209 protein-coding genes, 7 tRNA genes and 1 rRNA gene (1 of these 217 cut by a window edge) are annotated in these 230686 nt (G+C 59.5%); 87 read left to right on the top strand and 130 right to left on the bottom strand.

From position 1 onward, the window contains the following. Positions 1-2528, top strand: partial view of a glycoside hydrolase family 94 protein gene (locus ACJ8IP_RS14950; protein ID WP_135637751.1) — the final stretch only. The gene continues 6055 nt to the left of window position 1, outside the view; the window shows 2528 of its 8583 coding nt (coding positions 6056-8583); the start codon falls outside the window, past its left edge; it ends in the stop codon at positions 2526-2528. 19 nt (positions 2529-2547) lie between these two features. On the opposite strand, the gene ACJ8IP_RS14945 is transcribed toward ACJ8IP_RS14950, so the two are convergent. Next, complete coding sequence (locus tag ACJ8IP_RS14945) at positions 2548-2781, bottom strand: hypothetical protein (protein ID WP_016929262.1); 234 nt, start codon at positions 2779-2781, stop codon at positions 2548-2550. A gap of 357 nt (positions 2782-3138) precedes the next feature. Between ACJ8IP_RS14945 and lpxP the strand changes: the two genes are divergently transcribed. After that, entirely contained in the window at positions 3139-4047 is a 909-nt protein-coding gene (gene lpxP / locus ACJ8IP_RS14940; protein ID WP_135637750.1) for a kdo(2)-lipid IV(A) palmitoleoyltransferase, read from the top strand. A gap of 481 nt (positions 4048-4528) precedes the next feature. Here the strand turns inward: lpxP and ACJ8IP_RS14935 are convergent, their stop codons facing one another. From ACJ8IP_RS14935 to ACJ8IP_RS14910, 6 genes are read right to left on the bottom strand one after another with little or no spacing between them, the layout of a single operon-like run. Beyond that, positions 4529-6877, bottom strand: coding sequence for a primase-helicase zinc-binding domain-containing protein (locus ACJ8IP_RS14935; protein WP_135637749.1), 2349 nt, complete (start codon positions 6875-6877; stop codon positions 4529-4531). 10 nt (positions 6878-6887) lie between these two features. Further along, a complete protein-coding gene (locus ACJ8IP_RS14930) occupies positions 6888-7223 on the bottom strand; it encodes a DUF5375 family protein (RefSeq protein WP_135637748.1) in 336 nt (111 codons plus the stop codon). Beyond that, positions 7220-7483: a hypothetical protein gene (locus tag ACJ8IP_RS14925; protein ID WP_015376559.1), complete on the bottom strand. Its 264-nt coding sequence runs from the start codon at positions 7481-7483 to the stop codon at positions 7220-7222. The genes ACJ8IP_RS14930 and ACJ8IP_RS14925 overlap by 4 nt, the downstream gene beginning before the upstream one ends. Further along, a complete protein-coding gene (locus ACJ8IP_RS14920) occupies positions 7480-8025 on the bottom strand; it encodes a host cell division inhibitor Icd-like protein (RefSeq protein WP_135637747.1) in 546 nt (181 codons plus the stop codon). Before ACJ8IP_RS14920 ends, ACJ8IP_RS14925 begins: the two co-directional genes overlap by 4 nt. A gap of 5 nt (positions 8026-8030) precedes the next feature. Beyond that, positions 8031-8276 (bottom strand): hypothetical protein, encoded by a 246-nt coding sequence (locus ACJ8IP_RS14915; protein ID WP_135637746.1) that lies wholly within the window; start codon positions 8274-8276, stop codon positions 8031-8033. Then, positions 8273-8536, bottom strand: coding sequence for a helix-turn-helix transcriptional regulator (locus tag ACJ8IP_RS14910; RefSeq protein ID WP_197780754.1), 264 nt, complete (start codon positions 8534-8536; stop codon positions 8273-8275). Before ACJ8IP_RS14910 ends, ACJ8IP_RS14915 begins: the two co-directional genes overlap by 4 nt. Before the next feature lie 542 nt (positions 8537-9078). Here ACJ8IP_RS14910 and ACJ8IP_RS14905 point away from each other — a divergent pair. The 3 genes from ACJ8IP_RS14905 to ACJ8IP_RS14895 all read left to right on the top strand — a co-directional run bounded on the left by ACJ8IP_RS14905 (position 9079) and on the right by ACJ8IP_RS14895 (position 13375). Then, entirely contained in the window at positions 9079-9804 is a 726-nt protein-coding gene (locus tag ACJ8IP_RS14905) for an NAD-dependent aldehyde dehydrogenase (protein ID WP_135637744.1), read from the top strand. Continuing rightward, a complete protein-coding gene (locus ACJ8IP_RS14900; RefSeq protein ID WP_135637743.1) occupies positions 9801-10055 on the top strand; it encodes an ogr/Delta-like zinc finger family protein in 255 nt (84 codons plus the stop codon). The genes ACJ8IP_RS14905 and ACJ8IP_RS14900 overlap by 4 nt, the downstream gene beginning before the upstream one ends. Positions 10056-10615: 560 nt before the next feature. Next, positions 10616-13375, top strand: a complete 2760-nt coding sequence (locus ACJ8IP_RS14895; protein ID WP_135637740.1) for a restriction endonuclease — start codon at positions 10616-10618, stop codon at positions 13373-13375. Between the two features lie 63 nt (positions 13376-13438). Here ACJ8IP_RS14895 and ACJ8IP_RS14890 read toward each other — a convergent pair whose 3' ends face one another. The 5 genes from ACJ8IP_RS14890 to lptF all read right to left on the bottom strand — a co-directional run bounded on the left by ACJ8IP_RS14890 (position 13439) and on the right by lptF (position 18980). Next, entirely contained in the window at positions 13439-14701 is a 1263-nt protein-coding gene (locus ACJ8IP_RS14890; RefSeq protein ID WP_135637739.1) for a tyrosine-type recombinase/integrase, read from the bottom strand. Between the two features lie 164 nt (positions 14702-14865). Beyond that, positions 14866-14950, bottom strand: a tRNA-Leu gene (locus ACJ8IP_RS14885). Between the two features lie 994 nt (positions 14951-15944). Further along, the gene (locus tag ACJ8IP_RS14880) at positions 15945-16664 is read right to left on the bottom strand and encodes a LuxR family transcriptional regulator (protein ID WP_108680117.1); all 720 of its coding nucleotides are present in this window, start codon (positions 16662-16664) and stop codon (positions 15945-15947) included. A gap of 151 nt (positions 16665-16815) precedes the next feature. Then, positions 16816-17886, bottom strand: a complete 1071-nt coding sequence (gene lptG, locus ACJ8IP_RS14875; protein ID WP_033641698.1) for an LPS export ABC transporter permease LptG — start codon at positions 17884-17886, stop codon at positions 16816-16818. Beyond that, positions 17886-18980, bottom strand: coding sequence for an LPS export ABC transporter permease LptF (gene lptF / locus ACJ8IP_RS14870; protein WP_033641697.1), 1095 nt, complete (start codon positions 18978-18980; stop codon positions 17886-17888). The genes lptG and lptF overlap by 1 nt, the downstream gene beginning before the upstream one ends. A gap of 282 nt (positions 18981-19262) precedes the next feature. On the opposite strand from lptF, the gene pepA reads away from it, so the two are divergent. The 5 genes from pepA to ACJ8IP_RS14845 all read left to right on the top strand — a co-directional run bounded on the left by pepA (position 19263) and on the right by ACJ8IP_RS14845 (position 26731). Next, complete coding sequence (pepA, locus tag ACJ8IP_RS14865) at positions 19263-20774, top strand: leucyl aminopeptidase (protein WP_004933352.1); 1512 nt, start codon at positions 19263-19265, stop codon at positions 20772-20774. A gap of 83 nt (positions 20775-20857) precedes the next feature. Further along, positions 20858-21307 carry a DNA polymerase III subunit chi gene (locus ACJ8IP_RS14860; RefSeq protein WP_004933353.1) on the top strand — a complete coding sequence of 150 codons (450 nt, stop codon included), beginning with the start codon at positions 20858-20860 and terminating at the stop codon, positions 21305-21307. 12 nt (positions 21308-21319) lie between these two features. Continuing rightward, entirely contained in the window at positions 21320-24196 is a 2877-nt protein-coding gene (locus ACJ8IP_RS14855) for a valine--tRNA ligase (RefSeq protein WP_442524441.1), read from the top strand. Between the two features lie 199 nt (positions 24197-24395). Then, positions 24396-24899 (top strand): GNAT family N-acetyltransferase, encoded by a 504-nt coding sequence (locus ACJ8IP_RS14850; RefSeq protein ID WP_016929277.1) that lies wholly within the window; start codon positions 24396-24398, stop codon positions 24897-24899. A gap of 224 nt (positions 24900-25123) precedes the next feature. Next, positions 25124-26731: a GMC family oxidoreductase gene (locus ACJ8IP_RS14845; protein ID WP_442524440.1), complete on the top strand. Its 1608-nt coding sequence runs from the start codon at positions 25124-25126 to the stop codon at positions 26729-26731. A 15-nt stretch (positions 26732-26746) separates the two neighbouring features. On the opposite strand, the gene miaE is transcribed toward ACJ8IP_RS14845, so the two are convergent. Together miaE and rraB are read right to left on the bottom strand one after the other, a co-directional pair. Further along, positions 26747-27511 (bottom strand): tRNA isopentenyl-2-thiomethyl-A-37 hydroxylase MiaE, encoded by a 765-nt coding sequence (miaE, locus tag ACJ8IP_RS14840; protein WP_164106831.1) that lies wholly within the window; start codon positions 27509-27511, stop codon positions 26747-26749. A gap of 179 nt (positions 27512-27690) precedes the next feature. After that, a complete protein-coding gene (rraB, locus tag ACJ8IP_RS14835) occupies positions 27691-28116 on the bottom strand; it encodes a ribonuclease E inhibitor RraB (RefSeq protein WP_025305115.1) in 426 nt (141 codons plus the stop codon). Between the two features lie 162 nt (positions 28117-28278). Here rraB and argF point away from each other — a divergent pair, with 162 nt between their 5' ends. The 9 genes from argF (at position 28279) to ACJ8IP_RS14790 (ending at position 37523) form a co-directional block, all read left to right on the top strand. Beyond that, positions 28279-29298, top strand: coding sequence for an ornithine carbamoyltransferase (gene argF, locus ACJ8IP_RS14830; RefSeq protein WP_442524439.1), 1020 nt, complete (start codon positions 28279-28281; stop codon positions 29296-29298). Positions 29299-29494: 196 nt separating this feature from the next. Then, positions 29495-31063: an ABC transporter substrate-binding protein gene (locus ACJ8IP_RS14825; RefSeq protein WP_442524438.1), complete on the top strand. Its 1569-nt coding sequence runs from the start codon at positions 29495-29497 to the stop codon at positions 31061-31063. A gap of 289 nt (positions 31064-31352) precedes the next feature. After that, a complete protein-coding gene (gene pyrB / locus ACJ8IP_RS14820; RefSeq protein WP_033641691.1) occupies positions 31353-32288 on the top strand; it encodes an aspartate carbamoyltransferase in 936 nt (311 codons plus the stop codon). Between the two features lie 12 nt (positions 32289-32300). Beyond that, the gene (gene pyrI, locus ACJ8IP_RS14815; RefSeq protein ID WP_033641690.1) at positions 32301-32765 is read left to right on the top strand and encodes an aspartate carbamoyltransferase regulatory subunit; all 465 of its coding nucleotides are present in this window, start codon (positions 32301-32303) and stop codon (positions 32763-32765) included. 159 nt (positions 32766-32924) lie between these two features. Continuing rightward, on the top strand, positions 32925-33311 hold the full coding sequence (gene ridA / locus ACJ8IP_RS14810; RefSeq protein WP_033651447.1) for a 2-iminobutanoate/2-iminopropanoate deaminase: 387 nt from the start codon (positions 32925-32927) through the stop codon (positions 33309-33311). 260 nt (positions 33312-33571) lie between these two features. Beyond that, positions 33572-35008, top strand: coding sequence for a circularly permuted type 2 ATP-grasp protein (locus tag ACJ8IP_RS14805; RefSeq protein ID WP_164106827.1), 1437 nt, complete (start codon positions 33572-33574; stop codon positions 35006-35008). Then, a complete protein-coding gene (locus tag ACJ8IP_RS14800; RefSeq protein ID WP_164106826.1) occupies positions 35002-35928 on the top strand; it encodes an alpha-E domain-containing protein in 927 nt (308 codons plus the stop codon). Before ACJ8IP_RS14805 ends, ACJ8IP_RS14800 begins: the two co-directional genes overlap by 7 nt. Beyond that, positions 35925-36719 carry a transglutaminase family protein gene (locus ACJ8IP_RS14795; RefSeq protein ID WP_004933384.1) on the top strand — a complete coding sequence of 265 codons (795 nt, stop codon included), beginning with the start codon at positions 35925-35927 and terminating at the stop codon, positions 36717-36719. The genes ACJ8IP_RS14800 and ACJ8IP_RS14795 overlap by 4 nt, the downstream gene beginning before the upstream one ends. Before the next feature lie 75 nt (positions 36720-36794). Then, positions 36795-37523: a proteasome-type protease gene (locus ACJ8IP_RS14790; RefSeq protein WP_015376453.1), complete on the top strand. Its 729-nt coding sequence runs from the start codon at positions 36795-36797 to the stop codon at positions 37521-37523. A gap of 29 nt (positions 37524-37552) precedes the next feature. Here ACJ8IP_RS14790 and ACJ8IP_RS14785 read toward each other — a convergent pair whose 3' ends face one another. Both ACJ8IP_RS14785 and mgtA read right to left on the bottom strand, forming a co-directional pair. Then, positions 37553-39943 (bottom strand): beta-N-acetylhexosaminidase, encoded by a 2391-nt coding sequence (locus ACJ8IP_RS14785; protein WP_164106824.1) that lies wholly within the window; start codon positions 39941-39943, stop codon positions 37553-37555. A gap of 211 nt (positions 39944-40154) precedes the next feature. Then, on the bottom strand, positions 40155-42863 hold the full coding sequence (gene mgtA / locus ACJ8IP_RS14780; protein ID WP_442524437.1) for a magnesium-translocating P-type ATPase: 2709 nt from the start codon (positions 42861-42863) through the stop codon (positions 40155-40157). Between the two features lie 424 nt (positions 42864-43287). Here mgtA and treR point away from each other — a divergent pair, with 424 nt between their 5' ends. The 3 genes from treR (at position 43288) to treC (ending at position 47714) form a co-directional block, all read left to right on the top strand. Continuing rightward, positions 43288-44235 carry a trehalose operon repressor TreR gene (treR, locus tag ACJ8IP_RS14775; protein WP_042783558.1) on the top strand — a complete coding sequence of 316 codons (948 nt, stop codon included), beginning with the start codon at positions 43288-43290 and terminating at the stop codon, positions 44233-44235. 129 nt (positions 44236-44364) lie between these two features. Further along, on the top strand, positions 44365-45780 hold the full coding sequence (gene treB / locus ACJ8IP_RS14770) for a PTS trehalose transporter subunit IIBC (protein WP_442524436.1): 1416 nt from the start codon (positions 44365-44367) through the stop codon (positions 45778-45780). Between the two features lie 269 nt (positions 45781-46049). Beyond that, a complete protein-coding gene (gene treC, locus ACJ8IP_RS14765; protein ID WP_197849749.1) occupies positions 46050-47714 on the top strand; it encodes an alpha,alpha-phosphotrehalase in 1665 nt (554 codons plus the stop codon). Between the two features lie 28 nt (positions 47715-47742). On the opposite strand, the gene ACJ8IP_RS14760 is transcribed toward treC, so the two are convergent. Continuing rightward, positions 47743-48267, bottom strand: coding sequence for an NAD(P)H-dependent oxidoreductase (locus ACJ8IP_RS14760; protein WP_042783555.1), 525 nt, complete (start codon positions 48265-48267; stop codon positions 47743-47745). A 104-nt stretch (positions 48268-48371) separates the two neighbouring features. On the opposite strand from ACJ8IP_RS14760, the gene ACJ8IP_RS14755 reads away from it, so the two are divergent. From ACJ8IP_RS14755 to ACJ8IP_RS14740, 4 genes are all read left to right on the top strand, one after another. Further along, on the top strand, positions 48372-49286 hold the full coding sequence (locus ACJ8IP_RS14755; RefSeq protein WP_108680106.1) for a LysR family transcriptional regulator: 915 nt from the start codon (positions 48372-48374) through the stop codon (positions 49284-49286). Positions 49287-49530: 244 nt separating this feature from the next. Beyond that, on the top strand, positions 49531-51669 hold the full coding sequence (nrdD, locus tag ACJ8IP_RS14750; protein ID WP_147838189.1) for an anaerobic ribonucleoside-triphosphate reductase: 2139 nt from the start codon (positions 49531-49533) through the stop codon (positions 51667-51669). Between the two features lie 167 nt (positions 51670-51836). Continuing rightward, positions 51837-52301 (top strand): anaerobic ribonucleoside-triphosphate reductase-activating protein, encoded by a 465-nt coding sequence (gene nrdG / locus ACJ8IP_RS14745; RefSeq protein WP_147838190.1) that lies wholly within the window; start codon positions 51837-51839, stop codon positions 52299-52301. Positions 52302-52553: 252 nt separating this feature from the next. Then, a complete protein-coding gene (locus ACJ8IP_RS14740) occupies positions 52554-53138 on the top strand; it encodes a helix-turn-helix domain-containing protein (protein ID WP_147838191.1) in 585 nt (194 codons plus the stop codon). Positions 53139-53157: 19 nt separating this feature from the next. Here ACJ8IP_RS14740 and ACJ8IP_RS14735 read toward each other — a convergent pair whose 3' ends face one another. Both ACJ8IP_RS14735 and ACJ8IP_RS14730 read right to left on the bottom strand, forming a co-directional pair. Continuing rightward, on the bottom strand, positions 53158-53601 hold the full coding sequence (locus ACJ8IP_RS14735; RefSeq protein ID WP_147838192.1) for an acetyltransferase: 444 nt from the start codon (positions 53599-53601) through the stop codon (positions 53158-53160). Between the two features lie 231 nt (positions 53602-53832). Further along, a complete protein-coding gene (locus ACJ8IP_RS14730; RefSeq protein ID WP_108680100.1) occupies positions 53833-54888 on the bottom strand; it encodes a permease in 1056 nt (351 codons plus the stop codon). 227 nt (positions 54889-55115) lie between these two features. Here ACJ8IP_RS14730 and phnF point away from each other — a divergent pair, with 227 nt between their 5' ends. Genes phnF through phnP form a run of 11 tightly spaced genes read left to right on the top strand, consistent with a single transcriptional unit; the run spans position 55116 to position 63420 of the window. Beyond that, positions 55116-55844, top strand: coding sequence for a phosphonate metabolism transcriptional regulator PhnF (gene phnF, locus ACJ8IP_RS14725; RefSeq protein ID WP_047025109.1), 729 nt, complete (start codon positions 55116-55118; stop codon positions 55842-55844). Further along, on the top strand, positions 55845-56288 hold the full coding sequence (gene phnG, locus ACJ8IP_RS14720; protein WP_016929298.1) for a phosphonate C-P lyase system protein PhnG: 444 nt from the start codon (positions 55845-55847) through the stop codon (positions 56286-56288). Positions 56289-56291: 3 nt separating this feature from the next. Continuing rightward, complete coding sequence (gene phnH / locus ACJ8IP_RS14715) at positions 56292-56873, top strand: phosphonate C-P lyase system protein PhnH (protein WP_042783549.1); 582 nt, start codon at positions 56292-56294, stop codon at positions 56871-56873. Further along, positions 56873-57958, top strand: coding sequence for a carbon-phosphorus lyase complex subunit PhnI (locus ACJ8IP_RS14710; RefSeq protein ID WP_198793234.1), 1086 nt, complete (start codon positions 56873-56875; stop codon positions 57956-57958). Before phnH ends, ACJ8IP_RS14710 begins: the two co-directional genes overlap by 1 nt. Beyond that, on the top strand, positions 57951-58811 hold the full coding sequence (locus tag ACJ8IP_RS14705; protein WP_197849752.1) for an alpha-D-ribose 1-methylphosphonate 5-phosphate C-P-lyase PhnJ: 861 nt from the start codon (positions 57951-57953) through the stop codon (positions 58809-58811). The genes ACJ8IP_RS14710 and ACJ8IP_RS14705 overlap by 8 nt, the downstream gene beginning before the upstream one ends. Continuing rightward, positions 58811-59599: a phosphonate C-P lyase system protein PhnK gene (gene phnK / locus ACJ8IP_RS14700; RefSeq protein WP_016929302.1), complete on the top strand. Its 789-nt coding sequence runs from the start codon at positions 58811-58813 to the stop codon at positions 59597-59599. Before ACJ8IP_RS14705 ends, phnK begins: the two co-directional genes overlap by 1 nt. A 16-nt stretch (positions 59600-59615) precedes the next feature. Then, positions 59616-60320, top strand: a complete 705-nt coding sequence (phnL, locus tag ACJ8IP_RS14695; protein WP_033652772.1) for a phosphonate C-P lyase system protein PhnL — start codon at positions 59616-59618, stop codon at positions 60318-60320. Continuing rightward, a complete protein-coding gene (gene phnM / locus ACJ8IP_RS14690) occupies positions 60320-61456 on the top strand; it encodes an alpha-D-ribose 1-methylphosphonate 5-triphosphate diphosphatase (RefSeq protein WP_164057559.1) in 1137 nt (378 codons plus the stop codon). The genes phnL and phnM overlap by 1 nt, the downstream gene beginning before the upstream one ends. After that, on the top strand, positions 61456-62025 hold the full coding sequence (gene phnN, locus ACJ8IP_RS14685; RefSeq protein ID WP_016929305.1) for a ribose 1,5-bisphosphokinase: 570 nt from the start codon (positions 61456-61458) through the stop codon (positions 62023-62025). The genes phnM and phnN overlap by 1 nt, the downstream gene beginning before the upstream one ends. Then, positions 62022-62624: a DapH/DapD/GlmU-related protein gene (locus ACJ8IP_RS14680; RefSeq protein WP_015376431.1), complete on the top strand. Its 603-nt coding sequence runs from the start codon at positions 62022-62024 to the stop codon at positions 62622-62624. Before phnN ends, ACJ8IP_RS14680 begins: the two co-directional genes overlap by 4 nt. A gap of 13 nt (positions 62625-62637) precedes the next feature. Next, on the top strand, positions 62638-63420 hold the full coding sequence (gene phnP, locus ACJ8IP_RS14675; protein ID WP_060438165.1) for a phosphonate metabolism protein PhnP: 783 nt from the start codon (positions 62638-62640) through the stop codon (positions 63418-63420). Here phnP and ACJ8IP_RS14670 read toward each other — a convergent pair. Next, positions 63377-64009 carry an NAD(P)H-binding protein gene (locus tag ACJ8IP_RS14670; protein WP_149542701.1) on the bottom strand — a complete coding sequence of 211 codons (633 nt, stop codon included), beginning with the start codon at positions 64007-64009 and terminating at the stop codon, positions 63377-63379. The genes phnP and ACJ8IP_RS14670 overlap by 44 nt on opposite strands. 30 nt (positions 64010-64039) lie before the next feature. Continuing rightward, entirely contained in the window at positions 64040-64480 is a 441-nt protein-coding gene (locus ACJ8IP_RS14665) for a YhbP family protein (protein ID WP_069100496.1), read from the bottom strand. 433 nt (positions 64481-64913) lie between these two features. Here ACJ8IP_RS14665 and speFL point away from each other — a divergent pair, with 433 nt between their 5' ends. From speFL to ACJ8IP_RS14645, 4 genes are all read left to right on the top strand, one after another. Next, complete coding sequence (gene speFL, locus ACJ8IP_RS14660) at positions 64914-65018, top strand: leader peptide SpeFL (protein ID WP_004933443.1); 105 nt, start codon at positions 64914-64916, stop codon at positions 65016-65018. Positions 65019-65292: 274 nt separating this feature from the next. Then, on the top strand, positions 65293-67455 hold the full coding sequence (speF, locus tag ACJ8IP_RS14655; RefSeq protein WP_122004259.1) for an ornithine decarboxylase SpeF: 2163 nt from the start codon (positions 65293-65295) through the stop codon (positions 67453-67455). A 62-nt stretch (positions 67456-67517) separates the two neighbouring features. Then, positions 67518-68834, top strand: a complete 1317-nt coding sequence (gene potE / locus ACJ8IP_RS14650) for a putrescine-ornithine antiporter (protein WP_033648789.1) — start codon at positions 67518-67520, stop codon at positions 68832-68834. A gap of 86 nt (positions 68835-68920) precedes the next feature. After that, positions 68921-69226, top strand: coding sequence for a GIY-YIG nuclease family protein (locus ACJ8IP_RS14645; RefSeq protein WP_198793233.1), 306 nt, complete (start codon positions 68921-68923; stop codon positions 69224-69226). On the opposite strand, the gene ACJ8IP_RS14640 is transcribed toward ACJ8IP_RS14645, so the two are convergent. Next, positions 69213-69716: a GNAT family N-acetyltransferase gene (locus tag ACJ8IP_RS14640; protein WP_089192488.1), complete on the bottom strand. Its 504-nt coding sequence runs from the start codon at positions 69714-69716 to the stop codon at positions 69213-69215. The genes ACJ8IP_RS14645 and ACJ8IP_RS14640 overlap by 14 nt on opposite strands. Then, complete coding sequence (gene ubiT, locus ACJ8IP_RS14635; RefSeq protein ID WP_033644181.1) at positions 69710-70231, bottom strand: ubiquinone anaerobic biosynthesis accessory factor UbiT; 522 nt, start codon at positions 70229-70231, stop codon at positions 69710-69712. The genes ACJ8IP_RS14640 and ubiT overlap by 7 nt, the downstream gene beginning before the upstream one ends. A gap of 258 nt (positions 70232-70489) precedes the next feature. On the opposite strand from ubiT, the gene ubiU reads away from it, so the two are divergent. Both ubiU and ACJ8IP_RS14625 read left to right on the top strand, forming a co-directional pair. Then, a complete protein-coding gene (gene ubiU / locus ACJ8IP_RS14630) occupies positions 70490-71485 on the top strand; it encodes a ubiquinone anaerobic biosynthesis protein UbiU (protein WP_033641666.1) in 996 nt (331 codons plus the stop codon). Positions 71486-71496: 11 nt separating this feature from the next. Beyond that, entirely contained in the window at positions 71497-72375 is an 879-nt protein-coding gene (locus ACJ8IP_RS14625; RefSeq protein ID WP_198793232.1) for a U32 family peptidase, read from the top strand. Positions 72376-72503: 128 nt separating this feature from the next. Here the strand turns inward: ACJ8IP_RS14625 and ACJ8IP_RS14620 are convergent, their stop codons facing one another. The 5 genes from ACJ8IP_RS14620 to ACJ8IP_RS14600 form a co-directional block, all read right to left on the bottom strand. Next, positions 72504-73046: a chorismate mutase gene (locus ACJ8IP_RS14620; protein WP_042783539.1), complete on the bottom strand. Its 543-nt coding sequence runs from the start codon at positions 73044-73046 to the stop codon at positions 72504-72506. 13 nt (positions 73047-73059) lie between these two features. Continuing rightward, complete coding sequence (locus tag ACJ8IP_RS14615; RefSeq protein ID WP_240290172.1) at positions 73060-73848, bottom strand: alpha/beta hydrolase; 789 nt, start codon at positions 73846-73848, stop codon at positions 73060-73062. Between the two features lie 569 nt (positions 73849-74417). Beyond that, positions 74418-75557, bottom strand: a complete 1140-nt coding sequence (locus tag ACJ8IP_RS14610; protein ID WP_016929316.1) for an ABC transporter permease — start codon at positions 75555-75557, stop codon at positions 74418-74420. Beyond that, positions 75554-76708, bottom strand: coding sequence for an ABC transporter permease (locus tag ACJ8IP_RS14605; protein WP_033651473.1), 1155 nt, complete (start codon positions 76706-76708; stop codon positions 75554-75556). The genes ACJ8IP_RS14610 and ACJ8IP_RS14605 overlap by 4 nt, the downstream gene beginning before the upstream one ends. Then, entirely contained in the window at positions 76690-77661 is a 972-nt protein-coding gene (locus tag ACJ8IP_RS14600) for an HlyD family secretion protein (protein ID WP_033638900.1), read from the bottom strand. The genes ACJ8IP_RS14605 and ACJ8IP_RS14600 overlap by 19 nt, the downstream gene beginning before the upstream one ends. 232 nt (positions 77662-77893) lie before the next feature. Here ACJ8IP_RS14600 and ACJ8IP_RS14595 point away from each other — a divergent pair, with 232 nt between their 5' ends. Beyond that, positions 77894-78907 (top strand): luciferase-like monooxygenase, encoded by a 1014-nt coding sequence (locus ACJ8IP_RS14595; protein ID WP_072626611.1) that lies wholly within the window; start codon positions 77894-77896, stop codon positions 78905-78907. 37 nt (positions 78908-78944) lie between these two features. Here ACJ8IP_RS14595 and yedF read toward each other — a convergent pair whose 3' ends face one another. The 19 genes from yedF to rlmE form a co-directional block, all read right to left on the bottom strand. After that, on the bottom strand, positions 78945-79184 hold the full coding sequence (gene yedF / locus ACJ8IP_RS14590; RefSeq protein ID WP_033641662.1) for a sulfurtransferase-like selenium metabolism protein YedF: 240 nt from the start codon (positions 79182-79184) through the stop codon (positions 78945-78947). Beyond that, positions 79181-80395: a selenium metabolism membrane protein YedE/FdhT gene (gene yedE, locus ACJ8IP_RS14585; RefSeq protein WP_016929320.1), complete on the bottom strand. Its 1215-nt coding sequence runs from the start codon at positions 80393-80395 to the stop codon at positions 79181-79183. Before yedE ends, yedF begins: the two co-directional genes overlap by 4 nt. A gap of 145 nt (positions 80396-80540) precedes the next feature. Next, positions 80541-82463, bottom strand: coding sequence for a DEAD/DEAH family ATP-dependent RNA helicase (locus ACJ8IP_RS14580; RefSeq protein WP_033641661.1), 1923 nt, complete (start codon positions 82461-82463; stop codon positions 80541-80543). Continuing rightward, the gene (yrbN, locus tag ACJ8IP_RS14575) at positions 82453-82527 is read right to left on the bottom strand and encodes a protein YrbN (RefSeq protein ID WP_223182019.1); all 75 of its coding nucleotides are present in this window, start codon (positions 82525-82527) and stop codon (positions 82453-82455) included. The genes ACJ8IP_RS14580 and yrbN overlap by 11 nt, the downstream gene beginning before the upstream one ends. A 122-nt stretch (positions 82528-82649) precedes the next feature. Continuing rightward, a complete protein-coding gene (gene nlpI / locus ACJ8IP_RS14570) occupies positions 82650-83534 on the bottom strand; it encodes a lipoprotein NlpI (RefSeq protein WP_004933495.1) in 885 nt (294 codons plus the stop codon). Positions 83535-83662: 128 nt separating this feature from the next. Next, positions 83663-85780 (bottom strand): polyribonucleotide nucleotidyltransferase, encoded by a 2118-nt coding sequence (pnp, locus tag ACJ8IP_RS14565; protein WP_016929321.1) that lies wholly within the window; start codon positions 85778-85780, stop codon positions 83663-83665. A gap of 256 nt (positions 85781-86036) precedes the next feature. Next, complete coding sequence (gene rpsO, locus ACJ8IP_RS14560) at positions 86037-86306, bottom strand: 30S ribosomal protein S15 (protein ID WP_004933502.1); 270 nt, start codon at positions 86304-86306, stop codon at positions 86037-86039. Between the two features lie 124 nt (positions 86307-86430). Beyond that, on the bottom strand, positions 86431-87375 hold the full coding sequence (gene truB, locus ACJ8IP_RS14555) for a tRNA pseudouridine(55) synthase TruB (protein WP_033641660.1): 945 nt from the start codon (positions 87373-87375) through the stop codon (positions 86431-86433). Continuing rightward, positions 87375-87785 (bottom strand): 30S ribosome-binding factor RbfA, encoded by a 411-nt coding sequence (gene rbfA, locus ACJ8IP_RS14550; protein ID WP_004933508.1) that lies wholly within the window; start codon positions 87783-87785, stop codon positions 87375-87377. The genes truB and rbfA overlap by 1 nt, the downstream gene beginning before the upstream one ends. Before the next feature lie 70 nt (positions 87786-87855). Beyond that, positions 87856-90546: a translation initiation factor IF-2 gene (infB, locus tag ACJ8IP_RS14545; RefSeq protein WP_019453339.1), complete on the bottom strand. Its 2691-nt coding sequence runs from the start codon at positions 90544-90546 to the stop codon at positions 87856-87858. A 23-nt stretch (positions 90547-90569) separates the two neighbouring features. Continuing rightward, entirely contained in the window at positions 90570-92078 is a 1509-nt protein-coding gene (gene nusA / locus ACJ8IP_RS14540; protein ID WP_004933514.1) for a transcription termination factor NusA, read from the bottom strand. Between the two features lie 21 nt (positions 92079-92099). Beyond that, on the bottom strand, positions 92100-92552 hold the full coding sequence (gene rimP, locus ACJ8IP_RS14535; protein ID WP_033644179.1) for a ribosome maturation factor RimP: 453 nt from the start codon (positions 92550-92552) through the stop codon (positions 92100-92102). Between the two features lie 217 nt (positions 92553-92769). Beyond that, positions 92770-92846, bottom strand: a tRNA-Met gene (locus tag ACJ8IP_RS14530). Positions 92847-92906: 60 nt separating this feature from the next. Continuing rightward, positions 92907-92993 (bottom strand) — tRNA-Leu (locus ACJ8IP_RS14525). Between the two features lie 70 nt (positions 92994-93063). Next, complete coding sequence (gene secG / locus ACJ8IP_RS14520; RefSeq protein WP_004933519.1) at positions 93064-93399, bottom strand: preprotein translocase subunit SecG; 336 nt, start codon at positions 93397-93399, stop codon at positions 93064-93066. Between the two features lie 221 nt (positions 93400-93620). Beyond that, positions 93621-94958: a phosphoglucosamine mutase gene (gene glmM / locus ACJ8IP_RS14515; protein WP_164106796.1), complete on the bottom strand. Its 1338-nt coding sequence runs from the start codon at positions 94956-94958 to the stop codon at positions 93621-93623. 4 nt (positions 94959-94962) lie between these two features. After that, complete coding sequence (gene folP, locus ACJ8IP_RS14510) at positions 94963-95799, bottom strand: dihydropteroate synthase (protein WP_033651477.1); 837 nt, start codon at positions 95797-95799, stop codon at positions 94963-94965. A gap of 92 nt (positions 95800-95891) precedes the next feature. Further along, the gene (gene ftsH / locus ACJ8IP_RS14505; protein WP_004933529.1) at positions 95892-97823 is read right to left on the bottom strand and encodes an ATP-dependent zinc metalloprotease FtsH; all 1932 of its coding nucleotides are present in this window, start codon (positions 97821-97823) and stop codon (positions 95892-95894) included. 56 nt (positions 97824-97879) lie between these two features. Continuing rightward, the gene (gene rlmE, locus ACJ8IP_RS14500) at positions 97880-98509 is read right to left on the bottom strand and encodes a 23S rRNA (uridine(2552)-2'-O)-methyltransferase RlmE (RefSeq protein ID WP_004933533.1); all 630 of its coding nucleotides are present in this window, start codon (positions 98507-98509) and stop codon (positions 97880-97882) included. A gap of 143 nt (positions 98510-98652) precedes the next feature. Between rlmE and yhbY the strand changes: the two genes are divergently transcribed. Continuing rightward, entirely contained in the window at positions 98653-98946 is a 294-nt protein-coding gene (gene yhbY, locus ACJ8IP_RS14495) for a ribosome assembly RNA-binding protein YhbY (protein WP_004933536.1), read from the top strand. A gap of 112 nt (positions 98947-99058) precedes the next feature. On the opposite strand, the gene greA is transcribed toward yhbY, so the two are convergent. Then, positions 99059-99535: a transcription elongation factor GreA gene (greA, locus tag ACJ8IP_RS14490; protein WP_004933539.1), complete on the bottom strand. Its 477-nt coding sequence runs from the start codon at positions 99533-99535 to the stop codon at positions 99059-99061. Between the two features lie 256 nt (positions 99536-99791). Here greA and dacB point away from each other — a divergent pair, with 256 nt between their 5' ends. The 3 genes from dacB to pmrB are packed head-to-tail and all read left to right on the top strand — an operon-like array spanning position 99792 to position 102954. Then, a complete protein-coding gene (dacB, locus tag ACJ8IP_RS14485; protein ID WP_025159591.1) occupies positions 99792-101225 on the top strand; it encodes a serine-type D-Ala-D-Ala carboxypeptidase in 1434 nt (477 codons plus the stop codon). Positions 101226-101233: 8 nt separating this feature from the next. Then, positions 101234-101896, top strand: coding sequence for a two-component system response regulator PmrA (gene pmrA, locus ACJ8IP_RS14480; protein WP_033641655.1), 663 nt, complete (start codon positions 101234-101236; stop codon positions 101894-101896). Further along, entirely contained in the window at positions 101893-102954 is a 1062-nt protein-coding gene (pmrB, locus tag ACJ8IP_RS14475; RefSeq protein WP_442524435.1) for a two-component system sensor histidine kinase PmrB, read from the top strand. Before pmrA ends, pmrB begins: the two co-directional genes overlap by 4 nt. A 36-nt stretch (positions 102955-102990) precedes the next feature. On the opposite strand, the gene cgtA is transcribed toward pmrB, so the two are convergent. From cgtA to rplU, 4 genes are all read right to left on the bottom strand, one after another. Continuing rightward, the gene (gene cgtA, locus ACJ8IP_RS14470) at positions 102991-104163 is read right to left on the bottom strand and encodes an Obg family GTPase CgtA (RefSeq protein ID WP_033641651.1); all 1173 of its coding nucleotides are present in this window, start codon (positions 104161-104163) and stop codon (positions 102991-102993) included. Between the two features lie 16 nt (positions 104164-104179). Continuing rightward, on the bottom strand, positions 104180-105151 hold the full coding sequence (locus ACJ8IP_RS14465; RefSeq protein ID WP_033651479.1) for a DMT family transporter: 972 nt from the start codon (positions 105149-105151) through the stop codon (positions 104180-104182). Between the two features lie 105 nt (positions 105152-105256). Continuing rightward, on the bottom strand, positions 105257-105514 hold the full coding sequence (gene rpmA, locus ACJ8IP_RS14460) for a 50S ribosomal protein L27 (protein WP_004933559.1): 258 nt from the start codon (positions 105512-105514) through the stop codon (positions 105257-105259). Between the two features lie 17 nt (positions 105515-105531). Beyond that, positions 105532-105843, bottom strand: coding sequence for a 50S ribosomal protein L21 (gene rplU / locus ACJ8IP_RS14455; protein WP_004933561.1), 312 nt, complete (start codon positions 105841-105843; stop codon positions 105532-105534). Positions 105844-106113: 270 nt separating this feature from the next. Between rplU and ispB the strand changes: the two genes are divergently transcribed. After that, positions 106114-107085: an octaprenyl diphosphate synthase gene (gene ispB / locus ACJ8IP_RS14450; RefSeq protein WP_033641648.1), complete on the top strand. Its 972-nt coding sequence runs from the start codon at positions 106114-106116 to the stop codon at positions 107083-107085. A 50-nt stretch (positions 107086-107135) separates the two neighbouring features. Here the strand turns inward: ispB and ACJ8IP_RS14445 are convergent, their stop codons facing one another. Then, a complete protein-coding gene (locus ACJ8IP_RS14445; protein ID WP_164106790.1) occupies positions 107136-107492 on the bottom strand; it encodes a DNA-binding protein in 357 nt (118 codons plus the stop codon). A 180-nt stretch (positions 107493-107672) separates the two neighbouring features. Between ACJ8IP_RS14445 and ACJ8IP_RS14440 the strand changes: the two genes are divergently transcribed. Further along, the gene (locus ACJ8IP_RS14440; RefSeq protein ID WP_004933567.1) at positions 107673-107933 is read left to right on the top strand and encodes a helix-turn-helix domain-containing protein; all 261 of its coding nucleotides are present in this window, start codon (positions 107673-107675) and stop codon (positions 107931-107933) included. Positions 107934-108000: 67 nt separating this feature from the next. On the opposite strand, the gene mdh is transcribed toward ACJ8IP_RS14440, so the two are convergent. Further along, positions 108001-108939, bottom strand: coding sequence for a malate dehydrogenase (mdh, locus tag ACJ8IP_RS14435; protein WP_033636811.1), 939 nt, complete (start codon positions 108937-108939; stop codon positions 108001-108003). 464 nt (positions 108940-109403) lie between these two features. Here mdh and argR point away from each other — a divergent pair, with 464 nt between their 5' ends. The 3 genes from argR (at position 109404) to yhcN (ACJ8IP_RS14420) (ending at position 110925) form a co-directional block, all read left to right on the top strand. Then, the gene (gene argR / locus ACJ8IP_RS14430; protein WP_016929335.1) at positions 109404-109874 is read left to right on the top strand and encodes a transcriptional regulator ArgR; all 471 of its coding nucleotides are present in this window, start codon (positions 109404-109406) and stop codon (positions 109872-109874) included. Positions 109875-110277: 403 nt separating this feature from the next. Further along, positions 110278-110541, top strand: a complete 264-nt coding sequence (gene yhcN / locus ACJ8IP_RS14425) for a peroxide/acid stress response protein YhcN (RefSeq protein WP_004933574.1) — start codon at positions 110278-110280, stop codon at positions 110539-110541. A 120-nt stretch (positions 110542-110661) separates the two neighbouring features. After that, positions 110662-110925, top strand: coding sequence for a peroxide/acid stress response protein YhcN (gene yhcN, locus ACJ8IP_RS14420; protein WP_025305042.1), 264 nt, complete (start codon positions 110662-110664; stop codon positions 110923-110925). Positions 110926-111122: 197 nt separating this feature from the next. On the opposite strand, the gene mpl is transcribed toward yhcN (ACJ8IP_RS14420), so the two are convergent. Then, entirely contained in the window at positions 111123-112502 is a 1380-nt protein-coding gene (gene mpl / locus ACJ8IP_RS14415; RefSeq protein WP_033651482.1) for a UDP-N-acetylmuramate:L-alanyl-gamma-D-glutamyl-meso-diaminopimelate ligase, read from the bottom strand. A gap of 169 nt (positions 112503-112671) precedes the next feature. On the opposite strand from mpl, the gene fbp reads away from it, so the two are divergent. Then, positions 112672-113676, top strand: coding sequence for a class 1 fructose-bisphosphatase (gene fbp, locus ACJ8IP_RS14410; protein WP_004933587.1), 1005 nt, complete (start codon positions 112672-112674; stop codon positions 113674-113676). A 45-nt stretch (positions 113677-113721) separates the two neighbouring features. On the opposite strand, the gene ACJ8IP_RS14405 is transcribed toward fbp, so the two are convergent. Next, positions 113722-115275 carry a methyl-accepting chemotaxis protein gene (locus ACJ8IP_RS14405; RefSeq protein ID WP_033651483.1) on the bottom strand — a complete coding sequence of 518 codons (1554 nt, stop codon included), beginning with the start codon at positions 115273-115275 and terminating at the stop codon, positions 113722-113724. A gap of 260 nt (positions 115276-115535) precedes the next feature. On the opposite strand from ACJ8IP_RS14405, the gene ppa reads away from it, so the two are divergent. Then, a complete protein-coding gene (gene ppa / locus ACJ8IP_RS14400) occupies positions 115536-116066 on the top strand; it encodes an inorganic diphosphatase (protein ID WP_004933594.1) in 531 nt (176 codons plus the stop codon). A 52-nt stretch (positions 116067-116118) separates the two neighbouring features. On the opposite strand, the gene ACJ8IP_RS14395 is transcribed toward ppa, so the two are convergent. From ACJ8IP_RS14395 to tamA, 3 genes are read right to left on the bottom strand one after another with little or no spacing between them, the layout of a single operon-like run. After that, positions 116119-116466, bottom strand: a complete 348-nt coding sequence (locus ACJ8IP_RS14395; RefSeq protein WP_025159589.1) for a gamma-glutamylcyclotransferase family protein — start codon at positions 116464-116466, stop codon at positions 116119-116121. 2 nt (positions 116467-116468) lie between these two features. Then, positions 116469-120287 carry an autotransporter assembly complex protein TamB gene (tamB, locus tag ACJ8IP_RS14390; protein ID WP_442524434.1) on the bottom strand — a complete coding sequence of 1273 codons (3819 nt, stop codon included), beginning with the start codon at positions 120285-120287 and terminating at the stop codon, positions 116469-116471. After that, the gene (gene tamA / locus ACJ8IP_RS14385) at positions 120284-122002 is read right to left on the bottom strand and encodes an autotransporter assembly complex protein TamA (protein ID WP_169539905.1); all 1719 of its coding nucleotides are present in this window, start codon (positions 122000-122002) and stop codon (positions 120284-120286) included. The genes tamB and tamA overlap by 4 nt, the downstream gene beginning before the upstream one ends. Positions 122003-122306: 304 nt before the next feature. Here tamA and msrA point away from each other — a divergent pair, with 304 nt between their 5' ends. Together msrA and ACJ8IP_RS14375 are read left to right on the top strand one after the other, a co-directional pair. After that, positions 122307-122945, top strand: a complete 639-nt coding sequence (gene msrA, locus ACJ8IP_RS14380) for a peptide-methionine (S)-S-oxide reductase MsrA (protein ID WP_089192653.1) — start codon at positions 122307-122309, stop codon at positions 122943-122945. 180 nt (positions 122946-123125) lie between these two features. Further along, positions 123126-124457, top strand: a complete 1332-nt coding sequence (locus tag ACJ8IP_RS14375) for a hemolysin family protein (protein WP_033641641.1) — start codon at positions 123126-123128, stop codon at positions 124455-124457. Between the two features lie 69 nt (positions 124458-124526). Here ACJ8IP_RS14375 and ACJ8IP_RS14370 read toward each other — a convergent pair whose 3' ends face one another. Continuing rightward, positions 124527-124733 (bottom strand): DUF1107 domain-containing protein, encoded by a 207-nt coding sequence (locus tag ACJ8IP_RS14370; protein WP_033641639.1) that lies wholly within the window; start codon positions 124731-124733, stop codon positions 124527-124529. A gap of 330 nt (positions 124734-125063) precedes the next feature. Between ACJ8IP_RS14370 and ACJ8IP_RS14365 the strand changes: the two genes are divergently transcribed. After that, entirely contained in the window at positions 125064-125621 is a 558-nt protein-coding gene (locus ACJ8IP_RS14365; RefSeq protein WP_025159587.1) for a YtfJ family protein, read from the top strand. 1 nt (position 125622) lies between these two features. On the opposite strand, the gene cysQ is transcribed toward ACJ8IP_RS14365, so the two are convergent. Continuing rightward, positions 125623-126363 carry a 3'(2'),5'-bisphosphate nucleotidase CysQ gene (cysQ, locus tag ACJ8IP_RS14360; protein ID WP_033644177.1) on the bottom strand — a complete coding sequence of 247 codons (741 nt, stop codon included), beginning with the start codon at positions 126361-126363 and terminating at the stop codon, positions 125623-125625. A gap of 255 nt (positions 126364-126618) precedes the next feature. Here cysQ and ACJ8IP_RS14355 point away from each other — a divergent pair, with 255 nt between their 5' ends. Beyond that, positions 126619-128571, top strand: coding sequence for a bifunctional 2',3'-cyclic-nucleotide 2'-phosphodiesterase/3'-nucleotidase (locus ACJ8IP_RS14355; protein ID WP_042783525.1), 1953 nt, complete (start codon positions 126619-126621; stop codon positions 128569-128571). Positions 128572-128671: 100 nt separating this feature from the next. Here ACJ8IP_RS14355 and fklB read toward each other — a convergent pair whose 3' ends face one another. After that, positions 128672-129292 (bottom strand): FKBP-type peptidyl-prolyl cis-trans isomerase, encoded by a 621-nt coding sequence (fklB, locus tag ACJ8IP_RS14350; protein ID WP_004933618.1) that lies wholly within the window; start codon positions 129290-129292, stop codon positions 128672-128674. Positions 129293-129559: 267 nt separating this feature from the next. On the opposite strand from fklB, the gene ACJ8IP_RS14345 reads away from it, so the two are divergent. Beyond that, a complete protein-coding gene (locus ACJ8IP_RS14345) occupies positions 129560-130234 on the top strand; it encodes an OapA family protein (protein WP_164106782.1) in 675 nt (224 codons plus the stop codon). Between the two features lie 3 nt (positions 130235-130237). Here ACJ8IP_RS14345 and ACJ8IP_RS14340 read toward each other — a convergent pair whose 3' ends face one another. From ACJ8IP_RS14340 to rpsF, 5 genes are all read right to left on the bottom strand, one after another. Further along, positions 130238-130591 (bottom strand): DUF488 domain-containing protein, encoded by a 354-nt coding sequence (locus tag ACJ8IP_RS14340; protein WP_042783523.1) that lies wholly within the window; start codon positions 130589-130591, stop codon positions 130238-130240. Between the two features lie 112 nt (positions 130592-130703). Continuing rightward, positions 130704-131156 (bottom strand): 50S ribosomal protein L9, encoded by a 453-nt coding sequence (gene rplI / locus ACJ8IP_RS14335; protein WP_004933629.1) that lies wholly within the window; start codon positions 131154-131156, stop codon positions 130704-130706. Between the two features lie 39 nt (positions 131157-131195). Beyond that, positions 131196-131423, bottom strand: coding sequence for a 30S ribosomal protein S18 (gene rpsR / locus ACJ8IP_RS14330; RefSeq protein ID WP_000135199.1), 228 nt, complete (start codon positions 131421-131423; stop codon positions 131196-131198). Positions 131424-131427: 4 nt separating this feature from the next. Next, on the bottom strand, positions 131428-131745 hold the full coding sequence (priB, locus tag ACJ8IP_RS14325; RefSeq protein ID WP_049233092.1) for a primosomal replication protein N: 318 nt from the start codon (positions 131743-131745) through the stop codon (positions 131428-131430). An 8-nt stretch (positions 131746-131753) separates the two neighbouring features. Continuing rightward, on the bottom strand, positions 131754-132152 hold the full coding sequence (gene rpsF / locus ACJ8IP_RS14320) for a 30S ribosomal protein S6 (protein WP_004933634.1): 399 nt from the start codon (positions 132150-132152) through the stop codon (positions 131754-131756). A 236-nt stretch (positions 132153-132388) separates the two neighbouring features. On the opposite strand from rpsF, the gene ACJ8IP_RS14315 reads away from it, so the two are divergent. Together ACJ8IP_RS14315 and ACJ8IP_RS14310 are read left to right on the top strand one after the other, a co-directional pair. Next, positions 132389-132595, top strand: coding sequence for a hypothetical protein (locus ACJ8IP_RS14315; RefSeq protein WP_129993662.1), 207 nt, complete (start codon positions 132389-132391; stop codon positions 132593-132595). 10 nt (positions 132596-132605) lie between these two features. Further along, positions 132606-132872 (top strand): DUF1471 domain-containing protein, encoded by a 267-nt coding sequence (locus ACJ8IP_RS14310; RefSeq protein WP_033638913.1) that lies wholly within the window; start codon positions 132606-132608, stop codon positions 132870-132872. A 99-nt stretch (positions 132873-132971) separates the two neighbouring features. Here ACJ8IP_RS14310 and ACJ8IP_RS14305 read toward each other — a convergent pair whose 3' ends face one another. Both ACJ8IP_RS14305 and yjfP read right to left on the bottom strand, forming a co-directional pair. Beyond that, positions 132972-133346 (bottom strand): hypothetical protein, encoded by a 375-nt coding sequence (locus tag ACJ8IP_RS14305; protein WP_072626596.1) that lies wholly within the window; start codon positions 133344-133346, stop codon positions 132972-132974. A 124-nt stretch (positions 133347-133470) separates the two neighbouring features. Beyond that, positions 133471-134223 carry an esterase gene (gene yjfP / locus ACJ8IP_RS14300; RefSeq protein ID WP_072626595.1) on the bottom strand — a complete coding sequence of 251 codons (753 nt, stop codon included), beginning with the start codon at positions 134221-134223 and terminating at the stop codon, positions 133471-133473. 127 nt (positions 134224-134350) lie between these two features. On the opposite strand from yjfP, the gene bsmA reads away from it, so the two are divergent. Together bsmA and ACJ8IP_RS14290 are read left to right on the top strand one after the other, a co-directional pair. Continuing rightward, positions 134351-134659, top strand: a complete 309-nt coding sequence (bsmA, locus tag ACJ8IP_RS14295) for a biofilm peroxide resistance protein BsmA (protein ID WP_033651492.1) — start codon at positions 134351-134353, stop codon at positions 134657-134659. 123 nt (positions 134660-134782) lie between these two features. Continuing rightward, a complete protein-coding gene (locus ACJ8IP_RS14290; RefSeq protein WP_025305027.1) occupies positions 134783-135058 on the top strand; it encodes a DUF1471 domain-containing protein in 276 nt (91 codons plus the stop codon). On the opposite strand, the gene ACJ8IP_RS14285 is transcribed toward ACJ8IP_RS14290, so the two are convergent. From ACJ8IP_RS14285 to nnr, 16 genes are all read right to left on the bottom strand, one after another. Further along, positions 135055-135453, bottom strand: a complete 399-nt coding sequence (locus ACJ8IP_RS14285) for a DUF350 domain-containing protein (protein WP_015376394.1) — start codon at positions 135451-135453, stop codon at positions 135055-135057. The two genes, ACJ8IP_RS14290 and ACJ8IP_RS14285, sit on opposite strands and share 4 nt — an antisense overlap. A 66-nt stretch (positions 135454-135519) precedes the next feature. Further along, complete coding sequence (locus ACJ8IP_RS14280) at positions 135520-137148, bottom strand: isovaleryl-CoA dehydrogenase (protein WP_047025082.1); 1629 nt, start codon at positions 137146-137148, stop codon at positions 135520-135522. Positions 137149-137264: 116 nt separating this feature from the next. After that, complete coding sequence (rlmB, locus tag ACJ8IP_RS14275) at positions 137265-137996, bottom strand: 23S rRNA (guanosine(2251)-2'-O)-methyltransferase RlmB (RefSeq protein ID WP_004933653.1); 732 nt, start codon at positions 137994-137996, stop codon at positions 137265-137267. Between the two features lie 61 nt (positions 137997-138057). Beyond that, positions 138058-140532, bottom strand: a complete 2475-nt coding sequence (rnr, locus tag ACJ8IP_RS14270; protein WP_049205727.1) for a ribonuclease R — start codon at positions 140530-140532, stop codon at positions 138058-138060. A gap of 59 nt (positions 140533-140591) precedes the next feature. Next, complete coding sequence (gene nsrR / locus ACJ8IP_RS14265) at positions 140592-141017, bottom strand: nitric oxide-sensing transcriptional repressor NsrR (RefSeq protein ID WP_015376391.1); 426 nt, start codon at positions 141015-141017, stop codon at positions 140592-140594. 233 nt (positions 141018-141250) lie between these two features. Continuing rightward, positions 141251-142549, bottom strand: coding sequence for an adenylosuccinate synthase (locus ACJ8IP_RS14260; RefSeq protein ID WP_025159583.1), 1299 nt, complete (start codon positions 142547-142549; stop codon positions 141251-141253). Between the two features lie 98 nt (positions 142550-142647). Beyond that, positions 142648-142848, bottom strand: coding sequence for a DUF2065 domain-containing protein (locus tag ACJ8IP_RS14255; protein ID WP_164106780.1), 201 nt, complete (start codon positions 142846-142848; stop codon positions 142648-142650). A 62-nt stretch (positions 142849-142910) separates the two neighbouring features. Continuing rightward, positions 142911-143915 carry a protease modulator HflC gene (gene hflC, locus ACJ8IP_RS14250; protein ID WP_004933669.1) on the bottom strand — a complete coding sequence of 335 codons (1005 nt, stop codon included), beginning with the start codon at positions 143913-143915 and terminating at the stop codon, positions 142911-142913. Between the two features lie 3 nt (positions 143916-143918). Continuing rightward, positions 143919-145169 carry an FtsH protease activity modulator HflK gene (hflK, locus tag ACJ8IP_RS14245; protein WP_033641626.1) on the bottom strand — a complete coding sequence of 417 codons (1251 nt, stop codon included), beginning with the start codon at positions 145167-145169 and terminating at the stop codon, positions 143919-143921. Between the two features lie 68 nt (positions 145170-145237). Next, positions 145238-146518 (bottom strand): ribosome rescue GTPase HflX, encoded by a 1281-nt coding sequence (gene hflX, locus ACJ8IP_RS14240; RefSeq protein WP_033641625.1) that lies wholly within the window; start codon positions 146516-146518, stop codon positions 145238-145240. A gap of 98 nt (positions 146519-146616) precedes the next feature. Continuing rightward, positions 146617-146925, bottom strand: coding sequence for an RNA chaperone Hfq (gene hfq / locus ACJ8IP_RS14235; protein WP_004933678.1), 309 nt, complete (start codon positions 146923-146925; stop codon positions 146617-146619). Between the two features lie 114 nt (positions 146926-147039). Continuing rightward, complete coding sequence (gene miaA / locus ACJ8IP_RS14230) at positions 147040-147981, bottom strand: tRNA (adenosine(37)-N6)-dimethylallyltransferase MiaA (protein ID WP_108680083.1); 942 nt, start codon at positions 147979-147981, stop codon at positions 147040-147042. After that, positions 147974-149857 (bottom strand): DNA mismatch repair endonuclease MutL, encoded by a 1884-nt coding sequence (gene mutL, locus ACJ8IP_RS14225; RefSeq protein WP_099783302.1) that lies wholly within the window; start codon positions 149855-149857, stop codon positions 147974-147976. Before mutL ends, miaA begins: the two co-directional genes overlap by 8 nt. A gap of 22 nt (positions 149858-149879) precedes the next feature. Continuing rightward, positions 149880-151676 (bottom strand): N-acetylmuramoyl-L-alanine amidase AmiB, encoded by a 1797-nt coding sequence (gene amiB / locus ACJ8IP_RS14220; RefSeq protein WP_033651497.1) that lies wholly within the window; start codon positions 151674-151676, stop codon positions 149880-149882. Between the two features lie 7 nt (positions 151677-151683). Then, positions 151684-152154 (bottom strand): tRNA (adenosine(37)-N6)-threonylcarbamoyltransferase complex ATPase subunit type 1 TsaE, encoded by a 471-nt coding sequence (gene tsaE, locus ACJ8IP_RS14215; protein WP_025305017.1) that lies wholly within the window; start codon positions 152152-152154, stop codon positions 151684-151686. Between the two features lie 10 nt (positions 152155-152164). Further along, positions 152165-153679, bottom strand: a complete 1515-nt coding sequence (gene nnr, locus ACJ8IP_RS14210) for a bifunctional ADP-dependent NAD(P)H-hydrate dehydratase/NAD(P)H-hydrate epimerase (RefSeq protein WP_164106779.1) — start codon at positions 153677-153679, stop codon at positions 152165-152167. On the opposite strand from nnr, the gene queG reads away from it, so the two are divergent. Beyond that, positions 153678-154817, top strand: a complete 1140-nt coding sequence (queG, locus tag ACJ8IP_RS14205) for a tRNA epoxyqueuosine(34) reductase QueG (protein ID WP_164106777.1) — start codon at positions 153678-153680, stop codon at positions 154815-154817. The genes nnr and queG overlap by 2 nt on opposite strands. A 311-nt stretch (positions 154818-155128) precedes the next feature. Here the strand turns inward: queG and ACJ8IP_RS14200 are convergent. The 4 genes from ACJ8IP_RS14200 to orn all read right to left on the bottom strand — a co-directional run bounded on the left by ACJ8IP_RS14200 (position 155129) and on the right by orn (position 156214). Continuing rightward, positions 155129-155204 (bottom strand) — tRNA-Gly (locus ACJ8IP_RS14200). A 54-nt stretch (positions 155205-155258) separates the two neighbouring features. Continuing rightward, positions 155259-155334, bottom strand: a tRNA-Gly gene (locus ACJ8IP_RS14195). 66 nt (positions 155335-155400) lie between these two features. Next, positions 155401-155476 (bottom strand) — tRNA-Gly (locus tag ACJ8IP_RS14190). Between the two features lie 192 nt (positions 155477-155668). Further along, entirely contained in the window at positions 155669-156214 is a 546-nt protein-coding gene (gene orn, locus ACJ8IP_RS14185) for an oligoribonuclease (RefSeq protein WP_033641618.1), read from the bottom strand. Between the two features lie 245 nt (positions 156215-156459). On the opposite strand from orn, the gene rsgA reads away from it, so the two are divergent. The 3 genes from rsgA (at position 156460) to mscM (ending at position 161840) form a co-directional block, all read left to right on the top strand. Then, the gene (rsgA, locus tag ACJ8IP_RS14180; protein ID WP_033641617.1) at positions 156460-157509 is read left to right on the top strand and encodes a small ribosomal subunit biogenesis GTPase RsgA; all 1050 of its coding nucleotides are present in this window, start codon (positions 156460-156462) and stop codon (positions 157507-157509) included. Positions 157510-157585: 76 nt separating this feature from the next. Then, entirely contained in the window at positions 157586-158479 is an 894-nt protein-coding gene (asd, locus tag ACJ8IP_RS14175) for an archaetidylserine decarboxylase (RefSeq protein WP_089192471.1), read from the top strand. A gap of 13 nt (positions 158480-158492) precedes the next feature. Beyond that, on the top strand, positions 158493-161840 hold the full coding sequence (gene mscM / locus ACJ8IP_RS14170) for a miniconductance mechanosensitive channel MscM (protein WP_042783512.1): 3348 nt from the start codon (positions 158493-158495) through the stop codon (positions 161838-161840). 70 nt (positions 161841-161910) lie between these two features. On the opposite strand, the gene epmA is transcribed toward mscM, so the two are convergent. After that, on the bottom strand, positions 161911-162888 hold the full coding sequence (gene epmA, locus ACJ8IP_RS14165) for an elongation factor P--(R)-beta-lysine ligase (RefSeq protein ID WP_004929681.1): 978 nt from the start codon (positions 162886-162888) through the stop codon (positions 161911-161913). A gap of 385 nt (positions 162889-163273) precedes the next feature. Here epmA and frdA point away from each other — a divergent pair, with 385 nt between their 5' ends. From frdA to blc, 5 genes are all read left to right on the top strand, one after another. Continuing rightward, entirely contained in the window at positions 163274-165070 is a 1797-nt protein-coding gene (gene frdA, locus ACJ8IP_RS14160) for a fumarate reductase (quinol) flavoprotein subunit (protein WP_442524433.1), read from the top strand. Beyond that, positions 165063-165797 carry a succinate dehydrogenase/fumarate reductase iron-sulfur subunit gene (locus ACJ8IP_RS14155; protein WP_442524432.1) on the top strand — a complete coding sequence of 245 codons (735 nt, stop codon included), beginning with the start codon at positions 165063-165065 and terminating at the stop codon, positions 165795-165797. Before frdA ends, ACJ8IP_RS14155 begins: the two co-directional genes overlap by 8 nt. A 14-nt stretch (positions 165798-165811) precedes the next feature. Beyond that, positions 165812-166204, top strand: coding sequence for a fumarate reductase subunit FrdC (gene frdC / locus ACJ8IP_RS14150; protein ID WP_025305010.1), 393 nt, complete (start codon positions 165812-165814; stop codon positions 166202-166204). Between the two features lie 12 nt (positions 166205-166216). Next, entirely contained in the window at positions 166217-166576 is a 360-nt protein-coding gene (gene frdD, locus ACJ8IP_RS14145; RefSeq protein ID WP_004929672.1) for a fumarate reductase subunit FrdD, read from the top strand. 84 nt (positions 166577-166660) lie between these two features. After that, positions 166661-167194, top strand: coding sequence for an outer membrane lipoprotein Blc (gene blc, locus ACJ8IP_RS14140; protein ID WP_042783507.1), 534 nt, complete (start codon positions 166661-166663; stop codon positions 167192-167194). Here the strand turns inward: blc and sugE are convergent. The 4 genes from sugE to efp all read right to left on the bottom strand — a co-directional run bounded on the left by sugE (position 167188) and on the right by efp (position 168718). After that, the gene (gene sugE / locus ACJ8IP_RS14135) at positions 167188-167505 is read right to left on the bottom strand and encodes a quaternary ammonium compound efflux SMR transporter SugE (protein ID WP_033641610.1); all 318 of its coding nucleotides are present in this window, start codon (positions 167503-167505) and stop codon (positions 167188-167190) included. The two genes, blc and sugE, sit on opposite strands and share 7 nt — an antisense overlap. Positions 167506-167697: 192 nt before the next feature. Then, positions 167698-167829, bottom strand: a complete 132-nt coding sequence (locus ACJ8IP_RS14130; RefSeq protein ID WP_004929668.1) for an entericidin A/B family lipoprotein — start codon at positions 167827-167829, stop codon at positions 167698-167700. 120 nt (positions 167830-167949) lie between these two features. Beyond that, positions 167950-168081 (bottom strand): entericidin A/B family lipoprotein, encoded by a 132-nt coding sequence (locus ACJ8IP_RS14125; protein WP_004929667.1) that lies wholly within the window; start codon positions 168079-168081, stop codon positions 167950-167952. A gap of 70 nt (positions 168082-168151) precedes the next feature. After that, positions 168152-168718, bottom strand: coding sequence for an elongation factor P (gene efp, locus ACJ8IP_RS14120; RefSeq protein WP_004929666.1), 567 nt, complete (start codon positions 168716-168718; stop codon positions 168152-168154). 42 nt (positions 168719-168760) lie between these two features. Here efp and epmB point away from each other — a divergent pair, with 42 nt between their 5' ends. Beyond that, positions 168761-169789, top strand: a complete 1029-nt coding sequence (gene epmB / locus ACJ8IP_RS14115) for an EF-P beta-lysylation protein EpmB (RefSeq protein WP_042783506.1) — start codon at positions 168761-168763, stop codon at positions 169787-169789. An 87-nt stretch (positions 169790-169876) separates the two neighbouring features. Here the strand turns inward: epmB and ACJ8IP_RS14110 are convergent, their stop codons facing one another. The 4 genes from ACJ8IP_RS14110 to ACJ8IP_RS14095 all read right to left on the bottom strand — a co-directional run bounded on the left by ACJ8IP_RS14110 (position 169877) and on the right by ACJ8IP_RS14095 (position 173252). Further along, positions 169877-170221, bottom strand: coding sequence for a DUF4156 domain-containing protein (locus tag ACJ8IP_RS14110; protein WP_025305007.1), 345 nt, complete (start codon positions 170219-170221; stop codon positions 169877-169879). A 368-nt stretch (positions 170222-170589) separates the two neighbouring features. After that, positions 170590-172236, bottom strand: a complete 1647-nt coding sequence (gene groL, locus ACJ8IP_RS14105) for a chaperonin GroEL (protein ID WP_004929662.1) — start codon at positions 172234-172236, stop codon at positions 170590-170592. 44 nt (positions 172237-172280) lie between these two features. Then, positions 172281-172574, bottom strand: coding sequence for a co-chaperone GroES (locus tag ACJ8IP_RS14100; protein ID WP_004929661.1), 294 nt, complete (start codon positions 172572-172574; stop codon positions 172281-172283). A 189-nt stretch (positions 172575-172763) separates the two neighbouring features. Beyond that, the gene (locus tag ACJ8IP_RS14095; protein ID WP_004929660.1) at positions 172764-173252 is read right to left on the bottom strand and encodes an FxsA family protein; all 489 of its coding nucleotides are present in this window, start codon (positions 173250-173252) and stop codon (positions 172764-172766) included. A 369-nt stretch (positions 173253-173621) separates the two neighbouring features. On the opposite strand from ACJ8IP_RS14095, the gene aspA reads away from it, so the two are divergent. The 6 genes from aspA to ACJ8IP_RS14065 all read left to right on the top strand — a co-directional run bounded on the left by aspA (position 173622) and on the right by ACJ8IP_RS14065 (position 179593). Beyond that, positions 173622-175058: an aspartate ammonia-lyase gene (gene aspA / locus ACJ8IP_RS14090; RefSeq protein ID WP_004929659.1), complete on the top strand. Its 1437-nt coding sequence runs from the start codon at positions 173622-173624 to the stop codon at positions 175056-175058. Positions 175059-175307: 249 nt separating this feature from the next. Continuing rightward, complete coding sequence (locus ACJ8IP_RS14085; RefSeq protein WP_033641606.1) at positions 175308-176609, top strand: anaerobic C4-dicarboxylate transporter; 1302 nt, start codon at positions 175308-175310, stop codon at positions 176607-176609. 109 nt (positions 176610-176718) lie between these two features. Further along, positions 176719-177042 (top strand): divalent cation tolerance protein CutA, encoded by a 324-nt coding sequence (gene cutA, locus ACJ8IP_RS14080; RefSeq protein ID WP_042783505.1) that lies wholly within the window; start codon positions 176719-176721, stop codon positions 177040-177042. Continuing rightward, positions 177018-178742, top strand: coding sequence for a protein-disulfide reductase DsbD (locus ACJ8IP_RS14075; protein ID WP_164106774.1), 1725 nt, complete (start codon positions 177018-177020; stop codon positions 178740-178742). The genes cutA and ACJ8IP_RS14075 overlap by 25 nt, the downstream gene beginning before the upstream one ends. Positions 178743-178781: 39 nt before the next feature. Next, the gene (gene dicD, locus ACJ8IP_RS14070; RefSeq protein WP_004929655.1) at positions 178782-179357 is read left to right on the top strand and encodes a division control transcriptional repressor DicD; all 576 of its coding nucleotides are present in this window, start codon (positions 178782-178784) and stop codon (positions 179355-179357) included. A 160-nt stretch (positions 179358-179517) separates the two neighbouring features. Further along, positions 179518-179593, top strand: a tRNA-Phe gene (locus tag ACJ8IP_RS14065). Between the two features lie 774 nt (positions 179594-180367). Here the strand turns inward: ACJ8IP_RS14065 and ACJ8IP_RS14060 are convergent. From ACJ8IP_RS14060 to ACJ8IP_RS13990, 15 genes are all read right to left on the bottom strand, one after another. Continuing rightward, entirely contained in the window at positions 180368-180652 is a 285-nt protein-coding gene (locus ACJ8IP_RS14060; protein WP_164107435.1) for a hypothetical protein, read from the bottom strand. Positions 180653-180789: 137 nt separating this feature from the next. Next, complete coding sequence (locus tag ACJ8IP_RS14055; RefSeq protein ID WP_164107433.1) at positions 180790-181326, bottom strand: helix-turn-helix transcriptional regulator; 537 nt, start codon at positions 181324-181326, stop codon at positions 180790-180792. A 140-nt stretch (positions 181327-181466) separates the two neighbouring features. Then, positions 181467-182249, bottom strand: a complete 783-nt coding sequence (locus ACJ8IP_RS14050; RefSeq protein ID WP_442524431.1) for an MrpH family fimbial adhesin — start codon at positions 182247-182249, stop codon at positions 181467-181469. 432 nt (positions 182250-182681) lie between these two features. Beyond that, on the bottom strand, positions 182682-183500 hold the full coding sequence (locus ACJ8IP_RS14045) for an MrpH family fimbial adhesin (RefSeq protein ID WP_147839159.1): 819 nt from the start codon (positions 183498-183500) through the stop codon (positions 182682-182684). A gap of 94 nt (positions 183501-183594) precedes the next feature. Then, a complete protein-coding gene (locus tag ACJ8IP_RS14040) occupies positions 183595-184098 on the bottom strand; it encodes a fimbrial protein (protein ID WP_042783500.1) in 504 nt (167 codons plus the stop codon). Further along, on the bottom strand, positions 184095-184565 hold the full coding sequence (locus ACJ8IP_RS14035) for a fimbrial protein (RefSeq protein ID WP_234414998.1): 471 nt from the start codon (positions 184563-184565) through the stop codon (positions 184095-184097). The genes ACJ8IP_RS14040 and ACJ8IP_RS14035 overlap by 4 nt, the downstream gene beginning before the upstream one ends. Before the next feature lie 59 nt (positions 184566-184624). After that, positions 184625-185278, bottom strand: a complete 654-nt coding sequence (locus tag ACJ8IP_RS14030; RefSeq protein WP_042783498.1) for a fimbrial protein — start codon at positions 185276-185278, stop codon at positions 184625-184627. Between the two features lie 56 nt (positions 185279-185334). After that, positions 185335-185880 (bottom strand): fimbrial protein, encoded by a 546-nt coding sequence (locus ACJ8IP_RS14025; protein WP_391567288.1) that lies wholly within the window; start codon positions 185878-185880, stop codon positions 185335-185337. A 40-nt stretch (positions 185881-185920) separates the two neighbouring features. Beyond that, entirely contained in the window at positions 185921-186415 is a 495-nt protein-coding gene (locus ACJ8IP_RS14020) for a fimbrial protein (RefSeq protein ID WP_042785628.1), read from the bottom strand. A 14-nt stretch (positions 186416-186429) separates the two neighbouring features. Then, the gene (locus tag ACJ8IP_RS14015; protein WP_254865012.1) at positions 186430-186927 is read right to left on the bottom strand and encodes a fimbrial protein; all 498 of its coding nucleotides are present in this window, start codon (positions 186925-186927) and stop codon (positions 186430-186432) included. Positions 186928-187038: 111 nt separating this feature from the next. Beyond that, positions 187039-187842 (bottom strand): MrpH family fimbial adhesin, encoded by an 804-nt coding sequence (locus tag ACJ8IP_RS14010; protein WP_108680072.1) that lies wholly within the window; start codon positions 187840-187842, stop codon positions 187039-187041. Between the two features lie 141 nt (positions 187843-187983). After that, the gene (locus ACJ8IP_RS14005; protein ID WP_375546608.1) at positions 187984-188736 is read right to left on the bottom strand and encodes a fimbria/pilus periplasmic chaperone; all 753 of its coding nucleotides are present in this window, start codon (positions 188734-188736) and stop codon (positions 187984-187986) included. A gap of 17 nt (positions 188737-188753) precedes the next feature. Further along, a complete protein-coding gene (locus ACJ8IP_RS14000; RefSeq protein WP_182074671.1) occupies positions 188754-191294 on the bottom strand; it encodes an outer membrane usher protein in 2541 nt (846 codons plus the stop codon). 46 nt (positions 191295-191340) lie between these two features. After that, a complete protein-coding gene (locus ACJ8IP_RS13995; RefSeq protein WP_042783494.1) occupies positions 191341-191883 on the bottom strand; it encodes a fimbrial protein in 543 nt (180 codons plus the stop codon). A 92-nt stretch (positions 191884-191975) separates the two neighbouring features. Further along, positions 191976-192518 (bottom strand): fimbrial protein, encoded by a 543-nt coding sequence (locus ACJ8IP_RS13990; protein WP_089192457.1) that lies wholly within the window; start codon positions 192516-192518, stop codon positions 191976-191978. 415 nt (positions 192519-192933) lie between these two features. On the opposite strand from ACJ8IP_RS13990, the gene ACJ8IP_RS13985 reads away from it, so the two are divergent. Then, positions 192934-193677: a winged helix-turn-helix domain-containing protein gene (locus ACJ8IP_RS13985; RefSeq protein WP_164107425.1), complete on the top strand. Its 744-nt coding sequence runs from the start codon at positions 192934-192936 to the stop codon at positions 193675-193677. Positions 193678-193759: 82 nt separating this feature from the next. Here ACJ8IP_RS13985 and ACJ8IP_RS13980 read toward each other — a convergent pair whose 3' ends face one another. The 11 genes from ACJ8IP_RS13980 to fes all read right to left on the bottom strand — a co-directional run bounded on the left by ACJ8IP_RS13980 (position 193760) and on the right by fes (position 208058). Next, complete coding sequence (locus ACJ8IP_RS13980) at positions 193760-194251, bottom strand: hypothetical protein (RefSeq protein WP_164107423.1); 492 nt, start codon at positions 194249-194251, stop codon at positions 193760-193762. Continuing rightward, positions 194232-194966: a winged helix-turn-helix domain-containing protein gene (locus ACJ8IP_RS13975; protein WP_239508493.1), complete on the bottom strand. Its 735-nt coding sequence runs from the start codon at positions 194964-194966 to the stop codon at positions 194232-194234. Before ACJ8IP_RS13975 ends, ACJ8IP_RS13980 begins: the two co-directional genes overlap by 20 nt. 326 nt (positions 194967-195292) lie before the next feature. After that, positions 195293-195913 (bottom strand): DUF2238 domain-containing protein, encoded by a 621-nt coding sequence (locus ACJ8IP_RS13970; protein ID WP_108680067.1) that lies wholly within the window; start codon positions 195911-195913, stop codon positions 195293-195295. 118 nt (positions 195914-196031) lie between these two features. After that, entirely contained in the window at positions 196032-197051 is a 1020-nt protein-coding gene (yncE, locus tag ACJ8IP_RS13965; RefSeq protein ID WP_370528355.1) for a 7-bladed beta-propeller protein YncE, read from the bottom strand. A gap of 106 nt (positions 197052-197157) precedes the next feature. Further along, the gene (locus tag ACJ8IP_RS13960; protein ID WP_004930014.1) at positions 197158-198018 is read right to left on the bottom strand and encodes an isochorismatase; all 861 of its coding nucleotides are present in this window, start codon (positions 198016-198018) and stop codon (positions 197158-197160) included. A gap of 3 nt (positions 198019-198021) precedes the next feature. Continuing rightward, the gene (locus tag ACJ8IP_RS13955; RefSeq protein WP_164107419.1) at positions 198022-199650 is read right to left on the bottom strand and encodes a (2,3-dihydroxybenzoyl)adenylate synthase; all 1629 of its coding nucleotides are present in this window, start codon (positions 199648-199650) and stop codon (positions 198022-198024) included. Positions 199651-199657: 7 nt separating this feature from the next. Continuing rightward, positions 199658-200863 carry an isochorismate synthase gene (locus ACJ8IP_RS13950; protein ID WP_049866641.1) on the bottom strand — a complete coding sequence of 402 codons (1206 nt, stop codon included), beginning with the start codon at positions 200861-200863 and terminating at the stop codon, positions 199658-199660. A 212-nt stretch (positions 200864-201075) separates the two neighbouring features. After that, complete coding sequence (entS, locus tag ACJ8IP_RS13945; RefSeq protein WP_042783486.1) at positions 201076-202344, bottom strand: enterobactin transporter EntS; 1269 nt, start codon at positions 202342-202344, stop codon at positions 201076-201078. Positions 202345-202520: 176 nt separating this feature from the next. Then, entirely contained in the window at positions 202521-206465 is a 3945-nt protein-coding gene (locus ACJ8IP_RS13940; protein ID WP_164107415.1) for an enterobactin synthase subunit F, read from the bottom strand. Positions 206466-206497: 32 nt separating this feature from the next. Then, positions 206498-206704 (bottom strand): MbtH family protein, encoded by a 207-nt coding sequence (locus tag ACJ8IP_RS13935; protein WP_164107413.1) that lies wholly within the window; start codon positions 206702-206704, stop codon positions 206498-206500. Then, positions 206679-208058 carry an enterochelin esterase gene (gene fes / locus ACJ8IP_RS13930; protein ID WP_273974458.1) on the bottom strand — a complete coding sequence of 460 codons (1380 nt, stop codon included), beginning with the start codon at positions 208056-208058 and terminating at the stop codon, positions 206679-206681. The genes ACJ8IP_RS13935 and fes overlap by 26 nt, the downstream gene beginning before the upstream one ends. A gap of 282 nt (positions 208059-208340) precedes the next feature. Here fes and ACJ8IP_RS13925 point away from each other — a divergent pair, with 282 nt between their 5' ends. Further along, entirely contained in the window at positions 208341-210623 is a 2283-nt protein-coding gene (locus tag ACJ8IP_RS13925; protein ID WP_060660058.1) for a TonB-dependent siderophore receptor, read from the top strand. Between the two features lie 220 nt (positions 210624-210843). On the opposite strand, the gene ACJ8IP_RS13920 is transcribed toward ACJ8IP_RS13925, so the two are convergent. The 3 genes from ACJ8IP_RS13920 to ACJ8IP_RS13910 form a co-directional block, all read right to left on the bottom strand. Then, complete coding sequence (locus ACJ8IP_RS13920; RefSeq protein ID WP_069100932.1) at positions 210844-212076, bottom strand: YncE family protein; 1233 nt, start codon at positions 212074-212076, stop codon at positions 210844-210846. Positions 212077-212123: 47 nt separating this feature from the next. Next, entirely contained in the window at positions 212124-215033 is a 2910-nt protein-coding gene (locus ACJ8IP_RS13915; protein ID WP_164107408.1) for a condensation domain-containing protein, read from the bottom strand. A 78-nt stretch (positions 215034-215111) separates the two neighbouring features. Beyond that, positions 215112-217205, bottom strand: a complete 2094-nt coding sequence (locus ACJ8IP_RS13910) for a TonB-dependent receptor (RefSeq protein WP_164107406.1) — start codon at positions 217203-217205, stop codon at positions 215112-215114. A 535-nt stretch (positions 217206-217740) separates the two neighbouring features. On the opposite strand from ACJ8IP_RS13910, the gene ACJ8IP_RS13905 reads away from it, so the two are divergent. Both ACJ8IP_RS13905 and ACJ8IP_RS13900 read left to right on the top strand, forming a co-directional pair. Beyond that, a complete protein-coding gene (locus tag ACJ8IP_RS13905; RefSeq protein WP_164107403.1) occupies positions 217741-219351 on the top strand; it encodes a condensation domain-containing protein in 1611 nt (536 codons plus the stop codon). Between the two features lie 64 nt (positions 219352-219415). Next, the gene (locus ACJ8IP_RS13900; protein ID WP_442524430.1) at positions 219416-222511 is read left to right on the top strand and encodes an amino acid adenylation domain-containing protein; all 3096 of its coding nucleotides are present in this window, start codon (positions 219416-219418) and stop codon (positions 222509-222511) included. A 42-nt stretch (positions 222512-222553) separates the two neighbouring features. Here the strand turns inward: ACJ8IP_RS13900 and ACJ8IP_RS13895 are convergent, their stop codons facing one another. Together ACJ8IP_RS13895 and gltP are read right to left on the bottom strand one after the other, a co-directional pair. Then, on the bottom strand, positions 222554-223897 hold the full coding sequence (locus ACJ8IP_RS13895; RefSeq protein WP_164107399.1) for a condensation domain-containing protein: 1344 nt from the start codon (positions 223895-223897) through the stop codon (positions 222554-222556). A 273-nt stretch (positions 223898-224170) separates the two neighbouring features. Then, positions 224171-225487, bottom strand: coding sequence for a glutamate/aspartate:proton symporter GltP (gene gltP / locus ACJ8IP_RS13890; protein ID WP_033641576.1), 1317 nt, complete (start codon positions 225485-225487; stop codon positions 224171-224173). A gap of 901 nt (positions 225488-226388) precedes the next feature. Between gltP and acs the strand changes: the two genes are divergently transcribed. The 3 genes from acs (at position 226389) to actP (ending at position 230399) form a co-directional block, all read left to right on the top strand. Then, a complete protein-coding gene (acs, locus tag ACJ8IP_RS13885) occupies positions 226389-228347 on the top strand; it encodes an acetate--CoA ligase (protein WP_033652607.1) in 1959 nt (652 codons plus the stop codon). 91 nt (positions 228348-228438) lie between these two features. Further along, positions 228439-228750 (top strand): DUF485 domain-containing protein, encoded by a 312-nt coding sequence (locus tag ACJ8IP_RS13880; RefSeq protein ID WP_004930047.1) that lies wholly within the window; start codon positions 228439-228441, stop codon positions 228748-228750. Next, complete coding sequence (actP, locus tag ACJ8IP_RS13875) at positions 228747-230399, top strand: cation/acetate symporter ActP (RefSeq protein ID WP_004930048.1); 1653 nt, start codon at positions 228747-228749, stop codon at positions 230397-230399. The genes ACJ8IP_RS13880 and actP overlap by 4 nt, the downstream gene beginning before the upstream one ends. Positions 230400-230577: 178 nt before the next feature. On the opposite strand, the gene rrf is transcribed toward actP, so the two are convergent. Further along, positions 230578-230686 (bottom strand): 5S ribosomal RNA (gene rrf / locus ACJ8IP_RS13870); the annotation flags it as partial.

Here is a 230686-nt window from a genome sequence, read left to right as displayed (position 1 = left end):
ATGACCGTGCGGGTGGAATTAATGAACAGCTTAATCAGCGTATTCACACCCCAAAACCTCCGGCCAGACTGTTGATTCCGCATATTGTTTCGGAGAGTCACCAACATACAGATTGGGCCCCCGATACCAGCCAGTTGCGCCATTTCAATGGGTACGGCGGATTTTCTCATGACGGCCGGGAATATCAGATTGTGCTCCGGGAAAATGAGTCAACACCCGCCCCTTGGGCAAATGTACTGGCGAATGCCCGTTTTGGCAGTGTGATTTCGGATGCGGGGCAGGCCTATAGCTGGTATGAAAATGCCCATGAATTCAGGTTAACGCCGTGGGAGAACGATCCTGTGAGCGATCGTAGCGGTGAGGCGTATTACCTGCGTGATGAAGAGAGTGGTGAGTGCTGGTCACCTACGATTTTACCTACGCGCGGACAAGGGGATTACCTGACACGCCATGGTTTTGGCTACAGCGTATTTACCCATCGGGAGAGTGGTATAGACAGTGAGCTGACGGTATTTGTTGCCGAAGAGGCCCCGGTTAAACTTGCAATCCTGACGCTCAGTAACAATTCGGGACGCACTCGTAAACTGTCCGTCACGGGCTACGTGGAGTGGACGCTCGGAGAGTCACGAATCCGCTCCGCTCCTCATATCGTGACACATGCTGCCAGTATCCCTGGCGGTTGCGGTGTGATGGCAAATAACTTTTATGGTGACAACGGTGGCGAGCGCACTGCATTTTTTGCCGTCAGCGGTAATTATTGTTCGTTGATGGGAGATCGCCGGGAGTTTATTGGCCGTAATGGTTCGTTGCGCAGCCCATCCACCATGAAACTGCGCAGACTCTCGGGTAAAACCGGCGCCGGCCTCGATCCCTGTGGAGCCGTCCAGTCAGCGGCTACATTTATTGACGGAGACCAGAGAACGTTTATTTTTGTCCTTGGCGCGGCAGATAATCATGCCCAGGCTCAGGAGATACTTACTCGCTATCTCAATGAGGATGCGGCCCGCCTGGAGCTGAACCGCGTTCACCACTATTGGCGCCATGTGCTCGATAAAATCGTGGTTAATACGCCTGATACATCTGTGAATTTACTGGTCAACGGCTGGCTGTTATACCAGACCGTAGCCTGTCGCCTCATGGCTCGCAGTGGTTACTACCAGTCCGGCGGCGCATTTGGTTTTCGCGATCAGTTGCAGGATACGCTGGCACTGAGTCATGCAGCCCCGAATCGAATGCGCGAACAGATAATACTGTGCGCATCACGGCAATTTATCGAAGGAGATGTGCAACACTGGTGGCACCCTCCACACGGCAGCGGGGTTCGTACCCACTGTTCTGATGACTACCTGTGGCTTCCGCTTGCCGTTTGCCACTATGTGGAAACGACGGGGGATATGAATGTGCTGGAGATGCGCATACCGTATCTGGAAGGTCGCCTGCTCCAGCCCGGTGAAGAGTCTATCTATGACACGCCGCTAGTCAGCGGCACCGAAGAGACACTGTGGTTGCACTGCGTCAAAGCGATTCAACATGGACTGAGCTTCGGGGAGCATGGTCTGCCGCTGATGGGGTCAGGTGACTGGAATGACGGGATGAACCGGGTTGGTATCGAAGGCAGTGGTGAAAGCGTCTGGCTGGGTTTCTTCCTGTATGACATTTTGCAGCGGTTTACCGCACTGGCAGAGCGCAAGCAGGATGACAGTGTCGCCTCGATGTGTCGTTCGCAGGCCTTGCACCTGCAAAACAATCTCGAAACTCACGCCTGGGATGGCGAATGGTACCGGCGCGGTTATTTTGACGATGGTACTCCCCTGGGCTCGAAAGCCTCGCAGGACTGCCGGATAGATGCGATTGCGCAGAGCTGGTCTGTATTGTCCGGGGCCGCCAGCGCGGGACGATGTGCACAGGCCATGCAGGCGCTGGATAAGCACCTGGTAGATAACGATGGCGGGTTGATAAGGCTGTTAACACCACCATTCGATGGTCATGGACCTAACCCGGGTTACATCCAGGGTTATCTGCCCGGCGTGCGGGAAAATGGGGGGCAGTATACACATGGCGCCATCTGGGCCGTTATGGCATTTGCACGGATGGGAAATGCAGAACGCGCCTGGCAACTCTGGTCAATGATCAACCCGATAAATCATACCCTTAATATAGACTCGGTTGGGATTTATAAAGCTGAGCCTTATGTCATGAGTGCTGATGTCTATAGTGTCGCTCCCCATACCGGACGAGCGGGATGGAGCTGGTATACAGGTTCCGCAGGCTGGGCCTACCGTTTACTTACCGAGGAATTACTGGGTATAAAACGCTCCGGTGCTACCTTTACTGTCCATGCCAGATTGCCGGATGAGTGGTCCTCTTTTTCGATGTCATATCAATATGGTGAAAGCCAGTATCAGATTATGGTTTCACGCGGAGAGGGAGAGTATCGTGTCACACTGGATAGCATCGTACTGCCTGGCGACAACATTCCTTTGCGGGATGATGGGAAAAATCATACGGTTGAAATTATTCAAAACTGATACTGCCTTAAAAGGCGCATTAAAGCCTGCCGTTAATGCGCTGATTGTCCCTGAGAACTTCGATTGCGGTTTGCATTACGACTTTATCATCTCGTCTTTTCTGTTTGAGTTGCATCACCTGGAGGTATTCAAGCAACGTTCGGGTGTTAATCGGCCTGCCTTGTTTTCCCACGGCCAGCACCGCCTCACCAAGGATAATTTTCACTGGGGGTAACTGTGCAGGGTACCAGTCAAGGGTGTCTTCTGATTTCATTATAAATTTCTCATGGAAGGGTATTATATCACAAAATATTACTTTGTTGCTTGGTTCTGCTCTCATAGCTCAAAAATAAAGAGAAACGGTATACCATATAGATAGTTAAAGCCAATGCCTCCCTGCTGAGTTTATGAATATGATTAATGCATTTCGAGTTGTAAAAAACGAAATCAGGCTAATGAAACATCCAGAAGAATAATGACAAGGATGATTGCAACCACTATGCGCCGACTAATTTATATTTTGAATCTAAACACAACACCATTGTCTAAGCAGTATGTAATGCTAAAGACATAGCTTTACTTATACATTACAAACTATATATTTAATTTTCGGGTCGAGTTAAGGAAAAACATGTCACAACATTTTACAAAGGCTTTACTCCATCCCCGTTACTGGATTACCTGGTTTGGGCTAGGTTTGCTCTGGATTATCGTCCAACTTCCCTATCCGGTACTGCATTTATTAGGTTCTACTCTGGGGAGGTCATCTAGACCTTTTCTTAAAAGACGCGGGCGCATTGCCGACAAAAATATAGAGCTCTGTTTCCCGGAAATGACAACAAAAGCACGGGATAAGATGGTCAGAGAAAATTTTGTTTCCTTGGGGTTAGGGTTGATGGAAACTGGCATGGCTTGGTTTTGGAGTGATGCCAGGGTGAGGAAATGGTTTGAGGTTGAAGGTATTGAAAATCTAACGAAAGCTACCCGAGGCGTGATGGTTTTAGGCGTTCACTTCATGTCCCTTGAATTATGCGGAAGAGTTATGGGGGTATGCCATCCAATGATGGCTACTTACCGTCCACACAATAATCTGCTTATGGAATGGATACAAACTAAAGGTCGAATGCGCTCAAACAAAGCAATGATTAATCGACGCAATCTACTTGGGTTTGTCCGGGCACTGAAAGCCGGCGAGGCTGTTTGGTTTGCACCTGATCAGGATTATGGGCCTGAGGGTAGTGTTTTTGCGCCTTTCTTCTGCGTTAAAAATGCAGCCACTACGAACGGAACTTTTGTTCTATCGAAACTCGCAAGAGCGGACTTGGTTACTTTGAGCATGATCCGACTTAGTAATAAAAAGGGCTATCGTATGTTTATCAGTTCTCCGCTTTTAGATTATCCCAAAGGTGATGAGATTATAGCAGCAAACTACATAAATAAAATTATCGAAAAGGAAATTTGCCGAGCCCCAGAACAATATCTATGGATGCATCGTAGATTTAAGACTCGGCCTGAAGGAGAGCTTTCTGTTTATAAATGAATCATCCGCTAAATCACACAGCATAGCATCAGATCGCCTTATATTTTCGAGGTTTACAAAACACTCTGCTTATGTGGCCTCTAATAGATATAAAAATCACTACCGCGATTAATTTCACACGCAATTAATGCCTTGCAAGCGTATTGATTTAACTAAAATCGGCAATGAGCACTAATTATTTTAGGAAGGAATATCCTCACCATAAATTAAAATTCAGTTTATTATTTTAATATACTTATAGGTAGTAATTTTTATACCAATTGTAGTCTGCTGAGATTCAGGCACAAAAAAACCGGCCTGAGCCGGTTTGGTGAGCGCATGTCGTTATGATATTGGCCATTCAGCGGCCGATAGGATGCCCTGGTGTTGCTTCATGTATTCTGGTCACTGCACTATAGGCGGCACGGCGATTGAGCGTCCAATGGATTCGGCAGATCAATAATGGCCGATTGATCGGCCCGGCCGATCGACACGCTCATCGTCACACGGCGCCGCACTTCGGTAGCCAGTCCGCCTCACATTCCTCACTCAATATCAGGTTGGTTTGTATTCCCTGCTTGGTGCGGCGTTTCAGCAACGTATGCTCATACTCTTTCAGCGTTTGCGGCACCGCCTGGCCAAACGCCGTCAGGTTCATCACGTGCTGATAGCCCCGTGCGGCCATAAACGACAGGTAGGCGTGGTACAGATAGCGGCGCGGGTTCGGGGGGGTGATGTTGGCATTGCCGATCATCATCCCTTCCGGGGTGCCGAGCACCGTCAGGTAGCCACAAAAATCGACCAGCGGATCGGCATGCCGTTTGATTTCCAGGGCTTCCGCCGAACTCTGTTGCGCCTGGAGCAGTGCGCGGGCGTCATTCGGGTTGGCGAAGCGTTGCATCAGATGACGCACAATGACCGCCAGCTCTTCGGTGATCTTCGCCAGCAGCAGCGGATCGCGTTCTTCGGGGGCGATAGCCTCCGGAAACGGTAAAATAACCCGGCGGCGCGAGATACCGCCGCTGCGGTCGCTGAACTGCATCGGGTTGTTGTTGACCGCCAAAATCACCGCCGGAATGTGCGCCGCGTAGGCGTCGCGGTATTTGGGGTCGATGGCGACGGCATCGCCGCCGGTGATGGCCTTGATACCCGCGCCGTCACCGCTCCACTTCTCCTGGTCAGGCAGGAGTATCAGCGAGTAACCGACCACGCTGGCACGCTCGCGCGCCGACTCCAGGTTGTCGATGGTGGCCGAAGTGGTGTTATCGGCTCCGGCCAGCAGCCGGGCAATGGCCGCCATTACGCTCTTGCCGCTGCCGCCGGGGCCGGTCACTTCGAGGAACAGCTGCCAGTCATAGCGGTTGGCCAGTACCATAAAGAGTGCCGCGAGAATACGTTCCTGCTTGTCGTGACTCCCCCCGGCGGCCCGCGTCAACCACTGCCAGAAGTGCGGTGCATGGTCGGCCAGGTTCTCCCCGGCACGCGGCGGCGTGTAGTCCACGCTGTTGACGGTGCGCAGCCAGTGCTCTTGCCGGTGAGCGCTGAACTGGCCGCTGACGGTATCGAATACCCCGTTACGAAAACCTATCAACCGGCGAACCGGGTCGCCCATCTGCGGCACCATCAGCTTGAGGGTATCCAAAATGCTGTTGATACCGGCGGCGGAGAACGGCGCGCGTATCTTCTGGAACAGCGCGGCAATCTCCCGGCTCAGTTGCCGGTGCGGCAGCACCTGCCAGGCGCCGCGCGTATAGCGGCACAGCTCCTCTCCCACCGGCGGCACCGCCAGGGTGTTGCCGTAATGCTCGGCCAGCAGCTCTGCCTTCTCGCTGGCGCTCATGGCTTTGAGGTCAGCATCGCTCAGCGTGTCGAACGGGCTGGGCTGCGGCGGCTGGCTGAACGCCTGGAGCTGCGCCCGCGTAGCGTCTGCCCCTTCCCGACCATAAACGTCGTTCCAGTCTCCTTCCGAGGGCGGCAGCGCCGGGACACCGCCGGTGAGTGTGGCCGCCTCGGCGGCGCGGGTCTGTCCGGTGCCGCTGCGGTCATTATCGGCCGCCAGCAGCAGCCGCGCATCTGGGTAGTGGCTGCGTAGCTGCTCCGCCACCGCCGTCAGGTTGTTGGCGCTGAGCGCCACGCACACCGTCTCACCGGTCAGGCAGTGCACGGTGAGGCCGGTGGCGTAGCCTTCAGTGAGCCAGATAACCGCGTTGTCTGGGCCGCTCAGGGTGTGGCAGGCGGCTTTCACCTGCCCGCCTGCCAGCATGCGTTTGTCGCCGTGGGCGTTAATCAGCTGCACGTTAACCACCTCGCCCCCGGCATTATGTAGCGGCAGCAAGAGGTCGCCGGGCCGGAAGGTGATACCGCCGACGCGCAGCGACTGACCGTGCAGGGTCAGGGTTTCTGCCTCCGGCCAGCCTTTGGCGCTCAGATAGGCATTGCCGCTTTTGCATTGAGCGGCAGCCACCAGAGCCCGTGCCTGTCGCGCGGCTTTGCGCTGGGCCTCGGCCTTGTCTTGCCCGCCGCCCTTCTGTGAGGCATGGCCGGTCTCAGCGGCCGGTGGCAAGGCGCTGGCGCTATTCCCCATCACGGCAGCCACCTGTTCGGCAGCAGCTCGGGCAGACAGTGACAGGGCTTTTTCCACCAGGTTGAGGCCGTCACCGGCCCCGCACTGATTGCAGAACCAGGTGCCGCGTCCGTCCTGGTTGTCGAAGCGGAAGCGGTCTTTGCCGCCGCAGGTCGGGCACGGCTGCGGCTTGCCGTTCGACTGCAAGGCAATACCGAGGGCCGGGAGTATCACCGGCCACTGGCCGGTGGCAGTGCGTACGGTCTGGGAAACGAAGTGGGCGCTCATGCTCTTCTCCTCAGTGTACGGTGGCGTTCTGCGATGCCGACAGGCGGTCGCAGCACAGCTCGTCCATCATCTTTTGCCCCAGCGCGGTCAGGCGCGGTGCGGCCACCAGAACGTCCGGCTGCACCATGTCGCTCAGCATGGTGCACGCCATGTCCATGCCGTCCTCCGTGCCGTACTGACGCACAAAGTGCCCCTCCAGGCGCAGGGCAATCGTCATCTGCAGCTCGTCCAGCGTGTACCCCAGGTTCACCCGGTAAAAGGCGCAGGTGTCCAGATAGGCCTGCGCCACGGCGCGGCGGAAAACAGCGGTACGGACTTCAATCGGTAAGCAGGATGCAGTGTTCATGCGGCGGTGGCCTCCATGCGGGCAAGGATTTGGGATTCACAGGTGTTGACGACGTGGCCGAGCTGGTCGGTCAGCAAGGCAATGACCGAGGCAAACGACGCCTGTTGGACGGCGTCGGGGCGCTGCCCGCCGAGGTCGAGGGTATCCAGCAGGTCGAGGAACAGCACGCCGGTGGCGTGCGCATGCTGAAGACGCAGAAAATCGGCATGCGGGATAGGGTAATGAGTATCGCGGTAGTAGCGGTCGGCCAGGGTGTTCATGCTGCCGCCTTAACCGGCAGACGACCGGCAAAGGACAACACGTAATCACGGACCAGCAGGCGGCGGGCATTGCGTTCGCTATCCGCTACGGTGCGCACGATACGCGGTGAAGCCGTCAGCGCAGAGCGGCGCACGGCCGCAAACAGAAAGCAGAATGTAGGATGAGTCGGGGTGAGGGTCGTAGCCATGGTGGCAGCCTCCAGCAAGTATTGGTTATTGCTACCACCGAAGTTTCCACGCTTATGGGTGGTAGCCCAGACGGGGGTGGAAATACCGGCCTTACTGGAAACCGGCCTGACCGAAGTCAGCCCCGCCTGAGCCACCATTGATTGACTGCTGCGGTAGCATAACATCCACCGCGCAAAAAATGAGCGCACAAAGGCTGCGACGAAAAAAAACACGCATGGCGCGTGTTGTGTCGCCAGTAAGTTACACGGGTTTCCACGCCCGGCTGCCGATTTTGCGGCAGCGGGAGGACTATAGCGCAGGGCCGGACGTGGGGGCAAGCCGTAAGACGCCCCCGGACGTTCAATTGATCGCATAGTGATCAACAGTCGGTCAGTTGGTCGTTGCGGGTATCGGCAGCCGCGCAGGTCAGCGGCACCGGCCCGGCACGAAACAGGCGCGGTTCAGCCTGGCAACTCGCCAGACGGATAACGCCATGTTTTTCACTGCGGTGCTCCGGCAAGACGACGCCAGGCTCTTTACGCTGCAACAGAATAGCTTCCGCCACAAACAGCGCGTCGCGCTCATCAAGGGTGAAATGCTGGCGACCAAAGGTTAGCTGCATCATGCGGCGGCCCCCTGGTGACGGTTGGCGATACGTTCGTCCATCCACTGCTCGACCTCAGAGGCCAGCCAGGCGACGTTTTTACCGCCGAGGGAGACCTGGGCCGGGAACTGCTTACGGCTCATCATCTCGTACACGGTGGAGCGGGATAGACCGGTGGTGTAGAGCACTTCCGGCAGGCGGATAAAGCGCTCGCGCGGGGTGTAACTGCCAGGAATAACCGGCGACGGGGTGGATGGGGTGGGGGTGGAAACGGTCAACATAAAACGCTACCTCTTTGTGTCCGGCCAACGCTGGCCGGGACTGTGTGAACTTCGGTAGCGCCCTATTATGTGAATATTTACCGGGGTGGCAACAAGGTATTGTTGTGTGATGGAACAGATTTTATGTTTACTTTTCAATCAAGTGGACAACGTTGGCCGATATTAGCCTTTATTGGCATTTATTGACCGTTGTTGGCAAACCTGCCGAAAAGCCTGAGCAATGAATGGGCGGTTGATTAATAGGGAAAAACCGCCAAACAGCGCTAGCCAGGGAAAAGGTCATTTTGGGCCGGGTGAACAGTGGTGAACACCGGGTGAAGAGTTTATAGAAAACTGTTCACCCTCTTATTTGCTGATTTATCTATATTTTTTCTTTAGGTGAACAGTAGTGAATAGTTTTAGGTAAAACTAAAAATGGCTTGATGGTTTTCTCATCAGTGCTCAGGGCTGTTGTCCTAGGAACAGTCCAACCGGGATGAATGGCGATGTTGTACGGCGGTCAGCAGAATAGCTTCACATTGACTGACACCGGAGACTCGACCATGAGCACCACCGCCTTACCGAAATACATCACCGATAACCTGCAAGCCCTGCGTGACGCTCGCGCCGCCCACGACAAAAACTACCAGGCGTTGAACGACGTCGTAACCGGCATTGCCCGTTGCCACCAACAGAAGAAAGACACCGAAGTGCAAAGCCAGGAGGCTGAAAGCCAGTGGCGCACCCTGTTTCGCAAACTGCGCGGAGAAATGACGCCGGAACGGCAAGCGCAGCACCACAGCCGGATTTCCAAGCGGGAGCTGGCGAAAGAGTTCGACGGCCTGATTGAGGAGATGGATCTGGACAAAATGCAGCTTCACCTCAACTGCGGCGGCACGGCCCCGAAGGTGGTGGCCGCACACAAAGACGCCCTCACGACCTTTGCGGCCCATGCGATGCATCAGGCAGTGGATGCGCTGAGCAAGGCGCTAATCAGCCCTGACGTTATCAAGGCGTGCGCACTGGCTTCACGGGCTTACGGCGTCTATGCGGACAATCCGATGAGGATGATTGAGCAACAGGTACTGGGAACGCTACAAGGCCGTATTCACGTTGCCATGGCTACGCAAAATATCGACCACCCGGTGCTGAATGAGATTGGTCTGACGATACCGGAACAAACCGGCGTATTGCAGGAGCGACAAAGATGCCCAATGCGCCAGATGCGAGGGGCAAGAGAACTGGCGGAAAAACGTCGTTGGCTGCAAGAAAAAGGAGCCCAATCATGATGCGTTGCCCGCTGTGCACTCATGCGTCCTATACCCGTACCAGCCGCTATATCACGGAGCGGACAAAAGAGGCGTATTACCAATGTCAGAGCCTGACCTGTTCTTGCACATTCAAGACGGTGGAAAGCGTCGATAAAATCCTGTGTCAGCCGATACAGCCACAACCGGCCGATGAGAACGCCCTGCCACCGCAGGAGAAACGGACGTTGAACCGCTATCGCCGTTACAACAGCAATCCTACCCTGCACTAATCACACTCCGCCCCGCCGCTCTCGCCAGCACCGCGGGGCATTCCCCTTCCGCCTCGCCCAAAACAGCCTTTTTCCTGGCTAGCCAGCCTCAAATTGCGCGTGCATGCATAGGGTGCATGATTTTGCATGCAAGAAAATGCACTTTTCATCCCCTGCCGCACCAGTACTGGCGCGGCCTGCGGCCGTTCATGCAACTGCATGAAAAGCGACACATGAAGTGCGCAGGCGAGGCGGGGGAAGTATTGCGCGCGGGAAGATTTGAGCAACTTATAGTTTTGAACATACACATCCTAGTTGTGAACACGGTTGAATCGCGTAGTTATAGACCACGAAGTGAGGTTAGGCTTGCCGTATGAATGAATTTTGCATTTTGAACGAAGGGCAGCTTTATCTCCCTCATGATCTTGTTGAACAAACGAAATCTTGAGCCCTGCTGGTGAAGTAGAGATAGTACTTAGCGCGATATCAAAAAATATTCTTGGAGTGCAAAAACAAAAGACGTATATTAAACATACAACTGTGACAAACCCTTTACCAAAAAACCATTCCAGGACAAGTTTATGCAAATTGAGGTTGCAACAGAAAGCACGGACACTACAAAGCAAAAAGGTGATCTTTTCGAGGAACTGGTTAAAGATCTACTTTCCGCTCAAAATTATGAAGTAGCACAAGAATTAAGAGTAACAGGTGCTGAACTTGATTTATTATGTAAACACAAAGTAAACTCAAAAGAAATTTACGTAGAATGCAAAGCCCAAAAAGAAAAAATCAGCGCCCCTATTCTTAATAAATTGATAGGAGTGGTTAATCTCCATGACTATTCCGAGGGTTGGATTATTTCAACATCTGAATTCGGTAAAGATGCACTTGGCATCGTCGATTTAATAGCTAAAAAGCCGAGAGAAAAATCATCACAATTCAGTTTCTACACTCCAGAAAGAGTTATTAGCTCCCTAACAGCTGCTGGTATAATAAAGACACCTCCCATAGATAAAGCAAGTGAGTTTCTTGGAGATGAAGTTAATTTAGGTAGCTGGACTCTTTTAATAAGTAAGTTCGGGCGTTTTTGGGCGGTATATACTCTAAACGGAGGGGCCCCAGAAGGGGTTTTATTGTTCAGCGCTTCATCAGGAAAATTAATTAGCGATAGTTCAACACTAGAAAACATATCAAAGCTTGAAGCTACTATAACTGATTATGATTTATCCGTGGGCAAAAAGGACAATGAAGTCACAATACTTCCTGATAGGGTTGAAGGTATAACAAATGTAGTAGAGGTACAAATCGGAGACTCTTGGGATGATTACCGGCCGGCTAGACCAAAGGACTTTGTTGGCCGAGATGACATGCAAAAAGAAATCCTCGGTTTTCTTTCAAATGTGAAAGATGGAAAAACTAGCACTCGGATATTTGCAATAACAGGAAACTCAGGCTTAGGAAAAAGCTCACTAATTGCAAAAATTAGGGATAGATCTAAAAACAAACACTATCATAAAAAATACTTTGTCTATGCTGTTGATATTCGAGGTGCGAAATCCCCCTCATACATTACATCTGCACTACTGCAAGCATTAAAGCAAGCACAAGAAAATGGTTTTGGTAAGAAGGTAAATTTATCTCTCACCGATCCAATAAACCACTTCTCATCAGAATCAATCTCAGAATACCTCGAAAGCATAAAAGAACAAGACAAGGTAATATGTATTATATTTGATCAGTTTGAAGAGCTATATTCCAAACCAGAGTTATTTAATGTTTTTAAGGCTGCCAACAGTTTAATGCTCGAAGTGGCTGGTTATAAAGGAAACCTCACTCTTGGGTTTGCTTGGAAAACGGACAGTACAACCCAACAAGACCATCCCGCATATCATATGTGGCACACTCTATCTGATTTAAGAAAAGAGTTTAAGCTAAGTCTATTCGATAGTGGTGAGATATCTAAGTCCATAACTACTTTTGAAAAAGAATTTAGCCATAAATTAACCCCAGCGATTAGAAGCCAAATAACGTATAGTTGCCAGGGTTTTCCATGGCTTTTGAAGAAGCTGTGCATAAACCTCAGAGAAAATATAAAGCGAACTGGCTACAACGAAGTAACATCCGTAGAATTGGACGTTGAAAAGCTATTCACAAATGATTTAGATTTACTTACTCCATCAGAAAAGACCTGTCTAGACCTAATCGCCAGCAAGGCACCGGCTGATTGGAGTGAAATAATAGAGCTATCAAGTGCAAGTGATGTAAGTCAGTTAGTTAACAAGAGAATGGTAATTAAAAGTGGTGATAGATTGAATATATACTGGGATATATTCAAGGATTATTTGGTGACAAAGAAACTGCCTGTTATCCCATATAACTATGTTCCAACATCAGATTACAAAACCATAATAAACATTGCAAATGAGTTAGATCCCTACCATTATGAAAACTCACATAACATATCAGTAAGAGCCGGTATAAAAGAAACAACAATGCTGAATATCGGGGCAGATCTCGTAATGTTCAGCATAGCAGAAAGAAACGGTTCCAGTTTCAAATTAAACAGTAGTATCTCAGAAAAAAATGACGATGAGTTCCTCAAAAAAATTCGCGAGAGACTTGGGAAACACTCCTTTAAAATAGCACTTTATAAACGATACTTCGGTAAAACCGTGGACGTGAACCTTTTAATAGAAGTATTAAAGGAAAGCCTGCCAAAAGCTCATCATAGCCAACAGACATGGGGTGTTTATGCAAGAAGACTTTCTCGTTATTTACATATGACAGGATATATATCTCAGCATAAAGACAGCTATGTTATTCAGGATAAAGGAGCAATACAACAGGCTGTTGCCTCCTGGCAAAAAAGGTATAAAGGCCATCAGAATGATGTATTTGCGCCCAATGCTTCACCATTACTAGTTCACGAATGCTTAGATTTAATTCAAAAAGGAGCAAGTCACGATCAAATCCAATCGCAGGGGTGCAAAAATGCTCTTACTGTTCTCACCCGTTTTAAGCTCATATCTATATCTAAAAAACAGTTTGACGTCAATAAAGATTTAATTTCAAAATACAGCTCACCACTCGAAGCTATATGGAGTCATGCTAGTAAAGAGAAGTGTTTAATTAGCTGCATTGGAAAAATAAAAAAAGAGCCGGAAATAAGCAATATAATGTTAGCAAAGTATATTTCCAATGAATATGATGTCAACTGGAACGATGCAAGCTTAAAACGTTGTGGAAATAGCCTCAAACAATGGTCTAATTGGATCATAGCCCGGGGTGATAAAAGTGATATTCCTTATCCACTAGGTAAGAGAGCTAAACAAAAACAATAACAGCATTAGACGCCGAAGAAATGACTGAAAAATCACTTCTTCGGCGCTTCTGCAGAAATGAAATTATCTATTAACAATTTTTGCAAAATCAAAAGGGGTGATTGGTGTTCTTTTGTTTTCGTCCAAATAGTCGGCCCACCACTGAACCATCAAACGTCGCTCATCCAAATGCTCAGATGTATGGATGTAAGCAGCACGCACATTGTTACGCTCAGAATGGCTTAACTGCCGCTCAATCGCATCATCGCTCCACAATCCGGACTCACCTAAAGCACCGCGTGCCATTGTCCTAAAACCATGCCCACACACTTCTGTTTTAGTGTCGTATCCCATTGCACGTAGCGCATTATTCACCGTATTTTCGCTCATAACTTTATCGGGATCATGATCGCCGGGAAACAACCGCTTGTTATCGCCGCTCAAAGACTTCAAACGCTCCAGCAAGACCAACGCTTGGCGGCTTAGCGGGACGATATGCTCTTCTTTCATCTTCATGCCACGGTGTGAGTAGCGTACACCTTTGATTTCTTCACGCTGCGCCGGAATGCGCCAGCAACCTTTATCAAAATCGAACTCATCCCAGCGAGCGAAACGCAGCTCACTAGAACGCACAAAGGTGAGTAAAGAAAGCTCTACGGCGATACGTGTCATGAGACGTCCCCGATAAGCGGCAAGCCGTGCGAGAAACTCAGGGAAACGATGAGGCGGCAATGCCGGATAATGCCGAGCTTTGGTTGTTGCCAATGCTCCGGCCATATCGCTGGCAGGATTTGAATCAATGTAATCGTTCTGAACTGCATAACGCATAATGGCCGTAACACGTTGCTGTAAGCGCTGCGCTACGTCATGCTTACCACTTGCATCAACAGCTTTAATCGGTGCTAAGAGATGGCTGGTTTTAAGGCCACGAATATCAGCTGCACCAATGTGCGGGAAAATATACAGTTCCAAATAACGAAGCACTCTCGCTCGGTGATCTTCACTCCAGCGTTTGTTGTTAGCATGCCATTCTCGGGCAATGGTCTCGAACGTGTATGCGCCCGCAGTTTCAGCCTGAGCTTCCCTTTCTTCTGCTTTTGGATCCAATCCTTGTACCAACAGCTTTTTGGCTTCTTCTCTTTTGCTACGTGCCTCGGCAAGACTGACCGTCGGCCAAACACCGAAAGCAAGTCGATCCTCTTTTTTATCGTTAGGGCGGCGGTACTTCATTCGCCAATACTTGGAACCTTTCGTCGTAACCTCGAGATACAAACCACCGCCATCGGCCATTTTGTAGGTTTTCTCTTTAGGCTTTGCGGTCTCGACCTGGCGGGCGTTTAGCTTCATTTTGGGGGCACATTTTCTATCGAAGTGGAGATGCCCCCAATTATGCCCCCAGTGCCCCCTGGATTTCAACGGACGGCCTCGGACAATGGTGGACGCCAAAAAGGCTACTCTTATTGATTTTAAAGGATTTTTTGGACTTCGTCGGACGACTACGGAAGGGGGAATGGTGCCGAAGGCCGGACTCGAACCGGCACGTATCTCTACGGTTGATTTTGAATCAACTGCGTCTACCGATTTCGCCACTTCGGCACTGAAGTAGTATGCGGAAAACGGGTGAATTATACCTTCCCGCGACCAGCACGCAACACTTATCCGTTGTTCAATGAGTTAAGTGTCGAAAAAACCGCCGCCATGCGCGTTTGTCCGCCCCATCTTCTCGCTCCACGCCCTTCACAACCCTGTTAATGGTGAGCAGGCTGTTGCAACGAGCATACAGGATAAGGCGCCACACTCACGCAATACCATCCGATTCCAGGTTCTAGCATCGTTGCACAGCACAATGATAGCTCCTGTGCCGTACGTCTCACTCACTCCCACTAGCCAGAACCGCTTGCCCTGCTAGCGAAACAGGTTCAGGAGCCCGGCACGCCGCAGGCCGCAACCGCCTCCCCCATCGCCACTGTCTCACCCTGCGCCTGGCAAAAACAAAATAATCCCCAGCCGTAATGGCAATGCTGCAAATAATTGCACGCCAATGTGTCAGCGAATAAAGAATGAGGTTGCGCAACATTCCGAGAACACTATTTTTTCATTAATGAATGTCAGATGGGGAAATAAAGAAGCGGAATGCTGCTTTCAGGGGAGAGACGCTATTTCGGTTAGATGGGGGGGTTATCTAAAATCACCAGAAAATAGCGTACATACGTAACAAAATAGCAACTCAAGGCGTAAAAACCAGCAGAGAACACTTGCCTCTGCAGAGTTAATAGCTTTAAGATGATGTAAGAAAATTTTCCCTGGTGTTGGCCAATATTGGCAGCCTGACCTACGCGGTCAGGTTTTTTTTTATATTTTTTATCAAAACATTACCGGGAAAGTGTATCGCCTTAAGGGGTGAGAAACTAGTTAGACTAAAGTACAGTCCCTTACTAGACCTTTATCAGTTCATGCAGGTTATTATTTCAAAGCGCAGAGATCGGGGCCGGTGCTGTATTGCTTCCTTCTCGTGAGCCGCCGCGCTGCCCACTCAATACCGATTAACGCCCATCATTTCCCGGTTCGAAAGCTGCCGTGTGCGAGCAGCCTATCCATCCACTGGTTTAATCAGCCGCAGCTCCATCCCCAGGCGCACGGCATGTCGGGCATTCGTTACCCCCAACTTTTTGACGACGTTGGACATATGGTACTTGATGGTGCCGGTCTTTATGCCCAGGATCATCGCCGTTTCCTGGTAGGTTTTACCCACGCTGGCCCAATAGAGGATTTCGTTTTCCCTGTCGGTAAAGCGGGCGTTGCCTTCCAGCGCTGCGGCGTTTTTATCTGACGGCGGGGCCAGCGCCAAATACGACTCATGGATTGAGGCCAGCAATACCGAGATTTCACCTTTACGTTCGATGAGCGCCGGGATGACTTCCGCTTTCTGTTCTGCGCTGAAGGCAAAGGAAAGCGTGACGAGATTGTTGTTGTAATCGTGCAATACGAAGGTATAGCCGTGCGTCACGCCAAACTCGCGGGCCTGCTCGAACAGTTCGGGAAAATGCAGCCCTGCGTCCGCCATGATTTGCTCGTCCCAGGCGAAGGGGGTCAGGCGGTTGCGGGCGGTAATCACCACCGGATCAATGTACTGCAACCCCTGCTCTTGATACTTGTTGACCCATTCAGTCGGGTAGTTGGTGACGCCAAAAATACAGGAAATGTCTTTTTTGGATAACACCACATACGCCCACAGGAGCTCGCCCAACTCCCCCAACGCCGCTTCCAGGCGCTTGCCGATGATATTGCTGAGATTGTATTCGTCTTCCATTGACTGCCCGCTCCCTCTATCCGCATGCCGCAGGGTTGACTATAGCACGACGAAAAGCGACAGGTCGGGGGAGTGGTTCACCGGGGGCATACAGCACCCACAAAAAAGGCGCGGCCCCGCGGCCACGCCTTTTCCCATACCGCTCGCCCCGCTACTTGCGTTTGAGCAGCATATACACGCTGATCAGCAGGAACAGCATGCTCGGCAGCAGTGCCCCCAGCACCGGCGGCATGCTGTAAACCATGCTCAGCGGGCCGAAGATCTGATCCAGCACGTAGAACAGGAAGCCGAAGCTGATGCCGGTCACCACGCGGATGCCCATCGGCACGCTGCGCAGCGGGCCGAAGATGAACGACAGCGCCATCAGCATCATCACCGCCACCGACAGCGGCGAGAAGATTTTTCGCCACATGTTGAGCTGGTATTTGTTGGATTCCTGGCCGCTCTGCTTCAGGTACTTCACGTAGTTGTGCAGCCCGCTGATGGAGAGCGAATCCGAATCCAGCGCCACCACGCCCAGCTTGTCCGGGGTCAGGTTGGTTTTCCATTCGCCGGTCAGCGTCTGGGTGCCGGTCACCTGTTTCGGGTTGGTCAGATCCGAGGTGTCCACCTGCGAAAGCTGCCACAGGCCGTTCTCGAAGCTGGCGGTGGCGGCATAGCGCACCGTCTCCAGGCGACGCTGATCGTTGAAGTGGTAGATGTTGACGCCGGAGAGTTCTTTATCGCCGGAGACGCGCTCGATGTAGATGAAGTCGTTGCCGTCCTTCGCCCACAGCCCGCTCTTGGTGGAGAGCAGCGAGCCGCCGTACATCTGCTGGGCGCGGTAGTTGCGCGCCATCTGCTCGCCCTGCGGCGCCACCCACTCGCCGATCGCCATGGTCAGCAGCACCAGCGGAATGGCGGTTTTCATCACCGAGCCGGCGATCTGCAGGCGGGTGAAGCCGGAAGCCTGCATCACCACCAGTTCGCTGCGCGTCGCGAGCTGGCCCAGGCCGAGCAGCGCACCGAGCAGCGCCGCCATCGGGAAGAAGATCTCGATGTCTTTCGGCACGCTCAGCAGGGTGTACATGCCGGCGCTCAGCGCGGTGTATTCGCCCTGGCCGACCTTGCGCAGCTGATCGACGAACTTGATGATGCCGGACAGCGACACCAGCATGAACAGCGTCATGATGATGGTGTTGAAAATCGTTTTACCGATATAACGGTCTAATACGCCAAACATCAGGCCGCTCCTCTCAGGCGTGCGCGCAGCTTGCGCATCGGCACGGTATCCCACAGGTTCAGCGCCAGCGCCAGCGCGAAGTAAACGCCGTTAACCAGCCACAGCCACAGCATCGGATCCAGCTTGCCCTTGCCGGCGTTGGAGCGCAGCGAGGTCTGCAGCAGGAAGAAGATCAGGTACAGCAGGATGGCCGGCAGCATGCTCAGCACGCGGCCCTGGCGCGGGTTCACCACGCTGAGCGGCACCACCAGCAGCGCCATCAGCGCCACCGACACCACCAGCGTCAGGCGCCAGTGGAATTCGGCGCGCGCGTCCGGATCGTCGGATTCCCACAGCGTCTGCATCGACATCTGTTCGGATTCGGTGTTGTCCGCCGCCACGGTGCGGTGGCCAATCACCGCCTTGTAGTCGGTGAAGTCGGTAATGCGGAAGTCGCGCAGCAGCGCGGTGCCTTCAAAGCGGGTGCCCTTGTCGAGCGTCACCACCTGCGAGCCGTCTTTCTGCTGCACGATGTTGCCGTGCTCGGCCACCACCACCGACGGGCGTTGGTTGCCGTTCGGCCGCAGCTGCGCCAGGAACACGTCGTTGAAGGTGCTGCCCTTGACGTTGCCGATAAACAGCACCGCGTTGCCGTCCTGCGAGGGTTTGAACTGCCCTTCCGCCAGCCCGGCGATGCTCGGGTTGGCCTTGGCTTCGTTCACCACCACGTCCTGATAGCGCGAGGCCCAGGGGCCGGCCCAAAATACGTTCACCGCCGCGATCGCAGAGGTGAGCAGCGCCAGGATCATGGCGGCGATAATCAGGGTGCGTTTGCCCAGCCCGCAGGCGTGCATGACGGTGATTTCGCTCTCGGTATACAACCGCCCAAGCGTCATCAGCAAGCCGAGAAACAGGCTCAAAGGCAGGATGAGCTGCGCCATCTTCGGCACGCCCAGAGCGAGCAGAGAGAGTACTAAGTTTGTCGGGATATTGCCGTCCACCGCGTCGCCCAACACCCTGACCAGGTTCTGACAAAAGAAGATCAGAAGCAGGATGAACAGGATGGCGATTTGGCTCTTGAGCGTTTCCCGTACCAGATATCTTATGATGATCACGCTTATTACGCCTGTGAAAACTTGTCTTTTTGCAGGAAAATCGATAATTTCATCGCTAATCCGCCATTTATTCTCATCATATGGCAACCTTCACAGCTAAAATAGTATTACAACATCAAGCCGTTTGGGTGTCCTATAGGAACTTGCTTATAGTCGCCAAAACAGAGCAATTTACGCCGTTCAGGTTAACATAATCCGTTAACTCAAATGGCGGGAGATCGTTACGGAGTCGATTATTCTAGCCGTAGCGTCCGCCTTTGTCTTTAAGATTCAGGAGAGTGCATGGAGTTCAGTGTAAAAAGCGGTAGCCCGGAAAAACAGCGCAGTGCCTGTATTGTAGTCGGCGTTTTCGAACCGCGCCGCCTGTCCCCTATCGCAGAACAACTCGACAAAATCAGTGATGGTTATATCAGCGCATTGCTGCGCCGTGGCGAACTGGAAGGCAAGGTCGGGCAGACGCTGCTACTGCACCATGTGCCCAACATTCTCTCCGAGCGCATCCTGCTGATCGGCTGCGGCAAAGAGCGCGAGCTCGATGAGCGCCAATACAAGCAGGTGATCCAGAAAACCATCAATACCCTCAACGACACCGGCTCGATGGAAGCGGTCTGCTTCCTGACCGAACTGCACGTGAAAGGCCGCAACACCTACTGGAAAGTGCGTCAGGCGGTGGAAACCGCCAAAGAGACGCTCTACACCTTCGATCAGCTGAAAAGCAACAAGGTGGAGCCGCGTCGTCCGCTGCGCAAAATGGTGTTCAACGTGCCGACCCGCCGTGAGCTCACCAGCGGCGAGCGCGCCATCCAGCACGGCCTGGCGGTGGCTTCCGGCATCAAGGCGGCCAAAGATCTCGGCAACATGCCGCCGAACATCTGTAACGCCGGCTACCTGGCCTCGCAGGCCCGCCAACTGGCGGACGCCTTCAGCACTAACATCACCACTCGCGTCATCGGCGAACAGCAGATGAAAGAGCTGGGCATGAACGCCTATCTGGCGGTCGGCGCCGGTTCGCAGAACGAATCATTGATGTCGGTGATGGAATATAAGGGCAACCCAAATCCGGACGCTAAGCCGATCGTGCTGGTAGGCAAAGGGCTGACCTTCGACTCCGGCGGCATCTCGATCAAACCGGCCGACGGCATGGACGAGATGAAATACGACATGTGCGGCGCGGCGACCGTGTACGGCGTGATGCGCGTGGTGGCGGAGCTGAACCTGCCGCTGAACGTGATCGGCGTGCTGGCCGGCTGTGAAAACATGCCGGGCGGCCGGGCGTATCGTCCGGGCGACGTGCTGACCACCATGTCCGGCCAGACCGTCGAGGTGCTGAACACCGACGCCGAAGGCCGCCTGGTGCTGTGCGACACCCTGACCTACGTCGAGCGCTTCGAGCCGGAGCTGGTGATCGACATCGCCACCCTGACCGGCGCCTGCGTGATCGCCTTGGGCCACCACATCACCGGCCTGATGTCGAACCACAACCCGCTGGCGCACGAGCTGCTGGGCGCTTCCGAGCAGGCCGGCGACCGCGCCTGGCGCCTGCCGATGGCCGACGAGTACTACGAGCAGCTGGACTCCAACTTCGCCGACATGGCGAACATCGGTGGCCGCCCTGGCGGCGCCATCACCGCCGCCTGCTTCCTGTCGCGCTTCACCCGCAAGTACACCTGGGCGCACCTGGATATCGCCGGCACCGCCTGGCGCTCCGGTAAAGCCAAGGGCGCGACCGGCCGCCCGGTGGCGCTGCTGTCGCAGTTCCTATTGAACCGCGCAGGCCTGAACGGCGACGATTAAATCTGAGCGGTAATTCAGGTATAATCCCAAGGGGCACAGCATGCTGTGCCCCTACATTTTTTATCGGCAGCGGTGGATCCTTAATGAAACAGGCGACGTTTTATTTGCTCGACAACGCGGAACCGTCAGGCGCGCTCAGCGCCCATGAGGCCGTGGCCTGCGCCGTTGCCGCCAACGGCTTCCGCGCCGGCAAGCGGGTGCTGATCGCCTGCGAGAGTCAGGAGCAGGCCCAGCGGCTGGACGAAGCGCTGTGGCAGCGCGAGCCGCATGAATTCGTGCCGCACAACCTGGCCGGCGAAGGGCCGCACTATGGCGCGCCGGTGGAACTGTGCTGGCCCGGCAAGCGCGGCAATGCCCCGCGCGATCTGCTGATCGCCCTGCTGCCGCAGTTTGCCGATTTTGCTACCGCTTTCCATGAAGTGGTAGACTTCGTTCCTTACGAAGACACTCTGAAACAGTTGGCGCGCGACCGTTACAAGGCCTATCGCAGCGTCGGCTTCCATTTGACCACGGCTACGCCGCCAACTCACTGAATACGATAAAGAATGGAAAAGACAAACAGTCAGCTCGACACCGCATACGACCCAAAACAGATCGAACAGAAGCTGTACGATCACTGGGAGAGTCAGGGTTACTTCAAGCCGAACGGCGACACCAGCCAGGAAAGCTTCTGCATCATGATCCCGCCGCCGAACGTCACCGGCAGCCTGCACATGGGCCACGCGTTCCAGCAGACCATCATGGACACCATGATTCGCTATCAGCGCATGCAGGGTAAAAACACCCTGTGGCAGGCGGGCACCGACCACGCCGGCATCGCCACCCAGATGGTGGTGGAGCGCAAGATCGCCGCGGAAGAAGGCAAAACCCGCCACGACTACGGCCGTGACGCGTTCATCGACAAGATCTGGCAGTGGAAGGCGGAGTCCGGCGGCACCATCACCCGCCAGATGCGCCGTCTGGGCAACTCCGTGGACTGGGAGCGCGAGCGCTTCACCATGGACGAAGGCCTGTCGAACGCGGTGCGCGAAGTGTTTGTCCGTCTGCACAAAGAAGACCTGATCTACCGCGGCAAGCGCCTGGTGAACTGGGATCCGAAGCTGCGCACCGCCATCTCCGATCTGGAAGTGGAAAACCGCGAATCCAAAGGCTCCATGTGGCACCTGCGCTACCCGCTGGCCGACGGCGCGAAAACCGCCGAGGGCAAAGACTACCTGGTGGTCGCCACCACCCGTCCGGAAACCGTGCTGGGCGATACCGGCGTGGCGGTCAACCCGGAAGATCCGCGCTATAAAGACCTGATCGGCAAAGAGATCATTCTGCCGCTGGTCGGCCGCCGCATCCGCATCGTCGGCGACGAACACGCCGATATGGAAAAAGGCACCGGCTGCGTGAAGATCACCCCGGCGCACGATTTCAACGACTACGAAGTCGGCAAACGCCACGGCCTGCCGATGATCAACATTCTGACTTTCGACGGCGACATCCGTCAGGAAGCGGAAGTGTTCAACACCCTGGGCGAAGTCTGCACCGACTACTGCAGCGAAATCCCGGCCGAGTTCCGCGGCCTGGAGCGTTTCGCGGCGCGGAAAGCGGTGGTTGCCGCCTTCGATAATCTGGGCCTGCTGGACGAGGTCAAACCGCACGACCTGACGGTGCCTTACGGCGACCGCGGCGGCGTGGTGATCGAGCCGATGCTGACCGACCAATGGTACGTGCGCACCGCGCCGCTGGCCAAAGTGGCGGTGGAAGCGGTCGAACAGGGCGATATCCAGTTCGTGCCGAAGCAGTACGAAAACATGTACTTCAGTTGGATGCGCGACATTCAGGACTGGTGCATCTCGCGTCAGCTGTGGTGGGGCCACCGCATCCCGGCCTGGTACGACGTGAACGGCAAAGTCTACGTGGGCCGCAGCGAAGAAGAAGTGCGCAGCGAGAACAACCTGGGCGCCGACGTGGTGCTGACCCAGGACGAAGACGTGCTGGACACCTGGTTCTCGTCCGGCCTGTGGACCTTCTCCACCCTGGGCTGGCCGGAGCAGACCGAGGCGCTGAAAACCTTCCACCCGACCAGCGTGATGGTCAGCGGCTTCGACATCATCTTCTTCTGGATCGCGCGCATGATCATGCTGACCATGCACTTCATCAAGGATGAAAACGGCAAGCCGCAGGTGCCGTTCAAGACCGTCTACATGACCGGCCTTATCCGCGACGACGAAGGCCAGAAGATGTCCAAGTCGAAAGGCAACGTGATCGATCCGCTGGACATGGTCGACGGCATCTCGCTGGAAGATCTGCTGGAAAAACGCACCGGCAACATGATGCAGCCGCAGCTGGCGGAGAAAATCCGCAAGCGCACCGAGAAACAGTTCCCGAACGGCATCGAGCCGCACGGCACCGACGCCCTGCGCTTCACCCTGGCGGCGCTGGCCTCGACCGGCCGCGACATCAACTGGGACATGAAGCGCCTGGAAGGCTACCGCAACTTCTGTAACAAGCTGTGGAACGCCAGCCGCTTCGTGCTGATGAACACCGAAGCGCACGACTGCGGCTTTAACGGCGGCGAGAAAGTGCTGTCGCTGGCGGATCGCTGGATCCTGGCCGAATTCAACCGCACGGTGAAAGCCTACCGCGAAGCGCTGGATACCTACCGCTTCGATCTGGCGGCCAACATCCTGTACGAATTCACCTGGAACCAGTTCTGCGACTGGTATCTGGAGCTGACCAAGCCGGTGGTGAGCAACGGCAGCGAAGCGGAACAGCGCGGCACCCGCCACACGCTGATCACCGTGCTGGAAGCGCTGCTGCGCCTGGCGCACCCGATCATTCCGTTCATCACCGAAACCATCTGGCAGCGCGTGAAGCCGCTGACTGGCACGACCGCAGACACCATCATGCTGCAGCCGTTCCCGGCCTACGACGCCGCGCTGGAAGACGAGCAGGCGCTGAACGATCTGGAGTGGATCAAGCAAACCATCATCGCCGTGCGCAACATCCGCGCCGAGATGAACATCGCGCCTAGCAAAACGCTCGACGTGCTGCTGCGCAACTGCAGCGCCGACGCCCAGCGCCGCGTGCAGGAGAACCAAAGCTTTATCGCCCGTCTGGCGCGCCTGGAATCCATCGCGCTGCTGCCGGCCGGAGAGAAAGGCCCGGTCTCCGTCACCAAGCTGGTGGACGGCGCCGAGTTGCTGATCCCGATGGCCGGCTTCATCGACAAGGACGCCGAGATCGCGCGTCTGGCCAAAGAGATGGGCAAACTGGATGCGGAAATCGCCGCGATCGAAGGCAAGCTGGCGAACGAAGGCTTCGTGGCGCGCGCGCCGGAAGCGGTGGTCGCCAAAGAACGCGATCGTCTGGCGGCCTGCAAAGAAGGCAAAGTGAAGCTGCAGGAACAGCAGGCGACCATCGCCGCGCTGTAATCCACCGGCTCACGCCAACGCCTGAAAAACAGCGGGGTCTTCCCCGCTGTTTTTTTATCGCCGTTGCATCTGGGCCGGGTTAGATGTTATTACAAGATATTACTGCTGCAGGGACGCCGCCGGGAAATAACCCCCGGCGCGTTTCGTGCTGCGATAAAAACGAAAACGAACGTGGTCTCTTTCAATGGCGAGTGTAAACATGACAACAGCAACCCCGGCGCGCCTGCTGGTGCGCCCCATCACGGCGGAAGACAATGCCGCCATTGCTCACGTCATTCGCGAAGTCTCCGCCGAGCACGGCCTGACGGCGGATAAAGGCTATACCGTCTCCGATCCCAATCTGGACGCCCTGTATCAGCTCTACAGCCTGCCGCGCAGCGCTTACTGGGTGATCGAGGTGGACGGCCAGGTCGCCGGCGGCGGCGGCATCGCGCCGCTGCAGGGCGGCGCAGACGATATTTGCGAATTGCAGAAGATGTATTTCCTGCCGGTGTTGCGCGGCAAGGGATTGGCGAAACGCCTGGCGCTGCAGGCGCTGGATTTCGCCCGCCAGCACGGCTTCCGCTGTTGTTACCTCGAGACCACCGCCAGCCTGACGCAGGCCGTTGCGCTGTACGAACACCTGGGTTTCGAACACATCGACCACGCGATGGGCGCCACCGGCCACGTCGATTGCGAAGTCACCATGCTGAAAACGCTGTAACCGTCCCGTCTCTCCATCAGGGTGCAGCTTGCTGCGCCTTTTTATTAATATCGCAATCAATCAGTAAAACTCGCTATAACGCCGTTTTTCAAGCAGATAAACTGACGTTAAAAACCGCGATGTAAATTTAATGTGAAGTTCGTTAATAAATTAACGATCGCAAATTGACCACTTGCTCCCCCGCGCTACTCTGCCAGTATCCCAATCGCGCACGGAGAGCTGTCATGTCGGAAAACACCTTTGATTACATTATCGTCGGCGCCGGTTCCGCCGGCTGCGTGCTGGCGGCGCAGCTGATCCGCCGCACCCAGGCGCGGGTGCTGCTGCTGGAAGCCGGCGGCGACGACAATAACCTGTTTATCAAAATGCCGGCCGGCGTGGCCAAGATCATCGCCAAAAAGAGCTGGCCCTACGAAACGGAACCGGAACCGCACGCCAACAACCGCCGCATGCAAATCGCGCAGGGCAAGGTGCTGGGCGGCAGCAGTTCGGTCAACGGCATGATCTACCTGCGCGGCCAGCCGCAAGATTACGACGACTGGGCCGAGCGCTATGGCTGCGCCGGCTGGAGCTACCGGGAGGTGCTGCCCTACTTCAAACGCGCCGAGGCCAACGAAAGCCTGTCCGACGACTACCACGGCGCCGACGGGCTGCTGCCGGTCAGCGAAAACCGCTACCGTCACCCGCTGAGCATGGCGTTTATCCGCGCCGGCCAGGAACTGAACCTGCCCTATCGCAACGACTTCAACGGCGATAGCCAGCACGGCGTCGGTTTCTACCAAACCACCACCCACAACGGCGAACGCGCCAGCACCGCCCGCACCTATCTGAAGGCGGTGTGCGACGAACGGCGGCTGGTGGTGAAACTGAACGCCCTGGCGCACCGGCTGACCTTCGAGGGCAACGTCGCCACCGGCGTGGTTTACAGCCAGAACGGCGGCGCGGAAGTGACCGCGCGCGCCACCAAAGAAGTGATCGTCAGCGCCGGCGCGGTCGGTTCGCCGAAGCTGCTGATGTTGTCCGGCATCGGCCCGCGCGCCCACCTGCAGCAGCTGGGCATCGAGGTGCGGGCGGATCTGCCGGTGGGTAAAAACTTCCACGACCACCTGCACATGTCGATCAACGTCAGCACCCGCGAGCCGATCAGCCTGTTCGGCGCCGATCGCGGCCTGCAGGCGCTGAGCCACGGTGCGCAGTGGCTGGCGTTTCGCAGCGGCGTGCTTTCGTCCAACGTACTGGAAGGCGCCGCCTTCACCGACAGCCGAGGCGATGGCCGCACGGACGTACAGATCCACTTCCTGCCGATGCTGGACAGCTGGGACGACGTGCCCGGCGAGCCGCTGCCGAACATTCACGGCTTCACGCTCAAGGTCGGCTACCTGCAGCCGAAGGCGCGCGGCGAAGTGCTGCTGCGCAGCAGCAACCCGCGCGATCCGGTCAAGCTGCACGCCAACTACCTCGGTCACCCGGACGATCTGGCCGGCAGCGTGCGCGCGGTGAAGTTCGGTCTGGATTTCCTGCAAACCGCGGCGCTGAAGCCGCTGATCAAGGATCTGCTGATGCCGCAGCCGGAATGGACGCGCGACGACGCACAGCTGGAAGCCTTCGTGCGCAACTTCTGCAAGACGGTGTATCACCCGGTGGGCAGCTGCCGCATGGGGCCGTCGCCGCAGGACGCGGTGACCGATCCGCAGCTGCGGGTGCACGGTTTTGAACGGCTGCGGGTGATCGACTGCTCAGTGATGCCGCAGCTCACCAGCGGCAATACCAATGCGCCGACCATTATGCTGGCGGAAAAAGCGGTGGATTTATTGCTGGGCGCGCCGCAGTAAGGACGCGCCTCAACGTCAGGCGGCGACGGGCACGCCGCTGTGAAAACGCAGCTCGCTGTCCGGCGACAGGATCAATTCAGCCTCGAGGCGGCCGAAATGCGCCACCCGTTCGCTGATGTCGCCGCCGGCGATCTGTTCCGCCAGCGTCAAGTAGTCCTGATAGTGACGCGCTTCGGATCGCAGCAGCGAGACGTAAAAGCGGTTCAGCTCATCGTCCAGGTGCGGCGCCAGTTTGGCGAAGCGTTCGCAGGATCGCGCTTCGATGTAGGCGCCGCAGATCAGTTTGTCGATCAGCGTCGCCGGATCGTGGGTGCGGATCTCGCGGATCATCCCCTTGGCATAGCGGCTGGCGGTGATCTTGCTATACGGGATCCCGCGCGCCTGCATGATCTCCAGCACCTGCGAGAAGTGATGCAGCTCTTCCTTGATCAACAGCACCATGCGATCCGCCAGATCCTGGCCGTAGGCCGAGCCGTTTTTCGGCAGGATCTTGCGGGTGAACTGGCCCTGACGGAACAATGTGTCGGGCGCGCCCTGCGCTTCATGCAGAAACGCCTCGTAGGGCCGCAGCAGCGCCAACAGCGCGTCACCGCTCTCTTTGTCCGCCACGTAGCGGCGGATCAGCCACATGCCGGTCTGTGCGGCTTTCAGCTCGCACACCAGGTGGTCGGTCAGCAACAGCTGCAGGTTTTCCGGACGGCGCGCGGCGTCGATCCAGGCGTCGGGAGTTTCACAGTGTAGGAAGCTTAAAATCGGGGCTAGCAGGGATTGGTATGTCATGGCGTCATTGCCCTATGTATTTCAAGTTGCAGCTAGGCGGCCAGCTCACTCATCCCCAGGAGCTTACTCAGGTAAGTGACTGGGGTGAGAGAGTGCAGCCAACAACGCTGCAGCTTGAAAGACGACGGGGATATCAGGGGCCGGCGAGAGCCGGCCCACAGGCATTAATCGGAAAGGAATTAGTGGCGTTTGCCGTCGTCGTCTTCGTCGATATAGTCGCCGTCTTCGTCATCCTCACCGTCTTCACCGTTCGGATCTTCGAAGTAGGTGCCCCAGCCGTCGTAGTTGACGCCGCAGCGCTCCGCCAGCGCCACCAACTGCTCGACCTGAGCGTCGATCAGCTCGGCGTTCAGGCCGACTTCGCTGATCACGTCGCAGCACATCACCATCGAACCGTCTTCCACTTCCAGCTCTTCGGCGTCGGTCACTTCGTAGCCCAGCTTGAAGGCTTCAACGGCGGCCTGCTCCAGAACCTCAAATTTCTCGGCGGACAGATGGTGCTCGATGGTGTAGAGCGCGTCCGGATCGCTGCCGTCTTCCAGCAGCTCTTCGATGATCAGGCGGGTCTCTTCACGTTGTTCTTCCAGCAATTCGCGGTTTGCCATGCCTATATCCTCAAGTCAAATGGCCTTCATTCCTTCTATTTTCACACACCGCCGACATTGCTTCCACGATAAACGTGAAAGATTTCCTCGTCGGGGTTGAAATTGAATATTCATACATATAAAGTGAATTTTAATTCAATTGAGCAATCAGGGAATCGGACTATGAGCACCGGCAATGCGTTCTACCAACGTCACTTTCTGAGGTTAATGGATTTCACCCCCGCCGAGCTGCAGGCGCTGCTGCAGCTTTCGGCCGATCTGAAGCAGGCCAAGAAGCAGGGGCAGGAACAGCGCCGGCTGCAGGGCAAAAACATTGCGCTCATCTTCGAAAAAGACTCAACCCGCACGCGATGCTCTTTCGAAGTTGCCGCATTCGATCAGGGCGCGCAGGTCACGTACCTCGGCCCGAGCGGCAGCCAGATCGGCCATAAAGAGTCGATGAAAGACACCGCCCGGGTGCTGGGCCGCCTGTACGACGGTATTCAGTATCGCGGCTACGGCCAGGCGCTGGTGGAAACCCTGGCGCAGCACGCCGGCGTGCCGGTGTGGAACGGCCTGACCGACGAGTTCCACCCTACCCAATTGCTGGCGGATCTGCTCACCGTGCAGGAACACCTGCCGGGCAAAGCGCTGAACGAAGTGAAGCTGGCGTACGTCGGCGACGCGCGCAACAACATGGGCAATACGCTGCTGGAAGCCGCCGCGCTGGCGGGCATGGATCTGCGGCTGGTGGCGCCGAAGGCCTGTTGGCCGCAGCCGGAACTGGTGGCCGAATGCCAGGCGCTGGCGCAGCAAACCGGCGCGAAACTCACCCTGACCGAAGACATCGCCGAAGGGGTACAAGACGCCGATTTCCTCTACACCGACGTGTGGGTGTCGATGGGCGAACCGAAAGAGACCTGGCGGGAGCGTATCGCGCTGCTGCGGCCGTATCAGGTCAACATGGCGATGCTGAAACTGACCGGCAACCCGAACGTGAAGTTCCTGCACTGCCTGCCGGCGTTCCACGACGACCAAACCACTCTCGGCAAGCAGATGGCACAGCAGTACGATCTGCACGGCGGCATGGAAGTGACCGACGAGGTGTTCGAGTCGGCGCACAGCGTGGTGTTCGATCAGGCGGAAAACCGGCTGCATACCATCAAGGCGGTGCTGGTCGCCACGCTGAGCGCAACGCTCTGACACGCCTCTCCCTCCGCCCTGGCCCCCCCGGCCAGGGCGGCTAATATATTCCTGGAATATCAAATAGCGCATTGGCCTTTGCCCGCCGCCGGCAAAGGTTCTACCGTGACAGGCCGACGGCGCCCGCGCCGTAAAAACCAACGATAACAAACCGTTCTCAGCGCCGCCTTGCGGCGCCTTCAGGGGATACACATCGATGAAAACCAAACTCTTGCCGCTGTTCCTGCTCGCCGCCCTGCCCGCCGCCGCGTTATCCGCCACGCCGCCGAATACGCTGGTGGTAGTACAATCGCTGGATGACATCGTCAGCCTCGATCCGGCGGAAGCCAACGAACTCTCCAGCATCCAGACGGTGCCCAGCCTGTACCAGCGCTTGGTACAGGCGGATCGCGACGATCCGGCCAAGGTGGCACCGGTGCTGGCAGAAAGCTGGCAGAGCGATGCGGCGGCCAAAACGCTGACGGTAAAACTGCGGCCGCAGGCGGCGTTCGCCTCCGGCAACCCGCTGACCGCCGACGACGTGATCTTCTCCTACCGCCGCGCGGTGAAAATGAACAAGTCGCCGGCGTTCATCCTCAACGTGCTCGGCTGGCAGCCGGACAACATCGACGCGCAGTTGAAGAAGATCGACGACCATACCGTGCAGTTGCGCTGGACGGCGGACGTCAGCCCGGCGGTGGCGCTGAATATCCTCTCGACGCCGATCGCCTCGATCGTCGACAGCAAAGCGGCGCTGGTCAACGTCAAAGACGGCGACTTCGGCAACGCCTGGCTGAAAATGCACTCCGCCGGCAGCGGCCCGTTCAAGATGCGCGTCTATCAGCCGCATCAGGCGATCGTGCTGGACGCCAACCCCACGACGCCGGGCGGCAAGCCGCAGCTGAAAAACATCATCATCAAGAACGTGCCGGATCCGGCCACCCGCCGCCTGCTGGTCCAGCAGGGCGACGCCGATATCGCCCGCGAACTGGGCGCCGACCAGACCGACACGCTGAAGAACCAGCCGGGGGTTAAGGTGCTGGAGATCCCGTCCGCCGAACAAAACTACCTGGTGTTCAACACCGGCAACGGCGCCAATCCGCTGCTGAACAACCCGGCCTTCTGGGAGGCGGCGCGCTATCTGGTGGATTATCAGGGCATCACCCAGGATCTGCTGAAGGGCCAATACTTCGTGCATCAGAGCTTCCTGCCGGTCGGGCTGCCGGGCGCGCTGGAGACCAACCCGTTCCGCTACGATCCGGCCAAGGCGAAAGCCATTCTGGCCAAGGCGGGCATCACCCACGCCGCCTTTACGCTGGACGTAGAGAACAAACCGCCGTTCATCACCATCGCGCAGGCGCTGCAGGGTAGCTTCGCCGCTGCCGGCGTGAAGGTCGAGCTGCTGCCGGCCGCGGGCAGCCAGGTTTACTCCCGCGTGCGCGCCAGGCAGCATCAGGCGGCAATCCGCCTGTGGATCCCGGATTATTTCGACGCCCACTCCAACGCCAGCGCCTTTGCCTACAACGACGGCAAGAGCAGCACGGTGGCCGGGCTGAACGGCTGGCAGATCCCGCAGTTGAATAAGCAGACACTGGCGGCGCTGGCCGAAGCCGATCCGGCCAAGCGCCGCGCGCTGTACACCGCCATGCAGCAGGAGCTGCAGCGCAGTTCGCCGTACGTGTTTATCGATCAGGCCAAAACCGAAGTGGTGCTGCGCGACAACGTCAAAAGCTACCAGCAGGGGCTGAACGCCGACATGGTCTACTACGATCGCGTCAGCAAATAGCCCGCAGGCGGCCATCGCCGGCCAATCGATTGCGGGGCGGCAAAAAACGGCGTTTTAACGCTTGCAGTGGCGAAAAGCGCGAGTATAATGCGCCACAATTTGCCAGGAGAAAGCATGAAAAACGACGTTTGTTTTGTTAGCCGCAATCGACAAAACCGACTGCCTATCGGCGGCCAGCTGCCGTTGTTTCTCCTGTTGCTAAACCGATCGTTTCAAGCCCCTCATTGAGGGGCTTTTTTTTGCCTTAAAAAGTCCCGCGCCACGGGCACGCGTCGAGGAGGAGTGAAAAATGGCCAACCCGCTGTATCACAAACACATCATCTCTATTAACGATCTCAGCCGCGAGGATCTGGAGCTGGTGCTGCGCACCGCCGCCGGTCTGAAAGCCAACCCGCAGCCGGAGTTGTTGAAACACAAGGTGATCGCCAGCTGCTTCTTTGAAGCCTCGACCCGTACCCGCCTGTCGTTCGAAACCTCGATGCACCGCCTCGGCGCCTCGGTGGTCGGTTTCGCCGACGGCAGCAACACCTCGCTCGGCAAAAAAGGCGAAACCCTGGCCGACACCATCTCGGTGATCAGCACCTACGTGGACGCCATCGTGATGCGCCATCCGCAGGAAGGCGCGGCGCGCATGGCCTCGGAGTTCTCCGGCAACGTGCCGGTGCTCAACGCCGGCGACGGCGCCAACCAGCACCCGACCCAGACCCTGCTGGATCTGTTCACCATCCAGGAAACCCAGGGCCGCCTGAACAACCTCAGCATCGCCATGGTCGGCGACCTGAAATACGGCCGCACCGTGCACTCGCTCACCCAGGCGCTGGCCAAATTCGAAGGCAACCGTTTCTACTTCATCGCCCCGGACGCGCTGGCGATGCCGGCCTACATCCTGAAAATGCTGGAAGAGAAAGGCATCGAGTACAGCCTGCACGGCAGCATTGAAGAAGTGGTGCCGGAGCTGGATATTCTCTACATGACCCGGGTGCAGAAAGAGCGCCTCGATCCGTCCGAGTACGCCAACGTGAAGGCGCAGTTCGTGCTGCGCGCCGCAGATCTGGCCGGCGCGCGCGCCAACCTCAAGGTGCTGCACCCGCTGCCGCGCATCGACGAGATCGCCACCGACGTGGATAAAACGCCGCACGCTTACTACTTCCAGCAGGCGGGCAACGGCATCTTCGCCCGTCAGGCGCTGCTGGCGCTGGTGCTCAACGCAGATTTGGCTCTTTAAGGGGGAACCGCCATGACTCACGACAACAAACTGCAGGTCGAAGCGATCAAATGCGGCACGGTGATCGACCACATTCCGGCGCAGATCGGTTTCAAACTGCTGACGCTGTTCAAGCTGACCGCCACCGACCAGCGCATCACCATCGGCCTGAACCTGCCCTCCAACGAGCTGGGCCGCAAGGATCTGATCAAGATCGAGAACACCTTCCTGACCGAGCAGCAGGCCAACCAGTTGGCGATGTACGCGCCGAAGGCCACGGTAAACCGCATCGACAACTATGAAGTGGTGCGCAAGCTGACCCTCAGCCTGCCGGACCACATCGACGGCGTGCTGACCTGCCCGAACGGCAACTGCATCAGCCGCAGCGAGCCGGTGGCGTCGAGCTTCAGCGTCAAATCGCGCGACGGTGAAGTACACCTGAAGTGCCGCTACTGCGAAAAAGAGTTCGAGCATCAGGTGGTGCTGCAGGCGGACTAATCCCGGCATGGGCGCCGGGAGATGGCGCTGTTATTCTCCCGGTGACGCCCTATAATGGGTCCTCTGAAAATCACTCTACCCACGTTGCTACCCACCGAATTTTACGCTGCGGCCGACCGCGCGGCGGCGTGAAAGACAACGGGTTTATCAGGAGAAAACATGTCACGTAACATCAGCACTGAACTCGCCCCGGCAGCCATTGGTCCTTACGTGCAGGGCGTTGATCTGGGCAGCATGATCATCACTTCCGGCCAGATCCCGGTCGATCCGAAAACCGGCGCCGTCGCCGACGACGTCGCCGCTCAAGCGCGCCAGTCGCTGGAAAACGTCAAAGCGATCGTCGAAGCCGCCGGCCTGACCGTTGCCGACATCGTGAAAACCACCGTGTTCGTGAAAGACCTGAATGACTTCGCCACCGTCAACGCCGCGTACGAAGCCTTCTTCACCGAGCACAGCGCGCCGTTCCCGGCCCGTTCCTGCGTGGAAGTGGCGCGTCTGCCGAAAGACGTGAAGATCGAAATCGAAGCCATCGCCGTGCGTCGTTAATCGACGGTCACGCGCATCACGGCCAGTGCAGACTGGCCGTTTTTATTTCTGCTCTGCCCCGACAGCCTGCCGTCCCTGCGCCTTCAGCGCTCACCGCCACCGCCATTTCGCCCTATATTAAGGCGTCGTCACGCCAGACCTGCACCGCAAACGGGCGTTTTTCGCCGCGGCAGCCTCGCTTTGCGCCATTTTCGCCCGTTATCGCCTTGGCACGTTTTATGCTCGATTGATTGACAGCCTGCAATGTCGACGAGGTGACGATGCTGAATATCAATCTTTCCGCTTCACCGTTTTTTGATGAGATGCTTCTGGCTGAGGGAAAACACCGTGGCCACTACGACGCCTACTGGCAATGGCTGCAGCAGGCCGATCACCAGGCCGTGCAACGCAAGCGGGAAGAGGCTGCGCTGCTGTTTCACCGGGTGGGCATCACCTTCAACGTCTACGGCGACGATGACGGCGCCGAGCGGTTGATCCCGTTCGACAGCGTGCCGCGCATTATTCCGGCCGCCGAATGGGCGATGCTCGATCGCGGCATTCGCCAGCGCGTACAGGCGCTCAATGCCTTCCTGCATGACATTTACCACCAGCAGCATATTCTGAAGGCCGGCCTCATTCCGGCGGAGCAGGTGCTGGCCAACGAGCAGTATCAACCCTGTATGCAAGGCGTTGATCTTCATCGCGATATCTATGCGCATATCGTCGGCGTGGACATGGTCCGCAACAGCGACGGCCAATACTACGTGCTGGAAGATAACTTGCGCACCCCGTCCGGCGTCTCTTACATGCTGGAAAACCGCAAAATGATGATGCGTCTCTATCCGGAACTGTTCGCCCGGCAACGCATCGCGCCGGTGGAGCGCTACCCGTCGCACCTGCTGCAAACGCTGCGCGAAAGCTCGCCCATCAACGATCCCACCGTGGTGGTGCTGACGCCGGGCCGCTTCAACAGCGCCTATTTTGAGCACAGTTTCCTGGCGCAGCAGATGGGGGTGGAGCTGGTCGAAAGCGCCGATCTGTTCGTCAAGGACGGCGCGGTCTTCATGCGCACCACCGCCGGGCCGTGCAAAGTGGACGTGATCTATCGTCGGGTGGACGACGCCTTCCTCGATCCGCTGGCGTTTCGGCCGGACTCGATGCTCGGCGTACCGGGGCTGCTGTCGGTGTATCGCGCCGGCAATGTGGTGCTGGCCAACGCCATCGGCACCGGCGTGGCCGACGACAAATCGATCTACCCCTACGTGCCGGATATGGTGCGCTTCTACCTGCAAGAGGAACCGATCCTCAACAACGTGCCGACCTGGCAGTGCCGACATAAAAACGAACTGTCGTATGTGCTGGCCAACCTCGAACAGATGGTCGTGAAAGAGGTGCACGGCGCCGGCGGCTACGGCATGTTGATCGGCCCCACGGCGAGCAAGGACGAGCTCGCCCGCTTCCGCGCTCTGCTGCTGTCTCGCCCGCAGAATTACATTGCGCAAAACACGCTGGCGCTGTCCACCTGCCCGACCTTCGTCAACGATGGTCTCGCGCCGCGGCATATCGATCTGCGGCCGTTCGCCCTCAGCGGCGCGGAGATCCGCCTGGTGCCCGGCGGCCTGACCCGGGTGGCGTTGGCGGAAGGTTCGCTGGTGGTGAACTCGTCGCAGGGCGGCGGCACCAAGGACACCTGGGTATTGGAGGACGACCTATGCTGAGCCGCACCGCCAGTGAACTCTATTGGATGGCCCGCTATCTGGAGCGGGCGGAAAGCATCGCCCGGGTGCTGGACGTCACCAACAAGCTGTCGATGATGCCGATCCGCGACAGCGGCGATCAGGATCTGCAGGTGCCGCTCAACCTGACCGGCACCGGCCAGCTGTATGCCGCCGCCTACCCGGAATTGACGATGCCCAATCTGGTCAGTTTCTTCGCGCTCGACAACCGTAACCACAGCAGCATCTTCAGCTGCCTGCAAATGGGCTGGAACAACGCCCACGCGGTGCGCGGCAGCCTGTCATCCGAAGTCTGGGAGTGCATCAACGCCACCTGGATAGAGATGAAACTGATCCGCCGCCAGGGCATCGGCTCGGTGGGCGCCGATGCCTTCTTCGACTGGGTGAAGGAGCGCGCCCATCTGTTTCGCGGCGCCATGTTCGGCACGCTGCTGCGCAGCGACGCCATGCGCTTTATCCGTCTCGGCACCCTGCTGGAGCGGGCCGACGGCACCGCCCGTCTGCTGGAGGTGAAGAACACGCTGATGGACATCGACGGCGACCCGGTGCGCGAATATTACCGCATGGACACGCTGCTGCGGGCGGTGAGCGCGCGCGAAGCCTACCACAGCATCTACAAGCAGCCGTTGAGCCGCGAGACCATCGCCGAACTGATGATTCTGCGCAATGAAATCCCGCGTTCACTGCTGGCCTGCGTCGGCGACATGGTGCAGCAATTGGAACTGATCGGCGGCGGCGCCAACCAACCGCGACGTCTGGCGCACACCCTGCATGCCGAGCTGCGCTTCAGCAGCATGAAGGACCTGAACAAGATCGGCCTGGGCGAGTGGTTGAGCGCCTTTCTCGGCCAGGTGAACGGCATCGCCGAAAGCATCCATCACACTTATCTGGAGGCGCAATGAAACTGAATATTGAGCACAACACCCATTATCGCTACGCCCAGCCGGTGCAGCGCAGCACCCAATATCTGCGGCTGACGCCGCAGGATTCGCCGCATCAGCGCATCCTCTCCTGGCAACTGTCGTTGCCGGATGACGCGGTGCGCACCACCGACGCCTTCGGCAACGTACTGCACGTGCTGACGCTCGATGAACCGCATCAGGCCATCACCATTCGGGTGCTCGGGGAAGTGGAGATTGAAGACGGCGTCGAAGATCGGGCGCTCGGGCACCTGTCGCCGCTGGTATTTCTGCGCCATAGCCCACTGACCCAGCCCGATGACGCCATTCAGGCCTTCGCCCTGCGTTATCATCAACCGCAGGCGGTGCTGAGCGGCCTGGAACATCTGATGGGCGAACTGCTGCTGAAAATGCCTTACAGCCCTGGCTCCACGCGCGTGACCGACAGCGCCGCCGAGGCTTTCGCCGCCGGCAGCGGCGTGTGTCAGGATCATACGCATGTCTTCCTGAGCTGCTGCCGCAGCCTGAACATCCCGGCGCGCTACGTCAGCGGCTACCTGTACAGCGAAGACTCGACCCATGTCGCCACCCATGCCTGGGCGGAAGTGTGGGTGGAGGAACGCTGGCACAGCTTCGACGTGACCAACAATACGCGCATGCCGAATCAGCACCTTAAGCTGGCGGTCGGCATCGATTATCTGGACGCCTGCCCGGTGCGCGGCATGCGATTGGGCGGCGGCTGCGAAGACATGAGCGCCATCGCCGCCGTACAAATGATGCCAACCGGCCAGTAGCCGCTTGCCGATGGAAAATGTTTCGGGCACGCTGCGCGTTGGCGGCGTGCCGGTCTTGTTTTGAGGGATTGTAGTATGACCTACTGTGTGGCCATGCGTTTGTCGTCCGGGCTGGTCTTTGCGTCCGATTCGCGCACCAACGCCGGAGTGGACCATATTTCCACCTTCCGCAAACTGCACGTGTTCCAACAGGACGGCGATCGCACGCTGGTGCTGCAAAGCGCCGGCAACCTGGCGACCACCCAGAGCATCATCAGTTTGCTGTTGCATCGCAGCAAGGACGCCGAACGCCCCAACCTGCTCAACGCTCCCAGCCTCTACGACGCCGCCACGCTGGTGGGGGAAACGGTGCGCGAGGTGATCCAGCGCGACAGCGAGGCGCAGCAAAGCGGCAGCACCACCGACTTCAGCTGCAACCTGCTGCTCGGCGGCCAAATTAGCGGGGAAGAGATGCGGCTGTTCCATATCTACCCGCAGGGCAACTTTATCGAAGCCACCCGCGACACACCCTATTTTCAGATAGGCGAAAGCAAATACGGCAAACCGATCATCGACCGGGTGCTGCACTACGACACGCCGCTGGAACAAGCGATGCAATGCGCGCTGATTTCACTGGATTCGACCCTGCGCAGCAACCTGTCCGTCGGGCTGCCGCTCGACGTGATGATCTACCCGCGCGACAGCTTCAGCCATGCCCGGCAATACCGCATTACCGAAGACCATCCGTACTTCAGCGCCATCCGCAAGGGCTGGGGCGAAGGGCTGGTCAGCATTTTCACCCAGTTGCCGCCGCTGCAGCTGTAGGGATCCGGGCTCACACGAGCCCGCTCCCCTCATTGCACCTGTAGCCCCCGCAGCAACGCCTCCAGCGGGTACACCGCGGCAATCACCACTTCGTCGCGCGTCTGCGCCGCCGCATCCAGCCGGCGCTGCGCTTGTTCGGCCTCGGCCCGGCTCAGCGGTTTGTCCTGCTGATACCGCTCCAGCAGCGTTAACCCCAATGCGGCCAGGGCATCGACGTCCTGCGCCACCGGCGCCAGCTCCCGCAGCGTGCGGTTGCCCGCGATCGCCGTCTGCAGCGCCGCGCCGTTCGCCTGCCAGCGCTGCAGCCGTTCGCGCAGCGCCTGCGCCGCCGCCTTATCGTGCTTATCCTTCAACAAGGCCGCGACCTGCGCATGCATGTCGCGCACCGCCTCGCTCTCCGGCGGCAGCGCATCGGCAAAGCGGTTCAGCGGTTCGAACTGATGATAGTTGCCGGCCTGGAACTTCAGGTGCTGGCGGGTGTAATACTGCGCCGGTTCCACCGCCTCGGCCAGGATCTGCAGCGGCATGATCTGCACGCTGTTGCTCAGCCGGGTGAATTCGCGCGCCGTTTCCGCGTGCTGCTGCAGGCCGACCGACACCACCGACCAGGCGTCGATCGCCGCCAGCCGCCGGTACATGTTGTTCTCATCGGTGACGTCCTGCGCCGACCACAGCCGCTCCGCCACCGCAAAGGCGCGCGGCCACAGCTTGAGATCGAGCAGCGGCGCGCGCACGTTTTCCGCCCACAGCGCCGCTTCCCCGCCTAGGATCTTGGCCTGCCCCTTCTCATCCGGCACCACCGGCATCTTGCCCGCCGGCGCCGCCGCCAGTTTCTCGCCCTGGGTGGGGTAACGCACGTTGCCGACCAGCGTATAGCCGCTGAGCTTGTCCTGTTGCAGCGTAAATACCGGCCGCGTGTCGCCCATCCAGGTATCGACGCGGAACGTCACCTGCTGCGGCGTGCGCCAGACGATATCGTGCACCGCGCGGCGCGACTTGCCGTTGAAATCGATAAAGCCGCGCCAGCCCTGCTTGCCCTCGATCAGCGTGAAGCTGCCCTCCACCGCGCTGCCCTTCAGGCGCGGCATGCTGAAACGCCAGCTTTGCGCCTGCTCGCCGGGTTGCACCGCCGTTTCGACCCCCAGCGGCTGCGGCAGAATTTCATTGCGGTAGTGATAGGCGGTGCTTTGCGGCTGATCGAGATAGAAACCGGTGGAGAGAATGCCCTGATAGCCATCCTGCGCGCTGGCGCCCAGCGAGTCTTGCCCCTGCCAGGACTGAATGACGATCGAACGCGGCAGCGACGGATGATAGATCTCGTCCCAGCCGACCATCTGCCGCTGGTGCTTCTCGAGGACTTTTTCCAGCTTCTGGTTGAAGTAGGCCTGCAGCGCATGGGTATCCGCCAGCCCGTTCTGCTGCATAAACGCCTGAATCGACGGCGACGCTCGCCACTGGCTGGCGTCCACTTCGTCGCCGCCGATGTGCAGATAAGGATCGGGGAAAATCGCCGCCAGCTCGCCGACGATCGTATCGACAAACTGATACACCTCGTCGCGGGTCGGATCGAGCGTCGGCTTATGCACGCCCCACTCGCGCTCCATGCGATACGGCCCCGGCGCGCTCATCAGGTCGGGATAGGCCACCGCGATGCTGGAGGCGTGCCCCGGCATGTCGATCTCCGGCACCACGCGAATGCCGCGCGCCGTGGCGTAAGCCACCACCTGCCGCATTTGCTCGCGGGTGTAGAACTGGCCGTCGCTGGCCTGCTGCTGCAATTTGGGGTAATGCTCGGAGGCGAAGCGCCAGCCCTGATCGTCGGTCAGGTGCCAGTGGAATACGTTGAGCTTGGCCGCCGCCATGCCGTCAAGCTGGCGCAAAATGTCCGGCAGCGGCAGGAAATGGCGCGCCGAATCCAGCAGCACGCCGCGCCACGGAAAACGCGGCACGTCGCGAATATCCACCAGCGGCAGGAAGGTGTTTTGCCCATCGGTCTGCAGCAGCTGCAGCAGGGTCTCCATGCCGCGCAGCGCGCCGAAGCGGGTGTTGGCGGTCAGCGTGGCGCCCTGCGGCGTGACCACCAGCCGGTAACTCTCATCGCTGCCCGGCAGCGGCTGCGCCGCCACCCGATCCTTGATCACCACCTTGATCGCCGCGCCGTTTGCTTCTTCCCTCGGCGCCAGCGTCCAGCCGGTCTGCAACTCGATGCGCTGGCGCCAGCGCGGCAGCGCGTCACCCAGTTCGTCACCCTGGAGGCTTAACGACAGCCGGTGATCCAAAATCAGTTTGCCCGCCGGTTGCGTCACTTCCACCTGCTGCGGCCAGGGCATCAGCGGCAGATCGCCAGCCGGCTGCGCCAGCGCGCCGCAAGAAAACCATAACGATGAAACCAGTAGCGTATAACGGAAAGGTCTGTGCATCGGAAATTCCTCAGAGGAAAAAAACAAAATATCCCCAATGAATTTCAAACCACCGCTAGGCGATAAACAACAACGCGGTGGCTTGAAAGGCGCAGGGGAAAACAGCCAACGCTGTAGATAAAGACTCAGCACAGAACAGATGTCCAACCGTTGCGGTGAAAAAGCGGACGGGATCACAGTTGCCCCCTCCCGGCCGGAGGGGGCGAACGGGTTATTGCCAGCCGTAGCGGCGCACGAACCAGCCTTTCACGCACTGGGTCAGCACCATGTAACCGGCGAGGATCAGCACCAGCCACGGGAAGTAACCGAGCGGCAGCGCCTGCAGCTGCAGGAAGCCGGCCAGCGGCGAGAACACCAGGCCGATGCCGGTGGCGATCACCGCCAGCGTCATGATACACAGCGGCCAGGACGGGCGGCTCTGGATAAACGGAATTTTGCGCGTGCGGATCATGTGCACGATCAGCGTCTGTGACAGCAGCCCTTCCACGAACCAGCCGGACTGGAACAACGTCTGCATTTCCGGCGTGTTGGCCTTGAATACCCACCACATCAGGCTGAAGGTCAGCACGTCGAAGATCGAACTGATCGGCCCAAAGAACACCATAAACCGCCCCAGATCGGCGGAGTTCCAGCGCTGCGGCTGGGTGATCTGATCGTCGTCGACGTTATCGAACGGGATGGCGATCTGCGAGATGTCGTACATCAGGTTCTGAATCAACAGGTGCAGCGGCAGCATCGGCAGAAACGGCAGGAAGGCGCTGGCGATCAGCACACTGAACACGTTGCCGAAGTTGGAGCTGGCGGTCATCTTGATGTATTTCAGCATGTTGGCGAAGGTGCGGCGCCCTTCGATCACCCCCTGCTCCAGCACCATCAGGCTTTTTTCCAGCAGGATGATGTCCGCCGCTTCCTTGGCGATGTCCACCGCCGAATCAACGGAGATGCCAATATCGGCCGCGCGCAGCGCCGGCGCGTCATTGATGCCGTCGCCCATAAAGCCCACCACGTGCCCCTGGCAGCGCAGCAGTTTGACGATGCGCTCCTTGTGCAGCGGCGTCAGCTTGGCGAACACCGTGGTGCGCGCCGCCGCCTGCGCCAGCTGCTCGTCGTCCATCTGCTCGATCTCGCTGCCGCGCAGCAGGTGCTCGGCCTCGAGCCCGACGTCCCGGCACACTTTGGCGGCCACCAGCTCGTTGTCGCCGGTGAGGATCTTCACCGTGACGCCGTTCTGTTTCAGCGCCGCCAGCGCCGGCGCGGTGCTTTCCTTCGGCGGATCGAGGAAGGCGACGTAGCCTTCGAGGATCAGATCCGACTCGTCCGCCACGCCGTATTCATGGGTTTGCGCCGGCAGGATCTTGTTGGCCACCGCCACCACCCGCAGCCCCTGCTGGTTGAGATCGTCGGTGATGCGACGGATCCTCGCCAGCAGCGCCTCGCTCAGCGGGATCACCTCGTCTTCGTGGCGCACGTGGCTGCAAATCGCCAGCATCTCTTCCAGCGCGCCCTTGCACACCAGCTCGTGATACTCGTTGTCTTTGGCCACCACCACCGACATGCGGCGGCGCACGAAGTCGAACGGGATCTCATCCACCTTGCGGTAGTTTTGCAGCGCCTGCGGCTGCTGATTTTGCTCCGCGCAGCTCAGCACCGCCACGTCGAGCAGGTTTTTCAGCCCGGTCTGGTAGAAGCTGTTCAGCCAGGCGTAGCGCAGCACCCGCTCGCTGCTGGCGCCGAACACGTCGGTATGGCGCTCCAGCACGATCTTGTCCTGGGTCAGGGTACCGGTCTTGTCGGTGCACAGAATGTCCATCGCGCCGAAGTTCTGGATGGCGTCCAGCCGTTTGACGATCACCTTCTGGCGCGACAGCTTCACCGCCCCTTTGGCCAGCGTCGAGGTGACGATCATCGGCAGCATCTCCGGCGTCAGCCCGACCGCCACCGAAAGCGCGAACAGCGCCGCCTCCCACCAGTCGCCCTTGGTGTAGCCGTTGATCAGCAGCACGATCGGCGTCATCACCAGCATAAAACGGATCAGCAGCCAGCTGACCTTGCTGATGCCGCTCTGGAAGGCGTTCGGCTGCTCATCCTGGCTGGTGACGCGCTGCGCCAGCTGGCCGAAATAGGTGCCGCCGCCGGTGCCGATCACCATCGCCAGCGCGGTGCCGCTGACCACGTTGGTGCCCATGAAGCACAGGTTTTGGCAGTCGAGCGGATCGGCAGCCAACGCCTGCGGCGCCGCGGATTTTTCCACCGGCAGCGATTCGCCGGTCAGCGCCGCCTGGCTGATGAACAGATCCTTAGCCGACAGCACGCGCAGATCCGCCGGGATCATGTCGCCGGCCGCCAGCTTGATGATGTCGCCCGGCACCAGCTGCGCGATCGGCAGCTCCACGTGCTCGCTCTTGCCGGTGAGCGCATCGCTGCGGATCACCGTGGCGGTGTTGCTCACCATGGCCTTCAGCGCGTCGGCCGCCCGGTTGGATCGCGCCTCCTGGATGAAATTCAGCAGCGTGGAGATCAGCACCATCAGCGCGATCACCAAGGCGCCGGTGAGATCCTCGGTGGCGTAAGAGATCATGCCGAGCGCGGTCAGCAGCAGGTTGAACGGGTTGCGGTAGCAGTGCCAGAGGTGCTGCCACCAGGCCTCTTTCTGCTGATCGTCGATGACGTTCTCGCCGCAGCGCTGGCGCACCTGTTCCGCCTCATGGGCGGTGATGCCTTCCGGATGGCTGTGAAAACGCTCAAAGAGTTGCATCGTTTCTGCGGCGGCGCATTCCAGCCGCTGCTGCGCCAGGCCGGCCGGCATGTCGCGCGCAGCGCCGCCGACGCTGTCCAGCAGGCTGTCGCGGCGCACCAAACGGCGCGGGAGGCCGCGGGCGAACAGGCCCAGCAGCTGACGGGGGAGTTTTTTCAGTTTCATGGGTCGCACCTCGTCGCCCGGTGCCTCACGGCAGCGGGTAAACGGGGATCGTCATCGGCCGGGCGGATGGCGGGTGCGCCAAAAAGCCTCTGCCAACGCAGATCCTTATTCTTTTTTTCAGCAGCAGGAGCGAACGACGAAGCGCGCGCTACCGGTTACCGTGATGTACTTCACCGGTAAAACAGCAGCGCCAGGCGGAGAGGTTTTACCGGAGAACCGAGTGAGTGTCTAAAGCAGTCGGGTCGGGGTCCATATGGGGAATAACCTCCGGTAAAGGGAAAAACAGAGCGGCAGGAGCGGCCGTTCATCGCAATGTCACAATCCCGTTTTGCATCAAGATCCGCGTCGGAAAATGAGCTATGCTGACGGGCATTGTTTTACAGGCCTTTATGTTACGCCTGTCCACCTCAACGAAAAGTAAACCATGCAAAACCGGCTGACCATCAAGGACATCGCGCGCCTGAGCGGCGTAGGCAAATCCACCGTCTCACGCGTGCTGAACAATGAAGGCAGCGTGAGCCCGCAAACCCGTGAACGGGTGGAAGCGGTGATCCGTCAGCAAGGGTTTACGCCCTCCAAGTCGGCGCGCGCCATGCGCGGCCAAAGCGACAAAGTGGTGGGCATCATCGTTTCCCGTCTCGACTCGCCGTCGGAAAACCAGGCGGTACGCACCATGCTGCCGCTGCTGTATCAGCAAGGCTTCGATCCGATCGTGATGGAGAGCCAGTTCGAAACCCGCCTGGTGCAGGAGCATCTGCACGTACTGCATCAGCGCAACGTCGACGGCGTGATCCTGTTCGGCTTCACTGGCCTGACCGCGGCGATGCTCAAGCCGTGGCAGGAAAAAATGGTGGTGATGGTGCGCGAATACGACGGCTTCTCGTCCGTCTGCTACGACGACGCCGGCGCGGTGAACCTGTTGATGGATCGCCTGTATCAGCAAGGGCATCGGCATATCGGCTATCTGGGGGTGCAGCTCAGCGACGCCACCACCGGCCAGCGCCGCTATCAGGCCTATCTCGACGCCTGTGAACGCCTCACGCTCACGCCGCGCGCAACGCTGGGCGAACTGAGCTACCAGAGCGGTTTCCAGCACGCCGCCGAAGTGATTGACGCGCATACCAGCGCGCTGATTTGCGCCTCCGACAGCATCGCCCTGGGGGCGATCAAATACCTGCAACAACAGCCGACGCGCGCCATCCAGGTATGCGCCATCGGCAACACCCCGCTGCTCAGCTTCCTGTTCCCCGACACCCTGTCGGTGGAGTTCGGCTACGGCAGCGCCGGCCTGCTGGCCGCGCAGCAGCTGCTAGCGCAGCTCAGCGGCGAACAGGGGATCCGCCGCCTGGTGGTGCCCAGCAAACTTTCCTGATCGGAAGTTGACCATTTTTCGTCATTTTGTGATCCTCGCCCCAAACCGGGAACGTTCCCATTTCATTCAAAAAGCCGAGTGGCTAAGCTTTGATCATTACTCAGTCAACACCTCTGCAGGTATCCCATAATGAGCAAAGTAAAACAGCAGGATATTGATCGCCTGATTGTTTTGGTCGGCGGCCGCGAGAACATCGCCACCGTCAGCCATTGCATTACCCGGCTGCGTTTCGTCCTCAACGATCCCAATAAGGCGAAACCGAAAGAGATCGAAGAGCTGCCGATGGTAAAGGGTTGCTTCACCAACGCCGGTCAGTTCCAGGTGGTGATCGGCACCGACGTCGGCGACTACTATCAGGCGCTGATCGCCAGCACCGGCGTCAACGAGGCCGACAAGGAGCAGGCCAAGGTGGCCGCGCGCCAGAACATGACCTGGACCGAGCGCACCATCTCCCACTTCGCCGAGATCTTCTTCCCGCTGCTGCCGGCGCTGATCAGCGGCGGTCTGATCCTCGGCTTCCGCAACGTGATCGGCGACATCCCGATGTCCGGCGGCCAAACGCTGGCGCAGATGCACCCGGCGTGGAAAACCGTTTACGACTTCCTGTGGCTGCTCGGTGAAGCGATCTTCATGTTCCTGCCGGTGGCCATCTGCTGGTCGACGGTGAAAAAGATGGGCGGCACCCCGGTGCTCGGCATCGTGCTGGGCGTCACCCTGGTGTCGCCGCAGCTGATGAACTCCTACCTGCTCGGCCAGCAAACACCGGAAGTGTGGAACTTCGGCTGGTTCGTGATCCAGAAAGTGGGCTATCAGGCGCAGGTGATCCCGTCGATCCTGGCGGGCATGGCGCTGGGCTGGATCGAAACCCGGCTGAAAAAGATCGTTCCCGACTATCTCTATCTGGTGGTGGTGCCGGTGGTCTCGCTGCTGCTGGCGGTGTTCCTGGCGCACGCGCTGATCGGGCCGTTCGGCCGCATGATCGGCGACGGCGTTGCCTGGGCGGTGAAATCGGTGATGACCGGCAGCTTCGCGCCGGTGGGCGCCGCGCTGTTCGGCTTCCTGTATGCGCCGCTGGTGATCACCGGCGTGCACCAGACCACGCTGGCTATCGACATGCAGATGATCCAGAGCATGGGCGGCACCCCGGTGTGGCCGCTGATTGCGCTGTCCAACATCGCGCAGGCCTCGGCGGTGCTCGGCATCATCATCATCAGCCGCAAGGCCAACGAGCGTGAAATCTCGGTGCCGGCGGCGATCTCCGCCTACCTCGGCGTGACCGAACCGGCGATGTACGGCATCAACCTCAAATACCGCTTCCCAATGCTGTGCGCGATGATCGGCTCCGCCTTCGCCGGCCTTATCTGCGGGCTGGACAGCGTGATGGCCAACGGCATCGGCGTCGGCGGCCTGCCGGGCATTCTGTCTATCAAGCCGCAGTTCTGGCTGATTTACTCGCTGGCGATTCTGGTGGCGATCGTCATCCCGCTGGTGCTGACCATCATGGTCTACAAACGCAAGGCCGCCCGCGGCGAGCTGCCGGTTTGATTGACGCAAAATACGCAACATGAATGTAGGGGCCGGAAATACCCTATAGCTTTCGAGCTGTAGCTAGGCGGCAAGGGTGCAACAAATCGGTCGGGAACCGATTTGAACAGCGCCTGCGCTGGCCCAAAGGGCGAGCCTCCGGACGAGGCTCGTAATCCCCAGGAGCTTACTCAAGTAAGTGACTGGGGTGCAGCGCCAGCAGCCAACAACGCTGCAGTTTGAAAGATGAAGGGTACGGGCCTGTTGTCACGATTCAAAGGTATCCAGTTATGAGCAACCCAACCCCCTGGTGGCAGAACGGCGTCATCTACCAAATTTATCCGAAGAGTTTTCAGGACAGCACCGGCAACGGCTACGGCGATTTGGCCGGGGTGACCCGGCGGCTGGACTATCTGCAGGAACTGGGCGTGGATGCGATCTGGCTGACGCCGGTCTACGTATCGCCGCAGGTGGACAACGGCTATGACGTGGCGGACTACTGCGCCATCGATCCGGCTTACGGCACGATGGCAGACTTCGAGCAGTTGGTCGCCGCCGCCCACCAGCGCGGCATCCGCATCGTGATGGACATGGTGTTCAACCACACCTCGACCGAGCACCCGTGGTTCAAAGCCGCGCAGGATCGCCACAGCCCGTATCGTCAGTTCTACGTCTGGCGCGACGGCGAAGGTGAAACGCCGCCGAACAACTGGCGCTCCAAGTTCGGCGGCAACGCCTGGCAGTGGCACGCCGACAGCGGCCAGTACTACCTGCACCTGTTCGCCGCCGAGCAGGCGGATCTCAACTGGGAACACCCGCCGGTGCGCGAAGAGCTGAAGAAAGTGTGTCAGTTCTGGGCGGACAAAGGCGTCGACGGGCTGCGCCTCGACGTGATCAACCTGGTGTCCAAACAGCAGGACTTCCCGTCCGACAGCCAGGGCGACGGCCGCCGCTTCTACACCGACGGCCCGCGCATCCACGAGTTCCTGCAGGAGATGAGCCGCGAGGTGTTTCAGCCGCGCGGCCTGATGACGGTGGGCGAGATGTCCTCCACCACGCTTGAGCATTGCCAGCGCTACGCGGCGCAGAGCGGCGAAGAGCTGTCGATGACCTTCAATTTCCATCACCTGAAGGTGGACTACGCCGGCGGCGAAAAATGGACGCGGGCTGCGCCGGATTACGTGGAACTGAAGCAGATCTTCCGCCACTGGCAACAAGGGATGCATAACCGCGCCTGGAACGCGCTGTTCTGGTGCAACCACGATCAGCCGCGCATCGTGTCGCGCTTCGGCGATGAAAGCGCACTGCGGGTGCCGGCCGCCAAAATGCTGGCGATGGTGCTGCACGGCATGCAGGGCACGCCTTATATCTATCAGGGCGAAGAACTCGGCATGACCAACCCCGGCTTCCGCGCCATCGAGCAGTATCGCGACGTGGAAAGCCTGAACATGTACGCCGAACTGCGCGCCCAGGGCCGCGGCGACGCCGAGCTGCTGGCGATCCTGGCCGACAAATCGCGCGACAACGGCCGCACGCCGATGCAGTGGAGCGCCGCACCCCACGCCGGTTTCACCACCGGCACGCCGTGGATCGGCTGCGCCGAGAACTACCCGCAGATCAACGCCGACGCGGCGCTGGCCGATCTCGACTCGGTGTTTTACGCCTATCGCCAGCTGATCACCCTGCGCAAGCAGTATCCGCTGCTGACCCACGGCGACTATCAGGATCTGGCGCCGGAACACCCGGCGCTGTGGTGCTATCAGCGCAGCTGGAACGGCCAGCGCCTGCTGGTGGCGGCCAACCTGAGCCGCGAACCGCTGGCCTGGGCGGCGGAAGGCGTGGAAGCCTCCGCGCAATGGCGCCCGCTGATGAGCAACTACGCCGATTCGGCGGACCAGCCGCAGGCGCTGACGCTGCGGCCGTTCGAAGCGGTGTGGTGGCTGCTCGAAGACTGACCCCGCAGGGCGCGGCGAACGCTGCGCCCTACCATTTCCCCAGCAGCGCCGCCACGCCGGCGGCCTCTTGCGCCAACTGCTCATCGCTCATGTCGCTCACGCCCTGCACCAGATGCGGCGGCAGATAATCCATGCCGGTCAGGTTGGCCATGGCGTGGAACGGCAACAGCAGATCCTGTACCGGGTAACGGTTGTATCCTTGCGCCGTATAAGCCTGCGCGTCGCCGCCGGTGCTCACCACCAGCTGCAGCGGCTTGCCGTGCAGTTGGGTGCCTTCGCTGCCGTAGGCGAAACCGTAGGTTAATACCGCATCCTGCCATTCGCTGAGGATCGCCGGCGAGCTGTACCAGTAAAACGGGAACAGCATCACTACCGCATCATGGCTCTGCAGCAGCGCCTGTTCGCGCGCCACGTCGATGCGGTAATCCGGGTACGCGCGGATCAGTTCGTGAACGGTCACGTTGGGCAGCGGGCGTACGGCCTCGATCAGCGCCTTATTAATGCGCGACTCGTCGGGGGTTCGGTGGGCGGTTAACACTAAAATGCGTGACATAACGATTCCTCGGTCATAAGAAGATGAGGCATTTTTCCATTTCCGCCGCGGCGGGTGTAGGCTGTTAGAGGTCACTTCAATTTCAACTGAAAGTATCAACCACTATGTCGCTGCCCTTTGACGTACACCGCCTGTTGCCGGCCTTCCTCGCCGCCGCGCAGGCGCAAAATTTCTCCGCCGCCGCTCGCCAGCTGGGCGTGACGCCGGCGGCGGTCAGCAAAAACATCCGCGCGCTGGAAGAGAAGCTGGCGCTGCGGCTGTTTCAGCGCAACACCCACAACGTGCTGCTGACCGACGAGGGCAAAGCGCTGCTGGCGCAGATAGCGCCGCTGTGGCAGGCATTGGCGGCGACGCTGGAAAGCGCCGGCGGCGAACGGCAGGCGCCTGCCGGCGTGGTGCGCGTCACGATGATCCCCGGCTTCGGCCGCCGGATGCTGATGCCGTTGATCCCGCAATTTTTGGCGCGCTATCCGCAGATCGATCTCGATCTGTCGCTGGACGCCCGGGTGGTGAATCTGGTGGGCGAAGGTTTCGACGTCGGCATCGGCAGCCGGGTCGATCCCGACAGCCGGCTGGTGGCCCGCCCGCTCTACCCGATGCACATGGTGCTGGCGGCGTCGCCCGACTATCTGGCGCGGCGCGGTGAACCGCAAACGCCGCACGATCTGCTGCGGCACGACTGCCTGCTGCACCGCAACCCGGCCAACGGCCGCCACGTCAAATGGCAGCTGCGCCATCAGGGCGAAACGCTGGCGCTGGATCTGAACGGCCGGCTGGTGGCCAGCCGCCCGGAGATGCTGCTGGATGCGGCGCTGGCCGGGCTGGGCATCGTCAACCTGGCGCGCTGGTACGTCGAGAAACACTTCGAGCAGGGCACGCTGCGGCCGGTGCTGGCGGAATGCTGGCCGCGCCCGGTGCAGCTGTGGCTCTATTACGCTTCGGCGGATCTGCCGCCGCGGGTGCGCGTCTGGGTGGATTTTCTGCTGGAACATTTTCGCGATCGGCCGGCGGGCGATTGACGACTGTTCAGCTTGCGCACGCTCTTCCGTTTTCCTTGTTCTACATCAAAAGAATCGCGCCGATATCTATATATAGTGCATTAAGAATTGCGAACACCTATATATAGTAGTTATCCACAAAATCATCCACACGCCGCCACAGCCCTTGCGCGCTGCGGCTTTGCCCTGTGGATAAGCGAAATTTGACGGTTGCTCGCCACGCCAGGCGGGTATGAACGCTCCCTCGGGGAACAAGGAGTACAACGTGAAACCAGTAGTGATTAAGCGGGACGGTTGCCAGGTACCTTTTGACGAAGCGCGCATTGCGCAGGCCATCGAGCGCGCCGCGCTGGCGGTGGGCGTGGTCGATGCCGACTACTGCGCCACCGTCGCCCGCGTGGTCGCTCAGCGCATGGAGCAGCAGCCGCGCGTCGATATCCACGAGATCCAGCAGGCGGTGGAAAACCAGCTGATGGCCGGCGAATACAAACAGCTGGCGCGCGCCTATATCGAATACCGCCACGATCGCGACGTGGCGCGCGAGCTGCGCGGCCGCCTGAATCAGGAAATTCGCGGCCTGGTCGAGCAAAGCAACCGCGCGCTGCTGAACGAAAACGCCAACAAGGACAGCAAAGTGATCCCCACCCAGCGCGACCTGCTGGCGGGCATCGTCGCCAAACACTACGCCAAGCAGCACATCCTGCCGCGCGACGTGGTGCTGGCCCATGAACGCGGCGAAATTCACTACCACGATCTCGACTACTCGCCGTTCTTCCCGATGTTCAACTGCATGCTGATCGATCTGAAAGGCATGCTGACCAACGGTTTCAAGATGGGCAACGCCGAGATTGAGCCGCCGAAGTCGATCTCCACCGCCACCGCCGTGACCGCGCAGATCATCGCCCAGGTCGCCAGCCATATCTATGGCGGCACCACCATCAACCGCATCGATGAAATCCTGGCGCCGTTCGTCGACGAGAGCTTCCGCAAACACCTGCAGGTGGCGGAAGAATGGCAGATCCCGGACGCCAAAGGCTATGCCATGGCGCGCACCGAGAAAGAGTGTTACGACGCCTTCCAGTCGCTGGAGTACGAGGTCAACACCCTGCACACCGCCAACGGCCAGACGCCGTTCGTCACCTTCGGCTTCGGCCTTGGCACCAGTTGGGAGTCGCGCCTGATCCAGCGCTCGATATTGAAAAACCGCATCGCCGGGCTGGGCAAAAACCGCAAGACCGCCGTGTTCCCCAAACTGGTGTTCGCCATCCGCGACGGCCTCAACCACCAGTACGGCGATCCGAACTACGACATTAAGCAGCTGGCGCTGGAGTGCGCCAGCAAGCGCATGTACCCGGACATCCTCAACTACGATCAGGTGGTGAAAGTCACCGGCTCGTTCAAAACGCCGATGGGCTGCCGCAGCTTCCTCGGCACCTACGAGCAGGACGGCGAGCTGGTGCACGACGGCCGCAACAACATCGGCGTCATCAGCCTCAACCTGCCGCGCATCGCGCTGGAGGCGATGGGCGATGAGTCGCGCTTCTGGGCGCTGCTGGAACAGCGCCTGCAGCTGGCGAAAAAGGCCCTGATGACGCGCATCGCCCGGCTGGAAGGCATCAAGGCGCGGGTGGCGCCAATCTTGTACATGGAAGGCGCCTGCGGCGTGCGGCTCAAGGCCGACGACAACATCGCGGATATCTTCAAGAATGGCCGCGCCTCGATTTCGCTGGGCTACATCGGCCTGCACGAGACCATCAACGCGCTGTTCGGCGGCAAAAACCACGTGTATGACGACGAGGCGCTGCGCGCCAAAGCGGTGGCGATCGTCGCGCGGCTGCGCGCCGCCGTCGACGCCTGGAAAGACGAGACCGGCTACGGCTTCAGCCTCTACAGCACGCCGAGCGAAAACCTGTGCGATCGCTTCTGCCGGCTGGACACCGCCGATTTCGGCGTGGTGCCGGGCGTCACCGACAAGGGTTATTACACCAACAGCTTCCACCTCGACGTGGAGAAGAAGGTCAATCCGTACGACAAGCTGGACTTCGAAGCGCCCTACCCGCCGTTGGCCAGCGGCGGCTTCATCTGCTACGGCGAGTACCCGAACCTGCAGCACAACCTGAAGGCGCTGGAAGACGTGTGGGACTACAGCTACACCCGGGTGCCTTACTACGGCACCAACACGCCGATCGACGAGTGCTACGAATGCGGCTTCACCGGTGAATTCTCCTGCACCAGCAAAGGCTTCACCTGCCCGAAATGCGGCAACCACGACTCGGCCAAGGTCTCGGTCACCCGCCGGGTGTGCGGCTATCTCGGCAGCCCCGATGCCCGGCCGTTCAACGCCGGCAAGCAGGAAGAGGTGAAACGCCGGGTGAAACACCTCGGCAACGGGCAGCTCGGCTGAAAGCGCCGTGCAGCCTAGGCAGAAGCCTGTTCATCAGGCGTGATTGTCGCCGCCAGTTTGCCTTCGGCCAGCGCGCACCAACCGCAGCGTACACGCAGTACGTGAGGATTGGCAGCACTGCCCGGAGGCAAAATGGCCAGTAAAATAGCCTGATGGGCAGGCCTCACATGAATTATCACCAGTATTACCCAATCGACGTCGTCAACGGCCCCGGCACCCGCTGCACGCTGTTTGTCGCCGGCTGCGTGCACCAGTGCCCCGGCTGCTACAACAAAAGCACCTGGCGGCTCAACTCCGGCCAGCCGTTTACCCCGGAGTTGGAAGACCGCATCATCACCGATCTGAACGATACGCGCGTGCCGCGCCAGGGGCTGTCGCTCTCCGGCGGCGATCCGCTGCATCCGGCCAACGTGCCGAGCATCTTGCAACTGGTGAAACGGGTGCGCGCCGAGTGCCCCGGCAAGGATATCTGGCTGTGGACCGGCTACCGGCTGGCGGAGCTGGACGCACAGCAGATGCAGGTGGTGGACAAGATTAACGTGCTGATCGACGGCAAGTTCGTGCAGGATTTGAAAGACCCGGCGCTGATCTGGCGCGGCAGCAGCAACCAGGTGGTGCATAGGTTGCGATGAGCCAGCAACACACATATCGATAGGTATTCATCCAAACTCGACCTGACGCATCGGCAGCATGGCGCCAATCTGACAGGCGGCTCTGCGCCAAAAGCGGAGGTTAGGGTTGCAAACCTTGCTCTAATGACGCCGTAGGGACTACAGAGGTTATGATTGACTGAGAGAGTGACTGATTTTTCAAACTTGTAAAATCAGTGATTTCAGCCTCATTGCGGTAATGGCATAATCAGGCTGGCGAAAGTGAGGGTGAGAATGGATAAAACATCTAAAAATCAGATAGTAGACAGCGACATTGCGCGTTTATTGCTTAAACATAGAAAGGCACGCAACTGGACGGTAGCAGAGCTTGCCCAACGGTCGGGCGTCAGTCAGGCCATGATCAGCAAGGTTGAGCGGGGAGCTTCCAGTCCCAGCGCCACGATCCTCGGCCGTTTAGCCAACGCCATGAATATCACGCTATCAAAACTTTTCGCAGAGCTTGAGCAACACCAGAACTCACTGGTGCTCTTTGCTCATCAGCAGCAGCATTGGACAGATGAAAAGTCGGGCATTACCCGCTGGTCTCTTTCCCCAGCGGGCGCATGCCCCGAACTTATCAAAGTTGAAATTCCTGCTCTGGGTCAACTTACGATACCCGCTTCCGCCAGTGAGCATCTTTCCGGCCAAACGCTGTTGGTGTTGAGTGGCAGCCTTGATTTTCGGGTCAATAATCAAACCCATCATTTACGCGCCGGTGACTGTTTTGCCCTGACCTTTGCCAGCGAGTACCAAATGAGCAATCCCGACAGTGAGCAGGGTTGTGCATACGTCGTTGCTTTTAGCCAAAAAAATCAATAAGGCGCCACTGCCACGACGGCTACACTCCCGCCGATCGGCTTAGGTGCAATAGGGGATAGGCCCTGCCTTGATTATCCAACTCGGAACGCCCTGAAACTTCAAAGCCCATATGTTGATAAAACCCGACGGCCTGTTGGTTTTGTTCATTCACATCGACGCTTAAATCAGGATGAAGCGCCAGCGCATGTGATATCAACTGCTTTCCGACGCCACGTCCGCGAGCTGCAGCATCGACAAAAAGCGCCTCCAGATGACCATCGTGTAAAAACATAAATCCCAGCGGATGGTCTTCCCGATCGGCGGCAACCCACACGGGGGTTTCAGAAAAAAAACCGACAACCTCTTTTTCGATCTCTTGTCGATCGTGCGCAGTGAGAAAGTCGTGCGTAGCATCTACAGAATTTTTCCAGATTTGTATAATTTCTGGCGCTTCAGATGGACGTGACATTCTGATTTTTAACATTCTTCTACCTTACCGTGGTCATTACTGGGTGTATTTACACACAAAATTAGTCCACGCAAATTTACTATAGTGAATTTAAATTCACAATAGTGCATTCGATATCATGTCATGATATCCGACAGGAGAAGCGTTAACTCACTGACGCCATTGGTCCGCTTTACCGGTTGTTAAACGTGGCCATTGCCGTCTCCTCCTTGAGACAGCACCGAACCACTCATCAGCAGCGGTAAGTTACACCAGCCCCATCCCCACCACGCCGGTCAGTGCGCCGCACAGCGCCACCAGCGCCGCCGTCAGGCACAGCGCCCGGGCGGAGAAGGCTTTGTTGAGCATCAGCAGCGAAGGCAGACTGACCGCCGGCAGGGTCATCAGCAGCGCCAGCGCCGGGCCTGCGCCCATGCCCGCCAGCATCATGGTCTGCACGATCGGGATTTCCGCCGCGGTGGGGATAACAAACAGGCAGCCGACGATCGCCAGCGCGATGATCCACAGCAGGCTATTGTCGACGGCGCCGTCGGCGTGCGGGAACAGCCAGACCCGCGCCGCGCCCAGCGCCAGCACCGCCAACACGTAGATCGGGATGGTCGACCAAAACAGCGCCCACAGCGCTTTGCCCCAGCGGGCAAGGAACGGCTGCTCATCGCTCTGCGCCGTCAGCACCAAAGGCTGCGGCGCGGCGGGCTGCGGGTCGTTAGCGGTCACGCGCTGCACCAGCCAGGCGATGCCCAGCACCATCACCACGCCCGCCACCAGGCGGATGGCGGCGAACGGCCAACCGAGCACAAATCCCATAAATACCAGCGTCGCCGGGTTCAATACCGGGTTGGCGAGCCAAAAGGCCAGCGCTGCGCCGCTGGACACCGACTGGCGGCGCATGCCGGCGGCAACCGGTGCGGCGCAGCAGGTGCACATCATGCCCGGCAGCGCGATCAGCGCCCCCAGCACGGTGCCGGAAAAACGCCGGTGGCCAAGCGTGCGCGCCAGCCAGTCGCGCGGGATCAGCACCTGCACCAGCGAACCTAACAGCACCCCGAGCAGCGCCGCCTTCCACACCGCGGTGAAGTAGACCAGCGCGTACTGCCAGGCCGCCAGCCAGGGGCTCGCGGCGCCGTCGGCCAGGATCGATTTGCCGATCGAGTGGCTGTCCGCCGCCACGAAGGCCTTGCCGTAGTAAGGCTGCCATTTGACGTAGTAGAGGCCGACGGCCACCACCAGCAGAAACAGGATCGGTTTCCACAGCGGCCAGGCGCGTGGGGCGTGTTCAGGGGCATTCAGAGATTGCGGCATGGTAGCGGCCAGAGTCAGTCAACAAAGGCGCCAGCATAGCGCGCCGGCGCCGCCCGTGCACGCCTGGGCTGTCCTAAATAGTTCATCTGTTCGCCACCGACGCGTAACGCGATTGTCATCTGCGCCCGTCACCATGATGCCAACGTGAAAACCACAGGGTAGACGCCCGATGAAACGCACCGCTTCCGCCTTCATCGCACCGCCATCGGCATGACGAGGTTTTTATTATGATGGAGTTATCTAGACATCCGACCACTTACCCCACCCGCTATCAGCAGATCGCCGCGCAGCTGGAACAGGAGCTGCGCACGCAATACCGCTGCGGCGACTACCTGCCTTCGGAACAGCAGCTGGCCGAACGTTATCAGGTCAATCGCCACACCCTGCGCCGCGCGGTGGATCAGCTGGTGGAGCGCGGCTGGCTGCAGCGCCGCCACGGCGTCGGCATTCTGGTGCTGATGCGGCCTTATGACTACCCGCTGCACGCCAACACCCGCTTCAGCCAGAACCTGTTCGAGCAGGGAAGCCATCCCACCAGTGAGCGCTTACTCGCTGTCTTGCGCCCGTGCAATGGGCATGTCGCCAGCGCACTCTCGCGTGAAGAAGGCGAAATGGTGATCCACCTGCGCACCCTGCGCCGGGTCAACGGCGTACCGATGAGCGTGATCGACCATTATCTGCCCGATCTGGAGTGGTGGCCGGCGCTGCAGCAGTTCCACAGCGGTTCGCTGCACCAGTTTATCGAACAGCACCTCCAGCAGCCGCTGACCCGCCGCCAGACGCGCATTAGCGCGCGCCGCGCGCAGGCCAAAGAGAGCCGGCTGCTGGAGATCGCCACCCACGCGCCGCTGCTGTGCGTGCGCACCCTTAACGTCCGCAGCGGCGGCGAAGACGTGGCGGAATACTCCGTCAGCCTGGCCCGCGCCGACATGATTGAACTGACGATGGAGCACTGAATGCACGCCTTAGAGTCGAGACAACGCTGGATGTCAGTGCTGGCGCACAGCCGGCCCGAGCAGCTGCGCAGCCACTGGCAGGCGCTGAACCTCAGCCCGGGTTACCGCAGCATCCGCGCGCCGGAGATCGGCCTGGCCCAGCTGCAGGGGCGCATGGGCGCTACCGGCCGCCGCTTCGTGCTGGGGGACATGACGGTCACCCGTGCGGTGGTGCAGCTGGACAACGGCGGCTACGGCTACAGCTATATCGCCGGGCGCGACAAGGCGCACGCCGAGCTGTGCGCGCTGGCCGATGCGCTGCTGCAACAGCCGGAACACGGCGAACGCCTGCAACAACAGCTGATCGCGCCGCTGGCCGCGCTGCAGCACGAACAGCGCCAGCTGCGCGCCCGGGCGATCGCCGCCAGCCGGGTGGACTTCTTTACGCTGGTGCGAGGGGATTAAGCCATGAGTTTATTAACCGGTTTTGAGCAACCGATAGACCAATCGCAGCACGCTTTCCGTTTGATTCTTAAAGCCTTGAGCGAACCGGGCCACCGGGTGACGCTGCCGAATGGCCCAGCCTGGGCGCCGCTGAACGCCGCCAGCACCGCCGCGCTGCTGACGCTGGCCGATCAGGAAACGCCGCTGCTGCTGTGCGCTGCGCTCAAAAGTGAGCAAGTGCTAACAAACATTCGCTTTCACAGCGGCGCGCCGCTGGCCGCCACGGCGAAGGAGGTCTGTTTTGCCCTATTCGATGAGCAGCTGCAGGCCGCCGATCTGCAGGCGTTGCCGCACGGCACGGAAATCTCGCCGGAATGCGGCGCCACGGTGGTGGTGCAGCTTGCTGAGCTGGAGAACGGCGCCGCGCTGCGCCTGACCGGCCCCGGCATCGAGAGCCAACGCCTGATTGCGCCGCGCCTGCCGCCGGCGCTGCTGGATTATCTGGTCAACCGCCCGCAGCGCTTCCCGCTGGGGCTGGATATCTTGCTGACCTGCGGCGATCGCCTGCTGGCGATCCCGCGGACCACCCGCGTGGAGGTGTGCTGATGTACGTAGCGGTAAAAGGGGGCGAAAAAGCCATTGAGGCCGCCCACCAGCTGCAGGAACAGCTGCGGCGCGGCGACGAGGCGCTGCCGGCGATCGGCGCGGAACAAATCGAACAGCAGCTGGGGCTGGCGGTGGATCGGGTGATGACCGAAGGCGGCATCTACGATCGCGAGCTGGCGGCGCTGGCCATCAAACAGGCCAGCGGCGATCTGGTGGAGGCAATCTTCCTGCTGCGCGCCTATCGCACCACCCTGCCGCGCCTGGCGGTCAGCGAGCCGCTGGCCAGCGAAAGCATGCGGCTGGAGCGGCGCATCTCGGCGGTTTACAAGGACTTGCCCGGCGGGCAGGTGCTGGGGCCGACCTATGACTACACCCACCGGCTGCTGGATTTCGCGCTGCTGGCGGAAGGCGAGGCGCCGCGTGCGCCGCAGGCCGACGAACCGCTGTCGGACAACTGCGGCCACGTGTTCGATCTGTTGTGTCGCCAGCAGCTGGCGCGGGAGGAACAGGACGACGGCAGCGCGCCGGACGACATCACCCGCAACCCGCCGGTTTACCCCTGCTCGCGCTCGGCGCGCCTGCAGCAGCTGGTGCGCGGCGACGAAGGTTTTCTGCTGGCGCTCGGCTACGCCACCCAGCGCGGCTACGGCCGCAACCACCCGTTCGCCGGCGAGATCCGCACCGGCCACGTTTCGGTGGAGATCGTGCCGGAAGAGCTGGGTTTCGCCATCGATATCGGCGAAATCCTGCTGACCGAGTGCGAAATGGTCAACGGCTTCGTCGATCCCAAGGACCACCCGCCGCACTTCACCCGCGGTTACGGGCTGGTGTTCGGCCGCGCCGAACGCAAGGCGATGGCGATGGCGTTGGTGGATCGCGCATTGCAAAGCCCCGACTACGGCGAAGGCGTCGCCGGCCCGGCGCAGGACGAAGAGTTCGTGCTGGCCCACGCCGACAACGTCGAGGCCGCCGGCTTCGTCTCCCATCTCAAGCTGCCGCACTACGTCGACTTCCAGGCCGAACTGGAGCTGCTCAAGCGGCTGCGGCAGGAATACAGCGAGCGTCAGGAGGCCCGCGATGAGTGAAGTATTGACCGGCTATAACCTCGGTTATCTGGACGAACAGACCAAGCGCATGATCCGCCGCGCCATCCTGAAGGCGGTGGCGATCCCCGGCTACCAGGTGCCGTTCGGCGGCCGCGAGATGCCGATGCCCTACGGCTGGGGCACCGGCGGCATTCAGCTCACCGCCAGCGTCATCGGCCGCGCCGACGTGCTGAAGGTGATCGACCAGGGCGCCGACGACACCACCAACGCGGTGTCGATCCGCCGCTTCTTCCAGCGCGTCGCCGGGGTGGCCACCACCGAGCGCACGCCGGAGGCCACGCTGATCCAAACCCGTCACCGCATTCCGGAAACCGCGCTGCGCGAAGACCAGATCCTGATCTATCAGGTGCCGATCCCGGAGCCGCTGCGCTTTATCGAACCGCGCGAAACCGAGACCCGCAAGATGCACGCGCTGGAGGAGTACGGCGTGATGCAGGTGAAGCTGTATGAAGACATCGCGCGCTACGGCCATATCGCCACCACCTACGCCTACCCGGTAAAGGTCAACGATCGCTACGTGATGGATCCGTCGCCGATCCCGAAATTCGACAACCCGAAAATGCACATGATGCCGGCGCTGCAGCTGTTCGGCGCCGGGCGCGAGAAACGCATCTACGCCCTGCCGCCGTTCACCAAAGTGGAGAGCCTGGACTTCGAAGACCATCCGTTCAGCGTGCAGCAGTGGGACGAACCCTGCGCGCTGTGCGGCTCGCGCCACAGCTATCTCGACGAGGTGGTGCTCGACGATCGGGGCAACCGCATGTTCGTCTGTTCGGACACCGACTACTGCCGGCAGCAGCTGGCGCAATCTTCGCAAGAGGCGCAGCACTGATGACTTCCACCCCTTTGAGCACCACCCCGCTGCTGTCGGTGAACCGGCTCACCCACCTGTACGCCCCCGGCAAGGGCTTCAGCGACGTGTCGTTCGATATCTACCCCGGTGAAGTGCTGGGTATCGTCGGCGAATCCGGCTCCGGCAAAACCACGCTGCTGAAGTCGATCTCGGCGCGGCTGGCGCCGCAGCGCGGGCAGATCCTTTACCGCCCGCAGGCGGACCAGGAACACGACCTGTACGCCATGGCGGAGAGCGATCGCCGCCGCCTGCTGCGCACCGACTGGGGCGTGGTGCACCAGCACCCGCTCGACGGGCTGCGGCCGCAGGTCTCCGCCGGCGGCAACATCGGCGAGCGGCTGATGGCCATCGGCCAGCGCCACTATGGCGACATTCGCCGCCAGGCCGGCCAGTGGCTGGAAGACGTCGAAATCCCGCTGTCGCGCCTCGACGATCTGCCGACCACCTTCTCCGGCGGCATGCAGCAGCGGCTGCAGATCGCCCGCAATCTGGTCACCCACCCCAAGCTGGTGTTTATGGACGAGCCGACCGGCGGGCTGGACGTGTCGGTGCAGGCGCGCCTGCTCGATCTGCTGCGCAATCTGGTGGTGGAAATGCAGCTGGCGGCGGTGATCGTCACTCACGATCTCGGCGTGGCGCGGCTGCTGGCCCACCGCCTGCTGGTGATGAAACAGGGCGAAGTGGTGGAGAGCGGCCTGACCGATCGGGTGCTCGACGATCCGCACCATCCTTACACCCAGCTGCTGGTTTCTTCGGTGCTGTCGTAACCCAAGGCGATAACAGATGACTATGCAAATCCGAGTTGAACATCTCAGTAAAACCTTTGTGCTGCACCAGCAGTACGGCACCCGCCTGCCGGTGCTGCACGACGCCAACCTGACGGTCCACGGCGGCGAATGCGTGGTGCTGCACGGCCACTCCGGCAGCGGCAAGTCCACCCTGCTGCGCTCGCTGTACGCCAACTACCTGCCGGACAGCGGCCATATCTGGATCAACCACCAGGGCGACTGGCTGGACATGGTCAGCGCCGACGCGCGCCAGATTCTGGCGGTGCGCCGCCATACGCTGGGCTGGGTCAGCCAGTTCCTGCGGGTGATCCCGCGCATCAGCGCGCTGGAAGTGGTGATGCAGCCGCTGCTGGAACAGGGCGTTGAGCGCGCCGAATGCCGCGACCGCGCCGAAGCGCTGCTCGCTGCGCTCAACGTGCCGCAGCGCCTGTGGCCGCTGGCGCCGTCCACCTTCTCCGGCGGCGAGCAGCAGCGGGTAAACATCGCGCGCGGCTTTATCGTCGATTACCCCATTCTGTTGCTGGACGAACCGACCGCCTCGCTCGACAGCCGCAACAGCGCGGCTGTGGTGCAGCTTATCGAACGCGCCAAGGCGCGCGGCGCGGCGATCGTCGGCATTTTCCATGATGAAGGCGTCCGCCAACAGGTCGCCGACCGGCTTTATGACATGCAGGCGCCACAGGCGCTGGAGGCCCTCTGATGATCGTCAATAACGTTAAGCTGGTGCTGGATGACCAGGTGGTGCAAGGCTCGCTGGAGATGCAGGACGGCGTGATCCGCAGCTTCGCCGACGGCCCGAGCCGGCTGCCGCAGGCGCTGGACGGCGACGGCGGCTGGCTGCTGCCGGGGCTGATCGAGCTGCATACCGACAACCTGGATAAGTTCTTTACCCCGCGCCCGAACGTCGACTGGCCGGCCCATTCGGCGATGAGCAGCCACGACGCGCTGATGGTGGCCAACGGCATCACCACGGTGCTGGACGCGGTGGCGATCGGCGACGTGCGCGACGGCGGCCACCGGCTGGAAAACCTGCAGAAGATGATCGACGCGGTGATCCACAGCCAGCGCGCCGGGGTGAACCGCGCCGAGCACCGGCTGCACCTGCGCTGCGAGCTGCCGCACGAGAGCACGCTGCCGCTGTTCGAACAGCTGATGGACAAGCCGGGCGTGTCGCTGGTGTCGCTGATGGACCATTCGCCGGGCCAGCGCCAGTTCGCCTCGCGCGAAAAGTACCGCGAATATTATCAGGGCAAATACCACCTCAACGATCAGCAGATGAGCGAGTACGAGGCGCAGCAGGTCGCCCTGTCCGCCCGCTGGGCCGCGCCGAACCGCGAGGCGATCGCCGCCCACTGCCGCGCGCGCCGCATCTCGCTGGCCAGCCATGACGATGCCACCGCCGCGCACGTGGCCGAATCCTGCGCGCTCGGCAGCGCCATCGCCGAGTTCCCCACCACCGAGGCGGCCGCCCGCGCTTCGCACCAGCAGGGCCTGCAGGTGCTGATGGGCGCGCCGAACATCGTGCGTGGCGGCTCCCACTCCGGCAACGTGGCGGCGCACCACCTGGCGGCGCTGGGGGTGCTGGATATTCTCTCTTCCGATTATTACCCGGCCAGCCTGCTGGACGCGGCGTTTCGCCTCGCGGCGGACGAGCGCAACGCCTACGATCTGCCCCAGGCGGTGCGCATGATCACCCGCAACCCGGCGCGGGCGCTGGATCTGCAGGATCGCGGCGCCATCGCCGAAGGATTGCGGGCGGATCTGGTGCTGGCGCGGTCGCACGGCGAGCACGTTTACGTGCAGAACGTGTGGCGCCAGGGCAGGCAGGTATTCTGATGGCGCGGCTCATCTATCTGATGGGGCCTTCCGGCGCAGGCAAGGACAGCCTGCTGGCCGCGCTGCGGGCCGACGCCGACCGCGCGCCGCTGGTGGCGCACCGTTACATCACCCGGCCGGCGGACGCCGGCTGCGAGAATCACATCGCGCTGAGCGAACCCGAATTTCTGCGCCGCCGCGCCAAGGGGCTGTTCGCGCTCGACTGGCAGGCCCACCAGCAGCGCTACGCGTTCGGGATCGAAGTGGATCTTTGGCTGCTGCAGGGGATCGACGTGGCGGTCAACGGTTCGCGCGCCCACCTGCCGCAGGCGCAGCAGCGCTACGGTGCGCAGCTGCTGCCGGTATGCCTGCAGGTCAACGCCGCGATCCTGCGCCGGCGCCTGCAGGATCGGGGGCGGGAAAGCGCTGAACAGATCGAGCAGCGGCTGGCGCGGGCGGCGGAATATCAGCAGAGTCTGCCCGCCGGCTGCCGGGTGCTGCACAACGACGGCCCACTCGACGATACCCTGGCGGCGCTGTTGGCGCTGCTGCCAACCGCCACCCGACAAGCTCAGGATGCGACGCCATGAACGACTTTGCCCAGCCGAAAATCGGCGACAACGTGACCCTTAACCGCACCCGGCTCGGCCAGTATGTGCATCTGGCCGACGATGCGATCCTGGAAGAGGTGGAGATGGGGGACTACTCCTACACTGCCGGGCACAACCAGATTTTTTACGCCACTATCGGCAAGTTCGTCTCCATCGCCTCCTATGCGCGCATCAATCCCGGCAACCACCCGACCTACCAGCGCATCGCGCAGCACCACTTCACCTATCGCGCTTCCGAATACGGGCTGGGGGAAGACGACGCGGCGTTCTTCGACTGGCGGCGCGAGCACCACGTCACCGTCGGCCACGACGTGTGGATCGGCCATAACGCCATCCTGATGCCGGGCGTCAGCGTCGGCAACGGCGCGGTGATCGGCAGCGCGGCGGTGGTCACCAAGGACGTGGAACCTTACAGCATCGTCGCCGGCGTGGCGGCCAAAAAGATCGGCATGCGCTTCGACGATGCGCTGATAGAGCGTATCGAACGCAGCCAGTGGTGGCACTGGGATCACGCCACGCTGCAGGCGCGGCTGGCGGATTTTCGCGACATCAACCGCTTTGCCCAGAAGTACCTTTAACGGAGGGGGAGCGATGCAACTGACCTTTCTCGGCACCGGCGGCGCGCAGCAGGTGCCGGTGTTCGGCTGCGACTGCCTGATCTGCCAACGGGCGCGGCGCGAACCGGCATTTCGGCGGCGCGCGTGCAGCGCCATGCTCAACTATCAGGGGGAAACGACCTTATTGGATGCGGGATTACCGGCTTTGGAGCGGCGATTTTCGGCGGGGCAAATTCAACGTTTTTTACTGACACATTACCACATGGATCACGTTCAGGGGTTATTTCCTTTGCGTTGGGGGTGCGGAAATTCCATTCCGGTGTATGGCCCACCGGATGAACAGGGCTGCGACGATCTGTTCAAACACCCGGGCATTCTGGCGTTTCAGCCGCCGCTGGCGCCCTTCGCCACCGTCGAACTGGGCGGCATGCGCATCACCCCGCTGCCGCTGCAACACTCCAAACTGACCCACGGCTATCTGATCCAGGCGGCGGGCGCTGCGCTGGCCTACCTGACCGACACCGTCGGCCTGCCGCCGGCCACCGCCGACTATTTGCAGAACGTGGCGCTGGATCTGCTGGTGCTCGACTGCAGCCTGCCGCCTCAGCCGCAGGCGCCGCGCAACCACAACGACCTGACCCGCGCGCAGGAGACGCAGCGGTTGCTGCAGCCCAAGCGCACGCTGCTGACGCACATCAGCCATCATCTCGATCGATGGCTGCTGGACAACGAGCTGCCCGCCGGGCTGGAGCTGGCGTTCGACCACCTCAGCGTCAGCCTCGGTAGCAGTGCAGCCGATCCGACTCCAGCACCCTGACCCCTTCGCCCGGCGTGAACGCCTGCTGCAGCAGCGTTTGCGCCACGTCTTTGGCGGCGACGGCGCGCCATTTGCCGGGCAGCAGCCTGAACAACGGCAGCGAGAGGCGCTCCATCAGGCGCGGCGCAGGGCGATCCCCCACCAGCATGGAAGGCCGCACCAGCGTCAGGCGCGGCCAGCGCTGTTCGCGCAGCGCCTGCTCCATCTCGCCTTTGGTGCGGTTATACAGGAAGGTGGAATCCGCGTTGGCGCCCAACGCGCTCACCACCAGACAGTGCTGCGCCCCCAACCGGCGGCCGGTCAGCGCACTCTCCACCACCAGTTGGTAATCGACGTAGCGGAAGGCATCGGCGCTGCCCGCCGCCTGGCGGGTGGTACCCAGGCAGCAGAACACCAGATCGACCGGCTGCTGCAGGCCGCTCAGCAGCTCGAACAGCGCATCGCCGACCGGGTTGGTCAGCTTGCCGTGCGGCGGCAGCGGCGTGCGCGTCGGCGCCACAATGGCCGTTATCTGCGGATCGCTTTGTAACAACTGCAGCAACTCGCGCCCCACCAGCCCGGTTGCGCCGACTAACAGTGCTCGCGCCATGCGATCTCCCGTTGTAATCAATACGTCGACTTAAAGTATAGACCGCGCCCAATGCAGCTTCTTGCCGAAGCCGAGGGTGTTGTCGGTCATCTTCACCTCGTGCAGATCCAGCCGCCATACCGAGGCCTTCATCGCCCTGGCGATCGGGAAGCGCTTGCAGTAACGCGCGCGCGCCGCCTCAGCCTCTTCGCCGCTCAGCAGCACCGCCTCGGCGCGGTACTGCACGCCGCGGATCAGCGCGATGCTTTTCGGCTTCGGCGCGATGGTGCCGACCACCCGGCCGTTGTTCAGCATCAGCCCGCCGTGGCGGGTGTGCGGTTCGGTCATCAGCCACAGCGCCATCGTCGCGGTGTCGAACACGTAAAAACAGTTGGCGCACCACATGTCGAGACCGTCGCCGGCGCACAGCGTCAAGACGTGTTGCTTGCCGATGAAATCCGCAATCTGTTGCCGTTGTTCTGGGGTATTCAAGGTTTCTCGCCTCCCGGTTCACTCACTTCATCTTACCCTGCGTTGTTGAAGCGAGTCACAAATAACGATAATCACCAAAAATCACACATGAATATAAACACAACAATAATGAATTTTTATTTATTTTTGCATAAAGCAGATTGATAACATAAAAAACACAAGGCGGATTTATTTGATCGTTATGTAGCCGGTTATTTGACCGCTTTTTTTATTCCTTTCCGAGCGCCATTGAAATTAAGCGCTTAAGGGCCGCGAGCATTAGCAATTCATTTACATGCCAACCTCTGGGCCCGGATGATACTTATGCAATACATTGCATAACCGGTGAATAGTTATTTATCAAAACCGGCATTTATGTGATTGTCATCACGATTTTTAGCGAATCTTGCGCTAAAATAGCGCCATCTTTTCACTCAGCAAGGTGGATTAGAAAATGGAAAACAATAACCGAAAAATGGCGCACATCAGGCGCACAACCCATATTATGATGATGGCTCATCGCAGCTGCTTTAGCTTCGCATTCTTCAACTACAGATAACCCTCCCCCCTCGCTCTTACGCCGTTGATAAGAGTGTCATTGCGTTTTTACTTATTCTCCGCACGCCGGTGATAATGTCTCTTTCTCGCTAACCGGGAAGGACACGCAATTCATTCTTAATTTCGGCCAAGCGCATCCAAGCTAAATAAAACAGCGAACACAGTTAATGCCTTTTGGCATCGCTGAGTTCTCGCACACCTTTATTTTCGTGAAGGCGTTAGCGGCAAATGGAATTATTTGCCGGCGGACTGCCTTTGCCTGAAGAATGAGAAAAATGAAAAAATTAAAAATTGCCGCCAACACCCAAACCCTCGGCTGCTTTGAAACCGAACGCGACATCGTCGATGTGCATCACAGCGATTTCAATGACGTCGCCGCCATCGTGCTGTCGGTAGACGACGTCGCGCAAGGTATGTTGGCGCGCATCGAAGAACACGGCCTGAACATCCCGCTGTTCGTCGCCGTCTGCTGCGAAGAAGAGCTGGATAACGCCGTACTGCCGGCGCTGCACGGCGTGTTTGAGCTGTGCGGCAAGAATACCCAGTTCTACGGCAAACAGCTGGAGGCCGCCGCCGCCAAATATGAGAGCGAGCTGCTGCCGCCGTTCTTCAATACGCTGACGCAGTACGTGGAAATGGGCAACGCCACCTTCGCCTGCCCCGGCCACCAGGGCGGCGAGTTCTTCCGCAAACATCCGGCGGGCCGCCAGTTCTTCGACTTCTACGGCGAAACGCTTTTCCGCTCCGACATGTGCAACGCCGACGTCAAACTGGGCGATCTGTTGATCCACGAAGGCGCGCCTTGCGCGGCGCAGCAGCACGCCGCCAAGGTGTTCAACGCCGACAAGACCTACTTCGTGCTCAACGGCACCTCGGCCTCGAACAAGGTGGCGACCAACGCCCTGCTGACGCGCGGCGATCTGGTGCTGTTTGACCGCAACAACCATAAATCCAACCACCACGGCGCATTGATCCAGGCCGGCGCCACGCCGGTTTATCTGGAAACCGCGCGCAACCCGTTCGGCTTTATCGGCGGCATCGACGCGCACTGCTTCGACGAGCGCTACCTGCGCCAGCAGATCCGTGAAGTGGCGCCGGAACGCGCCAACGAAGCCCGCCCGTTCCGCCTCGCGATCATCCAGCTCGGCACCTACGACGGCACTATCTACAACGCCCGTCAGGTGGTCGACAAGATTGGCCACCTGTGCGATTACATCCTGTTCGACTCCGCCTGGGTGGGCTATGAGCAGTTCATTCCGATGATGAAAGACTGCTCGCCGCTGCTGCTGGAGCTGAACGAGAACGATCCCGGCATCATCGTCACCCAGTCGGTGCACAAGCAGCAGGCCGGCTTCTCGCAAACCTCGCAGATCCACAAAAAAGACAAGCATATCAAGGGGCAGAGCCGCTACTGCAACCACAAGCGCTTCAACAACGCCTTTATGCTGCACGCCTCCACCAGCCCGTTCTATCCGCTGTTCGCCGCGCTGGACGTCAACGCCAAGATGCACGAGGGCAAGAGCGGCCAGCGCCTGTGGCAAGAATGTGTGCGCGTGGGCATCGAAGCGCGCAAAATGCTGCTGGATACCTGCACGATGATCAAACCGTTCGTGCCGGATCAGATCGACGGCAAGCCGTGGCAAGCCTATGACACCGCGGCGATGGCCAACGATCTGCGCTTCTTCAACTTCGTGCCCGGCGAAAAATGGCACGCTTTTGAGGGCTATGCCGAATCGCAGTACTTCGTCGATCCGTGCAAACTGCTGCTCACCACGCCGGGCATCGATACCGCGACCGGCAGCTACAGTGAGTTCGGCATCCCGGCGACCATTCTGGCCAACTACCTGCGCGAAAACGGCATCGTGCCGGAAAAATGCGATCTCAACTCGATCCTGTTCCTGCTGACGCCGGCGGAAGACATCGCCAAGATGCAACACCTGGTGGCCCTGATCGCCCGCTTCGAGAAGCACATCGAGCAAAACTCCCTGCTCAGCGAGGTGCTGCCTGCGGTCTATAAAAACCACCAGCAGCGCTACAAAAACTACACCATCCGCCAGCTGTGCCAGGAAATGCACGACCTTTACGTCAGCTACGACGTTAAAGAACTGCAAAAAGAGATGTTCCGCAAAAGTTATTTCCCGCGCGTGGTGATGAATCCGCAGGACGCCAATACCGAGTTTGTACGCGGCAACGTGGAATTGGTCTCGCTGGCCAAGGCCGAGGGGCGCATCGCCGCCGAAGGCGCCCTGCCTTACCCGCCTGGCGTGCTGTGCGTCGTGCCCGGTGAAATTTGGGGCGGCGCCGCGCAGCGTTATTTCCTGGCATTGGAAGAAGGCATCAACTTATTGCCGGGATTCGCGCCGGAATTGCAGGGCGTTTATATCCAACAGGATGAGGACGGCTGGAACCGCGCTTACGGCTACGTCATGAAAAATTAATCACCTTACGGGGCGGCGATTATTCTCGCCGCCCGGATCGCATCCTAAAAGAGAAAATGATCATGAGTAAGTCCAACAATAAAATGGGGGTCGTGCAATTAACGATCCTGACCGCCGTGAATATGATGGGTTCCGGCATAATTATGCTGCCGACCAAGCTGGCCGAAGTGGGCACGATTTCGATCGTTTCCTGGCTGGTGACCGCCGTCGGCTCGATGGCGCTGGCCTACGCGTTCGCCAAATGCGGCATGTTCAGCCGTAAATCCGGCGGCATGGGCGGCTACGCCGAATACGCCTTCGGTAAATCAGGCAACTTCATGGCGAACTACACCTACGGCGTTTCGCTGCTGATCGCCAATATCGCCATCGCCATTTCCGCCGTCGGCTACGGCACCGAGCTGTTCGACACCACGCTCAGCCCGCTCGGGATCTGTATCGCCACCATCGGCGTGCTGTGGCTGGCGACCGTCGCCAACTTCGGCGGCGCGCGCATCACCGGCAAAATCAGCGGCATCACCGTCTGGGGCGTGATCATTCCGGTGGTGGGCATCTCGGTCATCGGCTGGTACTGGTTCAGCGGCAGCGCCTACGTCGCCGCCTGGAACCCGCATCAGGTGCCGACCTTCGAAGCCATTGGCGCCTCGATCTCAATGACCCTGTGGGCGTTCCTGGGGCTGGAATCCGCTTGCGCCAACACCGACGTGGTGGAAAATCCGGAGCGCAACGTGCCGATCGCCGTACTGGGCGGCACACTCAGCGCGGCGGTGATCTATATCGTTTCGACCAACGTGATCGCCGGCATCGTGCCGAATATGGATCTGGCCAACTCCACCGCCCCGTTCGGGCTGGCGTTCTCCCACATGTTCAATCCGACGGTCGGCAAGATCATCATGGCGTTGATGGTGATGTCCTGCGTCGGCTCGCTGCTCGGCTGGCAGTTCACCATCGCCCAGGTGTTCAAATCCTCCGCCGACAGCGGCTTCTTCCCGAAAATCTTCTCCAAGCTGAGCAAGGCCGACGCGCCGGTTAAAGGCATGCTGACCATCGTCGTCATCCAGAGCGGTTTGTCTCTGATGACCATCAGCCCGTCGCTGAACAAGCAGTTCAACGTGCTGGTGAACCTGGCGGTGGTGACCAACATCATCCCTTACATCCTGTCGATGGCGGCGCTGGTCATTATTCAGAAAGTGGCGAAGGTGCCGGACAACAAGGCGCGCATCGCCAATATCATCGCCGGCATCGGCGCGCTGTACAGCTTCTATGCGCTTTACAGCTCCGGTGAGGAAGCGATGATGTGGGGCGCCATCGCCACCTTCCTCGGCTGGACGCTGTACGGCATTGTCTCGCCGCGCTTCGAGCTGGCGGGAAAAAAGGGGTAAAGCGGTAAGGCTCCGGCGGCCGGGGATGGGATTGTGACGGCGAACATGCCATCATACGCCGACCCTGGCCACCGAAACGGCGTACGATGACCGACACTACCCCCACTCCCTGGCACCTCTACATGCTGCGTTTAACGAGCGGCATGCTGTATACCGGCATCACCACCGACGTGGCGCGCCGCCTGGCGCAACATCAAGCCGGCAAAGGCGCCAAGGCGCTGCGCGGTAAAGGGGAGCTGACGCTGGCGTTTCACTGCCAGGTGGGGGATCGCTCAACGGCGCTGAAGCTGGAATACCGCGTCAAACAGCTGAGCAAAATACAAAAAGAGCGGCTGGTGAATCACCCGCCGCTGTCGTTGGCGTATCTATTGCCGGCCGTTAAAAGCGATTAAACGGCGCAGAAAAAGCCACTTCGCCGCTGACGCCATTCAGAGCGTCTTGCGCCAGCGGATACACCTGGAATGCGCTTTCCGTGTCCGGCCAGCGACAATTCAGGCCATAGGCGGCGGCCGGTTGGAAACCGAAGCGGCCGTAATAGGCCGGATCGCCCAGCACCACCACCGCGGCGTAGCTGAATTCGTTCAGCGAATCCAACCCCTCGTACACCAGCTTTTCAGCCAGCCCCTGACGGCGCAGGCTTTCATCTACCGCCAGCGGCGCCAGCGCCACCCATTGGCGATCTTCGCCGGCCACATCCACCGGGCTGAACGCGGCATAACCCACTACGCCGCCTTCGTCGTCAGTGGCGACCACGCCCAGCGTCAGCAGGCCGTCTTCGCGCAGCTGCTGCACCAGGTCGGCTTCGTCGTCGCGGCCAAAGGCGCGGCGCAGCAAGGCATCGATGCCCGCCGCGTCTACCGGGATCTCTACGCGGATCAGCATGATGCCGCCACACGGGAAGCCGACGCCGTGCCCTCCTGCAGCCCTGCTTCGACAAAATCAGCCAACTGCAACAGCCCCATGCGCAGCGGCGCAGGCATGCTTTCCAGCTCAATGGCGTCCATCAAATTTTTCACATACAGGCCCAATTCGGTATCCCCTTCAATCTGCAGCCGACGCTGAAAGAACAGCGTATCCGGATCTTGCTTACGCGCCGCGATCAGGATCAGATCGTTGGCGTCGCCGCTGAAGCTGACGTCCGCTTCGGCGTGCTGGCTGACCACCAGTTTGTCGTTTTCTACCGTCATAAACCATTGTAGCGCCAGATCGCGAACTTCGATCTTTAACCAGCGCGATTCGAGAAATTCCAGATCGCCATCCGCCAACGCCTGGCGGAACTGCCAGCTCAGCACCTGTTGCAGCAGTTGGCGCTGCAGAGCGAACGGCGTGAATTTCAGCGGGATGCGCAGCAGCGACGGCCCCTGGCGCACAAGACGTGCTCGTAGTTGTTCCAACACGGTCATCCACTCCTTTCAATACGGACTACCGCTATTTTGCCACACTGACGCGCGGCTTCAGCGGTCTATATCAACAAATAGTGCATTTCACCGCCATGTTTATCAATACGCCATAAGCTGCCTCAAATCAAAACCCGTGCGCGCCCCTTTGCCTAAAATGGCCTCCCCGATTCGCGTTTGCCGGCGGAACACCGTCGTCGGCAACCTTTAAAGACAGCGTGCGCCCGGCCGGGCGTACGGCTAAGCCAGGATAAATCTATGGAGCTGCTTTGTCCCGCCGGCAACCTGCCGGCCCTGAAGGCCGCGGTGGATAACGGCGCCGATGCCGTTTACATCGGGCTGAAAGACGATACCAACGCACGCCACTTCGCCGGCCTCAACTTCACCGAGAAAAAGCTGCAGGAAGCGGTCGATTACGTGCATCGCCACGGCCGCAAACTGCATATCGCCATCAACACCTTCGCCCATCCCGACGGCTACGCCCGCTGGCAGCGCGCGGTGGACATGGCCGCCCAACTGGGCGCCGACGCGTTGATTCTGGCGGATCTGGCGATGCTGGAATACGCCGCCCAGCGCTACCCGCAGCTGGAACGCCACGTTTCGGTGCAGGCTTCCGCCACCAATGAGGAGGCGATCCGTTTCTACCAGCGCAACTTCGAGGTCGGCCGGGTGGTGCTGCCGCGGGTGCTGTCGATGCACCAGGTGAAACAGCTGGCGCGCACCAGCCCGGTGCCGCTGGAAGTGTTCGCTTTCGGCAGCCTGTGCATCATGGCCGAGGGGCGCTGCTACCTCTCCTCCTACCTGACCGGCGAGTCGCCGAACACCGTCGGCGCCTGTTCGCCGGCGCGTTTCGTGCGCTGGCAGCAAACCGCACAGGGCATGGAGTCGCGCCTGAACGACGTGCTGATCGACCGCTATCAGGACCACGAAAACGCCGGTTACCCGACGCTGTGCAAGGGCCGCTATCTGGTGGACGACGTGCGCTACCACGCGCTGGAAGAGCCTACCAGCCTCAATACCCTGGAGCTGCTGCCGGAGCTGCTGGCCGCCAACATCGCTTCGGTGAAGATCGAAGGCCGCCAGCGCAGCCCGGCTTACGTCAGCCAGGTGGCGCGCGTCTGGCGCCAGGCGATCGACCGTTGCCAGGCCGATCCGGCCGCCTACCGCGCCGACGCCGCCTGGATGGAGACGCTGGGCGCGATGTCCGAAGGCACCCAAACCACGCTGGGCGCCTATCACCGCAAATGGCAGTAGCCGGAGGAAACATGAAATACGCACTGGGGCCGGTACTCTACTACTGGCCGAAAAACGACATCGCAACGTTCTATCAACAGGCGGCGGACAGCAGCGCCGACATCATTTATCTCGGCGAGAGCGTCTGCGCCAAGCGCCGCGAGATGAAGGTCGGCGACTGGCTGGCGCTGGCGCGCGAAATCGCCCGCAGCGGTAAACAGGTGGTGATCTCCACGCTGGCGCTGCTGCAGGCGCCGTCCGAACTGAATGAGCTGAAACGCTATGTGGAAAACGGCGAGTTCCTGTTTGAAGCCAACGATCTGGGCGCGGTGAACATGGCGGCGGAGCACGGCCTGCCGTTCGTCGCCGGCCATGCGCTGAACTGCTACAACGCCTATACCCTGCGCCTGCTGCGCCGCCAGGGCATGATCCGCTGGTGCATGCCGGTCGAGCTGTCGCGCGACTGGCTGGCCAATCTGCTGACGCAGTGCGACGAGTTGGGCTTCCGCCACGACTTCGAGGTAGAGGTGCTGAGCTACGGCCATCTGCCGCTGGCCTATTCCGCGCGCTGCTTCACCGCCCGCTCGGAGAACCGCGGCAAGGACGAGTGCGAAACCTGCTGCATCAAGTACCCGCAGGGCCGCATGATGCGTTCGCAGGAACAACAGCAGGTGTTCGTACTCAACGGCATCCAGACGATGAGCGGTTACTGCTATAACCTCGGCAACGAGCTGCCGAACATGCAGGGACTGGTGGACATCGTGCGGCTGTCGCCGCAGGGCGCCGAGACGCTGGCGCAGATCGATGCCTTCCGCGCCAACGAGCGCGGCGAGCAGCCGCTGGCCTTGACCGACCACGCCGACTGCAACGGCTACTGGCGCCGCGTGGCCGGGTTGGCGTTGGTGGGGTGATGGAGGCCGGCGCCGGGCTTTCCCTCGCCTGAGGGGCCTTTCAACGCCATTATTCGGCTGGCCGCCCGCGAGGAGAATGCGCCCGAAACCACACATCGGGCGCATTCAGCCAGAACAAAGGCAGGCGATTACCCTTTCAACGCAATTCGCTTTAATGACTGCCACAGGCGTTCTTTATCGCCAACTTTCAGGTGGGTTTGTTCCAGGGATTTCATAAAAACAAACCTGTCATTAAAGCGCTCGCCTTTCTTCAATTTATTGCTGACGCTGGTCAAAATCTGGGTATTCAACCGGCTGATTTTCGCTCTCACACTGTCTAGCGATTCAGGCTGCCAGCCGTTTTCCGGCGCCGACAGCCAGTCTGCCCGGTAGCGATACTGAATCGCTTTGGCCGCATCCATTTGCGCCTGTATAAAAGGAGCCACCGACTTGCCATCCAATCCCAATGCTTCCGCCTCGCGGACTGAGTTGGCCAATACGTTGGCTTCCTGAGGCAAATCCTCAATGGCCAGATGGTTGTTTGCCTTATACCCGGCAACGTCTTTCATGTAAGACAATCGCTGGTTAATCAATGAGGCGGTCTCGTCGGTTTGAACAGGCTTTGCCACCGCCGTGATAGAGAAAAATAATCCAGCCAAAAGCAGCAACCCTCTCGTCACTTTAAAATCCATTTAACCTCTCCTGTCACAGCCCTGTTGGCAGTGGTTTTTGGCTCGCAACGAAATTCGCTATGCGTGCATAATCTTTTGCCACCGCCGGATGTTTGCGCCCGGGAAGAAACTCGAAGCTGCAGCGCTCGCCGTCTTTCACCAACTGCGACGCCAGATTCCTGACATTCAACCTTGGGTTATCCTCTATGCGCTGGAAGATCTCTTTCTCAAGATCGGTACTGTCCGGCTCCGCCCGCTCCTCGCGGCTGCCTAATAGCAGCGATAACCAATCAATGCTTGCGGCAAGCTTAACGTCGCCTTCGGGCAGCACTGCGCCATTCGCCCACCAGAGCGCGGGACTGGCGGCAACATAGCGCTGAAAAGCCGTTTGATGATGAAACGCCACGTATAAGGTGAAATGCCCGCCAAACGAATGCCCCGCCAGCGTTTGCATTTGCTTATTGACCTTAAAACGACATTCGACCCACGGTTTGACGACATCCTGAATAAATCGATAAAATTGCTCCGCTCCGCCCCCGTCTTTAAAGCGCTCGCTGCCATCGCTCACCGTATAGTCGAATGTGCGAGCCGCCTTAATATCGACCCCCTCCTGATAACCGATTCCAATATAAAGCACAGGGGATACATCATCACCGTGATAACCCGCCTTAATTAGGGTCTCAAAGTGTCTGTTGGCATCTAAAAAATACAACGGATTTAATTCGTTGCACCCAACATGCCGTTTATCGCATGCCAGGAATACCTTATATTTTTGTCCATGATATTCAAACAGAACCGTTTGAACGCTTAATTTACCCGCCATACATCATGCTCCTTCATATTTATTACATAACGGCACCTATCTGAAACATCCCGTTTACAGACCAATCTCATGACTATGAGCGAGCAATCCATTTAATTATCCTACAATTAATGATTTCCGCACGCTAAGATCGTAAATCCCGAGGAGTTCATCACACACATAAACAATTAAGAAAACTTAATCATTTTGGGCGAAATAGAAATATAACAATTAAAATTGGATAAGCAATGTTCTATCCCGGCAAATATCACTTTTGGCTAAATAGTCGAATGGTTATTTTTTAGGGATGATAAGTTTGAAAGAATTAGGAATAGCCTTATCAAAAAGAGAACATAACACTGCAACACAAACAGGCGTGATTGAAGGTGTGCGTGATTGTCGGCGGGCCAGACCGAATTTCAAGAAGGGGTTGCTGCGTGCCGCTAGCAAGTAAAGCTTATGCGCGGCCGAAACCCGATTGCCGGGTTGTGGTCGCTTTGCGTTATCCCCGCCGGCCGCGGGGATAACGCAATAACCCATTGGATTAATTATCTTTTAACGTCACCGGGAAAGGCATCAATGCCTCCCCCTTACGCACGCCGCTTCCTGAACATCCCGCGCAGCGCCACGCTGTTGCGCAAGAAGGCCACGCCGAAGCCCAGCAGGGTGTAGACCACGCCGAGTATCAGCATCATCACCACGTCGCCCCACACTTCATTCAGCGACAGCCCCATCTGGTTGACGCCGGCGATCGCCTTGGTGCCCCAGGTGGAGGGAATGCTGTACGAGATGGCGCGCACCCAGGCCGGCATCGACTGCAGCGGCCAGATGGTGCCGGACAGGTAGAAGACCGGCGTAGTGATGAACGCCAGCGTCAGGTAGATCATCTCGACGCTGCGCAGGCACTCGGTCACCAGCTTGCCCAGCCCCAATACCGCCAGCAGGAACGGGAAGGTCAGCAGCAGCAGTTCGGCGATGTTCGCCGTCTGCCTATAGCCCAATACCCACGGCCACAGTACGAACAGCACGATCGACAGGAACAGCCAGATCGGCAGCAGCGCCGTCAGCCCGCCGAGGTGCGCCGCCAGCGGCGCTTTGCCGCCGGGCATGCTCTTCATGGCGATATTGACGCGGATACAGGCGATCAGCAACGAGTGCTGCAACAGCATCACCAACAGACCGGGGAAGATGATCGCCGCAAAGCTGATGCCGGGGTTGAACACGTCCAGCGTTTGTCCCAGTATCGGCGTCAGCAGTATCTGCGCCTGCCGTTCGCTGAAGCCGCTACGCAGCAGCAGCCCGTTGTTGTACTCCGTCAGCAGCTGCTGATAGGCCGCCACCACGTCTTGTTGGATCTGGCCGTTGGCCAGGCGGTTGGTGGCGTCGCCGTAGACCGGCACCACGATGTTCTGCCCGCTGAGGATCTTCTTCTCCAGATCCACCGGCATGATGATCACCGCAAACAGCTTGCGCCAGCTGAGATCGCGCTGCGCCTGTTCCAGGCTGTCGTAGGTTTCAATCGCTATCTTGGACGTGGCGTCCAGCTGGCGGATCAGCTGCCGGCTGGCGGTGCTGTGATCCTGATCGACCACCCCCACCGGAAGATCCCAGACCGTGCGGTTGGCGTACACCAGGCTCATGATGCACAGCGACAGGATCAGCATCAGCCACACTGGCCGCTCCAGCATGCCGAGCAGCACCTTAACGAAGGTTTGCCAATAGAGCTTCATCCGGCGTTCCCCTCTTTTTCCAGCCGCGCCGGCAGGCGATTGCGCACCAGCAGCGCGGCTACCAGCGGATAGACCGCCAGCAGCGCGCACACGCTGAAGATGGCGCTGGCGTGCACCTGCCGCAGGAACACGTCAAACATCGCGTACAGCGCGTGGGTCAGCGGTTCGATGTTGGAAATGATGCGCGCCGGCAGCGGCATCGACAGCTCAGGCACCGCCATGCCGGAGAAGGTCATCGCGATACTGACCAAAATACCGATCAGGCTGTACGCGGTGATGGTACTGCCGGTAAAGGTGTACAGCAGCAGGCCGATGCTCTGCGCCGCCATCACGTAGAACAGGCCGATCATCAGCATAAACAGAGGATTGCCGCTGACGCGGGCGTCAAAGATGCCCACCAGCGCCGCGATCTCGACCATCAGCAGGGTGGTGAAACACAGCGTGTACGGCGCCAGCTTGCCGAGCAGCGCCAGGCTGAACGGCTTGGCCTGCAGCAGCGACTTGCTGCGCGCCAGCACGTAGATCATGCAGGTCACCGCGAACAGCTGCAGCAGATGGATGGTGGCGGCGAACTGCTGGTAATAGATATAGCTGCCGCTGGCGTTGAACAGGCTGCCGTAGGAGAGCGTCACGTCCGCCAACGGCGGCAGCGTTTTGCCCATCTCGGTGGCGATGATGCTGCGGGTGCTGGCGTTGATTTCGTTCATCAGGCCGCCAAAGTCCTGGGTGGAGTACAGCCCGGCGCCGTAGAACAACGCATTGTAGTACATCACCACGCTCGGCTGTTTGCCCGACAGCGCGTTGGCCTCAAGATCCGGCGGGATATACAGCAACGCGTAATCTTGCGCGCTGCGCAGGCGGCTCAGCGACTCCGGCAACCCGCCGCCGTAAGCCTCGACGTGGGCGTGCGAACCGGCGTCCAGCCGACGCGTCAGCGATTTGGACAGCGGGCTGTGATCGCTGTCCACCACCGAGACCGGCAGATCGAGCAGCGTGCCTTCGGAGAAGTTGCTGCTGATCAGCGCAAACAGGATCAGCGGAAAGATCCAGCTCAACCAGTGCACCACCGGGCTGCGAAAAGCGACGCGACACTCTTTGTCGAACGCGTGACTGAAGCAGCGCCAGCCGGCCCTTACTCTTTCCATTGCCATAAGGTGCTCATCCCCGGACGCAGGCCGTCCACCGGCTGTGACGGATACAGGCGCACTTCGAAGGTTTTCAGGTCGAAGTCGCCGGTGGCGCGGGTGGCGCGTTTGGTGGCGTAATCCCCCAGCGGCGCAATGTAGCGCACCTCGGTGTCGATCATTTTGTCCTTCAGCGCCGGCACCCGCAGCTTGACCTTGTCGCCTTTGCGCACGTGGGCCAGGATGTCTTCACGCAGGTTAAACACGAAGTAGGCGTCCGGCACCCGGATCAACGTCACCAGCGGGCTGCCGGCGTTCAGCAATTCGCCCACTTCGGCCGGGATCGGCCCCACTTCGCCGTCTACCGGCGCTTTCACCTGCAGATCGTCGCTCTGCGCCTGGATCTGCAGCAGGTTCTCTTCCGCCGCCCGCAGCGCCGCCGCATATTGCTGCCGCTGCTCGACGCGGTCGCCGTTGATGCCTTCATCCAGATTGGCCTTGGCGGCCTGCACCTGTTGGAAGGCGGTGTCGCGCGACCGGCGCGAAGCGTCCAGCTCGGACTTCGAGATATAGCCCTTGCCGGCCACGCTCAGGTTCCGGTTGTAGTCGTTTTGCGCATTGCGGTACTGCGCCTCGGCCTGCGCCAGGTTGGCGCGCAGGTTGCGGATGCTCTCTTCACGGGTGCCGTGCAGCGACAGCTCGAGCTGCGCCTTGGCCTCGTCGCGCGTCGCCTGTGCGGAACGCAGTTGCGCCATCAGTTCGGGGCTATCGAGTTGAATGATCAGCTGGCCGCTTTTCACGTCGTCGCCGCGTTCGATCAGGCGTTCAACGACCCGGCCTTTCGCCTTGGATGCGACGATCACTTCGGGGGCATCCACTTCACCCTGCAGCAACAGATCCTGATTGTGCGCGCGGAACAGGATCGCCAATGCGATCGCCGCCAACATCAGCAACAGGGTAAACAGCGTCTTTTTTTTCATTATGTCAGCTCCCGGAACGGTAAGCGGCGGGCGGGGATAATCATTTCCATGTCTCAAATTGCTCCAAAAAACACCATTGCACTCATGAGGATATCACAAGCACATATCTCCTCTTTTATAACTATAAATTGGATTATGCTTTTAACACTAAAAAGCATCTTTTTTTCGGCCTTTTAGTATGCAGACTCCTGCAATCGCCCTTTAAGCGATCCACTCTCTGATGGACGATGTCATGACTGAACACACTGCCGTACCGCTTTCGGTACTGGATTTATCGCCAATCCCGCAAGGGGCCAAGGCGCGCGACGCTTTTCACTGTTCGCTGGATTTGGCGCAGCACGCCGAACGCTGGGGTTACCGGCGCTACTGGCTGGCCGAGCACCACAACATGACCGGCATCGGCAGCGCCGCCACCTCGGTGCTGCTGGGCTATCTGGCCGCCGGCACCCAGAGCATTCGCCTCGGCTCCGGCGGCGTGATGCTGCCGAACCATGCGCCGCTGGTGATCGCCGAACAATTCGGCACGCTGGAGTCGCTCTACCCGGGGCGCATCGATTTGGGGTTGGGCCGCGCGCCCGGCACCGATCAGCGCACCATGATGGCGCTGCGCCGCCACCTGTCCGGCGACGTGGATACCTTCCCGCGCGACGTGCAGGAACTGCAAAACTACTTCTGCGATGCGCAGCCCGGGCAACCGGTGCAGGCGGTGCCGGGCCAGGGGCTGCATGTGCCGCTCTGGCTGCTCGGCTCCAGCCTCTATAGCGCGCAGCTGGCGGCGCAGCTCGGCCTGCCGTTCGCCTTCGCTTCGCACTTCGCCCCGGATATGCTGTTCCAGGCGCTGCAGCTGTACCGCGAGAACTTCAAACCGTCCAAACAGCTGGCGCAGCCGCACGCCATGGTCTGCGTCAACGTGATCGCCGCCGACAGCGACCGCGATGCGCGCTTCCTGTTCAGCTCGATGCAGCAGCAGTTCATCAATCTGCGCCGCGGTTCGCCCGGCCCGCTGCCGCCGCCGGTGGATAACATTCACGCGCTGTGGACCGCCGGCGAGCAATACGGCGTCGAGCAGGCGCTGCGGATGTCGATCGTCGGCGATGAAAAAACGGTGCGCCACGGGCTGCAAACGCTGCTGCGTGAAACCGATGCCGACGAGATCATGGTCAACGGCCAGATTTTCGATCATCAGGCGCGGCTGCGTTCGTTCGAGATCGTCGCCGGCGTGAAGGGCGACATCGTGAAGGGCTAAAAAGCGAAGAGGCGGTGGGATCCCCACCGCCTTGGCGTTAACGCTGGATCAGGTAGCGAATGGTCGGCCCGTCCTGCTGGATATCCAGCACCTTGTAGCCGTGGTTGCGCGCATCGAGCGGGATGTTGTTGATCGACTGCGGGCAATCGCTGATCACCTCCAGGATCTCCCCCGGTTTCAGCTGCGGCATCGCCTCCAGCGTCGCCACCGCCGGGTACGGGCAAGGCTCGCCCAGCATGTCCAGCCGGTAGTCCGGCACTATCGTTGTTGCTTTCATGGCATGCTCCTCAAATTCACCACTTGCGCCTCAGGCCGGGCGCGGAAAAAGCGTTTCTCCCACCACAGCATGGCGGCGAAGGCCAGCGCCAGCAGCAGGTAAGTCACCAGCAGGCCGCCGATCGGGCCGAAGGTATCGAGCAGGTTGATCTTGTCGTAGTCGGTCGCCAGCGCCGGCGCCAGGTCGTCCCAGTAATAGGCCAGCAGCGTAGCGCCGATGATGTTGCCCAACCCCACCCACCAGTAGTGCACCTGCCCTTCCACGGCGCGGTACATCCAACCGGTCTCGCAGCCGCCGGCCAGCACGATGCCGAAGCCGAACAGCAAACCGCCCAGCACCGCATTCGGGCCGGCCCACATGATCTTCGGCGCCACGCCGAGCTGCACGTAGCTGAAGATGCCGATGGCGCTCACCGCCATGCCGATGATGATGGCTTTCGCCATGTGGGTGCGGCCGGTGATCCACAGATCGCGGAACGCCGAAGTGAAGCAGATCTGCGCGCGTTCGATCAGCAAACCGAAACCGATGCCGAACAGCATGGCGATGCCGAGCTTCGGCGCATCGAACAGTGTCCACAGCGACCAGGCCACCGCCAGGCCGAAGACGGCCATGCCCAGCCGGAAGCGGCGGCGCGCCTGCTCAGGCTTCTGCGTCAGCGGCGCGGCGGCCTTCACCTTTTGCAATTTGACCGGGATGCGGAACATCGGCAGCAGCGTGAATTTGGCGCCAAAGTAAGAACCGGCGGCGGTCGCCAGCGCGAAAAACCAGGCGTGCAACGAGAACTGAGGAATGCCGGTGAAGAATGCCGCCAGGTTACAACCCATCGCCAGGCGCGCGCCGAAACCGGCGATGATGCCGCCCAGCAGCGCCTGCACGATGCGAATGCGATGCTGCGGTTGACGCAGCTTGATGTTGTTGGCCCACAGCGCGGCGGCGATACAGCCGGCGAACATGCCGATGATCATGCGCCCGTCGATGCGCTCCAGCGGCGTGCCCTGCAAACCGATCACCTTGAAATAGCCCCACTGCTCAGGGTGCAGACCGAACCACTGCAGCACATGGCCGCCCCAGCGCGTGAATTCGCCGGTCACCGCCCAGAAGGTGCCGGTCATGCCGAAGTAGTAGGTAGAGAGGATCCCGGCGGCGATCACCGCCGGCAGCGGCGCCCAAAAGCGCACCAGGTATTGAGATTTGAACTGCTGCCAACTCATGGCATCTCCCGTGCATATCATCCGTAAGAAAAAACCTTATGAATGATACGCCATTCAGGGGCGTTTGACGGCAATTTTCAGGCATAAAAAAACCAGCCCGCAGGCTGGTTTTTCAGAGCGCTCACCGCGAACGGTGAATCGGCGATTACGCGTCGCCGAAACGACGACGTGGTGCCGCCGGGGCGCCGTCATCACGGCGTGGCGCCGGCTTGCCGTCACGGTTGTAGTTACCGCCACGACGCTCGCCGCCGTTACCGCCTTCACGACGTTCGCCGAAGGAACGACGTGGGCCGCCTTCGCGACGTTCGCCGTTGAACGGACGACCGTTGCCGCGACGCTCGCCGCCGTTGCCGCCGTCACGACGCTCGCGACGTTCGAACGGCTGTGCATCGCCCAGCAGCTGCATGTTCATCGGCTTGTTCAGGATGCGAGTGCGAGTGAAGTGATTCAGGATCTCGCCCGGCATGCCTTTTGGCAGCTCGATGGTGGAGTGGGAAGCGAACAGCTTGATGTTGCCGATGTAACGGCTGCTGATGTCGCCTTCGTTAGCGATAGCGCCAACGATATGACGGACTTCTACGCCATCGTCACGGCCCACTTCGATGCGGTACAGCTGCATTTCGCCAACGTCACGACGTTCGCGACGCGGACGATCGCCGTCACGGCTGTCGCGGCTGTCACGACGGTCGCCGCGGCGATCGTCACGGTCGTTGAACTCACGACGCTGACGCGGCTTGAAGACCGGATCCGGCGGCAGGATCAGCGGACGTTCGCCCTGAGCCATTTTCAGCAGCGCTGCGGCCAGGGTTTCCATATCCAGCTCTTCTTCCGGCTGCAGTTTGGTCAGCAGCGCGCGGTACAGATCCAGATCGCTGCTTTCCAGCTGCTGCTGAACTTTCGCGGCGAACTTGGCCAGACGACGCTCGCCCAGCAGTTCTGCGTTCGGCAGCTCCACTTCCGGGATGGTCAGCTTCATGGTGCGTTCGATGTTGCGCAGCAGGCGGCGTTCGCGGTTTTCCACGAACAGCAGCGCGCGGCCGGCGCGGCCCGCACGACCGGTACGGCCGATACGGTGAACGTAAGACTCGGAGTCCATCGGGATGTCATAGTTGACAACCAGGCTGATGCGCTCAACGTCCAGGCCACGGGCCGCAACGTCGGTGGCGATCAGGATATCCAGACGACCGTCTTTCAGGCGCTCCAGGGTCTGCTCACGCAGCGCCTGGTTCATGTCGCCGTTCAGCGCGGCGCTGCTGTAACCGCTGCGCTCCAGCGCTTCGGCCACTTCCAGGGTCGCGTTCTTGGTACGAACGAAGATGATCGCCGCGTCAAAGTCTTCGGCTTCCAGGAAACGCACCAGCGCTTCGTTTTTACGCATGCCGTAGACCGACCAGTAGCTCTGGCTGATGTCCGGACGGGTGGTGACGCTGGACTGGATGCGCACTTCCTGCGGCTCTTTCATGAAGCGGCGGGTGATGCGACGGATCGCTTCCGGCATGGTGGCGGAGAACAGCGCGGTCTGATGTTCAGCCGGGATCTCAGCCATGATGGTTTCTACGTCTTCGATAAAGCCCATGCGCAGCATTTCGTCGGCTTCATCCAGCACCAGACCGCTCAGGTTGGAGAGGTTCAGGGTGCCGCGCTTCAGGTGGTCCAGCAGGCGGCCTGGGGTACCCACAACGATTTGCGGGCCCTGGCGCAGAGCGCGCAGCTGCACGTCGTAACGCTGGCCGCCGTACAGGGCTACCACGTTGACGCCGTTCATGTGTTTGGAGAAATCGGTCATCGCTTCGGCAACCTGAACCGCCAGTTCGCGGGTCGGTGCCAGCACCAGGATCTGAGGTGCTTTCAGGTCTGCCTGCAGGTTGTGCAGCAGCGGCAGCGAGAACGCTGCAGTTTTACCACTACCGGTCTGTGCCATGCCCAGCACGTCGCGGCCGTTCAACAGGTGAGGAATACACTCAGCCTGGATCGGAGATGGTTTTTCATAGCCCAGATCGTTCAGGGCGGAAATGATTGGAGCAGACAGCCCCAGATCGGCAAAAGAGGTTTCAAACTCAGTCGTCATGTACACGTGCCTCATTAATAATGGCAGCCAGTCTACATAACTCGTCGAGAAAATTTTCAGTCATTTTCATTGAAAAGTGTGAACCGGCTCAAATTAGATTATAAAACGAACAAAAAAGCCCTCGCCCGTTAAGGCGATAACTTTGGTTAAAAACCAATGTTCATCAGGCTGATAGGTGTTCGTCAGCTATTGCTGGTCCGATTCCGATAGGTCGTCTTGCTCTTGGCCCAAAAGCGCCAATTCCAACAATGCATAGCGGTGCTCAACGAAGTTGTGAACGTTGTTAGACACCGTCAGTTTGAACAGCGCCGAAGCGGTGTCCTTGTCCCCCAGACTCAGGTAGTGTTTACCCAAATAGAAGTCAGTTTCACTGAGATGCTCAGCGAGCGAAGTGTTATCCGTTGCATCTGCCTTGAGGCGTTCCATCAGCGTTTTTTCGCTGATCTTGCCCAGGTAGAATTCGACAATATTCCATCCCCATTGCCCTCTGTCCGCTTTGTCATAGCGCTGCTGAAGCGCTACCTCGGCCTTCTTGGGATCGATTTCTCGCTCCACCAGATACAGCCATAACGAACGGAAGGGATCGTTTGGGTCGTCTTGATAAAACGCCTGCAGATCATCCTGCGCCAACGGGAAGCGGCCGCCATAGTACAGTGCGATGCCCCGGTTTAAACGCGCGTAATTGTAAGTTGGATCAAGCTCTAGTACAGAATCAAACGCTTCATAGGCAGCATCAAAATTGCCTGCCTGCGTTAAGTAAATGCCCAGGTAGTTGAAAACTTCCGGCATGTCGGGACGTATCGCCAGCGCCTGCGAGAAATCATTGCGCGCTAATGCACGTAACCCGAGGCTATCATACAGCACACCGCGCTCATATAAAAGCTGTGCGCGTTCGTCATCCGTCAGTGCCCGGCTGGCAAGAATTTGTTCCATGCGCGCCAGGATCACTTCCTGCTGCAACGTAGGCTGCAACGGGATTGCCAAAACTTCGTCTTTACGCCAATCATGGTTGCTGCATCCTGCCAGCATGAGTGCTGTCGCAACGTAACACCAGCGCAAGAAAGGCTTCATTTCCCACTCCCGAAGACAAACATTGGATGAACGTCCTGTCCTCCGTTTGCTAAAACGCGGGCATCCTACCCGCGCGATACGAACAGCTCCCAACCCCGTGGCGGGGAGCTGTAAAACTATCTATACAATTATTCTGCTTCAGGCGCAGGTGAACCTGCTTCCGGCGCCATCGCTTCTTTGATGCTCAGACGCACGCGGCCCTGACGGTCAACTTCCAGTACCTTAACCGGCACTTCCTGACCCATCTGCAGATAGTCGGTCACTTTCTCAACGCGCTTGTCGGCGATCTGAGAAATGTGCACCAGGCCTTCTTTACCACCGCCGATAGCGACGAATGCGCCGAAATCAACGATACGGGTCACTTTACCCTGGTAGATACGGCCCACTTCGATCTCTGCCGTGATCTCTTCGATGCGACGAATAGCGAATTTCGCTTTCTCACCGTCGGTCGCAGCGATTTTAACTGTACCATCATCTTCAATTTCGATGGTAGTGCCAGTCTCTTCGGTCAGCGCGCGGATAACGGAACCGCCCTTACCGATCACGTCTTTGATTTTATCCGGGTTGATGCGGATAGTATGAATACGCGGTGCGAATTCGGAGATATCACCGCGCGGAGTGCTGATAGCCTGTTCCATTACGCCCAGGATGTGCAGACGCGCGCCCTTGGCCTGGTTCAGAGCCACCTGCATGATTTCGCGGGTGATGCCTTCGATTTTGATGTCCATCTGCAGCGCGGTGATACCGTCGCGGCTACCGGCCACTTTGAAGTCCATGTCGCCCAGGTGATCTTCGTCACCCAGAATGTCGGACAGAACCACATAGTTGTCGGCTTCTTTCACCAGGCCCATCGCGATACCCGCAACGGCAGCCTTGATTGGCACGCCGGCGTCCATCAGCGCCAGAGACGCGCCGCACACGGAAGCCATGGAAGAAGAACCGTTGGACTCGGTGATTTCAGACACCACGCGAACCGTGTACGGGAAATCTTCCGGTTTAGGCATCATAGCCAATACGCCGCGTTTCGCCAGGCGACCGTGACCGATTTCACGACGCTTAGGAGAACCGACCATGCCGGTTTCGCCTACGGAGTACGGAGGGAAGTTGTAGTGGAACAGGAAGCTGTCGGTCTTCTCGCCCATCAGCTCGTCCAGGTTCTGTGCGTCGCGCGCGGTGCCCAGGGTCGCGGTAACCAGCGCCTGAGTTTCGCCACGGGTGAACAGCGCAGAACCGTGGGTGCGCGGCAGTACGCCGGTGCGCACGTCCAGGCCACGGATCATGTCTTTTTCACGGCCGTCGATACGCGGCTCGCCACGCAGTACGCGGCTGCGCACCACGTTCTTCTCGACGGTGCCCAGGATGTCCTGGATTTCGCCGGCGTCCAGCGTTTCGTCCTGCGCCAGCAGGGTTTCAACCACGCTGTCTTTGATCGCGTCAACCTGAGCGTAACGCTCTTGTTTTTCGGTAATGTGGTAAGCGTCGCCCAGGCGAGCTTCGGCCAGTTCAGCCACGCGCGCGTGCAGCGCTTCGTTGACCGCAGGCGCCTGCCAATCCCACTTCGGCTTGCCGGCTTCGGCAACCAGCGCGTTGATGTTTTCGATAACCACTTGCTGCTGGTCGTGGCCGAACACCACGGCGCCCAGCATCTGATCTTCGCTCAGCACGTCAGCTTCGGATTCCACCATCAGCACCGCGCCGGCGGTACCGGCAACCACCAGATCCAGACGGCTTTCTTTCAGTTCGTCGGTCGTCGGGTTCAGTACGTACTGATCGTTGATGTAACCTACGCGCGCGGCGCCGATTGGGCCGTTGAACGGAATACCGGACAGGCTCAGGGCGGCAGAGGCACCGATCATCGCAACGATGTCCGGGTTCACCTGCGGGTTAACGGAAACCACGGTCGCGATCACCTGAACTTCGTTCAGGAAGCTGTCCGGGAACAGTGGACGGATCGGGCGGTCGATCAGACGGGAAGTCAGGGTCTCGCCTTCGCTCGGACGGCCTTCGCGACGGAAGAAGCTGCCCGGGATACGGCCGGCGGCGTAGGTACGCTCTTGGTAGTTAACGGTCAGCGGGAAGAAGCTCTGGCCCGGCTTGGCTTTTTTCTGGCCAACGACGGTAACGAATACGGCGGTGTCATCCATGCTCACCATAACGGCGGCGGTGGCCTGACGCGCCATCATACCGGTTTCGATGGTGACGGTATGCTGGCCATACTGGAATTTGCGAATGATCGGTGTCAGCAAAATTATATCCTTGATTAACGGCGCGCAATCGCATTGACGACTCGACACGCCTGTGACTCGATTTGCCTTCTCACTACATCCTCGCGACTAATGACAATCCTTATCTCAGGCGGGAGATAAAGCCTCTCATTAGCCGCGCGAACCTCTGTAACGGAAGAACCTGTTTGGAAACATCAGTAATACATTAACCTGATTTGCTTATGCTTCCTAGAAGAAAGGGGCCAAAATAGGCCCCTTTCCACTGAAACTTGCTAGATTAGCGACGCAGACCCAGACGCTCGATCAGGCTGGTGTAACGTGCTACATCTTTACGCTTCAGGTAGTCCAGCAGCTTACGACGCTGAGAAACCATACGCAGCAGACCACGACGGCTGTGGTGATCTTTTTTGTGCTCGGAGAAGTGGCCTTGCAGATGGTTGATCTGCGCAGTCAGCAGGGCAACCTGAACTTCGGTAGAACCGCTGTCGTTAGTACCACGACCGAAATCAGCTACGATTTGAGCTTTAGCTTCAACACTTAGAGACATTGTAATACTCCAGATTATAGATAATAAAAACAGGCGCCGATCTCTAATTCAGCAACCCAATGCATAAGCTGCGCCATTCTACTCTTAGCGCAGTGCGATCGCAAGGCGACGCAGTGCCCCGCCGTCAGTCGAAATGCTCAACCACCAGGCGGCGCGGCGCCACGCGACCATCCTCGGCGATGTCGCCAACGCCGATGAATTTTCGCTCTTCACCCTCGGTGATACGCACCAGGCCGGATGCCGGCGCGCCGGCCACTTGCACCGGTTGCCCCTGCTTGACGTAACCCGCCACCACCGGCAGCAAATTCACTTCCGGATAGTTCTCAACCGGGCTGTCCATCGGCATCAGTAGCGGATCGAGCAGCTCGCCGGGCGCGATCGCTTGTTCCTGCGCCTGCGCCACCAAGGCGTTCAGCTGTTCCAGCGTCACCATGCGCGCGATGGGATAAGTCGCCACCTGCAGGCGGCGCAGATAGATCACGTGCGCGCCGCAGCCCAGCAGCTCGCCGAGATCGTCGGTAATGGTGCGGATGTAGGTGCCTTTTGAGCAGTGAATCTCCAGCTCGAGTTCATCCCCTTCCCAGCGGATAAACTGCAGCTCGTACACCGTAATGCTGCGCGCTTCGCGCGGCACTTCGATGCCCTGGCGCGCATACTCGTAGAGTTTCTTGCCCTGGTATTTCAGAGCCGAATACATCGACGGCACCTGCTGGATGTCGCCGCGGAAGGTGTCCAGCGCCGCGTCGAGCTGCGCCTGGGTGAAGTTCACCGGGCGTTCCTGCACGATCTGCCCGTCGGCGTCGGAGGTATCGGTACGCTGCCCCAGCTTGGCGATCACCCGATAGCGCTTGTCGGAATCGAGCAGGTATTGCGAAAACTTGGTCGCTTCGCCCAGGCAGATAGGCAGCATGCCGGTCGCCAACGGATCGAGCGCGCCGGTATGGCCCGCTCGGTTGGCGTTGTACAGACGTTTTACTTTTTGCAGCGCATCGTTGGACGACAACCCCTGCGGCTTGTCCAGCAACAGCACGCCGTGGATGTCACGGCCGCGGCGACGAGGGCGACTCATTAATCCTCCTTGTCATCGCCTGAGGCGGAACGGCGCTCTGCGTCGTTCTTCACCACGTTGGTCACCAGGTTGGACATGCGCATGCCTTCCACCAGGGAGTTGTCGTAAGCGAAGGTCAGCTCCGGCACCACGCGCAGGCGCATCGCTTTGCCCAGCAGGGTGCGGATATAGCCGGAAGCGTCCTGCAACGCTTTGATGCCGTTGGTGACCAGATCCGGATCGTGGTTCTCGGTCAGCACGTTCAGGAAGGTGACGTAAACCTTGGCATACGCCAGGTCGCGGGACACTTCCACGCCGGAAACGGTCGCCATGCCGACGCGCGGATCTTTCACTTCACGCTGCAGAATGATCGCAATCTCTTTCTGCATCTCTTGCGCCACGCGTTGACCGCGGCTGAATTCTTTTGCCATTTTGGATTCTCCAGACAAATCGGGGGGCACAAAGGCCCCCCGTAAACAGATATAAGCAGATGTGCAATCGTTAAGCGATGGTGCGTTGGATCTCAATGATTTCGAACACTTCGATCATGTCGCCGACGCGCACGTCGTTATAGTTCTTAACGCCGATACCACATTCCATGCCGTTACGGACTTCGTTAACGTCATCTTTGAAGCGACGCAGGGATTCCAGCTCGCCTTCATAGATAACCACGTTGTCGCGCAGTACGCGGATTGGGTTGTGACGCTTGATGGTCCCTTCGGTAACCATACAGCCGGCGATAGCGCCGAACTTAGGCGATTTGAACACGTCGCGCACTTCGGCCAGGCCGATGATCTGCTGCTTGTATTCCGGCGCCAGCATACCGCTCATCGCCTGCTTCACTTCGTCGATCAGGTTATAGATCACGGAGTAGTAACGCAGATCCAGGCTTTCCGCTTCGATCACGCGGCGCGCAGAAGCGTCGGCACGCACGTTGAAGCCCAGGATGATGGCGTTGGAAGCCGCAGCCAGCGTCGCGTCGGTTTCGGTGATCCCACCTACGCCGGAGCCGACAATCTTCACCTTCACTTCGTCGGTGGAGAGTTTCAGCAGCGAGTCGCTGATCGCTTCGCAAGAACCCTGTACGTCGGATTTCAGCACGATGTTCAGCTCGGACACTTCGCCGTCGGTCATATTGGCGAACATGTTTTCCAGCTTGGACTTCTGCTGACGCGCCAGTTTGACTTCGCGGAACTTGCCCTGACGGTACAGCGCCACTTCACGCGCTTTCTTCTCGTCACGCACCACGGTCGCTTCGTCACCCGCTGCAGGCACGCTGGACAGACCCAGGATTTCCACAGGGATAGACGGACCGGCGGAGGTCACTTCACGACCCAGCTCGTCACGCATCGCACGCACGCGGCCGTATTCGAAGCCGCACAGGACGATATCGCCCTTGTTCAGCGTACCTTCCTGAACCAGCACGGTAGCAACCGGGCCACGGCCTTTATCCAGGAAGGACTCGATCACTACGCCGCTCGCCATGCCGCTGCGAACCGCTTTCAGCTCCAGAACTTCGGCCTGCAGCAGGATGGCCTGCAGCAGCTCGTCGATACCGGTACCGGCTTTCGCGGACACGTGAACGAACTGCGCTTCGCCGCCCCACTCTTCCGGCATAACGCCGTACTGAGACAGTTCCTGCTTAACGCGGTCCGGATCGGCTTCCGGTTTGTCGATTTTGTTCACCGCAACCACCAATGGCACCTGCGCCGCTTTCGCGTGCTGGATAGCTTCGATGGTTTGTGGCATCACGCCGTCATCGGCCGCCACCACCAGAACCACGATGTCAGTCGCCTGAGCACCGCGAGCACGCATCGAGGTAAACGCGGCGTGGCCCGGGGTGTCCAGGAAGGTGATCATGCCGTTCTCGGTTTCTACGTGGTAGGCACCGATGTGCTGGGTAATGCCGCCGGCTTCGCCCGCCGCCACTTTGGTGGAGCGGATGTAGTCCAGCAGAGAGGTTTTACCGTGGTCAACGTGGCCCATGATGGTCACGACCGGCGCGCGCGGCTCGGCCGCAGCGCCCGTATCACGATCGCTCATCAGCGCTTCTTCCAGCTCGTTTTCACGACGCAGGATAACTTTGTGGCCCATCTCTTCGGCAACCAGCTGTGCGGTTTCCTGGTCGATAACCTGGTTAATGGTGGCCATGGCGCCCAGTTTCATCATCACTTTGATGACCTGAGAACCTTTGACCGCCATCTTGTTGGCCAGCTCGGCCACGGTGATGGTTTCACCGATCACCACGTCACGGTTAACCACCTGCGCCGGCTTGTTGAAGCCCTGCTGCAGAGCGCTAGGCTTGCGTTTGCCGCCTTTGCCGCCACGGGTAACGGCACGCGCTTCTTCACGATCCGCTTTGGATTCGGACAGCTTGTTGCCTTTCTTCTGCTTGGTGGCTTTGCCGCCGCGGGTGCGGCTGCGACGATCGCCTTCAACTTTGGCGTCGTTTTCGTCTTCAGCGGCACGGGCGTGCTGAGAGGTGGTCACGTGATAGTCGGCGCTTTCAACCGCAGCGCTAGCCGCGTCGGCCTGGGCCCACTTCTCGCCGTTCTCTTCGGCCATGCGACGGGCTTCTTCCGCCACGCGCTTGGCTTCCTCTTCAACCTTGCGGCGCACTTCCTCTTCCGCTTTACGTTTCAGTTCAGCGGCTTCGGCTTCACGGCGTGCTTTTTCCGCCTGAGCTGGCTTGGTCATTTCGTCGGTATGTTGATTGGTCACTTTTTCTTTTTCCGCTGAATTACGCTTAGCAATCTCCGCGGCCTCACGTTTGGCTTGCTCTTCGGCTGCGCGCTTCGCTTCCGCTTCGCGTTTTGCGAGCTCTTCCGCTTCGCGCCGTGCCTGCTCTTCCGCTTCACGCTGTGCCTGCTCTGCCGCTTCAGCCAACTGGGCTTCCTGCGTATCGCGATTTACATAAGTGCGTTTCTTGCGGACCTCAATTTGCACCGATTTACTTTTACCGCCGGTGCTCGGGATATTCAAGGTGCTGCGCGTTTTGCGCTGCAAAGTGAGTTTACCCGGCGCGCTGCCGTGTTCACGGTTCAGGTGCGCCAGTAATGTTTCTTTTTCTTGCTGGGTAACAGAGTCCGACTCGGACTTGTTGATCCCTGCATCAGCAAACTGCTGTACCAGGCGATCAACCGGAGTCTGAATCTCTGCTGCCAGCGATTTTACGGTTACATCTGTCGTCATGCTGTTCCTTCCTGCTACAGTTATTACGCGTTGTCGCCAAACCAACAGATATTGCGTGCAGCCATGATCAGCTCGCCGGCTTGCTCATCGCTAAGCCCTTCAATATCAGCCAGATCGTCAACACCCTGCTCGGCAAGATCTTCCAGCGTACAAACCCCACGCGCGGCCAGTTTAAAGGCCATGCTGCGCTCAAGACCCGGCAGGTTGAGCAAATCGTCGGCCGGTTTGTTGTCGCCCAGGCTTTCTTCTTGTGCCAGGGCCAGCGTGGTCAATGCAGCTTTGGCGCGTTCGCGCAATGCTTCAACCGTATCTTCATCCAGACCGTCGATTTCCAACAGCTCTTTGATCGGCACGTAGGCCAGCTCTTCCAGCGTGGAGAAGCCTTCTTCAACCAGTACGGTGGCGAAATCTTCGTCGATATCAAGATACTTGGTGAAGGTATCAATAGCGGCATGAGCCTCGGCCTGGTGCTTGGCCTGCAGGTCGTCCGCCGTCATCACGTTCAGTTCCCAACGATCGTCGCCGCGGTGTTGTTTCAGCAGTTGGGAAGCCAAACGCACGTTTTGGCCGTTACGGCCGATCGCCTGCGCCAGGTTGCTGGCTTCAACGGCGATATCCATGGTGCAGTTATCTTCGTCTACCACGATCGACGCGACGTCGGCCGGCGCCATGGCGTTGATGACGAATTGCGCAGGATTATCATCCCACAGGATGATATCGATGCGTTCGCCGCCGAGCTCGCTCGACACGGCCTGAACACGCGCACCGCGCATACCTACGCAGGCGCCGACCGGATCGATGCGCTTGTCGTTGGTTTTCACTGCAATTTTCGCACGGGAGCCTGGATCGCGGGCTGCCGCTTTAATCTCGATCACTTCTTCGCCGATTTCCGGCACTTCGATGCGGAACAGCTCTTTCAGCATTTCCGGGCTGGAACGGCTGACGAACAGCTGCGCGCCGCGAGCTTCGGGACGTACGGCATACAATACGCCGCGAATGCGGTCGCCCGGACGGAAGTTTTCGCGCGGCAGCATGTCTTCACGGCCAATGACCGCTTCGGCGTTGTTGCCCAGATCAAGCGCGATGCTGTCACGGTTCACTTTCTTCACCACGCCGGTGACGATCTCACCTTCGTGTTCACGGAAAGCGTCGACCACCATCGCGCGCTCGGCCTCGCGCACTTTCTGCACGATAACCTGCTTGGCGGTTTGGGTGGTGATGCGGTCGAAGGTCACGGATTCGATCTGATCTTCGACGTATCCGCCGAGCTCGATGCTCGGATCTTCAAACTGAGCGGCTTCCAGCGTGATTTCACGCGTCGGCTGAGTCACTTCGTCTACGGCGACCCAACGGCGGAAGGTATCGAAATCGCCGGTTCTGCGGTCAATGCTGACGCGCACGTCGATTTCCTGCTCGTATTTTTTCTTGGTTGCGGTGGCTAATGCAGTTTCCAGCGCTTCGAAAATCTTCTCGCGCGGAAGGGATTTTTCATTGGAAACTGCTTCAACAACAGCCAGAATCTCTTTGTTCATCCTAGTTGCCTCTTCCAAACTTTAAAAGTGGGGTACCAGGTTCGCTTTCTGGATGTTGCTCAGCGCGAACACTTCATCTTTCCCTTCCACAGTAACCGTGATCATCTCGCCTTCGACAGACTTGATAATACCCTGCCACTTGCGACGGTTCTGTACCGCCATGCGCAGGACCAGGCTGACTTCTTCACCGAGGTAACGCGTATAGTGTTCTGCGGTGAACATCGGGCGATCAAGGCCAGGAGAGGAGACTTCCAAGTTGTAAGCGACCGTGATTGGATCTTCGACGTCCAATACAGCGCTGACCTGGTGGCTGACATCAGCGCAATCATCAACATTGATGCCGTTATCACTATCAATATAGATGCGGAGCGTCGATTGGCGCGCACGAATGAATTCGATGCCTACAAGCTCAAAGCCCAACGCTTCTACCGGTGCCGAAAGCATCTCTGTTAACTTTTGCTCTAATGTGGACAAGCCCACCCCCAAGACATAAAAAAAGGGCTAAATAGCCCAGTGATTCTGTTGCCAAATAACAAAAAACCCCGAAAAATCGGGGCTTTATGCAACTGGACCCTGTTTGCCGCTAGGCGGCCTCGGTACAACTTTCGAGCAAGTGTCATTTTCAAATGTTGATCGAGAAAAGCGGGTTTCAATCGAAAAGTGTATTTGAAAATAAACACTTAAAGGAAAGTGGTTGCGGGGGCCGGATTTGAACCGACGACCTTCGGGTTATGAGCCCGACGAGCTACCAGGCTGCTCCACCCCGCGTCCGAAAACGTGGCAAATACTACGCCGATAATCGCAAAATTGCAAGTTATCTCTGGGATTTGGTACCGAGGATGGGACTCGAACCCACAAGCCCGTTAGGGCACTACCACCTCAAGGTAGCGTGTCTACCAATTCCACCACCTCGGTACTGATTCTTACTGCTAACGGCCGTTGTTCTTTCGAGTTCACAACCACCGTTTTCAAACTTTGTTACGGCTTACTGCGGGATATCGCTGCTCGGCTTGGCTGGTGCCGCCGGCGCGGTCGTCTGCTCAGTTTTCACTGGCTGACCCAGGTTTTCCCACTCGCTGCCTTTCTTGCTCTGGTTGCTGCTGAGGTTGCCCAGAATCAGACTGATGACGAAGAACAACGTCGCCAGCACAGCAGTCATGCGGGTCATAAAGTTACCGGAACCACTCGAACCGAACAATGTGCCTGATGCACCTGCTCCGAAAGAGGCTCCCATATCAGCGCCTTTACCTTGCTGCAACATAATCAGAGCAACCAGCCCGATTGAGATCAGCAGGAAAATTACCAGAAGAGCTTCGTACATAGTAGTACCCGTATCCTTGCGGCCTTACCGCATGCCAAATGCTTCACACTCATCAAGCAGGCGTTTTTTATAAACTGCCTACTGAAGCGGGTGTGAATACTAACCAAAGCCGCTAACCCGCGCAAGGGCAATTTGCAGCCGCCGGCGCGTTTGCGGAAAAAAACGCCAACAATCGCCTGTTCGGGCTCAGCGATGCCAAGCCCGGCGGCTAACTGTCTGTTTTAACCTGCGGATTTCACCGCGTCGGCGATGCGATGCGCCAGCGCGGTCACCTGCTGCTCGTCTTCGCCTTCCACCATCACGCGGATCAGCGGCTCGGTGCCCGATTTGCGCAGCAGCACCCGGCCGCGGCCGGCCAGCTCGGCCTCCACCTGCTCGGTGACTTTGCGCACCGCGTCGGACTCCAGCGGATTGTGCTCGCCGGCGAAGCGCACGTTGACCAGGACCTGCGGCAGCAGCTTCATGCCGCTGCACAGGTCATGCAGGCTCATGTGGTTGCGCACCATGGCGGTCAGCACCTGCAGCCCGGCCACGATGCCGTCGCCGGTGGTGGTTTTGTCCAGCAGGATCACATGGCCGGAGTTTTCCGCGCCGATGCGCCAGCCCAACTCCTGCAGCTTCTCCAGCACGTAGCGGTCGCCCACTTTGGCGCGAGCGAACGGAATGCCCAGCTGTTTCAGCGCCAGCTCCAACCCCATATTGCTCATCAGGGTGCCGACCGCGCCGCCGCGCAGCTGGCCCTGACGCAGGCCTTCACGGGCGATGATGTACAGGATCTGGTCGCCGTCCACCTTGTTGCCCAGGTGATCCACCATCATCACGCGGTCGCCGTCGCCGTCGAACGCCAGGCCGACGTGCGCTTTTTCCTTCAGTACGCGCTCTTGCAGCTGACGCACATCGGTAGCGCCGCATTTTTCGTTGATGTTCATCCCGTCCGGCTCAACGCCGATGGCGATCACCGTGGCGCCCAACTCGCGCAGCACGCTCGGCGCGATGTGGTAAGTCGCGCCGTTGGCGCAGTCAACCACGATTTTCAGCCCCTTCAGGCTCAGCTCGCTCGGGAAGGTGCCTTTGCAGAATTCGATATAGCGGCCGGCGGCGTCGATGATGCGGCTGGCTTTACCCAGCTCGGCGGACTCCACGCAGGTCAGCGGTTTTTCCATCTCGGCTTCGATCGCCTCTTCGACGTTGTCCGGCAATTTGGCGCCGTCGATCGAGAAGAACTTGATGCCGTTGTCATAGAACGGGTTGTGCGAAGCGGAGATGACAATGCCCGCTTCCGCGCGGAAGGTGCGCGTCAGGTAGGCCACCGCCGGCGTGGGCATCGGCCCGGTGAAGGAGGCGGACAATCCGGCGGCCGCCAGGCCGGCTTCCAGAGCGGACTCCAGCATATATCCGGAGATGCGCGTATCCTTACCGATGATGATCTTGCGGGAACCGTGACGCGCCAGCACTTTACCGGCCGCCCAGCCCAGCTTCAGCACGAAGTCAGGCGTGATGGGGCTGTCCCCGACCTTGCCACGGATGCCGTCGGTGCCAAAATATTTGCGCTCGCTCATGTCTCTACTGTCCCTTAGCTGAAAGTGTTGCCTCGACGACACGCATCGCCTCGACGGTTTCTTTAACGTCATGCACTCTGACAATCTGCGCACCCTGCATCGCCGCGATCACCGCGCAGGCCACGCTGCCGATAACCCGTTGATCCGGCGGCACGTTCAGCAGTTGTCCAATCATCGATTTGCGCGACATGCCGACCAACAGCGGCAAACCGAAACGATGAAATTCCGACAACCGGGCCAGAAGCTGATAGTTGTGCGACAAATTTTTACCGAAACCGAAGCCTGGGTCGAGCAGCAATTTCTGATTTGTTATCCCCGCCTCGTTACAGCGCCGGATATGGTGCTCGAAAAACGTCTGCACGTCGGCGATCAGATCGTCGTAGTGCGGCGCCTGCTGCATGGTGCGCGGCTGCCCCTGCATGTGCATCAGGCAGACCGGCAAACCGCTTTCCGCCGCCGCCGCCAGGGCGCCCGGCTCCTGCAGCGAACGGATGTCGTTGATCAAGTGTGCACCGGCGTGCGCCGATTCGCGGATCACACCCGCTTTCGAGGTATCGACCGAGATAAAGACTTCAAAGCGCTGCGCCAGCGCTTCCACCACCGGCACGACCCGCTCAAGCTCCTCCTCTTCGCTCACTTCCGCCGCCCCCGGCCTTGTCGATTCGCCGCCGATATCAATCATCGTGGCGCCGGCCGAAATCAGCGCATGCGCATGCACCAGCGCTTGGTTCAGGGTGTTGTGGCGGCCGCCGTCGGAAAACGAATCCGGCGTCACGTTGAGGATGCCCATCACCTGCGGATGGGAGAGATTGAGCGTCATGTCGCGCACGGTTAACTGCATGGTTGGTCCACCTTACTGTTGCCTGGTTCACTGCCCGCCGGGCAAAAAAAAACCCCGGCATGCCGGGGTTTGATGTTATTACACAGCCGCTGTTACTTGTCGAGCTGTTCGGACATGGTGTTGCCCGGCGTTGGGGTGCGCGGCTCATCTACCGGCGTCGGGGCTTTCGGGGTGCCACCGTTGTCGGAGCTGTTGCCTTTGTTCGCATCGTCCCAGCCCGCCGGCGGACGCACGTCTTTGCGGTTCATCAGATCGTCGATCTGCGGCGCATCGATGGTTTCATACTTCATCAACGCATCCTTCATCGAGTGCAGGATGTCCATGTTTTCCATCAGCAGCGAGCGAGCACGCGTGTAGTTGCGTTCGATCAGCGACTTCACTTCCTGGTCGATGATACGCGCGGTTTCATCCGACATGTGCTTCGCCTTGGCCACGGAACGGCCCAGGAACACTTCGCCCTCTTCTTCCGCATACAGCAGCGGCCCCAGCTTCTCGGAGAAGCCCCATTGGGTCACCATGTTGCGGGCGATGGAGGTCGCCACTTTGATATCGTTCGACGCACCGGTAGAGACTTTTTCCGGCCCGTAGATGATCTCTTCCGCCAGACGACCGCCGTACAGGGTGGAGATTTGGCTCTCCAGCTTCTGACGGCTGGCGCTGATCGCATCCCCTTCCGGCAGGAAGAAGGTCACGCCGAGCGCCCGACCACGAGGAATGATGGTGACCTTGTGCACCGGATCGTGTTCAGGAACCAGGCGGCCAATGATGGCGTGGCCCGCTTCGTGATACGCGGTCGACTCTTTCTGCGCTTCAGTCATCACCATGGAGCGGCGTTCCGCACCCATCATGATCTTGTCTTTGGCTTTCTCGAACTCCACCATCGACACCACGCGCTTGTTGCCGCGGGCGGCGAACAGCGCCGCTTCGTTGACCAGGTTGGCCAGGTCGGCACCGGAGAAGCCCGGCGTACCGCGCGCAATGACGGAGGCGTCGATGTCGGCCGCCAACGGCACGCGGCGCATGTGCACCTTCAGGATCTGCTCGCGGCCACGCACGTCCGGCAGCCCGACCACGACCTGACGGTCGAAACGGCCCGGGCGCAGCAGCGCGGGGTCAAGCACGTCCGGACGGTTGGTGGCCGCGATGACGATGATGCCCTCGTTGCCTTCGAAACCGTCCATCTCAACCAGCATCTGGTTCAGGGTCTGCTCACGCTCATCGTGACCGCCACCCAGGCCTGCGCCACGCTGGCGACCGACGGCGTCGATTTCATCGATGAAGATGATGCACGGCGCGGCTTTCTTCGCTTGTTCGAACATGTCGCGCACGCGGGATGCACCCACGCCGACGAACATTTCGACGAAGTCGGAACCGGAAATGGTGAAGAACGGTACCTTCGCTTCGCCGGCGATCGCTTTCGCCAACAGCGTTTTACCGGTCCCCGGCGGGCCAACCATCAGCACGCCTTTCGGGATCTTGCCGCCCAGCTTCTGGAAACGGCTCGGTTCGCGCAGGTATTCCACCAGTTCGCTCACCTCTTCTTTCGCTTCGTCACACCCGGCGACATCGGCGAAAGTGGTCTTGATCTGGTCTTCCGTCAGCATGCGGGCCTTGCTCTTGCCGAAGGACATCGCGCCCTTGCCGCCGCCGCCCTGCATTTGCCGCATAAAGAAGATCCAGACCCCGATCAGCAACAGCATCGGGAACCAAGAGATAAAGATAGAAGCCAGCAGGCTCGGCTCTTCAGGCGGCTCGCCGACAACTTTCACATTCTTCGTTAACAACGTATCCAGCAACTTAGGATCGTTGACAGGGATGTAGGTCGTGTATTTGTTACTGTCTTTCTTGGTAACGTTAATTTCACGTCCGTTGATTCGCGCTTCGCGAACCTGGTCCTGGGTCAGTTCGGACATGAAGGTAGAGTAATCCACCCTACGGCCATTCGACTCGCTGGGCCCAAAGCTCTGGAATACAGACATCAACACTACCGCGATGACTAACCAGAGAATTAGGTTTTTCGCCATGTCACTCAAGGGATTAACCTCATCTTACAACTGTGTTAACAAACAGCGTTAGGGTACTACAGTTTGCGCCCTGTCGCTACAATGTACACTTCGCGCGAACGGGCGCGGGAAGCGTCTGGCTTACGAATCTTAACCTTCGTAAACAGGGAGCGAATTTCCCGTAGGTACTCGTCAAAGCCATCTCCCTGGAACACCTTCACCAGGAAACTTCCGCCTGGTGCGAGGACATCACGACACATATCCAGCGCCAACTCCACCAGATACATCGACCTTGGAATATCGACCGCCGGGGTGCCACTCATATTCGGGGCCATATCGGACATGACCACCTGAACCTTACTCTCGCCTACTCGTTCCAACAGTGCCTTCAGCACCAGTTCATCACGAAAATCGCCCTGAAGGAAATCGACGCCAACGATAGGATCCATTGGCAAAATATCACAGGCGATGATGCGCCCGGTACCGCCGATTTGGGTGACCACATACTGCGACCAGCCGCCCGGTGCGGCGCCCAGATCAACCACGGTCATGCCCGGTTTGAACAGTTTGTCGCTCTGCTGTATTTCATCAAGTTTAAACCAGGCACGGGAACGCAGTCCCTTTTTCTGCGCCTGCTGTACATATTTATCGCTAAAGTGTTCTTGTAACCAGCGACTGGAGCTAGCCGAACGCTTTTTATTAGCCATCTCGTTTTCCAACTATCATAAAAAGAGTCTTATGTCAGGGTCGCTGCTCACGTAGACTCACACCGGTGAAGACCGATTTGGTGATATACATGAGATGGCGGTAGAATGTACCGTTTTCAATCCCAACTTAAGCAAAAAAGACAATGAATCTGAATAATAAACAAAAACAGCACCTGAAAGGCCTGGCGCATCCGTTAAAACCGGTGGTGATGCTGGGCAATAACGGTCTTACCGAAGGGGTGCTGGCTGAAATTGAACAGGCTCTGGAGCATCATGAGCTGATCAAGGTAAAAATCGCCGCTGAAGATCGCGAAACCAAGACCCTGATCGCCGACGCTATCGTGCGTGAAACGGGCGCCTGCAATGTGCAAGTTATCGGCAGTACGCTTATTCTTTACCGCCCGTCGAAAGAGCGCAAGATCAGTCTACCGCGTTAATAACCATCAGGTTAACGAAAAGGTGCCATGCGCCTGACCAAGATAAAAGGCCGCTTGCGGCCTTTTTCCTATCTTTACAAAACGTTGGCGCATTAATGACCAACGGTCCCGATCAGAGATACTCGACCTTCAGGATCTCGTATTCCACGTCGCCGCCTGGGGTTTTGATCACCACCACATCGTCTTGCTCTTTGCCGATCAGGCCGCGCGCCATCGGCGAGTTTACCGAAATCAGATTTTTCTTGAAATCGGCCTCATCGTCGCCAACGATGCGGTAAGTCACTTCTTCTTCGCTGTCCAGATTCATCACCGATACGGTGGCGCCGAAGATCACCCGACCGGTGTTCGGCATCTTGGTGATGTCGATCACCTGAGCATTGGACAGCTTGGCTTCGATTTCTTGAATGCGGCCTTCACAGAAACCCTGCTGTTCGCGGGCGGCATGGTACTCGGCATTTTCTTTCAAGTCGCCGTGTTCACGCGCTTCAGCGATATCCGCAATGATTTTCGGGCGGCGCACGCTTTTCAGATATTCGAGCTCTTCGCGCAGTTTTTCAGCGCCAAACAAGGTCATCGGAATTTGGTTCATCGTATAAATACCTCTAAATCTTTCCTGTTCAAATAACCGTCATCCTGACGTATTCGTATGAAAACACGGTTGGCATACCGCCCCCCGCCTCCAGGCGACAAACAAAAGAAACCTGACTCGGAACGGAGCCCAAGCCAAGATCGGTTTTGCATTTTGATACGCATTTTAGCCTAGAGTTCCTTGAGGGTCATCGTTTACTTTTTCCCTGATTGCACCGTAGTATGACGGCACGTTATCCAGCTGTTATCCCGAGATTATGCGTTTTTCACGAATTGTCAGTGCATTGGCTTGCGCATTTGTTCTGAATGCGAATGCGGCCCCGGTTGAAGAGTACACACAATATCTGCCTGATGGGGCCAACCTTGCCCTGGTCGTTCAGAAGATCGGCGCCGGCTCGCCGACGATCGATTACCACTCTCAGCAAATGGCGCTGCCGGCCAGTACCCAAAAAGTGCTGACGGCGCTGGCGGCATTGCTGCAACTCGGGCCCGATTACCGTTTCACCACCACGCTGGAGAGCCAGGGCGATATCCGCGACGGCGTGCTGCGCGGCAACCTGATCGCTCGCTTCAGCGGCGATCCGACCTTCAAACGCCAGAGCCTGCGCAATATGGTGGCCGTCCTGAAAAAGCAAGGCGTGCGCCAAATCAGCGGCGACGTGCTAGTCGATACCTCGGTCTTCGCCAGCCATGACAAAGCGCCCGGTTGGCCGTGGAACGATCTGACGCAGTGCTTCAGCGCGCCGCCGGCCGCCGCCATCGTCGATCGCAACTGTTTCTCGGTCTCGCTGTACAGCGCGCCGAATCCGGGCGACATGGCGTTTATCCGCGTCGCCTCCTATTATCCGGTTAATATGTTTAGCCAGGTGCGCACCCTGGCGCGCGGCTCGGCAGACGCGCAGTACTGCGAGCTGGACGTGGTGCCGGGCGAGCTGAACCGCTTTACCCTGACCGGCTGCCTGACGCAGCGCAGCGAGCCGTTGCCGCTGGCCTTCGCCATCCAGGACGGCGCCAGCTATGCGGGCGCCATCTTGAAAGACGAGCTGACGCAGGCCGGCATCCAGATCGACGGGCATTTGAAACGCCAGACGCGTCCCGGCATTACCGGCACGGTGATCGCGCAAACCCAGTCGGCACCGCTGCACGATCTGTTGAAGATCATGCTGAAGAAGTCGGACAACATGATTGCCGATACCGTCTTCCGCACCATCGGCCATGAGCGCTTCGGCGTGCCAGGCACCTGGCGAGCGGGCTCCGATGCAGTGCGCCAGGTGCTGCGCCAAAAGGCCGGCATCGATCTGGGCAATACCATCATCGCCGACGGTTCCGGCCTGTCGCGCCACAACCTGCTGGCCCCGGCGACCATGATGCAGGCGCTGCAGTACATCGCGCAGCACGACAACGAGCTGAACTTTATCTCGATGCTGCCGCTGTCCGGCTATGACGGCACCCTGCGCTACCGCGGCGGCCTGCATGAAGCCGGCGTCGACGGCAAGGTATCGGCCAAGACCGGCGCGCTGCAGGGCGTCTACAACCTGGCGGGCTTCATCACGACAGCCAGCGGCCAGCGCATGGCCTTCGTGCAGTATCTCTCCGGCTACGCCGTGCCGCCGGAAGATCAGAAACAGCGCCGCGCGCCGCTGGTGCGCTTCGAAAGCCGCCTGTATCGGGATATTTACCAAAACAACTGAGGGTCGTCATGAAGCTGCTGGTCGTTGAAGATGATGAACTGCTGCAACAGGGGCTGGCGTTGGCGCTGACCGGCGAGGGTTACGTCTGCGACTGTGCCGCCACGGCGGCGGAGGCCAACAGCCTGCTCATCACCAGCCAATACAGCATGGTGATCCTGGATCTCGGCCTGCCGGATATGGACGGCGCGGCGCTGCTGCGGCAGTGGCGCCGCCAGCAGATCGATCTGCCGGTGCTGATCCTGACCGCCCGCGACGCCCTGGAAGATCGCGTCGACGGGCTGGACGCCGGCGCCGACGACTATCTGGTCAAACCCTTCGCGCTGGTTGAGCTGCAGGCGCGCGTGCGCGCCCTCCTGCGGCGCTACCAGGGCCACAGCGACAATCTGATGCAGGTGGATGACCTGCAGTTGAACCTCTCCAGCCAGCAGGTCTACCTGCAGCAACAACCGGTGGAGGTCACGCCAAAAGAGTTCGCCATTCTGTCGCGCCTGATCATGCGTGCCGGGCAGACGGTCAACCGTGAGCTCCTGCAACAAGATCTCTACACCTGGCAAGACGATCTGGGCTCCAACACGCTGGAAGTGCACATCCACAACCTGCGTCGCAAACTGGGCAAGGATCGCATCCGCACCGTGCGCGGCATCGGCTACCGCCTGGAACCTTCCTCATGATCAGCATGCGCCGCCGCCTGCTGCTGATGTTGGCGCTGATCCTGTTGGTCACGCAGCTCATCAGCGCCTTCTGGCTGTGGCACGAAAGCCAGGAACAGATCAGCTTCCTGGTGGACGAAACCCTGTCCGCCAAAGTGCGCAGCGAGCGCGTCGATACCGAGATCGCCGAGGCCATCGCCTCGCTGTTGGCGCCTTCGCTGATCATGATGATCGTGACCCTGCTGGCGTCTTTCTGGGCCATCAGCTGGATCACCCGCCCGCTCAACCAATTGCAGCAGCGGCTGGAAAAGCGCTCTGCCGATAACCTGACGCCGCTGCCGATCACCAGCGACAGCCAGGAAATGGTGGCGGTCACCAATGCGCTCAATCAGCTGTTCTCACGGCTGGACAACACCATTCAGCAGGAACGCCTGTTCACCGCCGACGCCGCCCACGAGCTGCGCACGCCGCTGGCCGGCATCCGCCTGCATCTGGAACTGATGGAAAAACAGGGCGTCCAGGGCAGCCAGGCGCTGATCGCCCGCATCGATCAACTGATGTACACCGTCGAGCAACTGCTGATGCTGTCGCGCGCCGGGCAAGACTTTGCCAGCGGCCATTACCAGCATTTCGATTGGGTAGCCGATGTGATCCAGCCGCTGCGTGAAGAGCTCGACGAAATGGCCGCCCAACGCGGGCAAACGCTGGCCTGGCAATTGCCGGCCGCCGCCGCGGTGAATGGCGATCCGGTGCTGCTGCGGCTGCTGCTGCGCAACCTGGTCGAAAACGCCCACCGATACGGCCCGGAAGGCGGCGCGATACAGGTGCGGTTAACGCCGCAGGACCGCGGTTATCTGCTGCAGGTCATCGACGATGGCCCGGGGATCAAGGAAGAGATGGTCGGGGAGCTGACGCAGGCGTTTCGCCGCATGGATCAACGCTACGGCGGCAGCGGACTGGGCTTGAATATCGTGATCCGCATCGTGCAGCTGCACCAGGGGCGCTTGACGCTGGAAAACCGCCGCGATGCGCGCGGCCTGAATGCCCAGTGTTGGCTGCCGGAAAAGGCGCTCAAATAATAAGGGCCCAGCGTTGCTGAGCCCTTTATCATCGAATTACTTCTGGTAAATGATTTCGACGCCTTCGTCGTCGTCTTCGTCCCAGTCGTCATCCCAGTCGTCATCCGCTTCCGATTCCATCTCCGCCAGCTGTTCGCGGTGATAGTCGTCCCACATGAATTCGACTTTTTCCGGCGCGCTTTCTTCGATCGCCATCGCTTTCGGCTGGGTGTTGATGAAGTTCATCACGTCCCAGCACAGCGCGTTGACGCCTTCGCGGTTGGCGGCGGAGATCATGTAGTACTTTCCTTCCCAGCCCATGCCTTCCACAATCGCCTTGGCGCGTTCGGCAGCTTCTTCCTCACCAATCACATCAATTTTGTTGAACACCAGCCAGCGTGGCTTCTGCGCCAGATTTTCGCTGTATTGGTTCAACTCGTTGATGATGACTTTGGCGTTTTCCACCGGATCGGATTCGTCGATCGGCGCAATGTCCACCAGGTGCAACAGCACGCGGCAACGCTCCAGGTGTTTCAGGAAGCGAATGCCCAGGCCCGCGCCTTCGGAGGCGCCCTCGATCAGCCCCGGAATGTCGGCGACCACAAAGCTCTGCTCGTGGTCCATGCGCACCACGCCCAGGCTTGGCACCAGCGTGGTAAACGGATAATCGGCCACCTTCGGCTTGGCGGCGGACACCGCGCGGATGAAGGTCGATTTGCCGGCGTTCGGCAGCCCCAGCATGCCCACATCGGCCAGCAGCAACAGCTCCAGCAACAGATCGCGCGCTTCGCCGGCGGTGCCCAGCGTCTTCTGACGCGGCGCACGGTTGACCGACGATTTGAAACGGGTGTTACCCAGACCGTGCCAGCCGCCTTTGGCGACCATCAGCTTCTGCTCGTGACGGGTCATGTCGCCGAGGATCTCGCCGGTGCCCTGATCCTTCACGCGCGTGCCGACCGGCACCTTGATGATGACGTCTTTACCGCGTTTACCGGTACAGTCGCGGCTCTGGCCATTCTGACCGCGCTCGGCGCGGAAAGACTTCTCAAAGCGGTAGTCGATCAGGGTATTGAGGTTCTCGTCCGCCAGCAGGTAGACGTCGCCGCCGTCGCCGCCGTCGCCGCCGTCAGGCCCACCGTTAGGGATATATTTTTCGCGGCGGAAGCTGACGCATCCGTTGCCGCCATCGCCTGCAACGACCAGAATCGCTGCTTCATCTACAAACTTCATTTACCGTCTCCGTAAATCATTCACCGGGCTGCTTCAAAGGAGCAACCTGGGGGGGTTCTGCCCGTCGCGGCCACCACCGGTGACCAATTGCGGAAAACATAGCGCCCGCCACGACCACAAACGCGCCAACATAGCCGACGAGATTTAACGTCGGCGCGGCGAATGCCTGGGGCCAGGCCAGCGCCAATAAATCAGAAAACAGCAGGGTAAACAGCGGGGTCAGCGTCACCAACGCACTCACCTGCGCCGCCTGCCAGCGCGCCATCGCTTCCGCCAGCGCGCCATAGCCGATCAACGTGTTGGCGCCGCAAAACAGCAGGCACGCCAATTGCCAGCCGCTAAGCTGGAAAATCACCTCGGGTTTGGCCAGAGGGAACAACGCTATCGCACATAAAGTGTACAACATAACCAGGATCTGCGGCGAAGCCAGCCGTCGCAGCAATACCTTCTGCGCCACGCCGTAGCTCACCCAGACCATCGCCGCACACACGCCCAGCATGACGCCCAGCGTGTAGTCCGTCAGCCGGGTAAAGATCTCTATCAGACTGACGTTGAAAAACAACATCAGTCCACAAATCAGCATCAAGGCGCCAATGACCTGGGTGATGCGCATGCGCTCTTTTAAAATCAGCACGCTGGCGAACATCATGCCCACCGGCGACAGCTGGCCAATCACCTGCGACGCCGTCGGGCTCAGGTATTGCAGCGAGGAACTGAAGAACACAAAGTTGCCCAACAGCCCCGCCGTGGCGATCGCCAACAGCAGCAGCCAACGCGGTTGACGGAACATCTTCAGCGGCGGCAGCTTGCCGCGCACCGCGAGGATCACGCCCAAACCAATGGCGGCCATGGTAAAGCGATACCAAACGACGGTAAACGGCTCCATCACCGCCAACACTTCTTTCATCGCGATCGGCAACGCGCCCCAGCAAACCGCCGTGGTTAACGCCAGGGAAATACCCACGCCGACCTGCTGCTTCGTATCCATATTACCTTCGCCAACGCTGACGGGGCTGCCCGCAGGCAACCCATAAATGTAAAAAGCCCCGCAACGAATTGCGGGGCTTACATCTATTTCGTAAGGCTCGAAAAATTATTCAGCTTCGATGCTGATGAATTTACGATTGCTCGGGCCTTTAACTTCGAATTTGACTTTACCGTCTTTCAAAGCAAACAGAGTGTGGTCTTTGCCGCAACCCACGTTGGTACCAGCGTGGAATTTGGTGCCGCGCTGACGAACGATGATGCTGCCTGCCAGTACTGCTTCGCCGCCAAAGCGTTTTACGCCCAGACGTTTAGCTTCTGAATCGCGACCGTTACGAGTCGAGCCGCCAGCCTTTTTGTGTGCCATTAATCCGCTCTCCTAACTTAAGCGCTGATGCCGGTGATTTTAACGTCAGTGAACCACTGACGGTGGCCCTGCTGCTTACGGTGGTGTTTACGACGACGAAACTTAACAATTTTAATTTTCTCGCCACGACCGTGAGCAACGACTTCAGCTTTGATCTTGCCGCCATCGACGAAAGGAACGCCGATTTTGATATCTTCGCCATTAGCGATCATCAGAATCTGGTCAAACTCAACCGCTTCACCAGTTGCGATGTCCAGCTTTTCCAAGCGAACGGTCTGACCTTCGCTTACTCGGTGTTGTTTACCACCACTTTGGAAAACCGCGTACATATAAAACTCCGCTTTCCGCGTGCCCGACTGTGTTAGTTCAGAGCGCGCTATAAATATTCACAATAGGGCGCGAATTCTACGCAAAAAAGCGGCGCATGACAAGAGCAGAATAAGACCAGATGTACAAAAAAGAAGAAAAAAAACACAGTTTCTTTCGTGGCGTTTATCTGAACCGTTTTTCAAGTACAATCATAGGGACAGTTACCGCCATGTACCGATGTGAGCAGCGATCTCAACGCGGTGAAGAGAAACACAGCTGAAAAAAACACAATGAACCTAGAGCAAATTACCGAGTTAACCGCGCAAGATATGGCGGCCGTGAACGCAACAATTCTCGAACAGCTGAATTCCGATGTCACGCTCATCAATCAGCTTGGCTATTACATTATCAGCGGTGGCGGTAAACGCATCCGGCCGATGATCGCCGTCCTGGCGGCGCGAGCGTTGGGCTATGAAGGCAACAAGCACGTCACCGTCGCCGCCCTGATCGAATTCATCCATACCGCCACGCTGCTGCATGACGACGTCGTCGACGAATCGGACATGCGCCGCGGCAAAGCCACCGCCAACGCCGCGTTCGGCAACGCCGCCAGCGTGCTGGTCGGCGACTTTATCTATACCCGCGCCTTCCAGATGATGACCAGCCTGGAATCGCTGCGCGTGCTGGCGCTGATGTCGGAGGCGGTCAACGTCATCGCCGAAGGCGAAGTGCTGCAGTTGATGAACGTGCACGATCCTGACATCAGCGAAGAAAGCTATATGCGGGTGATCTACAGCAAAACCGCCCGTCTGTTTGAGGCGGCGGCGCAATCGTCGGCGATCCTGTCCGGCGCCAACGCCGAGCAAGAGAAGGCGCTGCAAGATTATGGCCGCTACCTCGGCACCGCTTTCCAGCTGATCGACGATCTGCTCGACTACAGCGCCGACGGCAGCACCCTGGGCAAAAACACCGGTGACGATCTGAATGAAGGGAAACCGACCCTGCCGCTGCTGCACGCGATGCACAACGGCGACGACGCACAGCGTGAGATGATCCGCGGCGCGATTGAGCAAGGCAACGGTCGTCATCTGCTGGAGCCGGTATTGCAGGCGATGCAACAATGCGGTTCGCTGGAATACACTCGCCAACGCGCCGAGGAAGAAGCCGACAAGGCGATCGCCGCGCTGCAGGTCTTGCCGGCCTCGGAGCACCGCACGGCGCTGGAAGGCCTGGCGCATCTGGCAGTGCAACGCGACTTTTAAGAAACAAAAGTTTCTTAACGTTCTTATCAGGCCCGCTGATGCGGGCCTGTCTAGGTATTGTTCTCTTCGTCAATGCGCGCCAGCAGGCCGCCTATCCCTTCCCGCATCAGGAAAGCCACCATTTTCTCGCGCTCGCTCTCCGTCAAATGGTAGTAATACTCGATCCATACCGCTAACGGATCCTGGCGTTCTACGTCATACGCCGCCCCATCTTCTTTCAGCATCAGCAGGTTGCGCGCGCCAGGCGGCAGGCTGTCGATATGATACTCCAACGCTTTTCCCTGCACGCCTTTACGCCTGCGGCTTATCCAGCCTTCGCGCCGGGCCATCAGATTGATTCCCTGTGGTGAGGAAGGTAATCCTGCGATGCCTGTCAGTTCCTTGGCGGCAAACCACTCGTTTCTCATAGCCATCATCTCTGGGCAATAGTGGGCAAAGTCATTTTTGGAAATTACTTGGGTATTTTTTAGGAAATTTAATGGTATTCTTGTTTCCGAATAAGCGTTTCACGTTGTTCAAACGCCTAACCCTGATCCGTTAGTTATACCACTAACGCAACTTTGGCTAATCAGAAAAGGAATGTAAACATGAATTCAAGGAACCCAGATTGGCATCCGGCAGATATCATCGCGGCGTTACGCAAACAGGGCACCACGCTGGCGGCGGTGTCGCGCAAGGCCGGATTAAGCTCATCAACGCTGGCCAACGCGCTATCGCGTCCCTGGCCGAAGGGGGAATGGCTGATCGCCGAAGCAATCGGCATCCACCCATCGGAGATCTGGCCAAGCCGCTATTATGATCCGCACAGCGATTGCCTGCTGGATCGAAAAGCCCGCATCAAATCGTGAACGCGGGGCAAAAAAAAACCGCCGGAACAGCGTCCGGCGGCGTTTATCGGCTGACTATCGGCGACGATCAGTTATTGATGAACTTCTCGCCCAGTTCGATATCTTTGTGCAGCACGTCCAGCATCTCATTCAGCGCTTTCTGTTCGAAGGCGCTCAGCGTGCCGATATCCTTGCGTTCTTCAACGCCGTTTTTACCCAGCACCAGCGGCTGTGCGAAGAAGCGAGCGTATTTGCCGTCGCCTTCAACGTAAGCGCATTCCACAACGCCTTTCTCGCCCTGCAGTGCGCGCACCAGAGACAGACCGAAACGCGCGGCCGCCTGGCCCATGGACAACGTAGCAGACCCGCCACCGGCTTTGGCTTCCACCACTTCGGTGCCGGCGTTCTGAATGCGTTTGGTCAGATCCGCCACTTCCTGATCGGTGAAGCTCACGCCAGGGATCTGCGACAGCAGAGGCAGGATAGTCACGCCAGAGTGGCCGCCGATGACCGGCACGTTCAGCTCTTCCGGCTGCTTGCCTTTCAGCTCGGCCACGAAGGTGTTGGAACGGATGATATCCAGCGAAGTCACGCCGAACAGTTTGTTCTTGTCGTAAACGCCGGCTTTTTTCAACACTTCCGCCGCGATGGCGACCGTGGTGTTAACCGGGTTGGTGATGATGCCGATGCAGGCTTTCGGGCAGGTTTTCGCCACTTGCTCAATCAGGTTACGCACGATGCCGGCGTTAACGTTGAACAGGTCAGAGCGATCCATGCCTGGCTTACGGGCCACGCCGGCGGAAATCAGCACCACGTCCGCACCCTGCAGAGCCGGGGTCGCGTCTTCGCCGCTGAAGCCTTTGATTTTAACTGCGGTTGGGATGTGGCTTAAGTCGACGGCAACGCCTGGGGTAACGGGGGCAATGTCGTAGAGAGAGAGTTCAGAACCTGAAGGAAGCTGGGTTTTGAGTAGAAGGGCGAGGGCCTGGCCGATACCGCCAGCAGCACCGAGAACTGCAACTTTCATCCTATACTCCTTTATTGTCTTAAATATATAAAGCGCCGTGAATGTGTTGGTGACGGACCTTAAATTATTACACCTTTAAAAACAATAAATTAGCTAATTTTTGCCTGCAGGTGCAATAAAATGACCGCTGTCGCGCCCATTTTAGATTAAATCGCTTACGCATGAAGGGCATAGCGCACACTAATCAAAAATAGTGCGAGGTTATTCACGAGCAAGTTAACCGGCCGTTACATTACACCCTTACGCAACATCAGAACAACATCATTTTAATAACATTTTATTTACCAGCGCAGGCCGATTTTCCGACGTCAAAAGGGCATATTCATCACGGCCGGATTTTGTTAAAATGCCGCCCTTTCCTCGCCGCCCGGTCATGTTTATTTTCTTTGGGTCGGCCTTTGTTGCATAAAAATTCATCTATATGCATAATCATGACTTCCATTATCAACATTCCACGGTGCAAAATGCGTAATCCCGCAAAACAGGAAGATCTGATCAAGACGTTCAAAGCGTTATTGAAAGAAGAAAAATTCAGTTCTCAAGGCGAGATCGTTTTGGCGCTGCAAGAAGAAGGCTTCGAAAACATTAACCAATCCAAAGTATCGCGCATGCTGACCAAGTTCGGTGCGGTACGTACGCGCAATGCCAAAATGGAAATGGTGTATTGCCTTCCTGCCGAACTCGGCGTGCCGACCACCACCAGCCCGCTGAAGAACCTGGTGCTGGACGTCGACCATAACGACGCCGTCGTGGTGATCCACACCAGTCCGGGCGCCGCACAGCTGATCGCCCGCCTGCTTGACTCCTTGGGCAAATCCCAGGGCATCCTTGGCACTATCGCCGGCGACGACACGATTTTCGTCACGCCGTCCAGCGGCTTTACCGCTCAGAAGCTGCATGAAGCGATCCTGGGCGTGTTCGAGCAAGAGCTGTGAAACCTGGCGCTAACAAAGTGCGGCTACCGCCCGCATTTTGTTAGCGCTTCTTTAACCCTCGCGTTACCTTTCCGGCCTTCAACCGCGTTTAACACTGCTTTTTTATCCCGCAACAACACATTTCCATGACATATCCATGTAACCAGCAGTACCCACTGTGATCTTCCGCACTTTTGGTCAAAAGCACTTACCTTATTGAAATTACATAAATTTAACATCGAAAGATCGTTTTATGAGCGTTTTTTATTCCTTGTAGTTATAAAAAATAAGGTTCATCGGTTTAAAGTTTCACTAGCAACTGTTAGCGAACTATTAATTTTTGGCGTTACTAGCTGTATACTCATTTTCGTGAACTGAATCACAGTTCGTTGGAACTGATAAAAGAATACGATGAGGTGAGATGATGAAAATTAAAGCTACCGTTGCAACCCTGAGCGTTCTGTCCATGCTTTCCTTTGGCGCATTCGCAGCACAATCTGTTGACGCAACCCAGGCCGCAAAACTGCAGCCCGCCGGTGTGATCACCGTGAGCGGCGTCGCCGCTGCGCCTTCCGACATTCGTCAGGCGCTGTCCGATAAAGCCGACGCCAAAGGGGCGACCGCTTACCGCGTGATCGAAGCGCGCAACGACGGCAACTTCCACGCGACCGCTGAAATCTACAAATAAGTACCGGCATTACCCGGCAACGGGCAATACATCTCTGGAATCAAACGCTGTCATAACGGCCTTCAAGAATAAAAATCGCTGCCAAGCCCTTCCAGGCTGTTATGACCAAGGATCGCTATCATGAACATGAAAACTACTCTCGCTGCACTCGGTTTGCTGTCTGTCATCTCCTTTGGCGCGTCTGCCGCCCAGTTGGTGACTAACGATCAGACCGCCAATCTGCAATCTATCGGCACCATTACCGTCAGCGGTATCGACGGCGCACCGACCGACATTCGCCAGGCGCTGTCGGAGAAAGCCGATGCTAAAGGCGCGACCGCCTACCGCGTGATCGAAGCGCGTAACGAAGGCAACTACCACGCCACCGCCGAGATTTACAAATAACAACTCTGGGAACGGCTTTGCAGAGCTGATTACCCTCGTCACTGCCACTGCCGAGTTCTGACGCAAACGCCGATTTCCCAGAGACCCTCTCGTCGTCCTATCCGACGAACCCCGTTGCCCTCGCTCGCGAGGGCTTTTTTATGGGCGTTAAAAAGGCCGCGAATGCGGCCCTTAGGTTGGCTTATGCGGCTGAACAATCAGTAGGTCACCTTCGGTTCCTGCTTTTTCGCCAACGCGTCCAACAGGCGATCGTGAATGCCGCCGAAACCGCCGTTGCTCATCACCAGAATGTGGTCGCCCGGCTGTGCGGTTTTCACCACCATCTCCACCAGCGTGTCGAGATCCGCGCTCCAGTGCGCCGGCTGCACGCAGGCATCCGCCACTTCCGCAACCTGCCACGGAATGTGATGCGGCTGGAACAGGAACACTTCATCGGCACGGCCGAGCGAAGGCGCCAGATCGTTTTTGCTGATGCCCATTTTCATGGTGTTGGATCGCGGCTCCAGCACCGCCAGAATGCGCGCCGTGCCGCCTACCTTGCCGCGCAGCGCGGCCAGAGTGGCCAGGATCGCCGTCGGGTGGTGCGCGAAATCGTCGTAGACCGTGACGCCGTTGGCTTCGCCACGCAGCTCCAGGCGGCGACGGGCGTTGATGAAGTCGCCCAAGGCGCGGCAGGCGTCCGCCGGCTGCACGCCAACGTGACGGGTCGCCGCGATGGCCATCAGGCCGTTATGCATGTTGTGCTCGCCCACCAGCGCCCAGTTCACTTCGCCAACCTGCTCGCCGTCGAGGAACACCGCGTAATGACTGGCGTCCGGCGTCAGCTTCTGCGCGCGCCAGGTGCCCTCTTCGCCCACCAGCTCCTGTTCGCTCCAGCAGCCCATCGCCATCACCTGCTTCAGGTGGCTGTCGTTGTCCGGCAGGATGATCTTGCCTTTGCCCGGCACCAGGCGCACCAGGTGGTGGAATTGTTTCTGAATGGCTTTCAGATCGTCGAAGATATCGGCGTGGTCGAACTCCAGGTTGTTCATGATCAGCGTGCGCGGGCTGTAGTGCACGAACTTGGAGCGCTTGTCGAAGAACGCGCAGTCATACTCGTCGGCCTCGATCACGAAGAACGGGCTGCCGCCGAGGCGAGCCGAGACGTCGAAGTTGCCCGGCACGCCGCCGATGACGAAGCCCGGCTGGTAGCCGCAGGCTTCGAGGATCCAGGTCGCCATGCCGGCGGTGGTGGTTTTGCCGTGGGTGCCGGCGACCGCCAGTACCCAGCGATCGCGCAACACGGCGTCGTGCAGCCACTGCGGGCCGGAAACGTAAGGGATACCACGCTCCAGCACCGCCTCCACGCACGGGTTGCCGCGCGTCATGGCGTTGCCGATGATCACCAGATCCGGCGCCGGATCCAGCTGGGCCGGATCATAACCCTGAATAAGATCGATCCCCTGGTTCTCCAGCAGCGTGCTCATCGGCGGATAGACGTTGGCGTCCGAACCGGTGACGTCATGCCCCAGTGAGCGCGCCAGCATCGCCAGCCCGCCCATAAAGGTGCCACAGATCCCAAGAATGTGAATGCGCATAGGTTTCTCATGTGAGTGCATCGAATGTCGGCATATTCTAACGCTCAGAATCGTCCAGAAGAAATGGATTTGCCTATGAATGGCGCGCATCTTTGGGCTACACTGCTCGCGAAAACGTTGGCGGTTTGTTAACAGGCCGCTATCCATCCGTAGATTCAGGGATTGTGTCATGAAAACGTTAGGCGAATTTATCGTCGAGAAACAGCACGACTTCTCGCACGCCACCGGCGAGCTGACCGCGTTACTTTCTGCCATTAAACTGGGCGCCAAAATCATTCACCGCGACATCAACAAGGCCGGCCTGGTTGATATTCTGGGGACCAGCGGGGTGTCCAACGTACAGGGCGAAGTTCAGATGAAACTGGACCTGTACGCGAACGAAAAACTGAAAGCGGCGTTGAAAGCGCGTGGTGAAGTTGCGGGTATCGCTTCCGAAGAAGAAGATGAAATCGTGATATTCGACGGCGAGCGAGCTGAAAATGCCAAGTATGTCGTATTGATGGATCCGTTGGACGGTTCGTCCAACATTGATGTCAACGTCTCGGTCGGTACGATTTTCTCTATCTATCGTCGCATCACGCCGGTCGGCACGCCGGTGACCGAAGAAGACTTCCTGCAGCCGGGCAGCGCCCAGGTCGCAGCGGGTTACGTGGTTTACGGTTCGTCCACCATGCTGGTGTACACCACCGGTTACGGCGTCCACGCCTTCACGTACGATCCGTCTCTGGGCGTGTTCTGTCTCTCTCACGAGAAAGTGCGTTTCCCGGCGAGCGGCAACATGTATTCCATCAACGAAGGCAACTACATCAAGTTCCCTCTCGGCGTGAAGAAATACATCAAGTACTGCCAGGAGCAGGATGAAGCGACGCAGCGCCCTTACACCTCGCGCTACATCGGTTCTCTGGTGGCGGACTTCCACCGCAACCTGCTGAAAGGCGGCATCTACATCTACCCAAGCACCGCCAGCCACCCGCAAGGCAAGCTGCGCCTGCTGTACGAATGCAACCCGATGGCGTTCCTGGCCGAACAGGCCGGCGGCAAGGCCAGCGACGGCAAAAACCGCATTCTGGACATCACGCCGGTGAAACTGCACCAGCGCGCGCCATTCTTCGTCGGCACCAAGTCGATGGTGGAAGACGCAGAACGCTTCATCGCCGAAAATCCGGACGAGTAACGCGTTCTTTGCCAGGGTTCGGCGCCTTGCCGAACCCTTATTGCCTTACAGCTTGAACGCCGCCATGCTCTGCGCCAGCAGCTGAGCCTGATCTTCCAGCGAGCGCGTCGCCGCCGCAGACTCCTCCACCAGCGCCGCATTCTGTTGCGCCACCTGATCCATCTGCGCCACCGCCAGGTTCACCTGTTCGATACCGCTGCTTTGTTCGCGCGTCGCCGCCGAGATCTCACGCATCAACGCCGTCACCCGGCCCACTTCACCGGTGATGCCGCTCATGGTCTGCGCCGCCGACTCCACCATCTGTTCGCCTTCCTGCACCCGGTTTTGCGACGCTTCGATCAGCCCTTTGATCTCTTTCGCCGACTGGGCGCTGCGCTGCGCCAGGTTGCGCACTTCACCGGCCACCACCGCGAAACCGCGGCCCTGTTCGCCGGCGCGCGCGGCTTCCACCGCCGCATTCAGCGCCAGGATGTTGGTCTGGAAGGCGATGCCGTCCATCACGCTGATGATATCGGCGATGCGGCGCGAGCTGTCGGTGATCGCCTGCATCTTGCTCATCACCTGGCTGACCACCTCACTGCCCTGGTTGGCGATATCAGACACGCTCAGCGCCAGCTGGTTGGCCTGTTCACAGTTCTCGGCGTTCATTTTTACCGTCGAGGTCAGCTGTTCCATGCTGGCGGCGGTCTCTTCCAGCGACGCGGCCGATTCTTCGGTGCGCTGCGCCAAATGCAGGTTGCCGGCCGCCAGTTCGCGCGAGCCGGTGTCGATCTGGCTGCTGGCGTCGCGCACTTTGCTGACCGAACTGGCCAGCGCCTGCTGCATACGCTGCATCGCCCGCACCAGGCGCCCCATCTCGGTATCGCCCTCGCCACGGATCTCGTGGGTCAGATCGCCGCCGGCGATGTGTTCCAACTGCGCGATGGACTCGTCCAGCGGACGCAGAATAATCACGCGCAGCGCGAACCAGGCCAGCAACGCCAACAGCACGCTGAGCAGGCCCGCCACCACGATCAGCGAGATCTTGGTGCTGGCGTTGCTTTCCGCCTCATACACCTGCTTCTCGCCGAGCTTCATGGCGAAGCTGCGGAAATCGGTGAGATCCTTTTCAAACGCGATGCTCAGGGCGGAAATGCGCGTCTCCTGGATATGGTAATACTCATCGATCTTGCCGGCCTTGATGGCGGCGGCCATCGGCTTCACGCCCTGCTCCAGATAGGCGCGATAGCTGTTTTGCAGGCGGCTGGAGAGTTCGCGGCCGCGCTCGGTCACGGTGCCGACGCCGACAAAGCGCGCCATTTCCTTGTTCGACTGCTCGAGGTAGCCGTAGATGCGGCCCACGGTGGCGTCGGAGACATCAGTCTGGCCGATCTCCCGTTGGCGCACCGCCAGCGAGGCGGCGGTGCGGGCGCGCAGCGTCAGGTTGGAGCTGTTGGCCAGCGAGCCCAGCTCTTCGCCGAGGATCTGGTTTAAGGTATGGATCGAGCGCGATCCTTCGTTAATCGCGTTGACGCCAATAACGCTGACCATGATCAGCAGCATGGTCATCAGGCTCAGCAGGGCGATCAGCCCAGCCTTCACCGTAATCTTTTTTAGCATGAGTTCTTCCCGGCTTCAGAATAGTGAGATCAGACGTAGTAGGGGTGGCAAAACGCGGAGCCAGCTTTGCTGGCTCATTATTGTTTGTTGAAGTTATCGGCAGGCGGAGGCAAAACTTCATGCCGCAGCGGGATTAATCTGGAAATTCTCCCTGCGTCGGCGCGCGGGGTTTTCGACGATGAAAAGGGCAGGAAATCGCAAAAGAGTCCGCTATAATAGCCGCCACTCCATTTCTGGTTTGATGATTAAAGGAAACCGACATGAGCTTGAATCTGGTCCCTGCTGGCAAAGACCTGCCGGAAGACATCTACGTAGTAATCGAAATCCCGGCCAACGCCGATCCAATCAAATACGAAATCGACAAAGAAACCGGCGCGCTGTTCGTTGACCGTTTCATGTCCACCGCGATGTTCTACCCGTGCAACTACGGCTACATCAACCACACCCTCTCTCTGGACGGTGACCCGGTTGACGTGCTGGTTCCAACCCCATACCCGCTGCAGCCGGGCTCCGTGATCCGCTGCCGTCCGGTTGGCGTGCTGAAAATGACCGACGAAGCCGGTGAAGACGCCAAGCTGGTTGCGGTGCCGCACAGCAAGCTGACCAAAGAGTACGATCACGTGAAAGACGTGAACGACCTGCCGGAACTGCTGAAAGCCCAGATCGCTCACTTCTTCGAGCACTACAAAGATCTGGAAAAAGGCAAATGGGTGAAAGTGGAAGGCTGGGCAGACGCTGCCGCGGCTAAAGCGGAAATCATCGCCTCCTTCGAACGCGCTGCCAAGAAGTAATCCTGCCGCCGTCCGATGAAAAAACACCGCTCATTGAGCGGTGTTTTTTTTCTTACTGTTCTTCGAGACGCTTCAGCCAGTCACCGCTGGTAATTCGCGGGTAACCGTCCACGCTGTGTTTGTACAGGTAGATCCACGCACTCCCATAAGGCGTCTGAATCAGCTCGCGCTTATAGTCCTTGGTGTTGCTTTTCAGTTCGTCCAGCTCTGCCAGAATCGATGAGTTAATACGATACACCTCGCAATGTATCGTGCCCTCTCCAGGGATCGCCGCCGGGTAATGGCCCAGATTGTAAATCTGATAGCCTTCGAGCTCGTGCTCGCCGAGCCATTGGGCGTTGGTCATCCAATGGCTGTTTCCCTGTTTGCGCCGTAAACTGCCGTAGACAATTATTCGCATCGCTAAAACTCAAACTGATAGAGCAAATCTAATGCCTGGTCGAGACCAGACACCGCTTCAAGATACAACTTAGGCATCAGGCGATAACGCAACGTCAGCGTGGCCAGCGAGTCGAAAATGCCCACCCCATATTTTACTTGTAAGCCTGGGAGGACATAGCCGCTCACGACAACCTGGGAATTGTCGCCAACCCCTTGAGTGTCCAGAGCCAAATTACTCACGCCGAATGCCTCGCCGATTTTACCCACAAGTTGACCACTTTGTGCAACCCCCATGCCGATTAACATCGACGTCATGGCGTTGCCGTCGGCGCCTGAGCTGTTCAAGCCCTGGCCGCGCAGCAGATAAGACAGGGCTTCCTGTTGCGATTTGGCCGGATCGGAGAACACTTCCAGCTTCGGCGCATCCGCCAGGCCGGTCACGCGCACGCCGGCGGTCACGTCGTCCTCGGTGGATTCCGGGTTGCGGATCGCTTCGATATTGAGCAGCGGCTGATCCGGCGGGCCGGAGAACATCAGCTGCCCTTTACGCACGATCAAATCCTGACCATAAGCATGGAAGCGACCGGAAGGGATGTCAATCTGGCCATTGAGGCCCAGCCCTTTCTTGTCCTGCACCACTTTCAAATCACCCTTCAAGCGGGCTTTGAGGCCGAAGGCGTCAAGCCGCACGTCATTGCCGACGTGGATCATCAGGTTGCTGTTGATCGGAATCGAGGCGGTCTTCGGTTGAATCGGCTTCAGCTGGTCGTCCAGCATCACTTCGTCGGAAGAGACGCCCACCGCGCTTTCCGGCAGCTCCTGCACCGTGATGCGCGCCCAAGGGATGTCGACCTTGCCGTTGAGCGAGAACAGCTGCGGCGTGGCTTCGAACACCAGATCCGGCGACACGTCGATGCGGATCATCGGCGGCACCGTCACCCGCAGCTTGTCGCCCTTGGCGGCAATGCGCGCACGCCAGGCGTTGATGTCACGCCAGTCGGCATCGCCCGCCAGATTCAGCTGGCCGCGCGTGGTGCTGAGCAGCCCTTCCAGCGTCGATGTCATGCCATTGAAATTCACCGCCAGCCGCGCGTCGGTCATATCGAACGGCATCCAGTGGCCCTGCACCTTCGCCCGATCCAAAGCCAGACGCCCGAACACCAGCGGCTTCTGCGCGCTGCCGCCCAGACGCAGGTTGGCGTTCAGCATGCCTGCAGCGCTTTCGCCCTTCATCAGCGCCGGGTTAATCAGCGCCAACGAAATGTTGGTGATATTGACGTTGCCGCTGATGGTGCGCCGCACCTGCGGATCCGCCACCTGAATATTGCCGTCTAACTGGCCGTTGTTGGTCAGTTTGATCCGCCAGTCGGCCTGCGCGCGGCCGTTGTTCAGACCGGCGTTGAGGGTCAGCGTATCGAAGGCGATCGGCAGCGCGTTGCCCTGCACCTGCTGCACCACCTTGACGCCGTTGCCGGCCAACGTGACCTTCGCCTCCGGCAGCGCGCCGCCCGGTTTCCAGCTGACGTCGGCTCGGCCGGTGAACACGCCGCTCAGGGCGGTCTCCGGGCCGAGGAACGGCTTGATCATCGCCAGATCGAACCGGTTGAGCACCACGCTGGCCTGGCCGCTCTGGCCGGCTTCGATGGTCTTCGGCACGCACAGCTCGGCGTTCGGGTTCTGCCAACAGTGCGGCCCGATGCTGATTTTCTGCGCGGTGTTCAGGTAGTCCAGCGCGATGGCGCGCGTCAGGCGCCACTCCCCCACCGGCGTATCGAAGCGGGTATTGTTAAGATTGCCGCGCCAGCGCTGCTGCTGACGATCGAAGCTGCCCTGCAGCGCCAGCTGGCCGGAGACCGGCTTACCGTCGATCTTCAACTGCAGCTGATGCTGCTTCTCGCTGCCTTTGGCGTCGAGGGTCAGCAGGCTGACTTCCAGCGCGTCCTGCTTCAGTTGCTCGACGCGTACCGCCAGCTGCCCCTGGATCTGATCCGTGGAGCGCACGTCACCGTCGATCTTCACCCGGTTGATGCGCAGCGCCTGCCACTGCAAACCGGAGGCGGTCAAATCCGCCAGCAGCTGGGGCGCCTGCAGATTGCCGCGCAGCTTCAGCAGCCCTTTGGCGGTGCCGCCCAGGCCCGGCAGCGCGCCGTCCAGACGCGGCGCGTCGATGTTGGCGTCCAGGTTCCAGCTCTTCTCGTCCAGCTGTCCTTTGACGTTCAGCTGGTTGCGCCCCAACGTCAGATCGATGCCGGGGATTTTCCACTGCCCGGCGGCGTTGCCGCTCAGCGTGCCGCGCGCCGTGACCTTGTTCTGCTTCACGTTGCCGTCCAGCTGCAGCACCGGCACCTGCAGCTGCCAGCTGCCGCCGTGCAGGCTGCCGCGCGTGGTGATCTTGCCGTCGAGTTTCGCCGGCCATTCCGGCCACTGCTTGGCGGTATTGATGCCGCTCAGCGTCAATTGCGAGTTCCAGCTGATGGCCTTGCTCCAGTCCACCAGCGCGGTGAGATCGGTATTGCCCTGCAGCGCCGCCAGCCGCAGGCGCTCCAGCTTGAACTGCTCGACGTTGCCTTTGCCGTCCAGCGTCAGCACCGCCGGCGGCAGATCCTGACCTTTCAGATTGGCGCGCGTCGACAACGCATAGTCGGTCGCCTTGCCGTTAAAGCGCAGGCGGAAATCGTTAACCTGGTACTGCGCCTCGCCGCTCAGCGGCCATTTCAGCTGTTTGCTCTGCAGCGTCAGCGCCAGCGGCAGGCCGGCTTCAGCCAGCCGGGTTTGCACATCAAGCTGGGCGCCGACCGGGCCGGACAGATTCAGCGCGACCTTCAGCTCATCACGCAACCCGCCGCCGATGTTCAGCTTCACTTTTTCGCCCTTCAGCGGCTCGATGTTCAACGCGCTGTTGGCGGTCAGGGCCACCGGCCAATCGCCGGTCAGGGTCGCCTGCCCCTGCACCGACAGCGTACCCTGCGGCGACTTCACGTCGAAGTTGTCCAGCTGGATATGCTGATCCTGCGTGCTGGCCTGCAGCAACAGACTCGTGATCAGCACGTCGGTATCGCCGGTCAAGCGCAGCTGTTCGCCGCTGATCTCTTTCACGGTGATATCCAGCGGCAGGCGGATGTCCGGCAGATCCGGCAACAGCGGTTTGGCGAACAGTTCCTTCAGCGTTTCGCCAAGCGGCTTCTCTTCCGGCTGCGGCGCCGGTTTCGCCGCGTCGGTAACCTGCTCACCGACCTTTTTCGCCACCTCGACCGCCGGTTGCACCGCTTCCGGCAACGGATTTTGCGGCGTTTTCGGCAAGGCGATCAGCAACGAGCCGATCTTGGTCGGCATCAGCGTCAGCGCGCGCTCTTGCCACTGTGCGCCGGTGCGGAACTCGGCCAGAGAAATGGCGGTGTCGTCGACGGTGACCTTGACGTTGTTCAGCGCCAGCAGGCGCAGAGTGATCGGATAAGGCGTACTGAGATTGGTGGTCGGCTCACTGCTCTCCTCCACCGGCGCGGAGGGCGCCATCTCTTTGGTGTTCACCGCCACGTCCACGTCCTGAGCGGTCAAGGCGTTGACGCACAGCGAGCTGCGTTTAAAGCAGGAGAGATCGAGGGACAGATGGAATTGCCCGGCGTTGACCGTCACGCCCGGCATCTGATACTTCACGCCCTTCAGCGTCAGATCGCGCCAGCCGCCGCTGACGCCGGCGATCTCCAGCCCCGGCACCCAGCGCGCCGCGCCGTTGATGACCATATGCAAACCGGTGGTGGTCCCCACCAGGAAGGCCAGGCCGCCGATCAGCAGCAGCAGAACGACCAGAAATCCGAGACAAATCTTTTTAACCAGGCTCATAGTTCAGGCCCCAAACCGATGTAGAACTGCATCCCGTGAGTGTCCTTGTCTCCCACGGGCGCGGCGATATCCAGCTTCACCGGCCCCACCGGCGACTGCCAGCGCACGCCTACGCCGGCGCCGGTCTTGAAGTTGCTCTGCTTGATATCGTTCACCGCTTCACCGGAATCGACGAACATCGCCCCCCACCATTTGCCGGTCACGTTGTATTGATACTCCAGCGAGCCGGTCAGCATCTTGGAGGCGCCGGTCAGCTTGCCGTCGTCGCCGCGCGGAGAAATGTCTTTGTACTTGTAGCCGCGAATGCTGCGGTCACCGCCGGCGAAGAAGCGCAAATCCGGCGGCACCTTGTCGAAGTCGTTGGTTTCTATCCATCCCACCTGCCCGCGTGCCACGAAACGATGCTTGTCGGCGAGCGTGCGGATCCAGACGTTCTGCGCCTGCATCAGCGCGAAGTCCACGCCCGAGCCCCAGGTGGTGTCGGATACGTCGATGGAGTAGCGCTGGCTGTCGCCCCAGGTCGGCATCAGGCCGCCGCGCGAGCGGGTGCGGTTGAAGCTGACGCCGGGGTACAGCAGCATGGTGGTGTTGCTGACGTTGCCCTGGGTAAAGTTATCCCAGCGCCAGGTCAGGTTGATCGCCCGCTGCCAGCCGCTGGAGAGATCCCAGTTGCGCGAGGCCACCACTTTGGAGGTCACGGATTTGGTGTCGTTAAGGTCGACATTCTTGAGCCCGCCCTGCAGCAGGTAATACTGCTCCAGCGGATTCTTCAGCAGCGGGATCTTATAGGTCAGATCCAGCTGCTGCTCCGGCGCCGACACGCTGGCGCTGGTTTCCAGGCTGTGGCCGCGATCGTTGAGCCAGGGCTTTTTCCAGGTGCCTTTCACCCGCGGGCCGACGTCGGTGGAGTAACCGATACCGGTTTCGATGGTATTGCGCGTACGCGGCGTTACCAGCGCGTCCAACGGCAAAATCTTGTTCTCTTTGGCATCGTTGAAATCAGGGGACACCACCACCGAGTTGAACCAGTTGGTGGCGGACAAACGGCGGTTCAGCTCGGCCAAATCCTCCGAACTGTAGTAATCCCCCTGATGAAAGGGCACCAGATTTTGCAGATAGTCTTCGCGGATTTGCGAACCGGTGAATTTCACCTTGCCGAAGCGGTAACGTTCGCCGCTGTTGAAATCGATATCCCAAAACGCCTTGTGCAGATCTTCTGCCACGCCGAGCTGGCTTTTGGTCATGTCGGCGTCGAAGTAGCCTTTGCGCAGCGCCAGGCCGGTCAGCGAGCCTTTGAAACTGTCATACTTGCCGTGGTTGAGGATCTCGCCGATGGTCGGCCGATCCTTCTTTACCAGCGCCAGATAGTCCTCATCGGTCTTCGCGCCGCCTTCCAGCACGATGTTGGCGCCGGCGATGCGCACCGGTTCGCCCGGATTGACCTTGGCATGCAGCACCGGACGCGACATCCCCGGCCGATCGTCCAGCGTAAACTCGATGGTCGGCTGGTAATAACCGAGCGCGCGCAGCCCCTGGCGCACCGCCTCATCCACCCGTGCGCGGAAGCGACCGTCGGTGCCGACCTCTTCAGGCGTGATCGACGACAGCCGCACCCGGACGTTTTTTTCCAACTCTCCGCTTAACCCCTCCACCTGCAGCCGCACGTTGGCCGCATAGGCTGCAGGTGCCGCAAGCAACACAGATATCAAGCACATGACCGGGTACTTTGGCACGTGTTCTCCTTATTGATTTTACTTTCCTGTTATGGTGTTCGCTCCGGGGCCAGGGCAGACTCCGCGCTATCATGACGGCAGCCCTCTTCAACCTTCTTCCGGACGCCGCCCGCCGCGCTTTGCCGCCGCGCAACAGGCGAATTCTTCACTTTTGGCGCTCAAAATACTGCGTTAAGCTTATACAAAATCCCACTTGCCGCTTATTGTGGGCAAAGACGCGGTGAGATACAACCGAACCGCCGCCATGTAGGGTCAATTCTTACTGTGACAACAGGAGTCAACCGTGGTGCCATTTTTTGATAAATCACAAACCGTCGATAAGGCAAGCGCGCTGCCTGGCCGCACCACGCCAATGCCTGTCGCAACGCTCAACGTCGTCACCGAACACTCGATGACTCAGGTGCCGGCCGGCATGGAAGTGGCGATCTTCGCCATGGGCTGTTTCTGGGGCGTTGAGCGTCTGTTCTGGCAACAGCCGGGCGTCTACAGCACCGCCGCCGGCTACAGCGGCGGCTACACGCCGAACCCGACCTACCGCGAAGTGTGCAGCGGCCAGACCGGCCACGCCGAAGTGGTGCGCGTGGTGTTCGATCCGCAGGTCGTCAGCTACAAGCAGCTGCTGCAGGTGTTCTGGGAAAATCACGATCCGGCGCAGGGCATGCGCCAGGGCGGTGACGTCGGCACGCAGTACCGCTCGGCGATTTACACGCTGAGCCCAGAGCAGCAGGCCGAGGCGGAAAGCAGCCTGCAACGCTTCCAGCAGGCGATGGCGGCGGCGGGCGACAAGCGCATCATCACCACCGAGATCGCGCCGGCGCTGCCGTTCTATTATGCGGAAGACGATCACCAGCAGTACCTGTTCAAAAATCCGGAAGGTTACTGCGGGCTGGGCGGCATCGGCGTTTGCCTGCCGCCGCAGGGCTGATCCGATGCCGGCCGGCGGCACTTTTTTAACCGCTGGCGGCCCCTGTGGGGCAACTGCTATACTGTACGGGCCGCTTCTGCGGCCCGATAGCTTCCCTTCTGGTTGTTATCGCTGCTTTTTTTACTATGTACTACCCTTCCTCAAGAGCGCCGGCATCCCGTCGGCACGTATGGATAGATTATGTTAAACAGTATTTTACTGATTCTTTTTCTGATCGCGGTGAGTGCGTTTTTCTCACTGTCGGAAATCTCTCTGGCCGCCTCGCGCAAGATCAAACTGAAGCTGATGGCGGACGAAGGCAACATCAACGCCGCCAGAGTGCTTAAACTGCAAGAAACCCCAGGCATCTTCTTCACCGTGGTGCAGATCGGCCTGAACGCCGTGGCCATCCTCGGCGGTATCGTCGGCGACGCGGCGTTTTCCGGCACCTTCCAACAGTTCTTTATTCGCTTCCTGTCGCCCGAACTGGCGGAACAGGTCAGCTTCATCTGCTCCTTCGTGCTGGTGACCAGCCTGTTTATCCTGTTCGCCGATTTGACCCCGAAGCGCATCGGTATGATTGCACCAGAGACGGTCGCCGTCCGGATCATCAACCCGATGCGTTTCTCCATCATGATCTTCCGCCCGCTGGTGTGGTTCTTCAACGGCATGGCCAACCTGATCTTCCGCATGTTCAAGCTGCCGATGGTGCGTAAAGACGACATCACCTCCGATGACATCTACGCGGTGGTGGAAGCCGGTGCCCTGGCGGGCGTGCTGCGCAAGCAGGAGCACGAGCTGATTGAAAACGTGTTCGAACTGGAATCGCGCACCGTGCCGTCTTCGATGACCTCGCGCGAAAGCGTGGTGTACTTCGATCTGCGCGAAAGCGAAGAGAGCATCAAGGAGAAGGTCTCGACCCATCCGCACTCCAAGTTCCTGGTGTGCGACGGCCATATCGATCAGGTGGTGGGTTACGTCGATTCCAAAGACCTGCTGAACCGCGTGCTGGGCAACCAGAGCCTGGTGCTGAGCAGCGGCGTGCAGATCCGCTCGGCGCTGATCGTGCCGGACACGTTGACGCTGTCCGAAGCGCTGGAAAGCTTCAAAACCGCCGGCGAAGACTTCGCGGTGATCCTCAATGAATATGCGTTGGTGGTGGGCATCATCACCCTTAACGACGTGATGACCACGCTGATGGGCGATCTGGTCGGCCAGGGCCAGGAAGAGCAGATCGTGGCGCGCGACGAAAGCTCATGGCTGATTGAAGGCGGCACGCCGATCGACGACGTGATGCGCGTGCTGGATATCGACGAGTTCCCGCAGGCGGGCAACTACGAAACCATTGGCGGCTTTATGATGTACATGCTGCGCAAGATCCCGAAACGCACCGACTTCGTCAAATACGCCGGCTACAAGTTCGAAGTGGTGGATATCGACAGCTACAAGATAGATCAGCTGCTGGTCACCCGACTGAGCGACAAACCGGCGGCGGTGCTGCCGAAAGCGCCGGACGACACGCCTGCGGCCTGACGGCGCGAAGGACAAAAACATCAGCGGCCCCATCGGGGCCGCATTTTTTTACCGCTGTCAGCGCCGTGTTCAGCCGACCTCGGCCTGCAGCAGCAGCACCTGGCGGTTCACTTCGGACATCACGCTGAAATGGCGCTTGTCGCGAATCTTCGGCGGCAGGATTTTCCCCTCGTCGAATTCAAATGCGCCCACGTCCTTGATATACAGCCTTCCGCGAAACAGGGTCTTAACGTACTTCGCCACTTTCAAAGGGTTATAACGCTGGAAGATTCTCATTCTTTTACGCTCCTCCCGTTGATCCATGCGCTCAGCGAGCCGCCAAAGGTGGCAGCCTCGAAATTCAGAACGCAACTTGATTGCATGTAGTAGACCCAGTAAAGACCAGATCGTTCACTTCCGCCCGGTGATCTGCACTGGATTTACACTTTTTGACAGAATTGTATATGATGATTTATAACGTTTTCAGGATATCCCTTCAAAATCTGATGATTAGCGAACCAAGGAAAAAACTGCGATCCGGTTAACAGGACAGACCTCTTATCACATCCTATGCTTTAGGCTGTCGAAGTGCTGTCGCACAAATTCCCCCATTTACAAGGAGAAAGCATGAAAACAAGTCGCATGCTGATGGTATCCCTGCTGCTCGCCCCGCTTTTCGCTTCCGCGCACAACTTCCAGCTCCAGCAGCGCGTGGCGCCGGTTGGCGTCAGCGATAAAGGAGAGCTCAATTACGCTGACGGTAATTTTAGCTACCAGAATTGGAACAGCGCGCAGCTCAGTGGAAAAGTGCGGGTGATACAGCACATTGCCGGTCGCAGCTCCGCCAAAGACATGAACGACCCACTGATTGAAGCGATTAAGAAGGCGAAACTACCACACGATCGTTACCAAACGACGACAATCGTCAACACCGACGATGCCCTGATGGGCACCGCCATGTTCGTGCGCAGCAGCATCGAAGACAGCAAGAAAGAGTTCCCGTGGTCGCAGTTTATCGTCGACAGCGACGGCAACGTGCGCAAAGCCTGGGATCTGCAGCCGAAAGGTTCCGCCATCGTGGTGCTGGATAAGCAAGGGCGCATTCAGTTCGCCAAAGACGGCGCGCTGACGCCGGAAGAGGTGCAGCAGGTGATGTCCAAGCTGCACCAGCTGTTGGCGAACTGATTCAGAACAGCGACACCCGGAAGCCGGGGTTGAGGAAAGATTCACGCGGGGTATAGAGCAACGGCTTGCCCTGCCAATCGTGAATTTGCGCCCCGGCGGCCACCGCCACCGCGTGTCCTGCAGCGGTATCCCAAATGTTGGTCGGCCCGAAGCGCGGATAAAGCTGCGCCTTACCTTCCGCCACCAGGCAGAACTTCAGTGAGGAACCGACGGACACGGTCTGGTGCTCGCCCAGCTGCTGCAGATAGTCTTTCAATTCGTCGTCGATATGCGAGCGGCTCACCACCACCAGCGGCGGATGCGCGTTGCTGACGCCGATCGCCTGCCGCACGCCCTTCTCTTCTTTCCAGGCCTTGCCGCGCTCCGCCAGGTACAACACGTCGATCGCCGGGGCGTACACCACGCCCATCACCGCCTGCCCGTCTTCAATCAAGGCGATATTGACCGTGAACTCGCCATTGCGATGCAAGAACTCTTTGGTGCCGTCCAGCGGATCGACCAGCCAGTAGCGCGTCCAGTTGCGGCGCTCTTCCCACGCCGGCGGATCCTCTTCCGACAGCAGCGGCACCTCCGGCGTCAGGGCCGCCAGGCCGCGCTTGATGATGTGATGCGCCGCCAGATCGGCCGCCGTCACCGGTGAGTCATCTTTTTTCTGTGCGACATCAAGCGGTTGTTCACCGTCGTACACCGCCATGATCGCCGCCCCCGCCTCGCGGGACAGTTGGCAAATTCGCTCTAACATCATGCACCTCAACTCTGCATCTCCGTGGGAAATTTCCCTCTGTCTCTGCTAGCAGACTAGTTTTTTTTACGCCGAATATCCATCTCAACCGGCTAAGCCGCGGGAATTCCTCAGATCTTGTTGGGCACAACTGTGAACTTCCCCGCGTTACCCGCCGCCGTTTTCTGCCACACTTCACAGTTTACTGTGGCAAGCAGTGTTAATTACATTTCCCTCTGCGATAACACTCGAATAATGGAATGGAGAGAACCCCAAATGATGAAGCATCCACTGACGCTGTCCGCGCTTGCGCTGCTGGTGTGCGCCTCGGCGCAGGCGGCCACCGTCGATCTGCGCGTGCTGGAAACCACCGATCTGCACAGCAACATGATGGACTTCGATTACTACAAGGACACGCCGACCGACAAGTTCGGCCTGGTGCGCACCGCCAGCCTGATCCAACAGGCGCGCCAGCAGGCCGCCAACGCGGTGTTGGTGGATAACGGCGACATCATTCAGGGCAGCCCGCTCGGCGATTACATGGCGGCCAAGGGGCTGAAACCGGGCGACGTGCACCCGGTCTATAAGGCGATGAACACGCTGGACTATGTGGTCGGCAACATCGGCAACCATGAGTTCAACTACGGGCTGGACTACCTGAAGAACGCCATCGCCGGCGCCAAATTCCCGTACATCAACGCCAACGTCATCGACGCCAAAACGCAAAAACCGCTGTTCACGCCATACATCATCGTCGATACCCCGGTGAAGGATCGCGATGGCAAGGCGCATACGCTGCGCATCGGCTACATCGGCTTCGTGCCGCCGCAGATCCTGGTGTGGGACAAAGCCAACCTGCAGGGCAAAGTGACGGTGGACGACATCACCGCCACCGCCAAGCGCTACGTGCCGCAGATGCGTAAACAGGGCGCCGATCTGGTGGTGGCGATCCCGCATTCCGGGTTGTCCAGCGAGCCTTACAAGGCGATGGCGGAAAACTCGGTCTATTACCTCAGCCAGGTGCCCGGCATCGACGCCATCATGTTCGGCCACGCCCACGCGGTGTTCCCGAGCAAGGACTTCGCCAACATCAAAGGCGCGGATATCGACAAAGGCCTGCTGAATGGCATACCGGCGGTGATGCCGGGTCAATGGGGCGACCATCTCGGCGTGGTCGATCTGCAGCTCAACAACGATGGCGGTAGCTGGAAAGTGACCGCCGCCAAAGCGGAAGCGCGGCCGATCTACGACAAAGAGAACAAGAAATCGCTGGCGGCGGAAGATGCCGCGCTGGTGAAGGTGTTGGCGGACGATCACAAAGGCACGCGCGAGTTCGTCAGCCAGCCGATCGGTAAATCCGACGGCAACATGTACAGCTACCTGGCGCTGGTGCAGGACGATCCGACGGTGCAGATCGTCAACAATGCGCAGAAGGCCTACGTCGAACATTACATCCAGGGCGACCCGGACCTGGCCGATCTGCCGGTGCTGTCCGCGGCGGCCCCGTTCAAGGTCGGCGGCCGCAAGAACGACCCCGCCAGCTTCGTCGAAGTGGAAAAAGGCCAGCTCACCTTCCGCAACGCCGCCGATCTCTATCTCTATCCCAATACGCTGGTGGTGGTGAAGGCCAGCGGCAAAGAGGTGAAAGAGTGGCTGGAGTGCTCCGCCGGCCAGTTCAACCAGATCGACGTCAACAGCGCCAAGCCGCAAGGCTTGATCAACTGGGACGGCTTCCGCACCTATAACTTCGACGTGATCGACGGCGTCAACTACCAGATCGACGTCAGCCAACCGGCGCGCTACGACGGCGAATGCCAGCTGATCAACGCTAAGGCGGAGCGCATCAAGCAGCTGACCTTCAACGGCAAGCCGATCGATCCGAACGCCACCTTCCTGGTTGCCACCAACAACTACCGCGCCTACGGCGGCAAGTTTGCCGGCACCGGCGACAAACATATCGCCTTCGCTTCGCCGGATGAAAACCGCTCGGTGCTGGCGGCCTACATCACCGCCGAAACCCAGCGGCATGGCGCGGTGCGCCCGCAGGCGGACAACAATTGGCGTTTGGCTAACTTCAGCAGCAAGCAGCCGCTGGATATCCGCTTCGAGACCTCGCCTTCGGACAAAGCGACGAAGTTTATCAAAGAGCACGCCCAATACCCGATGAGCGCCGCAGGCAGCGACAGCATCGGCTTCGCGGTTTATCGCATCGATTTAAGCGGTAAGTAACTCACTGTCACTGGCCGGCTCGCCCGGCCATTCATCGCCCGTTTGCGCGGCGCATAAAATAAGGGCGCCACGAAGGCGCCCAGAGTAATCCTCGGTGGGATTACAGGATTTCCAGCAGCTCGACGTCGAACACCAGCGCGCTGAACGGCGGGATGGACGCGCCTGCGCCACGCTCGCCGTAGGCCAGGTTGTGCGGGATATACAGCTGCCATTTGGAACCGACCGGCATCAGGGTCAGCGCTTCGATCCAGCCTGGGATCACGCCGCTGACCGGGAATTCTGCCGGCTGGCCGCGTTCAACCGAGCTGTCGAACACGTCGCCGTTGATCAGACGGCCGGTGTAGTGCACACGCACGCGATCCTGACGGGACGGGATTGGGCCGTTGCCCTGCTCCAGTACGGAGAACTGCAGGCCAGACTCGGTCAGCGTCACGTCGTCGCGCTTGGCGTTGTCGTCCAGGAATTTCTGGCCTTCAACGGCCATCGCCTGCTGGCGCTCGCGGCGCACCGCATCCGCACGCTCGTGGATTTCACGCAGCGCACGGTGCACCACGTCTACCGGAACCGCCGGGGCATTCCCTTCCAGCGCGTCGCGCAGACCCGCCAGCAAAGCTTCCGGTTGCAAACCTTCCAACCCGGACTCTTGCAGCTGCTGGCCGACCTGTAAACCAATCCCGTAACTTGCTTGCGCTTCAACGCTGTCAAAAGAAGGGGTTGTCATGGGGTTTTCCTTAAGTCTGTAAAAAGTCGAAAGCGCAGCATAACAGCGCGTCAATGCCGGGTAAAATCTTGTGTGGAGAATGATGACTTTTGTCGTAGAAAAAGAAACAATAACCTTCTGTTAACGCCCGCAGCCGCAAACCCCGGCCCTGCCGCTCAGCCGCCTTTCACTTCAATCAGTTAGCGGACTATACTGAAAGCAGGATATCGGGCAGGCGACGCGCTTGCCGCGCCGCGCTTATTATTACGCCGTCGAAGAGAGGTCACCATGGGCAGAATCGCGCCCAGGAGAAGGAAAACCACCCGCATCAACCAGCCGCTGCTGCGCACCTGGCTGAACATCAGCCAGCGCCTGAAACCCGGCGCCGCACCCACGCAGGAAGACGCGGAGTCGCCATCGGAACCGCCGTCGGCCAACGACAAGATGCAGCGGGTCAAAGCGCTGCTGGCCAAAGTCTGGCATCTGCCGGACGGTTTCCATTGGATGGAACCACTGCCCTACTTTCACCGCCGCTGGGTGCTGATCTTCGGCATCATTCTGCTGCTGGCGTTGCTGTGGCCCTACTCGCCCGAAAGACAGCCGTTCCCGGTCTCTCAGCAGGAAACCAGCGTGCCGCTGCAGGCTGAGCTGCAAAACGGCGGTGGCGCCGCCACGCCGACCAACGAACCGACGCCGGCGGGCAACTGGCAGCGTTATCAGATCCAGCCCGGCCAGACGCTGGCCCAGCTGTTTCGCGACAACAATCTGCCGGTGAATGAGGTGTTCGCCATGGCGCAGGTGGAAGGCGGCGACAAACCGCTGAGCAACATGAAAGCCGGTCAGGAAGTGCGCATCGAACGCGACGCCAACGGCGTGATTAACGCGCTGTCGGTCACCACCGTGGACAACAGCCAGGCGCTGTTCCGCCGCCAGGCCGACGGCAGCTACCGCCGGGAACGCTAATCGCTAAAGCTGCGCCAGCAAAAACTCGCGCAGCACCACGCCCTGGTTGTGCTCGGTATCTTTGCTGCCATACAGCAGCGTCAGCGCCTCCCCCTGCCGCAACAGCGCCACCAGCGGCTGCCAGGCGTCGTTGGCCGCCAGCTGTTGGCGGTAACGCGCCTCGAAGGCTTCCCACTGGTCGGTATGCTGATGGAACCACTTGCGCAGCTCGTCATCCGGCGCCACCTGTTTCAACCACTGCACGCCCGCCAGCCTCTCCTTGCTGATGCCGCGCGGCCATAGCCTGTCTATCAGATAGCAATGCGCCGGCGCCGGCGCGCTGAAGTCGTAAACCCGCTGTAGCGTAATCGTTGCCATCACACGCTCTCCCTTTTCATCCCGTCTTCTAGCGTAGCGCGTTTTGCCGGGCGCAGAAAAGCAAAACGCCAGCGCGAGGCTGGCGTTTTAACCGGGTTAACAGCAGCGTAAATTACGCTTCTGCAACCACAACTACATTCAGCTGTGCGAACACGTCGCTGTGTACCTGGAAGTGCACTTCGTGCTCACCAGTGGTACGCAGAACGCCGTTCGGCAGACGAACTTCGCTCTTGGCAACTTCAACGCCTGCCGCAGTCACTGCGTCAGCGATGTCGCGGGTGCCGATAGAGCCGAACAGTTTACCTTCGTCGCCAGATTTGGAAGCGATGGTCACTGAACCCAGTTCGTTGATCTTGGTTGCGCGAGCTTCAGCAGCAGCCAGAACGTCAGCCAGTTTGGCTTCCAGTTCAGCACGGCGTGCTTCGAAGAACTCAACGTTTTTCTTGGTAGCAGGAACAGCTTTGCCCTGTGGTACCAGGAAGTTACGAGCGTAGCCCGCTTTAACGTTAACTTGATCACCCAGGCTGCCCAGGTTTGCTACTTTATCAAGCAGAATAACTTGCATTACCTTATCCTCTCAAAGTCGTTAATGGACAGTGGCCGATTACTGATGACGATCAGTGTACGGCAACAAAGACAGGTAGCGCGCGCGCTTGATAGCACGGGCCAGCTGGCGCTGATATTTTGCACGAGTACCGGTGATACGGCTCGGTACAATTTTACCACTTTCGGTGATGTAGTTTTTCAGCGTAGCGATGTCTTTATAGTCAATCTCTTGAACGCCTTCCGCGGTGAAACGGCAGAACTTGCGACGACGGAAATAACGTGCCATTTGGCTAGTCTCCAGAATCTATCAATTCAATCTGCTCGGCATGCAGAACCAATTTGCTCAGCCCGTTGCGCCCTTGATGGCAGCTTACAAAGCCTTGCACGGTAATCTGACTGCCGACCGTTAATCTTTGAGTTAGTGCTTGTGACTGTTGTCCGCTGACAACCACGGGCATTCGGCACCATGCTTGTCTGCTGAATCCGGCTTCCATCTGCTGCGAACGGTGCTCTAGCACAAATTGGCAGTGCGGTATCCCGGAAGGACTCACTTTTCGAACCGGCGCCTTGCACACAGTGCCCGACAAAACCAGACGATTAGCCGTCACGGCGGCAATTACTCTTCAGAATCCCCAGCATCTGCATCATCTGCGGTTTCGTTAGCGAAGTCTTCGCGGCGATCGCCACGACGTTCGTCTTTCGCTTTAACCATCGGAGATGCTTCAGTTACCGCGTGCTTAACGCGCATAACCATGCTGCGGATAACGGCGTCGTTGAAGCGGAAGTTAGTTTCCAGCTCATCGATCGCTTCCTGCGGCGCTTCAACGTTCAGCAGAACGTAGTGAGCTTTGTGCAGTTTGTTGATCGGATAAGCCAGCTGACGGCGGCCCCAGTCTTCCAGACGGTGAATCTGACCTTGCGCGTTAGTGATGGTAGCACTGTAACGCTCGATCATGCCCGGAACCTGTTCGCTTTGGTCAGGATGGACCATAAAAACGATTTCGTAATGACGCATCGAATTGCTCCTTACGGATTATTCAGCCTCCTGTCAGGGTCAACCGCGGCCCATGGAAGCAAGGAACGTGTTTAGTGTGCGGCTGAAAAATGACGCGTAATCATACTGACGCAGGGCGGGAAACTCAAGGACTGCGTGGGTTTTATTCGCGTTATTGAGAGGGGGTATGGGAAATAGCACGATTTGCTGGCGGGGAAACCTATGTACGCCAATCCATCAGTTTCAAAAATCTTTCAATGAAATCAGCGCTGAGTCACAAATCTATTTCATTTTTTTTGAAAAAGGCCATCAAAACGCCCCGCTTTTTAATCCGCCGCAACCGACTAAAATTAACCTTATCCGCCGCAGACAGCGCGACGAAAAAGATTCCAGGTTATTCAATGCAGATAAATGACTTTTTGCCGCAGCGACACTCGCTGTCAGGCCGTAACGGCAAAAAGTAAGAGAGGCACTATGAAACGCATCATTCTCGCGACGGCGCTTGCCGCCCTGTTCTCCGCCAACGTGATGGCCGCGACGGAGATCTCCTCGCACCAGGCCGATCAACGCCAGAGCGTTGGCTTCGTCACCCTGAACCAGAACGTGGTCTCGCCGGATGACGCCAGCAGCCAGGTCAGTAAAATCGCCGATCAACGCGGTGCAAGCTCTTATCGCATCATCGCCCTGCACGAACCGGGCGACAACAGCACGATGCACGTCAGCGCCGAGCTGTACCGTTAAAAAGACGCGCCACGCCAGGGAAATCCCCAGGGCTTCATCAGAAAGCCCGTTCAGTCCGCACCGGAGCGCCGCCTGTCGGGCGCTCCACTTCCTCACCCATCACAGTTTGAGCAACGTCGGCGCGCTGAACGCCTTGCCCTGATTGTGCAATTGCAGCGCCATCCGCAGATAGTTTGTCCGTGCCTGCAGCAGTTCGGCGCTTTCCTCCAGCGTCGCCCGCTGCTCGAAGGAGAGCGAGCCGGCCTTCGCGGTTTGCGTGGACACCGCTTTCGGCGCGGAGGCGAACAGCGCCGTCATGTTTTGCACCGTATGCGCGGTGATGCGCGACAGCGGATTTGCCTTGTTTTGCCGCGCCTTGCCGTCGGCTGCCCCCAGCATCTCACTGAAGGCCATTGAGTTAAGATCGGCGCGCGCTTTCATCGTTCCCGCCAGCCCGCGCGCTGTCTCGGCCGTATTGCTGATACCCTTTATCATGCTCTCCGCTCCTTGCCGCCCCTGAAAGAATTCACGCTGACATTCTCCTCCGCCATGCGTCAAACAATGACCGAAACAGCCTACAGAGAGCACCGCAATTCCACGCATCGCGCCCGGAGGCGCATTACAATTCGCGGCGAAAGAAATCGGTGGTGGCGGACAGCGCCAGCGGCGTGATGCGATGCTTCACGCCCGGCTCGACGAGCGATGTCAAACGGCCGTCCGCACCTTGCTGCCGCAGTTCAGCCGCCAAACGCAGGCTGTCCGCCGCCGGCACCACGTCGTCCGTCTCGCCGTGCCACAGCAGCAGCGGCCGCCCGGCAATCTGCGCCAAACGTCCTTCCAGCTCATACTCCGCCAGCACGGCGGTGCGCGCCGCAAACGCCGTCGGCGAGAGCGCCTCGCCCGTCTCGCCCAACGGCGGATACAGCGTTTGCGCCAGCGCACGGTAATAGCCGGAACCCATCAGGCTGGCGGCCGCACGGATCCACGGAAAGCGCGCGAAGGCGCCAAGCGCGGTCATGCCGCCCATTGAGGCGCCGGCGACGCCGATGCGGCCGTCGGCGATCAGGCCAAGCCGCTCAAAATGCGCGTTGATCTGCGGCAGTTCATCGATATTGCTGCGCAGGATCTCCCAGAATGACGCCAGGCGCCGCGCCTCATCGTCGTCGAATCGCTCGCCGTGCCGATCGGCATCCGGCAACACCGCCCGAAAACCGGCGCGCGCCAGCGCATAGGCGAAATAAGCGTACACCTCTTTCGACGAGGTATAGCCATGGCAGAAGAACACCGTCGGCAGCGGCCGATGATACTGCCCCGCCGGCACCGCATGGATCACCGCGATATCGCCAACCCGCTCGTCATGAATTTCGATCATCCGTTCATCCTCAACTCACCTGTTGGCATTCATCATGACAAACTTGCGCGAAGCAGCGTTAGCTCAATCTGTTACAGCTTATATTGCGTTACACTGAAGCCATCGCACCGGCGCTTACGAGGTCACCATGACGATTGCCCGCACACTCATTACCCTGACGCTGGCCGCACAGCTTTCCGCCTGCGGCATCATGACCACCACGCCGAAACCGCCGCCGCCCCCCACCGCTCAGGCGCAGGAGATCGTCCGCGCGCAGACCGCCGAGCTGGTGAAAATGGGCACCGTCACCGCAGTGGTGCGCGGCAGCCCGATGGACGTGGAAGCGGAGATCCAACGCAAGGCCACCGCCGCCGGCGCCCGTTATTACGTGATCATCATGAACAGCGAAACCGTCGTGCCGGGCCAATGGTATTCCCAGGCGATCCTGTATCGCTAAGGCGGGGATTTTTTAAGCAGCTTTACACTGGCTTTGCACTGGCTGAAGAAGGGTGTTGCACACTGAGGGACAGCATGCCGCATGTTGCGGGTGTCGATTCAGGATCTGACGAAGGGGAACGCCATGAAACGCTCCACCGCACTCACCTCCCTCTTGCTTTCCATGGGATTGCTCAGCACCGGCGCACAGTCCGCCGAGCTGGCGCCCGCCGATCGCGTTACGCCGCTCAGTGAAATCGCCGAGATCACCTTCAACGATTTACCCGGCTCACCGCAGGAGGCGGAACTGGCCATCGCCCGCACCGCCGACCAACACGGCGCCAGCTATTACCGCATCCTGCGGATGGAAGAGCAGGCGCACCCGCTTGGCTGGCGCGCCTCGGCCATCTTATACCTTTAGTAGCTCATGCAAGCCGCATTCAACACCCCGCCGCTGACGGAGACGCCCCCCAGGAAAATCCCGGCGGCCAGGTGATTCGCTTCTATCTTGTCGCTGATGCGCGGCATGTAGATCTTCACGGCGGCGAACAGCAGCAGTTGCACCACCAGCGCCACCACGCCCCACAGCAGGTAATCCAGCAGGCTGATCGAGTTGATCGCCGCGCTGGCCAGCGGGATCACATATCCCAGGCAAGCGCCGATAAAAGCAAAGGCGGCGGATTGATTATCGGCCTTGATCAGCGCCCATTCGTCGTGCGGGGTGATGCGGGTATAGACGAACAGAAACACCAAAATCATGGCGAAGCCGCTGAAGAAGTAAGAGGCGAACGCCGCCAACGCGCTGAGAATATCCATGTGCATTTTCCTGTCAGAGTGAGGCTGAATTAAAAAGGTTTTCGCCGCCGGGCGCCACCCTTTTCCCTAACCGCCGATGGCGCGATTCAGCAGAAGTTCGCACGCCTCGGCCGACAGCAGGCTCTCGCCGCGGTGATCCAGCGTCAGATGACACCAGGCGTCGGCGATCAGCGGGCTGGCGTGCTGCAGCAGCTGCGCGGCGCAGCACAGGTCGAACAGCTGTTGAGTCAGCAGCCGCCCCATCTCCTCGCTCGGTTGCCGGGCACGCTGCTGCCACTGCCGCCAGGCGTGATCGAACAACCGATTCTGGCCGCGCACCGGCTGCAGCTCGAACTGCAACATCTCGAGCGCGCCCGGCAGTTTATGCAGACTGCGCAACACGTCCAGACACATGATGTTGCCGGAGCCCTCCCAGATGCTGTTCACCGGCATTTCACGGTACAGGCGCGGCAGCTCACTCTCCTCGCAGTAACCGATGCCGCCCAGCACCTCCATCGCCTCGGCGATGAACGGCATGCCCTGACGGCAAATGCTGTATTTAGCCGCCGGGGTCAGCAGCCGGCTGTAGATCAGTTCGCCTTCATTGCTGCGGCTCTCCCAGGCGCGAGCCAGCCGGAACAGCAACGCGGTATGCCCTTCCAGCCGCAGCGCCATGCGCGCCAAGACCTGGCGCATCAGCGGTTGTTCTATCAACAATTTGCCGAACGCCTGCCGCTGCAGCGCATGATACAGCGCCACCGACAGCCCGCGGCGCATCAGGCCGTGGCTGCCCAGCGAACAGTCGAAACGGGTCAGGCCGCCCATCTTCAGGATATGCCGCACCCCGTCGCCCTCATCGCCCAGCAGCCAGGCCGTGGCGTCCTGAAACTCCACCTCGCTGCTGGCGTTGGAGCGGTTGCCCAGCTTGTCTTTCAACCGCTCAAGGCGAATGGCGTTGCGGCTGCCGTCCGGCAAAATGCGCGGCAGGAAGAAACAGGACAGCCCGCCTTCGGCCTGCGCCAGCACCAGGTGCGCATCGCTTTGCGGCACCGAGAAGAACCACTTGTGCCCCACCAGCCGGTAGGCTTCGCCCGGCCCGCGCGCGCCGAGCGGCGTGGCGGTGGTGGTATTGCTCAAGACATCGGAGCCGCCCTGCTTCTCTGTCATGCCCATGCCGATCAGCAGGCCGCGCTTTTGCCCGCCCGGCAGCAGATGAGCGTCATAACGATCCGACAGCAGCGGCGTCAGCCAGGCGCGAAACTCGGCCGGTAACGCCTGCAGCAGCAGCGGCGTGGCGCCGAAGGTCATGGTCACCGGGCAGAGCGTGCCGGCCTCGACCTGCGCATGCAGCATAAAGCGCGCGGCGCGCGCCACGAAGGAACCGATGCGCGCATCCTCCTGCCAGGGCAGGTTGTGCACCCGGTTGGCGATCAGCCCCTGCATCAGGATATGCCAGGCCGGGTGAAAGCGAACGTCGTCCAGCCGCTGGCCGGTGGCATCGTAGCGCAGCAGCTCCGGCGGGTTGGCGTTGGCCAGCCGCCCCAGCTCCAGCGACTCCTGCGTGCCGAGCTGCTGGCCCAGCGAAGCCAATACCTCGGCGTCCCAACCGCCTTGCTCGCGCTGCAACGCTTCGCGCAGCGGCGTATCGGAGAGAAACAGGTTGCTGTTACCCAGCGGCTTGGGTTGGTTAAAAACGGTGTGCGTAGTCCAGACCATGAGAGTGCTCCCTGAAAAAAGCGTCAGGAGTAAGTATGGTCGGCGCAGAGATTTCTGCCGCAGGCGGGATCACAAGAGGGGGAATTAACGGGAGCACGGCGCCCCCGTCAGAAGAATCAGCCGCGCTGGCGCACCGCTTCGAACAGGCAGATGCCGGTGGCGACCGACACGTTCAGTGAAGAGACGGTACCGGCCATCGGGATGCTGATCAGCTCATCGCAGTGTTCGCGGGTCAGGCGGCGCATGCCTTCGCCTTCCGCGCCCATCACCAGCGCCATCGGGCCGGTCATTTTGCTCTGATACAGGGTATGGTCGGCTTCGCCGGCGGTGCCGACGACCCAGACATTCATCTCTTGCAGCAGACGCAGCGTGCGCGCCAGATTGGTCACGCGGATCAACGGCACGTTTTCGGCGGCGCCGCAGGCCACTTTCTTGGCGGTGGCGTTCAACTGGGCGGAACGATCGCGGGGCACGATCACCGCGTGCACGCCGGCCGCATCGGCGCTGCGCAGGCAGGCGCCGAGGTTATGCGGGTCGGTCACGCCGTCCAGCACCAGCAGGAATGGCGTTTCCACGCTCTCCAACAGGCCCGGCAGATCGTTCTCCTGATACTGACGCCCTTCGCGCACCCGGGCGATGATCCCCTGGTGCACCGCGCCTTCAACCTTGTCATCCAGCCATTGGCGATTCGCCACCTGGATCACGATGCCGGTCGCTTCCAGCTCGGCGATCAGCGGCTGCAGGCGGCGATCTTCGCGGCCTTTCAGGATAAACACTTCCAGGAAGCGTTGCGGATCGCGCTCTAACAGGGCTTTGACGGCGTGGATGCCGTAAATAATTTCGCTCATGATGCTCTTTTAAAGTCGTGCGGCCGGCGATAACCGGCCGATGGTAACGATGTGCGGCAGGTTAAGCCTGCTCGGCACCTTTCTTCTTGGCTGCGCGTTTGGCTTTGGTCGCCGCCGCGATTTTCCGCGTTTTGTCGGACGCTTTCTTGGCTTTCTTTTTCGCCTTCTTCACGTTGTCCGCGGGCTTGGCGTCATCCTGCTTACGGAAGGCGCTGTCCGGCTCGAAGTTGGCCGGCGGTTTGCCGCCGCGGCGCTTGCCGCGCCCCGCATTGCCGCTGTCGCGCAGCGTGCGTTGGCCGCCCTTCTTGGCGCGATCGCGCTCGGTTTTGCCTTCACCGCGCGCTTTGCGGGTACTGGACACCAGCGCGAAGTCGATCTTGCGCTCGTCCATATGCACCGCATCCACGCGGATCTCCACCGTATCCCCCAGGCGATAGACCGTGCCGGAAGATTCGCCGATCAGGCGCTGGCCGATATTATCGTAGCGATAGTAATCATTATCCAGCGTTGATACGTGCACCAGCCCGTCGATGAACAGATCGTTCAGGCGCACGAAGAAGCCGAAGCCGGTCACGCTGGAGATAATGCCGCTGAAGACTTCACCGACGTGGTCCTGCATGAAGTCGCACTTCAGCCAGTCGGCGACGTTGCGCGTCGCTTCGTCCGCGCGGCGCTCGGTCATCGAACAGTGTTCGCCCAGCTGCAGCATCTCTTCGAATTCGCTGTGCCAGCCGCCGGTCGGCGTCCAGCGCTCTTTCGGCTCGCCATGCTCTTTGGCCAGCTGGTATTTGATCGCGCGGTGCAACGCCAGATCCGGATAACGGCGGATCGGCGAGGTGAAGTGGCCGTAAGAGGCCAGCGCCAGGCCGAAGTGGCCGCGGTTTTCCGGATCGTAAATCGCCTGCTTCATCGAGCGCAGCAACATGGTTTGCAGCATTTCGTGGTCAGGGCGCTCGGACACTTCATCCATCAGCACCGCATAGTCCTTCGGCTGCGGCTTGTTGCCGCCGCCCAGCGTCAGCCCCAGCTCGCTCAGCACGCTGCGCAGCGCGGAGATGTGGTCATCGCTCGGACGATCGTGCACGCGGTACAGCGCCGGCTCGTTGCGTTTCTCGACGAAGCGCGCGGCCGCCACGTTGGCCATGATCATGCACTCTTCGATCAGCTTGTGGGCGTCGTTGCGCACCGTCGGCTCCACGCGCTCGATGCGGCGTTCGGCGTTGAAGATGAATTTGGCTTCTTCGGTTTCAAACGCGATGCCGCCGCGCTCGGCGCGCGCCTTATCCAGCACCTTGTACATGGCGTGCAGCTCTTCCAGGTGCTTGACCAGCGGGTGGTAATGCTCGCGCAGCTCCTGATCGCCCTGCAGAATGTGCCACACCTTGTTGTAGGTCAGGCGGGCGTGGGAGCTCATCACCGCCTCGTAGAACTTGGCCGTGGACAGGCGCCCCTGGGCGGAGATGGTCATCTCGCACACCATGCACAAGCGATCGACCTGCGGGTTCAGGGAGCACAGCCCGTTGGACAGCACTTCCGGCAGCATCGGGATCACCTGCGACGGGAAATATACCGAGTTGCCGCGGCTGCGAGCTTCGTCGTCCAGCGCGGTGCGCGGGCGCACGTAGTAGCTGACGTCGGCGATCGCAACCCACAGGCGCCAGCCGCCGCCGCGTTTTTTCTCGCAGTACACGGCGTCATCGAAGTCGCGTGCGTCTTCACCGTCGATGGTGACCAACGGCAGCTTGCGCAGATCGACGCGGCCCTTCTTGGCCGCTTCCGGCACCTGCTCACTGAGATCGGCCACCTGCTTTTCCACCTGCGGCGGCCAGGTATGCGGGATCTCATGGGTGCGCAGCGCGATGTCCACCGCCATGCTGGTGCCCATCTTGTCGCCGAGGATCTCGACGATCTTGCCGACCGCCTTGGTGCGACGGGTCGGACGCTGCGTCAGCTCCACCACCACCATAAAGCCCATGCGCGCGCCGCTGACGCTGTCCGCCGGGATCAGAATATCGAAGCTCAGACGGCTGTCGTCCGGCACCACGAAGCCGGTGCCGGCATCCATGAAGAAGCGGCCGACGATCTGGCTGGTTTTCGGCACCAGCACGCGCACGATGCGCGCTTCGCGGCGCCCTTTGCGATCCGCGCCCAAGGCCTGCGCCAGCACCACGTCACCGTGGATCGCCATTTTCATCTGTTCGGCAGACAGGTACAGATCGTCTTTGCTGCCTTCCACGCGCAGGAAGCCGTAGCCGTCGCGGTGGCCGATCACCGTGCCGCGCAGCAGATCCAGACGTTCCGGCAGCGCGTAGCACTGGCGGCGGGTAAACACTAACTGGCCATCGCGCTCCATGGCGCGCAGGCGGCGGCGCAGCGCTTCCAGCTGCTCTTCACCGCTGAGGCCCAGTTCGTTGCCCAGTTCTTCGCGGCTGGCCGGCGTTTCACGTTTCGCCAAATGGGCCAGGATATATTCACGACTGGGGATGGGGGATTCGTATTTTTCTGCTTCTCGTTCCAGGAATGGATCTTGTGACATTGCGGTTCCTCCGTTGTCATCAGCAGGATGACGTTGAGCCTTGTCTTCTCAACGTCGTTTTATTCGACAAGCAATAGCTTGTAGAGCGGCGGATTGTCTTCGACCATATCGGCCAACGTATGCTTATCCAGCTCTTCAAGGAAATTCTGTACGCCCTGTTGGAGCACCTGCTTCAGTCGGCAGGCAGGGGTGATGTGGCAAAACTCGCTGCTGCAGTTAACCAGCGCAAGCGGCTCCAGCGCCCGCACCACGTCGCCGAGGCGAATGCTCTCGGCCGGTTTGCCCAAACGGATGCCGCCATGCTTGCCGCGCACCGCCGTGACAAAACCGACCCGGCTCAACTGATTGATGATCTTCACCATATGGTTGCGAGACACGCCGTAAACCTCGGTCACTTCCGAGATACTGGTCATCTTGTCCTGCGGCAACGAGGCCATGTAGATCAACGCCCGCAGACCATAATCAGTAAAACTTGTTAACTGCACATCTTACCTCTGGGTATCGTTTTACCCGTCTGATACGCCGCTTTTCGGCGCTATTCAAAAGATTACTCATTGGATAATAAACCAGCCGGAGAGTTCGTCGCTAATTATTTAGCGAATCCCGCGCCCTAAGGCGGGTTTATGAAAGGATTTTTTGACGTGAAACCGCAATCGGAGGGAGTCAGGATAAAAACAAACCGGGACACGCCCGGTTTGTTTAATGCCGCAAAGCCTGATTATGCGTCGAACGGGTCGCGCAGGATCATGGTTTCGCTGCGATCCGGGCCGGTAGAGATGATGTCTACCGGTACGCCGGTCACTTCTTCGATGCGCTTGATGTAGTTCAGCGCAGCCTGAGGCAGCTTGCTGTGCTCTTTCACGCCAAAGGTGGTTTCGCTCCAGCCCGGCATGGTTTCGTAGATAGGCTCAATGCCTTCCCAGCCTTCAGCCGCCAGCGGAGTGGTGTCCACTTCACGGCCGTCCGGCATGCGGTAACCCACGCAGATCTTCACTTCTTTCAGGCCGTCCAGGACGTCCAGTTTGGTCAGGCAGAAGCCAGACAGGGAGTTGATCTGCACCGCGCGACGCACCGCTACCGCGTCCAGCCAGCCGGTACGACGACGACGGCCGGTGGTGGCGCCGAACTCGTTACCCTGCTTGCACAGGTACTCGCCGGTTTCATCGAACAGCTCGGTTGGGAACGGGCCTGCACCCACGCGAGTGGAGTAGGCTTTCACGATGCCCAGCACGTAGTCCACATAACGCGGGCCGATACCGGAACCGGTAGCCACGCCGCCGGCGGTGGTGTTGGAAGAGGTCACATACGGGTAAGTACCGTGGTCGATATCCAGCAGGGTGCCCTGAGCGCCTTCGAACATGATCAGATCGCCACGCTTGCGCGCGCCGTCCAGCAGTTCGGAAACGTCAACCACCATCGCGGTCAGGATATCGGCGATAGACAGCACGTAGTCCAGCGTCGCCTGATAATCGACGGCTTCAACTTTGTAGTAGTTGACCAGTTGGAAGTTGTGGTAATCGACGATCTCTTTCAGCTTAACGGCGAAGGTTTCTTTGTTGAACAGATCGCCGACGCGCAGACCGCGACGAGCCACTTTATCTTCGTAAGCCGGGCCGATGCCGCGACCGGTGGTGCCGATCGCTTTCGCGCCGCGCGCTTTCTCACGCGCGTTATCCAACGCAACGTGGTAAGGCAGGATCAACGGGCAAGCTTCAGAGAGTAACAAACGTTCGCGTACCGGGATGCCACGCGCTTCGAGTTCACCCATTTCTTTCATCAACGCGTCCGGCGCCAGAACAACACCGTTGCCGATGATGCTGGTGACGTTTTCACGCAGAATGCCTGAAGGAATTAAATGAAGAACGGTTTTTTCACCGTTGATTACCAGAGTGTGGCCAGCGTTATGGCCACCTTGGTAGCGCACAACATATTGAGCCCGTTCAGTCAGCAGGTCTACAACCTTGCCTTTACCTTCGTCACCCCATTGGGTGCCCAGTACGACGACGTTCTTACCCATTTTTCAAAATCACCGATTGCTTAAAAATGGATTCTACCACCGTAATTTTCGATTTTCAGCACTTTTAGCATACGATTGCATAAATTTTGGGCTAGACTTTAAAGACCCGTGTGGCCGCTCAACATGTAGTAGATCACGCAGCCCGCAACCACTATTCCACCGCCAAATCGCCGCAGCGTCGCGTCCGGCAACTGCGACATCGCCACAATCATTTTGCGCCAGGCCTGCGGAAACAGCATCGGCCCCAATCCTTCCAGCACGAGGACCAGCCCGAGCGCCAGCCAAATCGTTGAGTTCATGCATCCCCCAAAACGAGAAAGGGCCCGCGAAAACGGGCCCTCGATCAGATTGCCTGCCGCGCTTATTTGCGCAGGGTATCAGGCGACTTCATGTAGCGGAAGAAATCGCTGTCAGGGCTCAGTACCAGCACGTCCTGGTTGTCCTTGAAGCTGGCTTCATAGGCACGCAGGCTGCGGATAAAGGCATAGAAGTCCGGATCCTGGCTGAACGCGTTGGCGAACAGCTTGGCTGCTTCAGCATCGCCTTCACCACGGGTGATACGCGCCTGACGCTCGGCTTCCGCCAGGGTACGGGTCACTTCGTAGTCCGCGCTGGCGCGCAGTTTCTCGGCTTCTTCCTGGCCCTGCGAGCGCAGGCGACGGGCTACCGCTTCACGCTCGGCGCGCATACGCTGGTAGATGGCGTCGGAGACTTCGGCCGGCAGGTTGATCTGCTTGATACGCACGTCGATCACTTCGATGCCCAACGCCGCCATGCTGTTCGGGTTCACCTGCGGCTGTTTGCCGGTGGTTTCCCGCTCAACGCGCGCCGCCGCAGAGGCGATAGCGTCATCGGCTTCGGTGGTCGCCACTTCTTCGCCGTCACCCACGGTGCCGGTGTTCAGCGCGTCACGCACGTCAGACATCAGCTTGCCGCGCGAGTCGGTCACGATGTCTTTCACGTCCAGGCGGCCAATCTCGGAACGCAGACGGTCGCTGAACTTACGCTTCAGCAGCACTTCGGCCTGGGAGACGTCGCCGCCGCCGGTCGCCAGATAGTAGCGGCTGAAATCGCTGATGCGCCACTTCAGATAGGAGTCAACGATCAGGTCTTTCTTCTCGCTGGTCACGAAGCGATCGGCCTGGTTGTCCATGGTCTGGATACGCGCATCCAGGTTCTTCACGGTCTCAATGAACGGGATCTTGAGGTGCAGACCCGGCGCATACACCAGCGGCTTGTTTTCGCCGTCGCGCAGCACTTTGCCGAAGCGCAGCACGATGCCACGCTGGCCTTCCTGCACCACGAACAGCGAAGCGTACAGCACCACCAGCACCGCGAGGACAATAACTACAAAAGACTTACGCATTGATTACTCTCTCCCTACGCGAGTGGTGTCGTCACGCTGCGCATTCGCCCGGCGCTGATCCATAACCGATCCGCTGCTGGTGCGCGGAGTGCTGCTGTTGGCAGCCGGCGCTGGATTCGGATTGAGGCGAATCAGGCTGGTATCCTTGTTGCCGCTCTCCGTCGCCGCGCCTTGGCCGCGCAGCATCTGATCCAGCGGCAGCACCATCAGGTTGTTGCCTTTGTCGCTCACCAACACCTTACGGGTATGGCCCAGCACTTTTTCCATGGTTTCGATATACAGACGCTCGCGGGTGATCTGCGGTGCGGACTTGTATTCCGGCAACAGCTTGGCAAAGCGCGCCACCTCACCCTGAGCTTCCAGGACGGTGCGGTCTTTATAAGCCTTGGAGTCTTCCAGCAGACGCTGCGCCTGGCCGTTCGCACGCGGCTGAACTTCGTTGGCGTAAGCTTCCGCTTCACGGATGTATTGCTGCTCGTTCTCACGCGCGGCGATCGCATCGTCGAACGACGCCTTCACCTCTTCCGGCGGACGCGCCGCCTGGAAGTTGACGTCCAGCAGCGTGATGCCCATGTTGTAAGGACGAATAGTCTCTTCCAGCATGCGCTGCGTATCGTTACGCACCACGGTACGGCCTTCGGTCAGGATGCGATCCATCGAGTATTTGCCGATCACGCCGCGCAGGGCGCTGTCGGTCGCCTGGCTCAGGCTGTCGTCGGCATTGACGACGCTGAACAGGTACGCTTCCGGATTGGTCACGCGGTACTGTACGTTCATTTCCACGCGCACCACGTTTTCATCGGAGGTCAGCATCACGCCGGACGCCGCCAGCTCACGCACGGATTCCACGTTCACCGGACGCACGTCGTCGATGAAGGTCGGCTTCCAGTTCAGGCCCGGCTGCACCAGGTGGCTGAACTTACCGAAACGCGTCACGACGCCGCGCTCGGCTTCCTTGATGGTGTAGAAGCCGCTGGCGGCCCAGATCACCACCACGGCAACCGCCGCGATACCGATAATGCGGCCGCTGAAGCCCGGGCCGGAGGCCCCGGTGCCGCCGCTATTGCTGTTGGAGCCTTTGCCCCCGCCAAAACCGCTCAATTTCTTGCTCAGTTTGCGGAAGATATCATCCAAATCAGGTGGCCCTTGATCACGACCGCCTTTGTTGTTACCGCCAGAGTTGCCGCCATTGTTATTGCTGCTCCCCCACGGGTCGCGGTCCTGTCCGTTATTACCGGGCTGATTCCACGCCATGTTTTAGCTCCATATTCTGTGATTGGGTACTTCAGGCTTTCGCGAAGCATAAATGTAACAGGATATGATCATACGATAAAGTCAATCAGGTCCTGTTCTTGCTTGCAGAGACGACGCCATTCGACGATCGGCATTCGCACCACCACGCCAATGCTGCCGTCCTCTTCGTTCCACTCTTTTTCAATCGCCTGAAGCTGGTAAAAACGGCTGCGAAGACGGCCTGCCCGTGGCGGTAAGCGCAATTCGTAATGCGCGATCTCCCCCGATAAGCGCTCCGTCAACGCCTGATACAGCAACGGAATACCCTCTCCGCTGGCGGCGGACAGCCACACCCGGATCGGCAGGTTTTCATCGTTGCGGTCGATACGCGGCACAAAATCGTCCAGCATATCTATTTTGTTCATCACTAACAGTGTAGGGATTTCATCCGAGTCTATCTCCGCCAGCACGGTGTTCACCGCGTCGATGTTCTCGTCGACACGCGGATCCGCCGCGTCGATGACGTGCAGCAGCAAAGAGGCCTGGCGCGTCTCCTGCAGCGTCGCCTTGAAGGCGGCCACCAGATCGTGCGGCAGGTGCCGGATAAAGCCTACGGTATCCGCCAACACGGTATCCCCCACGTCCGGCACGTCAATGCGCCGCAACGTAGGATCCAGGGTGGCAAATAGCTGGTCCGCCGCATACACCTCGGCAGACGTTATTCGGTTAAACAGGGTGGATTTGCCGGCGTTGGTATAGCCCACCAGCGATACGGTCGGCACATCGGCGCGGGTCCGCGCGCGTCGGCCTTGTTCACGCTGCTTCTCTACCCGCTCCAGGCGGCGCAGAATCAAGCTGATGCGATCGCGTAACAGGCGACGGTCGGTCTCAAGCTGGGTTTCCCCCGGCCCGCGCAGGCCTATCCCCCCTTTTTGCCGCTCCAGGTGCGTCCAGCCGCGTACCAGACGCGTGGCGATGTGACGCAGCTGCGCCAGCTCCACCTGCAGCTTACCTTCATGGGTGCGGGCACGCTGGGCGAAAATGTCTAAAATCAGCCCGGTGCGATCGATCACCCGGCATTCGCACAGGCGCTCGAGGTTTCTTTCCTGCGCCGGGGAAAGGGAATGATCAAACAGGACAACAGACGCGCCGCTGGCTTTCACCGCATCTGCAATTTCTTCGGCCTTTCCTTCACCGACAAAGTACTTCGGATGCGGGGCTTTGCGGCTACCAGTCACCACTTGCAAAGCTTCTACACCGGCTGAGGAGACCAGCGATTCGAACTCGCTGAGATCTTCCGTATCTTTGTCTTGCGAGAAATAGATATGAACCAGTACGGCCTGCTCACCGGCTTCATAACGGTCAAACAAGCGTGCAACCTCTCAAACGGACACTCACCGTGAGTTTGGGGGACATAAACAGCACGCGGCTGCTTATGCTCCCCGTCATGGTTGACTTGCAACGCGCTTTATTCAGCGTCATCGCTTTCCTGCTGCGGCTGTTGCTGCGCAGACGGATTGTTACCATGGTGATAGTTGCTTGAACCGCCGCTCGGATTGTTGCTGTGATGCGAGACCGGGCGTGACGGGACAACGGTAGAGATAGCGTGCTTGTACACCATCTGGCTAACCGTGTTCTTCAACAGGATGACAAACTGGTCAAAAGACTCAATCTGGCCTTGCAGCTTAATACCATTCACCAAATAAATAGAAACCGGAACACGTTCACGACGCAATGCGTTCAGGAACGGATCTTGCAAAGATTGCCCCTTAGCCATTCTATCTTTTCCTTATTTGCTTGTTGTTTGTAACTAAGAACCTGTCGGCTCTAAAATAAACGACGTAAAAAATTTGCGCGCTGAATACTCAGCAATTGTACACAATCACCCAACCTATGCACTAACAACCTGTGTCACCGAGTCCAAAGCCTCTCCCGGCTTTTCACTGTCCAACCAATGGACCGACTCCCAACCCCGTAACCAGGTCATCTGGCGTTTAGCCAACTGACGTGTTGCGCAAATACCACGATAAACCATCTCATCGTAACTAATTTCACCAGACAAGTATGACCACATCTGGCGGTAACCGACACAGCGAATGGAGGGCAAGTCCGTATGCAAATCACCCCGTGCGAAAAGTGCACGCGCTTCCGTCTCAAAACCCGCCGCCAACATGTGATGGTACCGCAGCTCGATGCGTTGATGGATCAACTCACGGCTGGTCGGCGCTATCGCAAATTGGTGAACTTGATACGGTAACGATTCACCCGAAATTTTAGTCAGTTCCGTTAAAGTTTTACCCGAAATAAAAAAAACTTCCAGTGCTCTGGACAGTCTCTGCGGATCATTCGGATGAATTCTCACTGCCGCGACCGGATCGATCGCCTGTAACTGACGGTGCAGCGCCTCCCAGCCCTGCTCCGCCGCTTGCCGTTCGATGCGCTCGCGCACCGCGGGATCGGCGGACGGCAACGGCGACAATCCTTCCAGCAACGCCTTGAAATACAACATGGTGCCGCCCACCAACAGCGGAATGCGGCCGGCGGCGGTGATGTCGGCCATCTCTTTCAGCGCATCGGCGCGGAACTCCGCAGCCGAGTAAGCTTCGGCGGGATCGCGAATATCGATCAGCCGATGCGGCGCCTGCGCCAATTCTTCGGCGCTCGGCTTGGCGGTGCCGATATCCATGCCGCGATAAATCAGCGCGGAATCGACGCTGATCAGTTCCACCGGCAGGCGCTCGCGCAGCGCGATCGCCAGCGCGGTCTTGCCCGAGGCGGTCGGCCCCATAATGAAAATAGCCGGGGGACGTGATGTCATTTCAGTTTCAGTCATGCTTGAGGGCCGCCAGTGCGGCCTGTAAATCAACGGGTTGTAAAAGTCCGCTCGGTGGCGATTTGACCAGCTGCGGGCAAAGTCGTTCAACGTCGGTCAGCAATTGTATCGCTTGCGAGGTGTTCCACTGTTCATGTTCGCTGCCGAGACGGCGAGCGAGCCAGGTGGCCAACACCGCGGGCGACATCTCCTGATGCTCGGCCAGATAGCCTAACAGTTCGGGTATCAGTTTTTGTAAATTTTGTTGGCGTAATGGTAAAGGCACTGCGCGCAGCGTCACACGGCCGTGATCCGTCTGCAAATCCAGCCCCATCATCGTCAGCAGCGCCTGATGCCGCGCGATGGCCGCCGCTTCGTTCTTGTCCAACGTCAGCTTGACTGGGATCAGCAGCGGCTGCGGCCGCAGCCCTTCCGTCGGCGGATTGAGCTGCGCCTGGCGCAGCCAGCGCTCGGCCACCGTCAGGTTGAGCAACGCCGGCTGCTGGCGCTGTTCAATCAGTGCGTAGCACGGCGGATGGATCATCAGCACCCGGCCAAAGCTGTGTTGCCCGCTCGCCAACGGCGTTTCCACGGCGGCTTTCACCGGTGGGAACAGCGGCGGCCGACTCGGGGCTTCCGGCGCGGCCTCAGCCTGCGGCTCGGCGGCAGGCCGCATCAGTTTGCCGTACAGCTCGCCTTCGCGTTTCTGGTAACCGCCCGCCGTTTGCCAACCGGGCTGCGGCGCGCGCTCGCGGGCAGCGCCGGCCGGTGGCGGCGTTTCGCGACGCGGCGCCGGCTGTGAAAAATGGTTGCCGCCGGCGGCGACGCGGTTTTCCTGCTGCCAGACCGGCGCAGGCGCCTCGTCAGGCGTTTCCGCCAGCGGCAGCGACGGCGTCTGCCCGGCCTGTTGCAGCACCGTGGTCACCGCCTGGTAGATAAAATCGTGCACCAGCCGCGCCTGATGGAAACGCACCTCGTGTTTGGCGGGATGAACGTTGACGTCCACCTGGTGCGGATCCACCTCCAGATACAACACGTAAGCGGGCTGCTGATCGTCTTTCAGCTGATCCTGATAGGCCTGACGAATGGCGTGGTTGATCAAGCGATCGCGCATCATGCGGCTGTTGACGTAGCAATACTGCATTTCACCCAGCTGGCGCGCCCCGTCCGGATCCGCCACCCAACCGCGGATGCTCAGATCGCCATGCTGCCAGTCGATGTTCAGCGCATGCTGCAAAAACGCCGGGCCGCAGATGCTGCCCAAACGGCGCTCGTGCTGGCTTTCTTCCTTCGCCGCACGATATTGGCGGATCAGTTTGCCGTTGTGGCTGAGGTTGATCGCCACATCGAAGCGCGCCAGCGCGATGCGCCGCACCACTTCATCGATATGGCCGAATTCGGTTTTCTCGGTGCGCATGAACTTGCGGCGCGCCGGGGTGTTGTAAAACAGATCCAGCACTTCCAGCGTGCTGCCGACCGGGTGCGCGGCGGGTTTGACCGTCACCGCCTGTTCGCGCCCTTCGGCATAGGCTTGCCACGCTTCGCTCTGGTCTGCGGTGCGCGACGTCAGGGTCAAACGGGAAACCGAGCTGATGCTGGCCAGCGCTTCGCCGCGAAAACCGAGGCTGACGATCGCCTCCAGGTCGTCGAGCGTGCTGATTTTACTGGTGGCGTGCCGCGCCAGCGCCAGCGCCAGATCGTCCTTGCCGATGCCGCAGCCGTTGTCGCGAATGCGGATCAACTTGGCGCCGCCGCGTTCGATATCGATATCGATGCGCGTCGCACCGGCGTCCAGGCTGTTTTCCACCAGCTCTTTGACGACCGACGCGGGGCGTTCAACCACCTCTCCGGCGGCGATCTGGTTGGCGAGCTGTGGCGGTAACACCTGGATAGGCATGCTGACTCCTGTAGCGGTGGCGCTAGGCCTGCGGAATGGTCAGCGTCCGATCCAGCGGCGCGACGTCCGACTTCAGATTATTGACCCGTTTCAAATCGCCGACGCTGACCCCGTAGCGAGAAGCGATGGAGGACAGCGTGTCCCCGCGGGCCACTTTATGTTTAGACGGCTTCTTCGCCGGCGTTTTCGCTTTGGCGACGGCGGTGACGGCGGCGGTTTTCCCCGCCGGTACCTTCAGGCGTTGCCCAACCCACACGCCGTCTTTCTTCAGTTTGTTCAGATCCCGCAGCGCCGCCATGGTCGTGCCGTAGCTGTCGGCGATGCCGGACAGCGTCTCCGCCCGTTTCACCACGTGGATCTGGGTCTTGCCGCTTACGCTGCGGCTCGCGCCGGCCGAGCTGACGATAGGCTCAGGCTGGCGCACGTCTGGTGTTGAGGTGTTAACCGCCGCTGCGACGTCCAGCGGTCGGTTTTCCACCTTTGGGTCGGCTTGCAGCGGATGCGCCAGGAAGTAGCTGCGCAGGCCGTTATGAATGGCCTTGGCAATCTTCTCCTGATACGCGCTACTGCCCAGCAGCCGCTCCTCCGTGCTATTACTGATAAATCCTGTTTCCACCAGCAGCGATGGAATATCCGGCGAACGCAGCACGCCCAGGCTGGCGTGTTCCGGCCGGCGTTTATGCAACGATCCGACGCTCTGCAGCTGCTGCAGCACCTTCACCGCCACATCGTAGCCAACGCGCTGCGAGTGGCCGAACTGCAGATCCAGCACCGCCTGGCTCAGATAAGGGTCGGCCTGGCTGTTGGCCAGCAAGTCGCCGGCGCCGCCGAGCAGCTCGGACTGCTTCTCATGCTGTTCGAGCCAACCGGCCATTTCGCTGTTGGCGCGGCGATTGGACAGCACCCAGACGGAAGCCCCGCTGGCGCTGCGGTTTGGCGCGGCGTCGGCGTGGATGGAGACCAGCACGTTGGCGCCCTGTTTACGCGCAACGTCGGAACGCCCCATCACCGAAATAAAATAGTCGCCGTTACGTGTCAGCACCGGCTTGAACTGCGGATCGGCGTCCAACATCGCCTGCAGGCGGCGCGCGATGGCGATAGTGACATTCTTTTCTTTCAACCCGCTCGGGCCGATGGCGCCCGGATCCTGGCCGCCGTGGCCGGCGTCGATCGCCACCACCACCCGATCGCCGGAACCGGCGGAAACGCGGCTGCTGCGTGGCGTCACCTCAGTGGCGGTGCCCGCGACAACGCTCTGTTTATTGGTAAAGGGATTCGATCCCGTCGGCGCTTTGCGCAGCGGCGGCTCCGGCGCTTCACGCACCGCGACCGGCGCCTGACGCGGCGGTTGGCTAACGGCGACCGGCGCAGGCGTTTGGACCGGCGCTTTACGCGCCACGGTATTGACGCCGCCTTCGGCCGTTAGGGTGAATACCACGGTGTGCACGCCGCCGTTCTGGCGGGTGGAGACGCGGGTTTTAGCGCGCTGAGTCAGATCAAACACCAGGCGCACGCTCTGAGCGTCTTTCGGCGCGCTGGAGCGAATGCTTTTCACCAGGTTTTGGCCGCTGAAATTGAGCGGCAGCCCGCCGACCTTGCCTTTCTGGTTGACGTCCAGCACCACGCGCTCCGGGCCGTGCAGCGGGAAAAACGCGTAGTCCGGCGGGCCATTGAAGCTCACCGACACCGTCGCTTCGCGCTGGGCGTTGGACACTTTGATATCGGACAGCGAGGACGCCGCCAGCGCGTTCAACGCGCCGAGCGGCCCCAGCACGGCGATCAGCATGATGACCGCAAATTTTTTCAACGCATGCGTCATTGCAGCATCATCCCTGTGATCCATGAATACGGTCTAACAGCTGGCTGCCGTAAGCAGAAATCGCCTCGATCTTCGCCTCTCGCCCCTCGCCCTGATAGCTGAGGTGCAGCGCCAGATCCGGCTCCGGCAGCACGCCGGTGCCCTGCTGCGGCCATTCGACCAGGCAGATGGCGTCTTGCGCGAAGTAATCGCGAATGCCCATAAATTCAAGCTCTTCCGGATCGGCCAGGCGATACAGATCGAAGTGATATACCGCCAAGGGCTGCAAGGCATAGGGCTCCACCAGCGTGTAGGTCGGGCTTTTGACATTGCCCTGATGCCCCAACGCCTGCAGGAAGCCACGGCTGAAGGTGGTTTTACCGGCGCCCAGGTCGCCGTAGAGATAGATGACGCTGGCGCGATCGCAGGCCTTGGCCAAAGTGGTGCCCAAAGCGACAGTCGCTGCCTCGTCCGGCAGAGGTAAAACGAGTTCTTTCATTCGATAAAGTCTATTTTGCCCACTCAGGGTTAACGAAATGAAGGATGTCCGGCAGTAAATCGGTCGCCAACATGCCTCTTGTTCCTTGTCTTTCCGCTACGCGATCGCCGGCCGCGCCGTGTACGACACTGCCCGCACAGGCGGCATCATACAGCGAGAGCTTTTGCGCCAGCAAACCGCCGATGATGCCCGACAGCACATCGCCCATGCCGCCGGAGGCCATGCCGGCATTGCCGACGTCGGCGATCGCCATCTGGCCCTGCTCATCGGCGATCAGGGTGCCGGCGCCTTTCAGCACCGCCACGCCGCCATAGCGCGCCGTCAGGTTACGCACGGCAAGTAAGCGATCACTCTCGATGTCGGCAGTGCTGCAGCTCAACAGCCGCGCCGCCTCTCCGGGATGCGGAGTCATCACGCGATTCTGCCGTTTCTCGGGATTTAATGCCAGCAAGTTCAGCGCATCGGCGTCCCACAAGGCCGGTTTATCGCTGGTTTGCAGCACGTTCAAGGCATTTTTGCCCCACTCAGCCTGGCCCAGCCCCGGGCCAATCACCAGCACGTCCGCCCATTGCATCGCCTGCCGCAAGGCCGTCTCGTCCAGCGCCTGCGCCATCAACTCCGGCCTGGCCGCCAGCAGCGGCGCGACGTGCTCAATGTGAGTAAGCACTCGCACCAATCCAGCCCCGCTGCGCAGTGCCGCTTCCGCCGCCATGCGAATGGCGCCGCCGAATCCGCGGTCGCCGCCCACCAGCAGCAGACGGCCATGCTCGCCCTTATGGGCGCAGGGGCGCCGCGGATGCAGCCAGCGCGGCAACGCCTCGGCGGTAAGCCGCTGAATCTGTTCCGGTTGCTTCGCCAACCAATCCGATAAGCCTAGCGTATTCTGATGAAGTTGCCCGACCCAGTCGCGCGCCTGCCCGGTCAGCAAGCCCGGCTTGAGGCCAATGAACGTGACGGTATGCGCGGCACGCACGACCGCGCCCGGCGCCGCGCCGCTTTCCGCCAGCAGCCCGGACGGAATATCGAGCGCCACCACCGGCGCCGAATGGCGGTTGGCGGCCTCGATCAGCGCATCGTAAGGCGCGCGCGGCGCGCTGCCCAGGCCGGTGCCTAACAGACCGTCGATAATAAGAGAGACGGACGCCGGCCAGCGGCTGTTCGCCGGCAGAATATCGCCGCCAGCGGCCAGCCAAGCCTCGCGGGCCGCTGCGGCCTCCGGCGGCAAAGGGCGTGCGCCTTCGCAGGCGATCACCGTCACCTGCACGCCCGCCGCCTTCGCCAAACGCGCCACCATATAGCCGTCGCCGCCGTTGTTGCCGTGGCCACAGAGCACCAGCCAGTGGTTGCAGGAGGGATAAGTGTCGCGCGCCAGTACGTAGGCCGCCTGACCGGCGCGCAGCATTAAATCGTAAAGAGAAAGACCGAGCGAGGCCGCCGCCGCAGGTTCCGAACGACGGATCCAATCCGCAGGCCAGACAGAGTGTGGTAAACTGTCAGCGTATGCTTTTTCACTGTGGCCCGTCATGACGCACCCCCTCGATCTCCATCAACTCGCCCAACATATCAAGCAATGGGGGCAATCGCTAGGATTCCAGCAGGTTGGCATCTGCGATACCGATCTCAGCCTGGAAGAGCCGAAGCTGCAGGCCTGGCTCGACAAACAGTACCACGGCGAGATGGAGTGGATGGCGCGCCACGGCATGCTGCGCGCGCGCCCTCACGAGCTGTTGCCGGGCACGCTGCGGGTGATCAGCGTGCGCATGAACTACCTGCCGGCCAAGGCGGCGTTCGCCAGCACCCTGCAGAACCCGCAATTGGGCTACGTCAGCCGCTATGCGCTGGGGCGCGATTATCACAAGCTGTTGCGTCAGCGCCTGAAAAAGTTGGGCGATCAGATCCAGGCCTACTGCGGCGAACTGAATTTCCGCCCCTTTGTCGACTCGGCGCCGGTTATGGAGCGCGCGCTGGCCGCCAAGGCGGGCATCGGCTGGGTTGGTAAACACTCACTAATTCTTAACCGCGAAGCCGGATCCTGGTTTTTCCTCGGCGAACTGCTGATCGACCTACCGCTGCCGGTGGATCAGCCGCAGGAAGAGCAGTGCGGCCGCTGCGTCGCCTGCATCACCACTTGCCCGACCGGGGCCATCGTCGCGCCCTACACCGTCGATGCCCGGCGCTGCATTTCCTATCTGACCATCGAACTGGAAGGCGCGATCCCGGAGGAATTCCGGCCGCTGCTCGGCAACCGTATCTACGGCTGCGACGACTGCCAGCTGATCTGCCCGTGGAACCGATTTTCGCAACTCACCGACGAAGACGATTTCAGCCCGCGTGCCGCGCTGCATGCGCCGCAGCTGCTCGATCTGTTCAGTTGGACGGAAGAAAAATTCCTGCGCATCACCGAAGGCTCGGCGATACGCCGCATCGGTCACCTGCGCTGGCTGCGCAATATCGCCGTGGCGCTGGGCAATGCGCCTTATGAGGACAGCATCGTGCTCGCGCTGCGCACGCGTTTGGACCAGGACGCCATGCTGGACGAACATATCCACTGGGCACTGGCGCAACAGCTCGCTCGCCGTGAAGCGCAGGGCATCGAGGTGCAAACGGCGCAGAAAAAACGGTTGATACGGGCTGTGGAAAAAGGTTTGCCAAGGGATGCCTGACGGCGTGCGCCGCGCGGGCGTATCGCCCGAAATCTCACTCTGTGGATTTGTGCATAAAAATAAAAACACGTTGTCTTTCAACTGCAACAAAAAGAGCAAGTGATCGGCATAACGTTTTGGGATAAATAAATAAGCTTATAAATCAAATGTATAAATATTTAATTTGTATGACGTTGATTTTTCAGGCTGGCGGGTTTATGTACAGAGGCTGTGGATAACTCTGTTCACAACGTTTTTAGCAGGTGTGTAAAACGGGACAAAAACCCGCGCCGGAGAAGGCGTTGGATTTGAGTTTGAAACGAAGAGAAAATTGGAGCGGGAAACGAGACTCGAACTCGCGACCCCGACCTTGGCAAGGTCGTGCTCTACCAACTGAGCTATTCCCGCATTGAGATGCTTTTGGCATCCGGTCACCAAACACTGGCGTGACCTTTGAATTTTTGGAGCGGGAAACGAGGCTCGAACTCGCGACCTCAACCTTGGCAAGGTTGCGCTCTACCAACTGAGCTATTCCCGCGTCGCATAGGTACTGCTTGATACTGCTTTATTTATTCATCATGCCGCATCGCGACATTGTTGAATTTGGAGCGGGAAACGAGACTCGAACTCGCGACCCCGACCTTGGCAAGGTCGTGCTCTACCAACTGAGCTATTCCCGCCCGGCGTATCGATGGTGGAACGTTACGAAATTCTTCATCGGTACGGGGTGCGCATTATACGAGAAATCCTTTTTGTCGCAAGCCCCTGAAAGCAAAAAAACGCGATTTTTGTTTGATTGCCGATTAAAGCGCCAGATTGGCGAATTAAGCGGCTAAAAACGGCGTTTTTTCCCCGCAGAGGCCGCCATCGCCTTAAAGCTGAATGAAATGCTCGCGGTAATAAGCCAGTTCGGCCACCGATTCGCGAATGTCATCCAGCGCCTGATGGGTGCCCTGCTTCTTAAAGCCGCCGAGAATTTCCGGCTTCCAACGGCGCGCCAGTTCTTTCAGCGTGCTGACGTCCAGGTAGCGGTAATGGAAGTAGGCCTCCAGCTCCGGCATGTAGCGGAACAGGAAACGGCGATCCTGGCCCACGCTGTTGCCGCAGATCGGCGATTTACCGGCCGGCACCCATTGCTGCAGGAAGGCGATGGTTTCCAGCTCGGCGGCGCGATCGTCCTGCCGGCTGGCTTTCACCCGCTCCACCAGCCCGCTGCCGGTATGGGTGCGCACGTTCCACTCGTCCATCAAGGCCAGCTGCTCGTCGGATTGGTGCACGGCGATCACCGGCCCTTCCGCCAGGATGTTCAGATTGGCGTCGGTGACCAGCGTGGCGATCTCGATAATGCGGTCACGCTCGGGATCCAGCCCGGTCATCTCCAAATCGATCCAAATCAGGTTATTTTCGTTTGCTGTCATGATGTTTCCTGCCTAAAAGCCGAGAGAAAAACGCTGTGCGGACGAGACGACGGCCGCCGCCGATGGCGACGCGCCGCAGCCGGCGGCTAACAACGGTTATTTAATATAAAATAGCGTGTATCATAGTCTTTTTGGTCGCCATGGGCGACATATACCCTGACGGGTTCAAGGCTGCGCCGGGGGCAAGTCCCCCGCCGCGGCTGTGCGTATACGTAAAGGTATAAAACCGATTCAAGTGAGGCGCAGTGAGTAAGAACAAACTGTCCAAAGGTCAGCAACGCCGCGTGCAGGCGAACCATCAGCGCCGTCTGAAGCGCGCCGATAACAAACCGGAACCGGATGATTCCCAGCTGGGCGAGCCGCAGGAAGGCGTCGTCATCAGCCGTTTCGGCATGCACGCCGACGTTGAGGCGCCGGATGGCACTCAGCACCGCTGCAACATCCGCCGCACATTGCGTTCGCTGGTGACCGGCGATCGCGTGGTGTGGCGCCCCGGCCTGGGCGCCCATGAAGGGGTAAAAGGCATTGTGGAAGCGGTGCACGAACGCACCTCGGTGCTGACGCGCCCGGACTTCTATGACGGCGTGAAGCCGATCGCCGCCAATATCAATCAGATCGTCATCGTGTCGGCGATCCTGCCCGAGCTGTCACTGAACATCATCGACCGTTATCTGGTGGCCTGCGAAACGCTCGAAGTCGAGCCGCTGATCGTGCTCAACAAAATTGACCTGCTGGACGCCGAAGCGCGCAAGCTGGTCGATGGCATGATGGATATCTATCGCAAAATTGGCTACCGGGTGCTGGAAGTCTCCAGCCAAACGCGGGAAGGCATGGCGGAGTTCGAACAGGCGCTGGCCGGGCGCATCAGCATCTTCGCCGGTCAGTCCGGGGTCGGCAAGTCCAGCTTGCTGAACGCGCTGCTGCCGCCGTCTGAAGAGCAAATTCTGGTAAATCAGGTTTCCGACGTCTCGGGCCTCGGGCAACATACCACCACCGCCGCGCGGCTGTACCATTTCCAGCACGGCGGCGACGTAATCGACTCCCCGGGGGTGCGCGAGTTTGGCCTGTGGCACCTGGAGCCGGAACAAATCACCCGCGGCTTTGTCGAATTCCGTGATTATTTAGGCGGTTGCAAATTCCGCGACTGCCGCCACGATACCGATCCCGGCTGCGCCATTCGCGCGGCAATGGAGAAAGGCGATATCGCGCAAGAGCGGTTCGACAACTATCACCGTATTCTGGAAAGCATGGCGCAGGTGAAGGTTCGCAAGAACTTCACGGACGCCGCAGACTGACACTGACGAGCGAGCATTGACGACGGCGGAGCCCTCGTTACAATGCGCGCCCTTTACCCTGATTCACGAGGTTAACGTGCTGGATAGCATCAAGATTAAACTGCAATATTGGCTGCCGAAGCTGGCGCTGACCCGCCTGGCGGGCTGGGGCGCCGACAAACGGGCCGGCTGGCTGACCCAACTGGTGGTCAAAACCTTCGCCCGCTTCTACCGCGTGGACATGCAGGAAGCGCAAAACCCGGATCTGGCGTCTTACGCCACCTTCAACGACTTCTTCGTGCGCCCGCTGCGCGACGGCGCGCGCCCCATCATCGCCGACGCCAACTGGCTGGCGCTGCCCGCCGATGGCGCCATCAGCCAGCTCGGCCCGATCCGCGAGGATCAAATCTTCCAGGCCAAAGGCCACCACTACAGCCTCGAAGCGCTGCTGGCCGGCAACTATCTGTTGGCCGAGCCGTTCCGCAACGGCCTGTTCGCCACTACCTATCTGGCGCCGCGCGACTATCACCGCGTACACATGCCGTGCGCCGGCGTGCTGCGCGAAATGATCTATGTGCCGGGCGATTTGTTCTCGGTCAACCCGCTCACCGCCGCCAACGTGCCTAATCTGTTCGCGCGCAACGAGCGCGTGATCTGCGTATTCGACACCGACATTGGGCCGATGGTGCAAATCCTGGTCGGCGCCACCATCGTCGGCAGCATCGAAACCGTCTGGGCCGGCACCGTCACGCCGCCGCGTGAAGGCATCATCAAGCGCTGGACCTACCCGGCCGCCGGCGAAGAAGGCGCCATCGCGCTGGAAAAAGGCGCCGAGATGGGCCGTTTCAAACTCGGCTCCACGGTGATCAACCTGTTTACCGCAGGCAGCGTGCAGTTTGCTCCGCAGCTGCATAACGGCACCGTCACCCGCATGGGTGAAGCCTTCGCCGAAATTCCGGCCGCCGCTGAAACGCCACAGACCCCGCTCTAAAGGAATCGACGCCGTGCGCCTTTTCATCACGCTTTTGCTCGGTTGCCTGCTGTGGCAACCGGCGCTGGCCGCCCCCGTGCCGACCGAGACCCAGCTCAAACAGGAGCTGAAGCAGGCGGAAAGCAGCAAAAACGCGCCGAATCAGGCGGAAACCACCGAGGCGCTGCAAAGCGCCCTCAACTGGCTGACGGAGCGCAAAGAGTCGCAGACTCGCTCCGAGCAGTATCAGAGGGTGATCGACGATTTTCCGAAGATGACGCAGGAGCTGCGCCGTCAGCTGGTGCTGGAAAGCAACAAGATCTTGCCTAACGGCGACGATCTGCCGGCCGCCGAGCTGGAACAGCAGATCCTGCAAACCAGCAGCCTGCTGCTGGAACAGGCGCGCCTGCTGCAGCAAGAACAGGATCGCACGCGGGAGATCAGCGATTCGCTCGGCCAGCTGCCGCAGCAGCAGACCGACGCCCGCCGTGCGCTGACGGAAGTGCAGCGCCGCCTGCAGGCGCAGCCCGCCAACCCGACCACGCCGTATGCGCAGGCCGCCCTGGCCTTGCTGCAGGCCGAAGCCGCGGCGCGCAAAGCCAAAGTGGACGAGCTGGAGCTGGCGCAGCTGTCGGCCAACAACCGTCAGGAGCTGGCGCGCATGCGCGCCGAGGTCTATAAAAAGCGCCACGAGAAAATAGACGTTCAACTGCAGGCGCTGCGCAATAACCTCAACGCCCAACGCCAACGCGAAGCAGAGCTGGCGCTGGAAAAAACCGAGCAGTTGGCCGAGCAGAACGGCGATTTGCCAAAAAGCATCAGCCAGCAGCTGCAGATCAACCGCGAACTGTCCGCCGCGCTGAACAGCCAGGCGCAGCGCATGGATCTGATTTCATCGCAGCAGCGGCAGGCGGCGGCGCAGACGCTGCAGGTGCGCCAGGCGCTGAGCACCATCATCGAGCAGGCCCAGTGGCTCGGTTCGTCGTCGGCGCTGGGGGAAACCCTGCGCGCCCAGGTGGCGACACTGCCGGAAATGCCCAAGCCGCAACAGCTGGACGGCGACATGGCCCAGCTGCGCGTGCAGCGCCTGCAGTTTGAAAACCAGCTGGAAAAACTGTCGCAGCGCGAATTCAAACGCGACGACGGCAGCGCGCTGACCAACCAGGAGCAACGCATCGTCGATGCCCAGCTGCGCACCCAGCGCGAGCTGCTCAACTCGTTATTATCCGGGTGCGACACCCAAATCCTCGAGCTGACCAAGCTGAAGGTGGCCAACACCCAGCTGATCGAAGCCTTGAACGAAATTCGCGACGCCACCCACCGCTATCTGTTCTGGGTGCCGGACGTCAATCCGATCAACTTCTCCTACCCGCTCAACGTGGCGCACGATCTGACGCGCGTCCTGTCGCTGGACACGCTGTCTCAACTCGGCGGCGCCTTCATGATGATGGTGACCAGCCGCGAAACGCTGATCCCGATCTTCGGCGCCCTGCTGCTGGTGATTTTCAGCATCAGCTCGCGCAAGCATTACCACGCCTTCCTCGAGCGCGCGAGCAGCCGTGTCGGCAAGGTGACGCAGGACGAATTCTTCCTGACGGTGCGCACCGTGTTCTGGTCGATTCTGGTGGCGATGCCGCTGCCGGTGCTGTGGGCCGCGCTCGGTTACGGCCTGCAAAGCGCCTGGAACTACCCGGTGGCGGAAGCGATCGGCAAAGGAGTAACCGCCACGCTGCCGATCCTGTGGATCTGCATGATCTGCGCCGCCTTCGCCCACCCGCAGGGACTGTTCATCGTGCACTTCCGCTGGCCGGCGAAGCAGGTTTCGCGCGCCATGCGCTACTACAAGATGTCGATCTGGCTGATCGTGCCGCTGATCATGGCGCTGATCACCTTCGATAGCCTGAAAGAACGCGAGTTCGCCAACACCCTGGGGCGGCTGTGCTTCATCCTGCTGTGTCTGGCGCTGGCGCTGGTCACCCACAGCCTGAAACGCGCCGGCATTCCGCTGTATCTGGATAAAAACGGCTCCGGCGACAACATGCTCAACAGCGCCTTCTGGGGGCTGCTGCTGTCGGCGCCGCTGCTGGCGGCGCTGGCCTCGACCGTCGGTTACCTCACCACCGCGCAGGCGCTGTTGGCGCGTCTGGAAACTTCGGTGGCGATCTGGTTCCTGCTGCTGGTCGTCTACCACATCATCCGCCGTTGGATGTTGATCCAGCGGCGGCGCATCGCCTTCGATCGCGCCAAGCAGCGCCGCGCCGACATCCTGGCCCAGCGCGCCCGCGGCGAAGACGAAACTTCACATACCCCGAACAGCACCGAAGGCGCCATCGATCCGGACGATTCGGACTTCGATCTGGACACCATCAGCGCCCAGTCGTTGCGGCTGGTGCGTTCGATCCTAACGCTGATCGCGCTGGTGTCGGTGATCGTACTGTGGTCGGAGATCCACTCCGCGTTCGCCTTCCTGGAAAACATCTCGCTGTGGGACGTAACCTCGACGGTGAACGGCGTGGAAACCGCCCATCCGATCACCCTCGGCGCGGTTCTGATCGCCATTCTGGTGTTGATCATCACCATGCAGCTGGTGCGCAACCTGCCGGCGCTGCTGGAGCTGGCGGTGCTGCAGCACCTGGATCTGTCCCCGGGCACCGGCTACGCCATCACCACCATCACCAAGTACCTGCTGCTGCTGTTCGGCGCGGTGCTCAGCTTCGCCTGGATCGGCATCGAATGGTCGAAACTGCAGTGGGTGGTTACCGCGCTCAGTCTGGGGTTGGGCTTCGGCATGCAGGAGATCTTCTCCAACTTCATCTCCGGCTTGATCATCCTGTTCGAGAAACCGATCCGCATCGGCGACACCGTGACGATCCGCAACCTGACCGGCACCGTCACCAAGATCAATACCCGCGCCACCACCATCTCGGACTGGGACCGCAAAGAGATCATCGTGCCGAACAAAGCGTTTATCACCGAGCAGTTCGTCAACTGGTCGCTGTCGGATACCCTGACCCGTGTGGTGCTGACCGTACCGGCGCCGGGCGAGGCCAACAGCGAAGAAGTGACCAAGATCCTGATGAACGCCGCCGAGCGCTGCGCGCTGGTGCTGGATAACCCGGCGCCGGAGGTCTATCTGGTCGATCTGCAGCAAGGCATTCAGATCTTCGAGATGCGTATTTACGCCGCCGAGATGGGCCACCGTATGCCGCTGCGCCATGAGATCCACCAACTGATCCTGGCGGGCTACCGCGAGCACGGTATCACGCTGCCGTACCCGCCGTTCCAGGTGCGTACCGAGACGCTGTCGCGGCTAACCAACAACGGCCGCACGCCGCCGTCCACGCCGGCGCCGAACACCAAGCGCGACGCCGGGGGGTTGTAAGCGCTTCTCGCGATAAAAAAGGGGGTCGGCAAATGCCGACCCCCTTTTTGCTTTTTCGCCGCCTCAAACGTCAGGCGATCCCGACCGGGAAGGCTAATACGTCGCTCAGGCTCTCGGCGCCCAGCGCCAGCATCACCAGACGATCCACGCCCAGCGCCACGCCGGAACACTCCGGCATGCCGTGCTGCAACGCCGCCAACAGGTTGTAGTCGATCGGTTGCTGCGGCAGGCCGCGCTCCGCGCGTTTGCGGTTGTCCTGCTCGAAGCGCTGCTGTTGTTCACGGCCGTCGGTCAGCTCGCGGAAACCGTTCGCCAGCTCGATGCCCTTGAAGTACACCTCGAAACGCTCCGCCACGCGGTGATCTTCGGTGCTGATCTCCGCCAACGCCGCCTGGCTGGCCGGGAAGTGGTACACGAACGCCGGTTTTTCACGGCCGATATGCGGTTCCACGCCCACGGTGAACAGCAGCTGCAGCAGCGTATCGCGATCTTCTTCGGTATCGGCGATGTTGCTCAGATCGAGTTTGGCCGCCGCTTCGCGCAGCTGCGCCTTCTCCGCCGACAGCGGATCGATGTCCAGATGGCGCAGGAACGCCTGCTGATAGGACAGGGTCTCCGCGCTCTCGCAGTCCAGCACCTGTTGCAGCAGATCGTCCACTTCATTCATCAGGCGGTACATGTCGTAGTGCGGACGATACCACTCCAGCATGGTGAATTCCGGGTTGTGATGCCGCCCGGCTTCTTCATTGCGGAAGCTGCGCCCCATTTGGTAGATCGGGCCGCTGCCCGCCGCCAACAGGCGCTTCATGTGATATTCCGGGCTGGTCATCATGTATAGCGTCAGGCCCTCTGCCGCTCCCGGCCCGACGAAACGCGTCTCGAACGGGAACAGGTGAACGTCGGTGACCGTCGCCTGGCTCATGGTGGGCGTCTCAACTTCCAGCACGCCACGATCGGCGAAGAAACGCCGGATCTCAGCCAGAATCGCTGCGCGTTTCAACAAATTGGCGATGGGTGCACTAGGCTGCCAGCTTGCCGTTTCGCTCATGGTAATTAACTCCGAAATCAAACAGGGGATGCAGTCTACTCGCATCCTTGCAGCCAAACAAATTCTTCACGATGCGCAACCGGCGATAACGCCAATTTCCGATAAAAGGGCGGCAAAAGCGCGTTAAAAAGGGTAAAGCCGGCCGAACGCGCAAAAAAACAGACAAGCCTGCCGGGCAAGCGTTAATCGACAAAACAATCGATCACATCAAATTTCGACTACTTAACTTTAGGTATAGTTAATTCCCCATTATTGGTGGGAGATATCTATCCTTAACCTTTAAGCAACATTAATCGGTTCAATTAGTTAGCACCCGAAGAGTTCGCTAAATTTTAAGCATAGATATTTAACTTGCCGTTCTTAACAAGAACATTGGAGGAATGCAGTGCAAACCTTTAACGCCGATCTTGCCATTATTGGGGCCGGGGGCGCTGGTTTACGTGCAGCAATAGCCGCAGCGGAAGCCAATCCCCAACTGAAAATCGCGCTGATCTCTAAGGTCTACCCGATGCGCAGCCACACGGTCGCCGCCGAGGGGGGCTCCGCCGCCGTCACCCAGGATCACGATACCTTCGACTATCACTTCCACGACACCGTTGCCGGCGGCGACTGGCTGTGCGAGCAGGACGTGGTCGATCACTTCGTGCATCAGTGCCCGCGCGAGATGACCCAGCTTGAGCAGTGGGGCTGCCCGTGGAGCCGCAAACCGGACGGTTCGGTCAACGTGCGGCGCTTCGGCGGCATGAAGATCGAACGCACCTGGTTCGCCGCCGACAAGACCGGCTTCCACATGCTGCACACCCTGTTCCAGACCTCGCTGAAATACCCGCAAATCCAACGCTTCGACGAGCACTTCGTGCTGGATATCCTGGTGGATGACGGCCAGGCGCGCGGCCTGGTGGCGCTCAACATGATGGAAGGCACCCGCGTGCAGATCCGCGCCAACGCGGTGGTGATGGCCACCGGCGGCGCCGGGCGCGTTTATCGCTACAACACCAACGGCGGCATCGTTACCGGCGACGGCATGGGCATGGCGTTCCACCACGGCGTACCGCTGCGCGACATGGAGTTCGTGCAGTATCACCCGACCGGCCTGCCCGGTTCCGGCATCCTGATGACCGAGGGCTGCCGCGGCGAAGGCGGCATTCTGGTGAACAAAGACGGCTACCGTTACCTGCAAGACTACGGCATGGGCCCGGAAACCCCGCTGGGCGAGCCGAAGAACAAATACATGGAGCTGGGCCCGCGCGATAAAGTGTCCCAGGCCTTCTGGCACGAATGGCGTGCCGGCCGCACCATCGCCACCCCGCGCGGCGACGTGGTCTACCTCGATCTGCGCCACCTGGGCGAGAAAAAGCTGCTGGAGCGGCTGCCGTTCATCTGTGAACTGGCCAAAGCCTACGTCGGCGTCGATCCGGTGAAAGATCCGATCCCGGTGCGCCCTACCGCGCACTACACCATGGGCGGCATTGAAACCGACCAGAACTGCGAAACCCGCATCAAAGGGCTGTTCGCAGTCGGCGAATGTTCCTCCGTCGGCCTGCACGGTGCCAACCGTCTCGGCTCCAACTCGCTGGCGGAACTGGTGGTATTCGGCCGCGTCGCCGGTGAACACGCCGCGCGCCGCGCGCTGGAAACCGCGCCGGCCAACGGCAGCGCGCTGGATGCGCAAACCCGCGACGTCGAAACCCGCCTGAGCAACCTGATGAAGCAGGAAGGCAACGAAAACTGGGCGAAGATCCGCGACGAAATGGGGCTATCGATGGAAGAAGGCTGCGGCATCTACCGCACGCCGGAGCTGATGCAAAAAACCATCGATAAGCTGGCCGAGCTGAAAGAACGTTTCAAGCGCGTCAAAATCACCGACAACACCAGCGTGTTCAATACCGATCTGCTGTACACCATCGAGCTGGGTTATGGTCTGGACGTCGCTGAATGCATGGCGCACTCCGCATTTAACCGCAAAGAGTCGCGCGGCGCCCACCAGCGCCTGGACGAAGGCTGCACCGAGCGTGACGACGTCAACTTCCTCAAGCATACGCTGGTGTTCCACAATCCGCAGGGCGCGCCGCGTCTCGAATACAGCGACGTGAAAATAACCAAGCTGCCGCCGGCCAAACGCGTCTACGGCGCAGAAGCCGAAGCGCAGGAGAAAAAGAATAAGGAGCAGGCAAATGGCTGAGATGCAAACCCTGAAGATCGACGTCATGCGCTATAACCCGGAAAGCGACGCCGAGCCGCATTTCGTCACTTACGCCGTGCCTTACGACGAACAGACCTCGTTGCTTGATGCGCTGGGCTACATCAAGGATAACCTGGCGCCGGACCTCTCCTACCGCTGGTCTTGCCGCATGGCGATCTGCGGCTCCTGCGGCATGATGGTCAACCGCGTGCCGAAGCTGGCGTGCAAAACCTTCCTGCGCGATTACGTCGGCGGCATGGAGGTCGAAGCGCTGGGCAACTTCCCGATCGAGCGCGATCTGGTGGTCGACATGACCCACTTCATCGAAAGCCTGGAGGCGATCAAGCCGTACATCATCGGCAACGATCGCAAACCGGAGGATGGCCCGAACGTGCAGACTCCGGCGCAGATGGCCAAATACCACCAGTTCTCCGGCTGCATCAACTGCGGCCTGTGCTACGCGGCGTGCCCGCAGTTCGGCCTCAACCCCGAGTTTATCGGCCCGGCGGCGATCACGCTGGCGCACCGCTATAACCTGGACAACCGCGACCACGGCAAGAAACAGCGCATGCCGCAGCTCAACGGCCAAAACGGCGTCTGGAGCTGCACCTTCGTCGGCTATTGCTCCGAAGTCTGTCCGAAACACGTCGATCCCGCCGCCGCTATCCAGCAAGGCAAGGTGGAGAGCGCCAAAGACTTCATGATCGCCATGTTGAAGCCGCAATAAGGGAGAAAATTGCCATGACAACTCAACGTAAGCCCTATGTGCGCACCATGACGCCCACCTGGTGGCAAAAGCTCGGCTTCTACCGTTTCTACATGCTGCGCGAAGGCACCTCGGTGCTGGCGGTCTGGTTCAGCATCGTGCTGCTCTACGGCGTGTTCGCGCTGAAGGGCGGCGCCGAGAGCTGGGCCGGCTTCGTCGGTTTCTTGCAGAATCCGCTGGTGCTGTTAATCAACGTCGTCGCATTGCTGGCGGCGGCGCTGCACACCAAAACCTGGTTCGATCTGGCGCCGAAGGCCGCCAATATCGTGGTCAACAGCGAGAAAATGGGACCGGGCCCCATCGTGAAAGGGCTGTGGGCCGTCACGATCGTCGTCAGCGTGGTCATCCTGGCCGTGGCCCTGTTCTAATCCGGAGGAAACATGATAAATCAAGCACCTAAACGCTCCGACGAGCCGGTTTTCTGGGGATTGTTCGGCGCCGGCGGCATGTGGGGCGCGATCGTCGCGCCGGCTATCGTGCTGCTGGTCGGCATCCTGCTGCCGCTGGGACTGTTCCCCGGTGAAGCGCTGGGTTACGAGCGAGTGCTGGCGTTCTGCCAGAGCCTGATCGGCCGCCTGTTCCTGCTGCTGATGATCATTCTGCCGCTGTGGTGCGGCCTGCACCGCATCCACCATGCGATGCACGATCTGAAGATCCACGTGCCGGCCGGCAAGTGGGTGTTCTACGGTCTGGCGGCAATCCTCAGCGTCGTCACCGTCATCGGCGTCGTCACTCTGTAAACCGCTCGGGTGGCCAACGCCCGTTGGCCGCCCTTTTCTCATCGGCTACACTGTCTACTCGCCCCCGGTAAACAGGAGTCACCGATGCGTTTATGGTCAAAGCTTTGCGTCATGCTTTCCGCCCTGCTCTCCGTCGCCTGCAGCGTCTCCCCGCCTAAAGACATCAAGGTCGTGAACAATTTCGACAGCCAGCGCTATCTCGGCACCTGGTATGAGATCGCACGTCTGGATCATCGTTTTGAACGCGGTTTGCAGCAGGTGACCGCCCATTACAGCCCGCGCGCCGACGGCGGACTGAACGTCATCAATCGCGGCTTCAATCCGCAAAAACAGCAATGGCAAGAAAGCGAAGGCAAAGCCTACTTTATCGGTTCACCGCAGATCGCGGCGCTGAAAGTGTCGTTCTTCGGCCCTTTCTATGGCGGCTACAACGTGATTGCCCTGGATCCGGCGTATGGCTACGCGCTGGTTTGCGGCCCGAACCGCGACTATCTGTGGATCCTGTCGCGCACGCCGACGCTTGACGCCGCCGTGCGCGACCGTTTATTGCAGACAGCCAAAGGCTACGGTTTCGCCACCGACAAGCTGATCTGGGTGCAGCAGTCCGCCGATCACTGACTGCTGAACTTCAGCCCGAGTATGCCGACCACGATCAGGCACAGGCTGATGATGCGCGCGATATTGGTCGATTCGCCCAACAGCACCATGCCCATGATGGCCGCGCCCACCGCGCCGATGCCGGTCCACACCGCGTAGGCGGTGCCGGCGGGCAGCGTTTTCATGGCGTTGGCCAACAGCAACATGCTGACCACCATCGCGGCGATGGTGATGATGCTCGGCGTCAGCCGGGTAAAACCGTGGGTGTATTTCAGACCGATAGCCCAAACCACTTCGAGCAAACCGGCGATAAGCAGAATAATCCAGGCCATGAGACGGCCTCCCTACCACTGGGGTCGTCCCCGATAAAATGACGCGTAAACGGGTCGTCCCGTTTAGCGAGGTGATGCATGACGGGTAACCTCACCCGCACTGCGGCAGGATAGCAGCAGCGTTAACGCTCAGGCAAGGGATAGAAATGTGGCGGCTCTCCGCAGCCGGAACGCCGCCGGGTGGAATGCGGATTATTCCGCGCTGCGCTGAATAGCCTTGCCGCCGGCCTGAATGTCTTCACCCACACCGCGGGTGGTATTGCAGGCGGTCAGCGAGCTCAAAATCATCAAAGAGAAGATCGCGATAATACTTTTCTTCAGCATAAGAAAGTCCTTATTTGTCGTTGATGAAAAAGTACGGCTTTCTAAGCGTAGTCAAAATTGACGGAGGGTGTGGGATCGTGACCGGCTTTGTGGCGCAAATACATCGGGTTAAAGGCAGGATCAGCTGGCCGTGCGGGAGATGGCGCCGCCGAGATGCTGAACGTCTTCGCCGAAACCGCGAAACGTATTGCAACTGCTGAGGGAGAAAAGGAACAACAGGGAGAGCACGGCCAACAGCGTTTTCTTGAACATGCGGATTTTCTGCCAACGAACGGGGATGGGATAAAACAGAGGAACCGCGGGGGTTCCTCTGTTTTGAAACTTACTTAACGCGAGAGACGTATTCGCCAGAGCGAGTGTCAACCTTGATCACTTCGCCGATCTGGACGAACAACGGCACTTTTACCACGGCGCCGGTGCTCAGGGTAGCCGGCTTGCCGCCAGTCCCTGCGGTATCGCCTTTCAGGCCAGGATCGGTATCGGTGATTTCCGCTTCGATGAAGTTCGGCGGCTGAACGGCGATTGGACGGCCATCCCACAGGGTGATGATGCACTCTGCGTTATCCTGCAGCCATTTGGCCGCGTCGCCGACGGTTTTGCCGTCAACCTGATGCTGTTCGAAAGACTCAGGGTGCATGAAGTGGTAGAACTCACCGTCGCTGTACAGGTAGTTCATGTTGGTGTCCATCACGTCTGCGCCTTCGCAAGAATCGGTAGACTTGAAGGTTTTTTCCACGCGGGTGCCGGTCAGCAGACGGCGCATTTTCACGCGCGCGAACGCCTGGCCTTTGCCCGGCTTAACGAACTCACTGGCTTCGACGGCGTAAGGTTCGCCCTCGAACATGATTTTAAGACCCGGACGGAAATCGTTGCTAGAATAAGTCGCCATGATGGCCCTCTGAATATTTGAACTGGTAGCTTAGCCAAAAAAATGGCACACATTATAACCCAAAGTACGGCACATAGAGAAGATTGGTTGCATCAACTCGCCGATGTTATTACCGATCCCGATGAATTACTGCAGCTTTTGTCACTGAATACGCACCCGGAACTGCCGCAGGGGCGCGATGCCCGTCGGCTGTTTGCCCTGCGCGTGCCGCGCGCCTTCGCTGCGCGCATGCGCCCCGGCGATGCCAACGACCCGCTGCTGCGCCAGGTGCTGACCGCCAGAGAGGAGTTCATCAACGCCCCAGGGTTCACCACCGATCCGCTGGATGAACAGCGCAGCGTGGTGCCAGGCCTGCTGCACAAATACCGCAATCGCGCGCTGCTGCTGGTCAAAGGCGGCTGTGCGGTCAACTGCCGTTACTGTTTCCGCCGTCACTTCCCCTATCAGGATAATCAGGGCAATAAGAACAACTGGCGGCAGGCGCTGGATTATATCCGCCAACACCCGGAACTGGACGAGATCATTTTTTCCGGCGGCGATCCGCTGATGGCCAAAGACAGCGAGCTGGAGTGGCTGGTCGGCGAGCTGGAGGCCATTCCGCACCTGAAACGCCTGCGCATTCACACCCGTCTGCCGGTGGTGATCCCGGCGCGCATTACGCCGGCGCTGTGCCGCCTGCTGTCGGCCTCGCGCCTGCAGGTGCTGATGGTCACCCACATCAACCACGCCAACGAAATCGACCGCGAGCTGCAGAGCGCCATGGCCCAGCTGCGCCTCGCCGGCGTCACGCTGCTCAACCAGAGCGTGCTGCTGCGCGACGTCAACGACGATGCCGATACGCTGGCGGCGCTCAGCAACGCGCTGTTCGACGCCGGCATCCTGCCCTATTACATCCACGTGCTGGACAAAGTGCAGGGCGCGGCGCATTTCATGGTCAGCGACGATGAAGCGCGCGTCATCATGCAGGCGCTGCTGAGCAAGGTGTCCGGTTATCTGGTGCCGCGCCTGACGCGTGAAGTGGGCGGCGAACCGAGCAAAACGCCGATCGACCTGCGCCTGATGCAGGAGTGACGCGCGCCACAGGGCTCGACGAAACGAAAAGAGGAATGCCGTGGCATTCCTCTTTTTTATCTCTTCGCGGCGTTAGGCCTCAGCGCCTTACGGGCACTTGTAAACCTGGCCGACCATTTTGCTGTCCAGCGGCGCGAAGCTGGAGAGCAGGTTCTGGCTTGGGCTGTTGGCGCCGTAAATGACGTTGCCGCCCATCGCCGCTGCCTTGTTGCGCAGATCGTTGGCCGCACCGCGCATGGAGCTGCCTTCACCGCCGTTGCCGGACAGCCAGTTGCTCTGGGTGCCGGTCACTTCCCCCAGCAGCTGGCATTCCGCCGCCGGCTTGCTGTCGGTGAACTTGATCTGCTGACCCGCAGCGGTCAGTTCATGAGTGGTGCTGCAACCCGCCAGCAGCATCGCTGCCGAAAGACCCAGTAAGGCTTTAATCCGCATCTTGTTCCCCATTCGATGTTGAGAATTACGCAAAATCTTCTACCCGTCGCCTTTCAAGCTGTAGCGTTGTTGACTGCACTCGCTCACCCCAGTTACTTACTCAAGTAAGCGCCTGGGGACTCACGAGCTGGCCGCCTAGCTACAACTTGAAATTCATAGGGTATATCAGAAAGCGATGCCATCTCTTAAGCATCCGTTGCCACGCGAGCGGGCCAACGTCTTGAGCGACAGCTGATGACTTACCAGTTTACCAGCTAAATCGCCCCGGGCGGCAAAAATATCATCAAATACAGTGCGGCGGCGCTCAGGCATAAAAAAACCCCGGTCATTTGACCGGGGCTTTCAGCACACAAGCGTGTGGGGGATGATTACATCATGCCGCCCATGCCGCCCATGCCACCCATGCCGCCTGCTGCGCCCAGATCCGGCGCGTCAGCCTTCGGCAGGTCGGTAACCATGCATTCGGTGGTGATCATCAGGCCAGCCACGGAAGCCGCGTACTGCAGAGCAGAACGGGTCACTTTGGTTGGATCCAGGATACCCATCGCGATCATGTCGCCGTATTCTTCAGAGTAAGCGTTGTAGCCGTAGCTGCCTTCGCCCGCTTTCACCTGGTTGGCGATAACGGAAGCTTCTTCACCGGCGTTGACCACGATCTGACGCAGAGGGGCTTCCATTGCGCGCAGCGCAACTTTGATACCCACGTTCTGGTCTTCGTTGTCGCCTTTCAGCGCGGCGATTTTGCCTGCAACGCGGATCAGCGCTACGCCGCCGCCGGCAACCACGCCTTCTTCCACTGCGGCGCGGGTCGCGTGCAGGGCGTCTTCAACGCGGGCTTTCTTCTCTTTCATTTCAACTTCAGTGGCTGCGCCAACCTTGATAACGGCAACGCCGCCGGCCAGTTTCGCTACGCGCTCCTGCAGTTTTTCACGATCGTAGTCAGAGGTCGCTTCTTCGATCTGCTGACGGATCTGAGCAACGCGGCCCTGGATGGTCGCTTCGTCGCCCACGCCATCGATGATGATGGTGGTGTCTTTGTTGATGACAACGCGTTTCGCCTGACCCAGGTCTTCCAGGGTGGCTTTTTCCAGCTCCAGACCGATCTCTTCAGAGATAACGGTACCGGCAGTCAGGGTAGCGATGTCCTGCAGCATGGCTTTACGACGGTCGCCGAAGCCAGGTGCCTTAACGGCAGCCACTTTCACGATGCCGCGCATGGTGTTGACCACCAGGGTCGCCAGCGCTTCACCTTCAACGTCTTCAGCGATGATCAGCAGCGGTTTGCCTGCTTTGGCAACGGCTTCCAGCACCGGCAGCATTTCGCGGATGTTGGAGATCTTCTTGTCAGCCAGCAGGATGAACGGGCTTTCCAGCTCAACAGAACCGGTTTCCGGCTTGTTGATGAAGTATGGGGACAGGTAACCGCGATCGAACTGCATACCTTCAACCACGTCCAGCTCGTCTTGCAGGCCGGTGCCTTCTTCAACGGTGATAACGCCTTCTTTGCCCACTTTCTCCATCGCTTCCGCGATCAGTTTACCCACGGTTTCGTCGGAGTTGGCGGAGATGGTGCCGACCTGAGCGATAGCTTTGGAGTCGGAGCAAGGCACGGACAGTTTTTTCAGTTCTTCAACCGCAGCGACAACCGCTTTGTCGATGCCGCGCTTCAGATCCATCGGGTTCATGCCTGCAGCAACCGCTTTCAGGCCTTCGGTGATGATGGATTGAGCCAGTACGGTTGCAGTGGTGGTGCCGTCGCCCGCCGCGTCGTTCGCTTTGGAGGCCACTTCTTTCACCATCTGTGCGCCCATGTTCTCGAACTTGTCTTCCAGTTCGATTTCACGCGCAACGGAAACGCCGTCTTTGGTGATGGTCGGCGCGCCGAAAGATTTATCCAGCACTACGTTGCGGCCTTTCGGGCCCAGGGTCACTTTTACTGCATCAGCGAGAACATTCACGCCGCGGAGCATTTTCACGCGAGCGTCATTGCCGAATTTTACGTCTTTAGCTGCCATTGGTATTTCCCTTCAACTCGTTCAGTTCAGAAGATAAAGCGCAATTACGCTTCAACAATTGCCAGAATGTCGCTTTCGGACATGATCAACACTTCTTCATTGTCGATCTTCTCTGCTTTCACGCCGTAGCCGTCGTTGAAAATCACGATATCGCCAACTTTCACATCCAGCGGTTGGATGTTGCCGTTTTCCAGCACACGCCCTTTACCCACTGCAACCACTTCACCGCGAGTGGATTTACCCGCAGCAGAGCCAGTCAGGACGATGCCGCCAGCAGATTTTGATTCAACTTCTTTGCGCTTGACGATAACGCGGTCATGCAATGGACGAATACTCATTGAACGCTCTCCTGTAAGAAGGTCTCTATCAGATTTAGGGTTGTACACCGGATGGTTGTTATTACCGGCCTCGTGGCATTTGAGATGGGGGCGTTCCAGCCCCCTTCAAGGGGGCGAACAAAAAAAATTTCGCATTTTTGGTCCGACGAGTGCCGCAGAGATGAAAAACGCGGCCAGAGCCGCGTTTGCTTAACGATCGTGAGGTTTGCGATCCTCGTCCGGGCGGTGTTCCAGCACCGGGCGTTCGTCGTCCTTGCGCTGGAATTCGCCGTCGAAGGTATTGCCGTTGGCGGCGTCGCCGCCCGTCCAACCGCCGGGGCGATACACCGACAGGTGCGGCATCAGTTTCAGCGTCAGCGATTTTTGCACCGGCGGCAGCAGCAGCAACAGGCCGAGGAAATCGGTGAAGAAACCCGGTATCAGCAGCAGGAAGCCCGCCAGCACCAGCGAAACGCTTTTCACCATTTCCGCCGCCGGGCTTTCGCCGGCCGCCAGTTTTTGCTGCATCTGCACGAAGGTTTTCATGCCCTGATTGCGCACCAGCGAAATGCCGACGCAGGAGCTGAACACCACCAGCAGCAGGGTGACAGCCACGCCGAGCACGGCGGCGACTTTGATAAAGATGGATATTTCTATGTAAGCCAGCAGAAATATCAGCAGTAGCGGTAACCAGCGCACCTGGTTCTCCTATCGGTAGGTAAGGCACGGCCGCCACGGGGCGACGGCGCGAAAAAAGAGGCCGTAAACGGCCGACACTATTACAATGAGGGCATCCCCCCACCATTTCAACCGAGAGCCGGTTTTTATTGCTAAAGTTCACAAACGTGAAAGAAGTCACAGAACCGAAAAAGGGCATATCCTTAAACACCATAAGGTGATCTGGATTCAGTCATTTCTTACCAACCAGCATATGATCTGGGCAGCTACGGGCGATTTGGTTAATCGTTTCACGCCCCAAGCCTTCGGCAATATTAATTTAGGCTGTGCCCTTACTAGCCTTGACCTGACAAATTATTAATTCGGCAGCAACACATAGAGAAGGTTCTCATGTCAAACAACATTCGTATCGAAGAAGACCTGTTAGGAACACGTGAAGTCCCCGCAGACGCTTACTACGGAGTTCACACTCTGCGTGCGATTGAAAACTTCTACATCAGCAACAGCAAAATCAGCGATGTCCCCGAGTTCGTTCGCGGCATGGTGATGGTGAAAAAGGCCGCGGCGATGGCCAACAAAGAACTCAAAACCATCCCGCGCAAAATCGCCGACGTGATCATCCAGGCCTGCGACGAGGTGCTGGATAAAGGCAAGTGCATGGATCAGTTCCCGGTGGACGTATTCCAGGGCGGCGCGGGCACCTCGCTGAACATGAACACCAACGAAGTGCTGGCGAACATCGGCCTGGAGCTGATGGGCCATCAAAAAGGCGAATACCAGTACCTGAACCCGAACGATCACCTCAATAAATGCCAGTCCACCAACGACGCCTACCCGACCGGGTTCCGCATCGCGGTGTACGCCTCCAACCAGAAACTGATCGACGCCATCAACCAGCTGCGCGAAGGCTTCGATCGCAAGGCGAAAGAGTTCGAAACCATCCTGAAAATGGGCCGCACCCAGCTGCAGGACGCGGTGCCGATGACCCTCGGCCAGGAATTCCACGCCTTCAGCGTGCTGCTGAACGAAGAGACCCGCAACCTGCACCGCACCGCGGAGCTGCTGCTGGAAGTGAACCTCGGCGCCACCGCCATCGGCACCGCGCTCAACACCCCGGAAGGCTACCAGCCGCTGGCGGTGCAAAAACTGGCGGAAGTCAGCGGCCTGCCGGTGGTGCCGGCGGAAGACCTGATCGAAGCCACCTCCGACTGCGGCGCCTACGTGATGGTGCACAGCGCGCTCAAACGCCTGGCGGTAAAACTGTCCAAAATCTGTAACGACCTGCGCCTGCTCTCCTCCGGCCCGCGAGCCGGCCTGAACGAAATCAACCTGCCGGAGCTGCAGGCAGGATCGTCCATCATGCCGGCCAAAGTGAACCCGGTGGTGCCGGAAGTGGTCAATCAGGTGTGTTTCAAGGTGATTGGCAACGACACTTGCGTTACCATGGCGGCCGAAGCGGGCCAGCTGCAGCTGAACGTGATGGAGCCGGTGATCGGCCAGGCGATGTTCGAGTCGATCCACATCCTGACCAACGCCTGCTACAACCTGCTGGAAAAATGCATTAACGGCATCACCGCGAATAAAGAAGTCTGCGAACACTACGTCTTCAACTCGATCGGTATCGTCACCTATCTGAACCCGTTCATCGGCCACCATAACGGTGACATCGTCGGGAAGATCTGCGCCGAAACCGGCAAGAGCGTGCGCGAAGTGGTGCTGGAACGCGGCCTGCTGACCGAAGCCGAGCTGGATGACATCTTCTCCGTGGAGAACCTGATGCACCCGGCCTATAAAGCCAAACGCTATACGGATGAAAATGAACAATAACAGACCTACCCGGTAGCCCTGAAAGGCACGCTAAATCCTCTGGATAGCGTGCCTTTTTACTTTTAGGCGCCCACAAAATTTTAACGTTTTATTTTCAATTTACACCCTAAATCATTGGGACTGCATCAAGGCGGCAAGAGCGCAAGTCCCCAGGAGCTTACTCAAGTAAGTGACTGGGGTGAGCGCTCGCAGCCAACACCGATGCAGTTTCAAGGATGACGGGAAATCTCATTTTAAGGAGTAAACACTATGCTAGCCGTAGAATTGGTTATCGTTCTGCTGGCCATCTTTTTAGGGGCCAGATTGGGCGGTATCGGTATCGGGTTCGCGGGGGGACTGGGCGTATTGGCGCTGGCGCTGATCGGCGTCAAACCGGGCAACATTCCCTTCGACGTGATTTCCATCATCATGGCGGTGATTGCGGCGATCTCCGCCATGCAGGTCGCCGGGGGGATGGACTACCTGGTGCAGCAGACCGAAAAACTGCTGCGCAAGAACCCCAAGCACATTACCATTCTCGCCCCTATCGTCACCTACTTCCTGACCATCTTCGCCGGCACCGGCAATATCTCACTCTCGGCGCTGCCGGTGATCGCCGAGGTGGCGAAAGAACAGGGCATCAAGCCTTGCCGCCCGCTGTCGACCGCCGTGGTCTCCGCCCAGATCGCCATCACCGCCTCGCCAATCTCCGCCGCGGTGGTGTACATGTCTTCGGTGATGGAGGGCCACGGCGTCAGCTACCTGCACCTGCTGATGGTGGTGATCCCGTCCACCTTCTGCGCGGTGCTGTTGATGTCGCTGCTGGTGACCTGGCTGTTCGATTCCAAGCTGTCTAACGATCCGGTGTACCTGAAACGCCTGGAAGAAGGCCTGATCACCCTGCGCGGCAACAACGCGCTGGCGATCAAACCACGTGCCAAAACCTCGGTGCTGCTGTTCCTGCTCGGCGTGCTGTGCGTGGTCGCCTACGCCATCATCAACAGCCCGGGCCTGGGTCTGGTGGCCAAGCCGCTGATGAACACCACCAACGCCATTCTGATCATCATGCTGAGCGTCGCCACGCTGACCACCCTGCTGTGCCGCGTCGACACCGACATGGTGCTGAACTCCAGCACCTTCAAGGCCGGCATGAGCGCCTGTATCTGTATCCTCGGCGTCGCCTGGCTGGGCGATACTTTCGTCCAGGCCAACATCGATTGGATCAAAGAGACGGCCGGCAGCGTCATTCAGGCGCACCCGTGGCTGCTGGCGGTGATCTTCTTCTTCTGCTCAGCGCTGCTGTACTCGCAGGCCGCCACCGCCAAGGCGCTGATGCCGATGGCGCTGGCGCTGAACGTGTCGCCGCTGACCGCCGTCGCCTCCTTCGCCGCCGTTTCCGGCCTGTTCATCCTGCCGACCTACCCGACGTTGGTCGCCGCGGTGCAGATGGACGATACCGGCACCACGCGCATCGGCCGCTTCGTGTTCAACCACCCGTTCTTCATTCCCGGCACCATGGGCGTGATTTTCGCGGTGGTATTCGGCTTCCTGCTCGGCAGCGTCATGCTGTAAGGCGTCGACCGGGGCTGCGGCCCCGGTTTTCTTTCTGGCGATAAACTCGCCTTCTAGCCAATCCGCCTTCAGGGTATAGTGCCCATTCGAACCGATGAGAGGGCTGAAGATGTCTGATTGCGAAGCTGTCGTCATACTCTGTACCGCACCCGATGAAGCCAGCGCCCAGGAACTGGCGGCGCGGGTCTTGGGCGATAAGCTGGCGGCCTGCGCCACGCTGCTGCCCGGCGCCACCTCGCTGTATTACTGGGAAGGGAAGCTGGAACAGGAATACGAAGTGCAGATGCTGTTCAAAAGCGATCGCCGCCGTCAGCAAGCCCTGCTCGACACCCTGAAACAACATCACCCTTACCAGACGCCTGAGCTGCTGGTCTTGCCGGTGATGGCCGGAGATAAAGACTACCTGTTATGGATCAACGCTTCATTAGACTGATTTTGCTGCTGTGCAGCCTGTGCTTCCTGCCGCAGGCGGCGCAGGCTTCTCTGTTCGCGCCGAAGGGCGGCAGCCAGTTCGTGCCCGTCGATCAGGCCTTCGCCTTCGATTTCAAACAGCAAGGCGGGCAGGTGACGCTGAACTGGCAGATCCGCCCCGGCTATTACCTGTATCGCCAGCAGATCAAACTGGTGCCGCAGCAGGCGACGCTCGGCGCCTTTACCCTGCCCGAAGGGTTAAACCACAAGGACGAGTTCTTCGGCGAAGTGGCGATTTTCAAACAGCAGCTGAATCTGCAGGTGCCGCTGCAACAGGCGGCGGCCAACGCCAGCCTCAGCGTCACCTATCAGGGCTGCGCCGAGGCCGGCTTCTGCTACCCGCCGGAAACCCGAACCATCCCGCTGGACGCGGTCAGCGCCACCGCAGCCGCGCCGCTCTCGGCGGCTGCCTCTGAGCCAGCCGAACAATCCGCAACACCGGCCAGCCTGCCGTTCTCGCCGCTGTGGGCATTGCTGATCGGTATCGGCATCGCCTTCACCCCCTGCGTACTGCCGATGTACCCGCTGATCTCCGGCATCATCCTCGGCCGCGACCGGCCGCAAAGCAGCGGCCGCATTCTGGCGCTGGCGGTGGTTTACGTGCAGGGCATGGCGCTCACCTACACCCTGCTGGGCTTGGTGGTGGCCGCCGCCGGATTGCAGTTCCAGGCGGCGCTGCAGCATCCTTACGTGCTGATTGGCCTGTCGGCGCTGTTCATCGCGCTGGCGCTGTCGATGTTCGGCCTCTATTCCCTGCAGCTGCCCTCGGCGCTGCAAACCCGGCTGGCAAACTGGAGCAACACCCAGCGCGGCGGCTCACTGACCGGCGTATTCCTGATGGGCGCGCTGGCTGGGCTGATCTGTTCCCCCTGCACCACCGCGCCGCTCAGCGCCATCCTGCTGTATATCGCCCAAAGCGGCGATCTGTGGGCCGGCGGCGGCACGCTGTACCTGTACGCGCTGGGGATGGGCATTCCGCTGGTGATCGTCACCCTGTTCGGCAACCGCCTGCTACCGCGCAGCGGCCCGTGGATGCAGTACGTGAAAGAGGCCTTCGGCTTCGTCATTCTGGCGCTGCCGGTGTTCCTGCTGGAGCGGGTGATCGGCGATCTGTGGGGCATGCGCCTGTGGAGCCTGCTCGGCCTGGCGTTCTTCGGCTGGGCCTTCGCCCTGAGCCTGAGAAGCGCGCGCGGCTGGGCGCGCGCCCTGCAACTGCTGTTGCTGGCGGCGGCGGTGATCGCCGCACGGCCGCTGCAGGACTGGGCTTTCGGCGCCGACCAGGCGCAGCAGGCGGCTCAGCCGCACCTGGCCTTTACCCGCATCAACAACGTCGCACAGCTCGATCTCGCGCTGCAACAGGCGCGGGGCAAGCCGGTGATGCTGGATCTGTACGCCGACTGGTGCGTGGCCTGTAAAGAGTTCGAAAAATATACCTTCAGCGATGCGGCAGTGCAGGCAAGCCTGGCCAACGCGGTGCTGCTGCAGGCGGATGTGACCGCCAACGGTGCGGAACAGGCGGCGCTGCTGAAGCACCTGCAGGTGCTGGGGCTGCCGACGATCCTGTTCTTCGATCCGGCGGGCCGCGAGCTGACGGCCGAGCGTGTCACCGGTTTTATGAAGGCAGAAGCCTTCAACGCGCATTTGCAGAAAGTGATGCGATAACTGACACTGAAGATCGGAAGCGAATGGGAGGAAGCACAAGTGCAACGTGAACACGTCCTTGATACCGCGCTGGGCCTGTTGGAACAACAGGGTCTGGCGACCGCCACATTAGAGATGCTGGCGGAAAAACTCGACGTTCAGCCCGGCGATCTCAAACGGTTCTGGCCGGATCGCGAAGCGCTGCTGTACGACTGCCTGCGCTACCACGGCCAGCAGATCGACACCTGGCGCCGCCAGCTGCTGCTGGACGAAAGCCTGAGCCCGCAGCAAAAACTGCTGGCGCGCTATGACGTGCTGGCGGAATACGTGCAGCAAGACCGCTACCCCGGCTGCCTGTTTATCGCCGCCTGCAGCTTCTTCCCGGAAACGGATCATCCGATCCACCAACTGGCTGAGCAACAGAAGCTGACCTCGCTGGAGCTGACCCGCGAGCTACTGCGCGACATGGATGCCGACGACGCCGACATGGTGGCGCAGCAAATGGAGCTGATTCAGGAAGGCTGTCTGAGCAAACTGCTGGTAAAACGCCAGCTCCAGGACGTATCGGTCGCCAAACGGCTGGCGGAAGACATCTTGCAGGTGGCGCAGTGCCGCCGCAACGGGGCGTTGAGCTGAATCGGCAGGGTTGGCAGCGCCACCAACCCGAGGCGATAGCCCCAACAGGCGCATTTTTTGCGCCCTTTGCCTGAAAAGCCAGCAACCGGAGGCATTTTCGCGTATTTCACGCATAAAGCCGTTGACGGCTTTCGGCCAATACGGTTTAATGCTGCCCGTTGCCCGGATAGCTCAGTCGGTAGAGCAGGGGATTGAAAATCCCCGTGTCCTTGGTTCGATTCCGAGTCCGGGCACCATATTTAGAGAACCCAGCCTATGGCTGGGTTTTTGCTTTTCAGGGACTGGACTCTCCATCGAACTGCGTTCGATTATTCGGCCAAGGGCCTCACCCTGCGGGCCAGCGCTAAAGCGCTGTTCAACACGGCGCCAGCGCCGGTTGTCCGAGTCCGGTCGCCCTATTTAGAAGAACCCGCCTATGGCGGGTTTTTCGCTTTCTGGGGTACGGACTCTCCATCGAACTACGTTCGATTATTCGGCCAAAGGCCTCACCCTGCGGGCCGGCGACACAGGCCGAATGCTCCCTTCTCTGCTTGCATCCCCCCAAAAACGTTGGCTCCAAGGGTAAGCGAATTGCCGCATTCTCGGCATTAGGCGTGAAAGTGGCCTCGCCAGGCGAGTAATGCCCAATTTCGTTGAGGCGGATACTCACTCTCTGGTAAAAAACGCTACCTCATACAATGTGCAGCAGCGTCAATGATGACGTAGTAATGCCAACCACCAGGAAGAATGGCCGTAGTCTTGGATAGACAACTGCCTTTTCTTCATCCGCTGCGCATGTTTGTAGAATGAATAGATGCTTAAACAGAACAAGAATATCGCAAAATAAAACAAATCCACTTCACCTTTCCCTTGGTGTAGATAATACCCAACGTAAATTACGCACAGCTACCATCACTGCCAACGATAATAATTCACCGAACTGATGCTTTGAGTCGGAACAACAGGCTATTTAATCAATAGTCACAAAAAAAGCAGGGAGGATAACCCTGCTTGTCATTTTAAAATCAATATTACTGACATAGCGGCAAGTACTTCTTCATAAACGGTGATTCACAGATCGCATTCATGACTTCGCCTTTATCTTTCTCTTTAGGCTTGGCGCCTGTATTGGTGTTACCTGCACATTGCCCGCCATTTTTCCCCTGGCCATTGATGCATTGACCAAAATCGCTATTGCCGGCTCCGCTGGCGTTGCCATGATTCCCCTGCACATTCTGATTGCCGTTAAAACCGGCGTGCGCATAAGACATCATCATGATGCCAGCGCCAATAAGTAAAGCCGCTGTCGTTTTCATAACTGTCCCTTTGTGTTATTTAGCAATTGAATAAAAAAACACTTAACATTCCCTTGGGGAATTTTAATCACAACTCATGATTTTTTAGCGTTATGAAGATATCAGATGAGAATAATTTAAATTATCCCCCATCACGGTTAGGAATACTCTGCCTCCGGTGATAACAACCAATAAATAAAATCATGGCTGCGATTTAGCATCAGTTTGCCCATCACCGAACGTTTATGGCTGTGCACCGTTTTAACGCTCACCCCCATCACCCTGGCGGTTTGCGATTGATCCAACCCGCGCCGTAAATAGCCGATAACCTGCCGCTCACGGGGAGTCAACAGCTTAGTGGGAAATCGACATACCGGCTTCGGATTAGCCAACGTCTCAGACAGCAGCGTAAACAGGCACTGTTGATCGTCGGTGCGGTACAGCACCCGGCTCGCGCGCCCGGAAGCAACGGTCTGCTTTTCCTTAATGGTGACGACATGCGCTCCGGAATAGGCGGCCCAACGCCGGGTGCGCCGGGCCGGGGAGGCCAGCACGATGTCAGGCCGTTCATCGCTGCCCGGCGGCAGGAAGTGCGCAACGTTATTATGCTGCTGTGCATATTTCACAATGCTTAACCGCAAGCCGGCGGCGAAATAGCGGTTCTCGTCATCGATGACGATATTGAGTGGTTTCATTATCCCCTCCTAATTTATCCATCATTCTATTTAGATCAAAAATTTAATAGAAACACGATTGACCGCGTCATTGCACCCGTCATTTTCACCCGTTGTTTCAATGCATTTTTAACTTATTTTTATAAGCCTAAGCTTATAAATCAGGGAAGAGTCAGCATAATGACCTTATACCCCTGAAAATCGCCGGTACCGCCTCTGTATCCGCTTAATGTTGACGTCAGCGTGAGGGTTTTCCCTTCAGGGCCAATCCGGTCTCGATAACCAGAACCAATATCGACACCATTTATTTTAAGATGGCTGATAATGCCACCACCAAGAGAGACGGAACCATTTTTATCCACAGCGATGATAGCCAAGCTAAATGCATTATTGCAGGCAACGCGAAATTGCTTCGCTGCAACACTCCCATTAACTGAGTTAGTGTTTATCGTGCCGTGATTCAGCTCGATATAAGCATCGGCAATGCTGCAATAGGTTGGATCTATTTGTGGTGCAAAGCATTCAAACTCGCCGCCTGGCAAAGGAACATAAGGGATCGACCCGGCACTATATACCGGATAAGCCAAACCCAGACAAGGCTCCTCGTATAGGCCGAATTGTGATTTAACTTCCCGATTGAGATAACCTTTCCGTGCAAATAGCTGGGCTAATTCCCCCATCGTATTTAGATCTGACGCCTCTGGCATATCCATGTAGCCAAAAGGATCTATATAATGTGAGCGGTCAGAGTACGTAAAAGCCAGTTTACAGGTACTGGTAAACCTGCAATTTTTTAATGGATTCCGCGCAGGATCGTACTCATCCCACCGAATTACCTTCACGATAAATCTCTTTTGAGACGGCGAGTATTGCGCATCGATCACCCAACTGGCAGCCGCCTGCGGCACGTGCAACAACAACCATAAAAAGAGTATTTTTTTCATCTTTCCTTCCCGTTATCGAGCTGGCGATTTTCACATTTACATTTCGGGGCACCGTCGTGGAGTCGCCTTCGTCGGTCATTACTGAGGCTAACCCCTCCTGCCCCGTAAAAGCGCGTCGGTGCACTCCGCCATAACGCTGTCGTTCAACACATCGCGGCCCGGTGGCAGGAAGTACGCGACTTTATTATGCTGCTGCACATATTCCGCAACGCCTAACCGCAACCCGGCGGTGAAATAACGGTGCTCGTCATCGACGATGATATTAGATGGTTTTTCATGCCCCTCCTTTTTCAGAGAGGGCTATTTAAAATAGTGGCCAAGCAGGGAGCACATCTTTCATTTGGCAACCTCATTAAGGAATAGACTTTCCACCATTGGATTATTTAATCCACGGCATTAAATACCGTTTTTTTCTGCATTATTGCCTTAATGTTAGAGAACATCGACGACCGCCACCGCCGAACCGGAAAAATCCCCTGGGGCCGGCGCTCCTGCAGCTATCAGTAAAGAGGAGAAGGTCGCCGCTTTCCATCCTCCCCCCGGTACATCCAGCGTCACCCCGGCGTTACCCACAACCCCATTGACGCTCAACATCGATTTCAGGCTGCCGTCAGCGCGCAAATTGACGGTGTAGCTGTCGCTGCCGACGGAAGCTAGCGCACGCACCTTCACTTTGGCGGCCCCGGAGCAATAAACATAGGCCGTGCTCTCGGCACGATTGCCGGTTACTTCGCTATCGGCGAGAGAACCGTGGCGCAAATCAATATTGCCGCTCATAGAGCATGATACCGGCGGTTTTGGCGGATCAATGGTGGGTGGCTCAGTAACGCTACCAGAGCAAGAATCAGCGAACCATCCGGTATTATTGGTGCCAACATTAAAAACAATACAGGGCGATTTACCACCGTTCTGCTTTACCCACTTATCCCAATCTAATATCGCACCGGTTTTCGGTAAATTAGAAGCCCAATAAGCAACCAACGCACTCGCTTTTTGCTTATTTTTTTGAGGCAAATCAAATGAATATACAGGGGCAGCGAAACCACCAGGCGACATTGTTATTTTGCATTGCGGTCGAGAAAGAATGCCCCCACATTCAAGATCCCAATCTCTCGGAGCGCCAGAGAAATCTGCGGACAAAATAGTAAACCGCAATACACTCCCTCCGCTATCTAATTTCCAGTCAACATTAATTCCTGCATAGCTTGGGTGGAAGAATAAAACCAAAAGACCAAGAAATAACTTTTTCATTTTTTAATACCCATTTTGTGCATCGTTAATTCAGTCTTTTCAGCCATTGGCATTTTCACTCCGGGCACAAAACTATCTAAAAATAACCGGTGTATTACTGATAATCCGCCAGCAGCGTCGCCTGGGCACTAAACGCCTGCGGCGTTAATCCGGCTCCCTGTCGTTTGATCGGCACGGCTTGCAACGTCGGCGGATTGGCAGCATCTATCGCCACACGTTTATTCAGAACGAAAGCATTCCCCGCCAACAACAGACGCACAGCCAGATCGGGAACGTTGGTCGGCACGGCAGCGTTATCGAACCCACTGGCGGTGGCTACCATTGTTAATCCCAGCGCCTGCCCATTGCCACCCGGCTCACACTCGATCCGGTAATTGACGGTTTGCAGATAATTCCTCCCATCCACTTTACCGATCCCGACCCTCTGACCAAAATCCACCTCGATTCGCTGGCCGTTATTGATCACGCATGACGGCGGTTCGTTCAGCGTGCCGCTGAACGACAGGCCCGCCTCGTTGTCTGCCGCCCATCCCTGCAATGCGGGCAGAAACAGGCTACAAGCCAGCAAGGCCCACGTTTTTCCAACGTTTATCTTCATTGATAATCCACCATCAGCGTCGCTCCCGCGCTAAAAAAACCGACGGTCAGAGCGCCGCTGCCTTTCACAGGCACCGCCTGTAACACAGGCTTATTCGGGTAGGTAAAATTAAGCCAACTGCCAATGATCAGCGGCACACCGTTGGCCCGCAGTGCAATCGCCAGGTTGCCTTTGCTACTTTGAATCGCACTGCTGTTGAACGCAGCAGCAGCGCCCACCACTTTCATCTTCATGGTATTTCTGCTGTTGTTTTTGCACTCCAGCGTATAATCGATCGTACGAAGATAGTTGCTGCCATTGACTTTAGTGGTCACAAGATCATCGCCAAACTCTACGCGGAGGGTTTGATTGTTGTTCACCACACACTGCGGTTTGCTGGTGATCGTGCCGGAGATAGAGATTGGGGTCGTCGACGCCAATCCTGGTGAGACACAGAGCACCTCGGCCAGAACCGTCAATGCCAACACGCCATAGCTTCTGCAAGATTCGGGCAAAGATCGCCGTTTCACGCGCACGCCTCCCCCAATTAGTCATAACTCAAGCTAAAATCCACCACGGCATCAAAACTCCCCGCCCGCAGAGGCGCGCCGGTACGTTCCGCCATCACGCTGTAGTTCAACACGTTGCTGCCCGGCGTCAGCCACAGCGGCTTGCCGCGGCTGCCCAAGCGAATGTCTTCGCCCTGGGCATCCAGCAGGCGCAGCCCCATACCGCTCACGCCCTGCGCTTTCACCAACTGCGGGCTGTCCGCATCGGCCGGTGCACGGAAGCTCACCCGCACCGCCGGCTGATCCGCTGCCCAGCTCAGCGCACCGGTGCGTTCATCCCGGTTCGCCGCCGGGCTGCGCAGGCAGTCGCGCAACCGCAGCGCAAAGCTTACCGCCGCGCCGCGATCGCCGGTTTGCGTCAATGACCCGGTCGCTACCTCACCCAGCCAGACTTCCTGCCGCAGGCTGTCCATCTCCAGCCGGCAGGCGCTTTCGGTCAATGCCCCCCTGACATAAAGCACGCCGTTAGCGCCATCCACTTCCCAGTTATCGACGGCCTGCGCCGCCGGCAGCAGCCACATCATGGCCGCCAGGCTGAGCGGCGCCATCAGCGCCAGGCCGCCCAACGAGGCGTAATAGCCCAGTTCACCGCGCAGGTATGCCCAGTCACGCACCGTCTGTTTCCCTGTCATAGTTCTCTCCTGATAAAATGGGCGCTTAGGGCCGTTTGCCGTCACGCTAAACACGCTTACTCATATTCCAGGCCGAAAGTCGCGACAGACGAAAACGCCCCCAGACCGATGCTCTTTTGCGCTATCGCCTCTGGTTCGCCCCGAACGTACACCTGCAGTTGTAAACTGTTGCTGCCTTTGCCGATGACGTATCCCTCACTCGGCTTATTCAGCGCCAGCGGCGCCCCCGCCATCGTTTCCAACCCCAAGGCGATGCCCGTCGCCTGGCTGCCGCCATCCGGCTTCAGCAGACCTGGCAGCGCACCGCTTTCAGCGCCGCTGAAGGTCACCTTCACCGTGTTGCCCAGGCTGATGTCACAATCCTGCAGCACCAGACTGAACGCCTTGCCGGGAGTACGGCCATAGGTATACAGGTACTTATCGATCACCGTACCGAAATCCAGGCGGATATCCTCATCACCCGGCCGCAGCGTGCAAGGCTCGGCGACCAATGCGCCGCTGAAATGCATATTGTCAGCTGCGGCCCAACACCCGCTCGCGCCGATCAGCAACCCCACGCCGATAACGCCTCGCCACATCGCCGTTTTACTTATCCTCTCCATGCATTTTTCCTCTTCTTTCTCCCGGCCGCCGAGCGTGGGCTCAAAGGTAATTCGCCTGCAGCGTCGCCGTGGCGGCGAACGCGCCTTCTTTCAATGGCACGCCCGCTTTGGCAACCGGCACCGCTTCCAAACGCGGCGGATTCGCCGGATCGATTTTGATGCTGCTGTTCGGGGCGAACGGTTTGTCATCCCGGTACAAGCGGATACCGAGGTTGCCGTTATCGGTTTGCAACGCGGCGTTATCAAAGGACGCAGCGTTGCCCTTAAAGGTCAACGTCAGCTCCCACGGCAGGGCACCGGGCAAATCACATTGGATGCGGTAATTCACCGCCTGCCGGTAATTGACGCCATCGACTTTGTTGATACCGACGCGCTGGCCAAAATCCACTTCGATCACACCGCCGTCGTTAATGCGGCAGGGCGGCGGCACGCGCAGCGTCCCTTTCAGGTGCATGGCGACCTCTTCGGCCGCCTGAACGGAATGGCCGACCAGGCTACTAGCACACAACAGCATCACGGCAACGCCCTGTTTCATGTTCGTCTCCCGGTTCATTGATAATCGACACGCAACGTGGCGGAGGCCGTAAACTCCCCCGTCGGCAGCGTAGCGTTCGCCTGCTTCACGGGCACCGCCTCCAGCTTCGGCAAAACGGGAAAGGTGAAATTCTGCCAACTGTTCAACGCGATACGCGCACCGTTGTTTAAAAACGCAATGCCCAAGCCGCCGACGTTAGTCTGGAGCAGCTTGCCGTCGAACCCCGCTCCGGTGCCGGCAATCAACAGCCGCATGCCGTTCTTTTCCGGTTTGTTGCAGGTCACCGAATAGTCGACGAGCGTGCGATAATTTTCGCCATCGACGCGCGTCGTCATCACCTCATCGCCGAAATTCACCTCGATCGGCTGATTGCCGTTGATCACGCAAGGCAGCGGCGCCAGCACGGTCACCCTGACCGATACCGTGGTGGCGGCCCAAGCCGGCATGTTCGTCAGTAAGCAAGCCATCATTGTCAGAAAAAACATGTAGGCTATATTCGATGCGATATTCACTTTATTTATCTCCCTATCAATCGATATATCACGCCCTACAAGCATGCACCCCTTTTGCACACCGCGAATCATTAACTTATTTTCGTAAAAAGCCTAAAGCATCATTAATAATCACGGTAACGAAATGATGATGCTTTTCGCCCCCTGAAACTCCCCCACGCTGCCGTCATATCCCGCAAGCGTTGATGTCAGCGTTAAGGTTTTTCCGGCCGGCGTCGCGGTAATCAACAAGCCATCCCCCACATTGACGCCGTCTAATTTCAATTCGCTGCGAAACTGTTTTTTATCGTTAAAATAAACCGTTCCAGACCGATCTGAACTCATAATTCTTACTTTGAAATTAAACGTGCAGGCCACCGTCAATTGCGCTTCAGCCGTACTGCCGTTAATCACTTCGGCCCGCAGCATGCCATGATCCAACTCCACCAGCGGCTCACGTAACTCACACACGTTGGGTACGATCTCCGGCACCCGGCACTGTTCGCCGCCGGGAAACCTAATTACCCCCCATGAGCTATTACCTGTAGGGGTGTTATAACCAAAGTAAATGCAATGCGGTTGATTCGGGTAGTCATAATCTTTACTACGATACTCCCGATTGAGTAACCCATTCTGGATAAATTTTTTACCCAGTTCACCCAATGTTTTACTGGTTGTAACACCTGAAAAATACACTTTATTCATAAATGGGGTGTTACCATTAACAAATGCAAGATAGCAATATTCCTGACCAGAATTACAACCATATAATGGATTAGGGGTTTTGTCCTCCGTATCCCAGGCAATAATTTTTGCAACAAAATGGCCGTAAGTCGCATTTATCGGCCGATATTCCGTTTTCATTTCCCACGCGGCGGAAAAAACATTAACGGAATAAAAATAAATAAAAAAAGGAAAAGCCATCCGTTTTAACATAGGGTAATCACTGGTATAAATAAAAATTCAATTATCCTTTCGTTAATCGAAAACGGCGATGGAAAACCAGCCCGTTCTCCCCTTCAGCATATCCCTTTGCCTGTCTGATTACCGCTGGCGGTGATGCGTTGCGGCCCGGCACTAAGACGCTTTCTTCTCCGGCACCACTTTGCAGACCGCACCCGCACAGCTGAAGCTCAACTGTGGGCGGCCGCCGTAATCGTTGATATAGGTCAGCACCGGGCTGTTCCCCACGCTGCCTGCGCTCACCGTCAGCGGCAGGCTGCCCTTCGGCGGCACCATCAGCGGTTCAAACCCTTTGGCGCCTTCAATGCCCTTGCGGCTGGCGGCGTCAACCAGAGTGACGTAGTACGGCGTCGGGTTGTTGACCACATACTTGTCGCCCTGCTTGCTCAGCGTCAGCTGCTCCTGCCACGGCGCGGCGTTGCGCTCCGGCGCGATCGCCGCCGGGCGGTAGAACAGCTTGATGCGCGTCTGCAGCGCGATTTGCAGCGAGTTCGGCTTATTGCTCTTCGGCGGGATCTCGCGCAGGTTGAAGTAGTACAGCGTCTCGCGGTCCTGCGGCAGCATCTTCGCCGCCGGCAGCGCCTGGATCTTCACCTGGCTCGGTTTGCCCGGCTCAATGCGCTGCACCGGCGGCAATACCGTCAGCGGGCTCTGGATCTTGTTGCCCTGTTCGTCTTCCAGCCAGCCCTGCGCCAGGTACGGCAGCTGTTTGTTCTGGTTGCTCACGCTCAGGCTCACCGACTGCACGCCGCCGTCGAAAATCACCCGGGTGCGATCCAGCGCAATGGCCGCCTGCGCGGTTGGCGCCAGCGCGCCGGCCAGCAGCGAAGTGGTGGCCAGCAGGCCGATAGCGTTACGTTTGCTCATCATAAAAACTCCTTAATTCAGTGTTCGTCGCCGCCCGTACCGGCGCTTAATGCCCGGCACGGCAGCAGTAAATTGGCGGTCAGCATCTCGGCCGGCAGCGGCGTCGGCATCTGCACTTCGCACTGTTCGGCGCCGTTCCAGCGCACCGTCATGCGATCGCCGGCGTTGATGCCGCTCAGGTAAACGCTGCCGCCGTCGTTGACGATGCCGGTCTCTTGTTTACGCGCGTTCAGCACCGTGGCGCCGAACGGCGGCTCGCCGCCGTCCGCCAGCTTGATCACGGCCATCGCCTTCTCCCCGGCGATCACCGCAAACTTGCGGTAACCGATGGCGCCTTCGGTCAGCGTCGCCTGCACCACCGAAGTGGTGGCCTCGGCGTTATCGCCAAGCTTGTCCAGATCGATGCTGGCCTTGTTGCGGTAGTAGCTGTTGACGTCTACCACGACCGCCTTGCCCCAGCGGTTGGTCGCCATCGTGCTGCCGTAGCCGCGCACCGGCACCCCGGCTACCCCTTCGGTATCCAGCAGCAGCCGGGTCCCGCCGGCCATGTTGCTGCGGTGCAGCGCCCCGCCTTCGGCGGTCAACGTCATCCCGCCCTGCAGCGAACCGCCGATGGCGCTGTACCGGTCCTGCTGGTAGCTGGCGTTGGCGCTCATCCGCGCCAGATCGCCATCGCGGTTGTAGTAGCCGCTCAGGTTGGCGCCGCTGCGTGAACCGCCGGCGCTAATCTGGTAGTTGCTGCGATCGTCGATGCGATCGTAGTACCCCACCCGGTGGGTGCTGTCGTCACGGTTGAGCGTGGCGTTGTAGCTCAGCGTGGCGCCGTTGCCCCACGGCAGCGACAGCGACAGATACATGCCGTCGTCGTTGGTCTCGTTGTAGCGGTTGCGGTACGCCGACAGCGACAGACTCAGGTTTTTATAATCCCCAAGGTCAAAATAGCGCGACATCGTCAGGCTGTAGCGATCGTTGGCCGGCCGATCCCAGTAGGTCTGGTGGCTAACGTTGAGATACGCGCTCAACCCGATATCACGCAGCTGCTGGTTGTAGGTGATGGTGTACATCTCCTTGCTGTTGCCGAACCGCTGCCCGTATTGGCGCGCATCCAGGTACTCGCTCATGCTCATAAAGTTCTGCTCGGAAAAGCGGTAGCCGGCAAAGGTCACCTGGCTGTCCAGCTCGTCGAAGCTTTTCGAGTAGCTGAGGCGGTAAGAACCGCCGCTCAGCGTCTCGCCGTTATACGGCAGTTTGGCGCGCGACTGGGTGACGTCGAACGACAGCGCGCCCAGCAGCATCAAATCGCGGCCGATACCCAGCGCCGCCGCGTTGTAATCCCCGCCCAGCAGCGCCCCGCCGAACAGCGACCACCCGTTGCTCACCCCCCAGGAGAATTCGCCGGTGCCAAACATCGGCCCCTGGTAGCGGTGATCCATATCCGACGGCTTGCCCGCCGCCAGCTTGTAACGCAGCGAACCGGGGCGCGTCAGGTACGGAATGCTGGCGGTGCTCATTTTGAACTCCTGCACACTGCCGTCCTGTTCCTCCACCCGCACATCCAGGTCGCCCGAAACCGCATCGTTCAGATCCTGAATACGAAACGGCCCGGCGGCGACGGTGGTCTCATACAGCACCCGCCCCTGCTGGCTCACGGTCACCTTGGCGTTGCTCTTCGCCACTCCGCTGACTTCCGGCGCATAACCGCGCAGGTTCGGCGGCAGCATGTTGTCGTCGGAGCGCAGGCTCACGCCGCCGAAGCGAAAGCTGTCGAACAACCCGGAATCCAGGTAGTCCTCGCCCAGCGTCAGCTTGGATCGCAGCGCCGGGATCGCCCGGTAGGCGTAGTAGCGGCTCCAGTCCAGTTGCTTATCGGTTGACTGCCCTGAGCCGGTCTGGTGGTTCAGGTTCCCTTGCCAGTCGGCGCGCAGCCGCCAGGCCCCCAGGTTGGCGCCCGCCGTGCCGTTGCCGCTGACGCTGTAACCACGCGTGCCGGCCTGCAGCTGATGCTGGGTCTGAGCGTTAATGTTGTAATCAAGCAGCACGCCGGGGACACCTTCGTCCCAGCGCGAAGGCGGATCCCAGTCCTCCGAAACGTAGTCCAGATAAGCCTGGGGGATGCTCAGATACAGCGCCGACGTAGCCAACTCCCCCCGCACCTCCATGCCCGGCAGGCTGGCCTCGTCCAGACAGGCGCCTTCGCGCCACCAGGTTAACTTTTTCAGCGCCTCATCCCTGATACCCAGCTGCGCCACCAATTCTGGCGATAAGCAGGCGCGGCTGCCGCCGGCGTCGTCGTCCGGTGCGTAAAACGCCACCGGCTGTTCCGGCAAATCGATTTTATTGACGTGCACCACCATGCCGTACTGGCCGGGCATAATGTAGCCGCCGCGCGAGAACTGGCTCAGATCGATGTTTTTGCGATCGTTCACGTCGAGCACGTCGGTATTGAACTGGATGTCTTCCACCGCGCCGGCTTTGCTCGCCAAGCTGCCCAGCACCAGCGCCACGCAGGCGCTGAGAATATGCAAACGAAACGGTTTCCCGGCAGGTAAAAACATCATTTCCAAGACCTTTTAATTTATTGATTTCCCTGACTCATCAGCCGGCTCAGTAATAATCCATTTTGAAGCGCACTGATGAGAAATAGTCCCCGGCCTTCAATGGCCGCTGGTTACTGATTAACGTCATGGCGTAATTCAGACGGTAATTCCCCGGCAATATATTTACCGACGGAAGAGATTTCCCTGGCGTGGCAATATTGCCGTCGGCATCGGTAATTTTCAGCGCAATACCGGAGGCATTACCGCTAATGCCAAACATTTCACCATCGCTATTGCCGTCAAACGTAATGCGAAACTGTTTCCAGTCCGGTAAGTTTTTATCGGCGCGTTCGAGCACGCAATTAACCAACTCAATACTGAATGGCACCGTTCGACCTCTGCCGTCGCGCGCAATATCTGAGACAGGCATAATATCCATATCGATAATTTGCTCTCGGCTTTCCGTTGCTATTGCACAGGCGGTGTCAATAATAGCCCCTTGCATATTGACGCGCCCTTCGCCCTGCACGGCAGACATTGCCTGCTGGGAAATGAAAAATGGCGCCAGCAATAGGCAAAAAGCCCCTATTTCTTTTATTTTTTCGTTCATTGCCATTCCCTGGTGAAATCATGCTGCTTTGAAAATGGCATGCGGGTTGCCCCGCATGCCCGATAATCACACGTATTTCGTCAGGTAACGACTTACTGGTAAGCCAGGGTAAAGTCGGCTACAGACTGGAACTCACCCGGGACGATCACGGCGGTGGAAGCCGAGCTGCCCTGCAGGTAAGCGGCGAAGCTCAGGGTGTTGGCACCGCTTTGCAGCTCACGCGCTTTAGAAGGTTTGCCCAGCTCGATGTTGGTACCTGCGCCGTCGGTGATGGCGATGCCGGCGCCTTTAGCGGTACCGGTGATGCCCAGCAGTTTGCTGTCGGCTTCAGAAGCGGAACCGGAGAAGGTCAGCGCAACGGTGTTGTTTTTGCCTGGATTCTTGGTGGTCAGCTCACAGTTTTCCAGCTTGATCTGGAAGTTGCGCGGGGTGGATTTACCGCCGTTTTTCAGCGCCACGTTAGAGATTGCACCCAGTTCAACGGTCTGATCCAGAGATTCAGGCGCGATTGAGCAAGGAGCGTCAATGATAGAACCGCTGAAGGTCACTTTACCGTGACCCTGGTCAGCAGCGTGCGCCAGAGAAGAAACACCCAATGCCATAACGGCGGCCAGCATAATTTTATTCAGTTTCATATAAATCCCTTACATTCCTTAGTAAGTAGTGGAGTAAATTAAATCCGTAAGTCACGCATGCAATGCCGCAGCTTTATTCCTGAGCGTTGTATTCGTGGCTAATACATAGCGTTTTTGCGCTCCGTATCAGTGGGAACAAATTTACACCCCCCGATCTGATTTTGAAATGTTATGTCGAAAAAATACAAAAACACAGGATTATTATCGATTAAATAATAATTAAATAGATTTTAACACTAAAAAATAGAATTTAATTATCAATATTTATTTAAAAAAACTTGTAAGAAGATAAACATTTCATGTCAATTATACGGATAGAGAGAAAAATCCTATTTACACACAGCGTGAAGGATTGAAAAAAGGCGCATCAGGTCTCAGAATAATCCCTCGACAGGAAAGTTGATGGGTAAATGAAATGATTTTTATCATAAATGAAGACATCCTCTTTAATGAGGATGAGGGCACGCTGTCGCATATTGATAATGCCAGCAATAAAATAGCTTTACTTAAACCGACCGGCAGATTGCTTTCGTTGTTTATTCGAAATAATGATAAGCTGCTGCTGCGAGAGAGGTTGCTTAATGATGTCTGGGTTGAGCATGGGCTCAAAGCCTCCAATAACAACCTGAATAATTACGTTTCCGGCCTGCGTAAGTCATTGGCGCAGTTCGGCGTAGAAGATATTATTGTGACCTACCCCCGCCAGGGGTTTAAATTTAATGCCGCAAGCATTCAACAGATGGATATAAAAGCCAGTGAGATTAATAATAATGATTATAGCGAAACCGAAATAGCGTCAACGCCGCCGCCGGCAAGAACGCCGAACTTTCGCCGCTCGGTACAGCGCTTAATTATGATCATGGCCGCTTGTTTAGTGCCGTTTGCCGCGATTGTGCTTTACCAAAACAGCACGCGCATCAGCGTTTATCCGTTGGGCAATGAGCAAAATTGCCAAATTTACACCATGCGGTTAGGCAGCGGCGAGCTGGCAAATATTAAGCGAGAGATACGGCAAGCCGGCTTCGACTGCCAATACCGGGCGGATGTCTATTACTATGACAACATTCGCAATGAGGATGCCGAGAAGGACGAACAGTGGTTAACCTATTGCCCGCGGGCGAGCAATAGCCCGTGCATTAACAATTACATAAAAAAATAACGATATCTCAATTCATTTTAAAATAGCACCTGGGTTATGAATCCACCTTGCCCCTCGGTCGTACCGGGGGCGCAGGCTGCTGTTATGATGACGTCACGCAGACATAATACGGCGCATGGTTATCCACAAACAGATAATGGCGTGCATCCATGCGTTCAATACGCAGGTGAATCGTCTGCCCTTCGATGGGTAAACTGCGGTTCAGCGCCTCATCTTGTAGCGTGTCCTGCGGTTTTCGGATATTTTCCCGCACCTGAAATTCGTAGTTCCCCCCCCATTTTCGGTAATCGACCCCCATGGATCGTTCAATGATGTAACGCTTGCCATCGTAAAACACACTGCCGTTAAACAGTATGGTGGCATGCCTCACCCCATCAGGGACCACGCTTATCAGCAGCGTTCTCTCCAGCATTTTTCCTTCATATTGGTTGACGAAACGTTCAACCGCCGTACATTCCGGAATTTGCGGTTTAAAAAATAAAAAATAAGCAGAAACGCTGCATACCAGCACGGCCACCGCCGCGGCAATCGCATAACCGTGGCGGCATACCGAGCTATAGACCCCTGCTTTCATAGTAGTTCTCACATTGTACTTTGCCCGAGGTCATGGCCTCTTGCGGACAATAATAGAAATAAGATGCTCTGACCCGTCCACTGGCATTTGGCACCAGGGCCTGGCTGTCATAATAAAGCAACGTCGCCGGCTCGCCGCAGGTTGCCGTTTTCTTCTCTTGCAACATGTTCTTCAGGTGGTTCAGGTCGATCTCGCCGGGGCCGACATTGTGATAGGAAGTGACAAATTGCACATTACAGCTCCCGATCTTACCCACCGTCATCAAACTGGCCGAGGGATACCCCGTCTCCTGCCAGGCCAAAATCCCGCTCCCCGCCGCCAGCAGCAGCAACACGGCCAACCCGAAGCACTTAAATCGCTGCACTCGCAGCGGCCTGGTCGGCAAGGGGTTTTCTGCAGCCGCCAGGATCGGCATCTCCGGCAAACTCTCCGCCAGGCTGTCCGTCGTCTTCAACGAAGCGGCGGTAAACATGAATCCCTGGCGCGGCAACGTGACGATAATGTCGTCCTCGCCCATGGCGGCGAACATCTTGCGCAGGATGGAAATGGTGTTATTGAGGTTATTGCCGGAGGCCACCTGGCCGTGCGCTTCCCATACTTGCGTCAGCAGGGTATCGCGGGAGACCACCAGATTATTGTTTCTGACCAACGCGGACAGCAGGCGGTTCAGCGTGGCGGTGAGCGGTTGAGGCGGCAGCTCAGCGGTGAGATCCACCAACTCTGATCTATCTTCATGATATTTAATCTTATTATTAATTATGTATCTCATTGTTCCCCGCTCAAAAAACTAATTAATAATAATTAGCCCTTGTTAAACATGAGAATAGTAGCACACGGCATGAGTTAAGAAAATTCCTAGAAAAACGCATAAAAAGCTAAATAAACATAAATATGGGAAATAACATTGCGCTGTCTCACAGGGCGCCAAACATTTAACTGATGATTGTCGATTTTTATCATGTCGACATTAAAAATGCCGCCCGGCAAATACCGGGCGGCACGAGAAATATCCATTTTCACCAGGCTCAACCGCCGCCGGGCTTACGCCTTTAAACGCCGCAGTTGCCGATCCTGCCAGCCACCAAACAGCCATTGGCCGGCTATCGCGCCGAGCAAGGCGCAGAACATGTCGGACTGCGTGTCCCACGGGTCGCCCTGGGTGCCGAGAAACTCATCGGCGCCCTGGCCCAGCGCCAGCGCCGCCCACCACTCGATAAGCTCATACACCGCGCTGATCGCCAGCGCGATACAGCACACCACGAAGCCCAGCATTTTGCGGCCCTGCACATAACCGCCGCGTAGCAGGATCTCGCGCGCCGCCAGCGCCGGCACCAGCCCCTGGAAGAAATGCCCCAGTTTGTCGTACGGGTTGCGGCCAAGATCCAGCCACTGCTGCACCTCAAACCCCAGCGGCACGCGGGCGTAGCTGTACATGCCGCCGAAAATCAGGATCAGCGCGTGGAAGAAAATCAGCGTATAGAGCAGCGGCGTCAGTGGATAACGGCGATGGGTCAGCCACAGCAGCGGCAAAACAATCAATACCGGCGCCACCTCCAGCAACCAGGTGGTGCGATCGTAAGGACTGATGCCGCTGTGGATCAGCGCGGCCAGCAGCAGCAGGGTGATAACGGACAACAACCGCGGTGTGCGTGAGGCAGGCATAACCAACGTTCCTTCGGATAATAAGGCAATCCACACTTTATACCGCAGATCGCACGGCAAAAAAAAACAGGCGGAGCGTCGCCGCTTCGCCTGTTCGAGGGGGGGATTCTGCGCGGGATTACTTCAGCGCTACGCGGATCACGTCGTCCGGCGCGGTCGCTTCTTTCTCGCGGCTGGAGGCCTGCTTGACGCTGACGTACAGCGTCTGGCCATCCGGCGACAGCGCCAGGCTGTTCGGATGGGTCGGCGTCTTGATGGTGTTCAGCACCTTGTAGCTCTTGGCGTCAATCACGCTCACTTCGCCCGCCTGGCGATGGGTGACGTAGACTTCATTGCGCGCCGGGTTGAACAGCACCGCCAGCGATTCCGGCACGTCGATCTTGCTCAGGATGTTGCCGTTGCGGGTATCCACCACCAGCACCTGCGGCTGCTTGGAATCGGTGATAAAGGCGCGGTGGGTGGCGGTATCCAGGCTGAGGTTCAGGAAGAAGTGCTCTTTAGTCTCATCCAGCTTCTTGCGCGACAGCACCTTGTTGCTCTGGGTATCGATGGTCACCAACTCGCCGTCGGCGTTGGTGACGTACAGGCGCTTGGCGGCAGCGTCCAGCGCCAGGCCGGTGCCGTATTTGCCGGTGTCGGCCACGGTGGCGCGCAGGGTCAGATCCTTGCCGTCCACCACCCACACCACGCTGGATTCACCCAGCCCGGTGATATACAGGGTATTGCTGTCGGCATCCGCCACCAGCTCGCGCGGCGCCAGCGGCTTGACGGTCTCGGAGCGCTGGCGCGCGTCCAGCACCAGACGGCCTTTTACGTCGCCGGTCTTGGCGTCGATGGCGGTCACCGAGTTATTGACGGTGTTGCCGAAGAACAGCGTGCCGGTCTTGGCGTTGATGGCGGCGCCAAACGGCTTGATGTCGTTATGGATAATCTGGGTCACGTCCAGCGTGGTCGGATCCAGGCGGTAGACGATGCCGCCCTTATCCAGCTTGCGGCTCTGCGACGTGGCCAGGTAGAGCGCATTTTCGCTCGGGCTGTAGGCCATTTCATAGGCGCCCTTGCCGACCGGCTTGCGCAGCACGTCCGGCGCGGTCTGCGCCTGCAGGGTGTTGGAGAACAGCAGCGTGGACAGCAGCATCAGCGGAAATGCCGCCCGTTTTCCCTTGGTGATCAAAGCATTCATCGAAATTTCCTTATAGAGCCAACGGGGCGACCGCGCGGCCGCCCTCTTTTCATTATTAAAATCAGGCTTTCTCTTCGGAAAGCAGCGCCCACCAGCTGTCGATGGTCGGATTGCGCGCCAGCGCGATAAAGTCGATATCGCCGCGGATCTTGCGCCAGCGGGTCGCCAGCTCCATGATGCGCACCGAATCCAGACCGTAATCAATCAGGTTTTCATCGTTGCCCATGTCTTCGCTGTCTTCGTCCAGCAGCGGCAGGATTTGCTGACGCAACGCGTCGATGCTGGCGATGCCGGCCGCCGGCAGCAGAGACGCGGTGGTCACCACCCGGCCGCAGCGGCCGGCGGTGTAGCGCAGCGCCATCAGGTGTTCGTCACGCGAGAAGTCCGCCAGGCCGTCGGCCACCATGAAAGGCTGGATGTTGCGCATGAAGGCGTCGATGGCGGTGGTCAGGCAGCCGATGTGCGCATACACGCCGCAGATGATCAGCTGATCGCGGCCGGACTCCTGCAGGATCTCCTGCAGCGGTGAGCGGTGGAAAGCGCTGTAGCGCCATTTCACCAGCACCGTGTCGTCTTCGTCCGGCGCCAGCGCGGCGGTCACCGCCTGCTGCTCGGGGTGTTTGTTCAGGCCCGGCCCCCACATGTCGTTCAACAGCGCGCGATCTTCATCGCTCTGCTGATTCGGCTGAGCGGTATAGAACACCGGAATGCCCTGCTGTTTGCAGTAGCGACGCAGGTTGGCGATGTTCTCCACCACCTGTTTAATCAGCGCGCTGTCTTCGCCCCAGAAATTGAGGAAATACTGCTGCATGTCGTGGATCAGCAGCGCGGCGCGCTGCGGTTCTACCTGCCAGGTGACTTTATTTTGCGGCAGTTCGTCCGCCGTCGGCAGCGCGTAATCATTAAGTTTTGGAATGGCCATCAATTAATCTCCCTGAGCCTGAGTCTGTAGTTGCGCGTCGAGCTGCTCGCGCAGCCGTTTTTTGTCCACTTTGCCGACCGGGGTCAGCGGCAGGCTGTCCACCTGAATAAAGCGATCCGGCAGTTTGAAGTCCGCCACACCCTGTTCGCGCAGGTGGCGACGCAGCACCACCGGCTTCAGCGGCGCGTTGGCGATGATATAGGCGCAGCTCTTCTCCCCCATCAGCGCGTCCGGCATCGACACCAGCGCGGCGTTGATCACGTCCGAATGACGCAGCAGCAGGTTCTCGATCTCCTCGGCGGCGATCTTCTCTCCGCCTCGGTTGATCTGGTCTTTCTGCCGCCCCTGCACGGTGATGTAACCGTCTTCGCTAATGCTGATCAGATCGCCGGAGCAGTAGAAACCGTCGGCGTCGAAGGCGTCGGCGTTGTGCGCCGGGCTCTGGTAGTAACCGCGAAAGGTGTAAGGCCCGCGCGTCATCAACCGTCCGATCTCACCCGCCGGCAGTGGATTGCCGTCGTCATCCGCTACCCACACTTCGTCGTCCGGCGACATCGGCCGCCCTTGCGTCGTCAGGATGTGGCGTTCGTCGTCGTCCAGCCGGGTGTAGTTCACCAGCCCTTCCGCCATGCCAAACACCTGCTGCAATTGGCAGCCGATTTCATTCTGAATGCGCGCCGCCAGCGTTTCGCCCAGCTTGGCGCCGCCCACCTGCAGCAGTTTCAGGCTGGCGAGCTGGGCATTGCCGCCCCACTCTTCGATCGCCTGCAACCATAGCGTGACCGCCGGCGGCACCAGCGCCGTCACGTTGATTTGATGCTGTTCGATCAGGCGGAAGCACTGCGCGGCGTCCGGATCGGCGGCGAACACCACCAGCCCAGCGCCATAAAACACGCCCAGCACGCCCGGCGAACTCATCGGGTAGTTGTGCGCTACCGGCAGCGCGCACAGATAGCGGGTCTGCGCGTCGAAACGGCAGATCTCCACGCTGCGGCGAATGCTGTAGTAGTAATCGTTGTGGGTACGCGGGATCAGCTTCGGCGTGCCGGTGCTGCCGCCGGAAAGCTGGAAGAACGCTACCTGATCGGCCGCGGAAGGCTGTGCGACAAAGCCGTCGCTGGCTTCTTCCAGCCAGGCGGCCAGCGCCAGCTCGCCCTCGGGCTGGCTGCGCAGCGCCACGGCACGCAGCGAAGGATGCGCATCGCGGAAGGCGTTCAGGAATTGATCGTCGGCAAACAGCGCGTGCCGGCGATCGGCGATCAGCAGCGCCGGTTTGATCTGCTCGGCATAGGCGTTCAGCTCGCTGCGCTGATGGCTGAACAGCGCGTTGACCGGCGCCACGCCAATTTTCAGCAGCGCGAAGAACACGATATAAAATTCCGCCACGTTGCCCAGCTGCACCAGCGCGGTGTCGCCGGATTTCACGCCGCGGCGCAGCAAAGCGGCCGCCAGGCGATCGGAGCGCTGCTGCAGCTCGCGGTAGGTCAGGCTGCCCTGGGCGTCGATAATCGCCGGAGCGTCGTTGTTGGCCTGGCGGTCGAGGATCTCGGTCAGCGGCTTGTCAATCCAGTAGCCGCGCTCGCGATAGCGGCTGGCGAACTCCGCCGGCCAGGGGGTAAAGGCAATGCTCATCTTGTCGTTATCCTTGATTCATACCAAAGGCACGCAGAATGGTGCTGAGTTTGGTACCTGTTTCATGCCATTCAGATTCGGGTGAAGAGTCTTCCACGATGCCGGCGCCGGCGAACAGCCTCACCCGGTTGCCGTCAACGGTGCCGCAGCGGATAGTCACAACCCACTCGCCGTTGCCTTCGTCGTCGCACCAGCCGACGATGCCGCCGAACAGGCCGCGATCGAACGGCTCCAGCTTGCCGATCAGGGCGTGCGCCTCGGCCGTCGGCATGCCGCACAGCGCCGGCGTCGGGTGCAACAGGCAGGCCAGCGACAGGGCGTTTTCGTCCGGAGACGCCGCCTCGCCGTCGATCGGCGTGGAGAGATGCCACAGCGTGGTGGTGGTCAGCAGTTCAGGGGTGTGCGGCACGTTCAGGTAGCGGCAGCGGCCGGCCAGCACGTCGCGCATGCTTTCGGTGACGATGCGATGCTCGTGGCGATCTTTCGCCGAAGCCATCAGCCGCTCCCCCACTTCGCGATCGCGCTGCGGATCGGCCTCGCGCCGGGCGGAACCGGCCAGCGGGTTGGAATAGAAACGGCCGCCGTCCTGGCGCAGCAGCAGCTCTGGGCTGGCGCCCAACAGCGCACCCTGCTCCAGCGGCACATGGAAGTGGAAACCGTGCGGGTTCTGGGCGATCACGCGCGCCATCAGCGCATGGCGATCCACCGGCTGGCGCGTTTCGATCTCCAGCAGGCGCGACAAGACCACTTTATCCAGCTCACCGGCCTTCATCGCGGCAACGGCGTCGCTGACCATGTTCATGAACGTCTGCTGCGGCGGCAGCTCCGTTACCCCGGCCAGTTCAGGGCCGTTCGCCGAAGGCCGAACGCCGGCCATAAAGGCGGCGCGGTCGAACCAGCGGCTCTGCTGGGGAACAAACAGCGCCGAAGGCTGCCGGGTATCGAACGGAATGGCGCCGCACAGCAGCGGCTTTTTGATGCCGGCCTGACGGGCCTCGGCAAACGCCTGCCGCACGCGGCGCTGGAACTCGCCGTTCAGATCGGCGCCGTCCGCGGCCGGCAGGCGAATGCGGCTGAAACAACCGGTGGTGCTCAAGCTGCGGTAAGGGGAGGTAAAGAAGAAGCCCGACGCCGGAGAAAAATCAGCGGCGAACCGGTGTTCTTCGCGCTCCTGCATTTCCTTTCGATTGATGTCGTTCACGGCAGTAACCATCGCTTCGCCCTCAAGAATTTGAAGTGATAACCAATATAATAATGATTATCATTTGAGTTGATTCCGCGCTAAATTACTCGCCGATATTTGCTATGTCAATAAACGTAAGCACTTCTTTCATTTCGAAATCATGACATAAACGCTGTGGGTTTTACGCATGCCGATGATAAGCATTGCTATTTGATCCCACAGCGTCGCATTAACGCATCGAGTTACTTTTCACTGGCCGGCTGAGGCTCGTTCTGCGGCTCCGGTTTGTGCAGCGTAACCTGGCGCAAACCGGTCATGGCGAACAGCAACAGGATGCCGAGCAGCGCCGCGCCGAAGCCGAAACCGCTGGCGCTCATCGCCGGCAGCATAAAGGCGCCCATCGCCCCCAGCAGCAACGCGCCCAACGCATCGCCCACCACGTTCTGCGCCGTCCACAGGCCGTTGATGCGGCCAAGGAAATTGTCCGGCGTCAGGCCCTGGATCAGGCCGTATTGCAGCAGCGAGTTCAGCGCGCTCAGGTAGCCAAACGCCACCAGGCACAGCAACGCCAGGCTGTACCACGGCATCAGGCCGAACAGGCCAATAGAGGCGAAAGCCGCGATCGCCGTCAGCAGCATCACCCAACCGGGGCGCGCCACGTGCGCCACGCGCCCGCTGGTGAACGCACCAATAGTCGCGCCGAGCGGCACGGCGGCGTACATATAACCGAGGTGGGCTGCGTCGATGCGCCAGCTTTCCGCCATCGCCGGGTACAGCACGCGCACCGCGCTGGCCATGGTCAGCAACGCGCCGATCAGCGCCACCATGCCTATCACCTTGTTCTGGAACAGGAAGGCGAAACCGCCCGCCAGCGCGCGCAGCGGATGTTCCCGCGGCTGCGGCGGCGGCATCAGCTGCGGCAGGCTCAGCAGCGGCAGCAACGTCAACAGGGTGCCGAACGCCGCCAGGCCGTAGTTCCAGGCGATGCCCATATGGGCGATCACCAAGCCGCCGATGGCCGGGGAAAGAATCGAGCCGAAGCGCACCGTCAGCATGCTGATGGCGCCCGCCTGCACGATGTTTTCGCGGCCCACCAGCGCCGGCGTGGCCGCCAGCAGCGCCGTCACCCCCACTGCGCCGAAGAAACCGTCCCACACCGCCAGCAGATAAATGGCCGCCAGCGAAGGTGATGGCAACAGGGCGTTGAGGCACAGGCCGACGAACCCGATGCCGCAAGTGGAGCGCGCGAACAGGATCAGCCGGCGCCGCTCATAGCGATCGGCCAATACGCCGCCCATCAGCAGCCCGGCGAACATGCCGCCGCCGGCCAGCGTCACCGCCAACCCGACCTGCAGGGTGGAACCGGTCAGCGCCTGGATCTGCACCGGGATGGCGATCGCCATCAGCCCCAGCGCCACAATGGAGATGAAACGCGCGCAGAATACCGCGCGAAAGGCCCGGTGGGTTTTCAGCAGGCTAAAATCAAGCAGGATGGAGGGTTTGCTACTCATCGGTTGTTCACCACATCTTTAAACGGGGATTCTGCAGTTGCGGAGCGCTATGCTAGCACAGATAACGAAATCAATAATGATAATAGAAATCATTGATATTCAATTGTGAGCGGACGCAAGAAACGCCGCCAAACGCGGGGCAATCCCCGTGCCTGGCGGCGAGATGACGGGCGTTATTACAGCGTGCGCAAAATCCGGTTCAGCAGCGGCCCCAGCACTTTGAACGACGCCGGCGAAACGATATCGACATGCGCGCAGTCGAGCTCGTGCGCCTGCAGCGCATCAACGTACTGCGACCAGGTCTGCTGCACGTCCATCCCTGCCTGCAGCGTGCGTTTGGCGACGAACAGCGTCGCCTGGCCGTGGAAGCGGGCGGTCCGCGTGTGCGACAGCAACCGCACCGAATCGGCGTAGTTGGCTTCGATGTTGTCGAACATCAGGGTGCGCGTCTCGCCCAGCGCCGGATCGAGCGTATCCTGCGACACCGCCAGGAACTGTTCGCGCTCGCGCTGCACTTCCTTCAACACGTTGTCGTCCAGCATCACGTCCCAGTTTTGGGTCTCCGGCGGATAGGTATCCAGCAGGCCGAGGAACGCCACCTGCTCGCCGCGCGCCTGCAGCCGGGCGGCGATGCCCTGGGCCAGCGTGCCGCCCAGCGAGTAGCCGATGAAGTGGTACGGCCCGTGCGGCTGCACCTGCAGCACCGTCTGCAGGTGCGCCTCCACCACCTGGTCCATGTCTTCGCTCAGCGCCAGCGGGCCGTCCGGCCGCGGCGACTGAATGCCGACCAGCGACCAGTGCTGATCGAGATAGCGCGGCAATACGCTGAACTGCCAGGAGAAACCGGACGCCGGATGCAGACAGAACAGCGTCGGCCCCTCGGTGACGCGCAGCGGCAATACGCTGTCGAAGCCACTGCGATCGGCCTCTTCCTGCGTGCGATCTTCCGCCAGCAAGGCGGCCAGTTGCTCGACGCGCGACGCCACCATCACCTGGCCGACGGACACCGCCTTGCCCAGATCGCGGCGCAGCTCCGCCGCCAGACGCATCGCCAGCAGCGAATGGCCGCCCAGCGCGAAGAAATCGTCGTCGGCGAACACCTGCTCGCGCTGTAGCAAGCGGGCAAATACTGCGGCGATCTCGCTTTCCAACCCGGCCTGCGGCGGACGCCCTGCCTTGCGCTCACCGCCCTGCGGCTGCGGCAGGGCCTTGCGATCCAGCTTGCCGTTGGCGCTCAGCGGCAAATCGCGCATTTCCACCAACGCCACCGGCACCATGTGCGGCGGCAGACGGTCGGCCAGCGCCGCGCGCAGGGCTTCCGCATCCCAGCTCGCGCCAGGCTGCATCACCAGATAACCCACCAGCTGGCGCGCATCGCCGCCGGCGTCCACCGGCGTGCCCTGCAGCACCCGCGCGTGCGTCACCGCCTGGCGCACGCCCGGCAGCGACAGCAGGGCGTGGTCGATTTCACTCAGCTCGATACGCTGCCCGCGGATCTTCAGCTGGTCGTCGCTGCGGCCCAAATATTCCACCGCGCCGTCCGGCAGCCAGCGCGCCACGTCGCCGGTGCGGTACATGCGCCCGCCCTCGCCGAACGGATCGGCGACAAAGCGGCTGGCGGTCAGATCCGGCCGGCCAAGGTAGCCGTGCGCCAGCTGCACGCCGGTCAGATACAGATCGCCCGCCACGCCCGGCGGCACCGGCCGCAGACGCGCGTCCAGAATGCGCAGCCCGGTGTTCCATACCGGCAGACCGATCGGCACGTTGGCGCCGGTCACTTTCGCCAGTGCGTCGCCGTAAGCCGGATGCCAGGTCACGTCCACCGCCGCTTCGGTCGGGCCGTAGAGGTTGTGCAGCGGCACCGCCGTGCGGCTTTGCCACTGGCGGCACAGCTCCGCCGGCAGCGCTTCGCCGCTGCAGAACACCTGGCGCAGCGCGGCGCAGCTCGCCACCGCCGCGTCATCGTCCAGGGCGGCTACGAAAGCCGCCAGCATCGACGGTACGAAGTGCATCGTGGTAATGCGGTGTTGGGCGATCAGCTGTTGCAGCTGCTGCGGATCGCGGTGCGCCTCCGGCGGCGCCATCACCAGCCGGGCGCCGACCATCAATGGCCAGAAGAATTCCCACACCGAGACATCGAAACTGCACGGCGTTTTCTGCAGCACCGCGTCGTCCGCCCCCAGCGGATACTGGTGTTGCATCCACAGCAGGCGGTTGACGATCGCCTGATGGCCGACCAGCACGCCTTTCGGGCGCCCGGTGGAACCGGAGGTAAAGATGATATAGGCCGCATGGTCCGGCGTCGGGCCCGCGATCGCCACCCCGGCGGCGTGATCGGCCGCCAGCGGCGCGTCATACAGCAACATGTCGCCCTTGTCGGCGAAACGCGCCTGCTGCGTCGGGTGAGTGATGATCAAGCGGGGCGCGGCGTCTTCCAGCATCATCGCCAGCCGCTCGTCCGGATAACCGGTGTCCAGCGGCAGGTAGGCGGCGCCCGCTTCGACGATCGCCATCAACGCCAGCGACAGGAACACCGAGCGCGGCAGCGCCACCGCCACGATGTCGCCCGGCCGCACGCCCTGCGCCACCAGTTGGCGCGCCAGCGCCGTGACCTGCTCGCGCGTTTCGCGGTAGGTGAAGCTGAAATGCGCATCCGCTAACGCCGGCGCGTCCGGCGTGGCTTGCGCCTGCTGCGCCAGCAATTGGCTCAGCGTGGTCGCCGGCACCGGATGCGCCGTGTCATTGATCCGCGCCAGCAGCGCGCGATCGTCGGCGGTCAGCATATCGGCCTCGCCGATCGGCAACGTTGCCTGCGCGGCGAACTGCGCCAGCAGCAGCGGCAACCGTTGCAGGTGCGCCTGCAGCTCCTGACAGCTGTAACGTTCGGCATTGGCCAGCAGCTCCACCTTCAATTGGTGGTGTTCATCGATAAACAGCGCAATCTCCAGATCGCGCACCGGCCCGGAGGCCAGATCGTGGGTAATGCCCTCGATGCCGGCGAAATCCAGCTGGTAATCGAACATTTTGAAGTTGAAGACCGTGCCGTACAGCGGTTCGCCGTCGCCGATGCGCCCCAGATCGCGCTGCACCTGTTCGGCGTCGTAGCGCTGATGGCGGCGCACCGTTTTCAGCTCGCGGCTGATGCGGGCGGCGGCCTCATACAGCGTGGCCTGCGGCTCGAGATGCATCTCCATCGGCAGCACATTGATCACCGGGCCGGCGGCGCACAGGGCGGCCGAGCCGGTACGGCGCATGAAGATAAAACCGGCGCTGAAGCTCGGTTGGCCGCTCAAGCGCGATACCCACAGCGCCACCAACGCCACCGCCATATCGGCGGCGTTCAGCTTCTGCTGCGCGCCACGCTGCACCAGTTCGGCGAAGGCCTGCGGATCGCAGCGCTGTTCCAGCCGGTGGATGCGCGGCGTGGGCGTTTGCCCGGCCAGCGGCTGCGGGCAGATCGTGGCCGGCGGCGGCAGCTGCCGCGCTTTTTCGCGCCAGAAATCGGCGTCGCGTTGCCAGGCCGGCGCCTGCCGGTAAGCCTGGTATTCCGCCACCACGTCGCTGAACGCCGTGAAAGGCGTCGGCTCCAGCGCGTCGCCGCGGCAAAGATGGGTATAAATCGCCGCCACGCGGCGAGCGATGGCGGTGAAGCTGAAACCGTCCACCAGCAGATGGTGATAGCGCTGATACCAGAACCAGCGATCGTCCGCCAGGCGCATCACCACATGGCGATACAGCGGTGCGCCGCTGCCGGCGCGCAGATCGCTCGCCAGATCGATGTCCATCAGCGCGCGCGCGGCGGCTTCGGGATCCGGCGACGTCGTCAGATCGACAAGTTCCGGCGCATGCACCGCCAGCGAGTCATCCAGCCATTGCACCGGCACGCCGTCGCGTTCCGCAAAACGCAGCCGCAGCATGTCCACCTCGCCGAGGCCCTGGGTGATGGCCTGCAGCAGGGGCTCCACGGCGACGGGGCCGTTGAGTTCGATGGCATGCGCCACCGCGTAAGCATTGCGATGCGGGGAGATTTGATCGGCGACCCAAATGCCGGGTTGCGCCGCGACCAGCGGCCATTCGCCCGCAAGCGCCGGGCCGCTGAGAGAGTTAGGGGTGTGTGACACTGCTTATTGCTCCCGTGATTACCAGGCGCCGGTCACGCCTTGCGTGCTGCGACCGGCAGAATATCTTGCCAATGCTGTTCCAGCCACTCGGCGCACTCGGTGCGCGCCGCCGGGCCAAATACGATCGTCCAATCGGGTGGAATGGCGCGGAAATCCGGCCACAAACTGTATTGTTGTTGTACGTTGCGCAGCACCAGGCTGCGCTGCTGTTGATCATCGAACGGATTCAGTCTTTCCATCCTGCGTTCCTTGTGCCGCCGTCGTTACCGATGCCGGATAAGCGGTGGCGAAAGCGGAAGCCCACACCGCCTGCAGCCCGTCGGTCAGGCCGCTGCGCCAGCACAGCGCGTCGTGCCCGCCTTCCACCACCCGGTAGTGCACCCGATGGCCGGCTTCGCTCAGGCGCGCCGCCATTTGCCCGCTGACCTGATGCACCAGCTTTTCCTGCGTACCGGCTTCCATAAATACCTTCAGCGCGCCGTGGTTGCCCAGGCCGTGGCGTTCGACCTGTTGCATCAGCCAGCAGGCGTCGTCGGGAATGCTCGGCAGCTGCAGCATGTCGCGCCGCGGCCACCAATAGGAGCCGGACTGGGTGATCACCGCGCCGAAGCGCTGCGGCCAGCGCAGCCCGGCGTACAGAGAGGCCAGGCCGCCAAAGCTTTGCCCCGCCACCACAGTCTCGGCCGGATTGTCGCTGTGCGGCGCCCATTCGGCCAGTTGCGGCATCAGTTCTTCCTGCACCGCCAGCCAGAAATCGTCCTTGCAGGTCAGCTCACGCGCCCGGTGCGGCAGATCGATGATGTCGATCAGCACATACACCGCTTCCGGCAACGCCCCCTCGCGGGTCAGTTGCATCAACGGCGCCCAGACCGGCATTTGCTTCGCCCAGAACTGGCCGTCGAGCAGGATCGCGAGCGGGCGTTCGGCCGGCTTGCTGTCGCCGGTGGTGTAGATCCAGACATCGCGGCTGTTGCCCAGACGCTCGCTCTGCCAGGTATGGCGCTGCAAACGCGCCGGCAGCGGTGGCGTGCAGCGCCCGCTGGCGATCTCATACTCATCGAACGAGCGCCACACCGGCTGCGGCGGCGCATCCGGCATGTGCAAACCGGAAACGCTGTGGCCGCTGGTGCTTTGCCAGGAGCGATAGGGGTTGAGCAGATCGGGAGTGGCGCAGGCGAACACCTGGTGCCACCAGTGACGCAGGTTGTGCATGTTGGCGTGCGCGTCGTCGTCGCTGAACGCCGGCGGCCGCTCGTCAAAACAAGGAATAAAGCAGTAGCTGCCGCGCCAGGCGCCGTTCAGCTCGGTCTGCCAGTACCATACGTCGGTACCGGCCAAACGCAGCAGGCTTTGCGGCGGATTCGGCTGATGGTGGTCGGTCAGGCAGTTGATGTTGATCCACACCCGGCGGTAGGCGGAAGTCAATTCGCATCCCTGCGGATCGCGCCAGAAAAAGGTGGTTCGCCACCGGCCGTTACCCGCCGGTTCTACCCATGGCGTACCGCGTCGTGCCACCGTCAACCACCACCCTGGACTGCCCGCATTGCTGCTGGCCAATAATCTGCTGCTTTCTGACTCTAGTTCTGTATTCACAACGCCTACCCATTTTGTAGTTGGCGGCACCGGGAACGTCGACTTTTCCCTATCGCCGGCCACCGCCCGAACACACTGTAGGCCAAATACTATTGATAATAATTTGCATTTGCAATAGTGTGTAAGGCTTGGAGATCGTGCTGGTATTGCGCGCAACGGACAGGGATCGGGGATACATCAATGGCATCCCTTGCCGCAGCCGATTTTCTATTCCGACTACACAAAAACTACAACCGCCTTTCCCCCATTCGGCGAGGGAGGGCAGCAAGGTAGGACACTCAAATGAAAAGCAAGCTATCACGTTATTCTTTGGCCACTCTTATCGGCTTGGGATTGGGCGCGTCCGCGTTCGCCAACGCCGCGCAGCAGACCGACACCCCCACCACGGAAGAAAACAGCGGCACAGCGGATAAAAAGCCGCGCGGCGAAGACACCATCGTCGTGACCGCCGCCCGGCAGAACCTGCAGGCGCCGGGGGTATCCACCATCACCGCCGATGAGATCAAGAAACGCCCGCCGGCGCGCGACATCAGCGAACTGATCCGCACCATGCCCGGGGTTAACCTGACCGGCAACTCCACCAGCGGCCAGCGCGGCAACAACCGCCAGATCGATATCCGCGGCATGGGCCCGGAAAACACCCTGATTCTGATCGACGGCAAACCGGCCTCCAGCCGCAACTCGGTGCGTCAGGGCTGGCGCGGCGAACGTGACTCACGCGGCGATACCGCCTGGGTGCCGCCGGAAATGATCGAACGCATCGAAGTGCTGCGCGGCCCGGCTGCGGCGCGCTATGGCAACGGCGCCGCGGGCGGCGTGGTCAACATCATCACCAAGAAGGCCGGCGATGCGCTGCACGGCTCGCTGAACGGCTACTTCAACGTGCCGCAGCACAAGCAGGAAGGCGCCACCAAGCGCACCGATTTCAGCCTGTCCGGCCCGCTGAGCGATTCCCTGAGCTTCCGCCTGTTCGGCGGCTACAGCAAAACGCAGGCCGATGCCTGGGACATTAACGAATCGCACAAATCCGAACGCGTCGGCGCCTACGCCAACAGCGTGCCCGCTGGGCGCGAAGGGGTGGTCGATAAAAACATCGACGCCTTGCTGCACTGGGATTTCGCCCATCTGCAGTCGCTGGAGTTCGAATACGCCTATGGCCGCCAGGGCAACCTGTACGCCGGCGATACCCAGAACACCAACACCAACGCCCTGGTACAGAGCAACTACGGCAAAGAGACCAACCGCATCTACCGTGAAACCTTCGGCCTGACCCACCGCGGCGCCTGGGACAACGGCGTGAGCACCAACAACTACGTGCAGTTCGAACGCACCCGCAACACCCGCCTGAACGAAGGCTTGGCCGGCGGCACCGAAGGCATCTTCGATACCAAGAACACCGGTTTCGGCACCACCAAGCTGGATGACTTCCTCGCGCACAGCGAAGTCAGCGTGCCATTCGAGCTGGGCGTCGCGCAAACTGCTACGCTGGGTACCGAGTGGAGCCAACAACGCATGAAGGACGGCACCTCCACCAGCCAAACGCTGATGGGCGGCACCATTCCCGGCATGACGACCGGTACGCGCAGCCCTTACGCTTCCGCGCATATCTTCTCGCTGTTCGCCGAAGACAACATTGAACTGACCGACACCACCATGCTGACACCGGGTTTGCGCTACGATCTGCATTCGGAATCCGGCAACAACTGGAGCCCGGCGCTGAACCTGTCGCAGGAACTGGGCGACTACTTCACGCTGAAGATGGGCATCGCCCGTTCCTACAAGGCGCCGACCCTGTTCCAGACCAACGGCAACTATCTGCTGTACAGCAAAGGCCAGGGATGCGCCGGTAGCGATACCAGAAACGGCTGCTACCTGCTCGGCAACGACGATCTGAAGGCGGAAACCAGCGTCAACAAAGAGATCGGGTTGGAGTTCCATAACGACGGCTGGCTGGCCGGCGTGACCTACTTCCGCAACGATTACCACAACAAGATTGAAGCGGGTAACTCCCGCATCGCCACCAGCAGCACCGGCACGGCGGTCTATCAGTGGGAAAACGTGCCGAAGGCGGTGGTGCAAGGGCTGGAAGGCTCGCTGAACGTGCCGGTCAGCGAGACCGTCACCTGGAGCAACAACGCCACCTACATGATCGAGAACAAGAACAAGACCACCGGCGATTACCTGTCGGTGATCCCGAAGTTCACCGTCAACTCGACCCTCAGCTGGCAGGCCACGCAGGATCTGTCGATGCAGTCCACCCTGACCTGGTACGGCCGGCAGAAGCCGAAGAAGTACAACTACCAGGGTAAACCGGCCACCGGCGGCGAAACCCGCGAGGTTAGCCCTTACGCCGTCGTCGGCGCCAGTGCGACCTATGATCTGACCAAAAACGTCAGCCTCACCGCCGGCATCGACAACCTGTTCGATAAACGCCAGTTCCGCGCCGGCAACGCGCAGAACGTCGGCGACCCGAACACTGGCGCGATCAACATCGCCGGTGCGGGCGCGGCCACCTACAACGAACCGGGCCGCACCTACTACATGAGCATCAACACCCACTTCTGATGACATGAACCAACGACAAAGGGGTGCTCAGCACCCCTTGAGGTAAATGACAAAGCGGATGACGTTGCCGGGCTTTCATTAGGCGACAGATAGAAAACAAGGAAAATCAATTCATTGATTTTCGGCTGATAACCACAAAGGAGGAAAAACCACGCTTTTTCCTCCTTTGTCAGCCACGAGAAAGGGCGCCGCGGCGCCCTTTTTTTATCTTTCCATTCGGTTATTTGGTGTGTAGCTGAATGCGCACCACGCTTTCAGCTTTGCCGGCCTTGGTGGCAGCGCCGTCGTTTTTCACCGTTACGAACAGCGCATCGCCTTTCGGATCCAACGCCAGGCTGTTAGGGTGCGGTGGCAGGTCTACGGTTTGCAGGCGCTTGAGGGTCTTGGCGTCGAACACCGTCAGCGTCCCGGCACCGTGATCCACGCGCACGCCCTTGCGGTTGGCGACATACAGCCGCTGGCTGCGCTCGTCGAGCAGCAGACCTATCGGCACTTCATCCGTCAGTTCGCTGGCCAGCACCTTGCCGCTGTCCGCATCCAGCGCGAACACCCGGTGGCCGCTGCTGCGCTTCACGTAGTCGCGCCCCAGATGATGGTTGCGGTAGTCGTCGCGGTCGATGCCCTGATCGACGCCCAACAGGCGGTTGCTCGCCGGGTCATACACCAGGTTCAGCAACTGATCGGCCTGCACCTCGTGCGTGGCGGCGATCGCCAACGTGTCGGCGTTCAGGGTGATCACCTGCCCCTGCATGTTGGAGACGAACACTCTGCGGCCCTTCTCATCCAGCGTGATGCCCACCGCGTTGTAACCGAAGCCCGGGATCACTTTCTCCAGCTTGCCGGCCTTGGTATCGACCACGTACAGCACGCTGTCGACGCCGAAGCCCAGCCCCGGCAGGAACAGGCGGCCGCTTTGCGCGTCATATTTAATCTCGCGGATGCGGTACAGGTAGTCCTCAGTGATCTTGAACTTCTTCAGCTCCGCCAGCAGGAAATCCAGGCGCTTGCCGCTGATGCCCGCCTGCTTGTAGGCCTGCTCCAGCACCGCTTTATCCAGCAGCTTGATGCTGCCTAGCGCATGGTTGGTGGTGGTGTCCACCACCCCGACTTCGCCGTTGAAGGCCTGCGTCAGGTACAAACGGTTGCCCGCATCGTTCAGCGCCACGCCGAAGCCTTTCACCTTCAGCGGGATCTCCGCCTTGATCGCCAGGGTGTTGGGATCCAGCCGCAGCACGCGGGAGCGCGCTTCTTCCTTCCAGTCCGGCGCGCTGACGAACAGCGCCTGCTGCGAGGTGCTGTAGGCCATCTCCACCACCGCCGACGACAGCGCCTGGCGCTTGATGTCCTGCGGTTTGATACCGGCATCGTCCGCCTGCGCGGCGCCGGCGACCACCAGAGAGGCCGCCACCAGCAGCGACAGTAACGCGCGCGGGGTTGCTAGGGTTCCAGACATCCTTTTATCTCCTTGAAAATCATGCTTTCGGTTAGAGTGAAACAACGTCATGCCTGCGGCCCGGGCGGCAGCGCCGCCAGAGCGATATCACCAGCGATGTGCTGTGCAAACTGGGTAAAGACGTGCTGAACGCCGTCGGCGATCAGAGTGGCCTGCTCCCTGCTGTAGTGATCCTGACGATAGGTCATCATCACCCGCAGGGATTTCTTCCCGGCCAGATCGTCTTCCATCACCTCAAACTGCAGGCCGAGCAGCGATTCGGCTTTCTCCGGCTCCACCTGACGGTAGGCGATCGCACGGCCGTCCTGCAGCCGGAACTCGCCGTTCAGCTTGATGCGGCTGTGGATCTGGATGAACACTTCGAACATGTGGTTTTTGCGGTCGGCATCCACGCCGAACAGCCCTTCTTCCACCAGGTCGATCGGAATGTCGGTGTACGGCAGCGAGCCATTGATGGTGTTTTTCACCTGACTGACCAACCCGGCGACCGTCAGCCCTTCGTCGAAGCGCACGCGGTGCACCACCACGGTGGTGAAGTAGCCGACGGTATCGAAGAACTCGGCGTCGTTACGGCCGGAGGTCGAGGTGCCCACCAGCAGATCCGCCGGGCCGCCCAGCAGGCGCAGCGCCGAGGTAATCCCGGCATACACTACGTTAAACAACGAAGCGTTGTTGCGGCGAGCGAGCTGATACAGGCCTTCCGCCACGGCGGGATCGACCTCGAACTCCAGCCAGCCGCCGTTGACGTCCGCCGGCGCCGGCACCGCCGGATGGGTGGACGGTTCTTGCCGGAAGATCGGCTGGCCGACCGGCGCGCCGCGCAGCGCGTCGAGCCAGTAATCCAGATGTTGCTGCTGCACCCCGGAGGCCCGCTGCTGCCGGGCGAAGGTGTGGAACTGCGGCGGCTGTCCGCTCCACTGCGGCGCCTGGCCGACGACGCGATGGCGATAGGCGACGCCCAGCTCATCCATCATCAGGTTGAGCGACCATTCATCCAATACCACGTGGTGGAACAGCAGCGACAGCAGCTGCTGGCCGTTGTCCGCATCGCGCAGCAGCGTGACGCGCAGCGGCAGCTCGGCGGCCAGATCGAAACGGTGCTGGCCGGCGTCGGCCAACAGGGCGGCGGCGTTGCCCGCCGGCGTTTCCTGAGAGAAGCGGAACCATTGGTAATCCGACAGTTCGGCAGCCGGCACCACCACCTGCACCACCTCGCCCTGCTGCTCGACGAAGCGTGAACGCAGCACGGTATGGCGAGTCATGACGTCGATAAACGCCTGACGCAGCGCCGTTTCATCCACCTCATCGAAGAAACGCAGAGAGAACGGCAGGTTGAAGATCTCGTCATGACCAAAGGCTTCATACACCTTCCACAACGATTCCTGCGCCAACGACAACGGCGCCTGCGCCCGCTCATGATCGTCGGCGGTCGTCAGTGCGGCATTCGGCTGCGCGACGTTCAGGCGTTTGGCGTACCCCGCCAGCCCGCGCGCCGTCGGATGGCTGAACAGATCGTTAATGTTGATTTCGATCTGATGCAGGCTCAGCAAGCGGCCGATCACCCGGGTGGCGACCAGCGAATGGCCGCCGCGATCGAAGAAATCTTCATCCAGGGTCATTTCCGGCGCCGCCAGCGCCTCGCTGAACGCCTGCAAAATCAGTGATGCAATGCTTTCGTCCGCGTCGCCGTTCGCCACCGACGCGGCCATCGCCGGGGAAACGGCCTCAGCCGCCGGCAATGCGACGGCAATCCGCTGCCCGGCCAGGAACGCGCTGAACTGCTCCAGCAGGAAAGGCGCCGCGTGCGGAGACAGACGCGGATCGGTGACCAGCTCCAGCGTCAGCGTTTCCGCCTCGGGCGAGCTCAACAGCAGCGCCAGTTCAAACGGCGTATGCAGCGGCGGCAGCAACAGGCGTTCGGCGTGAACGCCTTCCAACCGCCACTCTGCAGCCAGATCGTCGCGCCAGGCCACCAGCAGCTGCGCCCGCTGCGGATCCGGCTGTTCAGCCACGGGCTGCGCCAGCAGCCGTTGCCCGGCATCGCCGTCGCCGTGACGTACGGTCAGGCGCATCAGCGGCGCTGCCGTCAGGCCCAGCTCCAGACCGACGCACTCCGCCGTTTCTGCCGCCGGCACGCACAGCTGCACCGCTTGCCCGCCGGCCTGCGCGGCGATGAACTCGGCAAAACGCGCCGCCACCGCCGCCAGCAACACCCGCGGCGCGTCATTGGCGGGCAACAGCGAGCGCGCAATGCGCGTGACCACGCGCCCACCCACCGGCGGCAACGCTTCAGCACGCTGCGCCGGGCTGCGGTAATCCTGCAGCGAGACCGCCTGGCGCGCCCAGGGCAGCTGTGGCTCCGGGATTTCCGGCGGCTCGACCGGCTCCGCCGCGAAAGGCAGAGGCATCGCATCTCCGTTATAGCGGGCGGACAACATCGCCGGCAGGTGGCGCCACGGCAGCGTTTCCGTCAGGATGTCATGCAATACCGCGCCCAACATCACGTCACCGCCCGACGTGAGCAACAGCAAGAAGCGCAGCGGCGCTTCGCCTTCCAGTTCAAACGGCGCCGCCTGCGCCTGCAGCAGGCAATCCATGGCGTGTTGTTCATCCGCCACCTGACGCAGACTCACCGGCAACGGCGCCGAATCGGCGGCGCGTTTAATCAGACCGTTTTCGTCATCAAAAACGTAATGCACGTTCACGCCCGGCGTTTCCCGCACCAGCGCCTGCAGCGCCGCCGTCAGTTGGGCGATATCCACCTCTCCCGTCAGGCGCCAGGCCAGCGCCCGCTGCCCGCGTGCGTCACCCTGCTGCAGATGGGCAAACCATGCCCGTTCTTCGGCTTCGCTTACCGGCCGCTCGCCGTTCGCCGCCCCCGCGCCCAGCGCCTGAAACGCGCTCTCCAGCCGCTGGGCCTCTTCATCGCTCAGAATGCTGTCAAAATCACCGATCACTGCGTTATCTCCTTTGCCCGGCCGTGCCGGGATAGCGCATAAAACGGGGGACATTCGTCCCCCGTCACCGCGATAGCGTTAGAAAGTCAGCTCAACCGCTGCGCCGACCAGGCGGCCTCGCTGGAGCGTCGCCGTGTAAATGTCATTGCTTCTGACCATCTCGCGGCGGTCGGAATCAAACAGGTTTTTCGCATACAGCGTGGCGCGACCGTAGTCAAAGGTGTAAGCCAGCTGGGCGTTGGCCGTCCAATAGGAGCCGATCAGCCCGCGCGAGTCGTTGTCGTATTGCGAATAGTAGGAGTCGGTAAACGCCACGTTGCTGCTCAGCTCCCACCCTTTCAGGAATTGATATTTGGCGCCCATGTTGGCGGTGTAAGCCGGCGCGCGCGCCAGCTCATGCCCTTCCACGCCGCTGCCTGAGAACTTCTTGATGTCGGTTTTCAACAGGCCGAGGTTGCCGAACAGTTCGAAATCCCAGCGCGGCTGCCAGGTGGCGCCGATTTCCGCGCCGTAGGTTTCCACCTTGTCGGCGTTGCGGATCACGCTGGAGTTCTCGCCCAGCGAGTACGGCAGCTGCATATCCTTGTAATCGTTGTAGAAGATGTTACCCGTCAGCACCACGTTGGCGTCTTTCAGGTGATGGCGGGTGTACAGCTCGTAGTTCCAGACATACTCGGAACCGTAGGTGTAGCTGACCACCGGCGTGCCGATAGTGATGCCGCCGCCGCCGGCGTTATAGCCACGTGCGATCTTGGCGCCGTAGGTTTGGGTATCCGTCGGTTTCCAGGCCACGTCCAGCTTCGGCAGGAACACGGTGTAGGTTTCATCGAAATCGATGCGCACCGCCTGGCTGCCGCCGTCGCGGCGACGGTGTTCGCGCTCCAGACGGCTGGCGGCGGTCACGTCCACCTGCGGCGTCAACGCATAGGTCAGCTCGGCGAACGCCGAATGGGTATCGGTTTTATCCTTGAAGGTCGAGCCGCCGAAGATGTTGACGAACTCATCCTGCGTGCCGTGGAAGTAACGCAGCCCCGCCAGCCCGTGCAGGCGGCTGTCCGCGCCGCCGAAGCGCACCACCGGCTCCACGTGAACTTCCTGACCGTCGATCTCGGCGTATTGGATGTTGTAAGCGGTCGGACGGTTGATGTTGAAGTCGGTGTAGATAACGCGGTTTTCCAACGTCAGTGCGTCGGACTGCTCCCAGGCCAGATCCCAGATGGTGCTGTTCATGTTGCTTTTGAACACGGCGCGGCGCGGATCGTGGCGCGGGTTGGTCGGATGCGGCTGCGGGTTAAGGCTTTCGTTCTGCGGCGCGGTGCTGCCGAAGTGGTTGAAGGTCAGCTTGGTGGTCAGATCGCGCAGGCCGGCCGGGTTGAACAACAGCTTGGCGCGGGCGGTGGTGGCTTCCACTTCGCGCGGATCGCCTACCGGCGCATAGGCCGGCAGATCGGCTTCGCTGCGGCGGCGCTGGCGATCGACGCTGACGCGGAACGCCAGCTGATCTTCCACCAGCGGGCCGGACGCCATGGCCGCCAACTGTGAAGAGTGCTGGTTGCCGGCCCCGCCCTTGAAGGCGCTTTCCCACTCAAAGGTCGGATCCTTACTGGCCATGACGATGGCGCCGGCGATGGCGTTGCGCCCCTGGATGTAGCTTTGCGGGCCGAGGAACACTTCGACGCGATCCAGATCCCACAGCGACTGCGGACCGAACGCCTGTTCGTTATAAGTCAGCGAACGGCCGTCCAATGACAGATTGAGGCGCGGGCGGGTGCCGCTGAGGAAAGCGTTGGCGCCGACGTTCGGGCCGGAACCGTCGATGCCGCGCACGGTCGGCAGTTCGTTGCCGATGCCCAAATCCACCACGTTGGGGGTCATGCGCAGCAGATCGGGGATCTGCACCGCATCGGGCATCGAGGCGATGCGGTTGCTGTCGAACACCTGCACGCTGGAGCCGGTGTCGAAAATGGACCGTTTGATCTTCTCACCGGTGACCAGCAGCGTTTCCGCGTCCTGGTAGGTTTCGTTGCTCTTCGTTTCCGCCGCGTTGACGTTACCGATCGCCAGTGAACAAACCCCTAAAAATACGGAGGAAAATGCCCCAATGGCTTTCAACCCCGCCTTTTCCCCGTTTCCTACGCTTTCATGCCGTTGAGCCGCAAAATGCTTGCCCATAGATGTCTTCTCCTTTCATCCCAGAGGTGCACAAAATTTGATTTTTTTTTACACAACCTACATCGACACTCACACAGATCATGACGCTGCGGCCTTCCCGGCCTTGCTGTTGCTTATCCCTGCGGCAAACCCATGTCTTTCGCGGCCGAACGGGCGCGGCCCCGTCCACGGCCAAGCCGCCGGCGGAGCGGCCGGCAGCTTGTATAAAAACGTAAAATAATGTTAAGAATGATAATATTTTGCATTTTCTAATGCAAATCATTATCAACAAAGGTGTGAGGGCTGACAAGATAACTGCCAGAAACCCTTATACTTTCGCAGGAAAAACGAGCGCTGCAATAACAAGCAATCATTTCAATGCTAAGAATAATATAGATAAATTATTCACACCCAACGCCCTCTCTGCTCGGTGTTGCTAAAACGCCTTATAGATAGCACCCGTGCGCCAAATGGATCAAATAATAATAATTTTCATTCCTATTAACATTTGGATATATTCTTGCAGTCTCGTTGGCTGAATCAAAATGGATACCCGATGAAAGCGTTAACCACGATGCAGGCCGCCTATTGGGTAGGCCGACAGTCCGCTCCCCCTCTGGGCGGCATGGCCGCCCACCTGTATGCGGAGTTCGACGGCGGCGAGCTGGATGCCGCTCGGCTCCGCCAGGCCGTAGAGATGTTGTACCTGCATCATCCGCTGCTGCGCCTGCGCATTACCGACGATGGCCAACAGACGATCGCGCCCCCCGGTCCCCGGCATACCTTGCATCTCGACGACTGGCGACACGCCGATGAAGCGACGCTGGCGGCCGCGCTCGACGCCAAACGCCAGGCGAAAAGCACCCAGCTGCTGCCGCTGGAACAGGGCGTTCCCTGCGATATCAGCCTGAGCCTGCTGCCGGCGGGACGCAGCCGCTTGCACGTCGATCTCGACATGATCGCCGGCGATGCCATGAGCTTTCGCCTGCTGATGGAGGATCTGGCGGCGTTTTATCACCAGTGTCCGGCGGTGCCCTCCCATGACGCGCCGCCGGCCTACTTCGATCACCTCGAACGACGCAACGCCGACGAGGCGCTGCGCCAGCGGCGCGAACGCGGCCAGCGTTGGTGGCGTGCTCGCCTGGCGCAGGTGCCGCCGGCGCCGCGCCTGCTGCGCACGCCGGATCGCTGCCGCAGCGATCGTTTGGCCATCCAGTTGAATGCAGAAGAAAGCCGCGCGCTGGAGAGCGTGGCCAAGCGGCACCACACCTCCCTCTCGACGCTGTTTCTGGCGCTGTTCGCGCTGGCCGTCGGCCAGGGTTGGAACATGACGCGCTTCCGGCTCAACGTGCCGCTGTTCCACCGCGAGAGCGAACGGGAAGACGCGCATCGCCTCGTCGGCGACTTCTCTAATCTGGTATTGCTCGGCGTGGAATTGAACCCGACGGAAAACCTGAATGCCTTCTGCCAACGCCTGATGGCGCAGCTGGCGGAGCTGATCGAGCATGCGGATTATCCCGGCGTCAGTGTGATGCGCGATCTGTCACGCCTGCACGGCAGCCTGCAGCCTTCGCCGGTGGTGTTTACCGCCGGTTTCGGCATCCGCGGCAAGACGCTGTTTTCCGAACGGGTCGCCGACACCTTCGGCCCTCTCGGCTGGGTCATCTCTCAGGGGCCGCAGGTCGCGCTGGATGCGCAGGTCGCCCATGTCGACGACGGCATTCTGATCAACTGGGACGTGCGGCTGGACGCGTTTCCCGAGCACGTGTTGCCACGCCTGCTGGCCTGTTACCGGGCGCTGCTGCACCTGGCCGTGCGGCAAGCGGGGGCGTTCGATCGCCCGCTGTCGCAACTGCTGGCGCAGTGTACCCCCGACGCGCTGGCGCAGCAGGCGCCGGTGCGCCAGGTGTTGCACCGGCTGCTGGCGCGGGTGGCTCCCGAGGCCGACTTGCGCGACCACGACGATATCCACCGCTTGGCCCTGCCGGATGCTGGGGTGAACGCGCTGCTGACGGTGCTCAACAAATATCTGGCGGCGGCGCTGACGGCGCAGGATCTGGCGGCGCATCCCTCTCCGGCGACGCTGGCGGCATTGATCTGCCAACGCTCGCCTGAGGCAGGACGGCATGCGAAAACGCTGCTCGCCGCGCTGGCGCCGCAGCACTGAGATCGGTTTCCGGGCGCGCGACGTCCGGCACGTTTTAATCGGTTAGCGACTATAGGGAAGCACCATGGAGACACCATTAACCGCACTGCAGCAGGCCTATCTTCTCGGCCGCAGCGATCGATGGCCGCTCGGCGGCGTGGCGATGCACGACTTCCGCGAATACCGCGCCCGGCAGCGGGATGTGCCGCGCCTTGAAGCGCGCCTGGCCGAGCTGGTACAGCACTACCCGGCGTTGCGCACCTGCATCGATGTGCAGCGCGGCACGCAGCACGTGCGCCCGGAAATCACGCTGCATCTGGATCGCCACGACCTGCGCTCGCTGGATGACGAAGCGGCGCAGCGCCAGACGGAACAACTGCGCGAGCGTTACTCCCACCAGCGCCACGATCCGAGCCAACCGCTGTGGCGCATCGCCGTGATCCAACTTGCCGAACAGCAGGATCCGACGGGATCGCCGTACGATACGCTGATCTTTACCAGCTTTGATGCCTTGATCCTCGACGGCCAGGGGATCTCCGCCGTGATCGCGCGCCTGTTCGACGATCGCCCTCTGACGCCGACCGCCGCCGCGCTGCCGCCCCCTGCGGCATCGGCGGCGCAACGCCAGGCCGATGCCGCCTATTGGCGCGAGAAGCTGCAGGATGTCACCACCCCGTCGGCGTTGCCGTGGCGCGCCCCGCTCGCCAATCTCACCGCATCACGCTATCGCCGCGCCACCCTGACGCTGCCGCACGACACGGTCAAACAACTCGGCCGCCTGGGATCGCCGCATGCGCTGCTGCGCAACAGCCTGCTCTCGGCGCTGATCCTCGATACGCTGGCCCACTGGACCACCGACGGGGAGCTGTGCGTCGGGGTGCCGGTGGCGTTCCCCGCCGCCGACGGCGCGCTGGGCAACGCCTCCAGCTTCGTGGCGGTGCGCTATTCGCGCTATGGCGAAGACTTTATCCAGCGCGCGCAAGCCTTGCAGGACGATGTGCTCGGCGCGCTCGATCACCTGGCGTTTTCCGGCGTCGATCTGGCGCGGCAGTTGCTCGGCCAAAGCCAGGGCGGCCCGGCGCTGCCGGTGATCCTGACCAACTGTTTGGGTTGGGAAACGCTGCCGGCCGAGGCGCCGGTGCGCTTCCACGATGGCCTGACCCAAACGCCGCAGGTCGCCATTGATATCCGTCTGACGCTGGACAGCGAAAAAAACCTGCAGCTGTGCGTGGATTACGCCGAGCAGGCGCTGCACGGCGAGCAGGTAGCGGCCATGCTGGCGGCCTTGCAGCGGCGCATCCTGCACAGTTGCCAACGCGCCGATCTGGCGATCGCCCCGCGAGATTTCATCGATCTGGCGCATTACCGCCACAACGACAGCGAAGCGAATTACGCGCCTTATCCTTATCTGGCGCAGCTGGCCGAGCGGCTGTTCGGCGCGCATAACGGCGGCAACGCGCTTATCTGTGGCGAGCAGACGCTGACCTATCGCGAGCTGGGCCAGCGGATCGCCACGGCGATCGCCAACCTGCAGAGCCGCGGCGTACAGCCGGGCAACGTGGTGGCGCTGTATTTGCCGCGCAGCCCGGAACAGATCATCTTCAGCCTCGCCTGCGCCCTGCAGGGGGTGATCTGGGTGCCTATCGACATCAACTCGCCGCCGGAGCGCACCGCCTACCTGCTGGAGAACTGCCGGCCGACGCTGGTGGTACACGGCGGCGATCTGGAGACGCCGATCGGCGTGACGCCGGCTACCCTGCTGACGCCGACGGATCGCGCGCCCGCGCTGCCGGATGAACAGGCGTTGGCGGAACGCAGCGCCAGCCAAGCCGCGAGCTATTACCTGTATACCTCCGGCACCACCGGTAAACCCAAGTGCGTGGTGCTCAACAACCGCGCCACCGCCAACGTCGTGCACCAAACCCAACAGCGCTGGAGAGTCACCGCCGACGACGTCTTTATTTCCGTGACGCCGCCGCACCATGACATGTCGATGTTCGATCTGTTCGGTTCGCTGTGCGCCGGCGCCACGCTGGTGCTGCCGGCGCCGCATCAGGAAAAAGACGCCATCAGTTGGAACCAGTTGGTGGAAAAACATCGGGTCAGCCTGTGGTGCTCGGTGCCCGCCATTCTGGAGATGCTGCTCACCTGTAAAACGGCCGACAGCCTGCGCTCGCTGCGCCTGGTGGCGCAGGGCGGCGACTACATCAAGCCGGCGACGGTGCAAACCCTGCGCACCTTGCGCCCGGATCTCGCGCTGTTCTCACTCGGCGGGCCGACCGAAACCACCATCTGGAGCATCTGGCACCCGATCGCCCCGCAGGAGAGCGGCACCGTGCCTTACGGCCGCCCGCTGCCGGCCAACCGCTATTTCATCTGCCATGACGACGGCAGCCACTGCCCGGCCGGCGTGGTCGGCTGCATCCATACCGCCGGGGTCAACCTGGCGTTGGGCTATCTGGAGCAGGGGGAGCTGAAGCAGCACGACTTCGTCACCCTCGCAGGGCCGGACGGGCAGCCGCTGCGCGCTTTCCGTACCGGCGATCAGGGCTATTACCGTGCGGACGGCAACATCATGTTCGCCACCCGGGTGAACGGCTATGTGAAGATCCGCGGCGTGCGCGTCTCGCTGCCGGAAATCGAAGACGTGCTGCGCCGCCATCCGGCGATCCGGGATATGGTGGTCGTGGATTATCCCAGCGGAGAGAACAACGAGGCGGCGCTCGGCGCCCTGTATCTGACCCGCGACGGCAAGCCGCTGCCGCTGTCCGAGATCCGCGCCTTCGCCACCGGCTATCTGCCCTGTACCCATATTCCCACGCGCTTTATCCACGCCGAGGCGCTGCCGCTGTCTGCCAACGGCAAAACCGACCGCCATCGTATCCGCGCCGAACTGAGCCAGCGGCAAACCGCGCCGGCGCTGAACGCCTGCGCAGCCCCGCCGCCGAACGCGCCTTTGGCGCGCAGCGCAGAGATCCTGACCATCTATTGGCAGGCGATCGGCGTGACGCCGCGCCCGGAATGGGGAGAAGAGACGGCGTTTATCGCCATGGGGCTGAAGCTGCCGCATATCAAACAGGTGGCGGAGCGCCTCAATGACGCTTTCGGCACCCGGCTGGTGAGCAGTGCGCTCTTGCAGTGCAAGAATGCGCGCGAAGTGGCGGCGTTACTGACCAGCTGAAGCCACACCACTCGGGCGGGGATATCCCCTGCCCGCAGATTATCAGGCGGGCAATGCCGTCAGGGCCGCGAGCGGTTGCTCCCAGGCTTCCCGCTGCAGCGCGCGCAGCAGAAATTCTTGCAGCGCCTCGCCATAGTCCAGCGCATCCTCCGTCGGGAACTGTTCCAGATAAATATCGATATCCACCTGCAGATCGCGGGCGTCGGTGCGGCCGCGATAAGTCAGGTTGAAACCGTCGCCCGAGCCGCCGGCCAATACGCTGCGCGTACCGCTGCAGCCGGTAAAACGGGGCGTATCGAAGGGCTGCACGTTGATGAAAGGGGAAATAAAGAAGCGCGAGTCCGGATCCACGCCGCGATCGGCGGCCAGTTGGCGCAGGCGGTAGCCGCCGTGGCTGCGCAGCTCGCGCAGCTGCTGCGTCAGCGTGGTGAGAAAGCTCCCCAGCGTCTCCGCTTGCGGCGGTGACACCAGCAGCGGCAGAGTGTTGACCGCCAGCGAAGGCACGTTGGTGGCGGCCTGTCCACGACGATTCAGCGCCGGCATCCACATCGGCAGCGTATCTCCTTGCCGGGTACAGCGCGGCATCACCTGAAACAGCCAGGCCGCCGACAGCGCCACCAGCAAGTCGGGCCAATTGATGCCACTGCGTTCCGACTGCTGCGCCAGACGTTGCGCGACTTCTGTCGGCAACCGACGGTTGACGCTCAAGCGTCGCACGCCATACTCACCGCCGCCCTTACGCACCGTCGGCAGCGCCTGCGACGGCGGCAGATAGGCCTGCCAAAAGCGCCGATCGCGCTCGCAGCGTTCAGAATCGACGTAGGCCAACTCGGCCTGTTGAAAGGGGGCGAAGGCGCCCAAAGGGATGCCCGCGCTCCCCTGGCCGAGGTAGTGCGCATAGAGCGCGGCGCAGCGGTGCTCGATTAGCGCCATGCCGAAACCGTCGACCAGAATATGGTGCGCACGCACGTACCAGAGGTAATGCTCCGGTCCCAGCTTCAGCAGCCAGGCGGCGGCTAACGGTTCGCGGTGCAGCGCCCGGTGCTGCGCGATATCCTCGTGCATCAGGCTTTGCGCCGCCTGCCAGGGATCGCGATGCGTTTGCAGATCGATACGTTGCAATGACGGTATGCGCTGTGGCTCGTGCCGTAGCGGCGGTGGATGGTCGCCACGCCGTTCGCCAAAGCGCAGGGCAAACGCCTGCGTCTCGGCGAGGGTGGCGGCGATCGCCCGGCAGAGCGCCGCTTCCTCTATTGCGCCACACAGTTCGGTGCAATGGGCGACGGTGGATAAGGTCTGCCCAGGGTGCAAGGTGTATTCTTCCCAGAAATCAAGCTGCGCTGGCGCCAGCGGCAACCATTCAGAGGCCAAAGCGGTGTCCGACATGTTACCTACCTTTGATAAGCCTGAATAAAAGCGCCGAACGGGCGATGCCCCCGTTCAACGGCTTTTGTGTGTCTCCATACATCATCAAATGAAAATGATAATAACATCTATTATCATTTCCAATAATTTGGTAACACTTTAGATTCTGTTAAGCGGGGATGCAAGCGACGCATTGGAGGCAGAGAAAAGAAAGTGGCAGGCTGAAAGGGCATAAAAACAAAACGCCCCGGGCACGGATGCCCGGGGCGATTTTCATATCCCGCTAGCCGGTGATTAGCCTTGATTGGCCGGCTTCACCTTCTGCGCCAGGAACTCCGTTTCGTAGGCCAGCGCCTTCTTGCGATCGAACTGGTGCTCCCACTTGGCGATAACCAGTACCGCCAGCGCGTTGCCCACGACGTTCAGCGCGGTGCGCGCCATATCCAGGATACGGTCCACGCCGGCGATAAACGCCAGGCCTTCCAGCGGAATGCCGACGCTGCCCAACGTCGCCAGCAGCACCACGAACGAGACGCCCGGCACGCCGGCGATCCCTTTCGAGGTCACCATCAGCGTCAGCACCAGTACGATCTCCTGCCCCAACGACAGCTCGATGCCGTACAGCTGGGCGATAAAGATGGCGGCGATGCTCTGGTACAGCGTCGAACCATCCAAATTAAAGGAGTAACCGGTCGGCACCACGAAACTGGTGATCGACTTGGGCGCGCCGTAAGCCTCCATCTTTTCGATGATGCGCGGCAGCACCGTTTCCGAACTGGCGGTGGAATAAGCCAGGATCAGTTCGTCTTTCAGGATGCGGATCAGCGTCCAAATGCGCAGGTTGCACAGCCGAGCGACCGCCCCCAGCACCACCAGGGCGAAGAACGCGATGGCGAAGTACACCAGCACCACCAGCTTGGCCAACGGCAGCAGCGAAGCGAAACCGAAGTTCGCCACCGTGACCGAAATCAGACCAAACACCCCGATCGGCGCATAGCGCATGATCATGTGGGTGACTTTGAACATGCTCTCGGACACTGCCTTGAAGACCTTCAGCAGCGGCTCTTTGGTCTCTTTCGGCAACGACGACAGCCCCAGACCGAACAGCACCGAGAAGAAGATAATCGGCAGCATGTCGCCCTTGGCCATCGACGAGAAGACGTTCGACGGGATCAGCGACAGAATGGTCGCCACCAGGCTGTGCGAACCGCTTTGCACCTGTTCGGTGGTTTTCTCATACTGCGAAATGTCCACCGTGGTCAGCGTCGACATATCGATGCCGTGGCCCGGTTGGAAGACGTTGGCCAAGGTGAGCCCCACCACGATGGCGATCGTGGTGATCACTTCGAAGTAAATAATGGTTTTCAATCCGATGCGGCCCAGCTTTTTCGCATCCCCCACGCCGGCAATACCGACGATCAGCGTGGAAATAACGATCGGCACCACAATCATCTTAATCAGACGAATAAAGATATCACCCGCCGGGCTGAGAATATTGCTCACCAGCCACTCACGAGATTCGGTCTGGTTGTGCAATACCGCGCCAACAATAATACCCAGCACCAACGCGATCAGGATTTGCCAAGCCAGGCTAATTTTTACACTTTTCATACCCAAAAAGTCCTCAAAGACTCTTTGCGCCGTACAAAGTCGCAACACGGCGAAAAGAATACTTAATCATTTATTACAGGCTTATGTTAATTCAGTGGAAGCGTTCACCTGCCCTGGGTGCGACGCAGTATAAATCTGTATCATCCGGGCGGCATGCTCTGCAAGCCTTGATTTGTCAGGGTTGAGCGCTGAATCGAATCACAAAAAATTCGCGCAACTATTTCAAATGGCATAATTGCTTGTTATTAAAAACATAATTTTTCATATAATGAAGCACATAACCGCGCCAGCGACGTTTTTTTGAACGCGATTAAAATGCGTTATTTTTCGTCCATTCTGCATATTTAGTCCGCATTAAATGTTTATATTTTGTTACTCAAAAGTCAAATAAATGGGAATTGACCGAGTGACATTTTCACTCATAAATGCAGCGCCGTTTTATATTCCGATTAAAAATCGAACAATTCGGCATGATGAATGCCACACGGTATTTCCCGAGTTTTCATCAGGAATTAAGCGTTAATAGAACGTTATTTCACGATGTGCCGTCCATCGTTATATCGCGTTAATACCAACTTCGAATATTAATAGCGAAAAATAATCAAAAAAGATTTATAGCGCGAAATAATGTCGGTCTCTCCCCCCCTTATTAAGCGCGAGGCAAACACCCTCGCCTTTGTTTATTCTTTTTTGTTCTTTAGATAAGTGTTTTTGGCTAAAAAAGCGGGTTTATGATGATTTAAACGCCAAATAGATAGATACGTACTGCAAATGCGACAGAACTATTACAAATCAATATCTTTGTTGCGTGATCTGCCGCGCAAAAAAGAAACAAAGAATCGTAGCAAACTATACTTAACCTTCAGTTGACATATCATTAACAACTTCAAGGAGAAAAGCTATGAGCCAACTGCATAAACACGCTATTCCTTCTGCAATTGCAGAACGCGCCCTGATTAATCCGGCACAATACCAACAGTATTATCAACAGTCGGTTCAAGACCCAGAAGCTTTCTGGGGTGAGCATGGCAAAATCCTGGACTGGATCAAACCCTATACCAAAGTCAAAAACACCTCGTTCGATCCGGGCCACGTCAGCATCCGTTGGTTTGAAGACGGCACGTTGAACCTGGCGGCCAACTGCCTAGACCGTCATTTGGCTGAGCGCGGCGACCAGACCGCCATTATCTGGGAAGGCGATGACCCGACCCAATCCAAGAAAGTGACCTACAAACAGCTGCACCATGATGTCTGCCAATTCGCCAACGTGCTGAAAAAGCTCGGCGTGAAAAAAGGCGACGTGGTGGCTATCTATATGCCGATGGTGCCGGAAGCAGCGGTCGCGATGCTGGCCTGCGCCCGCATCGGCGCCGTACATTCGGTGATCTTCGGCGGCTTCTCACCGGAAGCGGTCGCCGGGCGCATTATCGACTCCAACGCCAAACTGGTGATCACCGCCGATGAAGGCCTGCGCGCCGGCCGCGCCGTGCCGCTGAAAAAGAACGTCGACGATGCGCTGAAAAACCCCGGCGTGGTCAGCGTGGCCAACGTCGTGGTGTTCCAGCGCACCGGCAAACCGGGTTACTGGCAGGAAGGGCGCGATCTGTGGTGGCATGAGCTGACCCAGGGCGTTTCCGCCGATTGCCCGCCGGAAGAAGTGAACGCCGAAGATCCGCTGTTTATCCTGTACACCTCCGGCTCGACCGGCAAGCCAAAAGGTGTGCTGCACACCACTGGCGGCTACCTGGTGTACGCCGCGATGACCTTTAAGTATGTGTTCGACTATCACGACGGCGACATTTACTGGTGCACCGCCGACGTCGGCTGGGTCACCGGTCACAGCTATCTGCTGTACGGCCCGCTGGCCTGCGGCGCCACCACGCTGATGTTCGAAGGCGTACCTAACTATCCGGGCGTCAATCGTCTGTCGCAGGTGATAGACAAACACCAGGTCAACATTCTGTATACCGCGCCGACCGCCATTCGTGCCCTGATGGCCGAAGGCGACAAGGCGATCGAAGGCACTCGGCGCGATTCGCTGCGCATCATGGGCTCGGTCGGCGAACCGATCAACCCGGAAGCCTGGGAGTGGTACTACAACAAGATAGGCAACGCCAAATGCCCGATCGTCGACACCTGGTGGCAAACCGAAACCGGCGGCTTCATGATTACCCCGCTGCCGGGCGCCACCGAACTGAAGGCCGGTTCCGCCACGCGGCCTTTCTTCGGCGTACAGCCGGCGCTGGTCGATAATGTCGGCACGCCGCAGGAAGGCGCCTGCGAAGGCAACCTGGTGATCGTCGATTCCTGGCCGGGCCAGGCGCGCACCCTGTTCGGCGATCATGACCGCTTCGAGCAAACCTACTTCTCGACCTTCAAAGGCATGTATTTCAGCGGCGACGGCGCCCGCCGCGACGAGGACGGTTACTACTGGATCACCGGCCGCGTCGATGACGTGCTGAACGTCTCCGGCCACCGTTTGGGCACCGCCGAGATCGAGTCCGCGCTGGTATCTCACCCGAAAATCGCCGAAGCGGCGGTGGTCGGCATTCCTCATAACATCAAAGGCCAGGCGATCTACGCCTATATCACGCTGAACCACGGCGAAGAACCGACGCCGGAGCTCTATGCCGAAGTGCGCAACTGGGTGCGCAAAGAGATAGGGCCGATCGCCACGCCGGACGTGCTGCACTGGACAGACTCGCTGCCCAAAACGCGCTCCGGCAAGATCATGCGGCGTATCCTGCGCAAAATTGCCGCCGGCGACACCAGCAACCTGGGGGATACCTCCACGCTGGCGGATCCGGCTGTAGTCGACAAGCTGTTGGAAGAAAAACAATCAATGAAAGTGCCGTCATAATTTACGCCGCTTCAGGCCGCTCATTCGGATAACGCGCCGTTGAGCGGCCCTGGCGCGGCGTACTCTATCAATACCTACTGGAGACACTCTGATGAATGACACCATTTATCAAGGGATTGAAGAAAACCCGCGCTTTAAAGAGCTGGTGAGAAAACGCGGCCGGTTCGCCTGGCTGCTTTCGCTGATTACGCTGGCGCTGTACGTCGGCTTTATCTTGTTGATCGCCTTCGATCCCCAATGGCTCGGCACGCCGATCGCCGCCGGATCGACCATTACCCGCGGGATCCCGGTCGGCGTCGGGCTGATCGTGATCTCTTTCGTCTTGACCGGGATCTATGTGTTTCGCGCCAACGGCGAATTCGATCGCCTCACCGCAGAGATTCTGCGCGAGGTGAAACAATGAAGCGCTTATTGTCCGCCGCCGCGCTGCTGTTGCTGCCGGGCCTGGCCTGCGCCGACGCCATTGGCGGCGAGGTGCATCGTCAGCCGCTGAACATCCAGGCGATCGTGATGTTTATCCTGTTTGTCGGCGCCACGCTCTACATCACCTATTGGGCCTCCAAACGCACCCGTTCCCGTCAGGACTACTACACTGCGGGCGGGCGCATCACCGGTCTGCAAAACGGGCTGGCGATCGCCGGCGACTTCATGTCCGCCGCCTCGTTCCTCGGCATCTCCGCACTGGTCTATACCTCGGGCTATGACGGCCTGATCTACTCCATCGGCTTCCTCATCGGCTGGCCGATCATTCTGTTCCTGATCGCGGAACGCCTGCGTAATCTCGGCCGCTATACCTTCGCCGATGTCGCCTCTTACCGTCTGCAGCAGAAACCGATCCGCACCCTCTCGGCCTGCGGCTCGTTGGTGGTGGTGGCGTTGTATCTGATCGCGCAGATGGTCGGCGCCGGCAAGCTGATCCAGCTGCTGTTCGGGCTCAACTACCATGTGGCGGTGATCCTGGTCGGTATCCTGATGGTGCTGTACGTGCTGTTCGGCGGCATGCTGGCCACCACCTGGGTGCAGATCATCAAAGCGGTGCTGCTGCTGGCCGGCGCCAGCTTTATGGCGCTGATGGTGATGAAGTCGGTTAACTTCGACTTCAATACCCTGTTCGCCGAAGCGGTGAAGGTGCATCCGAAAGGCATCGCCATCATGAGCCCCGGCGGGCTGGTGTCAGATCCAATTTCCGCGCTGTCGCTTGGCCTGGCGCTGATGTTCGGCACCGCCGGTCTGCCGCACATCTTGATGCGTTTCTTCACCGTGAGTGACGCCAAAGAAGCGCGCAAGAGCGTGTTCTACGCCACCGGCTTTATCGGTTACTTCTATATTCTGACCTTTATCATTGGCTTCGGCGCCATCTTGCTGGTCAGCGCCAATCCGGCGTTCAAAGACGCCACCGGCGCGCTGCTGGGCGGCACCAACATGGCGGCGGTGCACCTGGCCAATGCCGTTGGCGGCAACTTCTTCCTCGGCTTTATCTCGGCGGTGGCGTTCGCCACCATTCTGGCGGTGGTTGCGGGCCTGACGCTGGCCGGCGCCTCGGCCGTGTCCCACGATCTGTACGCCAGCGTGATTAAAAACGGCAAGGCGACCGAGCGCGATGAGCTGAAGGTCTCCAAGATCACCGTCGTGGTATTAGGCCTGGTCGCCATTGCCCTGGGGATTTTGTTCGAGAAGCAGAATATCGCCTTTATGGTCGGGCTGGCGTTCTCCATCGCCGCCAGCTGTAACTTCCCTATCATCATCCTGTCGATGTACTGGTCGCGTTTGACGACCCGCGGCGCGATGATTGGCGGCTGGTTAGGCCTGCTGACGGCAGTGATTCTGATGATCCTCGGCCCGACGATCTGGGTGCAGATCCTCGGCCATGAGAAACCGATTTACCCGTACGAATACCCGGCGCTGTTCTCGATGATCGTGGCCTTTGTCGGCACCTGGCTGTTCTCGATCACCGACAGCTCACTGGCCGGGCAGCAAGAGCGGGAACGCTTCCGGGCGCAGTTTGTTCGTTCGCAAACCGGGCTGGGCATTTCTCAGGGCAGCTCGCATTGACCGAATAATAAGTGAAAAAAGCAAACACACCCTAATCAAAGGCCCTTCGGGGCCTTTTCTCTGGCTCGCTGACGGAGAAGAAGGAGGAGAAAGCAGCGCAGCGTAGCTGCGCTTTTTTGCGTTTTACGCATAGCAAAAAGCCCTGAACGTCAGTTCAGGGCTTTCGGCTTTATTTGATGCCTGGCAGTGTCCTACTCTCGCATGGGGAGACCCCACACTACCATCGGCGCTACGGCGTTTCACTTCTGAGTTCGGCATGGGGTCAGGTGGGACCACCGCGCTATTGC

It is taken from the genome of Serratia sp. CY52157, assembly GCF_052168495.1.
Taxonomy (GTDB): domain Bacteria; phylum Pseudomonadota; class Gammaproteobacteria; order Enterobacterales; family Enterobacteriaceae; genus Serratia; species Serratia ureilytica.
The sequence above is the reverse complement of the archived record's forward strand: the minus strand, read 5'-3'. Positions and strand labels throughout refer to the sequence as shown.

Coding starts and splice junctions, on each gene's coding strand:
- ACJ8IP_RS14395 (WP_025159589.1), bottom strand. CDS start 116,466: ATGCGAATAATTGTCTACGGCAGTTTACGGCGCAAACAGGGAAACAGC.
- rplU (WP_004933561.1), bottom strand. CDS start 105,843: ATGTACGCGGTTTTCCAAAGTGGTGGTAAACAACACCGAGTAAGCGAA.
- ACJ8IP_RS14845 (WP_442524440.1), top strand. CDS start 25,124: ATGTCGGAAAACACCTTTGATTACATTATCGTCGGCGCCGGTTCCGCC.
- gltP (WP_033641576.1), bottom strand. CDS start 225,487: ATGAAAAGTGTAAAAATTAGCCTGGCTTGGCAAATCCTGATCGCGTTG.
- ACJ8IP_RS14600 (WP_033638900.1), bottom strand. CDS start 77,661: ATGAAAAAAAAGACGCTGTTTACCCTGTTGCTGATGTTGGCGGCGATC.
- ACJ8IP_RS13960 (WP_004930014.1), bottom strand. CDS start 198,018: ATGGCCATTCCAAAACTTAATGATTACGCGCTGCCGACGGCGGACGAA.
- ACJ8IP_RS14280 (WP_047025082.1), bottom strand. CDS start 137,148: ATGGTCTGGACTACGCACACCGTTTTTAACCAACCCAAGCCGCTGGGT.
- phnM (WP_164057559.1), top strand. CDS start 60,320: ATGATCGTCAATAACGTTAAGCTGGTGCTGGATGACCAGGTGGTGCAA.
- ACJ8IP_RS14825 (WP_442524438.1), top strand. CDS start 29,495: ATGAAAACCAAACTCTTGCCGCTGTTCCTGCTCGCCGCCCTGCCCGCC.
- ACJ8IP_RS14705 (WP_197849752.1), top strand. CDS start 57,951: ATGAGTGAAGTATTGACCGGCTATAACCTCGGTTATCTGGACGAACAG.
- ACJ8IP_RS14710 (WP_198793234.1), top strand. CDS start 56,873: ATGTACGTAGCGGTAAAAGGGGGCGAAAAAGCCATTGAGGCCGCCCAC.
- argR (WP_016929335.1), top strand. CDS start 109,404: ATGCGTAATCCCGCAAAACAGGAAGATCTGATCAAGACGTTCAAAGCG.
- ACJ8IP_RS14910 (WP_197780754.1), bottom strand. CDS start 8,536: ATGTTGACCGTTTCCACCCCCACCCCATCCACCCCGTCGCCGGTTATT.
- folP (WP_033651477.1), bottom strand. CDS start 95,799: ATGCAGTTAACCGTGCGCGACATGACGCTCAATCTCTCCCATCCGCAG.
- ACJ8IP_RS14260 (WP_025159583.1), bottom strand. CDS start 142,549: ATGGGTAAGAACGTCGTCGTACTGGGCACCCAATGGGGTGACGAAGGT.
- ACJ8IP_RS14255 (WP_164106780.1), bottom strand. CDS start 142,848: ATGAACTCAACGATTTGGCTGGCGCTCGGGCTGGTCCTCGTGCTGGAA.
- ACJ8IP_RS13970 (WP_108680067.1), bottom strand. CDS start 195,913: ATGCCTGCCTCACGCACACCGCGGTTGTTGTCCGTTATCACCCTGCTG.
- nnr (WP_164106779.1), bottom strand. CDS start 153,679: ATGACGGGCCACAGTGAAAAAGCATACGCTGACAGTTTACCACACTCT.
- ACJ8IP_RS14785 (WP_164106824.1), bottom strand. CDS start 39,943: ATGCACAGACCTTTCCGTTATACGCTACTGGTTTCATCGTTATGGTTT.
- ACJ8IP_RS14020 (WP_042785628.1), bottom strand. CDS start 186,415: ATGAAACAGGGCGTTGCCGTGATGCTGTTGTGTGCTAGTAGCCTGGTC.
- phnG (WP_016929298.1), top strand. CDS start 55,845: ATGCACGCCTTAGAGTCGAGACAACGCTGGATGTCAGTGCTGGCGCAC.
- hflC (WP_004933669.1), bottom strand. CDS start 143,915: ATGCGTAAGTCTTTTGTAGTTATTGTCCTCGCGGTGCTGGTGGTGCTG.
- pmrB (WP_442524435.1), top strand. CDS start 101,893: ATGATCAGCATGCGCCGCCGCCTGCTGCTGATGTTGGCGCTGATCCTG.
- nusA (WP_004933514.1), bottom strand. CDS start 92,078: ATGAACAAAGAGATTCTGGCTGTTGTTGAAGCAGTTTCCAATGAAAAA.
- tamA (WP_169539905.1), bottom strand. CDS start 122,002: ATGTGCTTGATATCTGTGTTGCTTGCGGCACCTGCAGCCTATGCGGCC.
- rpsR (WP_000135199.1), bottom strand. CDS start 131,423: ATGGCACGTTATTTCCGTCGTCGCAAGTTCTGCCGTTTCACCGCGGAA.
- ACJ8IP_RS14930 (WP_135637748.1), bottom strand. CDS start 7,223: ATGAACACTGCATCCTGCTTACCGATTGAAGTCCGTACCGCTGTTTTC.
- epmA (WP_004929681.1), bottom strand. CDS start 162,888: ATGAGCGAAACGGCAAGCTGGCAGCCTAGTGCACCCATCGCCAATTTG.
- ACJ8IP_RS13920 (WP_069100932.1), bottom strand. CDS start 212,076: ATGTCTGGAACCCTAGCAACCCCGCGCGCGTTACTGTCGCTGCTGGTG.
- amiB (WP_033651497.1), bottom strand. CDS start 151,676: ATGACGCATGCGTTGAAAAAATTTGCGGTCATCATGCTGATCGCCGTG.
- ACJ8IP_RS14130 (WP_004929668.1), bottom strand. CDS start 167,829: ATGCTGAAGAAAAGTATTATCGCGATCTTCTCTTTGATGATTTTGAGC.
- rlmB (WP_004933653.1), bottom strand. CDS start 137,996: ATGAGCGAAATTATTTACGGCATCCACGCCGTCAAAGCCCTGTTAGAG.
- phnL (WP_033652772.1), top strand. CDS start 59,616: ATGACTATGCAAATCCGAGTTGAACATCTCAGTAAAACCTTTGTGCTG.
- ACJ8IP_RS14465 (WP_033651479.1), bottom strand. CDS start 105,151: ATGGATACGAAGCAGCAGGTCGGCGTGGGTATTTCCCTGGCGTTAACC.
- miaA (WP_108680083.1), bottom strand. CDS start 147,981: ATGACTGAAACTGAAATGACATCACGTCCCCCGGCTATTTTCATTATG.
- ACJ8IP_RS14755 (WP_108680106.1), top strand. CDS start 48,372: ATGTCGCTGCCCTTTGACGTACACCGCCTGTTGCCGGCCTTCCTCGCC.
- ACJ8IP_RS14040 (WP_042783500.1), bottom strand. CDS start 184,098: ATGAAGATAAACGTTGGAAAAACGTGGGCCTTGCTGGCTTGTAGCCTG.
- ACJ8IP_RS14795 (WP_004933384.1), top strand. CDS start 35,925: ATGAAACTGAATATTGAGCACAACACCCATTATCGCTACGCCCAGCCG.
- glmM (WP_164106796.1), bottom strand. CDS start 94,958: ATGAGCGAGCGCAAATATTTTGGCACCGACGGCATCCGTGGCAAGGTC.
- ACJ8IP_RS13980 (WP_164107423.1), bottom strand. CDS start 194,251: ATGAAAGCAGGGGTCTATAGCTCGGTATGCCGCCACGGTTATGCGATT.
- fklB (WP_004933618.1), bottom strand. CDS start 129,292: ATGACAACCCCTTCTTTTGACAGCGTTGAAGCGCAAGCAAGTTACGGG.
- acs (WP_033652607.1), top strand. CDS start 226,389: ATGAGCCAACTGCATAAACACGCTATTCCTTCTGCAATTGCAGAACGC.
- ACJ8IP_RS14805 (WP_164106827.1), top strand. CDS start 33,572: ATGCTGAATATCAATCTTTCCGCTTCACCGTTTTTTGATGAGATGCTT.
- ppa (WP_004933594.1), top strand. CDS start 115,536: ATGAGCTTGAATCTGGTCCCTGCTGGCAAAGACCTGCCGGAAGACATC.
- ACJ8IP_RS14050 (WP_442524431.1), bottom strand. CDS start 182,249: ATGAAAAAAATACTCTTTTTATGGTTGTTGTTGCACGTGCCGCAGGCG.
- ACJ8IP_RS14305 (WP_072626596.1), bottom strand. CDS start 133,346: ATGATAAAGGGTATCAGCAATACGGCCGAGACAGCGCGCGGGCTGGCG.
- ACJ8IP_RS14075 (WP_164106774.1), top strand. CDS start 177,018: ATGGATCAACGCTTCATTAGACTGATTTTGCTGCTGTGCAGCCTGTGC.
- ACJ8IP_RS14850 (WP_016929277.1), top strand. CDS start 24,396: ATGACAACAGCAACCCCGGCGCGCCTGCTGGTGCGCCCCATCACGGCG.
- ACJ8IP_RS14355 (WP_042783525.1), top strand. CDS start 126,619: ATGATGAAGCATCCACTGACGCTGTCCGCGCTTGCGCTGCTGGTGTGC.
- treC (WP_197849749.1), top strand. CDS start 46,050: ATGAGCAACCCAACCCCCTGGTGGCAGAACGGCGTCATCTACCAAATT.
- aspA (WP_004929659.1), top strand. CDS start 173,622: ATGTCAAACAACATTCGTATCGAAGAAGACCTGTTAGGAACACGTGAA.
- ACJ8IP_RS14030 (WP_042783498.1), bottom strand. CDS start 185,278: ATGACAGGGAAACAGACGGTGCGTGACTGGGCATACCTGCGCGGTGAA.
- rlmE (WP_004933533.1), bottom strand. CDS start 98,509: ATGGCTAATAAAAAGCGTTCGGCTAGCTCCAGTCGCTGGTTACAAGAA.
- ACJ8IP_RS14680 (WP_015376431.1), top strand. CDS start 62,022: ATGAACGACTTTGCCCAGCCGAAAATCGGCGACAACGTGACCCTTAAC.
- treR (WP_042783558.1), top strand. CDS start 43,288: ATGCAAAACCGGCTGACCATCAAGGACATCGCGCGCCTGAGCGGCGTA.
- ACJ8IP_RS14730 (WP_108680100.1), bottom strand. CDS start 54,888: ATGCCGCAATCTCTGAATGCCCCTGAACACGCCCCACGCGCCTGGCCG.
- yncE (WP_370528355.1), bottom strand. CDS start 197,051: ATGCTGCTGTCCACGCTGCTGTTCTCCAACACCCTGCAGGCGCAGACC.
- ACJ8IP_RS14935 (WP_135637749.1), bottom strand. CDS start 6,877: ATGAGCGCCCACTTCGTTTCCCAGACCGTACGCACTGCCACCGGCCAG.
- ACJ8IP_RS13955 (WP_164107419.1), bottom strand. CDS start 199,650: ATGAGCATTGCCTTTACCCCCTGGCCGGCGGAGTTCGCCAGCCGCTAT.
- rpsF (WP_004933634.1), bottom strand. CDS start 132,152: ATGCGTCATTACGAAATCGTTTTTATGGTCCATCCTGACCAAAGCGAA.
- yjfP (WP_072626595.1), bottom strand. CDS start 134,223: ATGATCGAAATTCATGACGAGCGGGTTGGCGATATCGCGGTGATCCAT.
- ACJ8IP_RS13880 (WP_004930047.1), top strand. CDS start 228,439: ATGAATGACACCATTTATCAAGGGATTGAAGAAAACCCGCGCTTTAAA.
- hflK (WP_033641626.1), bottom strand. CDS start 145,169: ATGGCGTGGAATCAGCCCGGTAATAACGGACAGGACCGCGACCCGTGG.
- treB (WP_442524436.1), top strand. CDS start 44,365: ATGAGCAAAGTAAAACAGCAGGATATTGATCGCCTGATTGTTTTGGTC.
- ACJ8IP_RS14110 (WP_025305007.1), bottom strand. CDS start 170,221: ATGCGGATTAAAGCCTTACTGGGTCTTTCGGCAGCGATGCTGCTGGCG.
- ACJ8IP_RS14645 (WP_198793233.1), top strand. CDS start 68,921: ATGACCGACACTACCCCCACTCCCTGGCACCTCTACATGCTGCGTTTA.
- orn (WP_033641618.1), bottom strand. CDS start 156,214: ATGACAGCAAACGAAAATAACCTGATTTGGATCGATTTGGAGATGACC.
- ACJ8IP_RS14370 (WP_033641639.1), bottom strand. CDS start 124,733: ATGAGAATCTTCCAGCGTTATAACCCTTTGAAAGTGGCGAAGTACGTT.
- epmB (WP_042783506.1), top strand. CDS start 168,761: ATGGCACACATTATAACCCAAAGTACGGCACATAGAGAAGATTGGTTG.
- lptG (WP_033641698.1), bottom strand. CDS start 17,886: ATGTTTGGCGTATTAGACCGTTATATCGGTAAAACGATTTTCAACACC.
- ubiU (WP_033641666.1), top strand. CDS start 70,490: ATGGAGCTGCTTTGTCCCGCCGGCAACCTGCCGGCCCTGAAGGCCGCG.
- ACJ8IP_RS14925 (WP_015376559.1), bottom strand. CDS start 7,483: ATGAACACCCTGGCCGACCGCTACTACCGCGATACTCATTACCCTATC.
- ACJ8IP_RS14915 (WP_135637746.1), bottom strand. CDS start 8,276: ATGATGCAGCTAACCTTTGGTCGCCAGCATTTCACCCTTGATGAGCGC.
- ACJ8IP_RS14005 (WP_375546608.1), bottom strand. CDS start 188,736: ATGAGCAAACGTAACGCTATCGGCCTGCTGGCCACCACTTCGCTGCTG.
- ACJ8IP_RS13925 (WP_060660058.1), top strand. CDS start 208,341: ATGAAAAGCAAGCTATCACGTTATTCTTTGGCCACTCTTATCGGCTTG.
- miaE (WP_164106831.1), bottom strand. CDS start 27,511: ATGACATACCAATCCCTGCTAGCCCCGATTTTAAGCTTCCTACACTGT.
- ACJ8IP_RS14405 (WP_033651483.1), bottom strand. CDS start 115,275: ATGCTAAAAAAGATTACGGTGAAGGCTGGGCTGATCGCCCTGCTGAGC.
- mdh (WP_033636811.1), bottom strand. CDS start 108,939: ATGAAAGTTGCAGTTCTCGGTGCTGCTGGCGGTATCGGCCAGGCCCTC.
- cgtA (WP_033641651.1), bottom strand. CDS start 104,163: ATGAAGTTTGTAGATGAAGCAGCGATTCTGGTCGTTGCAGGCGATGGC.
- ACJ8IP_RS14790 (WP_015376453.1), top strand. CDS start 36,795: ATGACCTACTGTGTGGCCATGCGTTTGTCGTCCGGGCTGGTCTTTGCG.
- speFL (WP_004933443.1), top strand. CDS start 64,914: ATGGAAAACAATAACCGAAAAATGGCGCACATCAGGCGCACAACCCAT.
- ACJ8IP_RS14860 (WP_004933353.1), top strand. CDS start 20,858: ATGAAACAGGCGACGTTTTATTTGCTCGACAACGCGGAACCGTCAGGC.
- ACJ8IP_RS14285 (WP_015376394.1), bottom strand. CDS start 135,453: ATGGATATTCTCAGCGCGTTGGCGGCGTTCGCCTCTTACTTCTTCAGC.
- mutL (WP_099783302.1), bottom strand. CDS start 149,857: ATGCCTATCCAGGTGTTACCGCCACAGCTCGCCAACCAGATCGCCGCC.
- ACJ8IP_RS14365 (WP_025159587.1), top strand. CDS start 125,064: ATGAAAACAAGTCGCATGCTGATGGTATCCCTGCTGCTCGCCCCGCTT.
- ACJ8IP_RS14920 (WP_135637747.1), bottom strand. CDS start 8,025: ATGCGATCAATTGAACGTCCGGGGGCGTCTTACGGCTTGCCCCCACGT.
- phnH (WP_042783549.1), top strand. CDS start 56,292: ATGAGTTTATTAACCGGTTTTGAGCAACCGATAGACCAATCGCAGCAC.
- truB (WP_033641660.1), bottom strand. CDS start 87,375: ATGAGTCGCCCTCGTCGCCGCGGCCGTGACATCCACGGCGTGCTGTTG.
- ACJ8IP_RS14895 (WP_135637740.1), top strand. CDS start 10,616: ATGCAAATTGAGGTTGCAACAGAAAGCACGGACACTACAAAGCAAAAA.
- efp (WP_004929666.1), bottom strand. CDS start 168,718: ATGGCGACTTATTCTAGCAACGATTTCCGTCCGGGTCTTAAAATCATG.
- ACJ8IP_RS14595 (WP_072626611.1), top strand. CDS start 77,894: ATGACTGAACACACTGCCGTACCGCTTTCGGTACTGGATTTATCGCCA.
- actP (WP_004930048.1), top strand. CDS start 228,747: ATGAAGCGCTTATTGTCCGCCGCCGCGCTGCTGTTGCTGCCGGGCCTG.
- ACJ8IP_RS13985 (WP_164107425.1), top strand. CDS start 192,934: ATGATTTTTATCATAAATGAAGACATCCTCTTTAATGAGGATGAGGGC.
- ACJ8IP_RS13905 (WP_164107403.1), top strand. CDS start 217,741: ATGAAAGCGTTAACCACGATGCAGGCCGCCTATTGGGTAGGCCGACAG.
- ACJ8IP_RS14740 (WP_147838191.1), top strand. CDS start 52,554: ATGGATAAAACATCTAAAAATCAGATAGTAGACAGCGACATTGCGCGT.
- fbp (WP_004933587.1), top strand. CDS start 112,672: ATGAAAACGTTAGGCGAATTTATCGTCGAGAAACAGCACGACTTCTCG.
- dacB (WP_025159591.1), top strand. CDS start 99,792: ATGCGTTTTTCACGAATTGTCAGTGCATTGGCTTGCGCATTTGTTCTG.
- nrdG (WP_147838190.1), top strand. CDS start 51,837: ATGAATTATCACCAGTATTACCCAATCGACGTCGTCAACGGCCCCGGC.
- mpl (WP_033651482.1), bottom strand. CDS start 112,502: ATGCGCATTCACATTCTTGGGATCTGTGGCACCTTTATGGGCGGGCTG.
- ACJ8IP_RS14010 (WP_108680072.1), bottom strand. CDS start 187,842: ATGTTAAAACGGATGGCTTTTCCTTTTTTTATTTATTTTTATTCCGTT.
- secG (WP_004933519.1), bottom strand. CDS start 93,399: ATGTACGAAGCTCTTCTGGTAATTTTCCTGCTGATCTCAATCGGGCTG.
- ACJ8IP_RS14610 (WP_016929316.1), bottom strand. CDS start 75,557: ATGAAGCTCTATTGGCAAACCTTCGTTAAGGTGCTGCTCGGCATGCTG.
- phnP (WP_060438165.1), top strand. CDS start 62,638: ATGCAACTGACCTTTCTCGGCACCGGCGGCGCGCAGCAGGTGCCGGTG.
- ACJ8IP_RS13990 (WP_089192457.1), bottom strand. CDS start 192,518: ATGAAACTGAATAAAATTATGCTGGCCGCCGTTATGGCATTGGGTGTT.
- cysQ (WP_033644177.1), bottom strand. CDS start 126,363: ATGTTAGAGCGAATTTGCCAACTGTCCCGCGAGGCGGGGGCGGCGATC.
- ACJ8IP_RS14340 (WP_042783523.1), bottom strand. CDS start 130,591: ATGGCAACGATTACGCTACAGCGGGTTTACGACTTCAGCGCGCCGGCG.
- frdD (WP_004929672.1), top strand. CDS start 166,217: ATGATAAATCAAGCACCTAAACGCTCCGACGAGCCGGTTTTCTGGGGA.
- ACJ8IP_RS14760 (WP_042783555.1), bottom strand. CDS start 48,267: ATGTCACGCATTTTAGTGTTAACCGCCCACCGAACCCCCGACGAGTCG.
- ACJ8IP_RS13900 (WP_442524430.1), top strand. CDS start 219,416: ATGGAGACACCATTAACCGCACTGCAGCAGGCCTATCTTCTCGGCCGC.
- frdC (WP_025305010.1), top strand. CDS start 165,812: ATGACAACTCAACGTAAGCCCTATGTGCGCACCATGACGCCCACCTGG.
- yhbY (WP_004933536.1), top strand. CDS start 98,653: ATGAATCTGAATAATAAACAAAAACAGCACCTGAAAGGCCTGGCGCAT.
- ACJ8IP_RS14670 (WP_149542701.1), bottom strand. CDS start 64,009: ATGGCGCGAGCACTGTTAGTCGGCGCAACCGGGCTGGTGGGGCGCGAG.
- ACJ8IP_RS13910 (WP_164107406.1), bottom strand. CDS start 217,205: ATGGGCAAGCATTTTGCGGCTCAACGGCATGAAAGCGTAGGAAACGGG.
- ACJ8IP_RS14440 (WP_004933567.1), top strand. CDS start 107,673: ATGAATTCAAGGAACCCAGATTGGCATCCGGCAGATATCATCGCGGCG.
- tsaE (WP_025305017.1), bottom strand. CDS start 152,154: ATGAAAGAACTCGTTTTACCTCTGCCGGACGAGGCAGCGACTGTCGCT.
- ACJ8IP_RS14060 (WP_164107435.1), bottom strand. CDS start 180,652: ATGAAAACGACAGCGGCTTTACTTATTGGCGCTGGCATCATGATGATG.
- ACJ8IP_RS14945 (WP_016929262.1), bottom strand. CDS start 2,781: ATGAAATCAGAAGACACCCTTGACTGGTACCCTGCACAGTTACCCCCA.
- ACJ8IP_RS14605 (WP_033651473.1), bottom strand. CDS start 76,708: ATGGCAATGGAAAGAGTAAGGGCCGGCTGGCGCTGCTTCAGTCACGCG.
- ACJ8IP_RS14100 (WP_004929661.1), bottom strand. CDS start 172,574: ATGAGTATTCGTCCATTGCATGACCGCGTTATCGTCAAGCGCAAAGAA.
- ridA (WP_033651447.1), top strand. CDS start 32,925: ATGTCACGTAACATCAGCACTGAACTCGCCCCGGCAGCCATTGGTCCT.
- rpmA (WP_004933559.1), bottom strand. CDS start 105,514: ATGGCACACAAAAAGGCTGGCGGCTCGACTCGTAACGGTCGCGATTCA.
- ACJ8IP_RS13935 (WP_164107413.1), bottom strand. CDS start 206,704: ATGGAAAGACTGAATCCGTTCGATGATCAACAGCAGCGCAGCCTGGTG.
- pmrA (WP_033641655.1), top strand. CDS start 101,234: ATGAAGCTGCTGGTCGTTGAAGATGATGAACTGCTGCAACAGGGGCTG.
- ACJ8IP_RS14315 (WP_129993662.1), top strand. CDS start 132,389: ATGAAATCAGCGCTGAGTCACAAATCTATTTCATTTTTTTTGAAAAAG.
- ACJ8IP_RS14620 (WP_042783539.1), bottom strand. CDS start 73,046: ATGGATTTTAAAGTGACGAGAGGGTTGCTGCTTTTGGCTGGATTATTT.
- ACJ8IP_RS14310 (WP_033638913.1), top strand. CDS start 132,606: ATGAAACGCATCATTCTCGCGACGGCGCTTGCCGCCCTGTTCTCCGCC.
- ACJ8IP_RS13950 (WP_049866641.1), bottom strand. CDS start 200,863: ATGGTTACTGCCGTGAACGACATCAATCGAAAGGAAATGCAGGAGCGC.
- ACJ8IP_RS14640 (WP_089192488.1), bottom strand. CDS start 69,716: ATGCTGATCCGCGTAGAGATCCCGGTAGACGCGGCGGGCATCGATGCC.
- phnF (WP_047025109.1), top strand. CDS start 55,116: ATGATGGAGTTATCTAGACATCCGACCACTTACCCCACCCGCTATCAG.
- ACJ8IP_RS14735 (WP_147838192.1), bottom strand. CDS start 53,601: ATGTTAAAAATCAGAATGTCACGTCCATCTGAAGCGCCAGAAATTATA.
- ACJ8IP_RS14000 (WP_182074671.1), bottom strand. CDS start 191,294: ATGATGTTTTTACCTGCCGGGAAACCGTTTCGTTTGCATATTCTCAGC.
- rpsO (WP_004933502.1), bottom strand. CDS start 86,306: ATGTCTCTAAGTGTTGAAGCTAAAGCTCAAATCGTAGCTGATTTCGGT.
- argF (WP_442524439.1), top strand. CDS start 28,279: ATGAGCACCGGCAATGCGTTCTACCAACGTCACTTTCTGAGGTTAATG.
- lpxP (WP_135637750.1), top strand. CDS start 3,139: ATGTCACAACATTTTACAAAGGCTTTACTCCATCCCCGTTACTGGATT.
- ACJ8IP_RS14125 (WP_004929667.1), bottom strand. CDS start 168,081: ATGTTCAAGAAAACGCTGTTGGCCGTGCTCTCCCTGTTGTTCCTTTTC.
- ACJ8IP_RS14855 (WP_442524441.1), top strand. CDS start 21,320: ATGGAAAAGACAAACAGTCAGCTCGACACCGCATACGACCCAAAACAG.
- ACJ8IP_RS14375 (WP_033641641.1), top strand. CDS start 123,126: ATGTTAAACAGTATTTTACTGATTCTTTTTCTGATCGCGGTGAGTGCG.
- rplI (WP_004933629.1), bottom strand. CDS start 131,156: ATGCAAGTTATTCTGCTTGATAAAGTAGCAAACCTGGGCAGCCTGGGT.
- blc (WP_042783507.1), top strand. CDS start 166,661: ATGCGTTTATGGTCAAAGCTTTGCGTCATGCTTTCCGCCCTGCTCTCC.
- ACJ8IP_RS14085 (WP_033641606.1), top strand. CDS start 175,308: ATGCTAGCCGTAGAATTGGTTATCGTTCTGCTGGCCATCTTTTTAGGG.
- ACJ8IP_RS14615 (WP_240290172.1), bottom strand. CDS start 73,848: ATGGCGGGTAAATTAAGCGTTCAAACGGTTCTGTTTGAATATCATGGA.
- ACJ8IP_RS13995 (WP_042783494.1), bottom strand. CDS start 191,883: ATGAACGAAAAAATAAAAGAAATAGGGGCTTTTTGCCTATTGCTGGCG.
- hfq (WP_004933678.1), bottom strand. CDS start 146,925: ATGGCTAAGGGGCAATCTTTGCAAGATCCGTTCCTGAACGCATTGCGT.
- speF (WP_122004259.1), top strand. CDS start 65,293: ATGAAAAAATTAAAAATTGCCGCCAACACCCAAACCCTCGGCTGCTTT.
- ACJ8IP_RS14045 (WP_147839159.1), bottom strand. CDS start 183,500: ATGAAAAAGTTATTTCTTGGTCTTTTGGTTTTATTCTTCCACCCAAGC.
- ACJ8IP_RS14025 (WP_391567288.1), bottom strand. CDS start 185,880: ATGGAGAGGATAAGTAAAACGGCGATGTGGCGAGGCGTTATCGGCGTG.
- yedF (WP_033641662.1), bottom strand. CDS start 79,184: ATGAAAGCAACAACGATAGTGCCGGACTACCGGCTGGACATGCTGGGC.
- phnN (WP_016929305.1), top strand. CDS start 61,456: ATGGCGCGGCTCATCTATCTGATGGGGCCTTCCGGCGCAGGCAAGGAC.
- greA (WP_004933539.1), bottom strand. CDS start 99,535: ATGAACCAAATTCCGATGACCTTGTTTGGCGCTGAAAAACTGCGCGAA.
- ACJ8IP_RS14055 (WP_164107433.1), bottom strand. CDS start 181,326: ATGAAACCACTCAATATCGTCATCGATGACGAGAACCGCTATTTCGCC.
- nlpI (WP_004933495.1), bottom strand. CDS start 83,534: ATGAAGCCTTTCTTGCGCTGGTGTTACGTTGCGACAGCACTCATGCTG.
- bsmA (WP_033651492.1), top strand. CDS start 134,351: ATGACGATTGCCCGCACACTCATTACCCTGACGCTGGCCGCACAGCTT.
- ACJ8IP_RS14880 (WP_108680117.1), bottom strand. CDS start 16,664: ATGGAAGACGAATACAATCTCAGCAATATCATCGGCAAGCGCCTGGAA.
- groL (WP_004929662.1), bottom strand. CDS start 172,236: ATGGCAGCTAAAGACGTAAAATTCGGCAATGACGCTCGCGTGAAAATG.
- pyrI (WP_033641690.1), top strand. CDS start 32,301: ATGACTCACGACAACAAACTGCAGGTCGAAGCGATCAAATGCGGCACG.
- ACJ8IP_RS13895 (WP_164107399.1), bottom strand. CDS start 223,897: ATGTCGGACACCGCTTTGGCCTCTGAATGGTTGCCGCTGGCGCCAGCG.
- sugE (WP_033641610.1), bottom strand. CDS start 167,505: ATGGCCTGGATTATTCTGCTTATCGCCGGTTTGCTCGAAGTGGTTTGG.
- rnr (WP_049205727.1), bottom strand. CDS start 140,532: ATGTCACAAGATCCATTCCTGGAACGAGAAGCAGAAAAATACGAATCC.
- ACJ8IP_RS14345 (WP_164106782.1), top strand. CDS start 129,560: ATGGGCAGAATCGCGCCCAGGAGAAGGAAAACCACCCGCATCAACCAG.
- rraB (WP_025305115.1), bottom strand. CDS start 28,116: ATGGCAAACCGCGAATTGCTGGAAGAACAACGTGAAGAGACCCGCCTG.
- ACJ8IP_RS14900 (WP_135637743.1), top strand. CDS start 9,801: ATGATGCGTTGCCCGCTGTGCACTCATGCGTCCTATACCCGTACCAGC.
- pepA (WP_004933352.1), top strand. CDS start 19,263: ATGGAGTTCAGTGTAAAAAGCGGTAGCCCGGAAAAACAGCGCAGTGCC.
- entS (WP_042783486.1), bottom strand. CDS start 202,344: ATGAGTAGCAAACCCTCCATCCTGCTTGATTTTAGCCTGCTGAAAACC.
- ACJ8IP_RS14580 (WP_033641661.1), bottom strand. CDS start 82,463: ATGACGACTGAGTTTGAAACCTCTTTTGCCGATCTGGGGCTGTCTGCT.
- ACJ8IP_RS14155 (WP_442524432.1), top strand. CDS start 165,063: ATGGCTGAGATGCAAACCCTGAAGATCGACGTCATGCGCTATAACCCG.
- pyrB (WP_033641691.1), top strand. CDS start 31,353: ATGGCCAACCCGCTGTATCACAAACACATCATCTCTATTAACGATCTC.
- ACJ8IP_RS14800 (WP_164106826.1), top strand. CDS start 35,002: ATGCTGAGCCGCACCGCCAGTGAACTCTATTGGATGGCCCGCTATCTG.
- ACJ8IP_RS14905 (WP_135637744.1), top strand. CDS start 9,079: ATGAGCACCACCGCCTTACCGAAATACATCACCGATAACCTGCAAGCC.
- yhcN (WP_025305042.1), top strand. CDS start 110,662: ATGAACATGAAAACTACTCTCGCTGCACTCGGTTTGCTGTCTGTCATC.
- yhcN (WP_004933574.1), top strand. CDS start 110,278: ATGAAAATTAAAGCTACCGTTGCAACCCTGAGCGTTCTGTCCATGCTT.
- mgtA (WP_442524437.1), bottom strand. CDS start 42,863: ATGAAACTGAAAAAACTCCCCCGTCAGCTGCTGGGCCTGTTCGCCCGC.
- ACJ8IP_RS14625 (WP_198793232.1), top strand. CDS start 71,497: ATGAAATACGCACTGGGGCCGGTACTCTACTACTGGCCGAAAAACGAC.
- ACJ8IP_RS14890 (WP_135637739.1), bottom strand. CDS start 14,701: ATGAAGCTAAACGCCCGCCAGGTCGAGACCGCAAAGCCTAAAGAGAAA.
- ACJ8IP_RS14290 (WP_025305027.1), top strand. CDS start 134,783: ATGAAACGCTCCACCGCACTCACCTCCCTCTTGCTTTCCATGGGATTG.
- potE (WP_033648789.1), top strand. CDS start 67,518: ATGAGTAAGTCCAACAATAAAATGGGGGTCGTGCAATTAACGATCCTG.
- ftsH (WP_004933529.1), bottom strand. CDS start 97,823: ATGGCGAAAAACCTAATTCTCTGGTTAGTCATCGCGGTAGTGTTGATG.
- infB (WP_019453339.1), bottom strand. CDS start 90,546: ATGACGACAGATGTAACCGTAAAATCGCTGGCAGCAGAGATTCAGACT.
- tamB (WP_442524434.1), bottom strand. CDS start 120,287: ATGAGCCTGGTTAAAAAGATTTGTCTCGGATTTCTGGTCGTTCTGCTG.
- ispB (WP_033641648.1), top strand. CDS start 106,114: ATGAACCTAGAGCAAATTACCGAGTTAACCGCGCAAGATATGGCGGCC.
- queG (WP_164106777.1), top strand. CDS start 153,678: ATGACGCACCCCCTCGATCTCCATCAACTCGCCCAACATATCAAGCAA.
- rbfA (WP_004933508.1), bottom strand. CDS start 87,785: ATGGCAAAAGAATTCAGCCGCGGTCAACGCGTGGCGCAAGAGATGCAG.
- yedE (WP_016929320.1), bottom strand. CDS start 80,395: ATGAGTTGGCAGCAGTTCAAATCTCAATACCTGGTGCGCTTTTGGGCG.
- phnK (WP_016929302.1), top strand. CDS start 58,811: ATGACTTCCACCCCTTTGAGCACCACCCCGCTGCTGTCGGTGAACCGG.
- cutA (WP_042783505.1), top strand. CDS start 176,719: ATGTCTGATTGCGAAGCTGTCGTCATACTCTGTACCGCACCCGATGAA.
- ACJ8IP_RS14445 (WP_164106790.1), bottom strand. CDS start 107,492: ATGAGAAACGAGTGGTTTGCCGCCAAGGAACTGACAGGCATCGCAGGA.